The 230,686-nt window shown below is 48.8% G+C and carries 195 protein-coding genes, 2 tRNA genes, 1 other RNA gene and 1 pseudogene (1 of these 199 running past the window's edge); 92 read left to right on the top strand and 107 right to left on the bottom strand.

What is annotated here, in order from left to right; all coding sequences use genetic code 11:
- Positions 1 to 339 precede the first annotated feature (339 nt).
- A complete protein-coding gene (locus S7335_RS29440) occupies positions 340 to 468 on the bottom strand; it encodes a DDE-type integrase/transposase/recombinase (protein WP_006457589.1) in 129 nt (42 codons plus the stop codon).
- 759 nt (positions 469 to 1,227) lie between these two features.
- Between S7335_RS29440 and S7335_RS08110 the strand changes: the two genes are divergently transcribed.
- From S7335_RS08110 to S7335_RS08100, 3 genes are all read left to right on the top strand, one after another.
- Complete coding sequence (locus tag S7335_RS08110; protein WP_050765810.1) at positions 1,228 to 2,025, top strand: WecB/TagA/CpsF family glycosyltransferase; 798 nt, start codon at positions 1,228 to 1,230, stop codon at positions 2,023 to 2,025.
- A gap of 268 nt (positions 2,026 to 2,293) precedes the next feature.
- Positions 2,294 to 3,856, top strand: coding sequence for an SLBB domain-containing protein (locus S7335_RS08105; RefSeq protein ID WP_157620128.1), 1,563 nt, complete (start codon positions 2,294 to 2,296; stop codon positions 3,854 to 3,856).
- A gap of 92 nt (positions 3,857 to 3,948) precedes the next feature.
- Positions 3,949 to 6,153 (top strand): polysaccharide biosynthesis tyrosine autokinase, encoded by a 2,205-nt coding sequence (locus S7335_RS08100; protein ID WP_006455884.1) that lies wholly within the window; start codon positions 3,949 to 3,951, stop codon positions 6,151 to 6,153.
- 484 nt (positions 6,154 to 6,637) lie between these two features.
- Here the strand turns inward: S7335_RS08100 and S7335_RS08095 are convergent, their stop codons facing one another.
- The gene (locus tag S7335_RS08095; protein WP_006456826.1) at positions 6,638 to 7,780 is read right to left on the bottom strand and encodes an alanine--glyoxylate aminotransferase family protein; all 1,143 of its coding nucleotides are present in this window, start codon (positions 7,778 to 7,780) and stop codon (positions 6,638 to 6,640) included.
- Positions 7,781 to 7,911: 131 nt separating this feature from the next.
- Between S7335_RS08095 and S7335_RS08090 the strand changes: the two genes are divergently transcribed.
- Positions 7,912 to 8,418 (top strand): ureidoglycolate lyase, encoded by a 507-nt coding sequence (locus S7335_RS08090; RefSeq protein ID WP_006457687.1) that lies wholly within the window; start codon positions 7,912 to 7,914, stop codon positions 8,416 to 8,418.
- Between the two features lie 37 nt (positions 8,419 to 8,455).
- Positions 8,456 to 8,725 (top strand): YciI family protein, encoded by a 270-nt coding sequence (locus tag S7335_RS08085; RefSeq protein ID WP_006454005.1) that lies wholly within the window; start codon positions 8,456 to 8,458, stop codon positions 8,723 to 8,725.
- An 11-nt stretch (positions 8,726 to 8,736) separates the two neighbouring features.
- Here S7335_RS08085 and S7335_RS08080 read toward each other — a convergent pair whose 3' ends face one another.
- The 11 genes and pseudogenes from S7335_RS08080 to S7335_RS08030 form a co-directional block, all read right to left on the bottom strand.
- Positions 8,737 to 9,453, bottom strand: coding sequence for a Uma2 family endonuclease (locus S7335_RS08080; RefSeq protein ID WP_006453649.1), 717 nt, complete (start codon positions 9,451 to 9,453; stop codon positions 8,737 to 8,739).
- A 73-nt stretch (positions 9,454 to 9,526) separates the two neighbouring features.
- The gene (gene ftsY / locus S7335_RS08075; RefSeq protein WP_006453805.1) at positions 9,527 to 11,239 is read right to left on the bottom strand and encodes a signal recognition particle-docking protein FtsY; all 1,713 of its coding nucleotides are present in this window, start codon (positions 11,237 to 11,239) and stop codon (positions 9,527 to 9,529) included.
- A 78-nt stretch (positions 11,240 to 11,317) separates the two neighbouring features.
- Entirely contained in the window at positions 11,318 to 12,163 is an 846-nt protein-coding gene (nusB, locus tag S7335_RS25830; protein WP_006455465.1) for a transcription antitermination factor NusB, read from the bottom strand.
- A gap of 143 nt (positions 12,164 to 12,306) precedes the next feature.
- Positions 12,307 to 13,098 carry a DUF502 domain-containing protein gene (locus S7335_RS08065; protein WP_006454778.1) on the bottom strand — a complete coding sequence of 264 codons (792 nt, stop codon included), beginning with the start codon at positions 13,096 to 13,098 and terminating at the stop codon, positions 12,307 to 12,309.
- Positions 13,099 to 13,342: 244 nt separating this feature from the next.
- Positions 13,343 to 14,761, bottom strand: coding sequence for a magnesium transporter (gene mgtE / locus S7335_RS08060; RefSeq protein ID WP_006454066.1), 1,419 nt, complete (start codon positions 14,759 to 14,761; stop codon positions 13,343 to 13,345).
- 331 nt (positions 14,762 to 15,092) lie between these two features.
- Positions 15,093 to 16,247, bottom strand: a complete 1,155-nt coding sequence (locus S7335_RS08055; RefSeq protein WP_006456642.1) for a diguanylate cyclase domain-containing protein — start codon at positions 16,245 to 16,247, stop codon at positions 15,093 to 15,095.
- A 366-nt stretch (positions 16,248 to 16,613) separates the two neighbouring features.
- Positions 16,614 to 18,760: pseudogene (locus tag S7335_RS08050) on the bottom strand (M3 family metallopeptidase).
- Positions 18,761 to 18,944: 184 nt separating this feature from the next.
- Positions 18,945 to 19,457, bottom strand: a complete 513-nt coding sequence (locus S7335_RS08045; RefSeq protein WP_006457477.1) for a hypothetical protein — start codon at positions 19,455 to 19,457, stop codon at positions 18,945 to 18,947.
- Entirely contained in the window at positions 19,454 to 20,389 is a 936-nt protein-coding gene (cobM, locus tag S7335_RS08040) for a precorrin-4 C(11)-methyltransferase (protein WP_006454173.1), read from the bottom strand. The genes S7335_RS08045 and cobM overlap by 4 nt, the downstream gene beginning before the upstream one ends.
- Before the next feature lie 335 nt (positions 20,390 to 20,724).
- Positions 20,725 to 21,642, bottom strand: a complete 918-nt coding sequence (gene lgt, locus S7335_RS08035) for a prolipoprotein diacylglyceryl transferase (RefSeq protein WP_050765967.1) — start codon at positions 21,640 to 21,642, stop codon at positions 20,725 to 20,727.
- Positions 21,643 to 21,660: 18 nt separating this feature from the next.
- Positions 21,661 to 22,251: a glyoxalase-like domain protein gene (locus S7335_RS08030; RefSeq protein WP_038015896.1), complete on the bottom strand. Its 591-nt coding sequence runs from the start codon at positions 22,249 to 22,251 to the stop codon at positions 21,661 to 21,663.
- A gap of 595 nt (positions 22,252 to 22,846) precedes the next feature.
- Here S7335_RS08030 and trmD point away from each other — a divergent pair.
- The 3 genes from trmD (at position 22,847) to S7335_RS08015 (ending at position 25,482) form a co-directional block, all read left to right on the top strand.
- Positions 22,847 to 23,623, top strand: a complete 777-nt coding sequence (gene trmD, locus S7335_RS08025; RefSeq protein WP_006454731.1) for a tRNA (guanosine(37)-N1)-methyltransferase TrmD — start codon at positions 22,847 to 22,849, stop codon at positions 23,621 to 23,623.
- A gap of 273 nt (positions 23,624 to 23,896) precedes the next feature.
- Positions 23,897 to 24,373 carry a 2-C-methyl-D-erythritol 2,4-cyclodiphosphate synthase gene (ispF, locus tag S7335_RS08020; RefSeq protein WP_006456333.1) on the top strand — a complete coding sequence of 159 codons (477 nt, stop codon included), beginning with the start codon at positions 23,897 to 23,899 and terminating at the stop codon, positions 24,371 to 24,373.
- A 749-nt stretch (positions 24,374 to 25,122) separates the two neighbouring features.
- Positions 25,123 to 25,482: a hypothetical protein gene (locus S7335_RS08015; RefSeq protein WP_006455300.1), complete on the top strand. Its 360-nt coding sequence runs from the start codon at positions 25,123 to 25,125 to the stop codon at positions 25,480 to 25,482.
- Positions 25,483 to 25,564: 82 nt separating this feature from the next.
- Here S7335_RS08015 and accC read toward each other — a convergent pair whose 3' ends face one another.
- Positions 25,565 to 26,908: an acetyl-CoA carboxylase biotin carboxylase subunit gene (gene accC, locus S7335_RS08010; protein ID WP_006454283.1), complete on the bottom strand. Its 1,344-nt coding sequence runs from the start codon at positions 26,906 to 26,908 to the stop codon at positions 25,565 to 25,567.
- Between the two features lie 184 nt (positions 26,909 to 27,092).
- On the opposite strand from accC, the gene S7335_RS08005 reads away from it, so the two are divergent.
- From S7335_RS08005 to S7335_RS07995, 3 genes are all read left to right on the top strand, one after another.
- Positions 27,093 to 27,174: transfer RNA gene (locus tag S7335_RS08005), tRNA-Leu, on the top strand.
- A gap of 307 nt (positions 27,175 to 27,481) precedes the next feature.
- Positions 27,482 to 28,096, top strand: coding sequence for a chorismate lyase (locus S7335_RS08000; RefSeq protein WP_006456163.1), 615 nt, complete (start codon positions 27,482 to 27,484; stop codon positions 28,094 to 28,096).
- Between the two features lie 2,115 nt (positions 28,097 to 30,211).
- Positions 30,212 to 30,958, top strand: coding sequence for a Crp/Fnr family transcriptional regulator (locus tag S7335_RS07995; RefSeq protein WP_006455105.1), 747 nt, complete (start codon positions 30,212 to 30,214; stop codon positions 30,956 to 30,958).
- Positions 30,959 to 31,122: 164 nt separating this feature from the next.
- Here the strand turns inward: S7335_RS07995 and S7335_RS07990 are convergent, their stop codons facing one another.
- Positions 31,123 to 33,648 (bottom strand): cation-translocating P-type ATPase, encoded by a 2,526-nt coding sequence (locus S7335_RS07990; RefSeq protein ID WP_006455400.1) that lies wholly within the window; start codon positions 33,646 to 33,648, stop codon positions 31,123 to 31,125.
- 302 nt (positions 33,649 to 33,950) lie between these two features.
- Here S7335_RS07990 and S7335_RS07985 point away from each other — a divergent pair, with 302 nt between their 5' ends.
- Positions 33,951 to 35,762, top strand: a complete 1,812-nt coding sequence (locus tag S7335_RS07985) for an S-layer homology domain-containing protein (protein WP_006454043.1) — start codon at positions 33,951 to 33,953, stop codon at positions 35,760 to 35,762.
- 149 nt (positions 35,763 to 35,911) lie between these two features.
- Here S7335_RS07985 and murJ read toward each other — a convergent pair whose 3' ends face one another.
- The 4 genes from murJ to S7335_RS07965 form a co-directional block, all read right to left on the bottom strand.
- Positions 35,912 to 37,510 carry a murein biosynthesis integral membrane protein MurJ gene (gene murJ, locus S7335_RS07980; protein WP_006454872.1) on the bottom strand — a complete coding sequence of 533 codons (1,599 nt, stop codon included), beginning with the start codon at positions 37,508 to 37,510 and terminating at the stop codon, positions 35,912 to 35,914.
- Positions 37,511 to 37,675: 165 nt separating this feature from the next.
- On the bottom strand, positions 37,676 to 39,421 hold the full coding sequence (locus S7335_RS07975) for an ABC transporter permease (RefSeq protein ID WP_006454701.1): 1,746 nt from the start codon (positions 39,419 to 39,421) through the stop codon (positions 37,676 to 37,678).
- A gap of 44 nt (positions 39,422 to 39,465) precedes the next feature.
- Entirely contained in the window at positions 39,466 to 40,224 is a 759-nt protein-coding gene (locus S7335_RS07970; RefSeq protein WP_006457109.1) for a phosphonate ABC transporter ATP-binding protein, read from the bottom strand.
- A 3-nt stretch (positions 40,225 to 40,227) separates the two neighbouring features.
- Positions 40,228 to 41,172, bottom strand: a complete 945-nt coding sequence (locus tag S7335_RS07965) for a putative selenate ABC transporter substrate-binding protein (protein ID WP_071776918.1) — start codon at positions 41,170 to 41,172, stop codon at positions 40,228 to 40,230.
- Positions 41,173 to 41,899: 727 nt separating this feature from the next.
- Here S7335_RS07965 and S7335_RS07955 point away from each other — a divergent pair.
- Positions 41,900 to 42,106, top strand: coding sequence for a DUF2811 domain-containing protein (locus S7335_RS07955; RefSeq protein WP_006457211.1), 207 nt, complete (start codon positions 41,900 to 41,902; stop codon positions 42,104 to 42,106).
- 345 nt (positions 42,107 to 42,451) lie between these two features.
- Positions 42,452 to 43,201 carry a PHP domain-containing protein gene (locus tag S7335_RS07950; protein ID WP_038015890.1) on the top strand — a complete coding sequence of 250 codons (750 nt, stop codon included), beginning with the start codon at positions 42,452 to 42,454 and terminating at the stop codon, positions 43,199 to 43,201.
- Between the two features lie 171 nt (positions 43,202 to 43,372).
- Here the strand turns inward: S7335_RS07950 and S7335_RS29375 are convergent, their stop codons facing one another.
- From S7335_RS29375 to S7335_RS07925, 5 genes are all read right to left on the bottom strand, one after another.
- The gene (locus S7335_RS29375; protein WP_038015887.1) at positions 43,373 to 44,656 is read right to left on the bottom strand and encodes an energy transducer TonB; all 1,284 of its coding nucleotides are present in this window, start codon (positions 44,654 to 44,656) and stop codon (positions 43,373 to 43,375) included.
- Between the two features lie 201 nt (positions 44,657 to 44,857).
- Positions 44,858 to 45,613 carry a precorrin-2 C(20)-methyltransferase gene (locus S7335_RS07940; RefSeq protein ID WP_006456901.1) on the bottom strand — a complete coding sequence of 252 codons (756 nt, stop codon included), beginning with the start codon at positions 45,611 to 45,613 and terminating at the stop codon, positions 44,858 to 44,860.
- A 5-nt stretch (positions 45,614 to 45,618) separates the two neighbouring features.
- Positions 45,619 to 47,646 carry a sodium:proton antiporter gene (locus S7335_RS07935; protein WP_006456392.1) on the bottom strand — a complete coding sequence of 676 codons (2,028 nt, stop codon included), beginning with the start codon at positions 47,644 to 47,646 and terminating at the stop codon, positions 45,619 to 45,621.
- Between the two features lie 112 nt (positions 47,647 to 47,758).
- On the bottom strand, positions 47,759 to 48,649 hold the full coding sequence (locus S7335_RS07930) for a PD-(D/E)XK nuclease family protein (protein ID WP_071776917.1): 891 nt from the start codon (positions 48,647 to 48,649) through the stop codon (positions 47,759 to 47,761).
- A 43-nt stretch (positions 48,650 to 48,692) separates the two neighbouring features.
- On the bottom strand, positions 48,693 to 49,346 hold the full coding sequence (locus S7335_RS07925) for a PAP/fibrillin family protein (RefSeq protein ID WP_006456855.1): 654 nt from the start codon (positions 49,344 to 49,346) through the stop codon (positions 48,693 to 48,695).
- A gap of 258 nt (positions 49,347 to 49,604) precedes the next feature.
- Here S7335_RS07925 and S7335_RS07920 point away from each other — a divergent pair, with 258 nt between their 5' ends.
- The 3 genes from S7335_RS07920 to mraY all read left to right on the top strand — a co-directional run bounded on the left by S7335_RS07920 (position 49,605) and on the right by mraY (position 51,469).
- The gene (locus S7335_RS07920; RefSeq protein ID WP_006454147.1) at positions 49,605 to 49,862 is read left to right on the top strand and encodes a DUF3134 domain-containing protein; all 258 of its coding nucleotides are present in this window, start codon (positions 49,605 to 49,607) and stop codon (positions 49,860 to 49,862) included.
- Between the two features lie 316 nt (positions 49,863 to 50,178).
- Positions 50,179 to 50,334: a hypothetical protein gene (locus S7335_RS27715; protein WP_006456133.1), complete on the top strand. Its 156-nt coding sequence runs from the start codon at positions 50,179 to 50,181 to the stop codon at positions 50,332 to 50,334.
- Positions 50,335 to 50,350: 16 nt separating this feature from the next.
- Positions 50,351 to 51,469, top strand: coding sequence for a phospho-N-acetylmuramoyl-pentapeptide-transferase (gene mraY, locus S7335_RS07915; protein WP_006455939.1), 1,119 nt, complete (start codon positions 50,351 to 50,353; stop codon positions 51,467 to 51,469).
- An 85-nt stretch (positions 51,470 to 51,554) separates the two neighbouring features.
- Here mraY and ssrA read toward each other — a convergent pair.
- Positions 51,555 to 51,949: a transfer-messenger RNA gene (ssrA, locus tag S7335_RS26695) on the bottom strand.
- A gap of 240 nt (positions 51,950 to 52,189) precedes the next feature.
- On the opposite strand from ssrA, the gene S7335_RS07905 reads away from it, so the two are divergent.
- The gene (locus tag S7335_RS07905) at positions 52,190 to 52,633 is read left to right on the top strand and encodes a hypothetical protein (protein WP_006456024.1); all 444 of its coding nucleotides are present in this window, start codon (positions 52,190 to 52,192) and stop codon (positions 52,631 to 52,633) included.
- Positions 52,634 to 52,757: 124 nt separating this feature from the next.
- Here the strand turns inward: S7335_RS07905 and cimA are convergent, their stop codons facing one another.
- The 5 genes from cimA to cofG all read right to left on the bottom strand — a co-directional run bounded on the left by cimA (position 52,758) and on the right by cofG (position 58,012).
- On the bottom strand, positions 52,758 to 54,407 hold the full coding sequence (gene cimA / locus S7335_RS07900) for a citramalate synthase (protein WP_006455394.1): 1,650 nt from the start codon (positions 54,405 to 54,407) through the stop codon (positions 52,758 to 52,760).
- A 160-nt stretch (positions 54,408 to 54,567) separates the two neighbouring features.
- The gene (locus S7335_RS07895) at positions 54,568 to 55,629 is read right to left on the bottom strand and encodes an AI-2E family transporter (protein WP_006454900.1); all 1,062 of its coding nucleotides are present in this window, start codon (positions 55,627 to 55,629) and stop codon (positions 54,568 to 54,570) included.
- Positions 55,630 to 55,638: 9 nt separating this feature from the next.
- Complete coding sequence (locus tag S7335_RS07890) at positions 55,639 to 56,022, bottom strand: DUF2288 domain-containing protein (RefSeq protein WP_006456063.1); 384 nt, start codon at positions 56,020 to 56,022, stop codon at positions 55,639 to 55,641.
- Positions 56,023 to 56,286: 264 nt separating this feature from the next.
- On the bottom strand, positions 56,287 to 56,931 hold the full coding sequence (locus S7335_RS07885) for a 1-acyl-sn-glycerol-3-phosphate acyltransferase (protein WP_006454207.1): 645 nt from the start codon (positions 56,929 to 56,931) through the stop codon (positions 56,287 to 56,289).
- 115 nt (positions 56,932 to 57,046) lie between these two features.
- Positions 57,047 to 58,012, bottom strand: a complete 966-nt coding sequence (gene cofG, locus S7335_RS07880; RefSeq protein ID WP_006456225.1) for a 7,8-didemethyl-8-hydroxy-5-deazariboflavin synthase subunit CofG — start codon at positions 58,010 to 58,012, stop codon at positions 57,047 to 57,049.
- Between the two features lie 318 nt (positions 58,013 to 58,330).
- Here cofG and S7335_RS07875 point away from each other — a divergent pair, with 318 nt between their 5' ends.
- The 3 genes from S7335_RS07875 (at position 58,331) to S7335_RS07865 (ending at position 61,845) form a co-directional block, all read left to right on the top strand.
- Positions 58,331 to 59,713: a histidine phosphatase family protein gene (locus S7335_RS07875; RefSeq protein WP_006457319.1), complete on the top strand. Its 1,383-nt coding sequence runs from the start codon at positions 58,331 to 58,333 to the stop codon at positions 59,711 to 59,713.
- Between the two features lie 4 nt (positions 59,714 to 59,717).
- A complete protein-coding gene (locus tag S7335_RS07870; protein ID WP_227499965.1) occupies positions 59,718 to 61,013 on the top strand; it encodes a dihydroorotase in 1,296 nt (431 codons plus the stop codon).
- Between the two features lie 91 nt (positions 61,014 to 61,104).
- Positions 61,105 to 61,845 carry an NAD(P)-dependent oxidoreductase gene (locus S7335_RS07865; protein ID WP_006454125.1) on the top strand — a complete coding sequence of 247 codons (741 nt, stop codon included), beginning with the start codon at positions 61,105 to 61,107 and terminating at the stop codon, positions 61,843 to 61,845.
- Between the two features lie 72 nt (positions 61,846 to 61,917).
- On the opposite strand, the gene lepB (S7335_RS07860) is transcribed toward S7335_RS07865, so the two are convergent.
- Both lepB (S7335_RS07860) and lepB (S7335_RS07855) read right to left on the bottom strand, forming a co-directional pair.
- Entirely contained in the window at positions 61,918 to 62,460 is a 543-nt protein-coding gene (gene lepB / locus S7335_RS07860) for a signal peptidase I (RefSeq protein ID WP_006453689.1), read from the bottom strand.
- Between the two features lie 168 nt (positions 62,461 to 62,628).
- On the bottom strand, positions 62,629 to 63,171 hold the full coding sequence (gene lepB / locus S7335_RS07855; protein ID WP_006456146.1) for a signal peptidase I: 543 nt from the start codon (positions 63,169 to 63,171) through the stop codon (positions 62,629 to 62,631).
- 231 nt (positions 63,172 to 63,402) lie between these two features.
- On the opposite strand from lepB (S7335_RS07855), the gene S7335_RS07850 reads away from it, so the two are divergent.
- Together S7335_RS07850 and S7335_RS07845 are read left to right on the top strand one after the other, a co-directional pair.
- Positions 63,403 to 64,722 carry a dihydroorotase gene (locus tag S7335_RS07850; protein ID WP_038015880.1) on the top strand — a complete coding sequence of 440 codons (1,320 nt, stop codon included), beginning with the start codon at positions 63,403 to 63,405 and terminating at the stop codon, positions 64,720 to 64,722.
- 54 nt (positions 64,723 to 64,776) lie between these two features.
- Positions 64,777 to 65,202 carry a hypothetical protein gene (locus S7335_RS07845; protein ID WP_006456307.1) on the top strand — a complete coding sequence of 142 codons (426 nt, stop codon included), beginning with the start codon at positions 64,777 to 64,779 and terminating at the stop codon, positions 65,200 to 65,202.
- 49 nt (positions 65,203 to 65,251) lie between these two features.
- Here S7335_RS07845 and S7335_RS07840 read toward each other — a convergent pair whose 3' ends face one another.
- From S7335_RS07840 to S7335_RS07830, 3 genes are all read right to left on the bottom strand, one after another.
- Positions 65,252 to 67,141, bottom strand: coding sequence for a ShlB/FhaC/HecB family hemolysin secretion/activation protein (locus tag S7335_RS07840; protein WP_198011357.1), 1,890 nt, complete (start codon positions 67,139 to 67,141; stop codon positions 65,252 to 65,254).
- Between the two features lie 83 nt (positions 67,142 to 67,224).
- The gene (locus S7335_RS07835; protein WP_006453889.1) at positions 67,225 to 67,887 is read right to left on the bottom strand and encodes an HAD-IA family hydrolase; all 663 of its coding nucleotides are present in this window, start codon (positions 67,885 to 67,887) and stop codon (positions 67,225 to 67,227) included.
- A 23-nt stretch (positions 67,888 to 67,910) separates the two neighbouring features.
- The gene (locus S7335_RS07830; RefSeq protein WP_006456273.1) at positions 67,911 to 69,101 is read right to left on the bottom strand and encodes an NAD(P)/FAD-dependent oxidoreductase; all 1,191 of its coding nucleotides are present in this window, start codon (positions 69,099 to 69,101) and stop codon (positions 67,911 to 67,913) included.
- A gap of 448 nt (positions 69,102 to 69,549) precedes the next feature.
- Between S7335_RS07830 and S7335_RS07825 the strand changes: the two genes are divergently transcribed.
- Entirely contained in the window at positions 69,550 to 70,818 is a 1,269-nt protein-coding gene (locus S7335_RS07825) for a glycosyltransferase family 87 protein (RefSeq protein WP_006453903.1), read from the top strand.
- Here S7335_RS07825 and S7335_RS07820 read toward each other — a convergent pair.
- The 5 genes from S7335_RS07820 to S7335_RS07800 all read right to left on the bottom strand — a co-directional run bounded on the left by S7335_RS07820 (position 70,779) and on the right by S7335_RS07800 (position 78,363).
- Entirely contained in the window at positions 70,779 to 71,705 is a 927-nt protein-coding gene (locus S7335_RS07820; RefSeq protein ID WP_006454574.1) for a sulfotransferase, read from the bottom strand. The two genes, S7335_RS07825 and S7335_RS07820, sit on opposite strands and share 40 nt — an antisense overlap.
- Before the next feature lie 406 nt (positions 71,706 to 72,111).
- The gene (locus S7335_RS07815) at positions 72,112 to 74,157 is read right to left on the bottom strand and encodes a DUF3685 domain-containing protein (RefSeq protein ID WP_006455337.1); all 2,046 of its coding nucleotides are present in this window, start codon (positions 74,155 to 74,157) and stop codon (positions 72,112 to 72,114) included.
- Positions 74,158 to 76,026, bottom strand: coding sequence for a hypothetical protein (locus tag S7335_RS07810; RefSeq protein WP_038015876.1), 1,869 nt, complete (start codon positions 76,024 to 76,026; stop codon positions 74,158 to 74,160). It lies immediately after the preceding gene.
- A 211-nt stretch (positions 76,027 to 76,237) separates the two neighbouring features.
- A complete protein-coding gene (locus S7335_RS07805; RefSeq protein ID WP_006457065.1) occupies positions 76,238 to 77,611 on the bottom strand; it encodes a M17 family metallopeptidase in 1,374 nt (457 codons plus the stop codon).
- Positions 77,612 to 77,823: 212 nt separating this feature from the next.
- Entirely contained in the window at positions 77,824 to 78,363 is a 540-nt protein-coding gene (locus S7335_RS07800; protein WP_006453844.1) for a DoxX family protein, read from the bottom strand.
- 484 nt (positions 78,364 to 78,847) lie between these two features.
- On the opposite strand from S7335_RS07800, the gene S7335_RS07795 reads away from it, so the two are divergent.
- Complete coding sequence (locus tag S7335_RS07795; RefSeq protein ID WP_006455232.1) at positions 78,848 to 79,531, top strand: slipin family protein; 684 nt, start codon at positions 78,848 to 78,850, stop codon at positions 79,529 to 79,531.
- Between the two features lie 123 nt (positions 79,532 to 79,654).
- On the opposite strand, the gene S7335_RS07790 is transcribed toward S7335_RS07795, so the two are convergent.
- From S7335_RS07790 to S7335_RS07775, 4 genes are all read right to left on the bottom strand, one after another.
- Positions 79,655 to 81,196, bottom strand: coding sequence for an NAD(P)/FAD-dependent oxidoreductase (locus S7335_RS07790; protein WP_006455402.1), 1,542 nt, complete (start codon positions 81,194 to 81,196; stop codon positions 79,655 to 79,657).
- Between the two features lie 345 nt (positions 81,197 to 81,541).
- Entirely contained in the window at positions 81,542 to 81,898 is a 357-nt protein-coding gene (locus tag S7335_RS07785; protein WP_006453905.1) for a Spx/MgsR family RNA polymerase-binding regulatory protein, read from the bottom strand.
- A 66-nt stretch (positions 81,899 to 81,964) separates the two neighbouring features.
- Positions 81,965 to 83,749, bottom strand: a complete 1,785-nt coding sequence (locus S7335_RS07780; protein ID WP_083785052.1) for an alpha/beta hydrolase — start codon at positions 83,747 to 83,749, stop codon at positions 81,965 to 81,967.
- Positions 83,750 to 83,857: 108 nt separating this feature from the next.
- Positions 83,858 to 85,099 (bottom strand): FAD-dependent monooxygenase, encoded by a 1,242-nt coding sequence (locus S7335_RS07775; protein WP_038015872.1) that lies wholly within the window; start codon positions 85,097 to 85,099, stop codon positions 83,858 to 83,860.
- Between the two features lie 307 nt (positions 85,100 to 85,406).
- On the opposite strand from S7335_RS07775, the gene S7335_RS07770 reads away from it, so the two are divergent.
- Genes S7335_RS07770 through S7335_RS07765 form a run of 3 tightly spaced genes read left to right on the top strand, consistent with a single transcriptional unit; the run spans position 85,407 to position 87,114 of the window.
- The gene (locus S7335_RS07770) at positions 85,407 to 86,075 is read left to right on the top strand and encodes a Uma2 family endonuclease (protein ID WP_006453513.1); all 669 of its coding nucleotides are present in this window, start codon (positions 85,407 to 85,409) and stop codon (positions 86,073 to 86,075) included.
- Positions 86,075 to 86,209, top strand: coding sequence for a hypothetical protein (locus S7335_RS29175; protein WP_006455500.1), 135 nt, complete (start codon positions 86,075 to 86,077; stop codon positions 86,207 to 86,209). The genes S7335_RS07770 and S7335_RS29175 overlap by 1 nt, the downstream gene beginning before the upstream one ends.
- A 32-nt stretch (positions 86,210 to 86,241) precedes the next feature.
- Positions 86,242 to 87,114 carry an inositol monophosphatase family protein gene (locus tag S7335_RS07765; RefSeq protein ID WP_006457651.1) on the top strand — a complete coding sequence of 291 codons (873 nt, stop codon included), beginning with the start codon at positions 86,242 to 86,244 and terminating at the stop codon, positions 87,112 to 87,114.
- A 43-nt stretch (positions 87,115 to 87,157) separates the two neighbouring features.
- Here S7335_RS07765 and S7335_RS07760 read toward each other — a convergent pair whose 3' ends face one another.
- From S7335_RS07760 to S7335_RS07750, 3 genes are all read right to left on the bottom strand, one after another.
- Positions 87,158 to 87,376, bottom strand: a complete 219-nt coding sequence (locus tag S7335_RS07760) for a type II toxin-antitoxin system HicB family antitoxin (RefSeq protein WP_038015868.1) — start codon at positions 87,374 to 87,376, stop codon at positions 87,158 to 87,160.
- Between the two features lie 103 nt (positions 87,377 to 87,479).
- Entirely contained in the window at positions 87,480 to 89,165 is a 1,686-nt protein-coding gene (gene ilvD, locus S7335_RS07755; RefSeq protein ID WP_006456438.1) for a dihydroxy-acid dehydratase, read from the bottom strand.
- Between the two features lie 158 nt (positions 89,166 to 89,323).
- Entirely contained in the window at positions 89,324 to 91,123 is a 1,800-nt protein-coding gene (locus S7335_RS07750; RefSeq protein WP_157620126.1) for an alpha/beta hydrolase, read from the bottom strand.
- 365 nt (positions 91,124 to 91,488) lie between these two features.
- Here S7335_RS07750 and S7335_RS07745 point away from each other — a divergent pair, with 365 nt between their 5' ends.
- Positions 91,489 to 91,758, top strand: coding sequence for a hypothetical protein (locus tag S7335_RS07745; RefSeq protein WP_006455403.1), 270 nt, complete (start codon positions 91,489 to 91,491; stop codon positions 91,756 to 91,758).
- A gap of 157 nt (positions 91,759 to 91,915) precedes the next feature.
- On the opposite strand, the gene wecB is transcribed toward S7335_RS07745, so the two are convergent.
- Positions 91,916 to 93,052, bottom strand: a complete 1,137-nt coding sequence (gene wecB, locus S7335_RS07740) for a non-hydrolyzing UDP-N-acetylglucosamine 2-epimerase (protein ID WP_006455076.1) — start codon at positions 93,050 to 93,052, stop codon at positions 91,916 to 91,918.
- A 227-nt stretch (positions 93,053 to 93,279) separates the two neighbouring features.
- Between wecB and S7335_RS07735 the strand changes: the two genes are divergently transcribed.
- The 9 genes from S7335_RS07735 (at position 93,280) to galE (ending at position 102,249) form a co-directional block, all read left to right on the top strand.
- Positions 93,280 to 93,768: a CRR6 family NdhI maturation factor gene (locus tag S7335_RS07735; protein WP_006457693.1), complete on the top strand. Its 489-nt coding sequence runs from the start codon at positions 93,280 to 93,282 to the stop codon at positions 93,766 to 93,768.
- A 261-nt stretch (positions 93,769 to 94,029) separates the two neighbouring features.
- On the top strand, positions 94,030 to 95,196 hold the full coding sequence (locus tag S7335_RS07730; protein WP_038015863.1) for a F420-0--gamma-glutamyl ligase: 1,167 nt from the start codon (positions 94,030 to 94,032) through the stop codon (positions 95,194 to 95,196).
- A 24-nt stretch (positions 95,197 to 95,220) separates the two neighbouring features.
- Positions 95,221 to 96,525, top strand: a complete 1,305-nt coding sequence (locus S7335_RS07725) for a GNAT family N-acetyltransferase (protein ID WP_006455555.1) — start codon at positions 95,221 to 95,223, stop codon at positions 96,523 to 96,525.
- Between the two features lie 58 nt (positions 96,526 to 96,583).
- Complete coding sequence (ruvX, locus tag S7335_RS07720; protein ID WP_006455515.1) at positions 96,584 to 97,018, top strand: Holliday junction resolvase RuvX; 435 nt, start codon at positions 96,584 to 96,586, stop codon at positions 97,016 to 97,018.
- A gap of 125 nt (positions 97,019 to 97,143) precedes the next feature.
- Positions 97,144 to 97,728 carry a DUF3727 domain-containing protein gene (locus S7335_RS07715; protein WP_227499964.1) on the top strand — a complete coding sequence of 195 codons (585 nt, stop codon included), beginning with the start codon at positions 97,144 to 97,146 and terminating at the stop codon, positions 97,726 to 97,728.
- A 117-nt stretch (positions 97,729 to 97,845) separates the two neighbouring features.
- Entirely contained in the window at positions 97,846 to 98,901 is a 1,056-nt protein-coding gene (gene mltG, locus S7335_RS07710) for an endolytic transglycosylase MltG (RefSeq protein WP_038015860.1), read from the top strand.
- Between the two features lie 151 nt (positions 98,902 to 99,052).
- Positions 99,053 to 99,574, top strand: a complete 522-nt coding sequence (locus S7335_RS07705) for a YqeG family HAD IIIA-type phosphatase (protein ID WP_006455136.1) — start codon at positions 99,053 to 99,055, stop codon at positions 99,572 to 99,574.
- A gap of 423 nt (positions 99,575 to 99,997) precedes the next feature.
- Positions 99,998 to 101,140 carry a glutamate 5-kinase gene (proB, locus tag S7335_RS07700; protein WP_006454211.1) on the top strand — a complete coding sequence of 381 codons (1,143 nt, stop codon included), beginning with the start codon at positions 99,998 to 100,000 and terminating at the stop codon, positions 101,138 to 101,140.
- Between the two features lie 80 nt (positions 101,141 to 101,220).
- Positions 101,221 to 102,249, top strand: a complete 1,029-nt coding sequence (gene galE, locus S7335_RS07695; RefSeq protein ID WP_006454286.1) for a UDP-glucose 4-epimerase GalE — start codon at positions 101,221 to 101,223, stop codon at positions 102,247 to 102,249.
- Positions 102,250 to 102,336: 87 nt separating this feature from the next.
- Here the strand turns inward: galE and msrA are convergent, their stop codons facing one another.
- On the bottom strand, positions 102,337 to 103,002 hold the full coding sequence (gene msrA / locus S7335_RS07690; RefSeq protein ID WP_006457133.1) for a peptide-methionine (S)-S-oxide reductase MsrA: 666 nt from the start codon (positions 103,000 to 103,002) through the stop codon (positions 102,337 to 102,339).
- Positions 103,003 to 103,211: 209 nt separating this feature from the next.
- Between msrA and thyX the strand changes: the two genes are divergently transcribed.
- The 6 genes from thyX to S7335_RS07660 all read left to right on the top strand — a co-directional run bounded on the left by thyX (position 103,212) and on the right by S7335_RS07660 (position 110,684).
- Complete coding sequence (gene thyX / locus S7335_RS07685; RefSeq protein WP_006456033.1) at positions 103,212 to 103,934, top strand: FAD-dependent thymidylate synthase; 723 nt, start codon at positions 103,212 to 103,214, stop codon at positions 103,932 to 103,934.
- Positions 103,935 to 104,743: 809 nt separating this feature from the next.
- On the top strand, positions 104,744 to 105,958 hold the full coding sequence (gene rpoD / locus S7335_RS07680) for an RNA polymerase sigma factor RpoD (RefSeq protein ID WP_006457187.1): 1,215 nt from the start codon (positions 104,744 to 104,746) through the stop codon (positions 105,956 to 105,958).
- Between the two features lie 362 nt (positions 105,959 to 106,320).
- Positions 106,321 to 106,944 carry a transcriptional repressor LexA gene (gene lexA / locus S7335_RS07675; RefSeq protein ID WP_006454515.1) on the top strand — a complete coding sequence of 208 codons (624 nt, stop codon included), beginning with the start codon at positions 106,321 to 106,323 and terminating at the stop codon, positions 106,942 to 106,944.
- A gap of 175 nt (positions 106,945 to 107,119) precedes the next feature.
- Positions 107,120 to 108,847, top strand: a complete 1,728-nt coding sequence (locus S7335_RS07670) for a DUF3352 domain-containing protein (RefSeq protein WP_038015858.1) — start codon at positions 107,120 to 107,122, stop codon at positions 108,845 to 108,847.
- Between the two features lie 114 nt (positions 108,848 to 108,961).
- Positions 108,962 to 110,050, top strand: a complete 1,089-nt coding sequence (locus tag S7335_RS07665; protein WP_006454904.1) for a hypothetical protein — start codon at positions 108,962 to 108,964, stop codon at positions 110,048 to 110,050.
- A 319-nt stretch (positions 110,051 to 110,369) separates the two neighbouring features.
- Entirely contained in the window at positions 110,370 to 110,684 is a 315-nt protein-coding gene (locus S7335_RS07660; RefSeq protein WP_006456996.1) for an STAS domain-containing protein, read from the top strand.
- Positions 110,685 to 110,731: 47 nt separating this feature from the next.
- On the opposite strand, the gene S7335_RS07655 is transcribed toward S7335_RS07660, so the two are convergent.
- Positions 110,732 to 111,196 (bottom strand): single-stranded DNA-binding protein, encoded by a 465-nt coding sequence (locus S7335_RS07655; protein ID WP_006456270.1) that lies wholly within the window; start codon positions 111,194 to 111,196, stop codon positions 110,732 to 110,734.
- Entirely contained in the window at positions 111,193 to 113,721 is a 2,529-nt protein-coding gene (locus tag S7335_RS07650) for a mannose-1-phosphate guanyltransferase (protein WP_006456992.1), read from the bottom strand. The genes S7335_RS07655 and S7335_RS07650 overlap by 4 nt, the downstream gene beginning before the upstream one ends.
- 418 nt (positions 113,722 to 114,139) lie before the next feature.
- On the opposite strand from S7335_RS07650, the gene S7335_RS07645 reads away from it, so the two are divergent.
- The 5 genes from S7335_RS07645 to argH all read left to right on the top strand — a co-directional run bounded on the left by S7335_RS07645 (position 114,140) and on the right by argH (position 120,062).
- On the top strand, positions 114,140 to 114,325 hold the full coding sequence (locus tag S7335_RS07645; RefSeq protein WP_006457656.1) for a hypothetical protein: 186 nt from the start codon (positions 114,140 to 114,142) through the stop codon (positions 114,323 to 114,325).
- A 40-nt stretch (positions 114,326 to 114,365) separates the two neighbouring features.
- Complete coding sequence (locus S7335_RS07640) at positions 114,366 to 115,115, top strand: class I SAM-dependent methyltransferase (RefSeq protein ID WP_006456419.1); 750 nt, start codon at positions 114,366 to 114,368, stop codon at positions 115,113 to 115,115.
- Between the two features lie 156 nt (positions 115,116 to 115,271).
- Complete coding sequence (locus S7335_RS07635) at positions 115,272 to 116,135, top strand: precorrin-6A/cobalt-precorrin-6A reductase (RefSeq protein ID WP_006456408.1); 864 nt, start codon at positions 115,272 to 115,274, stop codon at positions 116,133 to 116,135.
- A 509-nt stretch (positions 116,136 to 116,644) separates the two neighbouring features.
- Positions 116,645 to 118,165 (top strand): PP2C family protein-serine/threonine phosphatase, encoded by a 1,521-nt coding sequence (locus S7335_RS07630; RefSeq protein ID WP_006455657.1) that lies wholly within the window; start codon positions 116,645 to 116,647, stop codon positions 118,163 to 118,165.
- Positions 118,166 to 118,673: 508 nt separating this feature from the next.
- A complete protein-coding gene (gene argH / locus S7335_RS07625) occupies positions 118,674 to 120,062 on the top strand; it encodes an argininosuccinate lyase (protein ID WP_198011356.1) in 1,389 nt (462 codons plus the stop codon).
- A 27-nt stretch (positions 120,063 to 120,089) separates the two neighbouring features.
- Here argH and S7335_RS07620 read toward each other — a convergent pair whose 3' ends face one another.
- Positions 120,090 to 120,644, bottom strand: a complete 555-nt coding sequence (locus S7335_RS07620; protein WP_006454576.1) for a Uma2 family endonuclease — start codon at positions 120,642 to 120,644, stop codon at positions 120,090 to 120,092.
- A gap of 95 nt (positions 120,645 to 120,739) precedes the next feature.
- On the opposite strand from S7335_RS07620, the gene S7335_RS07615 reads away from it, so the two are divergent.
- On the top strand, positions 120,740 to 122,014 hold the full coding sequence (locus S7335_RS07615) for a glycosyltransferase family 2 protein (protein WP_006457277.1): 1,275 nt from the start codon (positions 120,740 to 120,742) through the stop codon (positions 122,012 to 122,014).
- A 105-nt stretch (positions 122,015 to 122,119) separates the two neighbouring features.
- Here S7335_RS07615 and S7335_RS07610 read toward each other — a convergent pair whose 3' ends face one another.
- The 6 genes from S7335_RS07610 to clpB form a co-directional block, all read right to left on the bottom strand.
- Positions 122,120 to 122,641 (bottom strand): late competence development ComFB family protein, encoded by a 522-nt coding sequence (locus S7335_RS07610; RefSeq protein WP_006454676.1) that lies wholly within the window; start codon positions 122,639 to 122,641, stop codon positions 122,120 to 122,122.
- 99 nt (positions 122,642 to 122,740) lie between these two features.
- Positions 122,741 to 124,816, bottom strand: coding sequence for an FG-GAP repeat protein (locus tag S7335_RS07605; protein WP_006454813.1), 2,076 nt, complete (start codon positions 124,814 to 124,816; stop codon positions 122,741 to 122,743).
- Positions 124,817 to 124,916: 100 nt separating this feature from the next.
- The gene (locus S7335_RS07600) at positions 124,917 to 128,900 is read right to left on the bottom strand and encodes a VCBS domain-containing protein (RefSeq protein ID WP_006457196.1); all 3,984 of its coding nucleotides are present in this window, start codon (positions 128,898 to 128,900) and stop codon (positions 124,917 to 124,919) included.
- Positions 128,901 to 129,001: 101 nt separating this feature from the next.
- Positions 129,002 to 131,356, bottom strand: a complete 2,355-nt coding sequence (locus tag S7335_RS07595) for an FG-GAP repeat protein (protein WP_006454995.1) — start codon at positions 131,354 to 131,356, stop codon at positions 129,002 to 129,004.
- 78 nt (positions 131,357 to 131,434) lie between these two features.
- Complete coding sequence (locus tag S7335_RS07590; protein WP_157620124.1) at positions 131,435 to 132,550, bottom strand: TIGR03032 family protein; 1,116 nt, start codon at positions 132,548 to 132,550, stop codon at positions 131,435 to 131,437.
- Between the two features lie 544 nt (positions 132,551 to 133,094).
- The gene (gene clpB, locus S7335_RS07585; RefSeq protein WP_006453995.1) at positions 133,095 to 135,710 is read right to left on the bottom strand and encodes an ATP-dependent chaperone ClpB; all 2,616 of its coding nucleotides are present in this window, start codon (positions 135,708 to 135,710) and stop codon (positions 133,095 to 133,097) included.
- A gap of 501 nt (positions 135,711 to 136,211) precedes the next feature.
- On the opposite strand from clpB, the gene S7335_RS07580 reads away from it, so the two are divergent.
- The gene (locus S7335_RS07580) at positions 136,212 to 137,231 is read left to right on the top strand and encodes a YihY/virulence factor BrkB family protein (RefSeq protein ID WP_227499963.1); all 1,020 of its coding nucleotides are present in this window, start codon (positions 136,212 to 136,214) and stop codon (positions 137,229 to 137,231) included.
- Positions 137,232 to 137,557: 326 nt separating this feature from the next.
- Here S7335_RS07580 and S7335_RS28775 read toward each other — a convergent pair whose 3' ends face one another.
- Positions 137,558 to 137,701 (bottom strand): hypothetical protein, encoded by a 144-nt coding sequence (locus S7335_RS28775; protein ID WP_006453584.1) that lies wholly within the window; start codon positions 137,699 to 137,701, stop codon positions 137,558 to 137,560.
- A gap of 128 nt (positions 137,702 to 137,829) precedes the next feature.
- Between S7335_RS28775 and S7335_RS07575 the strand changes: the two genes are divergently transcribed.
- A complete protein-coding gene (locus S7335_RS07575; RefSeq protein WP_006456827.1) occupies positions 137,830 to 138,387 on the top strand; it encodes an SRPBCC family protein in 558 nt (185 codons plus the stop codon).
- A complete protein-coding gene (locus S7335_RS07570) occupies positions 138,377 to 139,096 on the top strand; it encodes a class I SAM-dependent methyltransferase (RefSeq protein ID WP_227499962.1) in 720 nt (239 codons plus the stop codon). The genes S7335_RS07575 and S7335_RS07570 overlap by 11 nt, the downstream gene beginning before the upstream one ends.
- Before the next feature lie 87 nt (positions 139,097 to 139,183).
- Here S7335_RS07570 and S7335_RS07565 read toward each other — a convergent pair whose 3' ends face one another.
- Genes S7335_RS07565 through S7335_RS07555 form a run of 3 tightly spaced genes read right to left on the bottom strand, consistent with a single transcriptional unit; the run spans position 139,184 to position 142,147 of the window.
- Positions 139,184 to 140,086 carry a rhodanese-related sulfurtransferase gene (locus tag S7335_RS07565; RefSeq protein WP_038015854.1) on the bottom strand — a complete coding sequence of 301 codons (903 nt, stop codon included), beginning with the start codon at positions 140,084 to 140,086 and terminating at the stop codon, positions 139,184 to 139,186.
- 41 nt (positions 140,087 to 140,127) lie between these two features.
- Positions 140,128 to 141,042 carry a histone deacetylase gene (locus S7335_RS07560; protein WP_006453687.1) on the bottom strand — a complete coding sequence of 305 codons (915 nt, stop codon included), beginning with the start codon at positions 141,040 to 141,042 and terminating at the stop codon, positions 140,128 to 140,130.
- Positions 141,043 to 141,076: 34 nt separating this feature from the next.
- On the bottom strand, positions 141,077 to 142,147 hold the full coding sequence (locus S7335_RS07555; RefSeq protein WP_006456674.1) for a TrkA family potassium uptake protein: 1,071 nt from the start codon (positions 142,145 to 142,147) through the stop codon (positions 141,077 to 141,079).
- A 252-nt stretch (positions 142,148 to 142,399) separates the two neighbouring features.
- Here S7335_RS07555 and S7335_RS07550 point away from each other — a divergent pair, with 252 nt between their 5' ends.
- Positions 142,400 to 143,086 (top strand): methyltransferase, encoded by a 687-nt coding sequence (locus S7335_RS07550; protein WP_006455439.1) that lies wholly within the window; start codon positions 142,400 to 142,402, stop codon positions 143,084 to 143,086.
- Positions 143,087 to 143,129: 43 nt separating this feature from the next.
- On the opposite strand, the gene S7335_RS07545 is transcribed toward S7335_RS07550, so the two are convergent.
- Positions 143,130 to 144,062: a CPBP family intramembrane glutamic endopeptidase gene (locus S7335_RS07545; protein WP_006453881.1), complete on the bottom strand. Its 933-nt coding sequence runs from the start codon at positions 144,060 to 144,062 to the stop codon at positions 143,130 to 143,132.
- 362 nt (positions 144,063 to 144,424) lie between these two features.
- Positions 144,425 to 146,341 carry an ABC transporter ATP-binding protein gene (locus S7335_RS07540; RefSeq protein ID WP_006456865.1) on the bottom strand — a complete coding sequence of 639 codons (1,917 nt, stop codon included), beginning with the start codon at positions 146,339 to 146,341 and terminating at the stop codon, positions 144,425 to 144,427.
- Between the two features lie 195 nt (positions 146,342 to 146,536).
- Here S7335_RS07540 and S7335_RS07535 point away from each other — a divergent pair, with 195 nt between their 5' ends.
- The 3 genes from S7335_RS07535 to S7335_RS07525 all read left to right on the top strand — a co-directional run bounded on the left by S7335_RS07535 (position 146,537) and on the right by S7335_RS07525 (position 150,942).
- The gene (locus S7335_RS07535) at positions 146,537 to 147,619 is read left to right on the top strand and encodes a hemolysin family protein (protein WP_006454871.1); all 1,083 of its coding nucleotides are present in this window, start codon (positions 146,537 to 146,539) and stop codon (positions 147,617 to 147,619) included.
- 24 nt (positions 147,620 to 147,643) lie between these two features.
- Positions 147,644 to 149,374: a glycosyltransferase family 39 protein gene (locus S7335_RS07530; RefSeq protein WP_006455272.1), complete on the top strand. Its 1,731-nt coding sequence runs from the start codon at positions 147,644 to 147,646 to the stop codon at positions 149,372 to 149,374.
- Positions 149,375 to 149,475: 101 nt separating this feature from the next.
- Complete coding sequence (locus tag S7335_RS07525; RefSeq protein WP_006455929.1) at positions 149,476 to 150,942, top strand: glycosyltransferase; 1,467 nt, start codon at positions 149,476 to 149,478, stop codon at positions 150,940 to 150,942.
- A gap of 305 nt (positions 150,943 to 151,247) precedes the next feature.
- Here S7335_RS07525 and psb29 read toward each other — a convergent pair whose 3' ends face one another.
- On the bottom strand, positions 151,248 to 152,000 hold the full coding sequence (psb29, locus tag S7335_RS07520; RefSeq protein ID WP_006456152.1) for a photosystem II biogenesis protein Psp29: 753 nt from the start codon (positions 151,998 to 152,000) through the stop codon (positions 151,248 to 151,250).
- Positions 152,001 to 152,082: 82 nt separating this feature from the next.
- On the opposite strand from psb29, the gene S7335_RS07515 reads away from it, so the two are divergent.
- The gene (locus S7335_RS07515) at positions 152,083 to 152,715 is read left to right on the top strand and encodes a chromophore lyase CpcT/CpeT (protein WP_006453522.1); all 633 of its coding nucleotides are present in this window, start codon (positions 152,083 to 152,085) and stop codon (positions 152,713 to 152,715) included.
- An 89-nt stretch (positions 152,716 to 152,804) separates the two neighbouring features.
- Here the strand turns inward: S7335_RS07515 and S7335_RS07510 are convergent, their stop codons facing one another.
- Both S7335_RS07510 and hemF read right to left on the bottom strand, forming a co-directional pair.
- A complete protein-coding gene (locus tag S7335_RS07510; protein ID WP_006455865.1) occupies positions 152,805 to 153,164 on the bottom strand; it encodes an STAS domain-containing protein in 360 nt (119 codons plus the stop codon).
- A 92-nt stretch (positions 153,165 to 153,256) separates the two neighbouring features.
- On the bottom strand, positions 153,257 to 154,312 hold the full coding sequence (gene hemF / locus S7335_RS07505; protein ID WP_006453760.1) for an oxygen-dependent coproporphyrinogen oxidase: 1,056 nt from the start codon (positions 154,310 to 154,312) through the stop codon (positions 153,257 to 153,259).
- A gap of 204 nt (positions 154,313 to 154,516) precedes the next feature.
- On the opposite strand from hemF, the gene S7335_RS07500 reads away from it, so the two are divergent.
- From S7335_RS07500 to S7335_RS07485, 4 genes are all read left to right on the top strand, one after another.
- Positions 154,517 to 154,972 carry an SRPBCC family protein gene (locus S7335_RS07500; RefSeq protein WP_006454679.1) on the top strand — a complete coding sequence of 152 codons (456 nt, stop codon included), beginning with the start codon at positions 154,517 to 154,519 and terminating at the stop codon, positions 154,970 to 154,972.
- A 156-nt stretch (positions 154,973 to 155,128) separates the two neighbouring features.
- Positions 155,129 to 156,199 (top strand): Mrp/NBP35 family ATP-binding protein, encoded by a 1,071-nt coding sequence (locus S7335_RS07495; protein WP_006455273.1) that lies wholly within the window; start codon positions 155,129 to 155,131, stop codon positions 156,197 to 156,199.
- Positions 156,200 to 156,307: 108 nt separating this feature from the next.
- Entirely contained in the window at positions 156,308 to 157,603 is a 1,296-nt protein-coding gene (rodA, locus tag S7335_RS07490) for a rod shape-determining protein RodA (protein ID WP_006453666.1), read from the top strand.
- Positions 157,604 to 157,685: 82 nt separating this feature from the next.
- Positions 157,686 to 158,630: a HEAT repeat domain-containing protein gene (locus tag S7335_RS07485; protein WP_006455861.1), complete on the top strand. Its 945-nt coding sequence runs from the start codon at positions 157,686 to 157,688 to the stop codon at positions 158,628 to 158,630.
- 159 nt (positions 158,631 to 158,789) lie between these two features.
- Here the strand turns inward: S7335_RS07485 and S7335_RS07480 are convergent, their stop codons facing one another.
- Positions 158,790 to 159,668, bottom strand: coding sequence for an IS982 family transposase (locus S7335_RS07480; protein ID WP_006454164.1), 879 nt, complete (start codon positions 159,666 to 159,668; stop codon positions 158,790 to 158,792).
- Positions 159,669 to 159,994: 326 nt separating this feature from the next.
- Between S7335_RS07480 and S7335_RS07475 the strand changes: the two genes are divergently transcribed.
- The 3 genes from S7335_RS07475 to S7335_RS07465 all read left to right on the top strand — a co-directional run bounded on the left by S7335_RS07475 (position 159,995) and on the right by S7335_RS07465 (position 163,569).
- The gene (locus S7335_RS07475; RefSeq protein WP_006454786.1) at positions 159,995 to 161,629 is read left to right on the top strand and encodes an ABC transporter substrate-binding protein; all 1,635 of its coding nucleotides are present in this window, start codon (positions 159,995 to 159,997) and stop codon (positions 161,627 to 161,629) included.
- A 165-nt stretch (positions 161,630 to 161,794) separates the two neighbouring features.
- A complete protein-coding gene (locus tag S7335_RS07470) occupies positions 161,795 to 162,679 on the top strand; it encodes an ABC transporter permease (RefSeq protein ID WP_227499961.1) in 885 nt (294 codons plus the stop codon).
- Positions 162,680 to 162,747: 68 nt separating this feature from the next.
- Positions 162,748 to 163,569: an ABC transporter ATP-binding protein gene (locus tag S7335_RS07465; RefSeq protein ID WP_006453618.1), complete on the top strand. Its 822-nt coding sequence runs from the start codon at positions 162,748 to 162,750 to the stop codon at positions 163,567 to 163,569.
- Between the two features lie 8 nt (positions 163,570 to 163,577).
- Here S7335_RS07465 and S7335_RS07460 read toward each other — a convergent pair whose 3' ends face one another.
- Together S7335_RS07460 and S7335_RS07455 are read right to left on the bottom strand one after the other, a co-directional pair.
- Positions 163,578 to 164,603: a YeiH family protein gene (locus tag S7335_RS07460; protein WP_006453658.1), complete on the bottom strand. Its 1,026-nt coding sequence runs from the start codon at positions 164,601 to 164,603 to the stop codon at positions 163,578 to 163,580.
- Positions 164,604 to 164,739: 136 nt separating this feature from the next.
- On the bottom strand, positions 164,740 to 166,809 hold the full coding sequence (locus S7335_RS07455) for a LysR substrate-binding domain-containing protein (RefSeq protein WP_006454720.1): 2,070 nt from the start codon (positions 166,807 to 166,809) through the stop codon (positions 164,740 to 164,742).
- Between the two features lie 335 nt (positions 166,810 to 167,144).
- On the opposite strand from S7335_RS07455, the gene S7335_RS07450 reads away from it, so the two are divergent.
- The 4 genes from S7335_RS07450 to S7335_RS07435 all read left to right on the top strand — a co-directional run bounded on the left by S7335_RS07450 (position 167,145) and on the right by S7335_RS07435 (position 171,320).
- Positions 167,145 to 168,848 (top strand): fumarate reductase/succinate dehydrogenase flavoprotein subunit, encoded by a 1,704-nt coding sequence (locus S7335_RS07450; protein WP_006454157.1) that lies wholly within the window; start codon positions 167,145 to 167,147, stop codon positions 168,846 to 168,848.
- A 132-nt stretch (positions 168,849 to 168,980) separates the two neighbouring features.
- Entirely contained in the window at positions 168,981 to 169,208 is a 228-nt protein-coding gene (locus S7335_RS07445; RefSeq protein ID WP_006453436.1) for a ferredoxin family protein, read from the top strand.
- A 17-nt stretch (positions 169,209 to 169,225) separates the two neighbouring features.
- Positions 169,226 to 170,230 carry a HEAT repeat domain-containing protein gene (locus tag S7335_RS07440; RefSeq protein ID WP_006454174.1) on the top strand — a complete coding sequence of 335 codons (1,005 nt, stop codon included), beginning with the start codon at positions 169,226 to 169,228 and terminating at the stop codon, positions 170,228 to 170,230.
- Positions 170,223 to 171,320 (top strand): Mrp/NBP35 family ATP-binding protein, encoded by a 1,098-nt coding sequence (locus S7335_RS07435; protein ID WP_006457233.1) that lies wholly within the window; start codon positions 170,223 to 170,225, stop codon positions 171,318 to 171,320. Before S7335_RS07440 ends, S7335_RS07435 begins: the two co-directional genes overlap by 8 nt.
- Before the next feature lie 166 nt (positions 171,321 to 171,486).
- On the opposite strand, the gene S7335_RS07430 is transcribed toward S7335_RS07435, so the two are convergent.
- Positions 171,487 to 171,747, bottom strand: a complete 261-nt coding sequence (locus tag S7335_RS07430) for a hypothetical protein (RefSeq protein WP_006454000.1) — start codon at positions 171,745 to 171,747, stop codon at positions 171,487 to 171,489.
- A 265-nt stretch (positions 171,748 to 172,012) separates the two neighbouring features.
- Here S7335_RS07430 and ureA point away from each other — a divergent pair, with 265 nt between their 5' ends.
- Genes ureA through S7335_RS07400 form a run of 6 tightly spaced genes read left to right on the top strand, consistent with a single transcriptional unit; the run spans position 172,013 to position 175,565 of the window.
- Positions 172,013 to 172,318, top strand: coding sequence for an urease subunit gamma (gene ureA, locus S7335_RS07425; protein ID WP_006457638.1), 306 nt, complete (start codon positions 172,013 to 172,015; stop codon positions 172,316 to 172,318).
- 2 nt (positions 172,319 to 172,320) lie between these two features.
- Positions 172,321 to 172,668, top strand: coding sequence for an urease subunit beta (locus tag S7335_RS07420; RefSeq protein ID WP_006455824.1), 348 nt, complete (start codon positions 172,321 to 172,323; stop codon positions 172,666 to 172,668).
- Positions 172,669 to 172,711: 43 nt separating this feature from the next.
- The gene (ureG, locus tag S7335_RS07415; RefSeq protein ID WP_006455398.1) at positions 172,712 to 173,359 is read left to right on the top strand and encodes an urease accessory protein UreG; all 648 of its coding nucleotides are present in this window, start codon (positions 172,712 to 172,714) and stop codon (positions 173,357 to 173,359) included.
- The gene (locus S7335_RS07410) at positions 173,349 to 174,266 is read left to right on the top strand and encodes an urease accessory protein UreD (protein WP_006456140.1); all 918 of its coding nucleotides are present in this window, start codon (positions 173,349 to 173,351) and stop codon (positions 174,264 to 174,266) included. The genes ureG and S7335_RS07410 overlap by 11 nt, the downstream gene beginning before the upstream one ends.
- Before the next feature lie 32 nt (positions 174,267 to 174,298).
- Entirely contained in the window at positions 174,299 to 174,856 is a 558-nt protein-coding gene (locus S7335_RS07405; protein WP_006456055.1) for a hypothetical protein, read from the top strand.
- Positions 174,846 to 175,565: an urease accessory protein UreF gene (locus S7335_RS07400; RefSeq protein ID WP_006456208.1), complete on the top strand. Its 720-nt coding sequence runs from the start codon at positions 174,846 to 174,848 to the stop codon at positions 175,563 to 175,565. Before S7335_RS07405 ends, S7335_RS07400 begins: the two co-directional genes overlap by 11 nt.
- Before the next feature lie 556 nt (positions 175,566 to 176,121).
- On the opposite strand, the gene sodC is transcribed toward S7335_RS07400, so the two are convergent.
- The 3 genes from sodC to psb34 form a co-directional block, all read right to left on the bottom strand.
- Positions 176,122 to 176,724: a superoxide dismutase family protein gene (sodC, locus tag S7335_RS07395; protein WP_006457095.1), complete on the bottom strand. Its 603-nt coding sequence runs from the start codon at positions 176,722 to 176,724 to the stop codon at positions 176,122 to 176,124.
- A 213-nt stretch (positions 176,725 to 176,937) separates the two neighbouring features.
- Positions 176,938 to 177,822, bottom strand: a complete 885-nt coding sequence (locus S7335_RS07390) for a hypothetical protein (protein WP_198011355.1) — start codon at positions 177,820 to 177,822, stop codon at positions 176,938 to 176,940.
- Positions 177,823 to 178,091: 269 nt separating this feature from the next.
- The gene (gene psb34 / locus S7335_RS27705) at positions 178,092 to 178,262 is read right to left on the bottom strand and encodes a photosystem II assembly protein Psb34 (protein WP_006454863.1); all 171 of its coding nucleotides are present in this window, start codon (positions 178,260 to 178,262) and stop codon (positions 178,092 to 178,094) included.
- 412 nt (positions 178,263 to 178,674) lie between these two features.
- Here psb34 and S7335_RS07380 point away from each other — a divergent pair, with 412 nt between their 5' ends.
- Together S7335_RS07380 and S7335_RS07375 are read left to right on the top strand one after the other, a co-directional pair.
- Complete coding sequence (locus S7335_RS07380) at positions 178,675 to 179,031, top strand: CP12 domain-containing protein (protein ID WP_006455364.1); 357 nt, start codon at positions 178,675 to 178,677, stop codon at positions 179,029 to 179,031.
- A 313-nt stretch (positions 179,032 to 179,344) separates the two neighbouring features.
- Positions 179,345 to 179,560, top strand: a complete 216-nt coding sequence (locus S7335_RS07375; protein WP_006454663.1) for a Nif11-like leader peptide family natural product precursor — start codon at positions 179,345 to 179,347, stop codon at positions 179,558 to 179,560.
- 104 nt (positions 179,561 to 179,664) lie between these two features.
- On the opposite strand, the gene S7335_RS26685 is transcribed toward S7335_RS07375, so the two are convergent.
- The 7 genes from S7335_RS26685 to S7335_RS07345 form a co-directional block, all read right to left on the bottom strand.
- Complete coding sequence (locus S7335_RS26685) at positions 179,665 to 179,883, bottom strand: hypothetical protein (RefSeq protein ID WP_006457517.1); 219 nt, start codon at positions 179,881 to 179,883, stop codon at positions 179,665 to 179,667.
- 35 nt (positions 179,884 to 179,918) lie between these two features.
- On the bottom strand, positions 179,919 to 180,413 hold the full coding sequence (locus S7335_RS07370; RefSeq protein WP_006454338.1) for a thioredoxin domain-containing protein: 495 nt from the start codon (positions 180,411 to 180,413) through the stop codon (positions 179,919 to 179,921).
- 31 nt (positions 180,414 to 180,444) lie between these two features.
- Positions 180,445 to 181,080 carry a hypothetical protein gene (locus S7335_RS07365; protein ID WP_038015849.1) on the bottom strand — a complete coding sequence of 212 codons (636 nt, stop codon included), beginning with the start codon at positions 181,078 to 181,080 and terminating at the stop codon, positions 180,445 to 180,447.
- A 314-nt stretch (positions 181,081 to 181,394) separates the two neighbouring features.
- A complete protein-coding gene (locus tag S7335_RS07360; protein ID WP_006457202.1) occupies positions 181,395 to 182,060 on the bottom strand; it encodes a DUF3365 domain-containing protein in 666 nt (221 codons plus the stop codon).
- A 58-nt stretch (positions 182,061 to 182,118) separates the two neighbouring features.
- The gene (locus S7335_RS07355; RefSeq protein ID WP_006457292.1) at positions 182,119 to 182,958 is read right to left on the bottom strand and encodes a cytochrome c3 family protein; all 840 of its coding nucleotides are present in this window, start codon (positions 182,956 to 182,958) and stop codon (positions 182,119 to 182,121) included.
- Positions 182,955 to 183,602 (bottom strand): cytochrome c3 family protein, encoded by a 648-nt coding sequence (locus S7335_RS07350; protein ID WP_006457678.1) that lies wholly within the window; start codon positions 183,600 to 183,602, stop codon positions 182,955 to 182,957. The genes S7335_RS07355 and S7335_RS07350 overlap by 4 nt, the downstream gene beginning before the upstream one ends.
- Before the next feature lie 17 nt (positions 183,603 to 183,619).
- A complete protein-coding gene (locus S7335_RS07345) occupies positions 183,620 to 184,729 on the bottom strand; it encodes a globin family protein (protein WP_006454103.1) in 1,110 nt (369 codons plus the stop codon).
- A gap of 778 nt (positions 184,730 to 185,507) precedes the next feature.
- Between S7335_RS07345 and S7335_RS07340 the strand changes: the two genes are divergently transcribed.
- From S7335_RS07340 to S7335_RS07330, 3 genes are all read left to right on the top strand, one after another.
- Complete coding sequence (locus tag S7335_RS07340) at positions 185,508 to 187,331, top strand: cytochrome c biogenesis protein ResB (RefSeq protein ID WP_227499960.1); 1,824 nt, start codon at positions 185,508 to 185,510, stop codon at positions 187,329 to 187,331.
- Positions 187,332 to 187,430: 99 nt separating this feature from the next.
- Positions 187,431 to 189,134 (top strand): cytochrome c biogenesis protein, encoded by a 1,704-nt coding sequence (locus S7335_RS07335; protein WP_038017408.1) that lies wholly within the window; start codon positions 187,431 to 187,433, stop codon positions 189,132 to 189,134.
- A gap of 128 nt (positions 189,135 to 189,262) precedes the next feature.
- Positions 189,263 to 189,739 carry a ubiquinol-cytochrome c reductase iron-sulfur subunit gene (locus S7335_RS07330; RefSeq protein ID WP_006456397.1) on the top strand — a complete coding sequence of 159 codons (477 nt, stop codon included), beginning with the start codon at positions 189,263 to 189,265 and terminating at the stop codon, positions 189,737 to 189,739.
- A gap of 18 nt (positions 189,740 to 189,757) precedes the next feature.
- On the opposite strand, the gene S7335_RS07325 is transcribed toward S7335_RS07330, so the two are convergent.
- The 14 genes from S7335_RS07325 to S7335_RS07265 form a co-directional block, all read right to left on the bottom strand.
- Positions 189,758 to 190,639, bottom strand: a complete 882-nt coding sequence (locus S7335_RS07325) for an aminoglycoside phosphotransferase family protein (protein WP_006454551.1) — start codon at positions 190,637 to 190,639, stop codon at positions 189,758 to 189,760.
- 14 nt (positions 190,640 to 190,653) lie between these two features.
- Entirely contained in the window at positions 190,654 to 190,977 is a 324-nt protein-coding gene (locus S7335_RS07320) for a DUF952 domain-containing protein (RefSeq protein WP_006456435.1), read from the bottom strand.
- 42 nt (positions 190,978 to 191,019) lie between these two features.
- A complete protein-coding gene (gene ggt, locus S7335_RS07315; protein WP_006456743.1) occupies positions 191,020 to 192,828 on the bottom strand; it encodes a gamma-glutamyltransferase in 1,809 nt (602 codons plus the stop codon).
- Positions 192,829 to 192,983: 155 nt separating this feature from the next.
- Positions 192,984 to 193,364 carry a response regulator gene (locus tag S7335_RS07310; RefSeq protein ID WP_038017403.1) on the bottom strand — a complete coding sequence of 127 codons (381 nt, stop codon included), beginning with the start codon at positions 193,362 to 193,364 and terminating at the stop codon, positions 192,984 to 192,986.
- Positions 193,365 to 193,562: 198 nt separating this feature from the next.
- Positions 193,563 to 196,223 (bottom strand): ATP-binding protein, encoded by a 2,661-nt coding sequence (locus tag S7335_RS07305; RefSeq protein WP_038015847.1) that lies wholly within the window; start codon positions 196,221 to 196,223, stop codon positions 193,563 to 193,565.
- Positions 196,220 to 198,250 (bottom strand): response regulator, encoded by a 2,031-nt coding sequence (locus S7335_RS07300; protein ID WP_006454699.1) that lies wholly within the window; start codon positions 198,248 to 198,250, stop codon positions 196,220 to 196,222. The genes S7335_RS07305 and S7335_RS07300 overlap by 4 nt, the downstream gene beginning before the upstream one ends.
- 408 nt (positions 198,251 to 198,658) lie before the next feature.
- On the bottom strand, positions 198,659 to 198,799 hold the full coding sequence (locus tag S7335_RS26680) for a hypothetical protein (RefSeq protein ID WP_006457306.1): 141 nt from the start codon (positions 198,797 to 198,799) through the stop codon (positions 198,659 to 198,661).
- Positions 198,800 to 198,852: 53 nt separating this feature from the next.
- On the bottom strand, positions 198,853 to 199,359 hold the full coding sequence (locus S7335_RS07295; protein WP_006457245.1) for a photosystem I reaction center subunit III superfamily: 507 nt from the start codon (positions 199,357 to 199,359) through the stop codon (positions 198,853 to 198,855).
- 107 nt (positions 199,360 to 199,466) lie between these two features.
- Positions 199,467 to 199,679 (bottom strand): hypothetical protein, encoded by a 213-nt coding sequence (locus S7335_RS28390; protein ID WP_006454332.1) that lies wholly within the window; start codon positions 199,677 to 199,679, stop codon positions 199,467 to 199,469.
- 128 nt (positions 199,680 to 199,807) lie between these two features.
- On the bottom strand, positions 199,808 to 200,332 hold the full coding sequence (locus tag S7335_RS07285; RefSeq protein ID WP_006454815.1) for a photosystem I reaction center subunit XI: 525 nt from the start codon (positions 200,330 to 200,332) through the stop codon (positions 199,808 to 199,810).
- 254 nt (positions 200,333 to 200,586) lie between these two features.
- Positions 200,587 to 202,818, bottom strand: a complete 2,232-nt coding sequence (gene psaB / locus S7335_RS07280) for a photosystem I core protein PsaB (protein ID WP_006456395.1) — start codon at positions 202,816 to 202,818, stop codon at positions 200,587 to 200,589.
- A gap of 94 nt (positions 202,819 to 202,912) precedes the next feature.
- Complete coding sequence (gene psaA, locus S7335_RS07275; protein ID WP_006457625.1) at positions 202,913 to 205,261, bottom strand: photosystem I core protein PsaA; 2,349 nt, start codon at positions 205,259 to 205,261, stop codon at positions 202,913 to 202,915.
- Positions 205,262 to 205,331: 70 nt separating this feature from the next.
- Positions 205,332 to 206,591, bottom strand: coding sequence for a photosystem I reaction center subunit IX (locus tag S7335_RS07270; protein ID WP_006456314.1), 1,260 nt, complete (start codon positions 206,589 to 206,591; stop codon positions 205,332 to 205,334).
- Positions 206,592 to 206,714: 123 nt separating this feature from the next.
- Positions 206,715 to 207,488 carry a class I SAM-dependent methyltransferase gene (locus S7335_RS07265; protein ID WP_006457229.1) on the bottom strand — a complete coding sequence of 258 codons (774 nt, stop codon included), beginning with the start codon at positions 207,486 to 207,488 and terminating at the stop codon, positions 206,715 to 206,717.
- Between the two features lie 138 nt (positions 207,489 to 207,626).
- On the opposite strand from S7335_RS07265, the gene cutA reads away from it, so the two are divergent.
- Positions 207,627 to 207,806, top strand: coding sequence for a divalent cation tolerance protein CutA (gene cutA, locus S7335_RS29435; RefSeq protein ID WP_083785051.1), 180 nt, complete (start codon positions 207,627 to 207,629; stop codon positions 207,804 to 207,806).
- Here cutA and S7335_RS07260 read toward each other — a convergent pair.
- The gene (locus S7335_RS07260; protein WP_369791679.1) at positions 207,787 to 208,323 is read right to left on the bottom strand and encodes a Uma2 family endonuclease; all 537 of its coding nucleotides are present in this window, start codon (positions 208,321 to 208,323) and stop codon (positions 207,787 to 207,789) included. The genes cutA and S7335_RS07260 overlap by 20 nt on opposite strands.
- 108 nt (positions 208,324 to 208,431) lie before the next feature.
- On the opposite strand from S7335_RS07260, the gene S7335_RS07255 reads away from it, so the two are divergent.
- Complete coding sequence (locus tag S7335_RS07255; RefSeq protein WP_006455974.1) at positions 208,432 to 210,306, top strand: ABC transporter ATP-binding protein; 1,875 nt, start codon at positions 208,432 to 208,434, stop codon at positions 210,304 to 210,306.
- Positions 210,307 to 210,601: 295 nt separating this feature from the next.
- Here S7335_RS07255 and S7335_RS07250 read toward each other — a convergent pair whose 3' ends face one another.
- Complete coding sequence (locus S7335_RS07250; RefSeq protein WP_006454205.1) at positions 210,602 to 211,483, bottom strand: SDR family oxidoreductase; 882 nt, start codon at positions 211,481 to 211,483, stop codon at positions 210,602 to 210,604.
- A 208-nt stretch (positions 211,484 to 211,691) separates the two neighbouring features.
- On the opposite strand from S7335_RS07250, the gene S7335_RS25820 reads away from it, so the two are divergent.
- Complete coding sequence (locus tag S7335_RS25820; protein ID WP_157620118.1) at positions 211,692 to 213,125, top strand: SpoIID/LytB domain-containing protein; 1,434 nt, start codon at positions 211,692 to 211,694, stop codon at positions 213,123 to 213,125.
- Here S7335_RS25820 and S7335_RS07240 read toward each other — a convergent pair.
- Entirely contained in the window at positions 213,122 to 213,778 is a 657-nt protein-coding gene (locus S7335_RS07240; RefSeq protein WP_006454099.1) for a cyclase family protein, read from the bottom strand. The two genes, S7335_RS25820 and S7335_RS07240, sit on opposite strands and share 4 nt — an antisense overlap.
- Positions 213,779 to 214,010: 232 nt before the next feature.
- Between S7335_RS07240 and S7335_RS07235 the strand changes: the two genes are divergently transcribed.
- The gene (locus S7335_RS07235; RefSeq protein ID WP_006457441.1) at positions 214,011 to 215,486 is read left to right on the top strand and encodes a hypothetical protein; all 1,476 of its coding nucleotides are present in this window, start codon (positions 214,011 to 214,013) and stop codon (positions 215,484 to 215,486) included.
- A gap of 252 nt (positions 215,487 to 215,738) precedes the next feature.
- Positions 215,739 to 216,314: a GNAT family N-acetyltransferase gene (locus S7335_RS07230; protein WP_006456681.1), complete on the top strand. Its 576-nt coding sequence runs from the start codon at positions 215,739 to 215,741 to the stop codon at positions 216,312 to 216,314.
- Between the two features lie 93 nt (positions 216,315 to 216,407).
- On the opposite strand, the gene S7335_RS26670 is transcribed toward S7335_RS07230, so the two are convergent.
- Both S7335_RS26670 and S7335_RS07220 read right to left on the bottom strand, forming a co-directional pair.
- Positions 216,408 to 216,614 carry a hypothetical protein gene (locus S7335_RS26670; RefSeq protein ID WP_071776914.1) on the bottom strand — a complete coding sequence of 69 codons (207 nt, stop codon included), beginning with the start codon at positions 216,612 to 216,614 and terminating at the stop codon, positions 216,408 to 216,410.
- 316 nt (positions 216,615 to 216,930) lie between these two features.
- The gene (locus S7335_RS07220) at positions 216,931 to 217,644 is read right to left on the bottom strand and encodes an exopolysaccharide biosynthesis protein (RefSeq protein WP_006456611.1); all 714 of its coding nucleotides are present in this window, start codon (positions 217,642 to 217,644) and stop codon (positions 216,931 to 216,933) included.
- Positions 217,645 to 218,383: 739 nt separating this feature from the next.
- Here S7335_RS07220 and S7335_RS25815 point away from each other — a divergent pair.
- Positions 218,384 to 219,481, top strand: a complete 1,098-nt coding sequence (locus S7335_RS25815) for a hypothetical protein (protein WP_006455649.1) — start codon at positions 218,384 to 218,386, stop codon at positions 219,479 to 219,481.
- 167 nt (positions 219,482 to 219,648) lie between these two features.
- On the opposite strand, the gene ahcY is transcribed toward S7335_RS25815, so the two are convergent.
- From ahcY to panB, 3 genes are all read right to left on the bottom strand, one after another.
- Positions 219,649 to 221,061 carry an adenosylhomocysteinase gene (ahcY, locus tag S7335_RS07210; RefSeq protein WP_006454416.1) on the bottom strand — a complete coding sequence of 471 codons (1,413 nt, stop codon included), beginning with the start codon at positions 221,059 to 221,061 and terminating at the stop codon, positions 219,649 to 219,651.
- A 159-nt stretch (positions 221,062 to 221,220) separates the two neighbouring features.
- The gene (locus tag S7335_RS07205) at positions 221,221 to 221,709 is read right to left on the bottom strand and encodes a cupin domain-containing protein (protein ID WP_038017383.1); all 489 of its coding nucleotides are present in this window, start codon (positions 221,707 to 221,709) and stop codon (positions 221,221 to 221,223) included.
- Between the two features lie 22 nt (positions 221,710 to 221,731).
- On the bottom strand, positions 221,732 to 222,511 hold the full coding sequence (gene panB / locus S7335_RS07200) for a 3-methyl-2-oxobutanoate hydroxymethyltransferase (protein ID WP_006453712.1): 780 nt from the start codon (positions 222,509 to 222,511) through the stop codon (positions 221,732 to 221,734).
- An 858-nt stretch (positions 222,512 to 223,369) separates the two neighbouring features.
- Here panB and S7335_RS07195 point away from each other — a divergent pair.
- From S7335_RS07195 to S7335_RS07170, 6 genes are all read left to right on the top strand, one after another.
- Positions 223,370 to 224,800, top strand: coding sequence for a form I ribulose bisphosphate carboxylase large subunit (locus tag S7335_RS07195; RefSeq protein ID WP_006456244.1), 1,431 nt, complete (start codon positions 223,370 to 223,372; stop codon positions 224,798 to 224,800).
- 116 nt (positions 224,801 to 224,916) lie between these two features.
- Positions 224,917 to 225,453, top strand: coding sequence for a chaperonin family protein RbcX (locus S7335_RS07190; RefSeq protein WP_006453850.1), 537 nt, complete (start codon positions 224,917 to 224,919; stop codon positions 225,451 to 225,453).
- Between the two features lie 72 nt (positions 225,454 to 225,525).
- Positions 225,526 to 225,876: a ribulose bisphosphate carboxylase small subunit gene (locus tag S7335_RS07185; RefSeq protein WP_006454627.1), complete on the top strand. Its 351-nt coding sequence runs from the start codon at positions 225,526 to 225,528 to the stop codon at positions 225,874 to 225,876.
- A gap of 123 nt (positions 225,877 to 225,999) precedes the next feature.
- Positions 226,000 to 226,410 (top strand): hypothetical protein, encoded by a 411-nt coding sequence (locus S7335_RS07180; protein WP_006455517.1) that lies wholly within the window; start codon positions 226,000 to 226,002, stop codon positions 226,408 to 226,410.
- A 5-nt stretch (positions 226,411 to 226,415) separates the two neighbouring features.
- Positions 226,416 to 227,018 carry a GDSL-type esterase/lipase family protein gene (locus S7335_RS07175; RefSeq protein ID WP_006457083.1) on the top strand — a complete coding sequence of 201 codons (603 nt, stop codon included), beginning with the start codon at positions 226,416 to 226,418 and terminating at the stop codon, positions 227,016 to 227,018.
- Between the two features lie 4 nt (positions 227,019 to 227,022).
- Positions 227,023 to 228,390, top strand: a complete 1,368-nt coding sequence (locus tag S7335_RS07170) for a ribulose bisphosphate carboxylase small subunit (RefSeq protein ID WP_006454966.1) — start codon at positions 227,023 to 227,025, stop codon at positions 228,388 to 228,390.
- 78 nt (positions 228,391 to 228,468) lie between these two features.
- Here S7335_RS07170 and S7335_RS07165 read toward each other — a convergent pair whose 3' ends face one another.
- The 4 genes from S7335_RS07165 to S7335_RS07150 all read right to left on the bottom strand — a co-directional run.
- Positions 228,469 to 228,888: a hypothetical protein gene (locus S7335_RS07165; protein ID WP_006454162.1), complete on the bottom strand. Its 420-nt coding sequence runs from the start codon at positions 228,886 to 228,888 to the stop codon at positions 228,469 to 228,471.
- A 135-nt stretch (positions 228,889 to 229,023) separates the two neighbouring features.
- Positions 229,024 to 229,761: a response regulator transcription factor gene (locus tag S7335_RS07160; RefSeq protein WP_006454722.1), complete on the bottom strand. Its 738-nt coding sequence runs from the start codon at positions 229,759 to 229,761 to the stop codon at positions 229,024 to 229,026.
- 323 nt (positions 229,762 to 230,084) lie between these two features.
- Positions 230,085 to 230,156 (bottom strand) — tRNA-Asn (locus tag S7335_RS07155).
- Between the two features lie 71 nt (positions 230,157 to 230,227).
- Positions 230,228 to 230,686, bottom strand: the 3' portion of a protein-coding gene (locus S7335_RS07150) for an NYN domain-containing protein (RefSeq protein ID WP_006457420.1). The gene runs 87 nt beyond the window's last position; the window shows 459 of its 546 coding nt (coding positions 88-546); its start codon lies off the right edge, out of view — the gene reads right to left on this strand; its stop codon occupies positions 230,228 to 230,230.

Raw genomic sequence — 230,686 nt, 5'->3', positions numbered from 1 at the left:
AGATTCGGTTGAGGAAGGAGGGCTGTCCTATTACATTCCCGCTGTCGACACCTTTGATCTGCCGCTTGCGGATCCATATTTATCGCCTCACAACCTCTGAGCGTATGCCTGGCCAAATTGAACCACCTTCTAGCCCTAGCTTTATGCGCCGTTTTATAAATTGATGGTCCTGCTCCACCATATTGTTCGAGTACTTATCCACTTGGACTTCCGTAGTTTTAAAAAGAGCCTCATCGGGTTTCAAAGAGCGATCGCAGAGGGATAGATCGCATTCATATCGACGGGATTGGCCCTCGGTTCAAGCGTGTAGGATGCGCTAAGAACTCTACGCAGAAAGACTTAGAAAGCGTTGAGTAGCTTTGGCATCCCGCTGAGCACTGAGTATGGATCTAAGGTATTGCTCACAGAGTTCACAGCGTGATAGCGGTACTTCCACACCTCTTTTATTTTGCAGTAGGTCTCATCCATCCTCCGTAAGTCACTGATGAGCTTGGAGATACGGGCGACACTGCACGTCTGGATCCGGACTGTAGGCCTGCACCCGCTGAATATATAGGGAAGTGAAATACTTTGGCGCCTTGTTCGAGTCGAGTATCATTTCCCTTCAAATCCCGGTAGCTTAGATACTAGCCAACGTTCAGTAAGATTAGGTCCTTGGCAAGGTACTTTGGTCGCTACCTCGCCAGGGGGCTAGGAAGCAAACGCATATCTTGAAACGGAACCCATTTGTAAAGAATGGGTATGCGACTAAGTACGCCAACATGTATCTTCGTTAAAGCTAACAGCAGATAGTTGATAGTTTCACTGAGTTGACTACATCATGGATACACAATCAAAGATGCAGCTCTAGGTATTACCACTTTACCCAAGCAATGACTTTGATAGCTGCTAAAGGCACACCGTTAGTAGTTGTACTAGCTAATGCAACTGTAAGTCATCAAATGAATCTATAGAGTTAGTAAAGTCAATGGGTTCAGTACTACCAATCTAATTCAGACACGACCTATTTCACGGTTAGCAGTTTAGACAGAGTAAGTTCTTGTAGTTGTTTCCTGGAGTAATGAATAGTAAGGAGTAACTTTCTTTTCTTTTTACCATCTACTTATAAGTCGGTTAGTGCTAGTTCGATTTAATACTTTCTGAGAGAGTACTTCTTATTTAAGCCGAGCTTCACGTGCATTAACTATACCTTCCTTCCTGAATCGTTGTTATCTACTAGTTTAAAAAATGAAACCACAAAGTGTCGAAGTTATAGGTCTTCCCATCACTGCCCTTAGACTGAGTGAGCAAGTCAATCTTATGGTTGAGTGGGGTAAGCAGCGTTTGAGTAAAGTGGTCTGCGTCGCAAACGTTCATATGCTAGTTGAGTCGCAGCGCGATAATCACCTTAGAAGTATCTTGAATAGAGCGGATCTGGTTACGCCAGATGGTATGCCCTTAGTATGGATGATGCGATCGCTAGGCGAAGAATCACAAGATCGTGTTGCTGGTATGGATATCTTCGAGACAGCCTGTAAGCTTTGCCAAGAAAAGAACGTTTCTATCTATTTAATAGGCTCTACAAAATCCGTTTTGGATACCATGGAAGCTCGACTGCACAAAGAATTTCCAGATCTAAAGATTGCAGGGTTAGAGTCTCCTCCTTTTCGGCCGCTAAGCAACAGGGAAGATGAGGAAACCGTTGAAAGAATTAACCGTAGCGGTGCGGGGATCACTTTTGTATCTCTAGGCTGTCCGAAACAGGAACGTTGGATGGAAGCACATCGAGGCAGACTAAACTCTGTCATGGTTGGCGTAGGAGCCGTCTTTCCTGTCTATGCAGGTTTACAGAAGCGTGCCCCAAAGTGGACTAGAGAACTTGGTTTAGAATGGCTCTATCGTCTGGTCCAAGAACCCCAGCGATTGTTTGGCCGTTACTTCAACACTATTCCGCCCTTTGTGTATTTGGCAGTGAAGCAGCTAAGTATTACTAGGAAACCACAGCGCCGATTGGTCTTCTCTAAAGGTCTAAGAAAAGGCTTCTAAAGATACGAGAGAGTTCATCTTCTTCGTATGTCAGTTACGCTTATTTTGTTAGTACCTTATCAACGATCAATTCTTTTGAAGACTTGTCCGGTGCTTCATGATTGTAATTTTACTTACAACGATTATCTGCGTGTCGTATGTAGCTCTTGGTAATCGGTGAAAGCGTCATCAATGTAGTTTCATGATTTATCTGGGGCAACCTTATGAAGTGGTCACCTTTTCCCAACTTGACTAGCTTGATAGAAACGACAAGCTACCTACCTCTCCAATGACTTCACAGAAAGTTTTTACCCGGCCTGGCATACTTTTCAGGAAAGATTACCACCTCGCTTTGGCTTGCACCTTATCGAGTGTTGTTTTTGCTGTTCAGCTACCTATTAGAGCAGCAGAGTATGAAACGCAGAACTTACCGGTTCTAGAGGCTCCACCAGAAGTTCCAGCAGCAGTTAATTCTCTAGACGCAGCTACGCCTGTAACTACAGCGGCGCCTCCAAACGATGGCATCATTCCTTCGAGTGGCTTCCCTACTGTAGAAAGCTATACATTAGGCGCTGGCGATCAGGTGCGGGTGGATATATTTCAGCTTCCTGAATACAGTAGTGAGTATGAAGTATTAATCGATGGTACTTTGAGCTTGCCAATAGTTGGTCAGGTTGCAGTTGCCGGATTAACGCTAGAGCAGGCCGAACGAACTATTTCACAAGCCTATGCTCAGAGACTACGTCGGCCTATAATTGAGATATTCTTGGTCACTCCGCGACCGCTGAGAGTTGGTATCGCAGGCGAAGTCGCCAGGCCTGGAGAATATATTCTAGAGAGAGAGGGCACTCAATTCCCTTCTCTAGTCAACGCCCTAGAAACAGCCGGTGGCATTACCCAGTCCGCTGATTTGAGGCAGGTGGTTGTGCAGCGCCCCGACTCGTCTGGGGGTGTTCAAACTTTTGTAGCCAATCTATGGCAATTTCTAAACACAGGAGATTTGCAGTACAACCTGGCACTTCAGGACGGTGATACCATCTATATACCGACGAGAAGCGATTTCGATTATGCCGAATCGCTACAGCTCTCGGCAGCTAGTTTTGCAGCTGAAGGCTCTCAGGCGCTGAATGTAGCGGTTGTAGGAGAGGTTCTTAGACCCGGACCGTACGCTGTGAGTGGTAGTTCGAGCAGTCGTGATAATGGCACATCGGCTGGCTCAAATGGGGCAAGGCAACCTACAGTTAGCCAAGCCATTCAAACCGCTGGTGGTATCCAACCAGAAGCTGATCTGCGGGAGGTGAAGATCTACCGTCGAACTCGTAACGGGACGCAGCTAGTTATTGATGTGAATCTGTGGGCACTGCTAACTGATGGAGATATCACCAAAGATGTTGCTCTACAAGAGGGAGATACTGTCTTTGTACCTGAGGCAGAAACCTTGATTGCCAGTGAAATCACTGAAGCAGCTAGCGCTAGTTTCTCTCCAGAGACGATTCGGATTAACGTCGTAGGGGAAGTGGAAGATCCTGGTGCCGTTGAGATACCACCTAACACCCCGCTCAGTCAGGGTTTGCTAGCAGCAGGTGGATTTAACAACCGAGCTAGGCAAGAGAATGTCGAACTCATCAGGCTAAACCCTAATGGAACCGCAACTCGCACTTCTATTGATGTTGATTTTGCCGCAGGTCTTGACGAGGCGGAAAATCCACTGCTACGTAATAATGACGTTATCGTGGTAGGGCGCTCAGGAATAGCTAGCTTCTCAGATACACTAGGCAGCGTAGTAACGCCTTTAGGTAGAGCGTTTTCACTATTCTCGATTCCTCTATCAATTTTAAATTTATTTGACTAGTGTTTAATTGTATCTTTGCCAATTTCATTAAGAAGCGTTCGTACTGCAGCCTACAAACACCCAAGTCATGAGCCGCACAAAGGTTACTAACCATGTCTTCTGCTAATCCACCAGTACTAAGAGACATCATTCAAGAACCAGACCAAGAAGGTGGGTTACGGCTCGGTCGAGTCGTAGATGTGTTGAAACGTCACGTCTTCTTAATTACAGGTATAACGGCCTTAGCAACGTCAGCGGTAGTGGCCCGTGCCCTGACCGAAACACCGCTCTATCGAGCAGATTTTGAGCTGTTAACACCGCTTGTAACCCTAGAAACTCAGATAATTTCAACGATTAGTCCAGATGCTCTTAGCAATCAATCGGAGTCAGTTGGTGTAGGGTTATTAGATGATACCAAGTTAAAAATATTGACGAGTCCTCGGGTACTGGTCTCAGCTGTAGAAGAACTTGAGAAAACCTATCCCGATATCAGTTACGACAGCCTAAAAAACAATCTTACAATTACGCCAAATGACAATGGGAAAACATTAACTGTACAGTATCGGAGCGATGATCCCTATAAGGTCACGACAGTTTTAGAGGTTGTTCTGCAGACGTACCTCAACTACAGCTTAGAAGATCGGCAGAATGATATCTATAGAGGAGTTGATTTTGTAAATGATCAGCTACCTGCTGTAAGAGCACGTGTCAATGAGTTGGAAGCAGAATTAGAAGCCTTGCGTCAAAACTCCAATTTAATTGATCCTTTAGCGCAAGGCGATCAGTTATCACAGCAAATGGCTCAATTCACCTCTGATCATTTGAACTTGCAGGTAGAAATCGCACAAACCACAGAGCTTTATAACGACTTACAACAGGAATTGAGTCGAATAGACAACGAATATGCTTCAACTTCTGCCTTGGCACAGAGCGCTCGCTATCAGTCTTTGCTTGATCAACTCCTAGTAGTTGATAGTGAGCTTGCTGACAACCTGACCGTATATGTAGAGGACAGTCCAGAAGTAGAAGTAATAGAAGAGCGTCGAGCCAACTTAGAACCACTGTTAGAGCGAGAAGGGGTTCGGGTGCAAGAGCAACTCGCGAGTCGTATTCGCGAGCTTAATGCTCGAGATCAGGCTTTGCGAGAGTCAATCGCAACACTAGACGAACAAATTCGAAATCTATCTACTGTGACTCGTAGCTACAACTCTATTCAGAGGGATTTGGAGATTGCAGCGACTAATCTGAACGAATTTCTGACCAAGCGGGAGACTTTACGAATTGAGGCTGCGCAACAGCAAACGCCATGGGAAATACTAACACCACCTTCTGCACCACAAGCGTTTTCTCAGACTGGCAAAAGCAGTCTTCTAGTTGGTCCAATCCTAGGCTTGTTGCTTGGTTCAGGTATAGCTTTGCTCGTCGACCGTGTTAAAGGCAAGATCTGCACTGTCAGAGAGCTCAAAGATTTGACAAATGTTCCACTGCTAGCAACAATCCCATACAACCACTTGTTGGAAGGGAGCAAGGCTTCAATATTACCAAGGTATGAAGCTACCCGGCAGCCCATTTATTTTAATGAAGGCGTTCAGCACCTAGATAGAACAACAGGTCCTTTCTTAGAAGCGTTTAAGCTTTTAGCTACAAATGTCTGCCAGGGTGGCTCTCAAGATATAGCGAAGTCTTTTTCGGTTAGTTCTGCTGTGCCGAATGAAGGCAAAAGTACGATTAGCTTTTATCTAGCCCATGCCAGTGCATCTTTGGGTAAGCGAACCTTGTTAGTCGATGCCGACCTAAGACATCCTACGCTTCATCGGTTGTGTAATCTTCCAAATGAGAAAGGACTATCGGACTACATCGCTGGTGATGCCTTGCTAGACGAAAGCTTTGTCAATCTAGCGGTGGATGAGAATTTATTCTTCATGTCGTCTGGCTCTATAGCAGTAGATCCGGCCAAAGTACTTGCTTCGAAAAAAATAGAGGAGTTTTTCCAACAAATCTATAAGACATTCGATGTAATCATTTTCGATACGCCTCCGCTGCTGGGCTTTGCCGATAGTCTTATGGTTGCTCAAATAACACAGGGGCTTCTACTGACTGTACGCCTAGGCGAAATTAAGTCTTCCCAGCTGCAGCAGGCTTTAGATAGACTGTACACCGCAAGAGTCCCTGTAATGGGAATAGTAGCCAATGGCTCGAGAGAAGATGATGATAGCTTGTACGCCTATCAGCAATACTATAAAGAGGCCCTGGAAGAAGACAGCTCAGCAATTCTTACACCAGCTATTAATCTAAGTAACGGCGCAGCTGGCAAATAGTCGATATTTCCTTGTAACAGATAAGGTATGCATGAGTAGAATAGCGCTAGCTTAAAAGCTTTGTGCAAGCAGACAAATGTTGAAGGCCCCATATATACCCATCGCAAGCGAGTCATTATTGAATCTGTTAACGACCAGCCCGAAATCATTTGTCAGATTGAGCATTTCAGACATCGTAATCACTTCAACTTTTTAGCTAATCTGCTCACTGGCTTCGCTGCTTACCCATATCATCCGAAAAAGCCATCCTTACAAGAGCCTATTCGACCGACATGCTTTGCCTTAAGCTATCTACTCACTGTCGAATCCAGGCTACGTTAGCCCTCGGTTCGTCTTGGCTAGACCTTTGAAGCAAAAAGCAATAGAAATAGCGATGATCCTATGTTTGAGAATCATCGCTTCTGTCTTTAAACAAAATCAAACTAAAAAGTGCGACTAAGATGTAACACAGGCGCGACGCCAACGTTTAGCCTCACTTTCTGGCTTACTGTAGCTTTTCACTGGCAGCGGCAACGCCACTTGCTGAAGGCTTTTGACCTAGTTCTATGAGGGTAGATTCTAAGGCACTAATTGCACATAAGATATCGCGATCGCTCACAAATCCTAAATGCCCCATCCGAAACATCTTGCCCTTCATATGATCTTGTCCGCCTGCTAGGGCAATATCAAAGCGCTGCTTCATCACCGAGCGAATTTTCTCAGCGTCGATCCCATCGGGCACCACCGAAGTTACCGCCGGACTCGCATGCGTATCTGGCGCAAACAGCGGTAATCCCAGCGCTTTCATCGCAGCGCGGGCCGCCTCTCTATGACGAGCATGACGAGCAAAGATACTGTCTAGGCCTTCTGCTCTCATCATCTCTAGCGCTACTTTCATCCCAAAGTAGAGATTGACCGGGGGCGTGAAGGGCGTACTGTCTTTTTCTGCCGACTTACGATACTTACCCAGATCTAAATAGAACTTCGGCAAAGTAGCCGTTTCATAAGTTTTCCACGCTTTGTCACTAACCGTAACAAAGCCTAGCCCTGGAGGCAGCATAAAGCCCTTTTGCGACCCTGACGCAATTACATCGATGCCCCATTCGTCAACCGGAATGTTGTATGAGCCTAAGCTGGTGACAGCATCGACGATAATTAGAGCTTCACCGTGGTCTTTGACTAGTTTGTTGATTGCTTCTAGATCGTTGAGAACACCGGTAGACGTTTCGCTATGGGTGATGATGACGGCCTTGATTTTCTTTTCGCTGTCGGCTGTCAATTCTTTCTCAAATTGATCAGGATCGAGCGGGCTACCCCATTCGGCTTTGATTGCCTGAACGTCTAAGCCGTAGGCATTAGCGATCTGCACCCAGCGTTCGCCAAATTTGCCGTTGCTGCCAACTAGAACGCGATCGCCTGCGCTCAAAAAGTTGATGATAGCCGCTTCTACCGTACCAGTACCGCTGGCTGCTAATGCCAGCACATGATTTTTAGTTTGAAAAAGCCATTTTAGATTGGCATTGGTTTGCGCGATAATCTGACTAAATTCACCACTGCGATGTCCAATAGGGTGCTTAGCCATTGCCAGCAGTACTTTTTCAGGGACCGGCGTTGGCCCCGGAATCATCAGCATGAGTTTGTCGTCCATGGAAAATCGCGTTGGATGAAGTGGATGAAAAGTTTAAGTAGAAATACGATTATGCTTTCTCTAGAATAATAACGATAGGCTTTAGCGAGAAAGCTTATAACTTCGTGATGATGTCAGTGTAATCGCAACCTATGGTCAATTCACCTACGCTCGATTCAACGGTTACTCGCACCATTCAAGCCATCCCAATTACGGCTGAAGCGTTCCGTCCCTTCGGTCAGCTGATCTTGCCACAGCCAGATAATGTTCCGTTCAACCCGCAAGATGCTCAACTGAAGCTAGAAGCAGGTACGCCTCGGTTCTACATCATGGCGCTGCATCAGCGCGGACGGCGGTTTCACGAAATTACTCGCCACAGTGGATGTACTCAGTGCCTAGGATCTCTAGAAGGGCAAACTTGGTTCTTGGGAGTAGCACCACCGAGCGAAGCTCCTCTACCAAGTCCAGACGAAATCAAAGTCTTTGAGATTCCCGGAGACTGCTTTGTCAAGCTTGAGGTGGGAACTTGGCATGCAGGTCCCTATTTCGATGCCGAAACAGTCAACTTTTATAACCTAGAACTCAGCGACACCAATGTGGTAGACCATACAACTTGCAATCTTTTGCGAACCTATAACGTGGCGTTTGAAATTGTATGATTTGATAGATGATCATACTCTAGAGAGTTAACCATCTATGGCTAAGTTTGTGATGTGGGGTAGCTACTGCGAGAATGCGCTGGAAATGCGTGGTCCCTATCGTGAGGCTCACCTGAAAGGACTCAGTGACCAAAAGGAAAAGGGGGTGCTCACCGCCCTAGGTCCGACGGTGGATAACACAAAGGTGTTTGGAACTTACGAAGCTGACAGCGAGGAGGCGGTACGACAGCTAGTAGAGGGCGATCCGTATTGGCAGAACGGGATTTGGACAGAATACTCCGTCTATGAATGGAATCAGGTATTTTAGATAGACATTGCTTAGGTCTCGGGCAGGTTATCTGGATCGAAGCCTTGTGATCGCAAAAAACTCATCAATCTTTGGTTCTCTCGATTCACTTGCTCTACCCGCTTGCTTTCTTGCTCGGCAGCACTCAACTGTCGCCTTCCTTGAGCATCATACCAAGTCAAAATTTCTTGCGAGTAGCCACCGATCTCAGCCTGATAGCGACCAATACCTAACCCCACTTCTGGCATCCAAAAGGGTTCACCAATCTGAAGCTGATAGGTTCCTTTCTCAAGCCTATAAACTTCAAAAGGCTGATGGCGATCGCGCTGCCAGAACTCTGGATTATAAATGACGTAATACAGCACACCTAACTTGGCATACAGCTCGAATTTTCTATCGTACTCACCGCCGTAATTGTGCGAAATCATTTCTAGCACAAGCGTAGGTACAATTCCCTTCTCTTCCCAGACAGCATAGCTCAGCCGGGACTTACCGTTCTTCTTACGATCTACGCCTAGGCTTAAAAAGCCATCTGGAACAACGGGGTCTCTAGGACTAAGACCGGTTGTGTGATAGATAGCCATATCTACGCCAAAATACCAGTCTGTACGGCTTGACCATAAGTGAGTGAGCAAGATCAGCAACAGGTTTGGCAACAAGTTCTGATCTCCATTATCCACAGGCGTATCGTCTGAGCAAGGCAAGTCAAAAGTACTTGGAAGCGATTGGTTGACAGAAATAGAGGACATGAGGATCGCCTTTAGAAAGCTCATATCTCATTGTAGAACAGCCGTTAAAGGCAAATCTTCCTAATCACTTCACCTAGCCACTTAGCAAAGCTTCAATAAATTCATAGCTAGAGAAAGGGCGTAAGTCTTCGATGCCTTCTCCTGCGCCGATGAAGCGGATGGGCAAGCCAAGCTGTTCGACGACAGCTAGGGCAACGCCACCTCGGGCTGTACCGTCTAGCTTAGTCAAGACAACACCGCTGAGCTGAGCAGCTTCTGCAAAGACCTGAGCCTGCCGCAGTCCGTTTTGGCCAAGCGTTGCATCTAAAACAAGTAGGGATTCGACGTTGGCACCGGGGGCTTTTTTATCGATGATTTTACGAACTTTAGACAGCTCATCCATCAGGTTCTTCTTGTTTTGCAGCCGTCCCGCAGTATCAATCAGCAGTAGCTCGATATTACGCGAGTTTGCTGCGCTGATAGCATCAAATACAACCGCGGCAGGATCAGTATTTTTCCCAGGATTAGCGATGACCTCTACGCCACTGCGATCACCCCAAACCTTCACCTGTTCAACCGCTGCCGCCCGAAAAGTATCCGCGGCCCCAATTAAACACCTAAACTCTGATTTCGTTGCAATATGAGCGAGTTTGCCAATCGTGGTCGTTTTGCCCGCACCGTTTACACCCGTCATCAGCCAAATACTAAGCTTGTCTTTCTCCGGCGTGAAAGTCAGGTTGTGCTTGCCCTCAAGCGGGCTCTCCAACATGTCGCGTAGCAACGATTTGAGATAGTCAATAGCCTGGTCGGGCGGTAGGGTTTCTTCTCTAAGTTTGGACTGAAGCGCAGAGATAATCTTGTCAGTAGCCGCAACACCAACATCGGCTTGAAGCAACAGGGCTTCAATCTCATCGACCGCTTCGTCGTTTAATGGCCCTTGTCCAACAATTGACTTGAGCTGGTTGACAAGTCCTCTGCGAGTTTTATCAAGTCCCTGACGCAATTTGTTGAGCCAGGTGATCTCTTCTACAGAAATCTGATCGGGGCGTCGGCCTTGAGAAGCAAGGACTTCTGCCGACCACAGAAAGGCTTCGTCCAGGTCAATATCGAGTGGAACAAAAGTCTGCTCGGGTGGAGTGGGTTCGGGTTCGGGTTCAGGCTCTAGAATTGCCTCGGCTTGCAAGCGTTCTAGGCGAGCTACTCGCTCTTGCTCAGCTTGAGCAGCCCAAAAAGGCCGAGCGGTTGCAGGTTCGGGTTCGGGTTCTCCTTCAGTGACCTCATCGGTAGCATCCTCAGTGCTAGTCGCTGTAGTGCTAGCAGTGTCGGTAGCTGTTACTACAGAAGCATCTACGCCAGGAACTTCCGTTTCGGATGCTTCTGTAGGATCTGGTTCAGTATCAACTTCTTCTACATCAGGCTCAGTTTCTGCAGTAGGTTCAAGAACCTCAGCTGGCGTGGAAGCTTCAACTGTAGCTGCTGCCTCAACAGGCAGCACCTCTTCTTTAGAGGCAATTTCTGTAGAAGCTTCGGCCTGAGTAGCTTCGTCTGCAGCAACCTCTTTCTCAGATTCTTCTGGCTCCTGAGTCTGCTCAGCTTCCGTACCCTGCTCAGCTTCTGTGCTCTGTGTCTCGCTTTGTGCTTGACGAGACTGAATATTTTGATAGGCAGCCTTTGCCCAATTCAGATAGTCTTCTGAGCTAGCAGGCGTTTCTTCCGGCTTTTCTTCAACGACCTGTTTTTGGTCTTCGCTCTTTTTGGGTTCTTCGGGCTCCTGATAGCTGCGTTTAAACCAGTTGAAAGCTGCCATGACCCTGAACTCACTCTTGTAACTTACCTAATTCGTTCTTCAACTTGGACTTGAAGTCTAAGACGATTGTACTGCCGCTTATAGCTTATCAGTCGTACGACGCAGCACCCCATTGATAAAGCGATAGCCATCTTCATCACTGTAACGTTTGGCCATTTCGATCGCTTCATCGATAGCCACTTTTTTGGGCACATCCATATAGACAATTTCGATCATCGCGAGTCGTAAGATATCTCTATCTACACGGGCAAGGCGGCGAATGCTCCACTTTTCCATTGCCTCATTTAGCTGAGCGTCGATCGCCTTTTGATAGCTAATCCAGTTCCCTAGTAGTTCGCAGGCGTAACCGCGGATGTCATCTCGACTCAGCAGAGCAACAAGCTGCTCAGGTTCGAGCGTGGTCTTGATCTTAGTGATGGTGAGTTTAGCGGTAATAATCGCGCTTTGAATTTGCGATCGCACTGTTTCGATATCAGCCACCTTTTGCTGGTGCTCTCTTAGCAATTGATCGGCAGCTTCTACGCTTTTAGCAGCAGATTCTAGGGACTTACGCACTGCCGTCATTTCTTTACTGGTCTGCTGAGAGAACATTAGCAGTTCCAATTTCTCGCCTACTTGGTTGATAGCCGTTTTGGTCAAAGGAATCGAGGACTGTATACGCGATCGCGCCTCTTTAAGATCAATCGTGCGCGTTTCGCTTTCTAGAATCAGCCTCTCACCCCGTTGCAGTTCGCCCTCAGCGGTCTCTATCCCCTCTTTAGCATCAGCCCCTAGCGCTGTCAGTGCCTTAAGAAGCAAGCCATCCAACTGCTTTTTGGAATAATCAGCAGCGACGCTAATCGAAGTCTGCCTTCTAGAAAGGTTATCCGTAAGCTGACTGACGCCTAGAAGAGCCAGTTCACGGGCGATAGAGCGCGCTTTCATTCCTTACCATCAAACGTTGAGTTCAGCCATTCTATCAGCCTTTCCCTGAATACCTAGCCTCGAGATATTCAAACAAAGCCTCAGGGTAAAGCCTTAGGCGAATCGCCTACCTGACCACTGCTTAGCCAAACTTCTCGCAACCTCTAGCTGTCCTCAGGCAAAGGTTCTGGCATAGAGTTTAAAGGTTGATGCGACTGGGGCTGATGCGACTGAGTCTGAGCTATCACACTCTCAGCTGGTAGCGACGAAGGAGTACTCGTCGGTGCGTGTAGTTCCTTAGGCTGGTCGCTATTGATACGACCAGGAGGAATTTCAGCAGCCAGATTCGGACCCACGATACCGCCAGAGAGTAAAACTTTAAAGGCGTCTTCTACAGAGATGGAAAGATTGAGAATGTCATCTTCTGATACGACAGAATACCAACCACTGGTGGGATTAGGCGTTGTCGGAATAAACACACTCAGCATTTTGCCTGGTGCATCGGTGACAGCCGCTCCGGTGACAAACGCGATCGCCCACAGTCCGCGTCGAGGATACTCGATCAAGACCACCCGGCGAAATCGACTCTTCGAATCTTGAAAGATAGTCTGCAATAGCTGCTGAATGGTTTTGTAAACCGACCCGGCTAGCGGAATCGATTGCACAATCCGCTCACCCAAGTCCAGCAGCCACCGACCCGCAAAATTTCTAGCCATCAGACCAATCAGCAAAATTGCCAACAGCGGCACCGAAAAGCCAACGGCCAGATTAATTAGATATCCCACAAAAGGATTCAGCTCGGTAAAAGGATTCAGTCGATTGGGAACTCGAGTAAGGAAGCGGACCACCCAGGTAGCGACATTAATCGTCAGCCAAATCGTAGTCGCTAGCGGAATGATGACGACTAATCCCGCGATCAAGTCATTTTTGATGTCTTGCTTAAATTTTTGCAGCACAGCTCACCTGATCTACCAGCACACACTGGTCAAAATATACACAATTTAAACAATTCTTTGCATCTGAGCTTTGTATTTTAGGCTTTGTGTTCCAAGCTTTGTATTCTAGAGCCTCATATTCAATGGCACAGTTGCCTGCATCAGAACATGTTTTGTGTTAGATCTCTCACATCTGTAGCAACTATATCAAATCTATTCGCTCATTATTGAGAATTGAAGCCGCCTTTCTGTATTGATGTATTGACTAGAGCCGCAGAATGTAGCGCGCTAAGTTGAGATAGATTAAAACGCCTAGAACATCGACAACGGTGGTGATAAAGGGTGCCGACATTAGCGCTGGGTCTAAGCTCAGCGATTGAAACAAAAAGGGGAGTGCCGCCCCCGCACTCGAGGCTAATACTGAGATGCCGATCAAGGAGATGCCGACCGTTAGAGAGATTGGCAAGTGAGCAATCTCTGCCCCTTGAAGTACATAGGCCCATCCGGTTACAACAATGGCTAGCATCAGGCCCAAAAATGCACCTGCTACCGCTTCTCGGCGAATGACAGTCACCGCATCTTTGATCTTCAGCTCGTCGGTGTTTAATCCACGAATGACGACCGTAGAAGACTGCGCACCTACATTGCCGCCAGTACCGATCAGCAATGGAATAAAGGCAGCTAGTGCAACCACCTTTTGCAAAATATCCTGTTGAGACTGAATAACCGCGGCAGTGACCGTGTTGGTAATGAGTAAAACAGATAGCCAAACGACTCGCTTACGAGCCACATCTAGCAAATTGCTTTGGAAGTAGTTCTCTCCCCCCGACTGGACACCGCCCAGCGTATAGATATCTTCGGTAGCCTCTTCTTCTAGAATATCAATGACGTCATCTACAGTGATAATCCCCACAAGTCTGCTTTCCGCATCTACCACAGGAACAGCTAGAAAGTCATAGCGTTGAATCACCCGAGCCACGTCTTCTTGGTCTGTGCTGGTCTGCACAGAAACCACTTCACGGGTCATAATTTCGCCGATGGTTTGCTCAGCGCCTCCTATCACAAGCTGACGTAGCGACAGAATTCCAGTCAGCTGACGGGCAAAGTTGGTAACAAAGACGTAGTAGACAGTTTCGCTGAGTTCGGCCTGGGCCCTAATGTGATCAAGCGCCCTACCAACCGTCCAGTTTTCTTTGAGAGCCACATACTCAGGGGTCATAATCCGCCCTGCTGTCTGGGCTTCATAGCCAAGCAGCAAGGCAGTGGCCTGTCGCTCTTGTAAACTGAGCTGTTCTAGCAGGCGACGAACGACTTTAGCAGGCAGCTCGTCAAAAAGTCTAGCTCGATCATCAGGAGACATTTTATCGACAATGTCAATGAGATCTTGACGCTTAAATTCTTCGATTAGGGACTGCTGAACAGAAGAGTCAAGGTTTTCATAGACTTCAATCGCTTCGTCTTTGGACAGCAGACGAAAGGCGATCGCCTGCATGGTGTCAGGTAATCCTTCGATCGCTTCGGCAATATCAGCTGGCTGCACAGGCACCAGCAAGGCTTTGGCACCTCGGAAGTTGTCCTGCTCTAGCAGCACTTGCAGCTGTGATCGCACTAACTCTCTAAGTTCGTGACGTGACGGTTCTCTAGAGGCTGGCTGAGAGCTAGCCGGAGTATTGCTATTTGGCACAAGTTAGCTCTTCTCCTCCCTAACGCACTACTTGCAATATGGCGGTGGCGTTCAGATGGCTACTGTAACGTCCTAGCTGATTGCTCTCATAGCCCTTATATTCGCCCCTATACTACCTTTACTAGCAGCGACTATGTAGGCCCTACTGCTGTAGTCCTAGTCGTGGCGCTCTAGTCATGGTGCTCTGGCCGTAGCGCTCTATAGTCTACTGTCACAGCGCCATTGTTAAGAAGGTTCTAGATCTTTCTCGGCAAAAAACCTACCTGCTAGAAGTAAAACCGAAGAGCAGAGTCTAACTCTGGCTTAAGTTCCTTTTTGTGGCAGTGCTTGATTACGACAAACTTCTCTGGTAGTTGATAGGTTGATTCCGGGGGTGAGCAGGTTCTTCAGCAATCAGCTCTCTGGGTTGAGCCGTGTTGAAGTAAGTGCGATCGCGTCCCTGTAGCTTAGCGGCATATAGTGCATTATCTGCATATCTGATTAGCTCTTCAAAGGCATCGTGCTCTAGCTGTGCAGGTCGTAGGGTAGAGATGCCGATACTCATGCTAAGAAATTGCTTGACCAAAGAACCCCGATGCGGAATTTGAGCCCGAGCAATCTCTTCTTGAACCGTTAGGGCCACTTTTTGAGCCCCTTCAGCATCGGTATCAGGCAGCAAGACGGCAAACTCCTCTCCGCCATAGCGAGCAACCTGATCAAGCTGTCGACGTGCGCCCCGCTGTAAGGCCGCTGCTACCGTCTGCAAACAAGCATCTCCGGCTAGGTGACCATAGATATCGTTGTAGCCTTTAAAGTAATCGATGTCACATAACAATAACGAAATTTTCTGTCCTCTTGCTCTAGCTTCTTTCCAACGGTCTGCAATATTGTGATCGAAGCCTCGTCGATTGGCTACCTGAGTTAGTCCATCGACGAGCGCTAGCTGCTGCAGCACCTGATTTCTCTGAGTCAATGAAACTTTAACCGCTTCTTGCTGCTCTAGAATACGGCTGTATTCTCCGATCCGCGCGGTCAAATCGATCTGGTCTGCCTGTAGCCGACGTACCAGTTGGGCAGTAGAAAGATGATGTTTCAGCCTCAGCCAGCACTCTTCCGGTGCCATCGATAGTTGCAAGTAGTCGCTACCGCCATAGTGCAATGCACAGTTCAACTCTTGGCTACTCCCTCTAGCCCCTACAAAAACAATCGGCAAGTGCTGTGCGATTGCTCGCTGACGTAGTTCTTGGCAGAGGTGATAGCCTTGTTCACCTGCTGTTTGCAAACTAATCAGCAGTAGATCTGGCATCTGTTCAGTTGCAGCATCTACAACCTGGTCAAGCCATCTTTTGGTGCTAACCTCACAGCCTTTCTCCATGAGCATTTGCAAAATCAGAGTGAACTGATCAGCTGCATCTGATTGATTATCTATATATTTGGGAGTTGAAGTGTCTGGCCAGTACCAAGCGACAACGTTTGGTGCGGCGTCTGACGTTTTTATGGTGGGCATAGTGAAAGATGATGCAGCGCTCGTCTGGGTGAAACATAAGTAGAAGTACGCGTTTCGTACGAACTACCCTCCTTAGTGCAAAGGTAGCAGTTTGCCTAGATGCTTGTTGTCAGTAGAAACACGATAGACACTGATAAATACTTAGTATTTACCCATAGGGTAGATCGGTTCTATCTAATGAAACGCTTGAAACATCCCTGAAATCTACGAAAAAGACTGCCTACGGCGTTGAGAGAACTGATATTACAAACTATTTATTTGTCCATTCCTGACTCAATTGAACCAAGTTCATACTTAGTTTCTACCGAACCAGTTGGTTTTGCCGTAGGCGGTTTGGCTCTACGTTCAGCCATATGACGTACTCGCCTATGCGACAAGTCCTCGATGACGCAACAAAGCCTGAGTGCTAGGCTCTCTTCCTCGAAAGGATTTAAAGACCTCCATCGGATGACGGCTCCCGCCTAATGACAGAACGGTGTCTCTAAACTTGCGGCCAATAGTAGCAACTTCTGCTTTGTTTTCTATTCCAGCTTCCTCAAAAGCAGAGAAAGCATCGGCGCTTAGCACTTCGGCCCAGAAATAGCTGTAGTAGCCAGCCGCATATCCTCCTGCAAAAATATGACCAAAACTACATAGCGCGGCATCTTCTGGTAAGGGTGGCATCAGGGTTGTCAGTTTAGCGATGCGATCGCGTACTTGCCATACTGTCTCCTCCCCATCTTTTCGGTACTCAGCGTGCAGGGCGATATCTACCCAGCCAAAATTGACTTGCCGCAAAATTGCGTTGCCCGTCATGAAGTGACGAGCCGCTAGCAGCTTTTATAGTCGGCTTCAGGCAACGTCTCTCCGGTTTCATAATGTTGTGCCATGCCAAAGAGCGTTTCACGCTCATAGCACCAGTTCTCCATAAACTGGCTAGGTAGTTCTACCGCGTCCCACTCCACATTGTTGATTCCAGCTGCCCCAGCGTAGTCCACATTCGTGAGCATATGCTGCAGCCCATGGCCAAACTCGTGAAAGAGCGTCTCGACTTCACGGAAAGTCATCAGGCTAGGTTTACCGTCTACCGGTGGAGATTGGTTGCACACTAGATAGGCAACCGGCAGTCGAATGTGGGATTGATTTTGCTCGATTACTTTTGCCCTGACAATGCATTCGTCCATCCAAGCACCGCCGCGCTTTTCGGCCGGCCGACTATACGGATCTAAATAGAAATGGGCAATTGTTTCCTGGGTAGTGCTATCAGCCACTTGAAAATAGCGAACGTCCTGATGCCAGACAGGAGCGCTGCCGTCATCGGCTGAGATTGTAATATTGAACAGACGCTCAGCTAAGCCGAAGAGTCCCTTTAGAACATTAGGCAGCGAAAAATAGGGACGCAGCGCCTCATCGCTTAGATCAAACTGTTCTTCTCTCATTCGCTCCATCCAGAAAGGCACATCCCACTGTTTAAGCTCTGTGAACTCGGCTGCGTGTGCCTGAGCAAATGCCTTGATCTCCGCTAGCTCTTTCTGGGCAGCTTCGTAACTAGCCGTTCTAAGCTCTTCCATCAGCGCTTCTACTGCTGAAACTGAAGGGGCCATTTTACGAGCTAAGCTCAGTTCCGCATAGTTGCTAAACCCTAGTAGTTCTGCTTGCTGCTGGCGCAGGTCCAGAATTTGCTCAATCAGCGGAGCATTGTCTAATTCTCCTGTCGAGGCCCTAGTGACAAAGGCTCGGTAGAGCTGCTCTCTATAGTCGCGTCGCTGACTATGCCGCAAGAAAGGAATGTAGCTCGGCATATCCAACGTGATCCGCCATGGACCAGTCTGAGCGATCGCATCTTTTTCGCCGGCCTCCCTAGCCGCCTGCGCAGCTAGGCTTAATAGGCTATCCGGTAGTCCGGCAATGTCTTCTGCCTGGCTCAGCGTCAGACTAAAGGCTTTGGTGGCATCTAAGACGTGATTAGAGAACTGGGTGGAAAGCTCTGCTAGCGACTGCTGAATCTGGTTAAATCTTTCTTTTCGCTCTCCTGAGAGGCCAACGCCCGAAAGTTCTGCGTCGCGTAGGGCAGATTCAATAATGCGCTGTTGAGCCGGCTCTAATGACTTACCAGCTTCACTTTCTTGAAGCTGCTTAAGAGCGTCGTAGATAGGCCGACTCTGACTTAGTTGGTTAGAGAACTGCACAAGCGCTGGTTGAACACTTTCATAAGCTGTGCGCAGTTCAGAGCTATTTTTCACACCCATCAAATGACTAATAATTCCCCAGGTCCAGCTGAGTTTTTCAGTAATAGCATTCAGCGGCTCGACTAGGGTTTCCCAAGTTGGAGCAGTTGGATTAGATTGGCCTAAGTTTGCACTAATCTCTGTCTCAATAGCAGCAAATTCGGATCGAAGTGAACTCAGCAGCTGCTCAACCCCTGGAACCACATGTTGAGGCTGAATATCGTTGAAGGGAGGTAAGCCTTTACCAATCAGCAATGGATTGTTAGAAACCGCTGTGGACGAATTTGTAGGGACTGACACGCTCATAGAAAACCTTACAAGACCTATAGATAGGCTAAAAACAAAGAAAGTGAAACTCATAACGACTATGAGTCTCACTCCTATAATACTCGATATATTACTTACGAACTAACGCTTATGGACTGATGGAGGGGCATAGGCGACTACGCTTTAAAGCGCGATTTGCTAGGAACATAGTCTACCAAAGACACTACTCCCCAGGCGCTGAATAGCCTTGAATATTTTCAGGCCGTAAGGGACGCATTATTTGACTAGCTTTAGCGATTAGTCCCTCTGAGCCCTTGACGACAACAAGATACTTACCGGCATCGAGTCGATTGCGATAGGAAACGGCATCACCGCTGCCAATGCCGATACCAGTCCCTCCACCGATAAAGAAGCTACCCATACCACCGGCGATCGCGCCTAATATACCACCGATAAGTCGATTACCTAAGGTACCTGCCCAGGGGAAGGTATCAAGACCCGTAATTGCGTTAAATGCGAAGCCGCCCACAAAGCCAAAAGGGATTATCCACGTAGCCATGCGCTTAATTTGCTTCCAGGCTTCGTCCTTAGGATCGATGAGTCCGTAGTCATCAGCGGATTTGAAGCCCTTGCCGAGCAGATCTACTCTGTCCATCGTGATGTTGGCAGACTCAAGCGCTGTGTAGGCCGTCTCGGCTTGGAGGCGATCGCTCCAGACAGACACTAGATAATTCATCGTTTGGCTTTCTCCTGTTCTTGATTGATTCGCTGATCACCCTCTGAAGCAGTTTGATTGGATGCTCTAGTAGACGTTTGAGGACTCGGCCTGAACAGATGGTCGTGGGTAGGATTGTAGAGACGCGATCGCACTTCTGCTTCTCTTTTGAGCTCTGCTCTCTCTTCTGCAGGGACTGACTGGAGGGCTGACTGCTTAATCACCGCTCGATGTGCAAGTGCTGGGGAGATGATATACAGCGTTGTTCGCACCAATTCATCCGCCTGACTAGCCGCAGCCATCTGATAGAGCGGAACTACCTTGATTTGCTCATCAGGCCATCCCACTCGAAAGCAAATTGCTACAGGTGTATCAGCCGGATAATGAGCCATCAGCTGAGTTTGAGCCGCCAAGACATGCCGAGCACTCAAATACAAACACAGACTAGCCCGGTGAGCTGCTAGGCCCGCTAACTCTTCTGTATCAGGAACTTGCGTTCGTCCGCTAGTTCTAGTCAAGATAATACTCTGTACCTGAGCTGGAATCGTTAGCTCAACCTGTAGCTTAGCCGCCGCTGCTTGAAACGCACTGATACCAGGAACGACCTCGAATGGAATATCCGCTTCGCTCAGCCTGAGCATCTGCTCGTGAATAGCACTATAGAGGCTAGGATCGCCCGAGTGAAGTCTAACTACAGACTTTCCCGAGCGGACTCGTTCGATCATCAACGGCACAATCGCTTCAAGTGTCATCTTCGCAGTAGCAACCTTCTCAGTATCCGCACGAACGGTTTGTAAAATTTGCGTCGGTACTAGCGAATTGGCGTATACCAAAACATCTGCTCGTGCAATAAGCTTTTGAGCCTTAACTGTTAACAACTCTGGGTCGCCTGGACCCGCACCAACAATATAAACAGCCGGCACAGGCCGAGTAGAATGAGTCAGAAAATCCATGCAAACCTTACAATCATGAGTCTAAAAAGATACTAAACGGAACGGGTTAAAAATAAGTTGTTTTTAAGGCGACTATAAGTACGAACCAACATCAAATAAAGTTGCTATACGACGTCAGTATTCATCAATTCACTACTATTTACAGCCGTTTCTTGAAGACTAAATAAAGGTGAACGTGAATCACAAAAGGCTGTCCAAAAATCCTGCATGTTGGTATGTAGATGCACCCTGATTCAGAGCTCTGAAGGTCTTTTTTAGTCCTTTGGAGCTTTTTCTTTTTTTGATTTTCTTTTTTTGATTTTATCTATTTATATTTATCTATTTACATATTGTCTTTAGAGCTCTTCTTTGGCCCTTTTATCTTTGGCCTTCCGCTCTCTAGCTCGCAATCGACTCACTGGTACGGTATCAGGCAGTTGCTTACCCAAGCCATAGGTCCAAACCAGACCCGCACTACCTATGGCAATTCCAATCAGACTTACCAGCTGGGCCATCTTGATTGGACCAAACATCAAGCTATCGGTTCGTAGTCCCTCGATCCACACCCGGCCAAGACTATAGGCAATTAGATAAACTAAAAACAGCGTTCCGGCTCTAAACTTCTGAGGCCGCTTCAACCCCCAGAAAAACAACCACAGCAGCAGCGAAAACACGCCTAAATTCCACAGAGACTCGTAAAGGAAAGTAGGATGAAAGTATTCAAACTCACGTAGACTAGGCGGTCTATTAGAGAGTGGAATAAACAGTTTCCACGGCAAATCGGTCGGCGCTCCATAGGCCTCTGAGTTGAAGAAATTTCCCCAGCGACCAATCGCCTGCCCCAAAATCAGCGACGGAGCAACAACATCACTCAGTTGCCAAAAAGATAACCGATTAAGTTTTGCGAAAAGAATAGTCGCGAGGGTGCCACCAATCACAGCACCGTGAATAGCAATTCCCCCCCTCCAGATAGCAATGATATCGCCAGGGCGATCAGCGTAAGATGACCACTCAAATAGGACATAGTAAAGGCGCGCACAGGGGATCGCCGCCACGACAAGCCAAATTACCATATCGCCTACTTTCTCTGGGTCAATGCCTCGTTTTCTGGATAGATATTGCGATAGGGCTACACCAATCAAAACAGCTGAAGCAATCAGTAAGCCGTACCACCTCAACGTCAAAGGACCAATACTTACAATATCTGGCCCTGGCGATTGAAAAACCGCTAGTAGACCAGTCAGTAGCGGCGATCGCGGCGAGTGTACGGGCATGAGGTTAAACAAGTTCATCTAGTTTTCAACCTCGGCCATTTCGATCACTTCACCATTAAAGTCTTTGACTAGAAAATTGAGCGGGCGATCGCGTCTTAGCTTATGCCGGATGCCTCTAGTTTGTACCTGCATCAGCAAATACTCCAAGCAGTCGTGGTCAAAGCAAACGTGCCGCTGCCGATTGCGATTACCTAAACTCGCCCCCCCAATGACATGAAGCTGCGTGTTTTTCTTGAGCTGATACCACAGCCCATCAGAGCCGCCGTAGCTTTCTTCTGGAAAGCCGCCAAGATGCGGGCCGCCGAAGTGGCCAAAGCTTGAAGCGCCCATCATCGGATCTATACCGGCTGTGCCTAAGGTCTGCTCATAGTTGTAGTAATAGTGCAAAGGGACATCTGCTGCTGACAAGCTGAGCATACCTTCGTAAAATCGACGGGCAACCTCTACATCAGAGACCATCACAGTATGAACCTTGGGCGCACCGCGTAAAAAAGCCCACATTGCACCCGCGTAGGCTACTAACAGCATCACCATGATGCCTTGGGTCGAGACCAACGTATCTAGCGGAATATTGGCGACTATTCCGTTCAATGCAGAGCTAGTTATCATCGCGCTAAAGGAAAGGTGATGTTGGTTTATAGTCTACCAACTTAGCAATTGTGATCGATTTGTAGAGGGGTTCGGGAAGCTTAGTAAGCATCAAAGCTAAGGCAAGCAAACCATGTTGCTCGCCTTAGCATCATATCTTGAGTGAACTAGGTAGGACCCACTACCTCTAAGCAGAAGGAGAATTAGCGTTTGCGCAAGCTGCGCACTTAGAGCTTGATACCCCGCCTCAAACTCTAGGACGCTTAATCCTAGCTGATATGCGCACAATATGTTTCAAACATCCATTAGTAGCTGACACTTCTTCAGCGGAGGCGGGGTTAGTTGAGCTTTGAGATTGGCAAAAGTTTTCAGTTGAAATGTTCGCTTATAGAGGCCTTACTAATTTACCGCTATATAGCAGTCAGGATCATCAATAAAAGGCAGAGCTTAGACGCCTGCTGACATCGCCATACCACTCAAAACTTTAGCGAAGAAATTATGGTTTGATTTCAGCCTATGGGATCGCACCGCCTGTACTAGCTATTGCTTCAGCATTGTTAGATCGGATGCACAACTAGATTCCATGTATCATCTCTGTGAGGCCAAGAAAATATCAGTGCCGCTTATGGACTCTCTATTAGATCCTCTAGATCCTCAACAGCTAGAACCCTCAATAGTAGCAAGACAAAGACAACTCCCTTTACGGTTCGATATCGTCAGCCTCTTTCCAGAGTTCTTTGTCTCTCCGCTTGAATCTGGGCTGATTGGGAAGGCGCTACAGCGACAGATTGCGACTGTTGAGATCACTAATCCAAGGGACTTCACAACCGATAAGCATCATCGGGTAGACGATATTCCATACGGCGGCGGTGTGGGCATGGTGATGAAGCCAGAGCCCATATTTGCTGCTGTTGAATCGCTGCCTATCATGCCCAAGAGGGCTGTGATCTTGATGACGCCGCAGGGTCGAACTATGGAGCAAGCTTTGTTTAAAGAACTTGCTAGCTACGATCAGCTAGTGCTGATTTGTGGACACTATGAGGGCGTTGATGAGCGCGTCTTGAACATCACCACCCAAGAGGTATCTCTAGGCGATTTTGTCCTGACCTGTGGCGAAATTCCGGCCCTGACTTTGCTAAATGGCGTTGTTAGGCTGCTGCCAGGTACGGTAGCAAAAACTGACTCTTTAAAGTATGAAAGTTTTGAAGCCAATTTACTTGACTATCCGCAATACACGAGACCTGCGCAGTTTCGGCAGTGGTCTGTACCCGAAGTGCTGATGTCTGGTAATCATGGTGTGATCGCCCAATGGAGAAAGCAACAGCAGCTAGAGCGAACACAACAACGTCGGCCTGATCTGTTTAAACGTTGGCAGGATAGCACTGAGCGATAGCTTTTCTCGTGCTTTTCTTGGTAATCAGCTTGGCATTTTGCTGAGGGTTCAGCCGATAAAGATATTCTAAGCAACAGGGAAGACGCTATAAGCATTGGACCCTTGACTGAGGTGCAGTTTTCGGGCTGACAGCCTTATGTGACAACTGGTCAAGTAACTCGCGCTCGTTTCATTTATCAGAGAAGCGCTATATAAAGTTGAGTAAGCGTAGAGTGGAGTAAGCGTCATAAATCAACGCTTTATATCTTGATAACGCGAGCAAGCTTCTTACCTATGAATATTCGGATTGGCAATGGATTTGACGTTCACCGTCTACACGCAGGCCGCAAGCTGATTTTAGGCGGAATAGATATCCCTCACTCGCAGGGGCTACTGGGTCATAGCGATGCCGACGCGCTTACTCATGCCATTATGGACGCGATGCTAGGCGCACTGAGCCTAGGAGACATTGGGGTGTACTTTCCACCCGATGATCCTAAGTGGGCAGGTGCAGATAGCCAGGTGCTGCTCGCTCAAGTGAACCGGCTGGTAGGCGATCGCGGTTGGCACGTTTGCAATATTGATAGCGTTGTCATTGCTGAAAAGCCGAAATTAAATCCGCATATTCCCAACATGCGGACTCGACTAGCAACGACCCTCTCTATCGAGCCTGATCAAATTGGCATCAAAGCGACCACCTACGAGAAGCTTGGTCCTATTGGGAGAGAAGAAGGTATTGCTGCCTACGCAGTGGCACTATTGCAGTCCTAGTAGTTGCTGCAGTCCTAGCATCCGTTTATAGACCTAGTACGTATAATTTCTAAGTCCCTTAGTAAGATACTCAACTCAGTAGAGTACAAAGAGCTGGCGTCGAAATTTAGTATGCCAGTCTATGAATTGCCCTTTTCTATCTTTTAGGAAACAGGCTTCATCATATTTTTACTATATAGGGCAAGTTTGGTATAAAAAGTTCAAAAACCTAGCCAAAACTACGTAAAACCCGTCCAAAAACCCTATTGAGGTATCAAAATATACGTAAATCTTCTTATACTACTTATACAATCTTTGTAAATCCTTACAGTACCAGTCACCGGTCTAGCTATTTCTTCTGAAAGCTATTTGTAAAGATTCACTAAACGTCTGTGTTTTTCCCACTATTGGGTTTGAACAGAAAGGCAATTATCTCTATTAGGCAGCTAGAGCCGTATCTAGGGGACATTCCCATCGCTCTCCTGCACAGAGTAGCAACTCTTCTGGGCTAGACGATGAGAAAGTGAGCGATAAAACTATCAAGAATTCCTGATAGGTACAAGATGGTGTCGAGATTTCACCGAAGCGGATTAAGTTCTTGAATATAGAAGCGTACAAGCAAAACCATACCTGTAGAAGCGAGACCGCTGAGATAGCAGCGAAACCAAAAGTACGTAAACGGGTTCAGAACACAGCTCAGCTGGAATTAGCAAGGTAACGAAGGAAATATATTCGTTTGAAATATTTATTGACAAGTGGAGGATAAGAGCGTGAATGGAGTAGGCGAATCATCAGTTGTGTTAGTACCTTCCGTGCATAATCCGTTTGGCGCGACAAAGCTATCACCACTTAAGGGCTTTTCTACTAGCCCACCGGAACGCATTGGCATCCGAGGCGAGTACGACTACAACGGCTTAGCTAATAGGGTTCTAAGGTGCTTTAATCAATCTGTTAAAGAAGACATCAGCCAGCTGAAGGTCCGTCAGCGCGGATGTGTCGTTATCTTGACAGGTGTTGTCTCGTCACGAACATTATTAGATCAGTTAGTAGCACTAGCAGCTAACGTAGAGGGAACGGCTCACGTTGAAATTCGTTGCGTTAGGTTTACCGAAGAGGCAGCTATTACATAGTCCGTCTGTATAAACGGTCCGTCTATACGAATATCTAATCTAAGTAGCCATTACGGATAGCGCTCTGTTCTAGGGCGGCGAGCTATTCCATCATATTTGCCACAAAGTCTGTAAAGACTTCTCCTTTCACAAACTGCGGATGCGCCATTACTTTTTGGTGGAATCCGATAGTCGTTGGCAAACCAGTGATAGCAAATTCTCTAAGCGCTCTTTGCATACGCCGAATCGCTGTATCTCTGTTTGGACCCCAAACAATAAGTTTGCCGATTAGCGAATCATAGTAAGGTGGAATTTCATAGTCGGTATATACATGAGAGTCCATCCGAACCCCTAAGCCACCAGGGGCTAGATAACCGCTAATTCTACCGGGATTAGGCCGGAAGTTGTGCTCTGGATCTTCTGCATTAATCCGGCATTCTATGGCATGACCACGTAGTTGGATATCGGCTTGAGTAAATAGTAGGCGATCGCCTTGGGCCACCCGGATTTGCTCAGCAATCAGATCGATCCCCGTTACCATCTCTGTGACAGGGTGTTCAACCTGGATGCGGGTATTCATCTCCATAAAATAGAATTCGCCCGTACGGTCCACCAAAAACTCTACCGTGCCAGCACCCACATAGTTGATAGACTCAGCAGCCCGGACCGCCGCCGCACCCATCTGCTGTCTTAATGATTCGTCTAAAGCGGCGCTAGGAGCTTCTTCTAAAAGCTTTTGATGGCGTCGTTGAATGGAGCAATCCCGCTCGCCCAAATGAACAACATTGCCATAGCTATCCGCTAGAATTTGGAACTCTATATGACGTGGGTTCTCGACAAACTTTTCTAAGTAAACACCGGGATTACCAAAAGAAGCTTCTGCCTCTCCTTGAGCAGCTAAGAACATTTTTCCAAGCTCATGGGGAGCGCGTACCAAACGCATACCACGCCCACCCCCTCCTGCGGTTGCTTTAATGATTACTGGGTAGCCAATTTCGGCAGCAAGTTTAGCAGCCTCCTCCTGGCTATTTAGCAAACCCTCACTACCTGGAACGGTAGGTACTTTGACCTTTTGCATGGTCGCTTTAGCAGTCGCCTTATCACCCATCGCCAGCATCGCCGCCGCAGTAGGGCCAATGAAAACAAGATTATGGTCAGCGCAGATTTCAGCGAATCGAGCGTTTTCAGCCAGAAAACCATAGCCTGGATGAATGGCAGTTGCGCCTCTCGTGAGCGCAGCAGCGATAATATTTGGAATGTTGAGATAGCTTTTGCTGCTGGAGGCTTCACCAATACAGACGGCCTCATCAGCTAGTTGAACATGGAGAGCACTGCGATCAACGGTGGAATGGACAGCGATGGTAGCGATTCCCATTTCTTCGCACGTGCGAATAATCCGTAGTGCGATCTCACCACGATTGGCAATCAAAATTTTAGAGAAGCTCATCTAGCGGTCAGCATTTGCTGCTAAGTCATCAAGAAGCTGATCGTATCACGCATCCTTCTACCCCTCTTTACTTTGGTGGAAGGCTTTAGTCCTCGCCGTAACTACATAAAGCAAACGTATCCGTAGAAACTGTCGAAAGGTGTCCATTATGCCGTATTGTTATAAGTCGATGTTGCCATCATTTGCGGATGTGGTGGAATTGGTAGACACGCACGCTTGAGGGGCGTGTGGCTCATGCCTTGCGAGTTCGAGTCTCGCCATCCGCATAGGCTCAAGACAGGTTGTGGCCACAGGGCTCCTGTAATAGGATTTCTGTACTTTGGCTGTCAGATTTTAGTGAAAATAGAATCCCTCCGAATTCATTTTGGTTGCAAGTCATAGCAAAACACACAGGCTAAAGAGTTTGATCTAGAAGGTTCGACTCTACAACTTTGGTAGATAATTGCGTAACCTTATCTCTATAGTCCCGCTTTTGTCGCTTTCTATTGTTTGCAACTTGCTAGGTATGACTTGTTCGCTGGTTATGACTTGTTCGCTATGATAAGAGCAAGGATATAAACTTTTGTAAACACATTGGCTTCAGCGTCTTCCGCTCTTTCTTCGACTCAACCAGCTACCTGGTATGCTTTGAAACCTCTATGGCAAGGCAATCAATCTGTTGTGAAACGAGGGCTGCCTCACGATCAGCTTTCCCCGGCATGGCAGATATTGATGCTAGGAGATGGTTCGCCAACGCGCCATCTGCAGCTACTAACCCGTGAACCAACAGAGGTCGATGTCATCGATATGTCGCCTGTAGCCGCAGGTGGGGACTATGCACCTTTGCCCATTGCACAAGTGCCAGGCCCACATTTGCGCCGTCAGGTCTGGCTGCGGACAGCTTCTGGTCAGCGACTAGCTTATGCTACCTCTTGGTGGGAAGCTAGTCATGTAGACGAATACCTAGAAAATCGCGCTTTACCGATTTGGGCTAGCCTAGCTAAACTACGCACGGAACTCTATAGAGATATTCAAGGAATTGAGTTTGGTTATTCTACCGCTCTAGAGAAGGCATTTGAGCAAAAGGGCCCGTTTTGGGGACGGCATTATTTGTTTTGGCACCATGGGCAACCGCTAACACTGATATACGAGGTGTTTTCTCCTTACTTGATTCGGTATTTAGGACCGATGGGTTCGGAATGTAGTTAGGATTTTGTCTGTGCAAAGCTGCGCTTCAGGATGACACGGACTATCTGCAACGATCACTTGCCCCTGAGTAATCTCCAGCTTCTCCTATATTCGCCTTTAAACTATTAGCCACCTCGTCGATCGCCAGGTCTCGGGTTCAATCCCAGCTACCAAGGAATCACTTGAGGAACCTTACGCGTCATCAAGCTGAAGTGTTTGCTCAAAAGTGTTTGCTCGACCTCGATGCTAACTCCGTACTCCTAGCTCAAAGTATACTCTCCATGTAGCAGATATGAGAGAGGGTCTGTAAAACACGACTACTACTGCATTGGTTGCAATAGGCACACAAGCAGACGATATACAGGAGTAGTCATGGCACCAAAACAATCGTCTTTTCTATTGTTCGCTAATTGATTAGCTCTTCGACTATCCCCAAGGTTTGATTGTTCCTAGGGTGCAGTCTCAGTCTAAAGACGATACTGGTATTTAGGTGTGCTCATAGCGCTCCGATGGTAGTGATTGGTAATTGCGCTATGGTTTGTAATGTCCTGATGTACGACTAGAGGCTTGTGCTTGTCTCGCCACTTTTTCGGAAATTTTGAAGGGCACTTTACCAGCAGTTGAAGTCGAAATCTTCAAGTGATCTAACTCCGCTTTGTAGTGTCCTTAGTTGCTATCTATTCAATGCTAACTACTTAGTTAAATGTCTGACGAGTTTAGCATTCTTCGCTTGGCACTCTACACTGGTTGGCACTCTACACTGGTTGGCACTCTACACTGGTTGGAGGACTAGTTGCTAAAGACGACATCCGTTCACCTACTTAGCACTTTCCTATGAACACTGAGACCTGCTAATCGAGGCAAGTCGCGCTAGTCGACGAACTAAACCTATAAGCGGGGCAGAAATCAAAATCAGAAAGGACACCGACGACTGGCCGTGTTTCGTCTCGGTGTCCTTAACTGGTTCGCTCCTCACACAATATCACTATAAGAGAAGATCTCTCTTTTGTCATCTTTGGAGTCCATTAGTTAAAGTGGCACAGCTATATACGTAGGGAACGAAGGTTAAGAGATCTTCACTCAGTCGTATGGAATTTATCAAGCGCTGATAAATGGAAACAGAGGTAAGACTGCGCTCGTAGCGGTAGCGCTAACCATCTCTTGCTAGAGAATTTTTCTTTATCCTCTGGTTCATAACTTCACCAAAAAAGAATTGAGGTGTTCCTTACTCGTTCAAGCTGTTTCAAAAGTTACAGATACTGTAGGTTCCTAAAAGTGTTGAGTTCGAGATAGATCCGAAGTTTTATATCCCAATTTTCATAGAGAAGAAAGTCGAAGTTTCTATCGTCTTGAACGTGGCTCGTCATTTTTGTGTTGGGAAACAAAGATATCTTCTTATCGTCTGATTGGCACTGTGAAATAGCCCAGTTATTCGTCTAAGAATTCCAACAATTAAAGCAAATCTATTCTGTAAGCTTTCATGCCCTGTTCACTTTATCCATTCAACTAGCAAACTCGCCATATTACTGATAGCTTTATTGGTCATCGGTAGCGCTTATATAGTTAGTTAGATAGTGCAGGTTGTATAGGATTGAATTTGAGTAAGCTGTATGGAGACACGGCTCACCGCGGACAATGCTTTCCCCCCAATACCTGCGAAGTTGCCATGCGACGCTTTGTCACCATCGTGGGTTCGCTTTTGAGGAAGGTGGAAAAATCAATTTCGAAGAGAATAAATAGCTACCTCAGAGAACTAGTTCAGATTTTTAGGGGTATTTACTGTAGCTTTTCTCATTGGTTTCTAATACCGATTCTTGATGGCTTCCGACGAATGCTGAAATAGTAATAAAGAACGGAATTTACGCATACATAATCCAACAATTTATATTAATCTACTAACATCATCAGCGCTTACGTAGTGTTGTGCTGACTTAGAAGTCCGCTTTGCAGCTTCAACTGTACGAATACTTCTGATCGAGCATTTATCAATGGCACTCATCAGCGGTTCTACTTAGTCAGACGTCAACTTTGTAAAAGTAAGCTTTGTCTTCTCCGTGTAATCACAGAGAAAACCTATAAAGTCACTCTCCTTCGCCCAATATCTACTCACTCTATGACGTTCTCCCTTATCTATAGATGACACTATCTACTTCGCTTAACCCCAACCTATCTTCGCCTACTATGTCCTTCCCACAGTCGGATAGTACTCGCCCGTTTTTGGCTTGGCAGCGTATTTCTGATTGGGCGGCTGAACACTACCGCTGCCGAACATTCAACAAAGACGAGAAGATTCCGGCTCGTCCTGGACTACTCTATCTAGTGCAAAAAGGGTCAGTTCGTTTATTGGGAAACGCTCAGACTAGTGCTACGGCAAAGCGCAGCACTAGCAACACTAGAATGCCTTTAGTCGCGTCGGAAGAAGCATTCTTAGGATTTGTAGGTGCAGGGCAACCTTTCGAGGTCGTTGCACAACCACCTTTTTCCCTACAAAGTTTTGCACATGTGGATCAGACCACGGTGATTTGGCTCTATTGGAATGATTTAGAGACATGGCCTCATTTTCAAAAAGAAGTATTAGACGCTTTTCGGCGTCAGCATCAACGTAAAATGCTGTGGCTGAGCACGCTAGGTCAGCGCAGAACAATCGATCGGCTATTAGGGTTTTTGACGCTACTTATTGATGAGCATGGTGAACATTGTGAACAGGGCTATTATCTGCCGTTCCCTTTAACTCATGCTCAAATTGGCAGCGCCATTGGTTCGACTCGAGTAACAGTCACTCGGTTGATGGGCAAGCTGCGACAGGCAGGCATGATCCAAAGCTATGATGAGAACTTGATTTGCATTCCTCATGGAACTGGTGATTGGAAGATACAGCGCTAGAAGCAATTTTCTGCTTTGCTTGTTGTTTTGTAAGAATTTCAGCCAGAGAACTGTACCCAACCAGTTGACAATAGCTACGATAGCCGGACTCATTTTTCGCATTTAACGAATGAGCTGAGCCGTTAAGGCATCTTTTTCCTCTAGATACTGTCTTTAGTAGTCCTTTAGTAGGCGCGACCTAGCTTTAGACTCAAAGAGTTCAGCACAACGGCGACAGAACTCACGGCCATCAGTCCACCTGCAAAGCCTGGATTGAGAAATATGCCAAACGCTGGCAGCAGGGCTCCCGCCGCCAATGGAATGCAGATAAGGTTGTAGGAAAAGGCCCAAGCTAGGTTTTGACGAATCTTGTTCAGGGTAGCCTGACTAAGTTTGATCGCGGTGAGCACATCAGTGAGGTTATTGTTGATCAAAATAATATCAGCGGTGGCGATCGCCACCTCACTACCAGAGTTCAGAGCGATACCCACGTTTGCTTTGGCAAGAGCAGGCGCATCATTAATTCCATCACCAATCAGTCCGACCTGGTGTCCAGCAGCTTGAAGAGCAGTAATCGCACTCAACTTTTCTGCTGGCTTCACCTCGGCTTGTACGTGGGCTAAATCAAGACCGAGCTGCTGTGCGATCGCTCGAACGGCAGCTGAGCTATCGCCACTCAAAATCTGTATCGAGATGCCCATAGATTTCAGCTCAGACAACACGTTGGTCGTTTCGGATCGCAGCTGATCTGCAACGCTGATTAAACCAATCAGCTGATGTTCTTTTGTAAGGAAGACAACGGTTTTACCAGCTTTGGCAATATCTCTAGCCATCTCGTCTACAGACGCATCGATAGAGCAGCCATTTTCTGCTAGCCAATCCTTGTTCCCCAACGCAATTGTTTGATGAGATCTTTGGTCAGAGGATGAATTCGAGCAATCAGTAGATTCAATGACAGCACTAATTCCCGACCCGGCTCTCGTTTGAAAGTTGCTAGCGTTTAAGGTTGGTAATTGCTTTTGCGCCGCGGCGCTTTGAATAGCAACGGCAAGCGGGTGGCAAGTTCCACTTTCGACGGTTGCTGCTAACTGTAGCAGCTGATCTTCAGATAGCTCATCCAAAAAGGAAATACAATCAACTACCTGGGGTGAACCTGTCGTTAGCGTACCTGTCTTGTCGAAGACAAGCGTGTCAATTTTTTGGGTAGCTTCTAAGATATCGCCGCCACGGATAAGTAGCCCTTTTTCGGCGCCTATTCCAGAGCCGACTAAGATAGCAGTGGGTGTAGCTAAACCCAAAGCACAGGGACAGGCGACAACAACGACCGCGATTGCCAGCTTCAAACTTACTAGCAGTTGCAAAGAATCACCCACGGCAGGCATGTGCGCTGTATGCATATGAGCATGTCCCATCGCTAGCTGAGCAACTTCTGGCCACAGCGGCATACCGACAAAGTACCAAAAGCAAAAGGTCAGCCCAGAACAAACCAAGACACCATAGGTAAAGTAGCCAGAGATGATGTCGGCTAATCCTTGGATGGGCGCTTTGCGAGTTTGAGCCGTCTCGACCAGTTGAATCATTTGGCCCAGGGTAGTCTCTGCGCCAGTGCGGGTGACCTGAAGCGTAATGGCACCCGATTGATTGAGCGTACCGGCAAAGACAGTATCCTGCGGTTGCTTGCTAACCAGCATAGATTCTCCCGTCAGCATGGACTCGTCTAGAGAAGTTTCACCGAGCGCGATCATGCCATCGACAGGGACTTTTTCACCGGGAAGAACCTGTAGCCACTCGCCTACTTTTACCTGGTTCACCGGAACTTTGAGGCTCGCAGTAGCAGTGTTAATAGACTGCTTAGGCAGCGTAGGTTGAGGGACTAGTCTGGCAAACGGCGGCTGAAGCGCAATTAGCGATCGCAAAGACCCAGCGGATTGAAAGCGGGCTCGTTGCTCCAAGGTTCGCCCCAACAAGATGAAGCTCAGCAGCATCACTGGCTCGTCAAAGAAACACTCCCATCCCAATTGGGGAAAGAGCAAGGCTGTTAGACTCGTTAGGTAGGCACTCAGCGCTCCTAGGCTAACTAGCGTATTCATATTGGGCGTGCCACGCCTAAGGCCTTGAAACCCAGCCACTAGGATTTTTCTAGCCGGAAATAGCAAGGTCAGCGTAGCGAGCGTGCCATGAAACCACAAGGTCGTGATGACAGGCAAGGTGAGTAGCGTACTGAATGGACCGCGAAGATCAAAATGTTGTAGATGACCAAGCACAGAGAAGGCAAGCAGAATCGATGCGATCGCTAACCGACTTATTTGATTTTGCTGATCTTGCTCTTGTTTAGCTAGCCAGTCAGACTCAGCACTTAGTCCCGTGATATTGGCCTGGCGTAGCGTTGATGGATAGCCTGCATCGGTTAAAGCCTGCGCAATTGCCCTGCCATCTGCTTGAGGTAGGCACTCTAGCGCGGCTACTTCAGTTAATAGGTTGACTGTAGCAGTGAGCACCCCGTCACACTGTGCTAGCTTTTTTTCTACAGTGCTGACACAACCCGCACACATCATGCCTGTGATATCTAGCACAATCGTCTGAGGCTCAGCAGATTCGGTCGAAAGGTTAGGCGAGACTGGCAGATTCGAGTCAGACTTGCTGAGAGCATTCGTCCGATTAGAGGTCGTTTTTTCGATGGGTCGAGAAGGTGGGGCAGCAGGCAAGCTCATACAAAAAGTGGCTTAAAGGTAGATACAGTCAGGAATTTCTCTTTTGAGCCTACGTTACTTTTCTGGCTTTGTTAGTGATCCCAGCGAATAAATTATTGATTTCATATTGAGATTTAGTAAGTAATCATCTTGGAAATCGTCTTGAGCAAAAAGTGTTTGACCGCGACTATAGACTTAGAGTTTCCCAATGGGAGGAGGTCACTAGAGCGGTCTAGGACAGACAGCGGATAGGCGCAAAGTCACACTCGAGGTGGTTTTGTTGTCTGTGAAATGACCTGCAAAGCTAAAGCGAAGTCAATTGTATGTTTCCAGACACTACTCACCATTGGGCTAAAGGCTGCATCGTAGCTCTAGCGAAGCGAGGGATGATCAGCGGGTATGCCAACACTACATTCCGTCCGCTTGCTGTAGTCAGTCGAGCTGAGTTTGCAGCCTTGATGCGTCAAAGTTTCCCAGGGCTACCGACAAGGCAATCGGCTCGTCCGTTTCCGGACGTACCACCGCAGTACTGGGCAAATGAGGTAATCGCCTGGGCTTCAGAACGCGGCCTGCTTAGTGGGGATAGATCAGGTCGATTTCTGCCTATGCAGGCCATTTCTAGAGTGCAGGCAGTCGTAGTGTTGATGGCAGCCCTGTCAGCTGAACAAACCACTGCAAGAATTCGCCTTCCTAAGACAGAGCCAGCCGAGCGCGAGCAACTAATCAGGCGAACGTTTACAGATGCCACAGCAATTCCAGACTATGGCCGAGAAGCTGTTGGGCAGGCGATCGCAGCCAATCTATTTGAATCTCAGCTAGCACCTAGAGCCTTTTTGCCCAACCAATCAATCACTAGAGGAGAAGTGGCGGCGATACTATGTTGGGCACTGGCAATTTCCGTCGCAGAACTTACTGAAACTTCTCCTTTGAAACCGGCACTGACAAGAGATAGAAAAGGACTATTTGAAAAATTTATTCATCAGGAAGCGGAATTCAATGCCGAGAAACTCGCTTTTTTAGATCGAGGCATCCAAAGTTCGCCATTTCGCAATCGTCTATCTCAAGCAGTCGGATACCTACAGCAAACAGAGCCGCAGGCAATCACAGGCCAATCAGCGGCAATACCTTCACCACTAGAAAATACCGCCACTTATCCTATTCGGGGCGATCGCCCGGAAATAGATGCAACGGGACTAGATTTTCTGGCGCCCGATATCTTGTCTGCTTGCGTATGCCTATCAACCATGCGATCAGGCGAGCTGAGATCTCGCTGGCTAGGTCGAGAGGCCTTTGTTAATCGACAGATGTGGAGTGCCACTAAGTTTTTACCTTTGCTCAAGGTAATCGAGCAGGCCAATAAGGCCGCGCCTAACGTACCGATTGGGGACTGCTCCGTACATCCAGCTGGCTCCCGGTCAGGCTTTCCGTTTCATGTGCTGGCAAATGGCACTGTATCTTATGACAATCGGGTGGCAACTTCCAACTCGCTAGCGGCCATGTTTAAGCGATTCACCACGCCAGAGAGACTAGAGAAGTGGACACAGCAGCTCACGGGCAATCAGCAGCTAGCATTCCAGGGTCGCTATGGTGAGGTACCCTTTATCGAGTTTCCAGAGCTGTGGTCTGCAAACGGCCAAAAGGTACTCGAATCGCCACGTCAGGCTCATCGAGGACAAAATTTGGTCTCGACCTATGATCTCACTCGACTAATCACGATAGTGGGCTGGCACTGGCGACTGCCACCGCGCGCAGTTGTCCCCAATGTGCAGGGCCATAGTTTGAGCAGCCTGATCCAGGCGATGGGCGTAGATACGGCTCGATATATTGATGTCGCTTTGGAAACGCTATCGCTAACTGAGGTGGTGCGATCGCCTGTAATTATCTCAAAGTGTGGGTTTGGTCGAAGCGATCAGCGCGATCGCACTGAGTTAACCTACTGCGCCCTAGCCGAATTCGATCTCCCTCGAGTTGGAGCTTGCGATCCAACCGCTAGCCACCAGCACTATTCAATTGGGATGACGCTGATTGCCGCTCAGCAAACGGGCGATATCGATCAAGAAGCTAGATTTGTCGATGCCCTGATGGCAACTGAAGTCACAGAGATTATTCAGCAGCTGATTTTAGGAAAGCTGTGATGCATAGCAGTGGCGCGATCGCCGTTTCGGCCATAGAGCCTAGAAACATAGAGACTAGAGTCACAGAGACTTAACCCATAGAGATTCAGCCATATCACTCAGCCGCACCAAGTCTGTTCTTCATGCCGAGCTACTCACCCAATGAAATATCAGCGGCCTAACTTTTGCCGAATGCGCTGCGCCAATAGATCGGCTTCAGGAATTTTGAGCACAATCGTCAGCAAGGCAAAGGTAATTAGTCCAATCCCTCCTGCGATAGACATCTGAATGAGGTTTGCTAGAAAGCCGTCTGAGCCCACAATAGTCACCAGCCCGCCCCTGGTCAGCCAGCAGAAAACGCCGCTAAGAAAGCTTGCACCTGTGATAGTCGCAATGCTACGAGCCCAGTCTGCTACCGGTAAGCCATCGATTTTGCGAGCTAATAACACCGTCATGGCAACCAGCGAAACAATATTGACCCCAATCGTCGCTACGACCAAGCCCGGCGGACCCATTAGATTGAAAAACACATAGTCCAGAACAGCATTGGTAATGATGTTGACAAGGCTGATATTAAACGGAGTCTGACCATCGCCGAGCGCGTAAAACACCCGCACCATGACATCTCTAGCAAGATAGACAAACATCCCCGCCCCATAGGCAATCAGCATCGCTGTCACCAGCGCTACGGCGTCTTCATCGAATGCACCCCGCTCATAAACGACGCTGACAATCGGTCTGGCCAAGGTCACAATCAACGCGCTTAGCGGCAGCATCGTCAGCGCCACCAGAATCAAGCTTTGACGGATACGCTGCTTCAATTCGGGCCACTGATTAGGCAGGCTTAAGCGAGAAAAGATTGGCAGGAAAGGAACCAAGACAATATTAGAGATAATGCCTAGCGGTGCCTGGATCAGCAGGTTGGCAAAATTCAAAGAGGCTAGGGTCCCTGGGACTCTTGCAGCAAAGTACAAGTCGGTATAGACATTAATTTGCAAGCTGCCAGAGGAAAACGTCGCGGGTGCTAACACTTTAATGACGTCGCGAACCCCTGGATCTTTGAAATTGAATCCTGGCTTTGGACGACCCAAACCAGACTTCCACAGGGCGGGAACTTGGACCAACCATTGCAAAATAGCGCCAACTAGTGAGCCCAGCGCCAGAACTATTCCGCCAACCATCAGATTACTAGGATCGCTAATACCCTCGCCAAGAACCAGCCAGAGCAGGCCCAGCGCGATCATTACCGCTGAACTCGATAGCAGTGGGCTAATGGACGGTAGCCAATACTGATCGGCGGCGTTGAGCGTCCCAAAGCCGATGCCGATGAAGCCGGCAAAAAGCGTAATAGGAGCCATAATGCGTAGCTGCGTGATTGCGATCGCGCGGCTCTCTAGGCCTACCTCCGTCGCGCTAAAGCCTTGGCCGATAAAGCCAATAATGGGATCGGCAAACACCACCAGCGCCACCGTTGCAGCCGCTAACACAATTGCAATCAGAGTTGTCACCGTCTCGACTAGCGGAGCAATCTCTTCTTTCTTTCGCTTAGCCACTACGCTGACGATGGCACTATGAAAGGGGCCGTTGATACCCCCTAGCAAGATCAGCAAAAAACCTGGAATCACATACGAGATGCTATAGGCATCGGTCACTGGCCCCGTACCGAAGGCGGCGGCGATCGCCGTTTCGCGCAGCAGTCCAAACACCTTACTTAGCAGCGTTGCGGCTGCCACAATCCCGGCAATTCCAGCTAGTGATCGCTTACCCAAAATGATTCCTCATAAAAGCGCACCCGAAAAGTTATTCATTAGGATACATCCGCCAAAAGGCGACCTATTCCTAGCCGTTTTAGGCAAACCTAAGAATCGATCAGTCCTCATTTAATCACTTCAAGACTCGCGCTAGACCACCGGCACGCTAGACCAATGACTAGATCACCGCACCGCTGTTCTCATCCATCCGCTAATGGCGTCTATGAAAATAGTCAGACCGATAAAAACAAGCAGCGTAGCAGCCAAACTGCCATAGTCGAAGCTGCTGAGCTGTTCTGTCATCAGCCGGCCTAACCCGCCGACACCAACGATGCCAACAATGACGGTTTCGCGAAGGCAGACTTCCCAGCGATAGAGTATGTAGGCTAGAAATCGCGGCAGATTAGCCGGGAATACGCCATAGAACACGATGCCGCTGCTGGAGGCTCCTAGCGATCGCAGTGCCCGCAGCGGCCCATCTGGCAGGTTCTCATTGACCTCAGCCATTAACCGGCCCAAGATACCAAAGTTGTGAGCAGCCAGCGCTAGCGCACCTGGCCAAATCCCTGGATACATCCCAAAAACAACAATTAGTGCCAGTATCGGCGCAGGGATGGCTCTAGCCGCTAGCAAAATCATTCTTGAGAGTACAAGCACACCATGTCCTAAACTCAGCCGCTGAGTAGAGCCAATACTCTGTAGTAACCCACCGGGTAAGAAAAAATTCTGAGCGGCAGGAAAAGAAAACAGAACACCGCCTATTCCAGCCAGGTTGATCGCTAAGATAGACATCGCCATCGTCTGAAGTGCTAACGGCACTAGGGAAAAAGAGAATGCCGGTAAAACTTGCTCTGCTGTAAGCTCGCTGGCTAGATCCGCGAGAAAGGGGACAGATCTGCCTATTCGCCCCCAATCAATATTGAGATAGGCAAAGCACAGAGGTATACACAGCGCGATCGCAATTAAAGAACCCCAAACGAATGTCCGGTTTTTATCGGTTTGCCTAGTTGCTACCGGCACTAGGGCGCGTTTGGACTTATCGGCTAGATCTAGTCGGCTGACAAACCCCATCTGCCGCCTGAGCTTCGCACTCCAGGTATCAACTAGACCATTGAGCAATATCAGCGCATAAAAGCCTGTCCAAACCTCCGCATATTGTAAAGACTGCCAGCTCAGAAAGATTTGTTCACCCAGACCACCTGCGCCGATAATGCCGAGCACTGCCGCCGCTCGCAACGAACATTCAAACCGATAGAACCCATAGGAAATCAGGTTAGGTAGAGCTTGTGGGAGCTGGGCATAACAGAAAGCAGCGATGCGATTACTTCCGCTATTGACTAGGGCGGTCAATGGCCCAATAGGCGTTTCGTCTATGATTTCGGAAAAAACTTTGGCTGTGATAGCCCCGAAAGGAATCGCGATCGCGCCCACGCCCACAATCGGATCGAGTCCTAACACGCTCAGTAGCAGCAGTCCCCAAATTACTTCGTGAATAGCCCTAGGTATGGCCAACCCTCCTCGCAGTGCTATCCATACAGCTCGACCTACGGCTCCAGGTAGGAAGATCTGCCACCAAACCCGCGAGCAGACGACACCCAGCACTAAACCTATCACCAGGCTAAGTGTCGTTCCACAAACCGCAAAAGCGAAGGTTGTGAGCGTTGCTTTTGCCATCACCCCAAGGAAAGTAGGGTTTAGCTCGGGCTGAAAGCTAGCTGATAGGAACTGGTAGATCGATGCACGTCCACTCCAGTTCAACTCGGGAGTATTCGATATCCACAGCGCCCAAATTGTTAGCAAGAGCCATAGAACGAACGCAAAGATTTTCTGATGATCGACTAGGCGTTGACTAGATGCTCGAAGTGCTTGCGCTCCACCAGCGCTAGGAACGCTATCTCTATAGACACCTTTAGTAGTGGATTTTTTCAAAGGGAACTCTACGCTGTCCTAGTCTGTTAGCTCAAAACCTTCTGCTAGTGACTCGCTAGATTACAGTCCTCTAGATTGTACAGAGCCGCTAGCTGCTCAGGGCTCACCTGATTGCTAGGTAGATCAAACAGAATACGCCCCTGACGCAGGCCGATGAGGCGATCGCAATAGGTCTGTGCTAAAGCCACATCGTGCAAACTGACGACCAGCGTCCTGTTTTGTCCTAACTGGGCTAGCAGCAACATTACATCATGCGAGCGGGCCGGATCGACGCTAGCGACTGGCTCATCGGCTATCACTATCGCCGGATCTTGAACCAACATCCGAGCTAGGGCTACTCGCTGCTGCTGCCCACCTGAGAGTCGATCGGTTCGAGCATAGAGTTTGTCTGCAATACCGAGCTGCTCAAGTGCGTGTTTGGCTGCGTTTACCTGCTGAGGCCAAATCAAAGACCACAGCGCCTTCCATAGAGGCCATCTTCCCAAGTGCCCAGCGTTGACGTTATGGATTACCGATAAATTATCGATTAGCTGGTGCTGCTGATAAACGCTGCCAATCTGCCTTTGCAATCTTCTACGCTCGGATCCGCGTAAGGTATGTATCGCTTTTCCGAGCACCTGCACTGAGCCTTGATCAGGGTTTAGTCCACCGTTAAATAGGCTAAGTAGTGTACTTTTGCCAGCACCGCTAGGGCCGACAAGGGCAACTTTTTCACCAGAGGCGATCGCCACACTCACTGCTTGCAATGCCACCACCGATCCAAACCGACAGCTTACCGAGTCCAATTGCAGTGCTATATTCATCCGCTACTGAATCTTGCCAATCTCACGACCGACAGCTTCAATTTGAGCGTAATTTTCGTTCTCAGTTTCGATAAACTTATCGGCCCCAAACAGCTCCAAAATAGCAGCCTGGTCTGGGTCATTCTTATCTAGCTTTAGTAGCGCGGTCTGAATATTGCGCGTAAAACCCTCGCCAAATTTCTTATCAACCGCTTTATTGTTAACTACCCAGTGGTAGTCGTAATAAGCCGGTGTTTGCCAGATAGCTTGAACCTTGCTTTGATCCACTTCACCGGCGGTCAAACGATCCAGCCATACCTGTTCATTGAGCGCCCCTATATCATAGGTACCTGCTTCAACTAGCTTAATCGTGGCATCGTGAGAGCCCGAAAATCCCGGTTCACTCTTAAAATCAGACAGTTTCACGCCCGATTGCTCCAAAAAATACTGAGGCATTAGCCGACCAGACGTAGAGGATTCAGAGCCAAAAGTGATGGTCTTACCCTTGAGATTAACCAGCTCTGCGGAATCACTAATGGGTGCTAGATCGCTGGCGGTACTAGCAATGAAAATGGTGTGGAATTCAGCGTCAATATCTCTTTGAGCGATCGCCTCTGAGTCGGGTACTTGCAGCCTAGCTTGAACACCTGTTAACCCACCAAACCAAACGAGATCTAGGTCTCCCACTTTGAACGCAGTAACAGCTGCTGCGTAGTCTGTCACAGCCTGATAAGTAACAGGTACACCTAGCTCCTGACTCAAATATTCAGACAAAATCCCATATAGCCGCTGTAGCTTTTCAGGGTCTTGGTCGGGGATAGCACCCACCCTCAAAGTTTGCGCCGGGGCCGAGATGCCCACGCCTTGCCTTTGGCTGTCACCACAACCCCAGCCGATAGACGACAAAAGCGCAAAGCTAAAAAAGAATAGAACGAGGGAACGTCTTCGGTAGCGTGGGAAATGTGCCATCTAGCTGAAATTACCTGCTCTAGTCAGAGCTAACGAGAATAGCAAGTTTTGATCGTTATAGACAAATCAGGATAGTAAATCAGGACAATGAGTTTTCCCCAGGTGATCGCCCTACCGAGGCTGCAGCACTCTTGCCAAAACCTAGGCAGTGAGATGAAAGGTTTTGTATTCCTAACGCCACAAAACGGCTCAGACTTATTGACATCAAATAGCGCCGTGCTTTTTTTGGGCGTGGAATGTGCTAGCTGCAAAGCAGCGTTGTACATACATCTGAGCAAGGCAGTGTAAAGGTAAATGCTCGTTCGCGCAATAGATGAGGTCGCAAAATTTGATTGTTCGATAAGTCTGAACCCAAACTGTTTTTTTATCTTTGCAAAAAGCCATTCAGCAGTTTTCCACCGATTCCTCAAGAGTTTTCCACAGGATTCAAAAAGTTTTCCACAGGATTCAAAAAGTTTTCCACAGATTTTTACCCAAAATCAGTAGGTTCAAGCCTTTCTTAGGATTACCCAAATCAAAACCCTTCTAAAATGAGAGAGTAAGCAGAAAATGTAAACTTATACGAAGTAGAAAGCCTGAAAGTACTTGTTCCTCGTTCGATAAAAATATTTGCAAAGAGCGATTACTAATATTTCTATCATTGACAAAGCCAAACTAAATCAGCAAAATACTTCGACAGCCTGCTTACAACGGCAGGAGAACAACAGGCGCTATGCAGAGGTTTCCCATGCAGCTAAATGTCAGTGTTTTAGCAGAAATTCCTGAGGATCTTCACAACGCTCTCAATGGTTTTTTAGAAACTCATCCAACATGGGACCAAGACAGGATGTATGCGGCAGCGCTGTCTTTGTTCTTGCTGCAAAATGGCCAGAAAGAGGGAGATCAAACGCCTTCAAGGATTTACTTAGATACTTTGTTTGACTATGCCCGTTAGCTTCTTGCTGAAATTATTTCCCTAACTGTATCTACAGTAGGTTCTTACCCCTTAGGCGTATGTCTACAAAAATCTCTATCCCTAAACTCTATGTTCTTCGAAGCTCTATATGAAGCTCTATATATATAAGGTGCGCTATCTAGCCAAAGGTAATGTCCAGCCACCGGAGCTGTTTACTCCACTCGTTTGCATTGACCATTCCTGACTTCAGTTAGAACCAGTAGAACTGGTATGGCTTTAGCCTGCGACAGATGGCAGCATAGATATCACCAGCAGAGAGGCCTTCCCCATATTTTGACAATTTGGGTATAGTAGGTTAAGTCGTATTACGAGCGCTAGACAATCATGTCTGCAAGTCCTGCTGATCGGGAGACTGCTAACCAAGTAGCCCATCGGACAGCGACGCAGGATTCTTTGCTACTCAGAGAAGTATTACAGAGTATTAGTGCGCAGAGCTGCCCGAAAACGTACAATTTTCATATGCATACCTACTGCTCTGACGGCAAGTTAGCGCCGTCAGAGCTTATGGAGCAAGCTGTCAAGATTGGCTTGCGGGGTATTGCGATTACTGATCACCACACGATCAAGGGCTATTCTCAGGCAAAGGCATGGATGGAAGACTGGCGCTGGCACAATCCTTCTCCTTGGAGGCGAAATCCTAAGCCCGGGGCCAAAAACCTGCCTAAAGTATGGACAGGTATTGAAATTACTTCTTTCCTAGCAGAGACTGACGTTCATATTCTGGGCTACGCATTCAAGCCTACTCACGAAGCGATTCGACCTTACACACGGGGAGCTGCGCCCAGGGGGCAAGCACGTGAAGCGACTAATGTTATTCGGGCTATTCAGTCTGCTGGTGGGATTGCGATACTTGCCCATCCTGTTCGCTATCGTACTGACGAAGAGCTTCTGATCCGTGCTGCCTTTGAGTTAGGGATTGACGGCGTTGAAACATACTATGCCTACGACAACCCTAAAGTTTGGCGCCCGAGCCCAGGTAAAACTGAACGAGTAGCTGCTCTCGCAAAAGAATTAGATTTGCTTAGTAGCTGCGGAACTGATACACACGGCAAAACGATTACTAGGCGTCTTTAGGACCTAGTATCTCCAACCTCAGTTCGAGCTAAGTGCAGCACCTAAAAGAGAGCAGGCAGACTAGAAGATACTAAAACAAAGCAGTTCTGCTTGCCGCTATGTCTAGATCGGTAGACGCCTTTGTGTTTCCGGTCGTTGTGGTATGGCAAAAGAAAAAGCGATCGCCGAAGCTTACCCATCAATATCTTCAGCTGCCGATGGTAGCTGCTCCACACAGCCCTCAGGTTGGTAAATGACTTCCACGCTCACTTGATACTGAGTGGGCGTCTCTGGCTGCCCGAAATCACTTCGCTCAATCGCATCTAGAGCCTGGCGATTGAGTAGGTCATAGCCAATGCTTTTGAGTACTTTGGTCTCTGATTGGCTGCCATCAGGATTAACAACTACACCAATCAAGCCGTCTGCCGGTGGATTGTCTTTACAGACTTTGAAGTTAGAGTCGATAGTGACTGCTGCTTGCTGAGTGTCTATTTCGCTCTTGTTTTCAGCAGTTTGAGTCAACCAAGCTTGCAAGTTGGCATCGGCTTCTGCTTGCGAGACATCAGTCGGATCGTAGATAAACCCTGCTAACAGTCGACTAGAATCACCTTGAGCAGGTGCTACGTCAATCGAGTCTGGGGGCAAAACAGCAATATCGGTTGGTTCAGTTTGCGGCTCGGCTGATGTGCTCGGACTTTCATCGGTTGCTAAAGGCGATCGCGTTTCTTCCGATAGAGCACTATCGTCTGCAAGTGCACGATTTTCAGTCGACTCTAGAGCATCCTCGATCGAACGGGGCGTTGTCTGTAGATCAGCTGCCGAAGGCGCTTCTCCGGCGGCTGGCAGGTTTGGAAGAGCTGTACTTGACGAGCTGCTACCGTTACCCGGTGTAATCGATAGGTTGCCAGTTGTCACGTTAGGCAGAGGAGTTGACGGCGGTGGCAAAACAGAAACAGTGGGTCTTTGTCTGACAGAAGGCCTGACAGGCGGCGAGGGTAGAGGCCTAGGCGAGGGTAGAGTTCTGACTGTAGACGGACCAACAGAGGTTCTAGGTACTCTAAAAATGGGATTGGGTGTAGGTCTACGAGTCGATAGTGTCGGTGAGGGAAGCCTCCCAGCAGGTGTAGATTTTCGCGGGAGTTGACCTCTGCTAAGTGATGAAAGGTTAGAGGGCAATCCTAGTTCTTCGCTAAGCCCGGTACGGCTAGGTGGCAAAACGCGCGGCTGTGCAAAGGCAGGCAGGCGACTGCGCTCGGCAGGGGTCAGCTGTACGAGCGGGACGATGGTCTCCTCAGCTTCTGCTTGCTGCGCTGCCTCGCTAAGGGCAGCGAAGGAAAAGTTAGTGCGGGGGCCAAATGCAAAGAAGAGAGCATGAGCACCCACAGAGAGCAAGACACCAGTTGCGGTGGGACTAACAAACTTGGCTGTCCGCGAAAGAGGACGAACAGCTGATCTTAGTCGAGAGGAAAAGGCCATAACTTTCGGACAGTAATTAACGATATTTATTGGCGGTACGTATGTCTATATACATGCTTTGGCTTCAAGAGATATCTGGCGTGTGACTGACTATAGCGTAGTCGATTTGAGCAGAAAGCTGCTTTTAGATGTATGCCAATTTTGAGAAAGAAAGTCGCTCTTGCTGCTCACTTTCAGTACCCAGTCGCATTAGGCGAGCGGTCAATTGTTTTGCACAATCATGATCGAAAAGTACGGTAGCTTGAGATTTGGATGTGACCGAAGATCACTGTAGATGACCTGATCAGCTTTGGTGGCGTTCTGAACAACATAGCTACGCGCCAGCAGTCGCCGCTCGGCTAGTATCTTCCACACTTGACTATAGACACTGCTAACTTTCATAAGAACAATAACTTCTGCTGAGTCGAGCGCAGTCTCTAGTTGCTGAGCGTCATAGAGCGCAGGCAAGATAGTCAGCCTTTGGTGTTGATAGGTTAGAGGAATGCCGAGGGCAGCAGCAGCGGCCATTGGAGAGGAGATACCAGCGATCGCACTTACCTTTACATCAGGATGCAACTGCTGCAAGCTCTGCGCTAAATAAGTGAAGGTACTATAGAAGCTAATATCACCTTCGCAAGCAAAGGCGACATTGCCTGTTTGCAAATAGGGCCAGACTTCCCTAGCAGCTTGCTTCCAAGCAACGCTTAGCTGTTCTAGATCCTGCACGTAAGGAAACTGTAGGGGTAGCTGTACCTGTTCTGGCGATAGCCACGGCGTGATAATCTGCTGTGCCACACCAGACTGACCTCGCAATCCTGCTGGGAAAGCCACCACAGGCACCGAGCGCAGACAGTTGAGCGCCTTGAGCGTAATCAACTCTGGGTCACCTGGTCCAACGCCTAGTCCATAAAGCGTTCCTGGTAGCTGCTCTGAAGGTAGTTGCTGAGGAATGGGCTGCTGTTCGAGCGGGCTCCCCATTATGGCTAGGGCTCCTCGATCAGTTTTCTAGGTTGGATCGCCTTAATATTTTCAGACTTAGACGAAGCCGGTTTAGGCTGAGCGGATTCACTTCTACCTTTTCCATTCCCATCTAAGGCTTTCTTAGCCGCTGGTTTGTCTGCCGACTTTCCAGTGGCCGCTGGCGAGTCTTCTGGAGTAGGCTTGATGATCTGGCGGGAGGGCTTGCGAGCACCGGAGAGCCGCTTGAGTAGCTGGGGGGTGGGATCGTGAATTAGGTAGGTAAGCTGGCTTCCGGCGAGCCATTCGGTTTCACCTAGTGCGACTTCAAGCTTTTCGGCTTGTTCGATTACTAGTGGGATGACATCGCCCTCTTCAATAAGTTTGTTAACTTGTTCTCTTTGAGGGGCGATCGCATCTTCAGTAAAGTCATACGTTCCTGTCTGAACCGCATCGTCAGTGATATACGTGTTCCACTTCTTCACAGGCAGTCGGGGCGTTTTCACCTCACCCCTTGCTTTATCATTTTTGGCATCAGCCGTTCCTGCTTGGGTCCGAGGCAGAACTGCAAACACTCTAGGCGGCTGAAACTCCTCTTTCGCTCGTTCTGCGATCACAGAGTTCACTTCCCCATTATTCGTCACAGCTAGAAATGTGCCGATAGAACTCAAGCCTGCTTCTTCTAGAATCTCTCCATTCATCGCTGAACCGACGAAGACGTCAAAGCCTTCTTCTTTGGCGTTATCGCAGGCTGCCTTGTCAGTATCGATAATCACAACCGACTCGCCTCTACCTTTAAACAACCTACCAATCTTTAGTCCTAATGGATTACAGCCGACAATCACCACGCCCGTTGCGCTGCTAGAGGTTACTTTGAGTGCCTGTGCTAGGCTGCGCGCCGTTAGCCCTTGGGCAAAGACGGTCATGATAATAGTCAAAAACACTAAGGCTTTAATCGAGTCGCCACCGTTGATGCCTCGATCGGTTAATAGAATGGCAAACAAGGATGCTACAGAGGCTGAAACAATCCCACGCGGCGAAATCCAGCTCATGAAAGCCTTCTGTCGCCAGTTGAGATCGCTATTGAATGTGCAAGCCCAAACATTAACTGGCCGAACGACAAACATTAAAACAAGTACCGTTAACACAGAGCCCGACCCTAGCTCAAATACGCTGGCTATTGATAGATCAGCCGCTAGCAAAACGAACAGCACCGACACAGAAAAAATAGTTAGCTGCCCTTTAAACCTCCTGAGCAACCGCTCTTCTGGGATTGAGATAGCTCGGACCACGATACCTGCGGCGACCGCTGCCATCAGCCCTGACTCTCCCTGTACGCTTTGAGCAAGGCCATACAAACCCCACGTTCCGGCTAGCACAACCAGATTACGTAGCTCCTCCGATAAAAAATCTGCCGTGCGTAAGAAAAGTGCCATTAGTGCGCCGCCGCCACCGCCAATAGCAATTCCGATACCGAGTCTAGCGAGCAGTCCACCTATCACGAAGGCTGGATCAGTATCACCATTGAGAATGATGTCTAGAACGACGACCGCTAGAATCGCTCCAACAGGATCAATCAAGACGCCCTCACCCTCTAGCAATGTGGCAATCTTACGTTCTGCGCCGACCTGCTTAAGCAATGGCGTGACGACTGTCGGCCCGGTAACAACAATTAGCGAAGCATACAAAAATGCAATCGACCAGGGAAACTCTGCTAGCCAGTGAGCAGCCATTCCACCACCGACGAGTGTGATGAACGTGCCAATGGTGATCAGATTTCGCAGGCTGCCTGAGACTTTGCCAATCTCTTTGAGCTCCAAGTTCAGTCCGCCTTCAAAAAGAATCAGAGCAACGCATAATGAGACAATCACCTCTAGACCGACACCTAGTGTCTGGGGAGCGATCCAGTTCAACCCATCGGTCCCTAGGGCAATTCCAAAGATCAGCAGCAGAATGATACTAGGAACCTTTAGGTAGGCTGCAATGACCTGAGCAGCGATACCTGCTAGGACCGTTAGAACGATTTGCAGCGTGATTTCGAAGGATGCTTCCATTATCCAGATACTGCGAGATCATCAAGCATAGCGCCTTAAGCGAACCTCTGCGAATCTATACGTCTTTGCTATCTTCGCTCATGTTTCTATAGCCACAGCTGCCTACAAAAGGCTACAGAGTCACTTCTGTGACACTATCGGCGGTAAGTTGGCTAGCCGTTCGCAGTAACTGTTGGGTGGTTTGAGGCTGGGTAGCAGCTGAAAAGGGGAGGCGATCGCATCTAAGCGCAAAAGGGCAGTGTTCGCATACACCTTTTTCTACTGCCACCTTTGGAAAGTTTTCTCGCCGCCGCATTTCTGTCAGCCCATCTGTTAGTGATAACAGGTCTTGGCGCGTTTGATCGTGCTGGGCCAGATCATAGTCAAATTGATAGGAGCTTGGCTGGGGTGGTATGGACGTTGTAGATGCTGACATCCCTGAGCGCTCAGACTCATCCAATCGGACAAACCAATAGGTCATAGAAATCTGATCGGGCGTTAGATCGGTGGTTTCACATAGCACGAACTGATACAGTCTCGTTTGCCAGTCTGACGCTAATCGGGCTTTCTTTTGGGGTGTCTGATGCGTCTTCCAATCATATATATGTCCTTTTGACTGGTCTCCTGACCGGTCTGCTAACTGGCCTCCATCTGACCGCCTAGAAAACACCACCAAGTCATAAACCACCGTTAGCAGATAGTCATTGAACGCGAGCGTACGGCGATGTTCGCTTTGGCTAAAGGCGCTAGGCGATCGCGCTGCTGGCAAATGGTTAAAAACCCCGGGCGCTGCATTGGCTAGCGCGTCCAAACTGGCGATCATTTGAGTATCTGCTTTGGAAACAGCCTGGATAGGGAGATCTAATGCCTTTTGCTGCATCAATAGGTGAAACTGGCTTCCCCACTGAGTCTTGGTATGTTGTTCATAGGTAGAGGGGGTAGAGAGCGCATCGAAGAAGACGTGCTGATATCTTCTAGGACAGCTTTCAAAATGTGTAAGGTGACTTTGGGAGAGAGGCAGCATGAGCGGGCGAAAAGCATGGAGGATGACAGTTGAAACGTGGAAGTTAAGTATCCTTCGTGAGTACGAATAAACTACCTTGGTTGCCTCGTCCAATGCGCATATCTTTGTCTAGATAGGTAATTTCTAGCCAGCCCTGTTGGCGATCTGAGTTGATGGCAAGATCTATGCCTTTTAGAAAGTTGAATTTTTCGGTTGACTGGAGCTGCTCGATATATTGCGTAGGGGACTGATAGCCTAGCGATCGCTGCAGTCCAAACACGGCTCGGTTGAACCTAACGTTGACGCGGCGCTGAGACAGGGTTTCAACAGTAGTGGTGGCGGATGCTTGGGAATAGGCAGACTCATCGGCTGGCGCAGGCATAAAGTCAGCAACTACCGAGATAATTCCTTCGCAAAAAGGTAGGCTGTTAACCTCTGCGATGTTGTAGATCTGTGAAGTGGATGGCCGAACGCACTGGTAGATGTTGCCTAAAGCCGCGAACGGAATGCGATCAATACCAAGTAGCTCTTGACTAGTGGTATAGAGCAGCCGCCAGTCACCTGCTAATAGTTCAGGCGCTGACAGAGGATTGGGCGTGGGATTGAGATCTTCTACACGGGCAATAATACTCGCGATCGCCTGGCGGTCATTGGCGGTTGTCGAGATGCCGCGGTTGGTATTAGCGATCGCATTTCTTAAGTCAGTCTTATTCAACATGGGTTTATCTGACCTATCTTTCAATAGGCCCGTTTATACGAAGAAATATACTTCAGCAATTGACACTATTCACCATTAGATGTAATTAATGCGGTGGTACTGTAAAGTAAGTGCCCCTGGGCAGTTCAGCTTGTGGTTTGTTAATAACCAAACGCGACCCTTAAAAGTCAGTTGCTGCTCTGCTATTAGATGATTTCTGATAGATGACTTCTTACCTATGTTATCTATGTACTAGTCCGTTTTAGCTAACACCGCTTAATGAGCAATTACAATCCGTCCGTTCGTCAGATTCCCCGTAAAGACACCGCCGAAGTGATCCCACTTCAAAGAGATTCCTCTATCCTAAACTGGTTAGAAGGAACTGGCCGTCTCATCCCTCGCGAGCCAGTCGACAGCATAGGGGATGAGCCCGAGCCTGAGGAACTTGCCGATCTTATGGGCACTGAAGACAAAGACGATGATGACGACCCTATTGAAGATGACGATGATGCTGAGATGTCACTAGATGATGACTAGTTTCTGCTTTGATAGGGTTTGCTTTAGCCGTCTTTGAAGATCTAAGGCGGCATGGTTTAGAAGAAGGTTATGTGAGTAATCCTGTGTGAATGACCTAGAGGCAATCGTCAGGGTAGTGATCTAGGTTAGTCTAGCCTTTACACTTTGAGACCTTATATCTTCTATTTAAGGGCACTTAGCTAATCACTTAGACAGAAAGCTAGTCACTTGGACAGCTTGTTTGAGGCCATCAGGGTTTAGCTTGGTTTGGCGCAGGTTCATCGAGCCGTGTATTACAGCTGTCTGGGCTGTAGGTCTTCATGTGAGGTAATAACTTATGAAAAGTGAGTGCTCTTCTGCTTATTCCTCGCAAGCTAAAGGTAAGGCTGAGAACGGTAACGATCCTGAAATAGGAACAGTCTGTAGCTGCGATCACCATAGATTTACAAAACAGCGTCAAGTTTTGGTAGAAGATGGGAAAGGTGTGTGGTAAGTGAGAGGATAGTGTCGTGGATGCAAGGTTTCTACCAAAGTCTGTAGGTCTATCTGGTGTAAAGCTTTCGATTCTGCTAGCAGGATGCCTCTTGAGCGCATCGATTGGGTTAGATTTAGCGGCAGGGCGATCGGTGGGAGCAGGCGCAGCTTGGTCGGCTCAATTATCACCTCAATTAACTGGGCCTTTAGTGATCGGAGCGTTACTATCGGCATTGGCTGGCAGCGTCGCCTTACCTATCCTAAAACGGTTCAAAGCGGCGCAGTTTATCAGAGAGGATGGACCGAGTGCCCATCTCAAGAAGGCCGGCACACCCACAATGGGCGGCATCTTTTTTATTCCGGTTGCTGTTCTAATCGCGCTGGTATGGACTGGATTTTCGCCTTTAACAGTGGCCGCAGGCGCGATGACACTAGCTTATGGTCTGATTGGCTGGATCGATGACTGGCAAGTAATGCGAAAGCATTCTAATAAAGGTATCTCTCCAAAGGCGAAGCTTATTCTACAGATTGGATTTGCGATCGCCTTTTGCTTTTGGGCATTCACCACTCAGTCTGTCGAAATCACCACTGTAGCGCTTCCCTTGGGCCTGAGCATTCCGCTAGGTTTTCTCTTTTGGCCGCTAGCTAGCTTTGTATTAGTAGCCGAGAGTAACGCTACTAACCTAACTGACGGTGTCGACGGGCTGATGAGCGGGGCGGGCGCGATCGCTTTTTTAGGCCTTGGTGCGCTTGTTGCCCCTACTTATCCCGATCTGATGGTCTTTTGCGCTACGCTCAGTGGTTCATGTCTAGGCTTTCTTGCCCACAATCGTAATCCTGCCAAAGTGTTCATGGGAGATACCGGCTCTTTAGCTTTAGGTGGTGCCCTCGCCGCTGTCGGTATCCTTAGTCACAACCTATTCGGCCTACTGATTGTTACGCTTCTCTTCGTCGCCGAGACCCTCTCCGTCCTCTTACAGGTTGGCTACTACAAAGCTACCAAAGGCCCAGATGGCAAAGGCAAGCGCTTGTTTAGAATGGCGCCTTTGCACCACCACTTTGAACTATCTGGCTGGTCAGAGCTACAGGTAGTCGGTGTCTTCTATATGATTAGTGCTCTCCTAGCCACCATCGCAATTAGTACGCTTAGATAGTCCCAAGCACTTCTAACAGCACCCAATTCCCGATGGTATACAAAAGGCTCAGCCATCACTGGTTGAGCCTTTCTTAATCTAGGTTGGATGGAGCTGACGGGAGTCGAACCCGTGTCCGCTCTAAGTAATCACGTGTCGCTCACTCACAGGTATAGCCCCTCTAACCCTCAGGGCGGGAGTTTTCCATTGTCCCGGAAACAGGATGCTTCGATGAAAGTCTTAGCTGGCGCACCCATCGAAGAAAGTTTGCCAGAGCACCCGTTGGGGGTTTAGTCCTTACTGCTTAACGGAGTCACAGCTCAGACGCTCGAACCTATAAGAGGTTATTAGGCAGCAGCTACAAGAGCGCGCTTACGAGCAAAAGGTACGATGTTGTTTGCATGTATCTTTAAGTTTGAGCCTTTATTTACAAGAGTAGACTCACTCTTGACCTGTATCACAACACGACTTTCGTTAAAACGTCGAAACCGTTTCAGCCCCGTGTGAATAACTATTATAGCGTCGGTAAAGTATAGCTGCACACAACAACAGCTCTTTTTATCGGCGTTATTACCTTTCGTAAACTGAATTGGTCTGATTTTCACCTATAATATTTCCTTAAGTTTAGTGAATAGCATCTTATAGTTATTCATCTGCGAACCTCCGCACTTGGGCCATTCTGAAGCCTTACAGTCAACGGGCTCAGCAGGTCTCCAATAATAAGAAAACAAGGTCAACGCCATGAGCACCTCCGACGAGAACGGCACCACTAAAAGTGCTGCCAGCAGTAACCGCAGCCGTAAGAAAGTAGCTGTGACTGCTGAATCCAAATCTGAAACGGCAAAGGACGAAACTGCTAATAAGGGCGGTTTAGCCAAAGCTCCTCAACATGAAGTGGTAGAGCTCACGGATCATTCTCGCGTGTTCGAGTCTGATTCGCTGCCTAACCATCGTCCGATTGAACTGAGTAATGTAGAGGTCGTTGATTCATTGTCCTCTGCGGGTATTCGACCGGTGATGTCTGGTGCATTTGAGATTTCCACTGTTGACTCGTTGCCCGGCCATCGACCTGTGGCTGTAGATACTATAGATTTTTCTGACATTGACTCTTTACCTGGTCACAGACCTATTGCCAGCAACAATATAGATGAAGATCCTGGTACGTTAATGGGCTATCTGGATTAATCGATCTGATTGGAATCAGGCAATGGGATGAACGTATCGAGTGGAAGAGGGCACTATGCTCTCTTTTTCGCATGCGCTGTCAGTCCAATCGCATGCCAAGACATTGCCTTTGAGACATCGCCACTTATGCAGGCAGTTTCTCTGTACTTGTTTTAGCTGATCGGCTTTTGGCCGCTTGGTATAGTCCGTACTCAATGCCAGCAGCCACTGCCTGATAAGAGGCCTCTAGTATATTGACTGATACCCCAATTGTGGTCCATCTCTGTTTTCCGTTGCTAGATTCTACAAGTACTCGGACTTTTGCCGCCGTACCCGCCTCGCTATTGAGAATGCGAACTTTGTAGTCAGTTAGATAGAAGGTTTCCACCGCCGGGAAGAACCGGACCAGTGCTTTGTGCAACGCCTTATCCAACGCCGATACCGGGCCCATACATTCGGCAACTTCTAGCACTTCTTGCCCTTTCACCGCTGCTTTGATCATGGCGCGAGCCCCGATGTTGCATTGCACGTCCGACTGAATCACGTTGTAATTGACTTCAAAGCCGCGTAGCTGAAACAGTGGCTGATGTAGGTTCAGTTCTGTACGTAGCAGCAGCTCAAAGCTAGCTTCAGCCGCTTCAAACTGGTAGCCTTGATCCTCTAATTCTTTGACACGGTTAATGATGTTTCGAGTAGCCGGATCGTTCTTTCTAAGGGTGATACCGTAGCTCTTGGCTTTGGAGAGAACGGTGCTAGCTCCAGATGAGCTAGAGACGACAATGTGCCGGGCATTACCAACTGCACTCGGTTCAATATGTTCGTAGGTTTTGGGATTACGTTCTACCGCGCTGATATGAATTCCGCCCTTGTGAGCAAAAGCGGAACGGCCAACATAAGGCGCGTGATCATCCGCTGCCAAGTTGACTATTTCGCTCACGAATCGACTCGTTTCAGCTAGGGTTTTCAACTGCTCAGAAGACAGGCAGTCATAGTCCATCTTGAGCTGTAGGTTTGGAATGACACTGCACAGATCAGCGTTGCCGCAGCGTTCGCCGTAGCCGTTGATAGTCCCATGGACCATTCTGGCGCCTGCCTCTACCGCAAAGAGCGAGCTAGTAACAGCGCTGCCGCTGTCGTTATGGGTGTGAATACCAATCTGGGGTGGATCGATAAGATCGGTGTGGTTGATCTGCAGCCAAGTGCGAACCTTATCTACGATGGCTTCGACTGTTTTAGGTAGGGTGCCGCCGTTAGTATCGCAAAGGACTATCCAATCAGCGCCGCCCAGTACAGCAGCCTCTAGCGTTTTAAGTGCATAGTCAGGGTTCGCCTGGTAGCCATCAAACCAATGCTCAGCGTCATAGATGACTCGACGTCCGTTAGCGCGTAAGAATTCGATAGAATCTTGAATCATCGCTAAATTTTCGCCAAGGCTGACTTTGAGCGCATCGGTCACATGGAGATCCCAGGATTTACCAAAGATTGTCAGCCATTGGGTATTGGCGTTTAGCAAGTTTTGCAGCGTCAGATCTTCTGAGGGCTTTTGATGCGATCGCCGAGTAGAGCCAAAGGCAACAACTTGGGTGTTGAGCAGAGGCTTTGTTTTCAAATAGTCGAAAAGCCGAGTATCAACAGCATTTGCACCAGGCCAGCCGCCTTCGATAAAAGGAATGCCAAGTTGAGCAAGACGATTGAGAATTTTTATCTTGTCTTCGAAGGTGCAGGAAATACCGTGTCGCTGGATGCCATCTCTAAGCGTTGTATCGTAGATGAGAACTTGGCGAGGGGTGTTCATATGCGCTGCTGCTTGAGTAGTATTCAGCCGAGGATCTGTAGGATAGAGGCTGACAAGGCTAGTTGTACTGGTTGTTAGTAAGACTTAAGAGCTTTAGGTGATCGCCCACGATGAAACGACTAGTAGCACTCTATTGTCAAGCTGGCTAATGGAAAGCTGGCTAAGATTTGGTTTTGGCGGCGGAACTAGATACCGCAGCGCTGCCCTTCATTTCATCAATTTCTAATAAGTTGATGATAGTGCTAGCGACTGGAATAGACAAGAAAATTCCTAAGACACCTGCGATTCGTGCACCCACAATTAGCGCAAAGAACATCACCACAGGATTGATGTTTAATGAGTCTTTCATGATGCGCGGCAGCAACAAATTCTCTTCTACCTGCTGAAGCACTACGCAAATCACGATTGACTGCGTAGCTAGTAAGATACTTTGCGATAGTAGGAATAGTGAGATTAAGCTAACACCTAGGGTTGCACCGATACCCGGAATTAGATCAAACACTCCAGCAATAACGGCCAGCGTCGGTGCATAGGGTACGCCTAGTAATAGAAAAACAACAAACGTTGACACACCGAAGAAGATAGAAAGAAGTAGCCGTCCCCAAAAGAACCCTAAGAAACTATCTTGAACAGTTTCTGTAATCCGCCTCTGTTGGTCTAGCGGTAGCCTTTTGATGAGGAAATACCACAGCCGTGCACCGTCAAACAGCATGAACAAAGTCACTACAGCAATCAGAACCGAGTGTAGAAAATTATTCACTAGACCTTGCAACAAATTTACGCCTACGCCAAGTAGGCCAACCGCCTGATCGCGAAACTGAGCACCCAGAGACTGCAGATCAACAGGTAGATTTCGCCGTTGAAGAAATTGTTCTAAGGCTTCGATCCGAGGCGTCAAAGAAGTTAGGAAGTCAGAGAGGTTGTCAATGAGTGGCTGACCCTGAGAGAGCACAACCAGCGCAATTGTCGTAATGAGGCCGCCAATTACCATCAAGGCGATCGCAAAGACAATCGAAACAGCAACGCCGTGCGGCAAAAACCGTCGTAGCCAACGCACCGGATAACTCAGCAAAAAAGCTAAAATCGTCGCAGCAGTGAAGATGATAATGACGGTTTCAAAATATTCTAGAAGCGCTACCGCCGCCCACCCGCAGACAAACAACAACAAATAACGCAACAGTGAGGATGTTGCTAGGTGTTTCCAAAGCGGATGGTCTTCCATAGACGGCTGTCAATCAGACGGTAGGTCAGGTAATGAATCAACCTGCTCAGTAGAAGCAACAGGCTCAACTTGGACTAAAACGTAGGGTTGCACAATCAAAGAGAGGAACCGCTTGGTTTCACTATTCCAGGTTACAAGCTGTTCGGCGGTAGGTTTGCGAATGAGCTGTTCATTAATCCAACGCTCTACGACCTGGGTTTGATTAGAGGCGATCGCCGCCCCGGCTTCGACCAGGTCAAGCTGTGGATTGACCACGATGACTGCATCGCGCTGTACATGGGGCTTTAGCAGTTCCCATGACACTGGCCCCATCATTTCTGTAAGTTCCGCATACAAATCATTTGACACTGACTCTTCTGACACTCGCTCTTCTGACATAGAATCTTCTGGCATAGAGGCCCTTCGACGGCTAGATGTACTATAGCTATCGTCACTTCTCTAAATTAGCTAAAGTTCTAGATCAGCTAAAGTAGAGTAGCCAAAGTAGAGCAGTACAGCTAAACCCCTATACGGCAGTAGGTCAAGTGACTTCCCGTGCCCCGAATACATCCGAACGCGGCTATATAGTCTAGTTCTTCGCATTTTACCTGCGATCGCTACCTCTTCGTTGAGCAGTTTGCTTCAAGCCTCTTCTGCTTCTATCTTCCTAGCAGCTCTTTATCTACCTAGCTCATGTAGGCTATGAATTTCGTCCGCGCAGCGCTGTGTAATTGCCCGTAGTTCGGCCTTGTCTTTAGTCAGCGGAGGGGGGAGCACCTCCCCAATTCTTACCGTTACCGCTGCTGGTCTAGGCAGAAGCGCTCCTTTTTTCAAAATCTTCTCAGTCCCCCACAAGCTGACCGGTAACAGCGGGACTTGAGCTTTCGCTGCAATTAGCGCCGCTCCTAGCTTAGGATCTGGGATTCGTCCGTCTGAGGTGCGTATCCCCTGTAAAAAAATACCTACTGCCCAGCCATTCTCTAGCTGCCGGAGGGCTTCTCGAATAGCGCTGCGATCGGCTGAGCCTCTCTTAACCGGATATGCTCCATAGGCTCGAATCGCTGGTGCTAGCACTGGCACTCGAAACAGCGACTCTTTTGCCATAAAAGACACTGGTCGTCCGATGCAGTTAGACAATAGCGGCGGATCAAAATTACTGGCATGGTTAGCCACAATAATTAACGGCCCTTGCTTTGGTACCTTCTTAGCCCCATAGATACGTCCGCGAAAATAGCCATGTAACACCGGGCTGACCACCGACCACTTAAACAGGTGATATAGCGCGAGGCTAATGAAGGGTTCGCGTTCTTGGGCCATCGTCATAGGTACATAGTGGTGCCTAAATCGTTGCATACTTTCAGATTCATTCACCAAAGAATCTGTATAGTACCGGACTTAGTGCCGAACGCTGAGTGCCGCGCTTGCCTTCTACAGTGGGTTACGACAGTGCGTTTTCAGCAGAATATTGATACTGCTTTGAGACTTCGGCTATCTCAGAAGGTAGCCATTGATCGTATTGTCTATAAACCGGCAGTCTTTTCTGTAGCTTCCAGCCTTGAGTGTCTAAAAGCGATCGCATAGTAATGCGATCACGGTGGCTATAGTTCGGATTGACTTCATCGATTGGGCCAATACCACCTAAGTCTGTTGCACCTGCGGCAATGCAGTCTAGCAGTGCCTGGTCTAAGAGAATCAAATTCGGTGGAATTTGAATTGTAATGTCCGAAGGAAGAACAGACTTAGCCAGCTTCACTGCTTTTAGCAGGGTAGTTCCGTAGCAAGGCGATCGCACTTCACTCTGCCTTTCTCCTGGCTGGTGTGGCTGCAAAATCACTTCTTGAATGTGTCCGTACTTTTGGTGAACTTGGGCAATCGCGCTTAAGCTCTCTTGCCAATCTTCAACGGTTTCACCTAAGCCCAGTAATATTCCTGTCGTAAATGGAATCTTTAGCCTACCTGCAAAGTTCAATTGTTCTAACCGCCGCTCAGGCTGCTTACTTGGCGCGTACTTGTGTACTGTGTTCATCAAAGTAGGTGTCATTTGCTCTAGCATCAACCCCATCGAAGCATTGACCTGTTTAAGCGCCGCCATCTCCTGATAGCTAAGTGGACCGACATTGGTATGTGGAAGAAATCCCATCGCCAGCGCTAGCTCACACATCTGATAGATATGCTCAAACCATGCCGCCCGGCGAGCACTCTTAGGGTGAACTTCGCCGCTCAAGATAAGAATTTCAATGACTTCTGTAGACTGCAATCGCGTCAGCGTTTCTCTAGCCTTCTCTAGACTCATCCACTGATCAGTACCTGGTTCTTGGCGAAAGTTACAGTAAGTACAGCGATTGAAGCACTCGTAGGTCGGAACTAGAGTGTAGGCAGGGCTATAGGTGACGATCTTTGACATACCCCATTATTGTAGGCAACTCGTCTGTGTTTACGCTGTATATACACAGTCACAGATACCTAGTTACAGACAAGTTTTATAGGCGAGTTGGTATGCGAACACGTCGATTCTGCATCTCAACGTTGTTTCCTACATATCCTATTGCAATAGGCGCTTCGTTGTAAGATAGCTCTGGCATATATAGTAGCTAGCGTCGAATGCATTCGTGCGCCTAGTGTGCCCTAGCGCTTTGTTAAGACAAAAATCTTACTGATTGGAAATGTCTGAAGCGCAGAAGTGGCAAAAGCTATAGCTCTATCTAAAGGCGAGGCAGCTCCGTTGAAAACCACTGTTATCATCGTTCGGCATGGTCAAAGTACCTCGAATGCAAGCCGAGTCATTCAAGGCCACCACGATAAAGCAGTCCTTACAGAATTAGGCAAACAGCAGGCGCATCAGGTAGGCAAAACACTCTCAGGGTTAACGCTAGACGCTGTGTATACTAGTCCGCTAAAGCGAGCCCAGCACACCTGTGAAATCATCGTTGAGACGATGAAACAGACCGGAAATGCACTGCCTAAGATTCAGATTGCAGATTTAATCAAAGAGATCAATTTACCGCTATGGGAATCAAAGTCATTCGATGAGGTAGAGGCTAACTACCAGGAGATGTATCAAGCCTGGAGGACCTTACCAAACGAGTTTGTCATGCCGCTGCCGAACGCAGATGGAACAACAACGGATTTCTATCCGGTTCGAGATATGTGGGAACGGGCGACGCTATTTTGGCAGACTGTCTTAGCCAAGCATCCAGGTCAAACCATTCTGCTAGTAGGTCATAGTGCGATTAACCGCGCGCTACTAGGTGCTGCAATTGGCTTAGGCCCTGCAAGCTTGAACAGTATGGGACAAGATAATTGCGCGATCAACGTGCTGAATTTTATCAGTGGGCAAGAAGGCGAGGTAGCTAGTGTGCAGCTAGAGTCGTTGAACTTGACAAGTCATCTGGGGCAGCCGATCCCTCAGCGGCGATCGCGCTTTAAAGGGCCTAGATTCTTACTGGTACGTCACGGCGAAACTAACTGGAATCGAGACGGTCGGTTTCAAGGAAAAATCGATATTCCACTTAACGAAAACGGTCACCGTCAGGCGGCGCAGGCAGGTGAATTTCTGAAGACGGTCAGCATCGATGCGGCTGTGAGTTCTTCGATGTTACGACCCAAAGAAACAGCCGAGGGTATTTTGCAGCATCATCCAGAAGTGCGCCTAGAAACCACAGAGCAGCTCTGGGAAATCGGCCACGGCGAATGGGAAGGCATGCTAGAAACCGAGATTGAAGCCGGCTATCCTGGCATGCTCGCTCAGTGGCAAAGCAAACCCGAGACAGTACAGATGCCAGCAGGCGAAAATCTAGAGGATGTATGGGCTAGAGCGAAGAAAGGCTGGGGAGATATTGTCGCGGCCTACAGTGAGGGCACAGACTATTGGGATACGCCACCAACGGTGATGGTGGTCGCTCACGATGCCATCAACAAGGCAATCTTATGTCAGCTGTTTGGACTTGGGCCAGAGAAGTTTTGGCAGTTTAAGCAAGGCAACGGCGCAGTCAGTGTGATTGACTATCACGGTGGAGCAGACAGCCTACCCGTCTTAAGCGCAGCGAACATTACAACGCATCTATCAGGCAGCATTTTTGACAAGACAGCGGCCGGGGCTCTATAGGCTTATGTCGCATTCTATGAGGCAGCTGATCACACAGGCAACCTTGATAGGAGGAGCCGCTGAGCTGACGGCTGATGGCGTGGGTGATGTGCTTATTGAAGCCGGAAAAATTGCAGCGATCGCCCCTTCGATTACAGAGATACCAACCGATACCGAGATCGTTGATGGCAGCGGTCAGTTCCTAGGTCCAGGCTTAATCGATCTCTACAGCCAAAGCGGTGAACCTGGCTACGAGCCTAGAGAAACCTATGTGTCTTTGCGACGGGCAGCTACCGCCGGTGGATTCACTCGAGTAGGCCTGCTGCCAACCACTCAGCCTGCGGCTGATAGTATCAGCGCGATCGCCTCTATTCTTGCCGCCCAGAAAGTGGGCACCAATCTTTCAGCCCAAACCAAGCTTATGCCCTGGTCTGCTATCACCATCGGCGCCAAGGGCAAGCAGCTTGTGGACTTTGCTGAGCTAGCAGAAGCAGGCGCGGTTGGGTTTACGGATGCTAGACCCCTCTCTAATCCAGTTCTCGTTAAACGACTGCTGGAATATATGCAGCCTCTAAACCAGCCAATCGCCCTATGGCCTTGTGATCCTCAAATTGCTGGAGCGGGTGCCGCTAGAGAGGGGGTAAATAGTCTGCGATTGGGGTTAGAAGGCGTCAGCGTAATTGCCGAGACCGCTTCGCTGGCCGCGCTATTAGAATACATCGCTGAGACGTCGACTCCGATCCATATCATGCGCGTTTCTACGGCTCGAAGCATCACCTTAATCCGACAGGCCAAAGAGCAGGGCCTACCGATTACTGCCAGTGTAGCCTGGCATCACCTTTGCTTTGATACAGGAGATCTACAAGACTATCAGCCTAGCTTGCGTCACGACCCGCCATTAGGTAACCCGGCTGATCGACAGGCTTTAGTAGACGCTGTTAGAGAGGGCGTTTTAGAGGCGATCGCCATCGATCATAGCCCCTACACCTATGAAGAAAAAACTGTCGCCTTCGATTTAGCCCCGCCCGGTGCGATCGGGTTAGAGCTAGCTTTACCGATCTTGTGGCAAACCTTCGTCGTCACCGGGAAATGGCCTCCAGACCTACTGTGGCATCGGTTGAGTCACGGCCCAGCCAACTGTCTTCAGCTAGATGCTGGTAGGTTAGAGATCGGTGCGAGCGCTGAGCTAACCCTCTTTAATCCAGCAACTCAATGGACACTCACCGCTCAAAACTTACAAACGCTGTCAGCTTTCAACACCCCTTGGGCTGGACAATCTATACAGGGAAAAGTCTCTCATGTGTGGAACTGCCAGTTTTGATGCTGATATGCAAGATTGGTACTGATGTATAGAGCTGACGTGTAGAGCTTACGTAAAGATCTGATGTATAGAACCGAGCGGTAGAGAAGCCATGACCAAAGTCCTTGTAGTCGGCGCTAGTGGGGCCACCGGACGGCTACTCGTTCAAGCCTTACTCAATCGTGGTCTGAACGTCGTCGCCATTGTGCGTTCACCCGAAAAGATCTCAGAAGCGCTCCGACAGCACACAAACTTACAGATCGTCTGCGCTAATCTACTCGAGCTGAGCGAAACGGAAATGGTTCAACACGTTAGTCCATGTAGTGCGATCGCGTCGTGCTTAGGACACAACATGACTTGGAGCGGCATCTATGGACAGCCGCGCTGGTTAGTCACTGATGCAATACGTCTACTGTGCGACGCGATTAAAGCCAACCAGACACAGACGTCAACTAAAGTTGTGCTAATGAATACAGCGGGTAATCGCAATCGAGATTTGCCTGAGCGAATTTCACTTGCCCAAAAGTGTATCATTTGGTTGATTCGGGCACTCCTGCCGCCCCATGCGGACAATGAACAAGCCGCAGACTATCTACGGACCGAAATTGGTCAGAATAATCCGAACATTGAATGGAGCGTAGTTCGTCCGGATACTCTGACTCACGAAGCGCAGGTAAGCGAGTACGAAGTACATCCTTCACCTGTTAGAAGTGCCATCTTTGATGCGGGCTCAACTAGTCGTATTAATGTCAGCCACTTTATGGCTAACTTGATGACTGATGATGATCTATGGAATAAGTGGAAAGGTCAGATGCCAGTGATTTATAACAAGTCCTTCGAAAACAAGCCCTAAGACAGTAGTCTCTAACTGGACAGGTAACACGTTATCTAATACGGGCTCCATCTCTTGAGAGCACTAGCGATATCAATCCAACCCACCAATTCGACTAGGCGGCCAGAACCGAACCGCTGCCTTACCAATAATCGTCTCTTCTGATAAGAATCCCCAAACATGACCATCGGAGCTACTATTGCGATTGTCACCAAGCACTAGGTAATGCCCGTTTGGTACCACGTTTGGACCCCATACGTAGGCTGGAGGCGATTTTATGTAGTCTTCAGCTAGGACCTTACCATCCACAAAAACCCGGCCATCTTTTACAGCAACTTCTTCGCCTGGCAGGCCAACAACACGCTTCAAATAGGCATCTTTAGTAGTTGACTGCGCAGCTTCCAAAGCTTCCTTCGGCGCTTGAAAAACGATGATATCGCCTCGCTTTGGGGGATGAAAACGGTAGCTGATTTTCTCAACAAACAGACGGTCGTTGATCTCAATGGTGGGCTGCATAGAGCCAGTAGGCACTAGCCGCGCTTCAGCCACGAACTGTCGGACACCAAAGGCTAGAGCAACACTAAGACCAACCGTTTGTACGGCTTCTACCCAGAAGCGAGTCTGTTGCTTAGTCATGAAAGAAGAGAATCGTATCAATACATATTGATAAAGTACCCCTCATCCGGCCAAAATGTGACCGATCCTATGCCAATTCAGTCTTCGGACTCACCTTTTCAGTAGCAAACGAAACTCAGTAGCCAAGCAAAGTTCAGCCAAGCGGGGCCTAGTAGCAAAGCATCGAAGTCAATCCAACCCACCGATGCGCTGAATAGGCCAGAATCGAACAACAGCTCTGCCAATAATCCTTTCGCGTGGGAGAAATCCCCACACATGACCATCAGAGCTGCTGTTACGATTATCACCCAACACCAAATATTCATCGGTAGGGACAACTTGCGGACCCCAGGTATAGGCTGGTGGGGCTTGGATGTAATCTTCTTCTAGAGCACTGCCGTCTATAAAGACTCTGCCCTGTTTAATCTCTACTTCTTCACCAGGAAGGCCGATAACGCGCTTGATGTAGGCGTCTTTGGTCGTGGAGTGAGCAGCGTCTAGAGCTGCTTGCGGCGCGCGAAAAACAATGATGTCGCCCCGTTTGGGGGGATTAAAGTGGTAGCTGATTTTTTCGACAACTAGGCGATCATCAACTTCGAGAGTAGGCAGCATCGATTCTGAAGGAATGAAGCGTGCTTCGGCGACAAACTGACGAATACCTAGTGCTAGAAAGATACTAAGAGCAACTGTTTGTAGCCCTTCGATCCACGGATTTTGCTGCTTTTCAGACACGACTTATATGAACTCGACAGTTGAAAAAGTATAAACGCATATATGCTTTGGCGGCGTCTGTCGTCATTCTAGTTAGGATGACAGATGCTGTATAGGTGGTGGAGACTGAGCCACTTTGATTGAAACATTAATTTTGATAGGCGTTTAGCTAGATAGCTTTCTACCACTTTGATCCTATCGCCAGAGTTGCGATAGCCTGTCAAAGGCTGTTTGAAGCGTGCTTGATTAATTATGACGCAAATGCCGCTAGTGATTCGCGCAGCGCAGATACTGTTGCCATCTGGAGAGATAGAACCGTCAGAGGTGGTCATTGAGGAAGGCAAGATCGCAGCAGTTGGTGCTGACCTGAAGTTGCCTAGACAGGCTAGAACCATTGACGGTAGTGGATTGACGCTACTTCCTGGAGTAATCGACCCACAGGTGCATTTTCGCGAGCCAGGACTTGAGTACAAAGAAGATTTGTTCACAGCCTCGCGTGCTTGCGCAAGAGGAGGTGTAACTTCTTTTTTAGAGATGCCCAATACGCTGCCGCTGACCACAACTCAAGCTGTTTTGACGGATAAACTGGCGATCGCAGCGTCTAAAAGCTTAGTCAACTATGGCTTCTTCATTGGGGCTACCGCCGAAAACCTAGACGATTTGCGCACCGCGAACCCAACCTGTGGCATCAAAATCTTCATGGGCTCAGCCCACGGCCCGCTCTCCGTCGATACGGCTGAAACCATTGAGCCGATCTTTGCAGTCGGCGATCGCCTGATCGCAGTCCACGCTGAAGACCAAGCTCGCATTCTAGCTAGGCGAGAGCTGTTCGCAGGTGAAAGCGATCCGGCTACTCATACCAAAGTGCAAGACAATGAAACGGCGCTGCTAGCGACAAAACTGGCCCTTAGCCTCTCGAAAAAGTATCAGCGACGATTGCATATTTTGCATATGTCGACTGGCGAAGAAGCCGAACTGCTGCGCCGAGATAAGCCGAGTTGGGTCACCGCCGAAGTGACGCCTCAACACTTGCTGCTAGATGTGAGCGCGTATGAAAAGCTAGGGACGCTGGCGCAGATGAATCCACCGCTGAAGTATGAGCGCGATCGCGAGTTTCTCTGGCAAGCACTTCTAGATGGTGTGATTGACTTTATCGCCACTGATCATGCTCCCCACACCCTTGAAGAAAAGCGTAAAGGCTATCCTCATGCGCCTTCTGGTATGCCTGGTGTAGAGACTTCTTTGCCCCTGATGCTGACTCAGTCTCAGCAAAATCGCTGCACCGTCGCTCAAGTCGCCAACTGGATGTCTACCGCCGTTGCCAGGGCCTACCATATTCCCAATAAGGGACTAATTGAGCCTGGATATGACGCTGATCTTGTCTTAGTCGACTTATCTACCTATCGCCCTGTCTTGCGCGAGGAACTACAGACAAAGTGTGGCTGGAGTCCTTTTGAAGGATGGAATCTAACTGGCTGGCCAGTCGTTACTATCGTCGGTGGCCAGATCGTCTACGACCGCGGCAAGATTGATACCGCTGTGCGCGGCAAAGCGCTTACCTTTGATCAGTAGCTCTTTTTCTCCCTATGGCTAATCTCTCTGTGGCTAATCTCCCTGTGGCTAACTATGGCTAACCCATTTCGCTCTCTTAAATATCTTCCTTGGGCCGACCTAGCGAAGAGTGCCGCAGTAACGGTGGCGATCGCTACCGCCATAGACTATCTACTGCTGATGGGGCTAGTAGCTTTAAACAGCTCAGCCGCTGCCACTCGCATTCCTAACGGGCTCTTGTTTCTCATGGCATCTCTTCTTCCACTGGCCGTCTATTTCGGACTCGGCGCACTGGGGGTCTTCGTCACTTCTCGGCTTTTTCATCAAGTCATCCTCACCGCGAATACGATGTGGGCACTCGTTGCCTGTATCGTGGTGGCGCTGTTTATTCGATCTTTATTGCCCATTCCGGGCCTATTTATTGGTGGGATTAGTTATCTTGTTGTAATGGGTATGGCTATTGGCACCTTCGTATACGGACGCCGCTACTGGCGCTACTAACCTGACGCTTATTTAATCGCACAGATCACTTCAAAACAAGCAGACTACTTCAAAACAAGTTGTATCGAACAGAAAAGTAGATTCCGCTATCTTGCAAGCTATTGCTAGTGCTCTCTAGATCCACCAAGGGAATACCCCAATCTAGCCTGGCCGACAGATTCTCGTTTTGTTCCCAGACAAGGCCAACGCCTGTCCCTGCTAGAACGTTTGTATCGGCAGAGTCGTCAAAGTTGTTCCAAGCGGTGCCCACATCTAGGAAGGGGGCTACTTGAACAATACTATCTCTTGAGAAGCGGATGATCGGCAAACGCGCTTCTGCTGAAACCAGCGCGCCGTTGTCTCGCAGCAGCGCGTTTTGACGATAGCCCCGTACGGTCTGCTGTCCGCCCAAGCCAAACTGTTCTGAAGAAAATAGCCGATCGGTGGCTAGCTGAAGGTCACCTCTAAGAAAAAAGAGCGCATTCTCACCAAGCAATCTGACCCACTGGCCCTGTCCCCGCCAAGAAAAAAACTGGCTGTCTGGAATGCCTGTTTCATCGTTATTAGTCGCGTTTAGAATATCAAGGCCCAAGTTGAACTGCGATCTAGCAGCTAGCACCTGCCTTTGATTTCTCTGCGTCCAGCCTTGAGAGAATCGTAGGGCGCTGACTTTACTTCTGCCATCTTCATCAGCCCCTAGGACTAGCTCCTGACCAAAATCTCCTAGACCAGAACGAATTTGGTTCTCAGTGTGTGAAAAGGCTAGACCGAGTGTCAGTTCTCGCGTAGGACTTTCGATTAAAGGATGAGTGACGCCGACTTCGTAGTAAAAGGCGTCAGAGCTAATGTCTAAGACCTCAAAGGTATCTTCAATTACTCGGCTATCACCATAGCCCGCCTCAAGGATCAGACGCGTGTTGCGAGGGCTAAGGGGAATAGAATAGCTGGCGTCTACGCCGTTGCTGCCGTTGGTGTTGGCATAGCCCAAGAAGAAGCGATCGCCTAACCCTGAGACGTTCCCTGCCTGCAAGTTGATCCGCCGGCTCACACTGCCGATATTAGGCGAACGGCGATTGTCTACCGAGGCAACTACATCGAACGCATCCGCCTCGGTGATCTCTACTCGGAGGATGCTTGTCCCAGGCCGTACCCCCGCCTGCAAATCTGCGGATACCGCTTCGATCAACGGATCGATTTGCAGCCGCTGCAGTCCAGCGAGTAGCCTATTGGTATTAATCGGCGGCCGCGCCACTAATCCTATTCTGCCGCGAATATAGTTAGGTCTAAGACGATTAGTTCCGACGACCTCAATTTCTTCTATAGCGCCTTCTAAGACCTGTATAGTGACAACACCTTCTTCTAAGGTCTGGGGTGGAATAAAAGCCCCTGACGTAACAAAGCCTGCCTCAATATAGCGTTGGGTTACCGCTGAGCGGACCTGTAGTAAGTCATTAAACGTGATCGGAACGCCAGTAAATCTAGAAAACAGTTCGGCGAAATCTTCATCGCTAAAAGCGGTGCTACCTGCCAGCTGAATTTTGCTCACTACAAACGTTTCTTCACCATCTTCTAAAGCATCGGGCGGAACGTCAGGCTCGCTAGGTTCGCCTAAGAGCTCTTCAGGAGAAGGGAGCTGGGGCGGTAGGGTCTCTTCAGGCAGGTCATCGGGAGGTCGCTCGGGCCAAATATCGCCAGGCCCGGGCAGAATATCGCCAAGCTCGGGCAGAATATCGCTAGGTTCGGGGACTTCGTCAGCAGAACTCTGCGCTATCTGAACGATGTCTGAACCTAGATTAGCCAGCTTCGTAGAAGAGCTCACTGGGGTCTGTTCTGTAGCAGACTGAATGACGATGCGACTGGTAGAAGCGCCAGTTAGAGGTAGTGCGATCGCCGGCCCTGTCCGGACTGCTAACACGCTGAGAGAAGAAACCGCAAACAGTAGGCAATAGGAAGAAGACATCGCACAAGCCATGCAAAGAGCTCATTGTGCAATATGACTGAACTATCAACGCTTGTCTATAACCAAGTAAAGTTATAAGTGCTTCATCTAAGTACTAGCACTGCTCTCATACCAATCGCTTTAGCGCCCACATAATCCTCTGCTTCACTATCGCCTACATGCCATGCCTGCTGCGCCGTACAGTTGTGTTTGGCCAGCGCCACCTGAAAGATTTTGGGCGAAGGTTTTGCAGCCCCCACTTCGGTAGATAGCGTCACCGATTGAAAATACGTATCTAATCCTAAACGACTAAGCACGCGATGCAAACGAGAGTCAAAGTTAGAAATAACGCCTAGCTCAATTCCCATAGACTGCCAGCGACGAAGAGACGAAGGGGTATCAGCATACACATGCCATGGGTCGCTAGTTTCAAAATAGTTATACAGAGTTGCGAAAAAGGTATCAAAATCTTCAAACCGATCGATCACGCCTACTTGCTCAAACGTCTGGGCTACGATAGCTTTCCACCAGTGATATTCTAACGCTGGGATATCAGCCGGACTCGCCTCTGGAAAAGCCAAACGCTCAGCAGCAGCAAAGCTTTGATAGAAAGCCTGATTGACCGCTTGAGGATCGCTCTCTACTCCGGCTGAGTGTGCCAGCTGACTATAAAGATCGCCAACGCTGCTTTTGACACCGAAGAGTGTACCGAAAGCATCGAGATAGATAACTTTTGGCCGTGGCCACCGGGAGGAAGATACAGACATGAGTTAACTTTAGAGCTGCTTAGCTACTTACTTAGGCCCGTCAATAGTTCCTGCACTGGTTGAGTTAGCCAGTTGATACCAACGCGAATCTGGTGATCGAGGGTGGGCATACGATAGAGATAAGTGAGACGACGGACAACATGGGCTAGATTTCCCTCTAGCTTGATACCCAGCCCAGTCAGCGTGGCATTATCAGTCCCTAGCGTCATCATTTCGCCGAGGTGCTGGTAGCGGAAAGGAAGAAGCGGGCGATCGCTAAGGCTAGCCCAGATATTCCAGGCGGCATAGTCAGCCTGCTGGAGCGCAGACTGCGCAGTAGGGGGAACGGATTTGCCATCGGCGTCAGGGCCATCAGCTAAATCTCCTAGCGCAAACACGTGCGGATAATCTATGACCTGAAGGGTAGGAGCAATGGTGAACTGCCCACGTTCGTTACGAGGAAGATCAAGCGCGTCTAAAGCAGGACTCACTTTGCTGCCAACCGTCCAGAGCACAATATCGACTGGGAGCGTATCAACTTTGTCTTTGTAGCTCATGGAGAAACTGTTAGCAGTGACTTCAGTAACAGTGGTTTCGTAGTCGATCCATACATTCTTTTCATTGAGCGCATCTAGGGCAGCTTTTCGATTGAACTCAGGAGAGGATTGAAGGATTTGATTGGCTCTTTCGACAATCCGGACCCGGCCTTTATCTCCCAGTCGTTCAGCGATCTTGCAGGCGATTTCGACACCGCTGTAGCCGCCACCGACGATAGCAACCCGAATTTTCTCAAGATTGTCATTTTCTAGCTGGCGCAGCTTGTCTTTTAGGCGGTAGGCATCTTCTAAGCTACGAAAAGGAATAGCATGCTCAGCCACGCCAGGTGCCATATCCATCGGGGTCTCGCCACCGAGTGCTAGCACGATACGGTCATAGCGAAGACTTTCACCATCAGTGAGTTCAACGGTTTGGGCGTTGATATCGATATTGTCTATGCCACTTTGGTGAAAGCGAATGCCCGTATTCGCAACGAGTTCTTCGTACGGAGGGGCAATTTCCCAAGTCTGCAGCTCACCGGTGACTAACTCGTACAGCAGCGGAGCAAAAACAAAGCGATCACGCTGGTCGATTAGCACAATTTCATGCGGTGTCTCTTCCCAATCGAGTTTGCTCAGGGCAAGAGCAGTATATAGGCCGCCGAAGCCGCCACCGAGAATGCAAATAGAGTGAGCCATGAAAACCGCTGAAGATAGTGAAAAGATAGGAGTGCTAGGTTGCGCCTATCTTTTGGGTAGATATATAGAATAGCGCCCCTAGCGGTAAGGCGTAGTCCGTCTAGAGGCCAAAGTCAGACCAGACATTAAAGTCAGACATTAGAGTACGCACATGGACACCCAACAACCCACCCAACAGCATAGTTGTAGACCTGCTGCTTTCACTTCTGTTGTTAATAGCCACCTATCAATGCCAACAGTTTTTCAGTTCTAGTTTTTTCAGTTCTATGCATTTTTAGAACATCAGCTATCAAATGTAATCCAACCGCTTTATTCAATCCAACTACTTAGATTGTAGGCTGAGGTCGATCATCCGCTTGTGTATCTATTTCGCTTGAAGAGGAGCGTCTCAATCTATTGTTTATTTAGGTAGGACTATGTCAAACTAAACTCTATTTTGGGATAATTTATGGCCCTTTCAACCCGGCTCAAGAAAGTCCTGCGGTTGTGCCAAAGCTCAGACGTTTGGCGGTTTACTAGAATTTATGGGGTTTATTTTCTACCTATTGTTTTCTTGGGCTACATCACATTAGAGAGCTATCAGATTGATTTTCGCTCGATGTATCTAGCTGGGAAGTCTGCCTTGTTAGGACTAGATCCCTACGTCAACTATGTCGGCGTACGCGCTGACTTCTACGGGCCTATAAATTCTGAAAGTCAGACCTACTCTGGGTTTCGATACCCACCACTAGCAGCGCTAGTGTTTTCACCTTTAGGTGCCCTACCTTATCAAAACGCTAAGGTTTTGTTCACGTTGATAGTCCTGGTCTTTGCAGTGCTGCTGAGCTTTCATTTTGTTAGACGCAGCCAGTTTGCGATGCCGGAGACTGCTGTTCTATTTGTGATGGTTAGTTTCCCGCTGATAGCGACGGTAGAACGAGGCCAAATTGATATTTTAATTGTCTACCTATGCCTGATCTCCTACAGTCTTTTACACAGGCGTAGCCAGTCGGTAGCTGCTTTCTTACTTGCGTTTGCAGGCATGCTCAAGCTATTTCCTTTTGTCTTACTCATTTTCTATAGCGATCGCAAACAGTGGCAGTTTGTGGGCAAGACGCTCTTATCCGCTGCTGTTCTGTTTATCCTTCCCTACCCGCTTTTAGACCCAGGAAGCTACACCAACTTTTTCAAGCGGACACTGCCTGGCTACTTTGGTCAGATAGAGGCAGGGCTATCTACTAGCTTGCAGGGCCAGGGCGTAATTGACGGAATTGTTCATTCTGTTGATTCGACGAATCTAATCGCAGCTCACAGCTTTAGTAGTGGAGAAATGAATCCGTGGATGGCGAGTAATACGGTAGGAGCTATCTTCTGTGGACTGTTGCTGACTGGATTGCTGTTGATAGCCACTCGCCAAACTGAGTCTAACTTTCAGTATTACGCGTTTCTCAATGTGATTAATTTGTTCAATCCGGTCTCTTGGATTATGGGCCTAGTCTGGTACATCCCGCTGTTTTTCTATCTGTCACCGTTGGTTTCGAGGTGGGGTCGCTTCTTACTGTTGGCTCCGCTTTTCTCTCCGCCTGGTCTCAATGCTAATGCGGTATTGGCCTATATCTTATCGATTGTATTCGCTCTCTCATTTCGGATACCGCACTGGGGCAGCATCCTATATCAACCAGATGCTCAGCCTACAGATCACTCTAGATTCCATTCTGGAAAATCATATTTTGTATAGTGCTTAAGACTACTCACATCTTCAGCCAGACAATCTAATAGCTGCTTGCGTAGATCTAGACCTATTTCAGGGCGCTCAACTTTCTCAGAGAAAGGGCGATAAACAATATCTTCGATAGGAGATTTGATTTCATTTGGCATCCAGGCGATCGCCTTAGATAACGTTTTTGCTAGTGGACTCTCTGCTGATAAAGTTCTTCGAGTTTTGTTAGCGGACTGATGAAACTTTTTGCCAAATTTCTGGTCTGAACCAATCGTCGAACCGAATCTAACCACATTAGCCAAACTTTGACGTTTTACGTCTAGGTCGAATTCGCTATCTACGCCGATGAAATCAAAAACCTTCTTCATCGTTTCTTGGGGAAACTTAGATAGCTTTTCTGATGTGATTAGTAAAACATTAGAATCTGGAAAAAACTGTAGGTATTGCTGTAATTGCATAAAGTACTGACTGCGCGCGATATACCAGTTCTTTTCCAGAGGCTTTGTCAACGCCTCCTCAACACTTTTACTTTCTATGCCGCTGGTGTAAGCGTGCAGATAATGAGAGATCATCCGCTCGATCGGATCGCGTAATAGGTAGATTATCTTTGCGTTCGGCACCACAGAAAACATCCGCTCGGGCACCCCTTTCCACCGAGGATAGTTGGTGTAGTTGGGTGATGATTCTCCATAGATCTTTGCTGTTTGATCTGCAAAGTTGTCTCGATACCACTGAACCCCTTTCTTCCAAGTTTTATGAGCAATAAAAAAATCTAGTTCTTTCTGGCGGGACATAGAAATGTCCGGATGAAGATCTAGGTAGTAATGAAGGCTCGTGGTTCCAGACTTCATTGCTCCGATGATGATCAAGTTTGGTAAGTTTCCTGACTCGGAGAGATTGCTCATTGATTGGTTATCCATTTGCAGCGGTTTAATATACGGCAATATACGGCTATGAAACCTGCTTAGTAAAGGTGTAGCAAAGCGCGGATGCATACGCTTCGAGAAGGCAAGGCCTACGCACTTTGCTATGGCACTTTGCGCTATAGAACAAGGGGTGTAAGCCTTTCTAAGCGTAGTAAGCAAAGTGCGAGCTATAGCTTCGTCAAACTGTCGAACTGCAGCTCTCCGGTATGGCGTTCTCAACTTTTTATGCGACTTCTATACCTCTTCGTTAGCTTTTAGCTGCCAACTAGAGGTACCAGCTTTTTAATGATTTAGTATAGCTAGCTCTTAGCGAATTCATCTGCCAAGCTGCGCACCTTTATCCTATCTATTTGCCTGGGCCGTAATCGGGGTTTATCGCTGGCATTTACTCCCACTCACTAAAGTCTTGTGGATATGGATTTTCGGCATAGTTGCTGCGATAGGGTTGTTCTTTTGGCGAGGCAGGTTGAGTGTAAGTGTTCTTAGGCTGTCCTTTGCGCTTGGTGTCTTGCCAGGCAGAGCCCATCCCTTGAAAGATACCACGCCCTACTAGCCCAAGACCTCGACCTATAACTTCGGTTAAAACGTACACTACGCCATTGCCGAGCAGAGAAATTGCTGTTCGCAAACGAGGCGCGATCGCATCTCTAGTTTCGATCGCTAGGGTCACCACCAGCGGAATTCCCCTTAGCCGGTTCAGCTCCGCTCGGCGCGGTGAGTATATCGACATTTGACCAATTCCTTTCGCTGTGAGCACAAACAAGTTGTAGCGGCTCTCAAAGATAGCTTTTGGTTCATTCACCAGCCGATTGAGGCGATATCGCCAAGAAAGATCATTTCGAAAGCGCTCAATTTCTCTAGAAGACATCATCCGAGCAGAGTACAGGCTTTTCTTGATAGACTCTGTATCGGCGAGGCGGTTGAGCAGCGGCTGTATGACGGCGTTGGCGACTTGAATCATCAAATTCTCTAGCAAATATTCGCTGTAGGCGATCGCCTGTGGCGTGGTTGCCAAATACAGCTCGCTTTCAATCATCATTGACTCTTGAAACAGCCAGTGCCCGAACAGTTCTGGCACTAGCGGAATATTGTTCAAGATTTGTGTCTCTACGAAGGGCTTTTCTTGCTGTAGTAAAGTGACAACTTCCTCTTCGACAGTGCTCACACGGACGGTGTAATACTTGCCGAAAAACTCTGTATTCACAGCATCCCATAGGTCTTTTATGACCTGCGTTGATCTAGCAGGTAGCTGCCCTGGTTTTACCTGTGAAGCGCGTAGATCTTCTAATAAGTCTTCTAGCTGCCTTAGCACGAGATACAACAGCTCTAGCTTCTTATCAGATCGGAGAATATCAATCTCTAGCGGCTGCGCGCCTGCATTTTTCAGGGGCCGCTGAAGCTTGGCAAACACTCCTTCAAACACCGCGTTTTGTACATCGCCTGATCGCCCGGTCAAAGGTCCATCTAGCCGAGATTCGATGTTTGCTAACGCTGCTGTCGCACCTGGTACCAAAGCCTCTCGATCTAGATATCGCGCCGCCGTCCTATCCGCATAGCTAGCAGATTGCTCGGCAAGTCTCAGCCAGTCGGTACTAGGGTTAGACCGGCTCATGCCAGACGCACCGACTTGCCGACTCCTTGGCGTTCCTACTGTCTTATCCTCAAAGCCAGGCGTTCTCCATAGCGCCGCCATCAGCCATCGAGCTGCGGTCAGCTCACGCTTTTTGCCGTCTAGAATGGTCTGCTTTAGCCAGGAACTCGTCTGCTGACGAGCCAAGTTGACATCGAACAGGGCCTTGTCAATTTGCCTGAGACCTGAGAGCCGCATGCTGATGCGCATAGCGGTTAGCGGCCCAGGAATATCGCTCAGGGCTGAGAGGGGGCTTTGGCTACGTTCTGCTGTGGGGATAGAAGGCGTGGGGGCGTTAGTTGGACGAGTTTGATTTGGATCGGCAGCTTGGCGAATCAGTTGAGCAAGGCGGCGAACGGACATACTGCGGGTGCCGTAGCCGTTTGCGCCCATGCGTTCGGCCGCAGATTGAAGCACGGGTTCATCGCGGGTACCTAAAACAAGGACAGGTAGGTCTGGAAAGTCTGTCTTGATCTGCTGGCATAGGCTAAGCCCTGGCGTAGCATCAGGGTCTAAGGCCCCAATACCTAGATCGAGCAAAATCAGATCAATTGGAGGAGTAGTGCGCCGACCGGACTGGCGTAGGGCTGGATCGTCTAGGGACTGCCGGTAAGTACTAAAACGTGATCGCACCTCGGCGAGGGCTTCGTCTGAGCTGCCTGCTTCGGCAACGACTGTGAAGTCGCTCTGCTGCTCTAGCCACACCTTTAAACCTAGGCGAAACACCGGGTCAGCATCGACTAGCATGAGCTGTAGCGGATTCTGAGTAGGGCCAGGTTGGGGGCGCGTCGCGTCACTCATCTAATAATCGTCGCTATAGCTATCCTCATCGTAGTAATCGCCATCTTCACTGTAATCGCTATCTTCGCTGTAGTCGTCATCATACTCTTCGAGGGGCTCTTCTAAAGACCAGATGTATGCCCGCTCGTCTTCCCATAGGGCAATACTGCTGAGCGCTTCATTATAAAGCGCCCGGCCCGGTGCGATTTGATAGGCAACGTCGATCGCTGCTGAAAGGTGACCAATCGCGGCTAGGTTTTCGGCTCTAATCAAGATCGAGCGATCTTCAAGGATTTCAGCTTCTGTGGTCCATTTTGCAACAGCAGCTTGGGCAGTATCGTAGAGCGCGCGGTCGGTTTTGACCTGCTTGGCCTGAGCGATCGCATCTCTAAAATCTCCACTGTTAGCCAGCTTTTGAGCTTGATCCATAATGGGCTGATCTTCGATAATCTCAATTTGATCTTGCCACCGAGCGATATGGGTTTGTCCTTCAATTCGCAGCGCCCTACCCTGCTCTACTTTCTGCGCCTGAGCGATCGCCTGACGCAGATTCTCCTTATCTCCCTTGGTGGCGATCTGCACCGCTTGATCTAGTATGGGCTGATCTTCGATCCGCTGAATTTCTTTCTTCCAGTGAGAGATCAAGGTCTGCGCTTGAATTCTTTGCGGACGCTCTTGGGTAATCTGCTCGGCTTTCGCAATGGCCATACGATAGGTTGCTTTATGGCCAATCTTCGCTAGGGCATCAGCCGCCTGTAGCTTCACAAGATCGTCTAGCTTTTGCTGCCACTCAATGGCACTATCTTGCGCCTCAAGATAGAAGGGACTGTTCAAAGAAATGCGTTGGACGGCTTGAAGCGCTTCGAATAAGTTATAGATTTGACCATAGGACGGAGCCCAGTGGTCTGATTTACTATTCGCCAAGCGCTGAGCGTGGCCAAAGTGCAGTAGGTCTTGGGCCTCTGGGCTGACCGCCAAATCGGGCGGCACGAACTGCACAATTTTGATTGCCGCCTCAATATCTTCTGCTTCCCACTTTTGAAAGCTGTGGTGCAAAGCGCGTTCTGCCCACCGATTAATATCAGGTTTAGCGTCTTTCCAGGCGGACGTTTCGAGGTCGATCGCCTCAGCGGTCGTTAAGGCTTCACCCAGTTTGTCTAAATCACCTGTCTTCTCACTCAGAGCAGCCAGCGCTCTAGCCTTTTTCAATAGGCGGCGACCATTTTCTTCTCTGGCTATTTTCGCCTCTAGCTGAGCGTAGCGAGTAAGCACCCAGTAGTTACTATTCATCAGTTTTAGACGCTGCAAGTCTCGGCGGGCACCAGACCAGTTTTGAGCCTTAATGCTTTGCTCAACGCTCGAGACTATCTCTTTGCCGATGGTCCATTCGTTATCCCAAGTAGCGATCGCACTTTTCAATTTGGGATAGACCTCAACCCGGCTAGGAATTCGTTTAGCTAGCGCGATCGCCTGCCTGATTTCACCACGCTGCACCATCTTCTCTAGTTCTGGCAGCAGCGCCCTAGCCCACTGGTTCATGAGTCGATTCGCTTCGTCATACTCAGGATTTGACACCTGCCAGGACTCAACCATCGCAATGGCATCGATTAGCGCCTGCGCCGAGCCCGACTGCACGTTCATCTGCGCACATAGCAGTCGTTCGCGATCCGGGCTAACGCTCGAAATCTGACTACACTTGGGCAAAGGTGGATTGCGCGTCATTACCGACACAGCTCGCCAGCCAACTGCGCCCGCCACCATCAGAATTGCCGTCCATACCAGCGGCCAGAACAAGCCTGCAGGGATACCTTTTCGAGGTCGAGCCGTGGCAGAATCGACGCTTGAAGTTGAAATAGAATCAGAAGCGGAAGCGGGTGGAGTAGATGTCATGGCAGCAAAACCCGGTAGCTAGTAGATTCGTACAGGCACTATGTGCAAACCCAGGATAGGTCATCCTAAGTTGTCAAGAATATCTGATATGTAAAGTAGCTCTACAGTTCCGACTAAATTCCCACTAAATATAGAGTTTAGCCTTTCGCATCAAATAATCTTTATCAAAATTTTGTGCCATTGTAGAGGCTATCGGCACTAATTGGCATTACTAAATCGCGCGATCGCTAGAATCGTGTCCAAATCGTGTCTGAATCAGCTCAAATAACGCTCGCATTCCCATCGCTTCACCGCCTTCTGGGCGTCCTGGCAGCGACCGGGTGTTATAGGCCATCAAATCGAGGTGGATCCAGGGTCTTTGTTCTTGGATAAATTCGTGTAAGAATAGCGCCGCTGTAATCGAGCCGCCATAGGGCGTACTAGAAATATTGTTGAGATCAGCAACTTTACTCTCTAGCATGGCTCGGTAAGGTTTGTGCAAAGGCAGTCTCCACAGCGGGTCGTCTACCCCCTCTGCCGCCGCCAAAAGAGCGTCAGCAGTTTCATCATCATTGCAAAATAGCGCGGCAATCTCTGCGCCAACCGCTACTCGCGCTGCTCCAGTCAGTGTGGCGCAATCGATTAGCAGATCCGGCGATTCACTGCTGGCCTCTGTTAACGCGTCGGCTAGCACTAGCCTGCCTTCTGCATCTGTATTGCCAATTTCTACCGTTGTGCCTTGACGCGCAGTCAGCACATCTGAAGGCCTAGTTGAATTACTGGAGATACTGTTTTCAACCGCCGGCACCAATACCCGCAGTTCTACAGGCACCTTCAGCTGCATGATCATTTTAGCGAGCCCAAGCACCTGAGCGGCGCCGCCCATGTCTTTCTTCATCAGCTTCATCCCAGTGGCCGCTTTAATGTTCAATCCACCCGTATCAAAACAGACGCCCTTGCCCACTAGGGTGACCGTAGGATTACCCGCCTCGCCCCACCTCAGATCAATGAGTCTAGGCGTCTGCGCACTGGGCGCACTGTTGGCCTGGCCCACCGCATAGATCATAGGGTAGTTCTTTTCTACTAGCGCTTCTCCTTGAGTGATCTCGCAGACGGCTCCAAAGTGTTTGGCTAGCTGTTGGGCAGCCTCTGCTAGGTGCTGTGGGGCCATGTCTAGAGCGGGTGTGTTGATTAGATCGCGGACTAAATAAGTGGCTTCAGCAGCAGCAGTCACGTATCTATCGTCTACGTTCTCAGGAAAATCGAGTTCAGGTAAGGCGTCTGCTAGCTGCTTGTAGCGGGTGAAGCGATACTGGCCGAGAACCCAGCCCAGACAGAGCTTAGTGGCGATATCAGCCGAAAAATCATCGGCTAGGAAGTATTTCTGGGCAGGTAAACTCTGAGAGAGCGCACCTAGTGTCCAAGTGTCAAAGGTTTCAGGCTTGCCGACTAGCACCTGGTCTAGCTCACCATCGGCAGAAGGTAGCAGACAGTGACTGCCGGGTCTGGCGGTAAATCCAGACATCTCTAGCCACACTGACTGATTGACGTAGCCATGTTTGAGTTGCTCTTCATCGACAAAATGTAGTGGGATAGTGCGTGTCAAAGGTAGCGCTCCAAATGATTTTTTCAACTGTATACCTTTGCGCCATTGCCAGCACAAAACGAAAGCGGTCTTGCCATAGACAAGACCGCTATTAATTTGGAGATTTCGGGTAATTGAAAGTTTTAGACTAAACAGCTTTAATGCTGGATCGCTTACAGCTCAAGTAGCTTTTCGATGCATGAGCAAACTAGCTATCGAAGTCTACTGGGCATCTACTGGGCGGTAACCTCAGACTTTTGAACGCTCTCAGCTTGGAATGCTTTTTCTAAACGCATGACTTGCTTAGCTCTTGCAGATAGCGCACTTGCATCAATGCGATTGGCGATCAGTGCGTCAAAAGAGAACAGTCCAGGACCATTCACAGTGAAGTACAAGAAACACGCCGCGTAGATTGCAGAGAGCTCTAGGTAAGGTAGGCTTAGACCGGCAACCTTGACGTGGTGGTACATCGCGACGCACATGGTGCTAAATAGGCCAAAGGCAGCAGGTCGAGTAAAGAGACCCACCATCACCAAAGGCGCGGCAATTAGCTCAGTGTAGGCAGCAACGTAGCTAAGGAAAATAGGGAAAGGCAGACCAAGGTAGGCAACATATGCCTGAGCAAAGCTTTCGATATCAGCAAGCTTATCTTGACCGTTGTGGATCATCATCAGGCCGAGGACGACGCGGGCGATCGCAAGGGTTGCCTGTGAAGCAGTATTCGCGCTGACGTTAGGCTTAAAAACTAGGTTAGCGAGAGAGGAGATGTTCATTATGTAAGTGAAAAGAAAGTAGGACGTTAAGTTTTATGAAACGTTATGTAAACAAGTATAACAAAGCCAAACCGGTTTTGATCTCTCAAACAACCTAATTGGAAAGGTTTCTCTTGTGTCGTGAGAAATATGATAAGTCCGACAGTTTCCTGAGAAAGGGTTAACAGTTTGAAACGAGTTCAGGTGTGAGTTGGTTCAAATAATCAAAAAATCTGTAGCCGAGAAACAGCCCTCCAGGTATGTTTAAACCTACAGAGAGGATGGTCAGCACCCCCCGGCAGTATCACTGATTGGGTTTGGCATATTGCCCTTCTCTATGCTCAAGAGTCTGGAAAGACTTGCTAAGGATCAGCTCCTACCAGCTTCTTGGCGACAGCTCGACCTTCGGGTACAGAAAGAACACCGGCTTTGCAGGTTAAGACCTCCGCTAGTGAACTTGGGGCAGTCGCCAAGAAGCCTTAAAATTTTTGATCGATACCAATAGATGCGGATCACCGTTTTTGAATACGAGCGCGGACTAGAGTACATAAAGGGTCGCTTTAGGCGGGAATTGCCGCCCGGTCAATACTGGGTTACGCCGATTTTTGGTAGCAGAGTGATTCGTAAAGTGGATGTTCGTTCGCAGTACGTATCTGTACCTGGGCAAGAAATTTTGACCGCTGACGGACTTAGCCTGAAGGTGAGTCTGAGCGTGGTCTATGAAGTGGTAAGCCCAGAAATTGCGATCAATAAGGTAGCGGCGTACTCCACGGCTCTGTACAAAACGGTGCAAGATGGGCTGCGAGAAGTGGTGAGTGAGGTCACAATGGAAGAGCTGCTCATGAACCGTAATATTCTTAGTCGGCAAATTCTTGAGCGCACCACACCCGCTGTCGCGCCACTAGGGCTACGTCTGACTCAGGTTAGTATCAAAGATCTGATGCTACCAGGAAAGCTACGCGACCTATACACCAAGGTCGCTCAGGCTAAACAGGAGGGGATTGCCCAGCTTGAGCGGGCAAGAGGCGAGACCGCGGCACTACGGAATCTGGCAAACGCGGCCCGGATGATTAATGACAATCCTAATCTGCTGAAGCTGCGCTGGCTACAGGCGCTAGAGCGATCTACAGGAAACTCGTTTGTGGTTTCCACCAATCCTTCTGTAGAAGAAAGAAAAACAACAGCGTAACTGTCTCTATAGACGCTGTAGCCACTGACGACTACTCAGTGAGAGGGCAAAGCCTATAACTCTACGCTGCCCTCAGTGCTCTATTTTTTCTGAAGGCTTTTGGGCTGAAGCTTTCGTAAAATTTTAGATGGTAATAGCGCCAAGCGATTTCTGGTGCTGAGAGATTGGAATCAGCGAGTGGGCTGCGATCATTCCGCTGGCTGCGACTGCGGGTAGTCCAATGCCAGGAAAGGTAGAGTCGCCGCAGCATAGCAGGCCTTTGATTGGGGTGAGCGGTCCAGGAAAGAGCGCTTTTCCAGCCTGAATTGCTGGGCCATAGGAACCCCGATATCGACTCAAATAGCGCTCATGCGTCAGTGGCGTTCCAGTTAGGCTCAGCGTTGTCCGCTGACGGATATCCGGAATGACTCTTTCTAGTGCTTGCCACATCACTTCGGATCGCGCTTGCTTTTGGGCTGCGTAGGCGGCGCTGCCTCGGTTCATCCCCTGCCAGGGTTCATAGGGCTCATTGCCAGGGGTGTAGACGTGCAGCGTGTGTTTACCTGGTGGTGCCAGTGAAGGATCGAGCACGGACGGAATCGAAATTAGCACTAGGTTTTGAGGAGCATCTACGCCTTTGTCCCAGTCGTTGACCACGATGTAGTGACAGGCTAAATCTGCTGGTAAGCCCTGTGCCTCTATGCCCAGATGCAAATGCATAAAGCTTTCACACGGCGGTATTTGCGATCGCGTTTCGACAAACTTCTTAGGCAAGACGCCGTCGGGCGCTAGCTTCAGTGTGTCCCAGATCGAAGCGTTAGAAATAACAGTCTGCGCCGCAATCTTTTCGCCGCTTCGCAGCGCCACGCCCGTTACCCTGCCTTCCTCAGCAGTAATCCAGCTTACGTGCGAGCCGGTTCTGATTTCGCCGCCGTGCTTAGTCACCCCTTTAGCCAATGCCTCTACTAGCGCCGCTGATCCTCCAATCGGATAGTCAAGCTGCACATTCGGCCGATACCAATCGGCAAACATAAAGGCAACCTCTGCGGTGCTGATGCCACTCGCAGGCAAGCCGGAGAGCAAAAAGCACAGCATATCTAGCCAGTTGCGCGCAAACGAATCGGTGATCACGCCGTCCATCACCCGGCTAAAAGGCCCGGTCAGCTTCAGCGTGTTCAGGCTGTGCTTTAGTAGCTTTGGCACGAAAGGCGCTGCGGTCCTCACCGCGCCCCAGTCGAAGCGAACAGCGGCAGTAGGTAGCGCCACCGCCGCACTAGCCAGCGGCTGCATAACGCGCTGAAGCTCTCGCCATTCGGCCACAGCTTTGGGGCCGCGCAGCCTTTGCAAGACCTCACAAAACTGGTCGGCGCCTACAGAGGTATCAAAATCGCCCTCGGGCAGACGGCAGCCCCAAGTATCGTAGTTGGCCCAGGCAATATCTTCGCCGATGATGTCGAGCACCTGACGCAGCGGATTGGGCGAAGGACTTTCGGACAGCCCCGAATATAGGGAAGGCCCAGAGTCAAAACGATGACCATCACGCTCGAAGCCGTGAGCCGCACCACCGATCAGGGTATGGCTTTCGCAGACTGTTACTTTCTTGCCGTAGTGGGCTAGCAATGCAGCGCAGCACAGGCCACCGATACCGCTGCCGATAATAACAACATCTGTTGTTTCTGATGCCATGCCTTCAATTCTAGAGAGTGCTTAGCCTAGAGTCTTACACTATCTAGAGTTTTATGCTAAGCGGATAGTGAAAGGGCGACACAACGGCTAGAGGTTGTTAAGTCTCTTGATCGAAGATGTTATGGACGAGCTGTTTGTTGAAGAGATGCCGAGGCCGACCTTTTTGAAAGCGAGGAAGGATGTTGATAACTGGCTAATCACAGGTGTTTTTGAGCGTAGATGTTCTCTTGCCCTATCGAAGCCGGTAGCGTCATAAAAGCATATCGACTTCTCAGATAGCAATCTGGGTACATAGCACGACGGCTACTAAGCATGTAGAACAAACCTCTATAGCCTTCTGAACCTTCAGGCGGATAGCTTTTCTATTTTCTCTTCCTCTTTGGCTCGAAAACCAGCCATCACCGCCGTGCCATCTTTTTCAAACAGGGGCCGTTTCAGCAGCATCGCATCCTTTGCAAACGCCTCTATCCACTGCTGATCGCTCCAGGTCTTTTTTTCTTCGCCCAAGGCTCTGTACGAAAGCCCAGAAGTATTCCGCATCGGTCTAGCGGTAAGCGCTTCCACCCATTTCTCAACCATGGGCTGAGTCGGCGGCTGTTCTTTGGTGTTGATAAATTCGTAGTCGATGCCTTTGTCTTCTAGCCAAGCGATCGCCTTCTTGCAAGTACCGCAGTTAGGAATACCGTAAACTTTCAAAGTCATGGAGATAGCAGGTCAACTGGAAATTCCAGTCAGCGAGAATTGTTCTAGGTAGTCTATGATATCGGACTAGAAGGGCAAAACAGAAGTCGGAACCGATTCAGCGGGGGGCGCTTCCGGAGCTGGTCGCAGTTGGTTCGCTCTTAGGTTACTAACTAGATAAAGCGGAATAGGTTGTCTACCAATTTGTACAACCGTAGCGTCATCAAGCGCCGCTCGATAGGTCGGATCTTGTTTGAGTTCAGCCTGAAAAAAGCTGAGAGCAAGCGCTTCGAGGTAGCTATCGACTAGAGGAAGGTCGCTGTTGAGTAAGCCGCTAGTCAAGGTAGGATCAGCCCCTTCTACCTCTGGAAGTTCATAGAGATGAGATCCGCCTCGAATCAGTGCCAAAAAGTGCGCCGGAGCGTCTGGAGACTGGCTTAGCCAGGTAAAAGGACGAATCTGTTCTAGCAAAGCGGGCGCTACTGGGTCGTTGGAGCCTGAAACAATCAGACTCGGTATATCGATTTGAGCAAAGCCGCTGCGTCCAAATAGACTGCTGGTAACCGGGTTTAAGGCAATGACAGCTTTGATGCGCCCGTCTTTTAGCTCAGCGCTAAACTGAGCAGGATCGAGCAAAGCGGTGCATTGCAGCAGCATAGATGGATTAGCAGCGTTGAAAATAAAGTCGTCTGAGGCGCAGTTAGCGGCTAACGTATCGTGATTGAGCCGGGCACCCGCCAGAGCAAGGGCAGTGTAGCCGCCGAATGAATGACCGACGATACCAATCTGGTCTAAGTTCAACTGGCCCACGAAGCCCCTATCACCTGAGTTTAGCTGGGTGAGTTCGTCAAGCAGAAAAGACACATCTAAGGGGCGATCACGAAATTCACCGGGTGTTGCAATCTCTCTTTCGTTACCGCTAAGTACCGCATCTAGCTGAGCCCGATTGCTGCCGGGGTGATCGAGCGCTGCAACTGCGTAGCCATGACTCGCTAGGTGACGTGAGACATTCAAGAAGCCTTTGCGATCGCCTGCTAATCCATGAGAAAAGATAATTACAGGTGCTGGCGGTGCATCGACTGGCAGATAGAGATCGGTGGGAATGGTGCGTTCGCGAGTTTGATCGACAAACGTCAGCACTTGCTGTGTGACCTGATAAGGACCTGGCGTAGAAAGTACTTCTAGTGGAGGCACAGGCGCGCTAATAGCCGAAGGAGGGACACTGCGACTAGCGATGGCCGAGATCGCGTTTTGCGTATCCTGAATCAGGCCAGTGAAAGAGCCGAGTCCACGAAACGCCTGGCCTGAATCGATCCGCACAGCCCTAGTCGGGAAGTAGTCTAATACGCTCAACACAGACAGTCCTTCCGGCTCAGCGGCAGCTAATACCAGCGCTCCGCGCAGTCCCTTGGCCCCGTTGAGCCGTCTTTTGGTCTGGATAATGTTCCCAACCGAGCGCAATATATTTTCACCAATGCCTGAGTTTAGAAACTGAGCGATGTTCACAGGGCTAATGTCTCGTCTAGCCTGTAATGCCTGGCGAAACTGCGATCGCTGATCTTCACTCAAAAAGTTGATGTAGGGCGAAAGCTCCTCATTTGCCTGCCCTGTCTGTGCATAAAGTCGTAGCGCCTCGACCGAAGTCGAAATCTCAATAAAGCCGTAATTTAGAATGACTTCTTCAGCGGCCATCACTGGACGAGCGATCGCTATCGGCCAAAGTCCACTTAGGCATAGTCCTCCTAAAAAGCTGGCAGCAAGGCTTAGAGTGTGTGACTTCGCCTGGAATAGGCTTTTGCTCGGAGAGCGCTTCGATAAGGGCGTTTTAGATAGATTAAGAGATTGGCCTCGTCGAAGTAAGGAGGAAAGCATAGGTAGACTGACTGAGATATCGCTGTATCAAAAGCTAAACCGCTCAGTTCAGCTTCTCGCCAATATTAGCCGATTCCTCTTCGCTGCTGGTATCTGATCAGAGAGCTATTAGACATTCAGATTGACGGGCACAACTCCTTCTCTGAGTCCTTTTTGCTCATGTAGCCAGATCTTTTGGGCAAACTCAAAACGGCCAAATGTAGAAGCGATCGCCTTGAATCCTTGATACGGCAAACCAGGCCGTGAGATAAATTCTACCTTCCGCCACTCGGCTAGCTGCATCTTCTGCACCGCCTCCACCTCCGGCTGTCGCTCGCTTTGAATGGTACCAAAAACTTCGTTGGACACCTTGCGATTGGCACCTTGCGCCAAATGATTGGCCACCACAATCGCATCTCGCAGCGCCATGTTGATCCCCTGTGCCCGGTTAGGCGCCATCGGATGCGCCGCATCACCGATCAGCAGCAGTCCTGGAATGCTCCACTGTTCGCAGCAGCCCACTTGCACATCCAAAAAGATCGGTCCTTCCAACTCGTCTCTATAGTTACGGAAATGCTCAGCTAGCTTAGGCGGCAGCGCCGCGGCAAACCGTTCAATCCAATCGCGATCTTTGAGTTGAGAGAGTCTCGCTCTTTTCTCTTCTCCTACTTTTCCTTTTTCTCCTCCCTTCTCCACAATCCAGCCGATCTGCAAGCGCCCATCCCACGAAGGGTAAAAGGCAAACTGGCTATCTGGCTGCAAGCAGGCGACAAATGGCGTCTCTTTCTTCAGCGATGGCGGCGCAGGCAGTTTGAACCACAGCACATCGAACTGCGTAGGCGATTCGTTTAGCGTCAGTCCAGCCAGCTTACGTACCCGGGAATAGCGACCGTCCGCCCCAATCACGCCATCGGCGGAAATATCTCGGCTCTGACCTGACTTTTTGACCCGCAGACCAGTCACGGTATCTTTGAGGCGATCGCATAAAAAATCCACCACTTGCCACCCTGGGCAAAACTCGAAATTTGGTAGTGCCTTTGCCTTCTCCACCATCGCCTCTAGCAGCGCTGTTTGGTTAAAAATCTGAGTCGATATGCCCTTAAGGATTGGCTCTTTCACCCGCATTCGCCGCCGCCCACCGACGTAGAAATCCCACGCATCCAACCGCCGCGAAGGAATCTTTGAGAAAGTTTCCTTTAGGCCCATCTGATACAGAGCCTCCAGGCCAGAAGGCATCAATCCCTCACCGCGAAAGAACCGATCAAACTTTGGCTCTTGTTCTACCAAAGTGACTTTCAGTCCCTGTTGCGCGAGCAGTAGGGCAGTCGCCACGCCAGCAGGTCCGGCACCTGCGATCGCAATATGTTTCATGAAAAGCGGTAGTGCCCGTAAAGTCGACAAATCAAGCTCTAGTCTACGGCAACTAAAGTTCAGATGTTACAAAGGCTTTGTTAGCGTCTGCCATACTAAATACACAGAAATAGCAATAGACTGACGCATAACGCTTTCAAAGAAGCTTCGCCCGGATGACTGCCCAGATGACTGCCCAGATGATTGTTAGTCAGGTTAGCTGTGGGCCGCTACTGGTATTAGCGATCGCGGCTGTCCTAACTGACCCAAGAGCCACCTGACAGAAGCTATAGAATCGATCTTAAAAATTGCGTACTCTCTCGAAGCCATGGTCACTACCCCTGTAAGACCCTATTTGAATCCACCCAAAGTAGCTAGTGGCGAAAACCGTGTCGCCCTAAGAGACCTTACCTGGGCTCAGTACCAGCAGATCTTAGGTGCGCTGCCTCAAACTAGAGCGTCTCGGCTCACTTATTCGCACGGAACGTTAGAGATCTCTATGCCATTAGAAGACCATGAGCAGGCAAGTGAATTTATAGCAGCGTTCATCAAGATCGTAGCTAGAGGTCTAGGCATAAAATGGAAAACAATGGGGTCAACCACGTTAGATAGAGAAGATCTCGATCGAGGTTCAGAGCCCGATAAAGCCTACTACATTAGAAACTGGGACAAAGTCGCTGGTCGCAACGTAGATTTTAAAAAAGATCCACCGCCAGATCTGGTAGTAGAAGTTGATATCACCCACACCGATATTGACAAAAACCAACTCTACGCAGCGATGGGCGTTGCTGAACTATGGCGGTTTGACGGTCGCTTTCTGCGAATATATGTTCTTGAAGGTGGTGCCTATACCGAAGTAGAACGAAGCCCTATATTCCCGGTTGTAGAGAAGCAAGACTTATACAACTTTCTAGACCATGCTAAACAAGATGAATTCGACGCAGAAGATCGGTTGCGCGATTGGATACAGCAGCAAACTAAAGAGCAAACTGACTGATGATAGTCTTTACGGGGCTTACTGGATCTTTTGTGACCAAAGACTTGTATCAGTTCATAGATGAAGGTAAAGATGGGACGAGTGCGGAAATCAACTTTCGCATCTACCTCAAAGAACAAATCATTAGAAAGTAAGTAGTCCATCGCTATAATCCCTTCACCTAAGTATGTCCGCACCGCCTTCTCCCAAAGATATTTTGTCTGCGCTGCTCCCTTTTCTGAAGGTGGCAGGGGCCTACGCGCAGCAGATCCAAGAGCGGATTGCCATCCATCCCGATAAATACGAGGGCGATCATGTGTTTGCCAACGCGCTGACCGACGCTGATCTCTCGATTCAGAACTTTATAGAAGTGACGCTGCTCGCCAAGTTTCCCGACGTGCGCTTCTACGGCGAAGAATATGAGTCTACCTACAACACCAAATACTTTAAGGCGATCGATCTTGGCCCGCAGGAAGATTATTTGATTACGCTCGATCCAATTGATGGCACGCGCTATTACATGGATGGCCATCCGAATTATCTGGTGATGCTGACGGTGATTAATGCGGATGGATTTGAAGCGGCGATCGCACTCAGTCCTGCCAGCGATCGCTATTACTACAGCCTGCGAGATCGGGGGACCTTCGTAGGCAGCATGAGTGATGATCTCGATCAGTGTAAGCCGTTGAAGATAGAAAGCCCCAAAGAGAAAATCGTTTTAGGAACGGCGCTCAGTCCAATTGCTGACGTTGTTAGAAAGCACTACTCTGTCGTCGATCTTAAAACCGAATACTCTTCAGAAGTGCCCGTTCCACCGATTAATGGTCTACTAACCGGCGAGGTATCGGGCGTCATCTTAGCGAGTGCTCAATTTATCGACACCGCCGCGCTCGCCTGGATGGCTAAAGAAATGGGATACTGCCTTACCACCTACGACGGCAAGCCACTCCCGCCCCCTTCGGCCTGCGAGAACTACCGCCAAGCTGAGATCATCGTATCTGCCACCCCAGAAATGCAGCAGACTCTAATTGAGATCATGCAATCGGTGAAGACGAGATAACGTTGAGGCAGATGGCTTCTTCCTCTAAACTATTTCTTCTAAACTATGCTGTCTGCAAAACACTCGGCTCGGGAATGGAGTCACCTTCAGCTTGCCAAGCTTCTATATACATATCAATAACTTCTTCGCCGTTCTGCAGGGCTTCTTCACGAGTTTTTCCGTAGGTACAAGGCATCAGCACTCGTCCTACAAATTCTGGTACCGTCACCAGAAACAGCTGATCTTCTTCTGACCACTGAATAGTCATACTGTACCGACTCATCGTCACTCTCTTTAATCTTTAAGACATCAGGAGAACTCAGCCGATAGTATCTCCTGATGCTTATTCTTCCGTTTAACTTCTAGCGGATCTCTAATAGCGACCTCTAGAACAGGTCTTTGTCGGTCACTGCGCCTTTGCTACTGGAGGACACTAACTTTGCGTACTTCGCTAATACGCCTCGGTCGTAACGGGGCTGCGGTGGGCTCCATTGACTTTTGCGCTGCGCGAGTTCTTCATCAGCAACGTTCACCTGCAGCAGCAGCTTATCCGCATCGATGGTGATAGAATCGCCTTCTTTGACTAGGCCAATAGTGCCGCCGACAGCGGCCTCAGGCGCCACGTGACCAACGACCATGCCGTAGGTACCGCCCGAGAAGCGACCGTCGGTGATTAGACCCACAGAGTCACCCAGTCCAGCACCGATAATGGCAGAAGTAGGAGCGAGCATTTCACGCATCCCCGGCCCGCCTTTTGGCCCTTCGTAGCGCACAACAATCACGTCGCCTGCCTTGATTTTGTTGGCCAAAATCGCGTCTAGACACTCCTCTTCAGATTCAAAGACGCGAGCCGGGCCTGTGATGCTGCGGTTTTTGATACCAGTAAGTTTGGAGACTGCGCCTTCGGGGGCGAGATTGCCTTTGAGGATGCCAAGGTGCCCTTGGGCATACATCGGCTGGTTGAAGGGGCGGATCACATCCTGGTCGGTGGGGGGATGGTCAGGGATATCGGCCAAAGTCTCGGCGATGGTTTGGCCGCTGATGGTGAGCGCGTTGCCGTGAAGCAGCCCTTCGTTTAGCAGCATTTTCATCACCTGGGGAATGCCACCCACTTTATGCAAGTCAGTGGCGACGTAGCGGCCTGAAGGCTTGAGGTCGCAGAAGACGGGAACTTTGTTCCGAATTGCCTCGAAGTCGTCAATGGTCAGTTTTACGCCGATAGTGTGGGCGATCGCAAGCAAGTGCAAAACCGAATTGGTCGATCCGCCTACGGCCATAATCACCGCGATCGCATTTTCGAATGCCTTTCGCGTCAAGATGTCCTTGGGCAAAATCTGCTTGCGAACTGCTTCAACGAGGGCAAAGGCAGATTTCTCAGTGCTGACCGCCTTTTCCTCATCCTCTGCAGCCATGGTCGAAGAACCCGGCAAACTCAGGCCCATCGCTTCGATTGCAGAAGACATGGTGTTCGCGGTAAACATGCCACCGCAAGAACCCGCCCCCGGACAAGCATGTCGCTCTACCGCGTCTAGTCGCTCTTTATCAATTTTGCCAGCACTGTATTGACCGACTGCTTCAAAGGCACTGACAACAGTTAGATCTTCGCCGTCTAAATGACCGGGTTTGATCGTGCCGCCGTAGACAAAAATAGAAGGAATATTCATCCGAGCGATCGCAATAATCGCTCCTGGCATATTCTTGTCGCAGCCCCCAATTGCTAGCACCGCGTCCATGCTCTGCCCAGTGCAGGCGGTCTCAATCGAATCGGCAATCACCTCACGAGAAACCAAGGAGTACTTCATCCCCTCTGTTCCCATCGAAATGCCGTCGCTGATGGTGATGGTGCCAAACATTGCGGGCATTGCACCTGCTTCTTTTAGTGCGGCTTCGCCGCGAATTGCCAGGGTATTGATGCCCATATTGCAAGGCGTGATGGTGCTATAGCCATTGGCAAGGCCGACAATTGGCTTTTTAAAATCACCATCTTGGAAGCCGACAGCTCGCAGCATCGCTCGGTTAGGAGCCCGCTGAACGCCTTGGGTGACTACCTGACTTTTGCGATTATCCGACATTCGATCTTCTCTCCGGAGGAAAATTGATACTTAACACTCAAAGCTTGAATAGGTTTCCATTCTGGCAGAACAACTGACCCCAAAGACCAAAGTAAAGTAAACGAAACTCAATTTTTCCTAATGCTTAGAATCCTAACGCCTAGAATGTTTAAGCTTGCCTACCAGCCAATGATGAACGGCAGCGGCGATCGCAGCACCGTGACCACCTGATTTGCCTGTAGCTGAGCGGTAAGCGCTCGCTGCCAGTCTTCTTTTTGGGCAAGCGAACTCAAGTAGCCTAGTGCCATTAGCCGACTAGTCAGCGGCGGCAAAGCAGTATTCGCAGAGATGCGATCGCTAAAGGCCAACCAGCTGCGAACGCTATTGGGTAGGGTCTCAACTAGCCTCAGCGGTAGATCTAGAGTAGAGAAAGATTGAACATAGGCTGAACTTAAAAAAGGTTTGTAGTCGGCAGCTTCATCAGTCTGCTGCTTGACAAAGCTCAAAGCAACGCCCTGTAGTAGCAGTCGCAAGTTGGCAGTTTCTTCAACTTTTAGTTCTGCCATAAACGGTAGCTCCGTCAAGGCTGGATTGACGTTACCAGGATCGCCAACGCTAAGATGAGTCCCGCCAATTACAGCGAGCAGATATTTCTCGCCAGAGAGCTGAGTAAACGCCCCGAGCTGCTGGTCTAAAGTTGGGGTAACGCTGTCTTTGGTCCCCGTTAGCAGCAGGGTCGGCACAGAGACTTCAGAGAGGCCCGCCTCACCAAAGAGCTGACCTGTTAGCGTGTTCATAGCAATGACTTGTTGGATCCGGCTATCTGTTAAATCGGCCTGCTGTTCTTCTAGATCCGCAGCGGCGCACTGTAGCCAATCAGCAGGAGAAACGCCTAATGGCTGAATGTTTTTACAGAAGCTGTCGAGTGATCGCAAGTCCAATTTCGCGCCAGCTAGGGCGAGTCCCGTGTAGCCACCTAGCGAGTGGCCAATAATAGACACTTCTTGGGTGCGAAATCGTTCTTGGTAGAAGACGCTACGCTGATTAAGCCGCTCTAGCTGATCAAGCACAAAGCTGATATCTCTAGGCCGATCTAGAAATTCTTGGGCCGGGAGAATGCGACTAGGATTTTCGGCAATATCTGGATCGACGGGTAATTCGACTAGGGTGCTCAGATTACTGCCAGGATGCTCGACAGAGACAACCGTCAGCCCATGAGAGGCTAAGTGTTTGCCAATGTAGTCTAGAAAAAATCGATCCGCCCCGAAGCCATGAGAAAGCATCACCAGCGGCCCCTGAGTTCTTCCAGTCCAGTACAGTTCTACGGGAATGGTGCGATCGCGACTACGATCTTCAAAGCTAACTGCTTGCTGAAAAACAGTCGCATCGCCTGATAGCTCAGGCCGAAGATCGCTAAGTATAGGCGGTGGGTTATCTACGTGTAGCTCTTGATCTAAAACGCCGCTAAGTGAGCGACTTTCTAGATTAGAAAGATTAAGCTGAGAGGCCAGCGCGATCGCCTGGGTAACATCTACTTCCAGTGTCTCTTGCGGGATAGCGCGCAAGATATCTAGCATATTAAGCCCGTCTGCTTGACTAGCCGCTAGGCGAATAGCGGCCTGAATCTGTGGAATCGTCACATTAGGTGCGACCTGCCCTAGCGTATCGAGCAGCAGTTCGCCATTAGCCGATGCTAGAACATCATCAATGATGCGATCGCTCATCCTTGGATCAAGCTCTAGTTCTTGTCGTAAAGACTGCTGCAAAGAAGGTGTTAGAAATTGCTGATACAGCTTTAGCCGCTCAGGCACCTTCCCCGTTTCAGCAAAAGTTTCTAGATCGCTCAGTTCGATCGACTGACTCAAGGGACCTAGACGAACAATTACTCTTTCTGCTGCCGCACTAGGCGTTGCTGATAGCGTTAGCAGCCCTAACCCTAAGCAGGCCGCTCGTAACCTCATACGTTGAATAAAACTCATAAGCGCAGCAGAGATAGAAAATGGCCAGTCTCAGGGAGGGCCGATCAGCAGAACACAGTTGTACACAGTTTCACTAGCATTAACTTACAAAGCAAGCTGTGTACCAAAAGCAGGCAAAAGCGTAGGTATTAGTATCTTACCCACACACTTCGTTGTTGATCTGAGAGGTCGATGACAATTCTTTAGGCGACCTAAACGATATAGGCAGCTACAGTTTAGTTACAGTTTCAAGTGTGCAAAACGATATACCTACCTAATTCACCTAGCCTATCAACCCAAGTCGCTGCCCATTGCTAGCCTATTCCTTGATGATCTAAGTTAGCTTAGAGAGACTATGTCGATTGTTAAAGGAAGGAGCACATTCGATGTCTCAGCAAGATGATACAGAGCAGCCAGACAAGAGAAGGCAGTTAGATAATTTTGTCATGCCACGCAGCCCGTACCGAGGAAAATTCACCCCGCAAAATTTAGCATTCAATGCCAACTTACAAGAATTCGCTCGACGAGTATCTTTAATTTGTGGGCTAGAGACAGGTGGCAAAGTAAGCAGCACTGAGGCTTACAAAGATATCAAAAAGCTATGGAAAGACTTGAAGGCATCGAAGAAGAATTTGATTGAGGATACAGAAGAGTAGAGCTACTAGGGAAGTAGATAGCCTCAGAACAGGCCTTAAAGCATTGGTCTCAAAACATTCGCAGAAACTGCTACAGACAGGGCCAGACAGTGCTATTCGTTATGAAAATCTTTATTCGTTAGGAATGCTTGCTAGTTATTAACTTTATTAGTCATCATTAAGTCGTCAAATAATTGGTCACGATCTGGGCTATACGCTCAGAAGCATGTCCATCGCCAAACGGATTAATGGCCTTGGCCATTGCTGTATAGACTGTGTCGCTCGCTAGCAACTCTGAAGTAGCAGCAACTATCTGGGCAGGCTTAGTGCCAACGAGTTTAGCCGTACCAGCAGTAATCGCTTCAGGACGTTCGGTGGTCTCTCGCAAAACCAGCACAGGTTTGCCTAGTCCAGGCGCTTCCTCTTGAAGTCCGCCTGAGTCAGTGAGCAGTAGGTATGCTCGCTTCATCGCGCCTACTAGCTGCGCGTAATCTAGCGGCTCGACTAGAAAGGTTCGAGGATGGCTATCTAGCGCGGCTTTAAGGGGATCGCGCACGGTCGGATTACGATGCAACGGCAGCAGCAAAGCCGTATCTGGGAACTTCTCTAAAATCTGTAGAAAGCTTTGGGCGATGTTGACTAAAGGTGTGCCCCAGTTTTCGCGGCGATGAACCGTGGAGAGAATGACACGATGGCTGGACCAATCTAGTCCTGGAATATCGCAGCTAGGGGACTGATCTGCCACTCGTAGTAGAGCATCAATGACGGTGTTACCGGTCTGATGAATGCCAGTAGTGACGCCGCTAGCTTTCAGATTGGCAACTGAGGTTTGGGTAGGAGCGAAGTGTAGGGTGGCAATCTGAGAAACTAGCCGGCGGTTAGCTTCTTCTGGGAAAGGATCCAAAATATTGTCGGTGCGCAGGCCAGCCTCAACATGGCCTACCGGGATTTGCTGATAAAAAGCGGCCAAGGCGGCGGCAAAAGCGGTGGTGGTATCGCCTTGGGAAATTACCATAGCGGGCTTTAGATCGACAAAAAGTCTTTCTAGCCCTTCTAGGCTACGGCGGGTGATTTCGCCTAGCGTCTGCTTAGGCTGCATGATATCTAGGTTGTGATCAGCCTTTAGGTCAAATAACGACATCACCTGAGCAACCATTTCGCGGTGCTGCCCAGTCAGAACAACTTTGGTGTCAAACTGCGCCAGCTTTCGAAAGGTCTGAATGACAGGCGCTAATTTAATCGCCTCAGGGCGAGTGCCTAGAGTGATGCAAATACGCATAGGGTTGTTCATAGAAGGCGTAAAAGAGTCAACCATAGCGATCAGGCAAAGATAAAAAGAAAGAAGGTGGCTAGATTGGATAGTCTATAGCTTTGATGCATCTGTAGTTTTTTAGACGAGTAGTTTTTTAGACAAGTAGTTTTTTGAGATAAGCGGGTGTAGTCGGCTATTGTGATTTAGCCATTATCCACCCGTTAGAACCTCGATAATCATTTTCCGCCGTTATTGTCCGACAACCTCTTTCTGACAACATGCCCGACGACATGTCAAATCTAATGAAGCATGCGATCGCCCTAACTCCGGTTCACTTCCAAACGCTTGATCTTTCCCCTGCTAAAGCCGTTATCGATGCGATCGCCGCCGATCAAACTCGCCTAAACGATCAAGAGGCTAGCTTCAGCTTTGAAATCGACTTTCCTCGCGATCCGAGTGACCCACGTGAACTTTCTGAAATCCCAGAAGTTCGTCTGTGGTTCATCCGTTTGGATACCTTCTATCCCTGGCTAGCCCTGTATCTAGACTGGGAATCGGGCGAGCTTAGTCGCTACACCGCCATGCTGGTTCCTCACCAATTTAGCCCGATTGATGGCATTCGCTACAACCCCGAAGCCCTTGAAATTTTCGTGATGAGCAAGGTTTTTGTCCTAGACCGGTGGCTGAAGCAAAACAACATCAATGGCCGCTCTAGACTAAAGTTTATGACTCAGATGCTAGGCTACGAGCTCGACGATGCTCTATTCAATCTACTTTAAGCGCTGTAAGCTGACCTAATCTCAAGCCGCTGACGATCCTCGTACATTTTGGTTCTGTGATTTTGGCCCTGTAGAGTTGAGTCAGTCGCTTATCCGCACGCTTATGGTTATGCGAAGGTTGGTTATGCGAAGGTTATGCAAACTGCATTATGCAATTGGTTATGCGAAGGTTATGCAAACTGCATTATGCAAACTGTGCTATACAATCTGGGTCTTAAGAAATTTGGTTTATCTTAGCTATGTTGGGAGCGTAGGGTTCGTATGGCGTTAATAGGCTCGTTGGTGATAGTGCTGGCTATGCTCTGCATCGTTAGCTACTTGCTCATAGAATGGCAATACCGTCAGCGTCCTGGTAATGACCTAACGCTAAGTGCTACTGACTGGCGATTTGATATCTATGAGCCTGATCGCTACGTCCTTTCTTTCGATACTGTTTTTACCAACCGCACCCGGACGCTTGAAATCTTTATTCCAGAAGTCGATATTGACTACGAACTGCTCTCTAGCGGCAGCCTAGAAGGAATCACTGTCAAAACAGAAATTACCCCAGCACACGAGGACTTTCCTGCTCGCGCTGATAACTACTGGTTCGCCTACATTGTCAAAGTCGGCAAATCAACTCAGGCTAACATCAAAGTAGACATTACCGGCCCAGATCTTAGCCAGCTAAAATCATTGTGGGTCAAGGTCAACTATCTAACCTACGGGCCCGAAGGCCGCATCCCTAAAACCGGACACCTGGTCGCCCCGCTAAAGTATCCTAACCCAGAGGCAGCCAACAGCTGGCGCGAAAACAGCGTTGCCCACGTTCTGCCTATTCCTACGCATCTACTCACAAACCTTGATAGCACGGTAGAAGTCGTCAAAAAATACGTTGCTCCCTGTGCTCAGCCAGGTGATATCGTCACCATCGGCGAAACGCCTGTCGCTATCATGCAAAACCGTCTGCGTCATCCAACAACAGTCACGCCAGGCTGGCTAGCCAAGCGATTATGCTATTACTTCATGCCGACATCGAGCCTAGCGACAGCCTGCGGAATGCAGACACTAATCGATGTATCAGGGCCGTGGCAGGTAGGTAGCGCCTTTGCTATTGGGGCTCTCGCCAAGATCTTTGGTAGTCCAGGCATGTTCTATCGGCTGGCTGGAGAGCAGGCTAGGCTGATCGACGATGTCACAGGAACCTTGCCTCCATTCGATCAGTTCATTGTGCTAGGTCCAAGTCAGTCTCAGCAGCTCGTAGACCAAATCTATGAGGAAACAGGACTTAAAGCAGCCATCGTCGATGTCAACGATTTAAAAGCGGTTAAAATATTAGCCAAGAGCGAAAATACAAACGAGCAGCTCCTCGTTCAAGCACTGCTCGATAATCCAGCCGGGAATGCCGATGAGCAAACTCCGGTTGTTCTCATTCGACCCAAAAGCTGATAGACCTCTTTCAATAGGAAAGCCATGACTCGCAGAAACTCCAAAACCACAGAGCTCTCTATCCGCTCCGTGCATCTGCGTGATCTAGATGCTTTTGTCAGCGACAACTCTAAAGAAGTGGCCTCTCATGATACGGATGTTCAAGCTGTAGAAGACTACGTTCGGCAGATGCGCCGTTGGTACGGTCCTATGAAGGCAGTAGCACTATTGCCTAGTCCTTTAAGGCATCTGTTTTCTACTTTCGTAGCTGAAGCGAATGGGCTGCCCCAGGGCATGATCCAAGTCTCTCCGTTCAACCGGACGCTGAGCACCTGGAAGGTTGATCGGATTTTGGTCAATCTATCTAACTCCCAGGCGAAGGCGGTTGAAGCTGAACAAACCGATGAGCCCAAACTGCACCTATCAATGGATGTAGGCTCGCAGCTATTACGCTACTGTTTTGAGCACATTCGTGAGGCACAATATTGGATTAGTGAAACTGATGTGAATGATCAGTTTGGACTAGCACTGTATCGCCAAAACGGTTTTCAGCCGTTAGCAAGAGTCACCTATTGGTCTATTCAGCCAGAACAGCTGGCTATTCTATCCGAGCGCGATCCAGATATCCCTAACTTATTGCCTGTTAGCAACGCGGACGCTCAGCTGATCTATCAGCTAGAGACCGTCTCTATTCCACCTTTGGTTCGTCAGGTTCTCGACTATCAGATTCATGACTTTAAGACGACCCTTCCTGGCAAAATCAAGACTCGATTTGTCCGCTGGATGCACAAAAAAGAAACGGTGTCCGCCTATGTCTTTGAGCCTCAGCGGAAAACAGCGATTGGTTACTTTGAGCTGAAGCTATGCCGAGATGGTATGGAAGCTCATAGTGCAAAGCTGACCGTGCATCCAGCTTATACTTGGCTTTATCCAGAATTGATGGCACAGATGGCAGGCGTGGTCCAAAAGTTTCCAAATCAACCGCTGCGAATTCTGTCTTTGGACTATCAGACTGAGCGAGAGGCGTATCTACATCAGATTGGAGCGCTAGAGATTGACCATACGCTGATGATGTCCCGCTCTGTGTGGCACAAGGTTCGCGAGGCTAAAGCGGGCGCTTTGGAAGGATTGAAGATGCCAGATGTACTACCTGGCTTGCAGCCTACGGGGTCCCCTTTACCAGGAAGGTTTTCCTGGCGAGGGGCAAACCTAGGCCCAGCGCTTGACGATCCTTCTGGCGATGGGATGGCCTGGGATCGGTTTTCTCTAGAGAAGGTGTCGAAACTATCAGCAGACCAGCGACTAGCTAATTTAGATCTTGACGCTATAGACGCTGATAAAGAAGGGTAAAGCAAAAAAAGTGGTAGAGCGAAGTTAGCTCTTTGATACGGCTTTTGTAGATAGGACTATGGTTTCTGCGCTGGGACTGGATTTAGGGGCAAAACGGATCGGTGTAGCGGGATGCGATCGCACAGGTCTGATTGCCACGGGTCTCACCACCCTTTACAAAACTAGTTTTGAGAGCATCATTGTCCCGCTTGAAACACTCATCCAAGCGCGATCGGTTGAAGTTTTGGTGGTCGGACTACCTTACACTATGGATGGGCAAATAGGCTTCCAGGCCAAAAAGATTCAGAAGTTTGCTCATCGATTATCCAAAGTACTCGGGCTGCCAGTTGAGTTTGTCGATGAGAGATTGACGTCCTTCCAAGCTGAGCAAATGCTGCTAGCCGAAAGGCGATCGCTGACCAACTGCAAAGAACTAATCGACCGAAAAGCCGCTGCTATCATCCTGCAGCAGTGGTTAGACGAACGGCGTCTCCGTCTGAACTCCCCAAGCTAGAGCACGTTCAGGCCAGCAAGCTTTAAGTCATCAACTCAAGTGAGCACATACCACTAACTTCCAGGCAAGACTACTTGTCAAGACCACCTGGTCAAGACCACCCAGTTAACTAGGAGAAGAGAACCGTGTCCATCAATTCCAACATGTTAGACGAACCCGCTGAATATCCTGTTATCAGCCTCAGTGATGAGGAGGGCAGAGAACTCGCTTGCTACATAGAGAAAAGCATTGACGTAGAAGGAACAGAGTTTTTACTGCTGCTACCGGTCAATCTACCGATCGAAATCTTTGTTTGGGAACCAGATGATGAAGCAGAGGGTGACGAAGCTGCTGAGATATTAGTCGATGTCGAAGATGAGGCGATCGACGAGCTGTTTCCATCAGCACGGGCGGTACTGGCTGAGCTCGATCTAATCCTAGAACGGTCGGCACACACCTTGACGGCTGCAGGCGATTTACCAGAAGCAGATGAAGATGACTGCTTCTCTCTAGACATCGGTGAAGACGATGCCCATCCAGTGACTGAAGACTTTCAGATGCTGGCTACTTTCTTTCACAAGGATGCTCAATACACCCTGTGCACACCTCTCGAACCATTACTATTCTTTGCTCAAAGGAACAGCGATGGTTCAATCGAACTCGTTGAACCAGACGATTTCCAGAAGATGCGATCGCAGCTAGAAGACAAGCTCTTTGAGGTCTTGGACTAGACGTGTTGCACTGGCAAGTGCAAAAGTGAGTGCGGCAGGCACAAACTGTGCTGCTTCACTTAGCGTCCTGAATCATGGCATCTTCGATAATGCCTATTGTGTTCCGTCCATCCTGATATGAGTGGTTTGAAACGTCTATTTCCGATTGTGTTAGCGTCCATAGCTGCAGGTGTAGCTAGTCAAAGCTGGCTTTGGTGGAGCTGGGCGAAGTCCCCAGTCTTAGAAGCAGAGGGTGAAGCCGCTGAGAATAGCTTTGTACAGATTCAAATCCCACCAGGCACGGCCGCTAATCAGATTGGCCAAGATCTAGAAATGGCGGGTTTAATCAAATCTACGACTGCTTGGAAGCTACTATCTAGGTGGAAATCCTTTCGAGATGGCGACACTGGTGGCTTTCAAGCAGGTAGCTATGTCATTTCTCCAACTCAGAGTCTAGACGAGATTGCTAGCACTATTTGGGACGGTGACGTTGTCCAGATTAGCTTTACCATCCCTGAAGGCTGGCGGCGCTCCCAAATGGCCGAACGCTTTGAGGCTAGGGGCTTTACCACAGCCGAAGAATTCATGGCAGCCACTGAGAATATTCCCTATGAAAAATATCCCTGGTTGCCAGAGGGCCTCCCGCATCTCGAGGGCTTTCTCTATCCTGATACCTACCAAATTGGCAGCGATATCGTCAGCGCCCAGAGCCTGATAGACGCTATGCTCAGTCAGTTTGAAGCTGTAGCGCTACCCATCTACGATTCCCAGCCTAGCAGCTACAGCCTTTTGGACTGGGTAACCTTAGCTAGCATCGTTGAGAAAGAGTCGGTTGTTGCAGATGAGCGCGATCAAATTGCCAGCGTCTTTGCTCGTCGCCTAGAAGAAGGGATGACGCTAGGCTCTGACCCAACCGTTGAATACGCGTTCGACATCATCCAAACGCCAGAACAGCCGCTAACCTACGCCCAGGTAGAAACGCCTCACCCCTACAATACCTACATCAATCCGGGGTTGACACCTACACCCATTGCTAGCCCAGGCGCAGCGAGCTTAGAAGCTTCTCTTAGTCCGGCGCCGACCGATTTTCTTTTCTTTGTCGCTCGCTATGATGGCACCCATGTGTTTAGCCGTAGCTTTGATGAGCATTTGCGCGCGCAAGCTACAATCCGTGATGAATTTGATACTAGATGATACTAGAACCGATGTCGGCACTAACTAGCCGACTAGATTGAGTCGTTGACTAGATTCAACTAACCCATTATCTGATTATCTAGATAGGCATCCAAGCTTCTTATCAGCCAAACACCCCTTTGTCAGCCAAATACCTTAAAAATACATTGCTATGAGTTGGATTGAACTTTTGCAGCCAGACTTAGTCCTAGAAGAGTCTGTGCTAGGTATCACACCTGACCTTCTCGAGCACAAAGGGCTAAAAGGATTAGTTCTAGACGTAGACGAAACCATCGTGCCAGTGGGAAGAGCGCTAGTAGATACTGATGTGCTTACCTGGGCAAAAAGTATTCAGCAGGCAGTGCCCCTCTCATTAGTCAGTAACAACACCGGCCAAGATCGTATTCGCCAGATTGCTGAGAGCTTGGAGGTGCCTTTTGTCGCCAGTGCAGGCAAGCCTTCTCGTCGTAAGTTACGGGCAGCCGCAACCGCAATGGATTTACCGCTAGCGCAGATTGCCATGGTAGGCGATCGCCTATTTACAGATGTACTAGCAGGCAACCGTCTAGGTCTGTTCACTATTTTAGTGGCACCTATGCTTGAGCCCAATTCAAAGGATCCCAAAAACATCTTACGCAACGCAGAATTTTGGATCTCCCGGCAGCTGGGCATTACGCTAAAAGCAATTCCATAGGTCAAGTTCCTTAGATTATCTGTGAAAACCTATCCCTATTATGCTCCTGCTTCCGAATACACTGAACTTCGCATGTTCGGACAAGCAGTTCTAAACGATCCTCTATGAACCTGGCTCAGTTGAGAACATTTCAATCATCTGAATTCAACCATCTAAATACTGCCACCTTCAAATACCGCAATCTAAAAAGAATATTAAATAAGGTATCGGTTCGTGGTTTGTAGAGGATAATTTACAAGAAGCTAACTTTATACAAGAAGCTTTACTTTCAAAAACAAAAATATCAAATTCGATAATACACAATTGCTTTAAATAGCATGGGGGCAGGTCTAATCCTGTCCCCATTTTTAATGTTTACAGTTTTGACCCCCGTAACTGCCGTATCCAAGGGCGGTTTTGCGATTACTCAGCTTATGTCACGCTATGCCACAGCACGACGGAAACATTGCCAACTCTTTACCTTCTCAGACAATCGTTGTCAAGATTGGCACTTCTAGCCTGACTCGCGCAGAGACAGGCCACCTAGCGCTAGCAACCTTAGGCAGATTAGTAGAAACACTCTGTCAGCTCCAGCGATTAGGACACCGGATAATTTTGGTTTCTTCAGGTGCGGTTGGGGTCGGTTGCGCCCGGTTAGGTATCACTCAACGGCCAAAGACAATAGCGCTCAAGCAGGCAGTAGCAGCGGTGGGGCAAGGTCGGCTGGTACGAGTTTATGACGATTTTTTCACTTCGTTAAGTCAGCCCATCGCCCAGGTATTGCTCACCCGTAGCGATTTATCTTTGCGATCGCGCTACGTAAACAGCTACCGCACTTTCCGTCAGCTCATGCAGATGGGGATTATTCCTATCGTCAACGAAAACGATACCGTTGCTGTCGACGAACTCAAGTTTGGTGACAATGACACGCTCTCTGCTCTAGTGGCTAGTTTAGTGGGCGCTGACTATTTATTTTTGCTGACCGATGTCGATCAGCTCTATTCAGCCGATCCGCGCCAAGACCCAACCGCTCAGCCAATTAGCCGCGTTCAACATATTGATCAGCTAGAGGCTAAGATTGGCGCTGCTGGTAGCAGCTGGGGGACAGGCGGCATGTCTACCAAACTAGAAGCGGCAAAGATTGCGATCGCTGCTGGAACTCACACTGTCATTACCCAAGGTCAGACACCTGAAAGTCTGATCAAAATTTTGCAGGGTGAGGCCATTGGCACATTCTTTGAAGCGCAGCCTAGTAAAGCTTCTGCTAGAAAGCGGTGGATCTTTGGCAATACAATTCCCGCCGGACGCCTATATCTAGATGGCGGTGCGATCAAAGCAATTCAGAGCGCAGGCAAATCGCTGCTGCCAGCAGGCATTATTGAGGTAGAAGGTGAGTTTACGGTGCAAGATGCAGTTGTTATTTGTGATGCATCCGGACAGGAGATTGCAAGAGGATTGGTGAATTATAGTGATGAAGACCTAAGAAAGATTTGTGGTCACCAGTCTACAGATATTCCTAGCCTACTAGGCTACAAAGGGGCTGAAACAGTGGTCCATCGAGATAATCTAGTCCTAAGCAGCTTATAGCCCCTCTGAACCGCGCTTCGCTTCGCTTCCACAACTCTTCTTCCAATTACCCCTAGAACTTCTAAACATCCAGCACTTCTATGGCTACCATCTCTACGCCTAGTACGACCGATCGCTCAAAGCCAACTATTCTAGTCACAGGAGGGGCTGGTTATATTGGCTCTCACGCTGTTCTAGCGTTAGAGGAAACGGGCTACCAGACGGTTATTCTAGACAGCTTAGAATATGGCCATAAAGAACTCGCTGAGCGTCATCTGAAGGCTAAGCTCATCGTTGGCAATACGGCAGATAGAGCACTGCTAGACGATATTTTTAGCACTTACAACGTGGCAGCCGTAATGCACTTTGCGGCCTACATTGCGGTAGGTGAATCAGTTAGTGAGCCGGCAAAATATTATCGAAACAACGTGTGTGGCACGCTAAATCTACTTGAGGCAATGGTGGCAGCAGGCTTTAAACGCTTGGTATTTTCTTCTACGTGCGCTATCTACGGCCCGCCTAAAACGGTCCCTATACCCGAGGACCACCCACAAAATCCGATCAGCCCCTATGCCACGAGTAAGCTGATGGTAGAGAAGATGCTGCTCGACTTTCAGTCTGCCTACGGCTTGCAGTCGGTTTGCTTTCGATATTTCAATGCAGCAGGCGCTGACTCGCAAGGCCGATTAGGAGAAGATCACAATCCTGAAACACATCTAATTCCACTCGTTCTGTTTGCAGCGCTAGGTAAGCGGGATTCTATTTCTATCTTTGGTAGCGACTATGAGACTAGAGATGGCACCTGCATTCGTGACTATATCCATGTGTCTGATCTCGCAGATGCTCATGTGAAGGGAGTTGAGTATCTATTAGAAGCGGGTGAAACGGCTTTCTTTAACTTGGGTAATGGCAACGGCTATACAGTCAAAGAAGTCATTGAGACTGCCCGGCAAGTAACCGGCAAAGAGATTGTAGCGGTGCCGTGTGAGCGCCGTCCTGGTGATCCGCCCAGCCTAGTAGGGACTAGCGATCGCGCCAGGAAAGTGCTTGGCTGGCAGCCCCAGTACCCCGACCTAGAAAACATCATTGCCCATGCCTGGCAGTGGCACCAGAAACGCCATGGCAGTTAATCCCTTACCATGGCGTTCTAAACTGGCGTTCTAAACTAGATCGTTATTAAGTTCAGTAATTACAAGCGGCTTAGCTAAAACGAACGCTTACGAAACTGCACCCACTCCAATCGGGCAAGATACATTAGTACCCCCTAGGCCACAGTAGCCACCTGGATTTTTCGCTAGATACTGCTGATGATAGTCTTCTGCGTAATAAAACTCAGGCGCTGGCAGAATTTCAGTTGTGATTTCACCGTAGCCGGACTTGCTCAAAGCCTCCTGGTACATTTCCTTAGACTTCTTAGCCGCCTCTAGCTGCGCGTCAGAATAGGTATAGATGCCAGAACGATATTGTGTTCCTCTATCGTTACCCTGTCGCATTCCTTGAGTAGGATTATGGCTCTCCCAAAAAAGCTTCAGTAGAGCGTCATAGCTAATCACCTTTGGATCAAAGACCACAAAGACAACCTCATTGTGACCTGTCATACCAGAGCAAACTTCTCGGTAGGTAGGATTTGGCGTGACGCCAGCGGCATAGCCAACAGCAGTACTATATACACCTTCTGCCTGCCAGAACTTTCGCTCTGCACCCCAAAAGCAGCCCAGCCCAAACATCGCTGTCTCCATGCCTTCAGGAAACGGTCCTTGAATTGGATTGTCATTGACGTAGTGTTTATTGACTACCGACATTGCCTTTTCACGGCCAGGAAGTGCCTCTTTCTCGCTGGGCAGGACATCCTTCTTGCCAAGACCCATTCCAAAAAATGCCATATTGCTATATTCCAAATATCTGAGCAGTTGAATAGAGTTTTCTCTACCAAGGTGCTCTTATTTTAGAAGGTTAATCAGGTTTGCGCTCATGTTGGCATCCGAACATCACTAAGCGTAGAAACCGACAAAATATTAAGCTATGGGGTTCGATTACCAATTAACGATGATGATCGAGGAAGATATAAACCCTGTCTTTTCCTTCATCATCTATGGATCGCTTCAGAGTTGAGGTCATCTCAAAAACACCCAACCCACAGCAAACTATCTACGCTGCCATGCACCAAGATTACGCAGAAGCGTTCGTGTGGGACCAGCGCGTCGAATGGCCTTCAGAAGAGAAGGCTGGAGAGCTAGTCATTCGCAACTTGCTCAAAGGAGGGCGCGGTCACTATGGCCCCCTAGAACACCCTCAGATTGTGCTGAACTGTGGCTTTTTCCCCCATTCGACCATGCAACAGATTCGTACTCACCGCGTTGGCTTGAGCTTTGATGTTCAATCTTTTCGATACACAGGCGCTCGTATTGCCGATGTGGCTAGTGGTAAAACGGATGTAGAAGATGTCTTTTACCTACGACCTGTCGGTTCTTACACTGACCGTCAAGGCAAAAAGTATGACTATACAGAAGCGCTTCGTCAAGAAGACTTAGACTGGTGCGTCAAAGGCGCTCAGCGCTATCAAATGCGAATTGAGCAGGGATTTTCTGAAGAGCATGCCCGGGGGCTAATTCCATTCGACGTCAGACAGCATTGGGTAGTATCTGCAAATGCTCGTTCTTTAATGCATCTTCTAGATTTGCGCTGGAAAGCAGATGCTCAGCTAGAAGCACAAAAGCTATGCGAAGCGATCTGGCCACAGTTTCAGGATTGGGTTCCAGCGATCGCACAATGGTATGAAGACAACCGCCTAAAAAAAGCCCGTCTCTCTCCATAGTTCATTCTTACCATGGGATCAAAAACGGCATGCATGAATTTTATTTGAGAAAGGTTAATACATAGCATGCATTTTTAAGTAGTCCGTGTTACCACTGTAACAATGCAGCTGTGAAAATGTTAGGAGCCCAATCGACTTTTTCGGCTGGAACTTTAGTGGCTAATTTCTGTCCTAAAGGATACAATCTACTGGGTTCGACGATGGCATTTTAACTTTATTTTGATTAGTGGGTAGCCTCCTGTCAGCTCAAAGAAGCTCATCTGTGCTGAGGTTCCCATGAAACTGCTCAAGCGATCTCCACACTATGTACTTAGTTGGTGCTTAGTTGAGTTCGGTAGTCCTCAAAATGCAGCTGTTTATCAATACCGGCCATAGAGGCTTTTGTATTTTCTAGGGAGGCGCACTTTACAGGAAGGCTAAGTACATAGGATAGGTGCTCCTTGCAGGTTCTATTGACACTGGCTAAACGCTAGCTGTTAGTCTTGGACTGCTAAATTTCAAGGACGACAAGCTGAAAGTTAGAAAGTAAGCCTAGTTCAGCTAGGTTACTAGTTACGTCGGTATAGGTATCTGTAAGGAAGCATCAACGAATATATGTTAGAAGGTTGAATCTGCAGATCGAATCTGTCGTAAGACTGGAGCTGAAAACTTCCCTGCATACAAGATATGCACATAGAAGTTTACCGACAATTAATGTTGAGCACCAGGTTGCTTAGGGCCTACGTCTTACCTAAGCATCACACCACAAAATCTAAATTACGCAAATTACTCACACGTTACTCACTAAGAAGGAGCACAAGGAACGCGGCATGACCCAGGCTAATACAACACTTGAAACTTTAGAGTCTACTATTGAGGCCAAAGCGACTAGTCAGTCAGCAGCATCAGTAACTTCAGTAACTATCGACTTGACCGGGAAGAGTGAAGCCACTAGTCAAGCAGCTAAACAAGGGACCGCGAAGACAACGAAAGATGAGACTGGCGTAGCAGAGGAAGGCACTGCTACCAAGGCCAAAGCAACTCGGGGTGCCGCTAAGGGCAAAGCCCGTCGTCGGACCGCTCAAACCAAGAAAAAGCACTATACCGAAGATTCTATTCGCCTATATCTACAGGAGATTGGTCGGATCAGACTCTTGCGCGCTGAAGAAGAGATTGAACTAGCTCGAAAAATCGCTGATTTGTTAGAGCTAGAGCGTATTCGAGATGAGATTGACGACCAGCTAGACGATGAGCCTACTGATGCAGACTGGGCGAATGCTGTAGACATGCCGCTACCGGCATTCCGTCGCCGCTTATATCAAGGGCGTAGAGCGAAAGACAAGATGGTTCAGTCTAACCTGCGCCTAGTGGTATCAATTGCCAAGAAATATATGAATCGAGGTCTATCTTTTCAAGACCTAATTCAAGAGGGCAGCTTGGGCCTCATTCGCGCTGCTGAAAAGTTTGACCACGAGAAAGGCTACAAGTTTTCTACTTACGCGACCTGGTGGATCCGTCAGGCAATTACTCGGGCAATTGCAGATCAATCTCGCACTATTCGGCTTCCAGTTCACCTGTATGAGACCATCTCTCGGATTAAAAAGACTACTAAGTTGCTTTCTCAAGAACTTGGTCGTAAGCCGACTGAAGAAGAAATTGCAACTCGTATGGAAATGACCATCGAGAAGCTACGCTTTATTGCCAAGTCGGCACAACTGCCAATTTCCTTAGAAACGCCCATCGGTAAAGAAGAGGATTCTCGCTTAGGTGACTTCATTGAGTCCGACGGGGAAACCCCTGAAGATGAGGTTTCCAAGAGCTTACTGCGCGAAGATCTAGAAAGCGTGCTAAGTACGTTGAGTCCACGTGAGCGTGATGTGCTGCGTCTGCGTTACGGTCTAGACGATGGCCGGATGAAGACCCTCGAAGAGATTGGTCAAATTTTCAACGTCACTCGTGAGCGAATTCGTCAGATTGAGGCTAAGGCACTGCGTAAGCTCCGTCATCCCAATCGTAACAGCGTTCTCAAAGAGTACATTCGCTAGCACGAGCAGATTGTCTTTGAACCAAAGAGCTTGAGGCTATTGATTCAAGCTTGTAGAAGAAGGGGTAGTGTCGACTTAGGCTGACACTATCCCTTTTCTGATAGTTTTGGCCCCTGCATTGATGACTCAACTAAAAAGTGAAGTTCCAGCGTTAGTGACTACCTTAGTCGTGATGGTCGCTGCAAGGTAGTGGCGCGCGCATTTGGATTGGGTGAGATAGTTTATGGGGCGTCTGGCGCTTCTGTTTGCCTTTTGTTCTGTTTGCCTTTTGTAAGGGGGTATGAAGTTGACTGTGGACAAAAGCGATGTGAGTTGGTACGGTTGTTCTTATTAGTAGATAGCTGGTAGTTCTGCAAATTTTGATGGAACCTCTTACTCACGCGCAACAGGAATTATACGATTGGCTTGTTGTTTATATTCGTGAGAATCGTCATTCTCCTTCGATTCGGCAGATGATGCGCGAAATGAAGCTGAAATCGCCTGCGCCTGTGCAAAGCCGACTCGATCATCTGCGTCGCAAAGGTTATATCGAATGGAAAGAAGGACAGGCGCGAACAATCCGGATTTTGAAAGATAAGCAGGGCGTGCCAATTTTCGGTGCGATCGCAGCAGGCTCTATTGTTGAAACATTCGCTGACACCTTAGACGCGGATGAAACCCTAGAGCGATTCGATCCGACAGCGCTTGACTTCAAAGGAAGTGACTTCGCACTAAGAGTACGAGGTGATTCGATGATAGAAGCTCTGATCGACGATGGCGATATTGTGATCATGCGTAAAGTGCAAGATCCTAAGCGAATTCGTAACGGTACGATTGTGGCTGCGAGAGTAGAATCGGCGATGACGTTGAAATACTATTACCTCGAAGACGGCAAGGTAACGCTTAAACCGGCTAATCCGCGGTTTGCGCCTATGGAGTATCCGGCCGCAGAAGTGAGTATTGACGGCGAGCTGATAGGTGTTTGGCGTAGCCGCGGTTTGAGCTAGCTATCCCTATGGCAATCGTCATAAGTTAGCAATCGCCATAGAGAAAGTTTAGCCTGGCTCTATTGGTGTAGCACCTATGGAGCCTTCTAGACCAAAAATGGTACGTCGCTGCTGAGATGACCTGGTAAACCTAAATACTCTAAACTTATCTAGGTTGTTTACGAGTGTGACAGGCATGGTCGCTGCTTCAAAAGCCTCTGGATCTAGTCGCTCTAAGCGGGGATTTTGGTCAGGATTTTGGTCAGAGCGATTCTATGCAGCGATGCTGGCACTCTCATCCATACTTCTCTTATGCGGTATCGGTGGTTTCCTTTATCTAGAATCGAACAGTCCGCTATCTCTGCTTAGTGGGAGCGATCGCCCAGTTGCTGCTGCCACTTTGTTTGTGCCTAGCCAGTCTGATCTATCAGTTTCGCTACTAGTACAGCCGCAGAAGCTAGTTGCTTTCTTACAATCGTTAGAAAACCCTGAGCAGCGGCAGCAGACTGTACAGGAAATTGATCAGATCAAGCAACAATTTCTAGATAAAACAGGGTTGGACTACGAACAAACTATCCAGCCTTGGATTGGAGACGAAGTAACGTTTGCCCGCGCCGTTGCCGATCTAGATGTAGATCCTTCAAATGGTCAGCAACCAGGCTATTTAGTCGCTGCTGAAATTGCACCAAACCGACAGCAGCAGGCAAAAGAGTTCTTGCAGCTGTTTTGGCAGCAGCAGGCACTATCTGGAAATATCCCCAATAGTGAAAGAATTAGCGGCGTTCGGATTCTCTCATCTCTATCATCACCGTCATCATCGGTAGTCAAAGCGACTGCCTTAGTAGGTGATCGGTTTGTTTTACTAGCGAATGATGTTCGGGTGCTTAGGCGTAGCCTCCAGGTTGCTCAAACTGCCGAAAATCTAGCTCAAAACTCGGCGTATCGCGAAACCATTGCTGCTCTACCTGGATCTCGGATTGGTTTGGCCTATTTCGATCTGAACCTACCTAGTGACGCGCTTAGTGACGCTAGCTCAAACAAGTCATTTGCAGCGGCGTTAGGACTAGCCAGGACCGGTGTGATTGCAGAGGTACGACCCTCAACCCACCTAGCACAACAGTCACTGCCCCCTGGGAGTAGGCCTACAAAGCTAGACCTAGATCGCCCCCTGGATGATCGCTCTGATGATCGTCCTATAGAGACCTTAGCGCTCTTGCCTGCAGATAGTGAGATTGTGCTCGCTGGTCACAATATTGCTCAGCTTAGATCAGATTTAGCAACAGTTGGCCTATCTACTGAGGCGCTGCCTACGCTGTTGCAACCAGCATTACAGGTAGAGACTGACGACACTCTGTGGGGCTGGGCGACAGGGGACTACGCTCTAAGCAAACTGAGTACCGGGCGATCACAGGATTGGGGCTTAGTTGTTGAACGAGATGAGGCAGGAATTGCAGCATTAGATCAGTACGCGATCGCCGCTGGCTATAGTAAAGTGCCTGTCTCTGTAGGAGATACAACAGTAACAGCCTGGACCCGACTGAGCGCTTCTAAAAGCGCTCAGCGCTCAGGTAGTGAACTGAAAACAGAACTCCTCGGTTTGCACCTACAGCAAGAACGCTATGAAATTTTTACAGACTCTTTGAGGGCAATGAACAAAATGCTAGTAGCGTCAGAGCCATTGGTAGAGTCAGCGCGGTTTGAACAAGCGATTGCCCCAATGGCCACGACCGCTAGTAAGGCTGCTAGTGAGGGCTATATCTATCTTGATTGGCCGACCGTCGCGCCTGCGCTCAATCGTAGATTTCCTGCACTTAAGCAGGTGTCGACTATTACCGCTCCCGTGTTTTCCCATATCGATACGGTTGCTGCGACTCGCGAGAAAGAAACTGTTAGCATCTTTGTTCATCTTAGAGAGCCTAGCTGAAGCCACAAAACCAAAGAACCCTTCGGTTCAAAGCTCTTTACTTCAAAACCCCTTACTCAAAGCCTTTACTCAAAAGCGTTACTCAAGTGCGACTTTCCCTATGTAAGCGACAAGATGTTTGATAGTATCTGGCCGATTATCATCCTGTGGGGAAAAGGCAAGACGCCGACAGCTGCTCAATACGAACAGGTAACTAACTGGATGCTGGCTCCTGAGCGCGCCGCTGTATGGCAGTTAGAGGCTTCATCGGTAGGATCGGCATTGAGCAATCGCAGTCATCTACTGCAATCTATCGTTCAAAAGCTACAGCTAGGACAGATCAAACTACCGCTACCGGGCGACTGGGCAGCTTGGATTGAGCCAATGTGGAGGCTTTGGCTGCCTCTAGCGCTAAAGATTAACCAAGCGCAGCAGATCAAAGCCTCGCAAGGAACGCATCTGTTTGTCCAAGGCATGCTAGGAGGGCAAGGAAGCGGCAAAACGACGCTTTCAAAAATTTTACAGCTTTTACTGCGTGAGCTAGGCCAGCAGATAGCCGTGCTATCCCTTGATGATCTATACCTGACCTACGCAGAACGTTGCGAACTTAGGGAAAAAGATCCACGGTTCGTTTGGCGAGGACCGCCAGGTACTCATGACATTGATCTAGGTCTAAGAACCTTTGCTCAAATCATCAAGGCTGTCCCAGACGAGCAAGTGCAGCTACCTCGATTCGATAAGTCCTTGTATGGGGGCCGAGGCGATCGCACTGAGTTAGAGTTGATAAGTAGGCCAACAATTGTCTTGTTTGAGGGGTGGTGTGTGGGTATACCGCCTTTACCCGATGAGGCATTCAGCGAACTTTGTAGACTGCCAGAACCGATAGATACCGAAGCTGACCGCGTATTTGCCTATGATTGCAACCGACAACTGAGCGCGTATCTACCGCTCTGGAATTACTTAAACAGTTTGATAGTGCTATCACTAGAAGACTACCGGCTTTCTCAACGGTGGCGACAGCAAGCTGAACAACAGATGATAGCTGAAGGGAAAAGCGGATTATCTGACGAAGAGATTGCCGCTTTTGTTAGGTACTTTTGGCAGGCGCTGCATCCCCAGCTATTTATTGAACCGATGACGCGCCCTAGTCACAACAATAGGCAGGTTGATTTAGTGATCACTATTGGCCAGCACCATCAGCTGGGTCAGCTTTATGTTCCCTAAAGCCGACGCTCTCAAAGCTGTGCTTCCTACGACCAAACGTCCTAGCGCGTTAGAACATCTTTGAGTCAGACTGTCTGCTGTTATACAAAGGTTCTAGCCAGTGAAGGTATCCTAATTGACTCGACAAACGCGATCAGTCTGCTGTCCTCAAATCAGCACGAAAATCAGTGTAAACTGACCACTATAGCTTTCGTAGAGCTGCTTAGGATATGCTCATCGGCTAAAACCGCTACAGAGCAATTAGCAGCTCTACCCACAAAGTAAGAATGCATCCTTACTTTGCTATATCAGGTAAAGAAACCAGGTGAATTTGGTGAGTATGGATACAACCGTTCAAGTATTGACACCTTCTGGCATCTTAGATGGGACCAAAGCGCAAGAGATACGTTCACAAGTTGATCGCGCCTTGTCTAGTGGCTCCAATGTGCTGTTGATGGATCTAAAAGATACTACCTTCGTCGATAGCTCTGGGCTAGGAACACTGGTTTCTGTACTGAAAACGGTGCGATCGCGCGACTGCGAGATGTATGTATGCTCAATTAATCCACAGGTCAAGATGCTGTTTGAACTCACCAGCATGGACCGTGTATTTGAAATATACGAAAACCGCGAGGCGTTTGAAGCATCGCGATAGCCATCGGCTTTAAGGCCACAGCGCCCTAAGAAAAACCGCTAGGCGCTCTAAAAAGGAATGTCGTCATAATCTGGTGCGGGCTCGGCAGGCTTAGCGACTGTCGAAGCGGCCGGGACGGTCGCCGCAGACGGTGTAGAAGCAGGCTTAGCACCGCTGGCGAATCGACCTTCGGCAATCGGCGTTGGTTCGCCCAGCGCAACTGACTGCAGTTCACTAATTGGGCTAATGCGTTGAGCTGTCATCTCAGCCCGTTTCTCTTTGAAGCCTTCGGGCCGCTCTAGGGTGTTCATGCTCAATCGACCTTCTAGCAAAACGCGATCGCCTGCTTGATATCGCTCCTGAATCTCTTGAGCCAGGTTGCCCCAACCCACCACCTTCATTTGGCCGGGCGCATCGCCCTCTCTTAGCCCTGGAAACTTGACCACAAACTCCGCGATCGGCGTTTGATTATCAGCGGTATAGCGCAGCTGCGGAGCCTGCACAATTTCTGCCATCAAGACGCAGTTATTCATATGACGTTTTCCTTTCTTCCCTGCTCTGATTCAATAAAATCTTGAACCTTCTGCCGATAGGCCTGTAGCTGCTTATCCACCCAATCTCGGTCTTCACTGTTGGCAAAGATGTGGACTAGCGGTTCCCCGGCATCCGGTAAAATCAATACCCAGTTTTGCTTACTACCATCAACGATCTTAACACCGTCTACTAGCTCCAAACTCTCTGCTGGATGGGTCTCTACAAGATAACGCATGAGCCCACCTTTGATGGTCCACGGACAGCGCATCGTCTGCGATCGGTGAAACACTCTTGGTAACTCTTCCCAGATCTGACCAAGCGATCGCTCTTGGATTAATAGCATCTCAATCAGCTTAGCCACACAGAACATCGCGTCGAAACCGGGGTGAAGCTGAGGAAAGATAAAGCCCATGTCTCCACTGCCCCCTAGCACAACATTCTCTTGCGTATGGCAAGCCTCCATCAGCGCAGTAGGGTTGGCTTTTGTGCGAATCACTCTGCCATCGTGACGACGAGCAATCTCTTCGATCGCGCCTGATGCCTGTACAGGAATCACAACGGTTCCCCTTGGATGCGCCGTTAGGATCATGTGAGCCATCAGCGCAGTCAACGCCTCACCGCGAATAGGAGAGCCTACCTCGTCAACCAATACCAGCTGTTCTCCATTTGCCGATATCTGTACGCCAAAGGTCGCTTGCAAAGCCTGAACAACCTGACCAAGCTGACCGAGCATGACATCCCTCTCTGCGATCGAAGGCGCAGTAGGATTAAGACTAGCGTTGAGTACAACCGCATCGCAGTCATATTGCCCTAGCAGCTGAGGTAAAACCGCACCGGAAACAGCATAGGCATAGTCGATCACGATTTTGGATCGGCTATTGCGGATAGACTCAGCTTTTAGGTATTTGCTGAAGGCGGTGGTGTAGATATTTATCACTCGGTTAGGGTATGTGACTGAGCCAATCTCGTGGATTTGCGATCGCCTTAAGTCCTCTTTGAAGTAAGCGCCTTCAATCTTTTTCTCCTTGCTCTTCGGAATATCAATACCCTTCTTATCGAAGAACTCAATCAGCAGCTGGTCAGGGCGTTGGGGGTGTAGTCTAACGTGAATTCCTCCCACCACATCTAGCGTTGGCAGCACGTACCTAGCCACTGGAATAGCTGTTGCCTCTAGATTTTGAATATTGATGCCAACAGACATGAGTCCAGCAATCAACGATCTAGAGGCCATTCTAGAGATGCTGCGCTGATCTCTAGAGACCGTGACATAGGCTCCTGGCTTCAACGTAGAACCGTAGGCCGCACCTAGCTTCACTGCAAACTCAGGCGTGATATCGACATTCGCTAGACCTGCCACCCCACGCTGGCCAAACAAATTTCGCTGAGCCGTGTTACCCCAGATCAAATTAATGTTCAAGGTTGCCCCAGACTCAATAATTTTGCTGGGCCAGACCCGAACGCCTGGACTGATTTGCCCCTCTTCTCCAACGGTTGATAGCGCGCCTACAACAGCGCCTTCTAGGACATGGGCACGCCGATCTACCCGAGTACCCCTGGCAATCACACAAGCTCTAAGGTGCGTGTCTTCGCCCACTACTGCCCCATTCCAGATGATAGGACGCTTTAGGTCCGCATCACTGCCGATAGTGACATTGTCACCAATGACGGTACCTGGCTCTAGCACAGCTCTTGGCCCAATACGGCAGTTATCGCCAATCAAAACAGGTCCGTGAATTTTGGCATCAGGATCGACAAAAGTATTCTTGCCAATACGCACCCCTTCCGAGGTCTCTGGATAGTCGTAGTCAATCAATACTTTGCTATCTAAAGCGTCGTACTGGGCCTCTCTGTAGGCATCTAGATGGCCGACATCACACCAGTAGCCATCAGCAACATAGCCATACATCGGCTCACCTTTCTCTAGCAAAAGTGGAAACAAATCTTTAGAGAAATCCTGTTCGCACTCAGAAGGTAGGTAGTCTAGAACCTCAGGCTCTAGTATGTATGTGCCTGTATTGACGGTATCTGAAAATATTTCGCTAGTAGAAGGCTTCTCTAGAAAACGAACGATCTTATCGTCCTCATCGGTAATGACTACGCCAAATTCGATTGGATTAGGTACGCGAGTCAGCACTAATGTTGCTTTCGAGCCTCTGCTTTTATGAAATTCGATCGCCTTTCTGAGATCAAAATCAGTGATGCTATCACCGCTAATGACCAAGAAAGTTTCGTCTAATAATTCAGATACGTTTTTGACACAGCCTGCAGTACCGAGTGGCTGATCTTCTTCTACGGCGTAGGTCATCTGCACGCCAAAGTCCTTGCCATCTTGAAAATAGTCGCGCATTACATCAGGCAGATAAAACAAGGTAGCAATAATTTCTGTGATGTCGTAGCGCTTTAGGAGATTAACAATATGCTCAGCGATAGGGCGATTAAGCACTGGCACCATAGGCTTGGGTAAGTCGCACGTCAGCGGTCTGAGCCTAGTTCCAGAGCCTCCGGCCATAAGTACTGCACGCATAATTGCTCTCCTAAATGCAAAAAATATTAAAAATTAAACTGTCTCTACTTCGAGCTTTAGCCGTCTCGATGTGAAGCGATTCTGATAATCAGCAGCACTGATACACGGAGCTGGCACGCAGAAGCGAGCTTAAATTCGTCAAAAGGTATACCAAATACATTCTATAGGAGTGCTGACTATAGAAGTGCTAGAAAGCTAGACCACGCAGAATAAACGATACAGCAGCTGTCATTGACTAGGTTAGGTGCCTAGGTACGTGGCTCCTAGAGTCGCTGCTTTATGCTGCACCTTGGTCGTGCCTGCTTCTGCACGATCGGCCTTACAATCAACCTCATTTCATCGGCGCTATGATACTTGTGAGATAGCCTAAGTGAGATAGCCTAAGACAGCCAATTTATTCAGCATTAGGGAGGGTTCTATGGGCGAGCTACTAACGATTATTGTACTAGGTGTTTATCTAGTCGGCGGCTGGCGCTTTTGGAGTGGATTTAACCGCACCAATTTTACGGACAAGAAAGTCTTCTTGACCTTAATGTGGCCTATTCTTTTGATCTCCAATCAGTCGTATCGAAAGAATTTCTCTAAGGCGCTTAAGGGTTCTTAACTTTGAAAATGATGGGTAATTCCTATGGTTAGATCTAGGCATGGCTAAATCTAAGAAGAATGCAGCGCAATCTACGGCGTTCGGCACGGCACTAGGTGATGTACTCAAGTCCAAAAGCAGCGCTTGGCCACCCATCATCAACGCAGTGGCTAAGCGATTCGATGCGGAGTACGAAGGCAAGTCCTTTGACCTACCTGAAGAGGTAGAAGCAATGCCGGTCTTTCGCGATTGGGCAGCTGGCTCGCTAAATTCTCGGGTGGCTTCCCCGTTTTGGCAGATTGCAAAGCCTAAGAAGAATCAGCACTGTTTGGATCTAGGCTGTGGGTTTAGTTTTTTGATCTACGAGTGGAAAGCTTGGCAGGCGAGATTTTATGGCCAAGATGTTAGCGAATTTGCAGTTAAGACGCTGCACCAGCGCGGGCCTCAACTAGATTCTAAGCTATTTCAGGGGGTAAAACAGGGCGCCGCTCATCAGCTCGACTATCCTCCAGAGAGCTTTGATATGGTGATTGCAACCGGCTTTAGCTGTTATTACCCAATGGACTATTGGCAAACAGTGATAGAGGTCGTGAAGCCACTGTTAAAGCCGGGTGGTTTTTTTGTATTCGATGTGGTCGATGCTGAGCAGCCGCTCGCTGAGAACTGGGCGATCTTAGAGACTTATTTGGGCGCTGAAGTGTTCTTAGAAGAAATGAGTGACTGGCGATCGCTCATTAAGCAAGTCGGCGCTAAGATCGTCAAGCAGCAATACGGCGAGCTGTTTCATCTATATAAAGTGCGCTGGCCATAGATATTCTGTGATAGATACTTTGTAGAGGGAAGATCTTCGTAGATATTCCGTGTAGGTAGATATTCCGTAGATAGCGCGCGCTGGCCGTTGATGACCATAGATCAGCTACGGATAATTAGCTGTCAGTCTCTAGCTAGAGGCTAGTGCAAAAAGACTATGCCTGCTCATGTCTGGTTGGTAGGTGGGACGAGTGAAAGTGCGGCTCTTGCTAGCGCATTGTCTGAGTTGGATGTGCCCTACGTAGTGACAGTGACGACAGAGGCTGCTAAGCAACTGTATCTAGACACAGCCAAGGTATGGGTTGGCCAGCTATCTGCTCATTCAATCGATGCGTTTATTGAGCGCTGGCAGGTGAGATGTATTTTAGATGCATCCCATCCGTTTGCGCTTGAAATCTCTCGCCTAGCGATCAAAGCAACTAACCAGGCGACCGACTCATCAGTAGCGATTTCCTATTTGCGCTACGAACGCCCCGAGGTTGATCGGCAATCTTCTACTGATCAAGGCCTTTTTGATAGGGGAAATTCTAATCAGAAAAATATAGAGACGAATAGAGCCGACAGCCCAATCACCTCCGTCAGCTCACTCAGCGAGCTATTGGACAGCGGCGTTTTACAGCATCAGCGAGTGCTTTTTACGTTGGGCTACCGGCAGCTAACTCAGTTGACATCTCGCCTTGCTCACCTACGTCAAACTTCGCAGCTATTTGTGCGGGTGTTGCCTTCTATCAAAGCACTCTCAGCGGTACTAGCAGCAGGATTCTCTTCTCAAGAGATTATGGCCATCAAGCCGCCAGTTTCGCCAGCACTAGAACGGGCATTGTGGCAGCAATGGCAAATCTCTGTCATCGTTGCTAAGGCCTCTGGTATAGCAGGAGGCGAAGCAGTGAAGCGAGCGATCGCACTCGAACTAGGCAAACGTCTAATCTTGATCGAACGGCCTTCGATCATCTACCCAAAACAAACAAACTTAATCTCTGAAGCCATCGAGTTCTGCTCCAAAACACTCAGGTTGTACTAACCTAACGGTTAAGTAGAGGTACTTGTTTAAGTTAAGGCTCTAAAGCTGGCTATGCTGGCTAGATAGAGAAAAAGACTATATAGAGCAAAAGATAAGCCGACAGGCTGACCCGATAGATACTGCCCCTCGTTACTCTGGTTTCTATATTTCTCGATCCTTAGTCAAGCGTATCAACTTATCAGCTAGCTTAGATCTGACTCAAAATCCAAGCTAGCTAAAGCGATTAGTTTATATATGAAACGTAGCGATTTCTCACAGACTTCTCATGAGGCTTAGTCATGATTTAGCGACAATCTATTCGCATAAAAAGGTATCGACAATTTACTCAGCACTCCTCTACCCTCTACATGAAATAGCCTTACCGGTAGCGTTCTTTCACCTCTACTTACTGACGTTCACCTAGAAGAAATCAATATTCTTGTTTAAGTATTGACTATTGCTTGATAAGTGCTATCGTGATGGCTACTTTTGGCATTCCTCTCTATTCTCAAAATATTTATCTTTAGATTATGCAGCCGAGGCCGACTCCCCCCTTTAACTCATCGACAGCAGGCGATCGCCGAGCTGTTGTGGGCTCGGCAGTGCCTAGAGCTGTGTCTGCAGCCAGGGAGATGACAAGTGTACCTAACGGAACTTCTGTCTATGCGTTGAAAGAGTTAGTTGCTAGGTTGCAGCGAGAGCAGAACAAAATTCAAGACCTGTTAGGGTCGCTGGGATTCGCCTTACGCAGCCTCAATAACCTTAATAAGTTTCTAGAGCTGATTCCAATGATTGCTAGCCGTGTTACTGATGCTACCGGTGGCGCTCTGGTAATGTGTCAGCCTGACGGCCGTTTAAGGTTAGAGCAATTACACTGCTCATCTGGGAGCGACGACTGCAACAGTGTCCGTCTGGCTTTGGAAATGGCTACTAGACAGATAGTTGCCTCTCCAGCTCTGAATGCTGCCGACAGTGGTTCGAGTTCGCTGACAAGTGCAACAATGCTTTCTCTAGACCGCTATGCTTGTCGCTATCTGGGCGCAGACTTCCAAATATTTGGCACCGCTATTATTGTTCAAAATATCGAATGCGGTAGGCTGTATGTCTTTAGTCAAGAAGGCGACTATACCTGGAGTGATACCCGGGAGAACCTGGTTCGCCTAGTCGCTGATCAAACTGGTGTGGCTATCGAAAACAACCAGCTAACTAAAGAACTCAGACAAAAAGAACGGCTTGATAGGGAACTAGAGCTAGGAGCAGAGATTCAAGCCCAGCTCTTGCCCCGACAGTGCCCAAAAATCAAAGGAGTCGACCTCGCTGCTAGATGTCAAACCGCGAACAAAGTAGGCGGCGACTATTACGACTTTATTCCGACAACCTACGATCAACTCCGAGAACCCAATGCGCCCTCCTCCCAAGAAAAACCTTGGAACTTTGCGATTGGTGATGTCATGGGCAAAGGCGTTCCAGCAGGGCTGATGATGACTATGCTACGCGGTATGCTCCGTGCGGAAGTGCTCAATGAGCATTCTCCTGCCCATCTTCTGAAAAATTTGAACTGGGTGATGCGTACCGATTTGGAAAGCTCTAACCGGTTCGTCACTCTCTTTTGTGCTCAGTATGACCCGCTAACACAAGTACTGTGCTATGGCAATGCAGCGCATAATCCTCCTTTGCTCTGGCGGGCGGCGACTGGTCATGTTTTCCGCTTAGATGCAGACGGTATGCTGCTAGGGTTGGATATGGAGACACACTATCAAGAGAATCGAGTACAGCTTCAGCCAGGAGATACGGTGATCTACTACACCGATGGCTTTACCGAAGCCGCTAATTGCGATGGCCGCCGGTTCGATGAAGACAATCTAATTGAATCGTTCGGCTGGGCGTGCCGCAACTTCATGAGTTCTGATGAGATCTTGCAGTACCTGTTCAATATGCTACGTCGCTTTGTGGGAAATGATCGGGAAGCGACGGATGACACCACCCTTGTTGTGATGAGAATCACTCAGCCTGCAGAGTTTAGACAGCTATCTACAACTCCTCTAAGTTAAAGCTACAAAGTTTTCTACTACAAAGTTTTCTAAAAGTAGAACAATCTTGTGAATCCGATTCATCCTTCTACAAAAAGAGCTTTAAAGCTTCGTCAAGCTTGTTCTAGTTGAGTCTAGTTAGAGATGTTTTACGTCAAAAGTGAAGCCGCTATACGGATAATTGGAACTGACTAGGTTGTTGTATTATTCTTCAGTTACCTATAGGTATCAAACACATGGGTATCTGATGTTGTTCTATTTAATTAGAGAATGCGGCATCAAACCTATCTTCTTAGCAGTTACCTTTTCGCAGAATATCCCTGACTTCATTCGAATTGCTCATTAATTGCCTATCGTGGATAAGGCGCAATTCACTGCTTACTAGATGTGCGATCTTTTGAGGTTAGCTGCTACTGTATGGTGGACTGATTAATCGAGTGTTTTTTGGTATCTATTCATAGATTGTTCGCTTGATTGAGTCTGATCGCATTTAGAGTAGGAACAAAGGTAGATAGTGGGTAGTCAATCGGTGAGACAAGAGTTGCAGCAAGCTTGGAGCCAAAGATTTGAGTCAGCGTTGCATCCAGCGATCGCACAGTTTAATGCCAGTATCGGCTTCGACATTCAGCTCCTAGAATGCGATCTAACCGGTTCAGTTGCCCATGCCAAGATGCTGGCCAAAGTGGGTATTCTCTCAGAAGCTGAGCGCGAGCAAATTGTGTCTGGCTTGGAGACCATTCGCGGCGAGTACCGTAGAGGCGAGTTTAATCCAGGTGTTGACGAAGAGGATGTGCATTTCGCAGTAGAGCACCGCTTGATAGAGCTAGTTGGGGACGGCGGCAAGAAACTGCATACTGCTAGATCTAGAAACGACCAGGTGGGAACCGATCTACGGTTGTATCTAAGGGGCAAAATAGAACAGATCCGCGAACAGATCAGGGCCTTTCAGCAGACGATTGTTGACCTGGCTAGTCAGCATGTAGAAACGCTGATTCCAGGCTATACCCATTTGCAAAGGGCACAGCCATTGAGCCTGGCGCATCATTTGCTGGCGTATTTTGAGATGACTCAGCGCGACTGGGAGCGACTGGGCGATGTGCTTAAAAGAGTAAATATTTCACCTTTGGGTTGTGGGGCCTTAGCCGGGACGACATTCCCAATTGATCGAGCGTATTCTGCTAAGCTGCTGGGCTTTGATGATATCTATCACAACAGTTTGGACGGCGTGAGCGACAGAGATTTTGCCATTGAATTTGCGAGTGCGGCTAGCCTGATCATGGTTCATCTTTCTCGCCTGTCAGAAGAGATCATCCTTTGGGCTTCCGAGGAATTTCGGTTTGTAACCCTGGGCGATACCTGCTCGACCGGATCGAGCATCATGCCCCAGAAGAAGAATCCTGATGTGCCTGAGCTGGTGCGGGGTAAGACTGGACGAACTTTTGGCCACCTGCAGGGGCTGTTGGTGATGATGAAGGGGTTGCCGCTGGCCTACAACAAGGATTTGCAAGAAGATAAAGAGGCCATTTTTGATACGGTAGCAACGGTCTCTGGCTGCTTGGAGGCGATGACTATCTTACTGCAAGAGGGCATTACGTTTCGTACTGACAGGCTAAACCAAGCGGTCGCAGAAGACTTTTCTAATGCGACGGATGTGGCCGATTATCTAGCCGCGAAAGGGGTTCCCTTTCGAGAGGCTTATAACTTGGTTGGGAAGGTCGTGAAGACTTCTTTGGCAGCAGGAAAACTATTGAAGGAGTTGAGCTTAGAAGAGTGGCAGGGGCTGCATCCGAAATTTGAGGCAGATATCTACGAGGCGATCGCGCCTGCTCAAGTCGTTTCAGCGCGTAACAGCGCCGGTGGTACTGGCTTTGAGCAAGTGAGGTCTGCTTTAGAGCGGGCTCAATCACTTTTGTCATAGCTCAGTGAAATTAGTATGCTGAGCTTTTTAGCTCCGGTCAATAATAGCGCTGACTAAGATAGGCACGTCAGGAAAAGCCAGCGGCGCTATCTGGCCTTCAGTGTACGTAGAGCGTGATGAGTACTGTCCTGACTTAGGCTCTCTAAACACAATCAGTAATCGGTTCTTGAGATCAACAACCCAGTACTCAGGAATATCGACTTCTGCATAGACCTGACTCTTCAAATTAAGGTCTTTGTTTAAGCTTGCGTTTGAGTATTCAATCAACCAAAAGATATTTTCTGGGTATGGGTGATGCTGAAGGTACGCCTTGCCGAGACGCTGAACAACTGCGATATCTGGTTCTGGCTCGGATTGATTAGGAAGCGTAATTGGGTTGCCATAGCGTACCTTTGCCTTTTCTCCTAACAGCCGAATTAGATATTCACCTGATTCGGAAACAAAGTATGAATGAGGGCTTCCCTCTGGCGCCATCTCAATGATCTCTCCTTTGATCAATTCGACTTGGCGCTCGTCTAGTACGCCAGAGTCAATCATGCGATGGTATTCTGCCAGAGTCCACTTTGCTGTTACAGCCGTCATTACCTGATCTCCAATCGAGACAGCTCATATCTGCTGCAATTGTAACAGCAGGCCCTAGATGACACCCCAGAAGACACTTTGGAAGATCCCGACTCATGGCGACGCTTAGCCTTTGTATGATTGTGAAAGATGAGGCCAAAAATTTGCCTCGTGCCCTGTCGAGCGTCAAGCACTTAGCAGACGAGATTATCGTCTTGGATACGGGCTCTGGTGACGATACGCCTATGATTGCGGCAGCAGCAGGGGCAAAGGTGAATTTTTTGATGTGGGGCGATGATTTTGCGATCGCTCGCAATGCTTCTCTAGATCAAGCGACGCAAGACTGGATACTCGTGCTAGATGCCGACGAAACGCTGACAGCGGCAGGACAGCGGCTGATTGCCACCATTAGAGCGGAGAAACCTCTAGGACAGATAGATCCTGCAAACCTGTTGATGGTGACTGCTCTACGTCGAGAAATTGCTGTCAATCAGTCTCCCTATACTCAGGTGTCTCGGCTGTTTCGCAACCTAGTTTCGATTAAATATACTAGGCCCATCTATGAGAGCGTCGATGACAGTATCGAAGCGCTGATGGCGGCTGAACCGCACTGGCAGGTGGCGCAGCTCGATGGAGCAACTAGTGGAGCAATCATTGAGCATACAAACTATAGCGTGACGCCAATTGAGGCGAAAGATAAATTCAAACGCGCTGAGCGGATCATGACTAAGTATCTGGCAGCAAACCCAGAGGATAAGCTAATCGCTAACAAGCTCGGAGCTTTGTATGTGCAAAGCCGGGCGTGGGAAAAAGCACTCACGTTGCTTCATCAGGCGCTAAAAGCAAGTGCAATTACAAGCAGACTGCAGCCACTAACAGAGTATGAGGCCTATTATCACCTGGGAATAGTGCATCGATATACAGAAGACTTTGAGGCGGCTGAAGCAGCTTATAGAAAGGCGATCGCAGTTCCTATTGCTGAATTATTAAAGCTGTCTGCTTATTTGAATCTAGGCGCATTGCTGAAGCTAAAGGGCAATCTTGACGGGGCGATCGCGCAGTACGAAGCGGCTGGCCGAATCGATCCAAAGCACCCAGTGACGTTTTTCAACCTAGGCGTGGTGCATAAAGCAAAGGGTTACTTAGAACCGGCAATGCGAGCTTATGAGTATGCGATCGCTCTTGATCCAAACTACGGTGTAGCCTACCAAAATCTGGGCGCTGTTCTGTTCAAACTAGGCAAGCTACCCCAAAGCAAAGCAGCCTTCGATAAGGCCATCAGCCTTGCCGAAAAGTTAGACCCTACCGAAGCTGAGCGACTTCGACAGGGCGTCAAACGTCTAGGACTTGATGAAGCTCTAAAATCAAGCTCAAGATCAAGCTCGAAATAGTTCCAACTTGAAGAGATACATGGGTCTAGCTGAATGCCGATTGCTGTAGTAGTGCTTCAAACCTTTGACGGTTTCATGAAGGTTGGATTGACTACGTCCGAGCGCCTATCTCTTCCTTGACCACGGCTCGATACTGCCATAGGTACTTGGTTGCCGATGAGACTTCTGCTTTGACTCGTCATCTAGCGATGGACGTTCGGGGTGATCATCAGGCAGTAGTAGGCGTTTACACTCATGTAGAATGTCGTCCCAGCTTAGCTCAGGCCGATTGAGCAGATCGCGAAAGGTCTTCAAGATAGCTGATGACTTGTCACCTTGCTTAGCAGATAGCGGTTGAGAAGCCCTGAACGGATCAATTTGAACAGCAGCAACACCTTGTCGTACGGCTTTGTATATCTCTTTAGCGTAGGTTTTTCCCGCTTTTTCGTATTGAATCTGCCATCCTTTTTCGCTGGAGGCATAGAGTGCGGGCAATCGGTTGAGGGCGTAGGTTTCGACCTCGACCGATTTGATGTATCTACGCAGCTTTTCTGGCAACTTAGACTTTTGCCTAGCGACCTCATCTGCGACTAATTTCTCCATAACGTTGGTGTAGGATATATCGGCTTGAGAAGAGGAAGCATTCATAGATACAAAAGCCTGAATGACAGCGAAGGGAAGCTAAGAACTCTTGTCTTAAGCTTCCCTTTGAGTTTGGGTGGTCAAACAGGTTTGTACAGACTCGGTCTAAATCAGTACGAACTGACTGTTGTTCAAGCTAGTGGTGTCTATGCCACTAAGGGTCGCTAGTACCTCGTTCGTATCAGTAAAGAGGATGTCGTTACCAACAAACGACAGATCGCCGATGCCCAGTCCACCGGCTAAGCCAATCCGATCTTGACCACTGAAGTCAGTAATAGTGTCCGTACCCTCGCCAAGTACCAAGACAAAAGTGTCTCTACCTTGACCGCCTGTTAGGAGATCGTTACCCTCACCACCAATAAGCGTGTCTTTGCCAATCTCACCTTCGAGTGTATCGTTGCCATCACCGCCGATAAGCGTGTCCTTGCCATTTCCACCGAGGAGTAAGTCGTCACCGTTACCGCCATAGAGCGTATCGAAGCCCTGCTCACCGAAGAGCGAGTCGTTACCATCGCCGCCGATCAGAATGTCAGCATCGTTACCGCCATAGAGATTGTCATCACCCTCATCGCCGTCGAGGACATCGTTGCCTGCTTTGCCATCGAGTAAGTCGTTACCCTTACCACCAACAAGGACATTATTACCATCCGTGCCGATGAGCGTTTCACTACTAGCCGCACCGAATACCACGTAGCTTTGGCCTGAAGAGACGCCACTGGAATAGGTATTGGGTCTGCCAATGATCAGGTCGTCGAAGCCATCGCCGTTGACATCCCCCACCCCGCTGAGCGAACGGCCGAAGCCAGCATACTTATCGAAGCCACTGAACGCAAAGCCGTTACTGCCATCTAGGCTGTTAAGGTCGAGCGTAGTAGCAAAGCCTGCATCGGTACCAAACACTACATAGCTCCCGCCTTCGGTGATAGTGCCTCTAAAATTGCTATATTCTCCGATAATCAGGTCATCGAAGCCATCGCCGTTGATGTCTCTCGCACTGCTCACTGAACGACCGAAACCATCATATTCGTCAATGCCCTCAATAACGAAGCCGTTGCTGCCATCTAAGCTAGAAAGCTCAAGCACAGCATCAAAGTCCGCATCGGTGCCAAACACCACGTAGCTCTCGCCTGTATAGAGGCTAAATCCATACTCACTACTAAAGGAGCTAGCGCCAGATGCGCCGATAATCAGGTCATCAAAGCCATCACCGTTGATGTCTCCCGCACTGCTTACTGAACGACCGGAGAAGTCAAAGAAATCTATGCCCTCAATAACGAAGCCGTTGCTGCCATCCAAGCTAGAAAGCTCGAGGATGGTGTCAAAGCCCGCACCAGAACCAAACACCACGTAGCTCTCGCCTGAAAAGCTGCTATTAGGGTCAGCCCAGGGTGCGCCAATGATGAGGTCATCGAAGCCGTCGCCATTGACATCACCCGCACTGCTTACCGAAAAGCCAGAGCGAGCGCCTGTATCGATGCCATTGAGAACAAAGCCATTATTGCTATCTAGGATAGAAAGCTCGAAATCAGCGTCAAAGCCTGCGTCAGAGCCAAACACTACGTAGCTCCTACCCGAAAGGTCACCATTGGGGTTGGCCCTGTACGCGCCAATAATCAGGTCATCGAAACCATCGCCATTGACATCGCCCGCCCCACTGACCGAAAAGCCGGAGCGATCGCCTGTATTGATGCCATTGAGCACAAAGCCGTTACTGCCATCTAGACTAGAAAGCTCAAAAGAAGCGTCAAAGCCCGTATCAGAACCAAACACTACGTAGCTCTCACCCGAAGCATCACCATTGGGACTAGCTCCAGGCGCACCGACAATGAGGTCGCCGAGGCCATCGCCATTGACATCACCCGCACTGCTTACCGAAGTACCAGAATCATCACCTATATCAATGCCATTGATTACGAAGCCGTTACTGCCATCCAAGCTGGAGAGTTCGATGACGGTGTCAAAAACCATATCGGAGCCAAACACGACGTAGCTCTCGCCTGAATCACTACCATTGGGCTCTGCTTCAGGTGCACCGATGATGAAGTCATCAAAGCCATCGCCATTGACATCGCCTGCCCCACTGACCGAAAAACCGGCGCGGTCATCTATATCAACACCATTAAGAACGAAGCCGTTATTGCCATCGAGGGAGGCTAAGTCAAACTGTGCTGGAAAAACCATTTTTCTATCATCCTTTTGTTTACAACTACAGCGGCCTGTTGACGCAGGCCGTTTTTCTTATGTTTGTATTCGAGTGCGCCTATGTTTAGGCTAAAGGTGCTTAGACCAGGACGAACTGGCTGCTGTTCAAGCTCGTCGTATCAATGCTAGTGAGGATCGCTAGCACCTCGTTGGTATCGGTAACCAAAATGTCATTGCCGACAAAGGAGAGGTCTCCAATACCTAGTCCACCTGCAAGTCCAACCAGGTCTTTACTGTCAAAGTCTGTAATGGTATCAGCGCCGTCACCAGTTGATAGGACAAACGTGTCTCTACCGTTACCACCTGTAAGCGTATCGTTGTTGCCCCCACCGATGAGGGTGTCGTTACCATCGCCGCCTAGCAGCACGTCTCTACCGCTACCGCCCGTGAGAAAGTCATTCCCCCGGCCCCCGTCTAGCGTATCGTTACCTCTACCGCCGTCTAGCGTATCGTTGTCCGCACCACCACTGAGGATGTCGTTACCATCGTTGCCGAAGAGCGCATCTAGGCCCCGACCGCCATCGAGCGAGTCGTTGCCCTTGCCACCGTCTAGCGTATCGTTACCCTTGCCACCGCCTAGCGTATCGCTGTCTGCTCCTCCAATCAGGCTGTCGTTACCATCACCGCCGAAGAGGCTGTCATCACCCCGACCGCCGTCCAGCGTATCGTTGCCTTTGCCACCGTCTAGCGTATCGTTGCCTTTGCCGCCATCTAGCGTATCGCTGTCTGCTCCCCCGAAAAGGATATCGTCGCCATTACCGCCGAAGAGAATGTCTCTGCCCCGGCCCCCGTCTAGCGAATCGTCACCGTTGCCGCCATCGAGAAAGTCGTTGCCCCCTAAGCCGAACAGGATGTCTTTGTTCTTGCCACCGATGAGCGTATCATCTCCGCTAGTGCCGAAGCGCGTAGATGTGGATAACCCAATATCAGCAGCGCCAAACACTACATAGCTCTCGCCTGAATCGTAGCCATTAGGATCGGCCCCAGGTGCGCCAATAATTAGGTCATCAAAGCCGTCACCGTTGATATCCCCCGCACCGCTCACCGAAACACCGGAACGATCAAGTTCATCAATGCCATTAATTACGAAGCCGTTGCTGCCATCTAAGCTAAAGAGACTAAAGACAGCATCGAAGCCTGCATCGGTGCCAAACACCACATAGCTTTCGCCTGAACTGAAGCTATTAGGGTCCGCGTAAGGTGCGCTAATAATCAGGTCATCGAAGCCATCACCATTCACATCACCTGCGCCACTGACTGAACGGCCAGAGCCGTCGCCTTCATCAATGCCATTAATTACGAAGCCGTTACTGCCGTCTAAGCTAGAGGGCTCAATGGCAGTATCGAAGCCTGCATCGGTGCCAAACACCACATAGCTTTCGCCTGAAGCATCTCCATTGGGATCGGCCCTACGTGCACCGATAATCAGGTCATCGAAGCCATCACCATTGACATCACCTGCGCCGCTGACCGAAGCACCAGCATAGTCATCTTCATCAGCACCATCTATTACGAAGCCGTTGCTGCCGTCTAGGCTAGAGAGGTCAAAAGTAGCCTCGAAGCCCGCATCGGTGCCAAACAACACATAGGTTGCGCCTGTATAGGTATAGGGATAACCGTCACCAAGCTCGAATCTTGGTGCGCCGATAATGAGGTCATCGAAGCCATCACCATTGATATCACCTGCGCCGCTGACCGAATAACCGGAGTAGCCACCACCGTTGAGTACGAAGCCGTTGTTACCATCTAAGTCAGAAATTTCTAGGACAGCATCAAAGCCCATGCTGGAACCAAAAATCACATATGAAGAGTAGGTTGGGTATGCGCCAATAATAAGATCATCGAAGCCATCACCATTCACATCGCCTACACCACTTAGCGAGATACCAGAGTCGCTATTTGCATTAATGCCATTTACTACGAAGCCGTTGCCGCCATCCAAGCTAGAGAGTTCGAGAGCAGCGTCAAAGCCCGTATCAGCGCCAAACACCACATAGGTCTGCCCTGCGCCAGGTGCGCTGATAATTAGGTCATCGATACCGTCGCCGTTAATGTCGCCTACACCACTCACCGAGTAACCGAAGCTATCGCGTTCATCGATACCACTAAGCACGAAGCCGTTGCTGCCATCCAAGTTAGAGAGTTCAATAGCAGTGTCAAAGCCTGCGTCGGAGCCAAACACCACATAGCTCTCACCTGAATAGTCCCCATTGGGATCAGCACTGTATGCACCAATAATCAGGTCATCAAAGCCATCGCCATTAATGTCGCCCGCACCGCTTACCGAAATACCGGAACTGTCACCTTCAGCAACACCATTGAGTACAAAGCCGTTGCTGCCATCAAGCAGAGCCAAATTAAGCTGTCCGGTTGAATCAGTAACGCCAGTAATGGCGATAGTTACGGTGGCGGTATCAGCAAAGCGCTCACCTTTGATGGTGTACTCAAAGCTATCAGTGGCGGTATCGTTTGCGTTGAGTGCCTCAAACCGGCCATTAGGATCGTAGTCGAAGCTACCGTCGGAATTGAGGGTGAGTAGTGCGCCTGAGGTAAGAACAACTTGAGTACCGACGTTAGCAGGGCTGCCATTGACCCGGGTAACGGTGAAGGAGTTACCATCCGTGGCGGTATCCGGACCATTGCCATTGTCAGCAAAGACATTACCGCTCAATGGCGTATCCTCATCAGTAGTCACTGCGTCATCGATCGCATCAGGATTTGGATTACTAGCAACGCCAAATATCACATAGCTCTGCCCTGCACCAGGTGCACCAACAATCAGGTCATCAAAGCCATCACCGTTGACATCGCCCGCACCGCTCACGGAAGAGCCGAAATTGTCATAAACATCAGTACCCAAGAGCCCGGAAGTACTGAAGTCTGAATCGCTGCCGAATAGCACATAAATCGTACCTGAGTCGCGACGATAGCGAGGCATCAGATCGGCCTGAGGTGCACCAACAATCACGTCATCAAAGCCATCACCGTTAACGTCACCCGCACCGCTCACTGAACTACCTGAGCGGTCATAGAAATCGAAGCCTCTGCGTGAAAAACCGTTGTTACCATCGAGCTCCGAGATTTCAAGAGTAGCGTCGAAGTCTGTATCGCTACCGAACACTACGTAGCTTTCGCCTATAGAAAGCGGAAATCCACGATATGGATCTGCCCCAGGCGCACCAATAATCAAGTCATCAAAGCCATCACCGTTAATGTCACCCGCACCGCTCACCGAGCTACCAAAGTAGTCGTATTCGTTGATGCCATTGAGCACGAAACCGTTGCTGCCATCTAAGCTAGAGAGTTCGAGAGCTGCGTCAAAACCTGTATCAGAGCCGAACACCACGTAGCTCTGACCTGACATAGTCCCATTGATGTCGGCGCCAGGTGCGCTAATGATCAAATCATCAAAGCCATCGCCGTTGACATCACCCGCACCGCTTACCGAACTGCCGGAGCGATCGCCTTCAGAAATGCCATTGAGCACGAAGCCATTGCTACCATCTAAGCTAGAGAGCTCAAAGGCAGCATCAAAGCCCGCGTCGGTACCAAACACCACGTAGCTCTCGCCGGAAGAGTCGCCATTGGGATCAGCCGCAGGTGCACCAATAATCAGATCATCGAAGCCATCACCGTTAACATCGCCCGCACCGCTCACGGAAGAGCCAGTTCTGTCCTGTGCATCAATGTCATTGAGGACAAAGCCGTTGCTGCCGTCCAAGCTAGAACGGTCAAGGACTGCTTCAAAGCCTGCATCGGTGCCAAATACCACTGAGCTGCCAACAATTAGGTCATCAATGCCATCACCGTTGACATCGCCCGCATCGCTTGCGGAAGAAGCAAAGCCATTGAGCACAAAACCATTGCTGCCATCTAAGCTAGAACGGTCAAAGGCCGCTTCAAACCCCGTATCGGAGCCAAAGACCACTGAACCGTCAACAATTAGGTCATCAATGCCATCGTTGTTGACATCACCTGCGCCACTTACAAAAAAACCAGAGCTTTCGATCGAAAAGCCGTTACTTCCATCGAGTTCTGCTAAAAGCGGTAATGAAAAAGCCATTTTGCTATCATCCTTTCGTTTACAACTACAGCGGCCTGTTGACGCAGGCCGTTTTTCATATTTGAGATATTCGAGTTCGCCTGAACCTAGGCTAAAAGCGCTTAGACCAGTACGAACTGACTGTTGCTCAAACTTGTCGTATCAATGCCAGTGAGGGTCGCTAGCACTTCGTTCGTATCAGTAACGAAGATGTCACTACCTACGAAGGAAAGTTCGCCTATACCCAGTCCGCCCGCTAGACCAATCAGGTCTTTACTGTCGAAGTCTGTGATGGTGTCAACGCCACCACCAACTGATAGGACAAACGTGTCTCTACCGTTACCGCCTGTGAGCGTATCGTTGTTGCCCCCACCGACGAGGGTGTCATCTCCATCGCTGCCCAGCAGTACATCTCTACCGTTACCACCGGTGAGCAGGTCGTTACCACGGCCCCCGTCTAGCGTATCGTTGCCCTTGCCGCCATCGAGCGTGTCGTTGTCCGCCCCGCCGTTGAGCGAGTCATTCCCCCGACCGCCATCGAGCACATCTAAGCCCCGACCACCGTTGAGCAGGTCATTTCCCCGGCCGCCGTCTAGCGTATCGTTACCCTTACCGCCGTCTAGCGTATCGTTGCCTTTTCCACCGTTGAGGATGTCGTTGCCATCGTTACCAAAGAGAGCGTCGCTACCTCGACCACCATCGAGCGTATCGTTACCTTTGTCACCGTTGAGCGTATCGCGGCCGTTGCCACCATCAAGCGAATCGTTGTCGGCTCCGCCGTTGAGGATGTCGTTCCCGTTACCACCGAAGAGAGCATCGCTACCTCGACCACCGTTGAGGATATCGTTACCCTTACCGCCGTCGAGCGAATCGCTGTTGTTCCTGCCATCAAGAAAGTCGTTGCCCGCCAGGCCGAACAGAAGGTCTTTGTTCTTGCTGCCGATAAGTGTATCGTCGCCATTAGTGCCGATGATAGTGTTTGTAGATAACCCGATATCAGTGGCACCAAACACCACATAGCTCTCACCAGCAAGCCTCATACCATTAGGGGCAGCTCGAAATGCACCAATAATCAGGTCATCGAAGCCATCGCCGTTGACATCACCTGCTCCGCTCACCGAAAAACCAGAGAAATCAAATTCGTCGATGCCACTGAGAATGAAGCCATTGCTACCGTCTAGGCTAGAGAGTTCGAGGACAGCATCGAAGCCTGCATCAGTGCCAAACACCACGTAGCTCTCACCGGTAATATTTACGCCATCAGGGTCGGCTTGATATGCACCAATAATCACATCATCAAAGCCATCGCCGTTGACATCACCTGCACCACTCACCGAATAACCGGAGTAGTCGCCGCTATCGACGCCGTTAATTACGAAGCCATTGCTGCCATCTAGACTAGAAAGCTCAAGGGTAGTGGGAAAGCCTGCATCAGTACCAAACACCACATAGCTCTCACCTGCGCTGCGGTTGCCATTAGGGGCGGCTGTATATGCGCCAATAATCACATCATCAAAGCCATCGCCGTTGACATCGCCTGCCCCACTCACCGAATGACCGAAGCGGTCACCCCTATCAACGCCATCGATTACAGAAAAATTACTGCCATCTAAGCTGGAGAACTCAAAGGCAGCGTCAAAGCCCGCGTCAGAGCCAAACACTATATAGCCCTGGTAACTATTGGGTGCACCAATAATTACGTCATCGAAGCCATCGCCATTGACATCGCCCGCACCACTTACCGAAAAACCAAAGAAGCCATTTTCATCAATGCCGTTGAGTACGAAGCCATTACTGCCGTCTAAGCTAGAAAGCTCGAGGGTAGCGTCAAAGCCAGCATCGCTACCAAATACCACATAGCTCTCACCCGAGTCGAAGCCGTTAGGGTCGGCAAAGGGAGCACCAATAATCAGGTCATCAAAGCCATCACCATTGACATCACCTGCACCACTCACCGAATAACCGGGGGAATCAAATTCGTCGATGCCATTGAGTACGAAGCCGTTACTACCGTTCAAGCTAGAAAGCTCAAAGGCAGCGTCAAAGCCCGCGTCAGAGCCAAACACTACGTAGTTCTCGCCTACACTACTACCGTTGAGCTCGGCGCTGTATGCGCTGATAATTACATCATCGAAGCCATCGCCGTTGACGTCACCCGCACCACTCACCGAACGACTAGTGCGATCGCCGCCATCAATGCCATTGAGTACGAAGCCGTTGCTGCCGTCCAAGCTAGAGAGTTCAAAGGCAGCATCAAAGCCCGCACTGCGGCCAAACACTACGTAGACCTCACCTGAGAATTCGCCATTAGGGTCGGCTCCAGTTGCACCAATGATCAGGTCGTCGATGCCATCACCATTGACATCACCCGCACCACTCACCGAATAACCGGAGAAATCAAATTCGTCGACGCCATTAATTACAAAGCCGTTACTGCCATCGAGGTCTGCTAAGTCAAACTGTGCTGGAAAAGCCATTTTGCTATCGTCCTTGTGTTTACAACTACAGCGGCCTGTTGACGCAGACCGTTTTTCTTATCTTTTGTCTATCGCGAGTTATTCACCCGCCACCCTGAGTACCCGCCGAATCTCATCACTACGGATGCCAATCGCCTGGGGCCGCCTTACCTGCGGCAACGTCACGACATCGTAGAGTTCTTCTACCACACCCTCTATGCGCAGACTATGCGCCACATCACCACTACGCAAATCAATCACACTCAGCCCACAGCGCGGCGTCGCTTGCTTTGCCTGCAACCGGTCTTCTAGCGGTAGCTCGGCAAAGGTCTTGTTCCCCCGCGACTGCGATAGGCCAACTACTGCAAAGTCGTCCGCAAACGTTAGCCCCCGTAAGTAGCCCGGACAAAACGCCACCGGCTCAAACTTTCCGGTGGCCAAATCAACCTGACCAAACTCGCCCGTACCCGAATTCAGCAGCCACAGCTTGCCCCGATACCACCGCGGCGAATGGGGCATCGAAAGGCCAGTAGCAACCACCTCATTGCTACGCACATCAATCACACAGCCGCCACTTACCCGATGGTCGCGCCAACCATCGGCAACATCGCTTTGACTGACCGCCGTCACATAGGCAGGCTGTCCGTCCTGTAGCGCCAACCCGTTCAGATGGCAGCGGTCTTCTGCGGCTAGTTTGGACAGGAACGGCGGATGCCAAACCGGCCGAAAGCTATGTGTTTCACTCAGGGTGGCTAGGCAGCCAAACAACGTATTGACGAAGACGATACCTGGCGTGCTGACTCGTTCGCCTAGCAGCTTGGAACTTAGCGTATAGTCTGCGGTAGTCATCGCCACATCGTGAATATCAAGATCGCCTGTGACGTAGCTCATCTGCGGGACGTACAAAGCATCGAACTCGCCCGACAGCTGCCCAGGTTCTAGGATATTTTCGAAGCGCCAGAGCTGATAGAGCGAACTCATATAAAGGCTATTGCCTGTTGCGCATAGGCCCATACAGCGTTCGAAGGTGCGTTCAAAAACCGAGAGCCGTCCGTCCTTTTGCAGCCCAATCAAGAAGAGCTTACCGGCCTGGTAGGTAGTAAAGCCAAGACTAAGCGCCTGCTCTGCTAGCCAAGCTGTGAACTGCCGCGAGCCGGTGAGCTCAAGCCTCGGTTGGGGGGTGGCTTGAGCAGGCTGCCTAGAAGACATTGTCATGTGGAATAGCCCCTTTAAACATAGTTAGATGGATAGTTAGATGGTTTATCTAGGTTATGTAGTTTGTTTAGAGTTATGTATATTTAGACTCCTATTAATTTGACAGTATCTTTTCGATAAAAGTCCAACAGCGATGAAAGTCCAACAGCAAGATGTAACTACGCCAATTCGACTGGGAGCGGACCGTCGAAATATAGATAGCTCGCTAAGTGTTAGGAGAGCACGTAATCTACTCCAAACTCGTTAGCAGTATTCTAATAATGAAAGATAACGAAAGTATGAGCGATCGCTATCCTTTGGTTCACCAAGAAGACTTTTGCGCTGGGCCGAAGTCAAGGACATCAACCCAAGGACATTAACCTCTCGATACGATCCCTGATAGCTTCAACATATATGAACGCGCAGGTTGCTAACATGCATTCTTCAAGAAGAATTGATGAAACTTCTTGAAACTAAAAAACTACTAGAAACTAAAAAAGGAGATGGTCATCACCATCTCCTTAAGCAATATATCTATTGAAAAATAGAACACAGAACTAGAAGGCTATGCCGTAACCAGCTCAGCAGGTAAACGCTTGAACGACAAACGTTCGTTTTCTACATCGACGAAGATAGTATCACCCGGTAGAAACTCACTGCGTAGGATTGCCTTAGCGATTTTAGTTTCTATCTCTCTTTGAATAGCCCGCTTGAGTGGACGAGCACCATAGGTCGGGTCGTAGCCAACATCGGCTAAGAAGTCTAGAGCAGCATCAGAAAGTTTTAGCGCTAGCTTGCGCTCTTCTAAGCGAGCTTCCAAACGTTTAATTTGAATTTTGACGATGTCGCGCAGCTGTGATTTCACTAGCGCATGGAAGATGATAATTTCGTCAATGCGATTGAGAAATTCAGGGCGGAACTGACTACGCAGAGCATCTGTGACCCGCGATCGCATCTCATCATACTGAGTATCATCACCCGCAATATCTAGAATATACTGCGACCCGATGTTGCTAGTCATGATGATAATTGAGTTGGTAAAGTCAACCGTACGACCTTGTGAATCGGTAATACGACCATCGTCTAATACCTGCAAAAGAATGTTGAAGACATCGGGATGAGCTTTTTCAATCTCGTCAAAAAGAATCACAGCAAACGGACGGCGACGAACGGCCTCAGTCAGCTGTCCACCTTCGTCATAGCCGACATATCCAGGAGGAGCACCGACTAGGCGAGAAACAGAATGCTTCTCCATATATTCGGACATATCAATCCGAACCATTGCCTCTTCGGTATCAAATAGATAGCTAGCTAGGGCTTTAGCCAGCTCAGTTTTGCCCACGCCAGTGGGTCCAAGGAAGATAAAGCTAGCCATAGGCCGATCAGGATCGGCCAGTCCCGCACGCGATCGCTGAATAGAATCAGCCACCGCAGTTACTGCCTCATCTTGACCAATCACCCGTTGATGCAGTTCATCTTCTAGGTTCAACAACTTCTGCATCTCTGACTCAACTAGCTTGCTAAGTGGAATGCCCGTCCATTTAGAGATAATTTCAGCAATATCTGCTTCAGTCACTTCTTCACGCAGCAGCGTTTTACCCGAGACCTGTGTTTCTGCAAGCGCTGCTTCTGCCTGACTCAGCTTGTCTTGTAGCTTAGTTAATTTGCCATACTTCAGCTCAGCGCCGCGGTTGTAGTCGTAGTTACGCTCCGCTTGTTCAATCTCAACATTGACATGATCAATCTCTTCTTTGATCGACTGGATATTGCCGATAGTGTCCTTCTCAGACTGCCACTGAGCACTCAGCTCAGCCTGCTCTTCTTTAAGGTTAGCCAGTTCTTCTTCTAGCCGTTCTAACCGCTCAATAGAACCGGCATCGCTTTCTTTTTGCAAAGAAAGGCGTTCCATCTCTAGCTGAAGTATCTTGCGATCAACCTCATCTAGCTCTTCAGGCTTAGAAGTGATCTCCATTTTCAGCTTAGCAGCAGCTTCGTCAACTAGGTCAATGGCCTTATCTGGAAGGAATCTATCGCTAATATACCGAGTCGATAAAGCAGCAGCAGCAACCAACGCGTTGTCGGCAATCTTCACACCGTGATGTACTTCATATCGCTCTTTAAGTCCGCGCAGAATAGAAACAGTATCTGCTACGGATGGCTGGTCAACATATACCTGCTGGAATCGTCTTTCGAGCGCTGCGTCTTTTTCTATATGCTGGCGATATTCATCCAAAGTCGTTGCACCAATACAGCGTAGCTCACCACGCGCTAGCATCGGTTTCAACAAGTTCCCAGCATCCATCGCGCCTTGGGTCGCACCTGCACCGACAACAGTATGAATCTCGTCAATAAATAGAACAATCTGACCAGTAGATTCGGTAACTTCTTTTAGAACTGCTTTGAGCCGTTCTTCAAACTCGCCTCGATACTTGGCACCTGCAATCAAAGCGCCCATATCTAGCGAGATTAGTGTGCGATCTTGTAGAGATTGAGGCACGTCGCCACGCACAATACGCTGAGCTAGTCCTTCTGCGATCGCAGTTTTACCCACCCCTGGTTCACCGATCAGCACCGGATTGTTCTTTGTTCGACGAGACAAAATCTGAATGGTTCGACGAATTTCATCGTCGCGTCCAATCACAGGATCTAGTCGACCTTCACGAGCATATTCAGTCAAGTCGCGGCCATATTTCTCCAGTGATTCGTACTTTACTTCAGGGTTTTGATCGGTCACTTTGTGAGTTCCTCTTATCTGCGTGATCGCTTGGGTGAGATCGTTTTCTTTGATACCAAAAGCCTTGAACAGACCTCGGCCAAAGTGTTCGTCGCCTACAAAGCCAAAGACCAAATGCTCAACGGAAATAAAATCGTCTTCTAACTTCTGGCGGTAGCTGTCGGCTCTATCAAGTAGGGTGCTGGTGTGTTTGCCAATATAAACCGACTCACTATTACTAACCTTAGGCTGCTTGTCGATAAAATCCTGAGTGTATGAACGCATGTCTTCAACGGACACACCCAGCTTCTGGAAAATTCGTGGGGCTAGTCCTTCTTGATCTAGAAGCGCCAGCATCAGGTGCTCTGGCTCTAGCTGTTGCTGACTTGATTGCTTGACAACTTCTATAGTGCTATCTAGAGCACTTCGAACTTTCTCAGTAAACTTATTGGGGTCGTTGATTTGCATGGCTTCTATCCTCAAGCACTTACTTTCGGCTTCTAATTAGACAGATCCGCCATAGACGTGTCCTCTTCTGGCCACTGCACTCTCATAACAGCAGCTACAGCTGTAGATTGGTGCTCGTAAGCCTTGTTCTATACACTTCAGGCGGTTTTTGATATCGCTGTAGATGTCTATATTGTAAAGATCGAGCCAGCTCCTTGCGATTCGGTGTTCACGGCTTCAAAAGGTAGGTATTGCCGCCCTGATCTCCCTACCGCCAGCAATGGGGAACTGTAATGCTTTAGAGCTGTAACGTTCTAAAACTATGACACTACAGCTTTCGTCTTATGGCGACTAGTCAGACAAATATCCATTGGAGCGTTTTTAGAGAGTAAGTCCTAAGAAGAAGGCAACTAGTGTTAGATAAGTCTAGATCTACCGATATGTCAAAATACGAGAGATCTCTCAGCTAATGCCCAGTCACCGTCTAGATAGCTGACTTTATACATACCCATCGAAACCTTTGTGGCCTCACGTCATCGCGCCGTTTCCAAAAAACTATACGCAACCTATCGCAATCAAAGGCCGCTACAGCGAATTCGGCACGTATTGTCGCCGATTGAATTTGTTCGCTTCTTGAGCTATCTCAACCTGCTGACGGTGCGCCGAGTTGTTCGTAATACGTTTCGCCAACGGCTGCCAAGCTTAGCTTCTGAAATGGCTTACAACTCTATGCTCGGCCTGTTCCCGGCGATTCTGGCTCTATTCACCGCAATTGGCATCTTTAGCCCCCTTCAGTCTACATTTTTGAAGCTGGCTCAACAGCTCAGCGAAGTCGCCCCTGCTGGCGTGCCAGAGCTGATCTATGGCTTTGAAGCGGTAGTCACTGATCAGCCTAGTCGAGGCTTATTCTCAGTGAGTTTTGCTTTTGCGCTGTGGGCTTCGTCTGGGGCCATGAGCGCAGCAATGCGGGCGCTAGATCAAATGCAGCAAATCCCTATACGGCGGCGGCGGCCTTTTTGGAAGGCACGACTGGTTTCGATTACGCTCACGTTAGGCACGATCGCGCTACTGATTTCTGCTTCCTGCTTTGTCTTCATCAGTGAATGGGCAGTGGGTCAACTCATCTACTACAGCCGAGGAGACATCGGCTCATGGATGGCAAAGGCCTGGGGATACTCTCGCTGGCCCCTAGCGCTAAGCATCATGTCGTCTGCGTTTGCTTTTATCTATCGATTTGGGCCTAGCCGCTGGACGCCAGGAAAGCCAATCATGCCTGGCGCGGTTCTAGCTGCGCTCTCTTGGGCGGTGATTTCCAGCCTGTTCCGGCTGTACGTGGCTCACTTTGGTAATTTTGTCTATAGCGCGGTGGCGACGGTAATCGTACTATTGCTGTGGCTGTGGCTAACATCCTTGGTTATGCTAATTGGCGACTTGCTAAATTTGACCGTGTGCAGAGCAATGATTGAACGGCATAAACGCGAGCTAGCGCATCGACTGCAAACTATTGAAGACAAACACGCTCAGGCAGGCGAGTATGAGTAGCCACAGCACAATTCCTGGTAGAAACGATAAAAGCGTAAGCCCCCGTAAGATCCATATCGCAAGCGTCAGACAAATAAGTAGCAGCAGCAGCTGAGAGCCAGGAGTAAGGCGAAAGCGGTTGAACATGGTTAAGACGCCTCTATTTGTAGTTACCAATACAGGATGTAGTTACAAATGCAGGGATCAATAAATAAATCTATACATTTGGTAAGATCGAATACGATTTCATCTATGGGGTCGCTGTTAATGTTTGTTCGCAGGCGGAAGTTTCGGAAGCGCTCGGTATTATTTCTGTTTGGGTACTATTGCGACTTCTACAACGTCTGCTAAAGGTGAATGCCGCGATTGAGTGCTGGGGCACTCTCTAACCGTGGCAGTTCAACCATGACAGCAGCAAGGATGGGCGAATTTACTGAAAGTTCATCCATTCCTTGCATGGACTTAACCTGCTTTTCTACAGGAGCGAGCAATAATGGGACTGTTCTCAGACTGGCTATAGAGTCTGACGAGTAATGTGTCGTTCGGCCACAATCATACGTGTGGTTGCAAGCTTGGTTACAAGAAGGCAAAGTTCGTTTTACTTATTCCTCTGGATTTTATGACAGTTTCTTCGACTCTTTGCGCACCCGATGCTGTAACGCTACAGCAAGAAAAGTCTTTACTACAGGGTGATGTGCTGATCTCGATGTCACCTACGAATAAAGGAGCCGCAGTGACCGCTACGATGTATGTGCCGATGATGCGATCGCAAACTTGGCAGCAGCTAACTGACTACAGCAAATGGGTTCACTACTTTCCAGACATCGTGCAAAGTCAAGTATTAGAAGCTAAGCATCAGACTAAAACTCATTTGGCCACCCGCAGACTTTACCAGGTTGCTCGCAAAGCCTTCATGATGTTCTCTGCCCAGGTAGAGATCTACCTCCAAGTGATCGAGACGCTGCACCAGAACATCCAGTTTCGCTTCGAGCGGGGTACTTTTTCAGATTTTGCTGCCGATTTGACCTTAGAAGACTACGGTGCAGGTACGCTAATTACCTATTCTGTCAAGGCAACGCCACTGATCCCGGTGCCTAGCTTTCTGATTGAACAGGCGATACGCTATGACTTACCCGGTAATATGAAGACAATGCGTAGCGTAATGTGTGCGGCGTAAGCCTCTCGCAGCCGCCGAGTCCCAGCCGCCGATTCCACATGTCTCAATGTCTAATCAATCAATTGGTCTAGGCGATCGCCTGCACGACTATCTACTGTCGGCATCGCTTAGGGAACTGCCTGTTCAAACGGAGTTAAGAAAGCGGACGGCCCAGCATCCTCAGTCGAGAATGCAAATCTCGCCTGAGCAAGGTCAGTTCATGGCGCTGCTAGTGCAGCTAATCAATGCCAAAAAGACGCTGGAAATTGGTGTCTTTACCGGCTACAGCACTTTGAGTGTGGCATTAGCGCTACCAGACGAGGGGCGCATAGTAGCCTGCGACGTGAATGAAAAAGACTGTGCGATCGCTCGTGCCTACTGGAAGAAAGCCAATGTCGCCCACAAAATAGAGTTACGAATTGCACCTGCTCTAGAAACGCTCGACAATCTCATCGCTAATAGAGAATCCGACACCTTCGACTTTGCCTTTATCGACGCTGACAAAAGCAACTACGACAGCTACTACGAAAAATCGCTGCAGCTAGTCAGACCAGGGGGCCTCATCGCTATAGACAATATGCTCTGGTATGGCCGCGTCGCCGATCTTGACATACAAGATAAGAGAACCCAGCGTATTCGAGCTTTGAATGAGAAAGTGCGAAATGATGAGAGAGTGACAATGAGTCTGTTGCCTATTGGTGACGGGCTACTACTTATTCTGAAAAACTAGAGGTTGAGAAGCTCTATAGCATCTGAACACATACTCAAAAGTCAGGCCATGCCTAAAGCAGCCATTTGGATCTCATTCTTTTAATCGTTAGATTTTAGACGCATTGTTCTTGTTTGCATTTAAGTGGCGCTGCCTTTTTCTTTCTCGAAGGCGATCGCGCTTCTCCTTTGTCAGCTCTTTAATACAGTGAGGGCAAGATACCTCACTCTCATAGTCGGCCGAGTGTTGATCTGCCCTAGAAACAGGATGCCCGCAGGCATAGCACATGGCATAGGTACCCGGTTCGAGGCCGTGCTTGATAGCAACCCGCTCATCAAAAACAAAACACTCTCCTTTCCACAAGCTTTCTTCTTCTGGAACTTCTTCAAGGTACTTTAGGATGCCACCTTTAAGATGATAAACCTCTTCAAAACCTTGAGCGAGCATGTATGAAGACGCTTTCTCGCAGCGAATACCGCCTGTGCAAAACATTGCAACTTTCTTGTTCTTTTTAGGATCTAGGTTTTCTTTTACATAGTCAGGAAATTCATTGAAAACTTCTGTCTGAGGATTATTAGCGCCTTGAAAAGTGCCCATACCGACCTCATAATTATTACGAGTGTCGATAACAGTAACTTCTGGGTCAGCAATAATCTCGTTCCACGCTTTAGCAGAGACATAGGTTCCAACTTGCTGCGTAGGGTTAAGCTCTGGTAAGCCAATGGTGACAATCTCTTTTTTTAGGCGGACTTTAAGCTTTTCAAATGGCAGCTTGCTAGCAGACGATTTTTTAATATCCAGACTAGCTAAGCGCGAATCGGTACAGATATAGGCTAAGACTGTATCGATGCCTTCGTGGGTTCCAGCGATAGTGCCGTTGATACCTTCTGCTGCTAGTAAGATAGTGCCCTTGACCTGTTGTTGCTCACAAAGATCTCTAAGCGGCAGCTGCAGATCTGCGTAGTCGTTCAGATCTGCGAACTTGTAGAAAGTGGCAACAGTAACAGACATGTTGACGGCGGTCGTTAAGTAAGACATCTTGGCATTAGGTTCTATTTTGCCACTAACACCGACTTAGCGGCGCGATGTAGCAGCGAATGGCGATAGATCAAGGCATCCATATCCTCGCCGTAGCCACCGCCGATGACGCAAGCAATCGGATAGCCGGCGCTGTAGCAGGTTTGAAGGACAAGGCGATCGCGCTGATATATCCCTTCATCTGTGAGCGCTAGCTTACCTAATCGATCGTCTTTATGCACGTCTACGCCCGCATCGTAAAGGACTAGATCAGGGTTGACTTGGGCTAGAAGCGGATAGAGATGTGATCGCAGCGTTGCCAAATACACGGCATCTCCAGTATCTTCATCAAGGGCTACGTCTAGATCGCTCTGTTGCTTGCGACCAGGAAAGTTAGCTTTGCAGTGCATCGAAAACGTAAAAACACTAGGATCGTCTTTGAAGATGAAAGCACTACCATCTCCTTGATGGACGTCTAGATCGATAATTAAGGCGCGGTGAATTAGGTTTTGGGACTGTAGGACTTTGATAGCGATCGCTAAGTCATTGAAAATGCAAAAGCCTGAGCCATAGTCTGGAAAAGCATGATGAGTGCCGCCCGCCGTGTTGCAGGCGATGCCATGCTTTAGAGCTAGTTTTGCAGTTAATATCGTACCGCCTACAGCGGTGCAGGTTCTTTGAACTAAGCCTGGACTCCAGGGCAAACCAATGCGCCTTTGAGCTTTAGTCTCTATACTGCCACTGCAATAGGCCTGAACGTAGTCGGCTGTGTGGACTAGCTCTAGCCAGTCCACCGGGGGCGCTCCAGGCTGAAAGATTTGCGCTTCTGTGATGATGCGATCGCGCACGAGTAGATCCCGCAGCAGCCGAAATTTTGGCATTGGAAAGCGGTGACCATCTGGCAAAGGTGTCACATAAGCCGGATGATAGACAACAGGAAAACTAGTCACAGGTGTAAGAGAAAGGCCAACTAACGTCTAGCAACTAGCGAACTCTAGCACCTCGATAGCGTAGCTGGGACCTCACTGCATGTCTTTGGGCAAAGTTGGGCATATCTTCCTGATGACCCATGATCATAACGATATCTCCTTCGTGTAGCGCTTCATTGGGCTGGGGATGGATAACAACTTCCCCATCAGATCTTCTTAGAGCAACAATGATAAAAGTGCCTCGACCACGCAGTTCAACATCAGCGATCGTTCTTCCGACTAAAGGGGACCTTGCTCGAACCGAGAGCTCATTCATTTGAATGTCGATCTCGGCTAGCATCTGATTGAGATTGGCACGGCCGTCATCTTTAGATAAAAAATTGACAGCGCTAGGATGCGAGATTAAGTGCGCTATACGCAACGCTCCGATGCTAGCTGGCAAAACAACCTCATCAGCGCCAGCCAGGCGTAGCTTTTTCTCTGAAGACGGTAGCGTTCCCCTTGCCACCACCATGAGCTGCGGGTTGAGTTCTTTGGCAGTCAGACTAATAAATACATTAGCCGCATCTTCGGGCAGAACGGTCGCTAAGGCGCGAGCACGATCAATACCCACAGCTTTGAGCTGGTCTTCGTCGGTTGCATTCCCTAAGTAGACCAGGTAGCCTAATACTTGAGCCGCGTTAATGCGGTCCGGGTTGCGATCCAAGACAATAAAGCGTTGGTCGTCTGCCTCAAGTTTTTGGGTGAGCATCTGACCCATACGACCGTATCCGCAGACGATTACATGATTAGCTAAGTTCTGGATTTCTTGGGTCATTTGTCTAAGTTTAAGCGCTCGGCGAAGTTCGCCTTCGGTTACGAGTTGGACAAAGCCCGCTACGATGTAAGCCACCGATAGCGCGCCAGCAAAGATGACGAAGATAGTAAACAACCGTATTGAGGTGGTTTCGAGAGGATTGACTTCTCCATAGCCCACCCCAAAGACGGTGATGACCACCATATAGATAGCGTCTAGCAGCGTCCATCCAGCTAAAATATAGCCAACAACCGCGACCAGAATCGTGACCAGGAAGAATAGTGCGCCAGTCCGGATGCGCTGAAATGGACTCGTTAGAGGAGGACGCAATCGACTGTACTCTCTGATGTGGTAGGACAGGAAATATGGCTACACCCTAGCGGGCACTGGGCGTTAGAAGTGTATTGGTAGTCACCTTCATCTGTAGCTTAGTAAGAAAGCTCAGTGAGAATATACAAAAGGTATCGGACAGAGCCTTAGATGCCCTTAGATCTAGAGTCTATTGCTGTAATACGCGTGTAGCATACTTATAGCGTTTGTTGCCCTAACTCTATCTTGCGCTTGCCTTCGTGATCCACCTCTATGTCTGCTGATTCCTCCGCCTTCTTACACACTACGCCATTAGAAGCAGTGACCCAGCGGCTGCACAAATCTATCACTGTCGGTTCAAAGACGTTTCAAATCGCCTATCCGGGCAATGCAGACGAGCTACTCGATCATCCAAGCACTCAAGATGCCTTCCATGTCGATCAATATATGCCTTACTGGGCGGAGCTTTGGCCTTCTTCACAGATGCTGAGCAATGTGCTGATACAACAAACTTGGCCCGCTAACCATCGGGCGCTTGAAATAGGCTGCGGTGTGGGCTTAGCGGGGATTGTGGCGCTTTCTTTGGGCATGCATGTTACTTTCAGCGACTATGACGCGACAGCCGTAGAGTTTGCAGCAGAAAATGCGATCGCCAATGGTTTCACCCACTTCGACAAGCTTCCTCTCGATTGGCGCTTCCCTCCTAATTTCCAGGTGCCTTTACTTCTAGCCGCCGACGTCATCTATGAAGAGCGCAACATCGCGCCATTGGTTACTTTCATTCAGACCGTACTAGAGCCAGGGGGTATTTGCCTACTCAGCGATTCCGATCGATCGACCAAGGGCGAATTCCGCTACGCTCTTAAGCAGGCTAATCTTAGGTTTGAACGTCAATCGAACAGCGTAGAAGGGTACGAGGGACATAAGGTAAAAGGTAGCGTCTACAGGATCTATCGATAGACTGTGCCCACCTTTACGGTTTCATCCTTGTCGACTTCTATCTTCAATCTCTTCCAGGATGCCTCAGCAGTCTAAACACAATAAAGGAAAATATCCATAGCATCAGTGCCGTAGAGATAACAATAGCGAAACTTGCTTCAAACTCGCTGATACGAAAAATCGCTGGGGAGGGGATTGCACTGTTGTCACTAGTCACTAGTAGGAAAGTAGCGATGTTGTTAGCCGCGTGAACACCCAACGCTAGCTCTAGACCGTTGTCTTTAAGGGTGAGCCAAGCTAAGAATGCACCAATCATGAAGTAATAGATAACTAAGCTAGCAACGGCGTCCCAGCTATCTTGAGTGATGACCTCAGGGTTGGATAGATGTAACAACATAAACAACAAAGAGGGGAGAAGAATAGCCAGCCATTTGCCAAAACGGTAGCCGATACCTTGTAGAAGATATCCTCTAAAAAAGAGTTCTTCTGTTGAAGTTTGTAGAGAAGTTAGAACAACAACAGTCGGCAAGAATCCAAGAAAGGGCCATAGCCGAAAGTTAAGCGCGAACGTTTGCGGCGAAAGCGCATAGCTGATAGCTGTCTGAATGACGACAAGCAGAAAGTAGACGGCGAATCCTTGGCCGATCCGCCGCCAGCTAATTTGATTCGTAGATGTGATCAAAGTCTGAAAGGGTCGTCTGTGAAGAAAACGAACTGATAGATAGAGACCGAACAAGAAGAAGGGAAACGCTAGATTGTAGACAATGTAGAGAACTAGAGGCGAAACACCCACGATGAAAGGCTGACCAGCGGCTACTGCTTCTGGCGAAAGCACTTCGGTATTTGGATTGTTATCGTTAGTGATATAGGCGACGAATAGCCCTAATGTGAGCGTACCGCCAGCAATAAACAGAAAGAGTGTGAAAAAACAGCCCGCTAGATATCGCCACCAGTGATTTCTACCTTGGCGGGCGAGCTGAATATAAGCGTTGGTCATGGAGAACTGTAGTACTGAGTGAGTTAGAACCTTATTGCGTTACATCCCTGGACTCAGTATGTTAGCGATCAAAAATACGCCTTCTATAAATATGTACGTAAATACACGTAGACTTTAAGAAAAAAATATTTGTTGACTTATATTCTTAAAGCGCGCTTCAACTAGGCTTTTGTGTCTCGGCATGAAGAAGTCAGTCCGCTCTGAAACTTTATAGGTATGGACTATTTTATACGTACTTGTTTGGCTATCAGCAACCCATCTGCTACCTAGAGATATATGGGCACCGTAAATACAGGCGCACGTATATAGACGCACCTACTGACACACAAAGGACGCCGAGCAAAGTAAAGTATACGAGTGGATTAGAGAAGTGCCTTTTGTCTTTCTCTTTCTGTTTGTAAGTCTTGAATTCTTTTTAAGGTGCCTTCTGGAATAGCCGAAATCAGCTGACGAGTATAGTCTCGGCGTGGACGCTGGTAGATCTCTTCGGCAGGGCCAATCTCTTCAATACGGCCTTGATTCATGACCATGATCCGATCGCTCATAAATTTCACGACCCCTAGATCATGCGAGATAAAGATATAGGTAAGCTTGAATTCTGCTTGTAGCTCCTTGAGTAGGTTCAACACCTGAGCCTGCACCGAGACATCCAAGGCTGATACCGATTCATCACAAACAATAAACTTGGGGCTAAGTGCAAGCGCCCTAGCAATACATACCCGCTGCCTTTGTCCCCCTGAGAACTCGTGCGGAAAGCGATTGAGACAGTGCGGATCGAGGCCAACCCGTTCTAGCAGATACTCGACGCGCTCTTTGAGATTCTTTCTGCGGCGGATGACACCATGAATCTTCAGCGGCTCGGCGATCGCATTGCCGATGCTCATCCTAGGATTGAGCGAGCTATACGGATCTTGAAAAATCACCTGCATTTCTCGGCGACGCTTGCGCATTTGCCCGCCTCGCAACTGCGTCAGCTCTCTTCCTTCAAACCACACCTTCCCACCCATCGGCTTGACAAGCTGTAATAGCGCTCGGCCTAGCGTCGTCTTGCCACAGCCTGATTCACCCACCAGGCCAAAGGTCTCACCCTGGTATACCTCAAAGGAAACTTCATTGACTGCCATTACATAGCGCTCTATTCGACCAAAAACGCCTTGCACCGGATAGCCAACCTTTAAGTTTTCAACAGTGATTAACGGCCCCTTCTCTTCTAGATCGTTTAGCCGAATCTGCATCTCGCGAGGGCTAATTTCTCGTATGGGAGGAAGCCCAGTTCCATAATTGTCTTGAGACTTGGCTTGAATGATGCGATCGCCTTCTGGACTGACCACTTCTTCCATGTAGTCTGAGACTGTGGGTAGCTGGCGTAACCTTTGATCCGGTCGCGGACGGCAGGCTAGTAATCCTTGCGTATATGGATGTTGGGGCGATTTGAAGATGTCGAGCACCGCCCCGGTTTCCACAATTTTGCCTTGGTACATCACCGCCACTTGATCAGCAATTTCCGCAATGATACCTAGATCGTGGGTGATGAAGATCATTGACATGCCCCGGCGATCGCGCAGTTCCCTTAGCAGATCTAGAATTGTGGACTGCACAGTGACATCAAGCGCGGTTGTCGGTTCATCCGCAATCAGCAAAGATGGGTTAGACGAGAGCGCCATCGCAATCATCAGCCGCTGAATCTGCCCGCCCGAGAGCTGGTGCGGAAAGCGATCTAGCATTGCTCTTTGACGGCGCTTAACTTCCCGACTAACCACAGCACTGTCTTCGCTATTAAGCTCTAGCCGCACCTGCTCGAACATCTGCATCTCTGGTGGCAGTAGACGAACCTCTATAAGCTGGGCGATCGCCTGCTCGTACGCCGCCTGTTTAGAAATCCGCTGGTGCTGGCGAATCGCCTCTACTAGCTGAAAGCCACAGGTGTAGACTGGGTTGAGCGAACTCATGGGTTCTTGAAAGATCATAGCGATTTGGCAACCCCGATAGTGCCGCATCTGCCGCTTGGAGACCTGTTGAAGATCAACTACAGACCCATTGCTAGGTTTAAAGAGCACCTGTCCGTTAGTCACCCTTCCTGGTGGAGTTGGAACTAGGCCCATCACCGCTAACGAGGTAACAGACTTGCCAGAGCCTGATTCACCCACGATGCCGATAGTCTGACCACGCGCTAAGCGAAACGAAACGTTGTCTACTGCGCGAAGGCTATCACTCCCCTGCTCTTCTGCCGTTGCGAATTCAACAGTTAGACCTTGAACATCTAAGATGGTGTCACTCATAAGGGGAATGCAGTTTTAGTAAAGGATCGACCATGATTGGCATCAATTATGATCGGCTCATTCATCATTGCCAAGCATCATATCTTGGAAATGATGAATGAGCTGTGAGAGTAGTGGTAAATTTCCCTGACTAGTCTCATCGATTTTTTGCTCGGTTTCTCATGAGTGGGTGAATACTCATTCGACATCTTTTTCATGTTTCAACTTGCGGCTGCTGTATTTATTGTCATTTTGGGTTCTGCCCTCTGTTCTGGGACTGAGACGGCCTTGCTCTCAATTCCACTGCTACGAGCCAAACAGCTTGCCCAAAACAAGCCTAGCCCAGGTGCGATCGCACTACTAAACATCCGGCAGCATGTCACTCGGCCCATTGCAACCATCGTTATCCTCAACAATATTTTCAACATTGTCGGCAGCATTGTCGTCGGTCGAATCGCCACTACCCTATTTAGCAATACAGGAATCGGTATCTTCTCGGCAGTGCTAACGTTTGCAATTATCCTCTTTGCTGAAATTTTGCCAAAGACGGTAGGCGAGCGCTATGCGGAAAACATCAGCCTGATAGTCGCCATTCCCGTGCGCGGAGCCACCGTTATCTGTACGCCTTTGATTTGGCTACTAGAAAAAATTACCGCGCCGCTAACGAAGGGGAATAGACGGCCTATCACCAATGAATCAGAGATCAGGCTGCTGACTATCCTCGGCTACCAAGAAGGCCTAATCGAGGATGACGAGGCCGAAATGATCGATCGTGTTTTTCGACTAAACGACCTAATGGCCGCAGACATTATGACGCCTAGGGTGGCGATCACCTTTATCCCAGGCTCTGCCATCTTACGAGAAGTTCAAGATGAGATTATCAGTTCTCAGCACACCCGCATTCTAGTGATCGAAGAAGATCTCGATCACGTTATTGGCGTTGCCCTAAAAGCAGAGCTGCTAGCAGCCTTGGTCCAAGGGCATGGGGAAGCCACCGTCAAAAGCGTGATGCGCCAAGTCCACTACGTCCCTGATACCGAGCGCACCGATCGACTGATCAAGACCTTCCAATCCTTGCGCGAGCATCTCATGGTCGTTGTAGATGAATACGGCGGCGTCTCTGGCGTAGTGACACTAGAAGACACTTTAGAAGTCCTTACAGGCGAGATTGTCGATGAAACCGATCGCAATGTAGACTTGCAAGCGCTCGCTAGACAGAGGCAAAAGCGGATTCTGCGGCGTAGCGGTTTTCGCAAAACCACCCGAACCCCGCCACCACCGCACCTGCCTACCTCCTAGACCGACTTCACTGCCCCCATTCCTATGCAGCTTGATCGACGAAACCTCCTTATACTCTTTGGCTGGACTGCTCTTTTACTCGCGAGCAGCCAGGTCTATCCCAGCTTCATGGCTCACGATGAAGGCAACTACGCGCTAGAGAGCCGCTTCATGCTCGAATCCGGCGAGTGGTTAGGGCGGCGATTCTGGGATAGTGTGCTCTTCACGCATGGCATTTTGCTGAACTGGCTAATCATGCTGAGCTATCAACTGTTTGATTTACCTAGCCTCAGTGCAGATTGGGCTGTGCGAGTGACGCGGCTACCCACGTTCAGCGCCTGTTTGCTCGCAGTGGCTTTGACCTATATGGTGGGCAAGCAAATCTTTGAACAGCAACGGTGGCCGTATGCTCAGAATGCGGCTCGGCTAGGACTCTTATCTGGGCTGCTGATTATGCTGTTTCCGGTGTGGATGCAGTTTAGCCACCTAGCAACTCAAGACATCATGCTGGTGAGCGTGGAACTACTCGCAATTTGGGCTCTGTTAAGAGCAGAGGTTCAGACGGCCAAGAAAAAGCGGTTGACGTTGGGTTTTCTCGCAGGCACCATGTTTGGGCTTGGCTTTTTGATTAAAACGTTTATGGTAGTGCTGCCGGCGATCGCGCTTCTCCCCTATCTTATCTTCGAGCAGCGTCGCCATCGGCATCTGACGAACTGGGGAATTTATATCGGACTGATTGTCGGCTTCATCCCGGCGGCCTTATGGATAGGCTTTAGCGTAGCTCAGTACGGTTCGTGGGTACTCGATTCGATGTTTGGCAAGCTCGTTGAGCTTAGCGATCAACCGTATCATTCGGATGGGGGGCTATTCTACTATTTTTGGAATATCCCGGTAAATATGTTTCCGTGGGCGCTGTTCTCAGTCATTGGGGCGGGGATAGTGCTGCGACAACCCAGATTCTGGACAGGTTTGTCGTCATTTAAGCCGCAAGCGGCCTATCCACATCGATGGCTGCTACTGTATCCGTTTATCTTGACAGCATTGCTAATGGCGTTTGCGACCAAAACACCGTACTACGCACTACAACTGCACCCTTTCTTAGCTTGGTTTGCCGCGGTTGGCCTCTACCAGATTGCTACGCAGCCTCTAGGTTGGCCCCGTCATCTACTGAGCTATAGCTTTTCAGCACTGGGGCTGATAGTGGTAGGAATCGCGATCGCTAGCTACCTAATCTCGTTCGGTTTTCTAGTAGACGTTCGTCCCTATGCGCCTATCGGTCTTGTTCTAGGAATTGGCTGGGCTTTACTACCTGTCTTCCAGAACCGAGCGCAGCAATGGTTGGCAACCTGGCTAGTTCCGGTTTGGCTAGCGCTAGGGATGGCTGGCGTTGGTGGCTTTTTGGGCAATTACAGCGCCAGGACGCAGGCAGCGGCCACAACTGAGCCGATTGCGTCACTGGTACAAGATACTCCAATGAATTTCATCCTCAGTCCTGAGCAGCCCTCAGCACTACACAAAGATTTGATTATTTTGGCGTTTCATACGCCTCGTATTGGCCAGCTCAATCCTCCGATTGAAACGATGTCAGCGGGCACTTACGTGTGGGTTGGCAAAGGGGAAGAAGTCTTTAAAGGTGAGCAGCTTGATCGCACCCAGGCTGATGTCCGTGACGGGCGATCGCAGTTCTCGCCGAATCCTATCTCGCCGGGTCCTCATGGCGAAATCAACTATGAGACAGTAATAGAGCTAGACAACTGGCGTCTCATTCGCCTGTAAAATCTTAAACCAGCTCGACTTTTTCTCTACCTTATCTTTGTCCCGTGCTCAAGACCCTTGCACCGCCGCTCCATCCTTACAGGGCTCACAAGCAGCTAATCTTGGACCATTTCGACCAAGTTGCCCCAGCGCTAGATCACTGGCACGCCGTCAATCGTTATTACTATCAAGATTTGGTCCGGCTACATCGATTCTTGATTCCAGCAGGCGCTCGGGTATTGGCCATAGGCTGTGGGACAGGAGATTTGCTAGCAGCGATTGAACCTGGTGTAGGTGTTGGAATTGATATCTCGCCGACGACGATCAACATAGCGCAGCGAAATCATCCCAGCCTGCGATTCTACTGTGCGGATGCGGAAACGCTCAGCCCTGAGAAGATCGGCTATGCGCTAGATAGTCCTATTAAAGGCTTTATCAATCAGCCTCAGACGTTTGACTACATTATCTGTGCTAACTCAGCTAGCTACTTCAGCGATGTTCAGACAGCCTTCAGCCGGCTAAAGCCCTTTTGCAATGCTCAGACTCGGCTGATTGTCACCTTTCACAACTATCTATGGGAGCCAATTCTAAAGCTGGGTGAGGCGATTGGTCAGCGCTGCCCACAGCCGCCCCAAAACTGGCTGTCGATGGACGATGTGGTCAATCTGCTGGCGATTACGGGCTACATTCCGCTGAAGCGGGGACGGCGGTTTTTGATGCCTAGAAATGTGCCAGGCTTATCTTATTTGATCAATCGATACGTTGCGCCACTACCCGTGGTGAAGCATCTTTGCCTGACGAACTTTGTGGTGGCTCGGCCCGATTTTCGCGGTATCCCTGCGGCGGAACTGCGTAGTAAAAACAAGACGCCAACTTGTTCTGTGGTGATTCCAGCAAGAAATGAGGCGGGCAATATCGAAAGCGCGATCGCCCGTATGCCTCAGCTCGGCTCTCAAACTGAAATTATCTTTGTAGAAGGCCACTCTACCGACGAAACCTGGAAAGCAATTAGAAGCATAGAGCGCAATTACCATGGACCCTTCACTATCAAAACCTTTCAGCAAACCGGAAAGGGTAAGGCAGATGCGGTGAGACTGGGTTTTGCGAAAGCGACCGGGGATGTGCTGATGATTTTAGATGCAGACCTGACCGTACCCCCAGAAGATCTGCCGCACTTTTTTGAGGCGATCGCCTCCGGCCAGGGTGAATTCATCAACGGCTCGCGCCTGCTTTATCCTCGCAGCAAAAAAGCCATGCCTTGGCTAAATACATTAGCGAACAAGACTTTTGCCCTAATGTTCTCCTTTCTCTTAGAGCAATCGCTTAAAGACACCCTTTGCGGCACGAAAGTACTTTGGCGAAAAGACTACGAACGCCTCGCCGCCGGACGCAGCTACTTTGGCGACTTCGACCCCTTTGGCGACTTCGACTTACTCTTCGGCGCTGCCAAGCTAAATCTACATTTAGTCGAAGTCCCTATTCGCTATCAGCCTCGTACCTATGGCAGCTCAAATATTGCCCATGTCAAAGAAGGCTTAGTGTTGCTGCGAATGTGCGCCTATGCTTCACGTAAGCTGAAGTTCATTTGAATACTGACAAATACTGAGCTTTTGGTGCATCGTTGTAGCTGACTGCGCCAGGCATGCTAGCCATCTCATGTGTTCTTTGTTTGATTTGCCTAGCGTTTCTCTAATGCATACTTATTCTGATGCATGCTTATAAAGAAGGCTCGCCGACGAGGAGTGCGAGTCACTTAGCCTGGTGTTTTATAAAGCGGTTAGTCGGAAAACTGTACCCCAACCAAGTGACGAACATAGATAGGAATCTGATAGATTTCTAATCAAAAGAATAGGCTCTACAAAACAGTCAACATCCCAAAGTATTAGTCCGTTTGCTATTCGCTATCACTAGTAGGAGAAGCATCAGCAATCTCAGTCTTCTCACCTGCAGCTTTTGCTTCAGCCCGCTTTTTCTTCTCTTCTTCGCGCTTAGCTTTCTTTTTCTTCTCCGCTTCGATCATGTCTTTCATGACTTCTTGCGCTTGAGCCATTTTCTCTAGATTGCCGCGATAGAGATCGATATCTTTCTTCAGCAGATCTTCGTTGAGACCGATTGTGGAAGCGATTTCTGCCATCAACGCGTCGCGTTTGTCTTTGTCATTGAGCATGTCAGCATCAATTGACTCAATGACGTTATATAGACCAATAGCGAACAAGCGGCTGTATTTGAACTTTGGGTTGCTGATTGCCTTGTGAAGGTTTGCCTTTAGCGTGTCGCTGCCGCTTTCCGTTTTAGCTTCGTCTAGGATTGATTTAAAAGCGTCAATTGAAGGAAGAGACTTAGCAACGCCTAGCAGTTCTTCGGCGTCGCGTCGGTATTGGTCTGGGTCAGCTTCATTTGCTTGAAGGATCGCTCTGTAGATATTGTCGCGATCGCCTGCTGGCTCGTAGCCTTGCATGAATCGGTCATAAGTGCTGACTACGCCAAGCGCATAGATCGAATCGTAATTAAAATCGGCATTGACCAGCAGCAGATGAGCTTCTACCATCAGCTCTTCGACCACACGGCGATAGATCGCATTGATAGGACGGGTGTGCTGGCTATAGAAAGCTCGCTTTGTGTCTGAAACCGTGCGGACGTTGTTCACAAGTAAACTACTCAAATACTCTTTGTAAACTTAATTGTTACGCTTTGTAGTCCCTTTGCCAAGCAGTTCGCTGCGTTTTTCTATGCCTTCTTCACCTCTAATTACCCTAGCGAGCTATCTAGCTGGCGAATTTGAAAACCAGCGTCAGGCAGCCGCTGAGCCTGCTTGGTATGTTCACTTACGTCTATGGCAAAGACCGATTCAGGCGCTGTCTTCTGAGCAAAAGTTCACGTTCTTATTAGAGCAGCAGAACGTAATTTCGGGCCAACCACCCTATCGGCAGCGAATCTTACAGATTACGGATTCGGCGGAAGTAAATCAGCTCGAAGGCCAGTACTTTGCCCTCAAAGATCCTTCGAGGTACAAAGGCGCAGGGCAAGACCCTAAGATTTTGAAGGGCATTTCGCAAAAAGACTTAGTGACGTTGCCCAACAGCGGCGCGGTGATTTGCTATCAAGCACTCAGTAATGGAGGTAGGGAGGGTTATCAGTTTGAATCGGCCTTAAGAGACAATCAGCTTTGCTCTTTTAGCTATGGCGGTCAAACTAAGTATGTCTACCTCGGATTCGATGTTATTCCTCAAGACAATACTATCTTGCTCAAAGTTTATGACAAGGGAATAGATCCCGATACTGGTCGAGGTCTATGGGGAGCTTTAATGGGCCCCTTTCAGCTGACTAAACAGGCTAGCTTTGACCTGTGGCTCTATAGATAGAAGGAGGATCAGGAGCTAGTAAGGAGAGTCAGGAATGTAGAAAACTCCTACCTAAGTTTTTCGTCTTCAGCTTCTCGTCTTCACAGCTATTACCCTACTGAAACCTTAAAAGGGACAGCAAGCGCTTCTGCTTCGGTGTCATAGATTTCAAAAACAGTGTCCATCATAGTGACTTCAAAAACGAGTCTAGCTTCGGTATGGACGTTGCAAAGGCGAAAGCTACCGCCAACATTATCACTGTCTCTCATGCCCGCGACCAAAGAGGTTAGCCCTGAACTATCAATGAATGTAATCTTAGCAAGGTCGACCAGAACGTTAGGGGTGTCTTGGGTAATTGCCTCTTGCAGCTTCAGCCGAAATTGCCAAGCTGTCGTGATGTCTAACCTTCCTTCAGGAGAAAAAACGATGACGGATTCTCCAGCCGGGGTTTTGATCTCTTTGTGCTTCATGTGTGTTGCCAATCCTTGTTGAAGTCCTAGGGTCGTTCTTTGATAGCACCTTTTGTTTGGTCCTGTGGTTCTAGGATACCCAGGTAATAAAATCAGGCGTTCATTTCTGCCCAATTGTGGGGTTTTAAGAATATATCGTATAGCTCAGATTCTGGGGTACCTGGTTCTGGCATGTAGGAATATTCCCAACGAACCAAGGGCGGCAATGACATCAAGATAGATTCAGTGCGACCATTGGTCTGGAGGCCAAAGAGAGTCCCTCTATCATAGACAAGGTTGAATTCGACGTAGCGGCCTCGGCGATAGAGTTGAAAGTTGCGTTCGCGATCGCCATAGGCCGTGTCTGCTCTTTTTTCGACAATCGGTACATAGGCGGGCAAGAACGCATCACCGCAGCCCATAGCAAATTGAAAGAGCTCCTCCCAAGAGCGCTTCGGGGCACTGCCTGTCTTTTGACTGTAGAGCGCAGCGGGTCCGTCTTGGTTGTGACCGCGATACAGTTCGCCTCGCTGTCCGTTTTGATAGTCAAAGAAAATGCCGCCCACACCTCTAGGTTCGTTCCGGTGCTTAAGGTAAAAGTATTCGTCACACCAACGCTTGAAAGTAGGATAGTACTGGGGGTTGTGTTGATCGCACGCAGCTTTTAGCGTCTTATGAAAATGCACAACGTCTTCTTGGTTAGCATAATAAGGGGTTAGGTCAATGCCACCCCCAAACCACCAAACAGGACCCGCCTCAAAGTAGCGATAGTTGAGATGGACAGTAGGAACGTATGGATTACGAGGATGCAGCACCATCGAGGTGCCCGTCGCATAGAATTGATGGCCTTCCGCTTCGGGGCGCTTGACCAAGATTGCTGGTGGTAGGCTGTCTCCCCATACCTCTGAAAAGCCCACACCGCCTTGCTCAAAAACATTGCCGGCTTTCATGACCCGCGATCGGCCGCCGCCGCCTTCAGGGCGATCCCAAGCATCTTCTTGGAACTTACCACCGCCATCGAGCGCTTCCAACTTTTGGCAGATGCGATCTTGAAGACCTTTGAGCGCTGTGCTTACGCGATCGCGAGACCCGTCTGGTGGCAGAATAGGCGCTGACGCCTCTGGTGAAGGGGAAGATGGACGAGCAGCTTTAGCAGAAGAAAGAGTCATGGTGCCTAATCTAAGAGGGCCTAAAATAACTGAAGCGACAAAATATCTGTCCTTTAGTCAAACACGATCCTAGGAACTTTATTGCACCTTTGAAACAGAGCGTGACAATCTGTGACAAATTGTCTGCAAATCGCTAGCCTCTCCTAACAGTTCGGATCGCTCTACTAGACTGAAGTTTACGGCTTTTGATGACTTGTATCCTCTATGGAACGTGATTACATAGCGACTAGCACAGCGCCAGCCGAAATTCTTTGGCAGATCGTCAATAACCTTGCCGATATGGATTTGTGGCATCCGCTGATCACGCGCACGAACGCACCGAGAGGGCAGCGGGCCACGCCAGGTCTGATCTATCGGGCATTCAACCGCTATCTATTGCTATCTACTAAGGTGTTTGTAGAGCGCGTCTTACCAGGTGAGCTGATTAGCGTTCGCGTTTTTTCGCTACCGGGTTTGCAAGAGCGCGCTACTTATCGTATCGTCTCTACCCTCTGTGGTACCTGCGTCTTGTACTCAGTTACGCTCAGTGGCTGGCTATCGCCTCTCGTATGGCCATTTTTGCGGCCTCACCTGAACCGAGTAGCCTCAGCGCTGGTGCAAGCAGCAGAGCATGCCGTCCGCCATCCCGATCAAAAACAAGCTAGAGCAGACATCTTCTGAAGACCTACCGTCTAGAAGCCTATCTTCAGTATTGAAATCTATCATCGCTAAAACCTGCTTTGCGTAATCCTTAGAGCGATAGTATTTACATAGGCAGCCGATACAGCAAATCTCAAAAGCATACAGAACTCTCCACGCGAGAGCCCTTTACACTCCATGATCACTACGCTTGATATAGACTCGATTTTGACGGTGCTCAAACCCGTCCAAGACCCCGAATTACAAAAGAGCTTAGTCGAGCTCAATATGATTCGCAATGTGGAAGTGGATGGTGGCAAGGTAAGCTTCACCCTAGTCCTGACAACGCCTGCCTGTCCGCTGCGCGAGTTCATTGTTGAGGACTGCGAAAAGGCGGTGCGTACCTTGCCTGGCGTAGAAAGTGTAGAAGTAGACGTAACTGCTGAGACTCCACAGCAAAAGGGACTGCCTGATCGCACTGGGATCGATGGCGTTAAAAATATTCTGGCAGTGACTAGCGGCAAAGGCGGCGTCGGGAAAAGTACTGTTGCGGTTAACTTAGCAGTCGCCTTAGCTAAAACCGGCGCAGCAGTGGGTCTAATCGATGCAGATATCTATGGCCCTAACGCACCGACTATGATGGGTCTTGGCGAGAGCAACGTCATCGTGCGTGAAGATAAGGGCGAGCAGGTTTTAGAACCTGCCTTCAACCACGGTGTGAAGATGGTATCGATGGGCTTTTTGATTGATCGCGATCAGCCAGTCGTGTGGCGCGGGCCGATGCTTAATGGGGTGATTCGCCAGTTTTTATACCAAGTGCAGTGGGGCGATTTGGACTATTTAGTAGTAGATATGCCTCCAGGTACGGGCGATGCACAACTGACACTAGCGCAAGCGGTTCCTATGGCCGGAGCGGTAATTGTGACGACGCCTCAAGACGTAGCGCTCTCAGATGCTAGGCGCGGGCTGAAAATGTTTGAGCAGCTAAAGGTGCCGATCTTGGGTCTAGTGGAAAATATGAGTTATTTCGTGCCGCCTGATATGCCAGAAAAGCAGTACGCCATTTTTGGAGAAGGTGGCGGCGAAAAGGCAGCAGCAGAGCTAGGCGTAGAATTATTAGGAAAGGTGCCGCTAGAGATGCCCGTAAGAGAAGGCGGCGATCGCGGTCTACCTATTATCTTATCCGATCCTGAGTCTGCTTCTGCGCAGTCACTGATGGACATTGCCAAGCAAACCGCTGCTAAAATTTCTGTGGCTGCGCTAACTTAGGGTTGACTTTTTCTTGAGTGATTTTCTCTAGCTAGTCTGGCCATCTCAAAGTTAGAGTCCGCCTTTGTCTTTGCATAATCTTTGTCTTTGCATAATCTCTGATGCATTATGAGCTCCTATTCGTCTTACTTTGCGACTCGGCAGCGGCGCTGGAAAAGACTGCTCCAGGGATGGCAAGGAATGGATTGGTTCTTATTCTTGCTGCCCGTGGGCGTCACTATCTTTGCCAGCATTCTAATTAGCAGCACTCAAAAGTACACAGGTGAAACTGGATATGCAGACAACCATCTGAGACTAGGTGCAGTCGGTGCGGTGCTAGCGCTTTTGATTGCTCGTAGTCGATACGAAGTGCTGCTGCAATGGCGATGGGTGATCTGTGCAGGGACCATTGCTTCGCTGCTTGCGGTAATGGCAATCGGAACCGAAGGCTTAGGCGCGCAGCGTTGGATTTCAATTCTTGGCTTTAACGTACAGCCCTCGGAGTTTGCCAAGCTAGGGGCCATTATCACGCTGGCGGCGACGCTAAAAGATCGAGACGCGCCAACGCCGCTTGGCATTATCAGAGCGCTGGGAATCACAGCAGTCCCTTGGGCCTTGGTGTTTTTGCAGCCAGACTTAGGGACATCACTAGTCTTTGGGGCAATTACCGCAGGCATGCTGTATTGGAGCGGGACGAATCCGGGCTGGCTGATCCTGATGGTTTCACCACTGGTTTCAGCAATTGTCTTTCATGTGTCGTTTCCAGGCTGGATTGTATGGGTGTTGCTGATGGGGGTGGTGGCATACCGCTCTTTGCCTTGGTCACCCTATAGTGCGCTGGCGGCGATCACCCTCAATGTGATGTCGGGCAAGCTGGGTGAGGTGATGTGGGGCTTTTTGAAAGACTATCAGAAAGACCGCCTGATTTTGTTTTTAGATCCCCAAAAGGATCCGCTTGGAGGCGGCTATCACCTAATTCAGTCACGGATTGCAATTGGGGCTGGAGAAGTGTGGGGCCGGGGGTTGTTTCAAGGCACACAAACGCAGCTCAGCTTTATTCCAGAGCAGCACACCGACTTTATTTTTTCGGCAGTAGGCGAAGAGCTAGGATTTGTGGGTGGGATGGTTTTGCTTTTTGCTTTCTGGCTGATCTGTTTGCGGCTAGTGATGATTGCTCACGGCGCCAAAGACAACTTCGGCTCATTGTTAGCCATTGGTGTACTGTCGATGATTGTCTTTCAGGCGATGATCAACATCAGTATGACGATTGGTCTAGCACCAATTACGGGCATCCCGCTGCCCTGGATGAGCTATGGACGCTCAGCACTGCTGACAAATTTTATTGCCATTGGGCTAGTGGAATCGGTAGCGACGAACTCTCGCTCTAAACCAAAATTTGGAGCCGCTAAGGGTTCAAGAGAGTGAAGCGGGTCAGTTGGTTTTTACCTGATGTCGCTAAGCTAGGTCTAATATCTGATAAGAATTGTTTTCCTTTGATAGATGTGCCATGGAGTTAGCAACATACGAGCCCCCGGTTTCAGCTTTACTCACTTATGGAAGTTGCCTAGATGTCGATAAAAAGGTGAGTGATCCAGAGCGCGATCGCCTTGTCGAGCAAATACTGTCGGCTGGACCTGAGAACATAGATAGATCGTTAATCTCTCAACTAAAGCCTTCTTATAAGTTCGAGAGCTGGCCAGACTATATAGAAGAACTAGGCATTACCTCTGAGCACATCCCGGCGCTAATCCGGATGGCAACCGATGCAGATCTCAATCAGGCAGACGTTGAGTCTTTAGAGGTGTGGGCTCCGGTGCATGCTTGGCGATGTTTAGGCTTGTTGAAGGCCCAAGAAGCGATTGAACCGCTATTAGGTCTATTTACGGGAGAGGAGTACGCTGATTGGACTAGAGAAGAAATTCCTTGGGTGCTGGGGATGATTGGGGAGCAGGCGATCGCGCCAACATCTCTTTTCCTAGCCAGCCGCAAACAGGATATGTGGGATCGCATAGCAGCGGTTTCTGCCTTTGAGCATATAGCGGTTTTGCATCCAGAGCTAAAAGAAACCTGTATTAGAAAGCTGGCTTCGCAGCTAGCAGATTGCAAGTACAACTCCGAAGAGCTTAATGCATTTCTCGTCAGTACACTCGTCGAATTAGAAGCCGTTTCTAAGACAGATCTGATCGAAAGAGTGTATGCCAGCAATGCAATTGATGAGACCATCTGCGGTACTTGGCCAAGCGTGCAAGTAGATTTGGGACTGGCCAAAGAAGAAGACTTTGACCCATCTGAGCTAAAACCGGAGTTCGAATGGGTTCCACGTGACCCGGCAATCAGAAGAGAGACCATCCCTACTGGGTTGGATCTGCCCACAAAGCATCCCAAGAAGCCAGCTTCTCGCGTTTTAGGTTTTGGGAAAGCTAAAAAAGCACCTAAGAAGAAAAAGAAATAACCGTCCTGAGACTTGAATACGTTAGTGCCTACGTCTGCGCTCAGTCCATAGTTTTTGCCTTATACATCAAATATTTGCTTTCTACACGATTCCCTGGCTAAGACATTTTATTATTTTCTCTTTCAAAAGCTGACTGTGTAACCAAGACGTCAGTTCGGTTTAAGCAGCAGGGGGAAGTTCCCACTCCATATGGAGAGAAGGCTTCTTCGGTTGGTGGCAATAAGCAATCAGTCCACAGAGGATGTTGACCCAGCAGTTGACCGGACTACGGTGACGAGAATGCTCTATCTGCGAAATGTTCTTCAGTTGGTCGATAATCGTTTCGATGATGGAACGTTTGCGCGAGAGTAGCTTGTCAGTAAGCCGCACTAGCTGGTTCTTCATATTGCGCCGAGGCTTAGCAAAGAACTCGATGTTGAACACCTCGAGTAGTTGCTTAGCCAGCTGCTTCGATACATAGCCTTTGTCTGCGAAGACTTTTCCCCATAGTCCAGTGAGTAAGTCAAAGGCGGGCTCACGGTCGTCCGTATTGCCCGGGGTCAGGGTGAGGTTGAGCAGTTCACCGCACTCGTTCACCACCAGATGTAGTTTGAAGCCATAGAACCAGCCGACAGAGGTTTTGCCCCTAGCCGCCGTATCTTTGCAGACCTTATGCTGCCAGATCCGACGGTTGTGGCAGACCGATAGACTGGTCGCATCGATAAAACTAATGCCTGTACAACGGCCGAAGCAGCGCTTTAGATAACAGCACAGCGGGAACAAACAAGAGGGCGTCCATTCGACAAAGCGGTTATAGCTGACTAGCGTTGGAAACGCTTGCTTCCAGTACTGGCATACATGATGAACGTAGTAGTGTTTGAAGGTGCGGTAGTGGCTTTGGTGAAAGCCGATGAGTATCGTCATGATTTCGCTCAAGCTCAGCGAACGAGCGCGTTGTCGCGTCTTCAGATGGTGGCTTAGCAGCTGACGCTGCCAGAGGGGTTCAAACACTTGGCAAAAGTCATCGACGTGGCAGAACAGTTCTTCTAAGCTGAACATAGTGGAGGATAGGGCTGATGGGTTTTACAACTTCAGCTTACCTATCCTCCTTTCTTCAAGCTTTCCTTATCCCGAACTGACGTTAACCAAGGATACTTTCACGACTCCGTCGGTCTCTAGAGACTATCTAAGTGGCTTAACTATGTGGACTCTCAACTATGTAGACTATGTAGACTAAGTAGACATCTATCGATAAAAGATATCTATCGATGTAATCCAAACTACTATTGCTCGAAGAGCTGCCTAAAGCCTGTCTGTATATCTACTTACAGATGACAATATCTCCCACCGATTAAATAAGGCCAATCAACAGGAGATGTGTACCAATGAAATCTCAGTATATTTGGTCTAAAAGATTCTGGCCCAAAAGATTTTCTTTCAACTGTGCTCTAGCGCTTTCGGCAACTTTTTTCATCACTGCTTGTTCAGCAACTTCTAACACAGCTCAATCAAGCGAATCTGGAACCGATACAGCCAGTGAAGCTTCTTATGACGGTGAGACTATCCGCATCTCTATTGGCACGCAAGATCAGGTGATTAATACTGCTGTTGGGGGCGCTACCGTTCGCGAGCTAGAACTTTTAGAGAAGCACCTGCCGACTACTGGCAAGTACGAAGGCGTTGAATACGAAATTGAGTGGTCTAGCTATACGTCTGGTCCGCCTATTACCAACAAGATGCTAGCCGATCAAATTGATATTGGCCTGATGGGAGATTTTCCAGCGGTGATTAATCTAATCAAGTTTCAAGAAGAACTTGAGGAGGTTGATTCTACCTTTATTGGCACCCTAGCCTATAGTCCTAATGGTGCTGGCAACGCGGTGGTTGTCCCAAAAGATAGCGAGGTGACCTCTTTAGCCGAACTCAAAGGAGGATCGGTCTCAGTACCCTTTGGTTCAGCGGCGCACGGTATGGTGCTCAAGGCATTAGATGATGCAGGCCTCAATCCAGAAGAAGATGTTGAACTGATCAGTCAAGCGCCCGAAGTGGGCGGGACTAGCTTGCGTACAGGCCAAATTGACGCTCACGCTGACTTTGTTCCTTTTGGGGAGCTGTTTCCTTATCGTGGATTTGCTAAGAAGATTTTCGACGGTGCTCAAACTGGGGTGCCAACGCTACATGGAATTGTCGTACGTTCTGATTTCTCTCAAGAGCATCCTGAAATTGTCGAAGCGTATCTTCAGGCGATGCTAGAAGCGAACCAAATGTTTCGCGATAATCCTGAAGAGATATCGGCCCAAATAGAAGAGTGGTCTGGCATTGAAAAGGAAGTAGTCTATATGTTCTTAGGCCCTTCTGGACTACAGCCAATCAATCCCAGCATTGGCGAGGTGCAGCTAGAGGCATTAAAGAACAGCATTGCCACCTTAGTTAGCCTAGGTAAAATTGAAACTCCTGTCGATCCTGAAGATGTGACTAACTGGGTAGACGAAAGCTTCTTGCAGCGAGCCATGGAAAACCTCGGGTTGGACTATGACGAGGTGATTGAGGCTGGCGAAAGCTATGTCATTACCGGAGAGGATGCCTTGACTGGAGAAGCCATTGAAGCCCCTAAGATGGCCGCCCAGCTATGGATTCAAGCAGAGCCGACAGTAACTAGCTTTGCTTCTATTCCGAATATGATCAAACGGCTCAATGAGATCCAGGCAGAAGGAAAAGCTGCTGACGTCATTTTTGTGCATGATCGCAATCAGGGGTGGAAGCTTTTTGCTGAAAACTCTCACTATGTGACTCAAGGCGATGAAGTCTCTGCCTTTCTGCTCAAAGAGGATGCTGAAGCGTATGCAGCTGAGTCAGGTGGGCAGGTAGCCTCCTTTAAAGACCTCTTGCGAACCTACGCTAGTGGTCCGCAGCCTATTCAAGTCAGTCGGTTGACACCGGCTCGTGTACGTCGGTTGATTCAGACTCAGCTACCGACTTTTGCACAGCCCAAGCGTTCAACTCAGCAGCTCACTGGATAAATACAAATAATCCGTCAGTATCTATTTAGCGGCATTTACCAGGTATCCTCTTGGTCCTATGGGCTAAGAGGATATGGGATAGCAACCGTAGAAACTAACTAGCTGTCGCTAAATACGTACGGAAGCTATCGTCAATTAGCAACCGTTTTCTTCTAGTCTTAACCTTTGCCAAACTGCTCTAAACAGCATGACATCATGGCCAATACGCTGCCTCAGATTCGCGATCGCACTAAGCCAAAGCCCTTAAAGCGATATCAGTCATTGCAGACGACTTTGCGCGCTAATCGTTCATTCATGCGCCTGCTGTCACTGATGCTCTTTTTTGGCATTTGGCAGTTCCTGTGTGTGGTTGGCTTTAAGTTCTTTATAAACTTTCAGCTAGTCCCTTCACCCTGGGAAGTACTGGGTGCCACGATTGAGTTCTTTTCAAGTGAGCCCGGTGTTCATCTTCGCTCTAGTATTGTACGAGTACTGCTTGGCTTTGCGATCGCCTCTGCATTAGGCACTGTCGTTGGCATGCTGATCGGTTGGTTTCAAGTAATTGAAGATCTGCTGATGCCGCCGCTAGAGCTGCTTAGACCCATTCCCGCAGTTGCTTGGATCCCACTGGCAATTTTAATATTTCCAACGGCTGAAACGGGGATGATTTATATCACATTTGTAGGTGCTTTTTTCCCAGTTTTGATTAGCACAATCAGAGCAGTGGAAAACATTTTGCACGATGTCGTACTCATTCGTGTGGGTCAATGCTTAGGCGCTAGTCGATGGCATATTTTCAAGGATATTGTTATCCCTGGATCCCTACCGGGAATTGCGAGCGGATTGACCATCGGGATGGGAAACGCCTGGTTTTGTTTAGTCACTGCTGAAATCCTAGCGGGTCGTTACGGCGTTGGATATATCACCTGGGAGTCTTATGTTACCTCCAACTATCCACCGATTGTGATGGGCATGTTGCTAATTGGTCTGATGGGCGCACTTAGCTCCTGGGCCGTTGGCAGAGGAATGAGCGCGCTGATGCCTTGGCGGGTGATTAGGAAACAGAATTAACAAATCCCAGGTCGACACCGGCCCCAACAGTCATAAAGAGCAAGCTAAAAAAGATAGGGAAAAAGTCAATGCGGCAGACGTTAGCACCTAGTACAACCCAAACGCAGACTAAGGGGTTGGTGAATATAGAAGGCGTCTCGATGGCCTTTAGCCGGCAGGGAGTATCGACTCAGGTATTAGAGGCTATCAACTGTAGGATCAATCCAGGAGAGTTAGTGTGTTTGCTAGGACCCTCAGGCTGTGGGAAATCAACTTTGCTCAATATCGTTGCCGGATTCGTTCAGCCAAGCGCCGGTTATGTCATGGTTGATCAGCGGCAGGTAACAAAGCCGGGAGCCGACCGGGGGTTTGTTTTTCAGCAGTATTCTCTGCTGCCCTGGAAAACAACCTTTCAAAATGTGGAATTAGGGCTCAAGATCAAAGGCGTGCCAAAAGGAGAACGGCAGGATACCGTTGGAGAATACTTGAATCTAGCAGGGTTAGCAAAGTATCGCGATGCTTATCCAGCGCAGCTATCGGGCGGCATGCAACAGCGAGCAAGTATTGTTAGGGCGCTGGTGAATTCTCCTTCGGTACTGCTGATGGACGAGCCCTTTGCGGCGCTAGATGCTCAGACCCGGCACATGATGCAAGAGCTGCTGCTCAACATTTGGGAGACGCTAAAGACAACAGTTATCTTTGTAACTCACGATATTGAAGAGGCTGTTTTTTTAGGCGATCGCATCCTGGTTATGGGCGTGCAGCCAGGTCGTATCAAAGCCGAATTAGAGGTTGCTCTGACCAGACCTCGCCATGTCGATGACATGCTAACGCCAGAATTTACGCAGCTCAACAGGCAGGTATTTAATTTAATTCGAGAAGAAACGATGAAAAGTATGGAAAGGCAGTGAGAACGCGATCAGCCGGGAAAAAAGATTTTGATTAAGCCTAAACTCAATCCTGATAAAAATAGCCAGGAAAGCGCTGCTAGATAAAAGGGTTTGAAACCTGTTTGTTTAAGCTTAGTTAGATCAGTTTCTAGTCCCATCGCGGTTAGAGAAATCGCTAGGAGAACTTGATTGAGCTGAAGAACAATTGCTTTGAAGTCCTCAGAAAATAGAGAGAGGCTATTGAGCATAACCAGTAGAACAAACAACAATACGAACCAGGGAATAGGCAGCTTCGACATGCGCCTTGTGTTTCCTTGTGAAGCGGCCGAAAAGCTGCCGAGTATGACCATGACAGGCAGCAAAAACAATACGCGAGAAAGCTTAGAGATTGTGGCAAATTCACCACTCACCGGGCTATTTTGAAAGGCGGCAGCAACAACTTGTGCCACCTCGTGGATAGATGTTCCACACCACAGCCCAAACGCCTCAGGCGAAAGCTGAAGCGGGGTGGCTAAAAGCGGATATAGCAGCATAGCGGCAGTACCCAAGGCCGTAACCAGCGTGACGGCATACACCATATCTTCATCAGATCCTTCGATGACCGCATTGGTAGCAACGACTGCTGAAGCGCCACAAATAGACGTTCCTGCTGCTATCAGCCACACTAGTCGCTGGTTGATATGCAGCGATCGCCCCAGCCAGATCGTAAAGCTAAAAGTGCTAAGTAGCGTTATTGAGACAAGCACCAAGCCGGTAATCCCGACCGTTTGCAGTTCGGCTAAGCTAAGGCGCAGGCCCATTAGCACAATAGCCAGCTTGAGAATACGCTTGAGACAAAAACGAGTCCCAGCGTGAAAGATAGGAGAAACGCCGATTGAGTTGCGTAAGAGAATGCCGAGGGCGATCGCCACAATCAAAGGACTCAACAGGCTAAGGAAAGAAACCTGGTATAGCTGTAGGGCTAAGGTTGCCAACCCTAGATTTAGAAGAATGCCGAACGAAAGATCAAATCTACGGTACCAGCGCAGTGGATAGCTCACATCAACCCTATGCATTAGAGGATGCTTCACTTTATCGACAGGTCTTCGGCCTTAGCAAATCAAATATCTTGGCGATTGATAGATTTGTTTTATCTCACTTTGTTTGTATATCTTGTTTGTGAATCCTATAGTGTTTGTCTCACTGAAGATTTCATACCGAAGATAATGCCATCTCTAGTAAATCTGGTTGAATCCATGTCTCTAAATCCAAATTACCTAAAGCTTCATTGCCTTTGATAGTTGATAGCTGTTGAACGTGAGCAGCTATCCAATCTGTTCGTATTTGAGTTTCAGGGAAAAACAATCCCAGCGCACTTGAGCGTTTGTGGCCTAACGTTTTAGCGACTATCTCAGCATCTAGCCCAACCCAGTTACTGGCTAAGCAAAGCGCACTAGGGGTAGTCATGTACCAATACTGCGCCGCGATCAGTGATTTGAGATAAGCGATCACAAGATCGGGATGTTGCTCAGCAAATTCATCTTGAACAACAATGCCATGAAACGTCGGTAGCTTGCTGTGATCGCTCTCTTGCAGCCGCCTGAACTTGCCTTGGTGACTGGCAATATCGTGAAGCGGTGCAAAATACGCATAGCCATCAGCCTGATTGTTGCGCGGTGTGAGGCTATGAATGTTTAGATCCTCGATAGAAGTCAGCGTCACATCAGCCAATAGATTTGCCCTAGAAAGCCTACGCATTACCATGCCGTGTGCAGACGAAGCAAAAGGAACAGCAATCACTCGGCTACGCAGATCGTCCAAGCTGTTGAGTTCGGAGCGATTCGGGACAATTATCGTATTACCGGCCCCGTCTGGATTGCTAGCAACAAAGCTAACTAATCGGGTTTTAGTCAAAGATGAGTCAGTCGGCGTCACGCCGCTAAGCAACAACGGATAGTCTCCAATCACGCCAATGTCTAGCTGCTGGGACTGCAAACCAGAAACAATCGGCGCACCCGAGGTAAAGTCTTGCCACTTGATCCTATACTCCACGCTTTTATAGCGACCCTCATGGGGTAAGAAATGCTCGAGCAAGCCTAAATTTTTAATAATTAATCCAGCAGTGACGGTCTGAATAGTTTTGTTTTGGGTGCCTATCGTAATCGTAATTACTTGAGATGAAGCGGTTGATTTAGGGCGAATTTGTAAACTAGGCGATCGCAAGTAAACTGGCGCTGTAGCTTGAGTGGGCAGCGCCGACGGTAATGATGAGCTATCGGCAGGAGCTATTTCCTTTGTCTGGCTTGTCTGATTTTGGTGAGCTAAGCGATTGTCTAGAAGCGTTCGGTTTGTTTGTTTATAAACTAGCTGAATCAGCTGCCGTACAGGATTTCTCGACAACGATTTCAAATCGCTTTGAGTGACCTCGACTGCCTTAGCCTGGCTTTTATGAACGAGCATAAACAGTTGATAGTCTAGGGGAAATTCCTTCAGCGGCACACTCACTATCAGCTTTGCCTGCTGTTCGGCTTGTAGCTGTAAGCTAGAGGCAAATCCCAGGTAATGACCTTGCTTTAAAAACATACTCATCAGGCTAGAAGAACAGACAATCTCTCGATGGGGAAAATCGGAGATATCCATGCCTAGTTCGGCCAATCTGGCATTAAGCGCCAGGCGTTCAGGGGTTCCATCTGCAGGAAACACCCAGGCTTCAGTGGTAAGTTCTTTTAGGCCTAGCCACTCTCTGCGTGCTAGCCGATGGTCAGCAGCGACCATCAGTAGATATTGAAAATTATCAACAGCGAGCGACGCTACTTCGTCAAAACCCTGTAGGTTCGTTTCCGAAAAACCAACGTCTACGTCTGCTGATGTAATTGCTTGATGAAGCGATTGGATCGTATCAAAAGGAAAGCACTGTACCTCGGCAGTAGGGTACTTCTGACGATAGGAAAACAAAATCTTCGGCAGCCAGCCATTCGCCACGTTGGTCGTACAGCCAATTTTCAATCGGCTAGATTTACCCTGCTTGATCTGATCGATTTCTTTGACTAAACGACTTTCTAACTGAATTAATTCGGGTGAATTTTTGACCAGATATTCACCTACGGGTGTCAGCGTAATCTTGCGACCTAATCGATGAAAAAGGGAGGCGCCCAAACTAGACTCTAGCGATTTTATCTTGGCGCTCACCGCGGGCTGAGTGAGATTTAGAGCATCGGCTGCCTCAGTAAAGCTAAGATGGCGGGCGACCTCTAGAAAGACTTTAATTTGGTAAATTTCCACATTTCAAGCGCTGACCGATCAGTTCGCGCACTCTAGATACTTTACTTTAAACGTTTCATCTAAACACTTCAAACGCACAATCTTGACCAAGCAAACTATCTCCATGAATGTCCGCTTTTCATAGGTTGGCTAATTCCTTTCATTTACTCTTTTTTGGCAAGATTAAGGAATTTTATCAGTGTATAAAAAAGATGAATCCATAAACCGTATGCTTTGCTACACATATGCTTTAGCCTGCAGGCTGCTACAAATTATGTCTTCTAAGATAAATAATAGAAATCGCTACTACAGGCGGTCGTTCTATCAGATGAACGAATAGAAATGAGGCATTGTGTGTGAATACTCAGCATCTGCAAACAGACTTTTTGGTGATAGGTGGTGGCACGGCTGGCACAATGGCTGGCATCAAGGCTAAGCACGCAAACCCTGAAGCAGACGTGTTGATTCTAGAAAAGGCGAATATTCGTCGGAGCGGTGCGATCGCAATGGGAATGGATGGGGTGAACACTGCTGTTATTCCCGGCAGCTCCACACCTGAGCAATACGTTCGAGAAATCACGATTGCCAACGACGGCATCCTCGATCAAAAGGCGGTTTATCAGACCGGTCGCTGGGGATATGAAGTCATCCAAGAGCTAGAAAGCTGGGGTGTCAAGTTTCAAAAAGACCGCGAAGGCAACTACGATCTAAAACAGGTTCATCGAGTCGGTAAATACGTCTTGCCCATGCCAGAGGGGAAAGATCTTAAAAAGATTTTGACTCGTCAGGTCAAGCGCAACAAAGTGCGGGTGACCAACCGAGTGATGGCAACTAGAGTAATCGTCAAAGACGGACGAGCCATCGGCGCTGTTGGCTTTGATGTTCGTAAAGGAGACTTTGTCATCATTCAGGCAAAAGCGGTTGTTCTTTGTACAGGCGCCTGTGGACGCCTAGGATTGCCCGCTTCTGGCTATCTCTACGGCACTTACGAGAATCCTACCAATGCAGGGGATGGCTATTCTATGGCCTATCATGCTGGCGCAGAACTGACAAATATCGAATGTTTTCAAATTAACCCATTGATCAAAGACTACAACGGTCCAGCCTGTGCCTATGTCGCTAGCCCTTTTGGCGCCTACACGGCTAACGCTGAAGGTAATCGCTTTATAAACTGCGACTACTGGAGCGGACAGATGATGCTAGAAACTTGGAAAGAGCTAAATTCTGGCAAAGGACCAGTGCATTTGAAGATGTATCATCTCGATGATGACACTATTTCTGAGATAGAACAGGTGCTGTGGGCCAATGAACGGCCCAGTCGCGAACGTTTCCATGAAGGGAGAAAAGAGAACTACCGCACGCACGGAGTAGAGATGAATATCTCAGAAATTGGTCTGTGTAGCGGCCATAGTGCTTCGGGCGTATGGGTCAACGACAAAGCCGAGACCACCATCCCCGGTCTTTACGCGGCTGGAGATATGGCCAGCGTTCCTCACAACTACATGATCGGGGCCTTTGTCTCTGGGCGACTGTCAGGTATCAATGCAATGGAATACGTGCAGGGATTGGAGCATGTAGAGCCTGATGAAGAATTTTTGGCCGCTGAAAAAGCTCGCATCTACGCACCGCTAGATCGGCCTGATGGAGTTCCCCATACTCAAGTAGAGTACAAGCTACGCCGCTACGTCAACGACTATCTTCAGCCTCCCAAGTCGCCGACTAAGATGGACATTGGCTTAGCCGCTTTTGAGCGCTATTACGACACTATGGATATGATGGGCGCCAGAGATCCTCACGAACTGATGCGCTGTATGGAAGTGCACTTTATCCGCGACTGCGCCGAGATGGCTGCTAGGGCTTCTCTATATCGCAAAGAGAGTCGCTGGGGGCTATATCACTACCGGCTTGATTACCCTGACAAAAATGACCAAGAATGGTTCTGCCACGTGAACTTAAGAAAATCAGCATCAGGTGAGATGGAAATGCTGAAACGTCCGGTTGCACCTTATATTGTCGATGTGAATTTGCAACAAGAGGTCTACGATGTGGCTGTTCGTTAGGGGTATTTTTGCAAGATCTATCCCGGATCTATCTTTGCTAGATCTGTTTTGTTAATTCTGTCTTTAGTACAGTCTGTTCTGCTCTGTTCTGCGTAGTAGAACAATATTCGTTTAGTAGGTGAAAGATTTTTTATGGCTTTAGCAACGCAGCGGGTCGATGTTCCGGTCATCGTAGATGAATCTAAGTGTCTAGAGAAATGTAAGGCCTGCATTGAGGTTTGTCCGCTAGATGTACTAGTCAAGAATCCTGAAACTGGAAAAGCCTACATGAAATATGACGAGTGTTGGTTTTGTCTCCCCTGTGAAAAGGAGTGCCCAACTAATGCAATCACCGTTCAAATTCCATTTTTGCTGCGCTGAGGAGATCTACTCAACTAATGTCTACTACTGATTTTCAGGCCGATATAGATGCTGATATAGACCCTGAGGTTGTTCAGTGGGTGGAGATGCTGCGATCGCCCGACCTAAATGATCGCCTCGTTGCCGCTAAATCGCTTCAGCACTTAGGTGATGAAGATGCCATTGAAAGCCTAGTGCTAGCACTCGAAGATGAAAGCCCTAGGGTACAGGAGATTGCAGTCACTGCGCTGTGGGAAATAGCCAACCCGGTAGCGATCGCACCTCTACTAAAATGCTTAGGCTCTGCCTATGAAGAAGACGTCCGAGCAGAAGCCCTCTCGGCGCTAAAAGAGATGATCTCGCCTGACGATTTGCTGACGCTGCTAGATGCCATCTTGATCGACGACGAGAACGTGCAAATCAATGTGTTGATTCTGCTACGAAAAATCCACGATGCCCAGGCACTGCCTTACGTGGTGCCTTTCTTTGAGTCAGAAAGCCCAGCGCTACGAGAAGCCGCGGTTGTCACGCTGCGCTATCTTAACCAGGTCGTGCGGTGCAAGCCGGCCTTACCATTGGCCAAAGACGATCACAGCGAAGTTCGTCGCTCGGCTATCCTTACCCTTGGGCACCTCAGTGACGATGAGGTAATCCCGATGCTGTGCGAAGCCCTAAGCTCAGACGACGATTGGCAAGTTCGTCGCAATGCTGCGCAGGCGTTAGACTTGCATACTACGAAGACCGCAATTCCGGCGCTGATCAAGGCGATGGCAGACGACCATTGGCAGGTGCGTAAGTTCACCGCTCGGGCGCTGCAAAGGGTACCAGATGAAACCGCTATTCCCGCTTTGATCAAGGCGCTCTCCGATGAGTATTCGGATGTTCGTCGTGACGCTGCGATCGCCCTTGGCAACATCGGTGATCCCGCTGTACTACCGGCACTACAACAAACCCTCGACGATCCAGATAGAGATGTGCAAATCTTCTCCGAACGTGCTATCAAAGGCATTCAAAGCAAGTTAGGAGAAAAGGCGAATGCCTAGCCATCAGTCTCCATTTGTAAAAAGTTCCGATGATACGCCGGATGTAGAACCGGCTGACCTCGTCCTAGAAGAGAGAAAGCAAGCTGCTGTCTATTGCCTAAAACAGGTAAACGAACCTACGCTAAGATCCAACATTGTCGAGCTAGGCATGGTTCGTAATTTGCGCGTGGTCGATAGCTACGTTTATCTGCGGCTGTATGTGGGTGTCCACCAGCTAAGCCTAAAAGAACAGGTGCAGACTGCTTTGGGCGCATTGAAATGGTGCAAGAAAGCCTACGTGGAGATCTGTACTATTCCCGGCGTACGCACCACGTTAGCGATATCTAGTGGGAAGGGCGGCGTAGGCAAGTCTACAACTGCCGTAAATTTGGCTGCAGCCCTGAAAAGAACAGGCGCTAGCGTAGGACTGCTAGACGCTGATATTTATGGGCCGAACGTGCCACAAATGCTAGGCTTAGCTCACTCAGCGGTAGAAGTCATTGAAACCGATGCCGGAGAGCGATTTCAGCCATTAGAAGCCCATGGCATCAAAGTGATGTCCGTAGGGCTGCTGGCAGCGCCCGAGCATCCCTTGGCCTGGCGCGGTCCTGTTCTACACAAAATTATCACCCAGTTCATCCAAGAGGTAGCGTGGGGAGAATTAGACTATCTGTTGATTGACTTGCCGCCAGGCACGGGCGATGCCCAAATCACGATCATTCAAGAAAGTCCGATCTGTGGCGTAGTGATGGTAACGACACCGCAGCAGGTCGCTGTTTCTGACGTGCGGCGCAGTATTCACATGTTCCGCCAAGTCGGTGTGCCGGTATTGGGCTTAGTCGAAAACATGAGCTATCTCATCTGTGAATGCTGTGGGAATCGCACTTCAATTTTCGGTAGCGGTGGCGGCGAGCAAATGGCTCAAGAACTGGCAGTCCCGCTGTTGGGTGAAGTGCCGATCGATTCTAAAATCTGCCACGGTAGCGATACCGGGCAACCTCTTCCTCTGCGGGATGAAACGGCTCAGCTTTCTATTGTATTTGAGGCGATCGCGCAGGGATTAAACAACACCTTTTGCTCCAATCCAAGGCTGGTTTCTCAATCGCTCTAGCTTCCCTATCGCTCTAGCTTGCCTATCGCTCTAGCTTCCCTATCGCTTTAACATCGGTTTGCTCTGGTATTGATTTGCTCCGATGTTGATTTGCTCTGAATATCAATCCATTATCAATAAGTTAGAGCGATAGGGCTGGGGCTCGCAAAGGTTAGAGCTAAGCAAACTAGTAGCTGTCGCCATCGGTGACCGTCTGGTTCGCGAGGACGTGATTCGCTTCGTGTAGGCGCTCAGCGATCGCATCTCTCCAGTTCAAACTAATGCTAGGATTTGCCAACACCTGCTGCGCTCGCTCTCTGCACTGTGCGCCAGTCGTTAGATCCATCTGGGCGATATTGGCCAAATCTTCGTAGAGCTTTTGGAGTGGAATCCGCTTCTGAGGCTGTCTAGTCGTATCAGGCGATACGTTTGCGGACATTTTAGACATGTTTTAGTCCTCTTAATGAGTAAGCATCTGCATAAAAAGCAAATGTCCAGATCTGGATTGTCGTCTCTTTCTTTGGTCAGTGGGGAAAGCCCATAAGAAGATTTACACAAGTTAGAAAATTGGGTTTGATTTCTTTGTGTTTCTTAAGAAAAGCTGTTGGTAGACACGCATAGTCAGATAAGCGTAGAAGCTGTCTGCAGATTGCTATAGTATCGTTAGACAAATAGTATCGTTTGACAAACTGTGTGCTGGGAGAAGCGTCTTAATGTTGTTGTCGCCTCAAGAAAAAGACAAGCTGTTGATTTTTACAGCGGCGCTTGTAGCTGAACGGCGAAAAAATAGAGGACTCAAGCTGAACTATCCTGAAGCCGTAGCATATATCTCGGCAGCGATTATGGAAGGCGCTCGCGATGGCAAGACGGTAAGCGAGCTGATGAGCGAAGGAACCACCCTGCTAAAGCGATCTGATGTGATGGAGGGCATTCCGGAGATGGTACATGAGGTGCAAGTAGAAGCAACTTTCCCAGACGGAACAAAGCTAGTGACCGTACACGATCCGATTGGAGAATAGCCATGTACACAGAGAACAAAGCAGAGTCAATCTCTATGGTGCCAGGGCAGATTATCCCAGGGGGCTCCGAGATGATTGAGCTGAATGCTAGCCGCGAAGTAGTGACGATGGTGGTAAAGAATACAGGCGATCGCCCTGTGCAAGTTGGTTCGCACTTTCATTTTTATGAGGTAAACGACGCGCTAGCATTTGATCGTGAGCAGACCCAAAAGATGCGGCTTAATATTACCGCCGGAACAGCTGTTCGGTTCGAGCCTGGTGACGAGAAAGAAGTTGAGCTAGTGCCCTATGGAGGGACTCAGCAAGTGTATGGATTTAATGGCAAATTTGACGGAGCGGCTCTGAAATAATCAAGAACTAAACCACCCGAAGAGAAATAGAAAAGAACAAAGGATGCCAAAATCAGCGGCAAGATTAGGAATTGGTGGACCGGTTGGCAGCGGTAAAACAGCCCTGATTGAAGGGATTGTGCCGCTACTGACGGCGCAGGGCATTGAGGTAGCAGTGGTAACGAACGATCTGCTCACAACCGAAGACGCCGATCGACTAAAGCGCAAGGGCTTCCTATCGCCAGAGCGAGTAATTGGCGTTGAGACCGGCAGCTGCCCACATACAGCAATTCGAGAAGATCCAACCATGAATCAGCTAGCGGTACAAGATCTAGAGTTGTTGTTTCCGCAGTTGGATTTAATCTTGATTGAGAGCGGTGGAGACAATTTAGCTTCTACGTTTAGCTATGACCTAGTAGATGCCTACATTTTTGTAATTGATGTCGGCGCAGGCGATGATATTCCGCGCAAGAATGGGCCAGGGTTTGTGCAGTCGGATTTAGCGGTGGTCAATAAAGTGGACCTAGCACCGTATGTAGGCGCCAACCTAGATCTGATGCGATCGCAAAGCGCCCAATATCGGCAAGAAAAACCCGTGATATACACCAACTGCAAAACTTCAGAAGGACTAGATCAGGTCGTGAGCTTTATCCAACAGACGTTGTTGTTTGAGCAGAAACAAGCACCTAAGGTGATGGTCGGTGGTCAGTAGAGCCGAGATAACCAGGACAGGAACAAGTGCGTTAGGGAAAGACTCGCGATCGCGCCAACAGCTAGAACTATTGCTGGGCTGCGATTCTGCCGGTAAGACTGTTGTGCAGAATCGATATATGGCCTATCCCCTTAGCGTCTCGCCTTTGTTTCGGCGTGAATCAAACGGGGTTGAGCTAGAACGAGAACAGCGCGCCTACTTGTATCGGATGAACACATCGCCGGGATTGCTAGCAGGCGATGTTTTAGGCATGTCAGTGAAGCTATCAACAGGAAGTTCTTTGTATCTGATGGATCAGGCCGCAACAAAAGTGCATCAGATGCCAGAAGGTGCGATCGCTACCGTAGATTACGAGATTGTAGTAGATGATTGGGCCACACTAGAATTTCTGCCAGAGCCACTCATTCTGTTCACTGATTCTACGCTTAAGCAAACGACTCGAATCACCTTATATCCTCATGCTGGGTTGAGCTGGGGAGAAATTATCTTGCCAGGTCGCTTAGCCCGTGGTGAGTACTACCGGTTTAGAGAATGTTTTAGTCGAATAAAGATCGAGTCACCTAATGGGATTCTTTTCTTTGTGGAAGCAATGAAACTAATGGGTAAGGATAACTGCTTTTCGCAAAGTGATTTGTTTGTAAGCAACCCTGTACTAGGGACGTTGTTCTTGATACTACCTACAGACAGTGCCACAGCAGAAAACATAGCAGTGCTCTCACGTCGAATAGAAGCGCTAAGCTTGAAGGAAGCCTCTGTAGAGCTAGCAGGTTCAGTATTGCCAGGGAAAAGGGGAATATTTGTGCGAGCGATCGCATCGACTACTCGCGATCTACAATCTTGCTTTAGATCGGCTGTCAACTGCGTCAGGGAGCTACGTCAGCAGTATCCTCTCCCGTACTCTCTCTAGTGATTCTTACTCATTAATCACCCGGAATTGCCATGACAAATACACCTGCTACAGAAGTTGCCGATCGCTATTTAGGCAACGTGAAGGAAGACAATGAATTAGCCGCGCAGGTAGCTCAATCGCGGGATGGGCACCGATGCTTAGAAGTGACCATTGAGCGCAAAGACTGCCGAAAAGGAAGAATTTTTACAAAAGCAGTATCAGGACAGGCCGTTGGCATTGTGAAAGGACGCGACTGGCAGCTAAGAGATGGCGATGTGCTAAGAACGCAGGGGAATTATCTTGTATCCGTTCGCTTGCAGGCTCAAGAAGTCATTGCCTTACAGTTTGATTCAGCGGCCAATAACGCCTCTGTTCAGCTTGTGAACCTAGGTCACACAATCGGCAATCATCACTGGCCAATAGCGCTGCATAAAGAGACTTTGTATGTAGAGGCAGCCGCTAATGCAAAAGAAATAGAAGCAACTATTCGCGAGATTGCGCTGACATTGGGGATAAAAGGGTTGCATATTGCCTGTGAGTCTAGAGAAGGCGATCGCACTCTAGACTTTTCGACAAACCATTCTTCAGTACACACGCATGCACACTGACCCTCAGAAAGACTCGCTTCAGTCGATAGTTCAACAGTTCACTCTGATGCAGTTAGCGGACTCTTTTTTTCCATCTGGCAGCTATACCCTTTCTCATGGCCTAGAAAGTCTGGTGCAAGAAGGGAGAATCAAACAGTCTGAGGATGTGGAAACGTTCATCCGACTATTGCTGTGCAACAAAGTTGGCACTACAGACTTAGTTGCTTTGGCACATACACATAGAGCGAGTGCTGCGGCTGATATGGCAGGGATTGTCGAAGTTGATGCGCTGCTTTTTGCCCAGACTCCGATTGAAAAAACTCGCGTGGCCCAACGGCAAAGCGGAAGAGCGCTGCTGATGGTAGCGAGTAAGACCTGGCCACACTCTCAGCTAGAAGAATTGGGTCAAAGAACAGCGAAGGGACAAATTAACTGTCTGCATCCAGTCGTGTTTGCCGTCGTCGCGCAGGTTGCCGGGCTAGACGAGCGTTCAGCAATGACCGCGTTTATTCATGGATTCGTGACTGGTTTGCTAGGCGCGGCTATTCGGTTAGGCGCGGTAGGGCACTTGCAAGCGCAGAAAATTCGACTGGACTTGGCTGCCGATATGGCAACAGTTTGCGAAGAAGCAAGTGAATTATCGCTTGATGAAATGTGGTCTTGCACACCGTTGATAGATATAGCCCAGATGAGACAGGCAAAGCTTTCTCGTCGCTTGTTTGCCAGCTAATAGAGAACCTTCTTGAACTTTTAAGAGCAGCCTGTGGACAGGTCTTGATAGTATGCTCTACTACCGAACGATATACAAAACAACATACGTGATGCGTTCTTTAGCAGATTTTCCCTTTCTACAGTCTTTGTGTTAGCAGGGTCAGCCAGACTCTGTGACTAAGCTTTCTGACGAAGAGATTCTGCAAGTGTATGAGTGCAACTGGCACTATCGAGGAGTCGTAGCAGACTTAAGCGAAGTAGAACTAGCCCTACTTCAAAAGCTTGTAAGAAAGCACCGTTCTTGATTGATTAACGAAGTTTGGTCTAACGAGGTTCAATCTAACGAAGTTCAATCTTAGCGCTGTGTCGTTTCGATGTGCTATTCACAATCAAATCGTAAGTGTGATCGATCGGTTTATTCTCGCGATCTAATCGATTTATCTATTCTCAAACAAAGAACTGATTTCCCTCGTATTGCCTTGACCAGAGCAGAAGCTGCTTATACCGCAGTCGAACCACCCAAGCGCTCGATCTACCACCGTTCGAGAGACAAAGCTTAGAGATTAATCAAGCTATTATGAGTTCGAAGCGATCACACCACAAGCAACCCGTGCGCCACCGCCGCCTAGTGCTGCTGGCTGGTCAGAGAAGTTGTCACCGTTCGCGTGAACCATCAGAGATCTATCTATCACGTCAGCAACGCTAAGCCTTGGTGCTAGCGTAGGGATGTTTGCGTTGCCATCTGCATCGACATAGAGCGGTGGCACATCGCCCAGGTGACCATCCCCATAAGGACCCTCGTGACTGTCAGTTCCCGTCGGATCATAGTGTCCACCGGCTGCCAAGCCAGGAACTATCTCTCCGTCTTTTTCGGCAGGGTCACAAGCTGCATTCTCATGAATATGAAAACCATGAGCCCCAGGCGATAGGCTTGTCAGACTAGGGGTAATCAGTAAGCCATAGTCGGAATCTTCTAAGGTAACCATACCGATTTCTTCGCCAACACCGGCTTCATCCGTCAAATTCATCACCACCGAAACACTTTGCTGTAGAGATGTTTCACTCTCAGTTTGGAGTGGAGAAGCTTCGTCTTTAGTTTGGACCGAACAAGCAGATACAGCCACGACAAGAACCAGAATAAATAGCGCGAATCTTCTTCTACCCTGAGTGAGACGCATAGATTATTTCCCTTTTACTGATGTACAAACACGCTTGTATATAAGCGCAACAGCTTTCGTAGAGCGTGGTGAAACGTATCTATGAAAAGATACCCGCTAGCTACAACTAGAGCAACCTATCACTCAATTAAGTAGTTTTAAGGTCGGTGTAGTAGTATCTCGTAACGAAGTGCCATTTGCAACAGGCGCATTGCCAGTATTCACACTGATCAACTAGTTGGTGATCAAGCGTTCGGGGCCAGTGTGGTAGAAGTCGTAGGCATCTCTATAGCCGCGATTATCAAAGTTAGAAAAGTTACCTTGCTGTAAATAGACAATCGCGATCGCACTTCCGCCTTGCTGCAAAACACCCCATGAGCTTGGGATCTCTGTATTAATCACTTGCCCAGCAAGCGGACCCGTGATTTCCGTGAGTTGTTCTTCAAAAAGCTTTTCAATAATCTCAGTTTCTTTCTGAGTAGGGAACGTAGCATAAAACTGTGGTGTGAGCGTAAGCCTACCCTGACTATTGGCGTTGATGCGGCTGCTGTCGATGCGAGCATACTTGAAAGGAGCTTGACTAGCGCGGCCCACAATGATCATCGTGGGCGCATTAGGAAAAGAAGTTTGTACAGATTCGAGCAGTTTCGCCAGATTGCTGATCTGCCTGCTTTCGATCAAGGTGTCGTTTGCTAGCCCATTTAGAATCGGTTCGGTGAAGAGAGGAAGCACTTGCTCAACTGCGCGATCCATCTCTATCTGGGTCTGAATAAACTGAACTTGCGCCTCTTCGGCGGCGGCGCTAGCACGAAGCTGATTGGTAATTTGCAAGCCGCCAATGATCAGTGCGATCGCAGCTAAAACTACCACAATACTCTGCCGTATTCGCCGTTTCATCCGAGCCGAAACTACATAGTCAGGAAGCCGCGCTCGGCTGGCGCTTGCCTCTGCTAACAGCGCCAGAGATAGCAGCAAATTCATTACCACCATCACGAAAGCGATAATTCCTCCGGCCACTAATCCTGCTCGTACAAGCAAGCTCCAGATAGGGGGCAAGATATCCCACTGCAAAAATTCATCAATGACCCATAGCACGGTACCAAAGCAAGCTATGGTCAACAGAAAAACGGCTAGATTTGTAATGAGCCGTAGGAGAAAACGATGGTTCACGAAGAGTAATATTAAGAGCTATTAGCAACTACAAAGAAGTTAGCTGCTATTTCCGATAGTAGAGCTCGAAATTATTACACACGCAACTGTTCTCCAACTGAGTGATGCTCTCAACCTGGGTATTAGCATATGTCGTGGCAAGCTTACTCGGCATGCTTACTCGGGCCGTGAGATAGGCATACCAGACATATGCACTAGCTATTCATATATACACCTACTCAACTTACGAAATAAGCCATCACCATAAGGACTGTGACCAGGATTGTAGCCAAGCTACCCTGTAGGAGGTAGCCCTTTTGTTGCTCTGGAGATGGATAAGATGCAAGATATGTTGCTGGCTCAACTGGGTAGTTATTCAGGCGACCTGTTTCATCAACGGTAGTGTACATGTGGAACTTATCCTCTTTGTTGTTGTTTGCACTCATCAACTTAGCGCAACTAACTGGAAAAGAAAGGTTTTATCGACATAAGAAACTTATAGTGCGTATAAGTCTTTTTGAGACTATTGCGTTTCGCCATTCGTCTAATGGGAAAAAGCACTAATTTCAGCAATACACTAATTTCAGTAATACTTAGAGGGTTACGGTTACCAAGAATGCGTACCTTCTTTGGAATATCGTCGGTACAAACCCTATGCATAGTCCATATCAAATACAGTTATCCTCTCTACTATCTGGCTGACAGTTAAGAAAAGCTAATTATATATAGTTAAAACTTATATTATTTTAGAGTTGCAATTCGCCTAAGTTATGACTAAGCTGTGAGTAGTTCACAAAAAGTCCTCTTGTCAGGTGATTCGTTATGGCTATCTCTATTACCGCTACTACAACAAAGACAGTTACTTCTACAACAACTATGCCTATCGCTGAACAACAGGCGTACCCATCTACAACGGTCCCTACAATTGAACAGCAATCACCTTCGCCGGAGACAACTTACGAGAACCGGTTGCAAGCTGCTTTAGAGCATGCTCGTCGTCTAACTCATATGTATGGGTACCAGAGTGCGGACGTAGCGATCGCATGGGAGACCGTTGAGGAGCTAAGAACCTTCTACCGAGAGCGATTGCTTCCCTTAGTGCCTTCCTGTCAGGCTTCTTTTGAGCGTTACTGCTTAGAGAATCCTCACGCATTTGAGTGCCGAAGCTATGACTGCTAATACATAGAGCTGTAAGTACCCATCGTCTTTTCTCATACGTTCATTATCTCGTTCAAAAAGTCTCTCACATGCAACAGACTAAATTGCCCTTAAGAGTTGTTGTCGCGCTTTACATGGGATTCGTACTAGCTCCTATCGGATTGTATCTTTTTCTACTGTGGAAGATAACCTGAGCGCCGACGCATAGGAGAGCTCGGAAATGGCCAGAGGACCTGAGCAGACCACCAGCTATGATGGTTGTCAGTTCCGTTCGTATGACTCCCCTTATTCCGGTTGAATGTATAATCAGCTAGCAAAAATAGGAACCTGTAATATGGCTTTAGATCAACTCAAGGCATTTTTAAAGAGAATGCAGTCTGAACCTGCGCTTAAGCGTGAGGTACTCACAGCCTCAACTGCAGATGATGTGGCGCGAATAGCACTAAAGCTTGGTTTTGAATTTTCAGGTGATGAATTATTAAGGATATCAGGTAAAAAAGTTGGTGGGGTTACGGTGATCAAGAAACCTACTCCTGGCGAGTACAATTAAATGCTGCTAAATGTTGTTTGACTATCTTCGTGATTTTGGAGCGATCGCAAGTGTAGTTACGCCGTTGAGAGCACGCATCAAATGGTTAACCAAAAAAGATACTCTTAAAACTCTGGGCGTTCTAACAGGCAAAACAACGTCAGCGCTACCGTACAAGAGAGTGTAGTCGCCGAGAAGCCGTCACAGCCCAACGCTTGAATCGGGAAATACAGCAAAAGCGCAGCGGCAGCCGAAAGCCCAGTTGGCTGCCTCAAAAATTCAAAGAAGTCTTGAGTACTCTCAAGCCATTCTAATAATTTTAAAAAACGTCTAAGAAGTGTCATAGGACTCTAAACCACTAGGACAGCAGTTGATCACGCTAGCTTAGCAGGCGATCGAATACGTTGCTAAAAACAGGCTTTGGAACTTTACCTACCCAGGTTTCAACCTGATGCTGGCGCGAGTCTAGCAATGTGAACTGCGGCACACCAGTTGCGCCAAAGACCTCGATCTGGCTAGCCCACTGAGGATCGTCAATATCTAACATGACGAAATTCAGGCGATCGCCGTATTGATCGTGTAGTGCCTCAACCGTACCAGACATACTCTGGCAGGTCGTACACCAATCGGCATAGAACTCAATTAGTGTAGGTTTTTGACTGGCCAAAGCTATATCGTAAGGAACCGCGTCGGCTGCCATCGATTTTAACGTTATCAAACCAGATAGTGGTGTCATGCTTATGATGTTGGCAGCAGGCCGAGTGAGCATGATAGCCATCACCATCGCTAATGGTAAAACTATCAGCACTATCCACAGACGCTTGTTCGGCTCACCTAAGTTTTTATTCACGTTTTTATTGGATATAGAAGTCATAGCCTAGCTTCTCTTAACCTTCTTTCAAAAATCAACGATAGTAATAGACCAAGAAAATATGAACGGCCAATAGCAGTGTGAATATACTCACTAGGAATATATGGCTTTTTAGCCAAACAGCACGCATCAAACGGATTAGCTCACCTTTGCTCATGCCTATTCGACCGATAGGACTGTTTTCTCCAATATCTTTTTTTCCATACCCTGCTCTAGCACTCAGGCTAAAGACTTTGCGGGGGGACTCTAGCACACCAGTTTCGGCAACCACACCGACTAACGCGGTTAGTGTCACCCCAAAGAAAGACCATAGCAAAATAGCATTGTAGTTAATTCCATTAGCGCCAATAGTATGCACTAATACCGCTGCTAACAAAGCAACACCTGTAAAGATATGCAGACTGCGCCACATGAGTACGCTACCGGGCATCTTTACCTTAACTGGCCAGCTGCGACTACGTTTCCTAGCAGTTAGCAACATTTCTGCAACCACTAGCACCAGGGCAACATAGCCGGTTATCTGCTTGTAAAGTTCGCCGCGCAAGAACTGGTGAAGATCGAAAGAGCGATCGCGAAGTGCCTCTATATACCAAGGGCTAAGTGCAAAAGGAAGCAATAAAACTGCAGAAACGAAGGTAAGAATGATGAGTGTCGAAAATCTAGGTTTCATCAGTTTAAAGATACGCTGTTTCAATCAGAAGATCTCTTTTCCCGTAACCTTTCCTCCTATCAACCTATCTCTGCGCTCTTCCAGAGAGATCTGCTGCTGTCGATGGGACTAGAACAGATGTAAGCTCAGCCCATCAGGCAGTCGTAGTAGAAAATTCCCTCTAGAAGAGTACTCGATAGGGCAAGGTAGGACAGTATTACTGGCTACACAGCTAACCTTCCTAGTCTTCCACCTCTAATCTGGCCGCTAATTCTGACTTACTCAAAGACAATCGGTCGACTCGCAGAATAAAAGAAGAGAAAAGTGCTGAACGCCTACGCATCTGCAGGCATACTATCAACTGGAATATTGATCACGACGCCGCCCATTACATCGCCCATTTCAAAGACTTTATCAGGATAGCGTTCCAAATGTACTGGGTGAGTATTATGACAAGTCACACAAGCCTCAGCAACTGCTAGGTCAGGATATATTGCAGAAAAATATGCTTGATCACCTACTTCCTGATAGCCTTTGACTGGTTCACCCGTTTCTTCCATCTCTGTAATTGCAGTCGTCTCAAACTCGCCTTTAGGGGCTTGGTTATCATTGATATTCCAAGAAGAAACTAGACTGTAGGTGAACTGGCCCGATTCATTCGCAATTTCAGAACCCAAGCGGAACATCTGAGCGGGTAGAGGGATACCATCAGTTTGCTGCCAGCCTTCGGTTGATTCCACATCCAAGACGCCATCTTCCTTTGGCTTGCCCTCTAGAACTTTCGTGCGATTCACCACATGGCGGGTATAGGCGGTTCTATCAGCAGCTAGGGTGGTATGAATGTAGTCTGCTACTAGATCAGGTGCGATCATTGGGCCAGTGGCCGTAGCCGTCGTACCGCCACCGCCACTGCAAGCAACCGCAGTAAAGCAAATTGCTCCTGCTAGAGCAAGTAACGCCATTGTCTTAGCGCGAAAGCGACGTATCCATAATTTAAACATTGTTATCGATGTCCTTCGAGATGTAGATCAAACGAAATATCCGTTCAGAATTTGCAGGTTATCCTGCAAATTCTGAAACAGAAGCATTGCCCACCCGCCGCTCTTCGGCTGCTCGCATCAGATCAAATGTTTGATGGTTCAGCGTCGGCGGGCGGTCAAAGTTGGCTTCGACAAGTTCATCGTCGAAAATACTGTTGTAGCTGTATTCCACCCCATGGCAGTTCATACAGACTTCTCCAACCATGCGGTTACGCGGTTTAAGCGTATAGGTGTTGTTGTGATTTACCTTTGCCGCTGGAGTGCCATCGGCGCTTTTGTGCGCGATTCGAGGCAGATGGCAGGTTGCACAAGTCACCTGTTCTGAGCCGGGTCTAGGCAAAGGCTGACTAGCAAATACCGCTTTGGCATGTTGGGAGTTTTCATAGTTGAGAGAATGGTTGTCGTTGTGACAAGTTAGACACGAATCTACCGCAGCAGGCATCGTATCAACAGAATGAACATTGTGGCAGGCATTGCAATTCATTTGCTGATCAAACGCATCGCGCTTCATCGGAATTTGAGCAATTCGAGGGGTCAAGGGCGACTCTCCCTCTAGTAAGCGAACGCCGTGCTTTCCTAGTAGAAAAGTATCTACTGACTGCTCGTGACAAGACCGACAACTCTCATGGTCTGGAGCAGCTATAAATGCATTGCTCTCGTTGTCCTGATGACAGCTCGCACAGTTCACATCGTTGAGCGCATGTGCACTTGGCTGCCATAGTTCAACGATCTCTTCAACTTCCTGTTCTGTTGCAGCGGCAGCTGGTAAGGCATCTCCTACGAGCAAGAAGCTGGCCAAGCACATTATCAAGGCGATCGCTATCCCAACTTTTCTAGAAGATTCTTTGAAGGTGATCACGACTTCCCTCCTAAGAATTCCTTCTGTAAGTTTGGCTGGGGCGCAGTCTCTAGCTCCGTTTCAACGACTCTTTCAGGCAGCTGTTGTACAGGTAGCATAGCTGGCTGATCTAGGTTCTGTCGCAGAAAGCCGGTCGAGATAGTGTCGTGCTCATGATAGTTGTGGCAGCCTGCCGTCCAGCAACCATCTGGCGCAAAGCCCTCATGACTCTTAAGCTGAGTCAGCGTCAACTCTTCGTGGCAGGCCATACAAAGATCAGGCTGCAAATGTACGCCTCTACCAAACATATGCACATGTTCGTTGTGACATGCTGTACAGGTTAAAACGTCTACTTTGTCTCTAAACTCAGCCCAACGCGGATCGAGAAATTTCTTTGCGCCGTGCAAATCATTCTCTAGCTCTGCTTCGTGGCAACGGTTGCAAGTTTCATTAGAAACCTGCTTAAAGCCTTCGTGGCAGGAGGCACAGGAAGCTTCAAACAAGTGATGTCCTTCAGACGTTTCACCGGGTAGGAAGATCTGCTTTTGCTCGAGGGCAAACGCCGCTGATACAGAAACCAGCAGCATAACTAAGGCTAAAACAATGACAGATTTTAGCTTTAATTTACTGGGCCAAAATGAATTTCGACTAGAGCGGCGCTTCATCAAAATAACGACAAAAACTATAGAAGAATCAACATCAAAACTGCTAGCGCAACCGCACCGCTGCCAATGATCCCAGCGGCCTTACCGTTACTAATACCTTCGGGTGATTCAGTAGAGACAGCAGAAGAGGCAACAGATGGCTCACTGCTTGTAGTTGTCCCAACTGTAGGATCGCTCAGTCGTATATCGCTTTTAGAATAGTCCGCACCGTCCAGCATAATCTCAGTGATGGCACCATACGCACCGACCCAAGCGTCTTTAACTTCTGCCGTCCAAGCAGGTCCTGCGTATTGTTCTAATGTCTTTAGCAAACTACTACCCACAAGCGGATAGTGCTCGGGTAGAGCACCGTATTTCACATGGCGAGCACCTAGCCCACGCAGCGCTTCGCTGAGCACCTCTGGCTTTCTAAGATTATCGACAACCATCACGAGTGCGCCCTTGAGCATGTGCCGTTGCTTTGGCATACTGGTATGCTCGAAGAGAGGTCTGGCTGCTGGATAGTCAGTCAATAAGTTCTCGTAGAAGCTGGCCGTGAACTCATCAGCCCTAGGCTTAATTAGCTCAAAGCTTTGCTCAAGCACTTCAACCTTAAGTCCTCCTTCACTAGCCTTTTCGCTGGCTTGTTCACTAGGCGGATCCTCTGTAGGTGCAGCGGCAGAGGTGGTTGGGCTAGATGATCCTGTCGGAGCATCACTTTCCAAGGCTATGGCAGCGGCTTCATAACTAGCCCCTTCTAGCATCAGTTCGGTGATAGCGCTGTAGGCACCTGCCCAAGCACTTTCTAACTTCGAGTTCCAAGCTGGGCCCGCATATTGCTCAAGGGTTTTTATTAGACTATTGCCTACTAGAGGATAGTGCTCAGGCAGCGCACCATATTTGATATGTCTAGCCCCTAATCCCTTAAGAGATTTGCTTAAGACTTCTGGTCGCCTTAGGTTATCAACAACCATCACCAAAGCACCTTTTAGCATCTGTTGCTGGGCAGCCATGTTGGTGTGTTCAAACAAAGGTTTGGCATCTGGGTAGTCAGTGAAGAGATTGTTGTAAAAGCTAGCAACAAAATCATCTGCTTTTGGCTTGACTAGCTCAAAGCTCTGCTCTAGTAGCTCTACATCTAATGCCATGCTAAGTCTGCACTCCAAATAAATAAAAGAGAGTAGTTGAAAACAAAATTACTAGCCTATAGAGAAATTTCAAGAAATTGGCTTTCGAGATTTCTCATGACCTGATAAAGACAGGGAAACGCAATAAGGTGAACAAACAGGCAAGCGCGCGGATAGTTACGATCACCTACAGCTTTGTTTCATCATCTGCCATCTGGCATAACCCAAGCTAGGGTGATAAAAGTTATTGTTTTGTATCTATAGTTACTAAGTTCTCAATTTGGAAGAGAAAGCTGCATTGCTGCTGTGCAGATATTGCATCGGACGGATGACGAAGTATATTCGTTGCCTACAGTTAGTCCCAAAGAAATATTCACGGAGAAGTCAAAGGCAAAGCTATAGCGGGTTTTATTAGCTTGCTAAAGTAGTGCGTATGAGCATTTTGTTACTTCATTCACGTAGGAATCTCGTTTTCCGATGTAACAAACGCAAGAATTCTATGTAGAAAAAGGATTTCAAAATTGAATTGTGCAGCCTTTTATACAAAAGGAGAAAGGGATTTCTCTAGTATTAGCTGTAGTCAGATATCTTCTGAAAGAGGGTATCTAGTTGTTGAGATATGCAGTGTTGATTAGCTAGCGACTGGTTAGCCACGACTCACTAACGCTGTTGAAGCTGTGCTTAGCAATGCTCAATACTGAATGCTCAATACTGGCTTTTGTTATTCTTCCACCTATCTATTTAGCTTCGACACATGATAGTCAATCTGACTAAATCACTAGGATCTATCAAGTTAGCTGTGCCTTTGTTGGTAGCGATCGCAACCATTTTGATCGGTGCAACATTCTATGAAGCTGAAGTCGGCTCGGCTGTCGTTCAACAAGAGATCTATAAGAGCGTCTGGTTCGGTGGATTGATGTTTTTGTTAGCGATTAACCTAGGAATTTCTACCCTCTTGCGCTATCCCTGGAAAGGCGCGCGCAAAATTGGGTTTGCCATCACTCACTGGGGACTGGTGGTGATTATTGCGGGTTCGGCGGCGGTGATCCACTTGAATGTAGAAGGGATGATGCTAGCTCGCACTGATGCTGGTCCTGTAAGTACGATTAGAGTCAATGGAGACTTGGTCGAAGTCGCTGCGCCTGGGCAACCTCCCATGCAGGCACCTCTCTTTATTAAGGCGGACGGTACGGTTGTTCCTAGTCAAGTGGGTGGGCTCTCTCTGTTGGGTTACAGCGATAATACGATCAATACTGTGCGATTTACACCGGGTGGAAAAGTCCACAATCCGGCTGTGCGTCTAGTCTTAAAGAGCGATCGCATGGGTCAGTCTTTAGAACGCTGGCTAGCGGCCGCGCCTGCGGCCTACGATGCAATCAATATCGGTCCGGCCGAGCTTCAGCTCGTCAAAGCGCGAACTGATGATGAGTTAGCAACAGCGCTAACGCCCCCTGAAGAGGACATCAAACGCACTCGTCGCGGCACAGTGAATGTCTCCTGGCTGGGCCAATCGCGCTCAATCGATATCGAGCAGAAACTCGACGAATCTTTTGAGTTAGAGGCGAAAGGAGAAACCTTGAGCGTTCAGCCAGTTGGCTTCTGGCCTGATTTTCGGTTGGATGGCAGCCGTCATCCAGTGAGCGCGTCCGACTTGCTGCGCAACCCGGCCGTTCAGTTAGTAGTCACAAACGGTCAGTCAACTGAAAGCTGGTTTGTCTTTGGTAATCCTGGGTTTGAACCGATTCGCAATTCCATAGAAGGTGAGCCCATTCCCTTTGAAGTTGACTATGAGATTGTCACTAACCCTGCTCCAGATGCCTTCTTCCGCTTAGTCGTTGATCGAGATGATGCCCTTCACTATGCAGCAAAGTCTTCGAAAGGATTTAAGTCAGGCGCGATCACTATCGGTGAGTCTGTTGTTCCTGGCTGGGCAGATTTTGAAGTAACGTTAGCCGACTACATTCCTTTTGCTACCGTAGAAAGAGAGATTGTTCCCCTGCCAAAGCAGTCTCTTGGAGGGGGGACAGGGCAAAGAGAACCAGCGTTACTAGTCTCTACTGGCAACAAGCGTGAACCGGTTTGGGTCCCTTGGGGACGGCCTACAGCGGTTAGTAGCGAAGCGGGGGATTGGTTTGTTGCTTTTAGTCCAAAGCTCTTGCAGCTACCGTTTAGCTTGAAGCTCAACGACTTTATTGTCGAACGTAATGAAGGTAGTGAATCGGTAGCAATGTGGACCAGTGCGGTTTCTTTAATAGAACCAGACCAGTCCGATAGCGACTTTGATAGCTACACAGTTAGCGATCGCCGCGTTTGGATGAATCATCCCACCTGGTTCAAGGGCTGGAAAATTGCTCAGGCCTCTTGGAATCCAGGCGATCTAAGTCAGTCTACTCTACAGGTAAAGAGAGAGCCCTGGTGGGTTACCGGGCTGACTTGGCTAGGCTCAGCCATGGTGACCGTTGGCGTCGCAATCATGTTCTACGGGCGCGCGGTTTCAAAGAAACTGACCAAACAGTTCAAAGTGGTTTCCGATTTGCTAGAAGCCCCTGAAGACGATCAAGCGATCGCTGCTGACTCGGCGCCAGGCTCCATACCACTATTTAACGCTTTCTTAGGGAGATAAAACCTACTCATGATCGCTTCTTCCCGGCCAAAAGCGCAGAACCGAGATACGCTTACAAATGAACTTGACAACAGTCACAACACCCTGCAGACCCCCTCAATGATAAAACTGATAAAATTTACTATTGGGTTGACACTAGGCCTGCTGCTGATCGCCCTCCCATTTAGTCAATTTCAGCCATCGTCGTTGGACGCACTAGAGACCATAGTGGTGCAGCAAGGAGGCCGTAAGAAACCGCTAGATACGGTAGCGCAAGAAACGGTTGCCAGGATTCATGGCGCTACCGCTTACAAGCACGACGGCATTGTCGAAGATTCAATGACCACATTCATGTCGCTTTGGTTGAACAATCGCGACTGGAACCAGGCGCCCTTTGTGCTTTTTAGCTATCGGCCACTGAAGGAAAAAGTTGGCCTCGATCCTGATCAAAAATATTTCTCTTTTCAAACGCTGATGACGAACCAGGCCTTAGGCGATGTTGTTCGTCAGGCTCACAAACAAGATCTCGAAGGCGAAGATCTCAGCCGTGATCAGCGCGAAGCGCTGGCAATCGAAGACAGACTGACGCTGATGCTAGGTTCTGTTGATGACAATGCGATTGCAGTTGTGCCCCATCCAGCCGACACGAAAGGCAAATGGATGGGCATCTCAGAAGCAGAGGCGCTTTATTCAACAGAGGCGATCACACCATTGCTCTCAAACTTCGTGGCGATGAAGCAGCAATTTCTTACTCAGCCAACTCAGCTACCTCGGCTTAGCCCCTTAGCCTCTCAGCTAAAGTCTGATCTTCGCGCCCTTAGTCCAGCCGTATATCCGGCGGTCGGTGCGATGGATAAAGAGGTCTTTTTCAATCACTTTCATCCTTTTGCTAAGGCTTGGAAGCTGTACGGAATTGCGTTTGTCATTATGTTGGCAACCGTCTGGATTAAGCCTATAGAGCTTTACTGGAGCGCGATTGGGCTGTTTGTCAGCGGTGTGATTGTGCAAAGTTACGGGTTCTTACTGCGCATGCAGATTGCCGATCGTCCGCCTGTGACTAATATGTATGAATCGGTGATTTGGGTTGGGTTTGGGATTGCGGCGATCGCCCTTGTCTTCGAGCTAATCTACAAAGCCAAATACTACCTGCTAGCCGCGGCTCCACTGGCGGTGATGTGCTTGATTCTGGCCGATAGTCTTCCAGCCGTTCTAGATCCGAGCATTTCGCCGCTGGTTCCTGTGTTACGAGACAATTTCTGGCTGAGTATTCACGTTCCTACCATTGCGCTTAGCTATGCGAGCTTTGCACTTGCGCTTGGCATCGGCCATGTTGCCCTCGGCAGCTATCTATTCACCCCTAGTGCCAAATCTAGAATCCAACTTCTCTCTCAGCTCAACTACCGAGTGCTGCAAGTCGGCGTCTTGCTACTGACCGCAGGTATTATTTTAGGCGGCATTTGGGCGCACTTCTCCTGGGGACGTTTCTGGGGCTGGGACCCTAAGGAGACCTGGGCACTAATTGCACTGCTATGTTATTTGGTGCCGCTACACGGTCGTTTGGTTGGGTGGATTGGCAACTTTGGCATCAGCGTTGCTAGCGTTGCAGCTTTTAACGCGGTGCTGATGGCTTGGTATGGGGTGAACTTTGTATTGGGAACCGGTCTACATAGCTACGGCTTTGGCACAGGGGGTTCCGAATGGATGATAGCCAGCGTTATCGGTGTGGATATGTTGTTTGTGTTGGCGGCAACTGCGAGATACAAAGGCTGGCTGACTAAACTATCGGTCAATCCGGGTGAAGCTAGTGCTAGTGCTAACTCGTAGGGATAGACAAAAACGTTTAGAGAATGAGTCCCAACAACTCGTTGAACACTTTGTCATTCATTATTTCAAATTCGCATCTGTTGATATATTGATGAAACATTAAAGCAGACACTAGAAGAGATCAACCTATGAAGCGTAGAGCATTTATGAATTGGGTAGGCGTTGGCTTCATGGCTTCGTCTTTGCCTGTTGTGATCGCAGCTTGCACCCCTGCTGTTGAAGAACCAGAAGTTGTAGACGAAGCCGAAGCCGAGCCCTGTGCTGCGACCGAACCCGTCGCTAGTAGCGCCCGAGAAGATGGCTTTGCTCCGCTTGGCAGCGTTGAAGAGCTAGACAGTGCCGGATTTCTATCAGATAAGTCCTTTGCCGGTGGTCCCGTGATTGCTATTCGCGATCCAGAAAATGCAGACAGCGTTGTTGCGTTCAATTCAACCTGCACGCACCAAGGATGTAGCGTTGCCTGGGAAAGCTCAGAATTTGCTTGTCCTTGCCACGGCTCCAAGTTTAGTGCTAGCGGAGAAGTAACCGAAGGGCCTGCCACCGAAGCATTAGCTACATACGAAGCAATGATTGAAGACGCTCAGGTTCTAGTCAGAGCGGCGTAGACAGCTATACCCACTCCACTACTCCTCATCTTGTTCCAAATTCTGGAAGATCCTTTGACCCATCTGAACTTGAACAGGGTCGTCAGCATCACCGTGTGTTGAAAAAACGGTTGCAAAAAAGACTGCCCATCCTTTGGCGCACTGTATAAGGGATGGCGTTGCATCGTAGTGTCGAAGCAGTTGTTGGCGTTCGCTAGGCTGGGGAAAGATCATCCAAATTGCTGCGAGATCGAGCGCTGGATCGCCTACAGTCATATCCCCCCAGTCGATTACACCGCTGATCTTGCCTTGATTGACCAGGACATTTTGAGGATGCAAGTCGCCATGAATCCACTGCGGTTCAAAGGTCAGCTTAGGGTTGATCGCGCTTTTCCAAATGGCTTTAATCGTGGGTGTTATCAGGGAGGTGGTTTGATCTAGCTGCTGCATCCAGGCAGTAATTTGCGCTGAGCGCGATGCTAGAGAAACGCTGCGAAAGGGATTAAAAGGAACAGAACTAGGTGCTGGAACATGAAGTGATCGCAAGAAGGCGGCAAATCGCTCGCTTTCTCCTATCGAAGGTGTTTCGACATAAGCTGAGACCCCTTCTATCCAAGGCAGCACAGACCACGACCAAGGATACCGATCGCTAGGCTTGCCGCAGTAGATTGGTGATGGCACCGGAATCGGTAGCCGAGCTGACAGGATCGGCAGCCAAATCTGTTCTGTTTCAATTAGCTGGGCGGCAATATGCCGACGAGGTAGCCGAACAGTTAGAGACTCGCCTAGACGAAAAAGCTGATTGTCCCAACCAGAATCCATGCGTCGGATAGGTAGGTTGCAAACGGATGGATATTGCGATCGCAGTAAGTCTTGTACTAGCGCTTCGTCAATCTCAATTTCTGCTGTAGGCCGACCCATTATTCATCCGCGATTCATTTGTGCTGATTCAAACTATCGAAGAAGCTATCTATTGTCCAAACTCTAACAACAGCTTCTAAATTCAGAGGGCCGTATAGATGAGGGAATACGCCGTGACCTGGCACCTGATCATAGCAAAGAGACGCCTGCAACAGCTTAGGGTCTATCTCTAAGATCACCAGATCGGAGCGTCCTTTGTAGAATCGTTCTACCGTGCCAGAAACCTGTTGCTCTTTTGAAAGATGGATAAAGCCTTCTGCTGCTAGTGAATCAGGCTCATACATTCCTCTTTCTTTGGCGGCGGCCCAGTTTGTGGATTCAACAATATGGAAAAGCATCGGTCTCTAGGCGTTCTATTTAGGTGCTTCAATTTGGGTATGCTATTCGGGCATCTGATCAAGTACCTGGGCGCTGCCACCACCTCTGCGCGTAGGTTCAGCCGCTGCCAATATCGTTCCGTCTGGCAGCAACACGATGCCGGTAGCCGCGCCAATTTCTTCAGTAGCGTCTAGCTGATAGCCACTTTCCACAAGCGCTTGGCCTGTTTCTGTCTCTGCAAAGTTCTGATCGACTAGGGTAATGCCTTGATTACGCTGAGAGAGTCTAGGCGCTGCGATCGCTTCTGCCAAACTCATGCGAAAATCAACCAGATTGACAGTAATTCCAACCGCTGTGGTAATAATGGTTGATCCACCGGGTGAGCCAAATGCGATAATTTCACCTTCTGAAGAAAAGAGAATGGTCGGAGACATGCTGCTGCGAGGGCGCTTTCCAGACTCTGGCACATTCGGATGGGGATTCTCTAGATCAAAATCAGTTAGCTCGTTATTCAAAATAAAGCCATAGCCGGGTACAACCATTCCAGAGCCACCGGTTGACTCAATCGTTAGCGTGTATGAAACTACCATGCCATCTCTATCTACAACCGTCAGATGCGTGGTGGAAATACCTTCTGTAGCCTTCGTCTCTACCAAAACTGGCGGAGCCTCTAGACTAGGGCTAGGATCTTGTTGATAGGGAAGTGGATTGCCTACAGGTGCCTGATAGCTAGACTCATCCGCTGGCACTGTTAACGGTAATTCCTGCCGTCTTTCTTCTGCATAGTCAATGGACAACAATCCATCGACAGGGACGTCTACATACTCTGGATCGCCGATATAGGCATTGCGATCGGCAAAGGCTAGGCGTTCTGCTTCGATTACCCGGCTCAGCGCTTCGGCGCGGTCCAGCGTTAACAGATCGTAGTCAGACAGTAAGTTCAGCGTCTGGGCGACAGTAATGCCACCGCTGCTGGGTAATCCCATGCCATAGATAGTGTAGTCTCGGTAGTCTGTTTCTATGGCTGGGCGCACCCGAACTTCATAGCGGTCTAGATCGTTGGTCGTTAGGCGACCCGGCCAGACTGAGAAAGGGGGATCTGATACGACTGGAGGGTTTTGTACGGTCTGCGCGATCGCTTCACCAATTTCACCCCGATAGAAAGCATTGGCCCCTTGCTCTGCCAGCAGTCTGTACGTTTTGGCTAGCTCGGGGTTCACAAACTGACTGCCGACTGCGGGCGGTTTGTCATCGGGTAGGTAGAGCGATCGCGTGGTCTCAAAGGCTGAGAACCGCTCTTGATTAGCAGCAATTTGCTCAGCGAAGGTTTCATCGACGGTAAAGCCCTTTTCCGCTAGTGCGATCGCAGGTTGCAACAGCTCTGCCAAAGACATCGTGCCATATCTTTCTACTGCCGTTGCCCAGTTCAAAGGCGTCCCCGGGACACCTACCGATAGACCGCTACTGATTCGATTGGGAAAGAAAGGCAAGGGTTCCCCCAAAGCACTATCTGGATCGCGAAACAGATCGGGCGTTGCTGAGGCGGGAGCTTCCTCTCTACCATCTAGGCTGACTACGCTCTGGGTATCTGGCTGATAGACCAGCATAAAGCCGCCACCGCCTACCCCGGCCGAGAAAGGTTCTGTCACGCCCAGGGCTGCAGCCGTCGCCACCGCCGCGTCCACCGCATTACCGCCCGAGCGCAGCACATCAATACCCACCTGTGTCGCCGCTGCATCCACACTAGCGACTGCTCCCCCTGTGCCCTGCGCCACTGGCCGAGCCTGCGACTGCGCTGAGCTAAACCTAGCCAAGCTCAGCAATACACCAACGCACAAGGCCAAAGCAGACAGTAACAATCGACGGCGCATACAAAATTCTCCAATGATATGACAAAGGACTTAGCAAGTCATCGCTAAGTCCTTATTGTAGGTTTCAATCATCGGCGCTGATTCTAGTCTGTAATTTTTATTCGGTAGCTGCGCTGCGAACTGAACTTCTGCGAAGTAGAGCTAGTCAGCAGACGTTAGCGAGAGGTCAAGAGCACTGACATAATCTGGTCCGAAATAGTCATTGGGTCGTAGGGCTTGGTGATAACGGCAGCGACTTTGAGCTGATCAAAATTTTTTCTCTCATTGGGCTGGGCTGTAGCAGTCAAAATGACGATGGGAATGGTTTGGGTTTCGACCTGTTCTCTTAGTTTTTTTAGAATAGTTAGTCCGTCCATGCCTGGTAGCATCATGTCTAGTAGAATCGCATCGGGCTTTTCAAGCTGGGCGATCGCCAGTCCCTCGACGCCATCTTCTGCCATGAGCACTTCCCACTCCCCTGTGATCTCCAAACAGATCTGAGTAGCCTCTCTAATATCAGCATCATCATCCACAATCAAAATACGCTTCGCAGCCATAGCAGTTTTCCCCATACGCTTTCTCTAAACATTTTCAGCGCTCACTGTGTTAGCGAGGTGAGCAGCCGAATCTATATAGCGGTTCTCAGACGCATCCAGGAACCGCGCATTATGCCCGTTGCCACATGAGGCTTTCAGTCAGTGTGCTGCACCTCAGCCCAGGGACAAAAGCCATAGTAGCTCTTGTTTCTATATTTCTTATGAAGATAGGTCGTCTCCTATCGGGAGGGTAAAGTAGAAAGTGCTGCCGCTGTTCAGCTCACTTTGAGCCCATATTTCACCATGATGCCGCTGAACGATACTTCGACAGATAGCCAAACCTAGACCGGTTCCACCTTGATGCGCTTCGTCTGAAGTATTGAGCTGCTCAAACTGCTCAAAGATGGCCTCTAGCTTGTCTTTAGGAATCCCTCTGCCTGCGTCTTTAACCATTACGAGCAATACAGACTCACCAATCTCGAGGCCAGCCTCAATGGCTGATTTTCCTTTTGCGCTTAAGTGCTTTTGGATACGAGAAACATCGTCTGAGCGGATCTGCTGCGCCGAAATCTCTACCGTTGAGTTCACTGGCGAAAATTTGATCGCGTTGCTTAGTAGGTTGGCGATAGTCTGAATGATTTTATCTGGGTCTACCCACAGCTCGATCGAGAGAGAAGAAGCCGACAGGTGAATGCTGCGATTATCTGCCATGGCTCGCATCTCGTCTGTAGCTTGAGTGATGATTGTAGATAGATTGCAGATCTGCTTGTTTAAAACAATCTTGCCAAGTTTGATGCGTTCGACATCGAGAATGTCGTTGACTAAACGGACTAAGCGATTGGTGTTCGAGGAGGCAATCTCGATCATGCGCTGCTGCTTAGCAGGAGAGATTTCAATCTGGCTTTGAGCGAGTAGGCCAAGGGCAGCGCGAATAGAAGTCAAGGGCGTTCTCAGTTCGTGACTAACAACAGCAATAAACTCATCTTTCATCGAGTCTACCGCTTGGCGCTCGGTAATATCTTGGAAAACTACAACAGCGCCGATGGTATTTCCACTTTCTCGAATCGAGGTGCTGACATACTCTACTGGAAACCTAGATCCATCTTGTCTTTCAAAGAAATCGCCGGTAACATGGTGGGTCTGGCCGTATCGCAGCGTATTGAAAATAGGGCTTTGCTGCCAACGATAGCGATCGCCTTGTGGTTTTGTAGGATTGAGCAAATCGTGCATGAACTTGCCTGCTAGCGCTGCATTTGGATACCCGAGTATTTTGGCTGCTGCCGGGTTGGAGAATACAATTTGGCCTTTGGGATCTATGCCGTAAATCCCTTCTCCGGCGGCCTTCAGAATTAGCTCATTCTGATGGCTAAGTCGCTTGAGAGAATCTCTGGCTTCCTGAAGGGCTGCAAGAGCGCGTTCTCGTTCAGCTATTTCTTGACTCAGGTGCTGATTGGTCGCTTGCAATTCAGCTGTTCTTTCTAGGACACGCTGTTCTAAGTCAGCATTGAGCAACTGAATTTTTTGATAGAGCTGCGTTTGATAGATAACAGAGGCAAACCGATCTGCTAGATCTTGAACTAGCCCAATGTCTCTAGGCTCCCAAGCATGAGCTTGGTTCTTTCTGATCTCTTGCCACGCCTCGAACGACTGACGCGGACGCTGTTGCCGAGGATCGGCCTCGTCTAGCCGTCCGGCCCATACAGTTTCGATATCAACTGGCTGACGAAACAGGCTAAGATAGCCTAAAAACTGATTCTGGCTGGTTAGTTTTACTATTAGCAAGCTGCGGATCCTGGCGTGAGCTAACGCATTAGCGATCGCTTGGGGAATTTGAGCAGTCTCTATATCAGAAATTTCCCACAGGTTTGCTACAGCCTGATTAGAAAAGTCATCCTGCAGCCAGCTTTGCCATTCGATAGACTGTTCTAGCTCTTGAGTTCTTGATTCTAGAGAGTCTTGAACTTTAAGTGCTGACTCTTGAAGCTCTAGCTCCTGGCATTCTAGTGTTTGAACGCCCCTCTGAAACTGAGCGGGCTGGTTTCCAACGTATACCCATCTGTCTTTTGGTTTTTGCTTGGGTGGGTTGATAGCTAACGGTTTGCGATTAGAGGAGATACTTGATTCGATGTACAGTCGTCCGCCGGCGCACCGTAGCTCGTTGACTACATGCTGAAGGGCTCGCTGTAGCGGATCTTCAACAGTAGAGTGTAAGTAAGATACTGTCTGGTTAATGATTGCTTCATGCTGGCCCTGCAGCCGAGTAAGCTGTAGTAAGCTGGCGTGAGAGATAGCAACAGTTACCTGATCAGTGATGAGCTGGACAATCTCTAGCTCCCGATCACCAAATCGTTTAGGAACACTGTGGTGAGCAACCATCAATCCCCATAGCCGATGGCGATAGAGAATAGGAACAACCAAAGAAGACTGCACTCCCATAGCGGTTAGATATTCAACATGACACGGGTCAACACTGCGAAAGACGATAGTCGTCTTCGCTTTCGGTCCTTTAAGCAGTGCAACTTTAGCTTCACTGCTTAACAAGGGGCTAATTCCTATCTCTTGTGTAGAGACGTTGACGATACTGCGTTGTTTGAGTTTTAAGAATAGCTCACGGGCTTGTTCTGGAATGTCCTCGGCAGGAAATCGTTGCCCGAGCAGGGAGGGTAACCGCTGCTGATAGATGGCTTCAGCAACAACCTCCCCGCTGCCGTCTGGGTGAAACTGATAGATTTTAACTCGGTCGGTTTTGAGAAATTGACGCATCTCATCGACGGTTGCCTCCAAAATTTCGGGCAACTCAAGTGATCTCCGAATACGGTCAGTCATTCGGTGCAGGAGTTCTTCTATATTTCTAGCCGAAGCGAGTGATCGTTGGGTCATGGGGGGACAGTGGTAGGGCTATTAGCGGTGGCGATCACCTGTTGTAGGTACGAGCGCTTCATCTGATGCTCAAGATGAGCCAATAGCTGTGCGTCGGACAGAGATTTTTCGATCAGGTTATCACCGCCCGCTTTAAATGCGGCCTGCTGAAGATGAGGCTCAGCGTGAGCCGTAAAGAAAACAATAGGCAGATGGCGCCAAGCGGGTGACCGACGCACCGTTTGACAAAGCTCAATGCCGGTAAATTGCGGCATCGAGATATCTAATAGCAGCAAATCTGGATTCTCGTCCTGTAGGGTTTTCCAGAACTCTAGTGGTTTGTCTAAAGTGACAATTTGGTAGTTTTCTAGCGCGAGTCGAGTTTTCAGTGTCTGCAAAAGTTGAGAGTCGTCGTCAACAGCTAAGATTTTGCGAGGAGCTGAGAGAGGATGCGATCGCAGCAGCGCTATCGTCTTAGCCACACTAGCGACATCCGGATTGTAAAAGAAGGGATAGTCACCTAGCTGCGCAGCTCTAACTCGACTTGATAGCGATCCATCACCACTACATATCAGCAGCATCAAAGATGGCACTTCATTCACTAATTTAGCTAGCCTATCTAGCTGGCTCGATCTCAAGTCTCTGTCCAAGTCATCATTCAAATCACTCTCACAATCGTCCTCAAAATCCGCAAAAGAGAACCCTAGCAGCACCACATCTGGAACTGTTCTCTCCGAGCGAGTGCGACTATCTGTCTGGTTTGTTCTATCTGTTTGATTTATTCCAGCTTTCTTATCAAGCAATCTAGAAGAAGATAGCATCGCTACCAAAGACTCTATATGATGCGAAATCTTTACCGTAAATCCTTCTGTTCGCAGCATACCCACCAGCGCTGGCATCATCCTCAATTGCGGATCTACCAAGACTAACAGCGGCACTTTTGGGATCTCTACTGCTGTACGGCCCCGATGCTCAATAGCCTCATCAATCGTTGCCTGCAACGCTCTGATGAGTGCATCCAAGCGGGCCTGATCGTCTGCCAAGATAGGAGTTTCGCCCTGTAGTAGGATCTGGATTTGCCTAGCGATCTCAGATCCTGTCTCTAGCCCGAAAATACCGAGCACCCCTGTCAAACTGTGCGAGCTACGATAAGCAGACTCTCTCATCTCCTTTGAGAGAGTCCCTCTTTGAAGCTGCTCGAATGCCTGTTGTAATATTGCCAATCGGTTGGTTTGTTGAGACTTCACTGACTTCCACAGAGCCGATAGCGCCGCCTGTGTGTGCTGATGGCGAAGCTTCACAATATCTGAAGTGGCACTACGAGAATCAACAGAACATAACTCTTCAGTCTCTATCGGCTTTACTTCAGTCTCTATCGGCTTTAAACGGTAGCCCACGCCGTACACCGTTTCAATGAGATCGGCAGGCGCACCTACGGTTCTAAGCTTTCGACGCAGCCCTTTCATATGAGAGGTAACCGTCTCCTCTCCGGGAGCATCACTGTAGCTCCAAAGGTTGTCTATGATCGCCTCTCGACTAAATGCTTGAGCTGGATTTCTCAAGAACAGCTCCAACATAGCGTGTTCTTTAGGTGTGAGCGAAAGTTTATTGTTTCGATAAGTCAGCTCTCTACTGTTTACCTCTAGCCGCAGTCCTTCCCACTCGAGGGTAGTCAGGACAACAGAGGTTTTTCCTCGTCTTAAGAGCGCTCGCACTCGAGCTAGCAGCTCCTCTAGTTCAAACGGTTTAGTGATGTAGTCGTCTGCCCCAGCATTTAGTCCTGCAATTTTTTCGCTGCTATCATCGAGAGCTGTGACGAAAAGCACAGGCAAGGTGTATTCTTGGGCACGTAGTTGCTGACAAAACTTAATACCATCTAGCTCTGGCAGCAAGACATCTAGAATAATCAGATCGTAGTTAAAGGAACTAACCAGTTGCCAACCAATATGTCCAGTATAGGCGACATCAACAATGTAGTGCTCATCAGTTAGCACCTTGTGAAGGATTTTAGCAACTGATTCATCATCCTCTACGAGTAGAATCCTCATTTTTCAGCCTAATTAATTAAAGAACTTTTGTTATGTCCTCTAGCTACTTCTACCAAGACTTTATTGAGTCTTGTCTTTGTCTTGTCTTCAAACACCTTCATTTTCGAACACCACACTAAAGTACAGTATCCAACATATCCAAGGGCAGGATTTAAGAGCGGCGTTCAAGAGCAGGATTCAGAAGCGAGCAAGCTAGATAGTAAGGGATAAGAGAAACATCAACGGAGAGAAATTGAGATAGAGAGAAATTGAGATAGAACTTGAACTTTATCGCTGAGAGGTTAAGACAATTTTAGCGATGTATGTTTCTCTCTATTCAAAGTATATAAAAATTTGAAGTGCTGACTGATGTCCAGAATCAGCCAGCGGTAAGCCTTCTCGTAGCTATTGATACGACTTTGGGCTAGCTTAAGGTACGCTGTGAAAATAAGTACCGTACTGTAGACCCGGGAAAAAATGATTCAGCTCTATCAGGACAACAGAGAGAGAAACTAGGGCTACGGTTGCCATAATAGGCGCACTTGTTAGATATTTGGCGAAGTATTTCATGTGGGTTCTCCAGACAGTAGAGTTGGTCACGGTAGAGGTGGTCGAGATGGCTGTTATCGAGGGGATACAGAGACTTCAGATACTGGCGCAGTCAGCTCTCCGGTCGTTAGCTCTTTGACAGCGAGGAGGGGCCATAGCAATCCTTGTACAAAGGATTTGATAGCCAGCGCCACATCAATGAATATTTCTGTTTCTTCTGGTTTGGAATTGCGATTGCTGCTAATAAGATAAGCCCGGCCAGACCAGCCAATAAACCCAGCGACATAGAAGAAAATTCCGAAGGGGATGAGTACATCTATGGCTCGGTCGAACCGGAGCTGCTGATGAGGCAATCCTTCTGCGCCGCAAAGCAAGTTAGCAGCATAAGACTGATAAGGCGTATCAAAGTAGTAGCCTTCTGGGGCATTTTGCATTCTCTCATTGAACGCCGGTGAGGAAGCGCAGGGAACTAAATGAGTGTCTGTGTAGCCTTCTGAGGCAGCAACAGCAGGCGATACCACGCTGAGCCACACGAAAGCGGCTAATAAAAGCGAGAAAAACTTGCGTATAGTCTTGTGCATAGCTATGTTTTCCTAATAAACGAATAAATCTTGGTCCGAATTTTGGCTGAGCCGACAACCGACTTAACTTCGATCAAGACACGGAATATCAAGTTGCGGTTGAGTCGTTAAGACGAGATATCTCGACCCATCGCTTCGTTACTCATCGCATTACTACCCATCACATCGATATCAAGCCCGCCTTCGCCGCCCTCTCTTTCGATCCATAAAAAGGCGATCGCGAATATTGGGAAGGGCAGAATGTAGGTAATCATTGGAATCATAATCCAAGGGAGCCAGGCTGCGGCATAAGCGCCTTCAAGCTGAGTTGCATCTACCATCTCATCAAATCTCCTATCCAATCGTAAGGGTTTAGTTTTTGTGATCGAAACGCCTATCTAGGCGTGTTAATGGGCGTATTACTAGGTATGTTTGCAGGCATACTATGAAGAACAAAAGAAGAACAAAACTAGCCCACATTAACAGCGCCTCGAAGAATGCTATCGAGCAATTCAAAATTTTCTAGTAATGCATAGGCAAAGATTGCGCCGCCTAATGAGCCCATCAAGATACCACCACTGAGCTGATACCAATCTTCTTTTTTACGGAGCGGACGCAGTCGATCTCTAGAATGAGAATTGTATGTGCCGCGCGGATCGCCTTGAAAGGTTGCTAGGGCAAAAATAGAAATGCCCAAACAGGCCGATACGGTAATGTAGATAGCTGTGATCAAGCCGCTGAGATTGGCCCCGTGACTGCCTTCTTTTAGCGGGCCGAAGACTACTTCGGGTCCGACTAAAAAGTAACCATGAGCCATCCCAATTTCTAATCCTCTAAGAAAAGGCGTGAGTCCGGGGCGATAGGCAGGAAGATTGTTGATAAAGGCTTTGGCTAGGTTGGAGCTATTGATGGGCGTGGCTAGATTACCCAACTGAGGATTGCCCTGGTAGGGCTGAATGGGATCGTCGCTGATGTAGGCATCGCTAGCAGACATAGAAATAACCTCACTAGAATTGCAAAAAGGAATTGTGGGAAGGGAATTGCGGAAAGAGAACTGTCAATAAGCGATCGCAAAGAAAGTTTGTACAAAACGACAAACAAACTAAAAAGAAAGAAGAAAGTTCTGACCGGTCTAGCAGTCAGAACCTGTCTGGGACGAGGAGAGTCCACAGAATGGGTGCCGGGGCGAAGCGAAGATAAGTAATTGGCTTGCCCCAGCAGTACTCTAAAGCTAGGTTTCTAATCCGGTCACGGGAACCTGCTGCCAGTAGAGGCAATCAGAAACGCGCCGTAGGTGGCAATATAACCAACGGTAAAGTGAACCAGGCCCACCAACCGCGCCTGCACAATCGATAGTGCTACTGGCTTGTCTTTGGGATAGCCAAACGAGAGCGGGGTATTCTCATGAGCCCACATCAGGGTCTCTATCAGCTCTTGCCAGTAGCCTCTCCAGGTGATGAGGAACATAAAGCTGATCGCCCATACCAGATGACCAAAGAGAAAGATCCAGGCCCAGATTGCGAGATTGTTGGTGCCGTACGGATTGTATCCGTTGATTAGCTGGGCAGAGTTGAGCCATAGATAGTCTCTAAACCATCCCATTAGGTAGGTAGAGCCCTCATTGAACTGAGCCACGTTCCCGCTCCAGATAGCCAGATGCTTCCAGTGCCAGTAGAAGGTCACCCAGCCCAATGTATTTAGCATCCAGAAGGTGGCTAGATACACAGAGTCCCAGGCAGAGATATCGCAGGTGCCACCCCGACCAGGACCATCACAGGGGAAGGCATAGCCGAAGTCTTTTTTATCGGGCATCAGCTTGGAACCGCGAGCGTCCAGTGCGCCTTTGACTAGGATCAATGTGGTGACATGTAGACCAAGTGCGATCGCATGATGCACTAGAAAGTCTCCTGGCCCAATCGCTAGAAACAAAGAGTTGGTGCCATTGTTAATCGCCTCTAGCCAGCCTGGTAGCCAGACGTTGGCATGGTTGGGCCAAGCCGTTGAGGCAATGCTATCAGGATTAGATAGCAGCGAGCTAATGCCATAGAGAGCTTTGCCATGAACAGCTTGAATCCACTGAGCAAAAACAGGCTCAACCAAAATCTGTTTGTCCGGGCTACCAAAGGCGACCTCACAGTCGTTGTGTACATACAGCGCCAAGGTGTGAAAGCCTAGGAACAAAGAAACCCAGCTCAGATGAGAGATGATCGCTTCTTTGTGGTCAAGCACTCTAGCAAGTACGTTGTTTTCATTGGCAACCGGGTCATAGTCTCGGATTAAAAAGATACCGCCGTGGGCGAAGGCACCTAACATCAAAAAGCCAGCAATATACTGATGGTGCGTATAGAGCGCTGCCGTCGTTGTATAGTCTCTGGCGATAAAGGCATAGGGCGGCATGGCATACATATGCTGGGCCACCAGCGAGGTGACAACACCAAGGCAGGCTAGGTGCCAGCCTAACTGGAAGTGCAAAGAGTTGTTGTAGGCATCATAAATACCTTTGTGGCCCCGTCCAGTGTTAGGCGCGATGAAGAATCCTGTCCAGCCTGGGCCTTGAAGCGATTCGGTCATCTCTTTGATACTGTGCCCAATGCCAAAGTTAGTGCGGTACATATGACCCGCAATGATGAAGATGACTGCGATCGCCAAATGGTGATGCGCCATATCCGTCAGCCACAGCGACTCCGTTTGCGGATGAAACCCACCCAAGAAAGTGAGAATGGCAGTACCTGCCCCTTGGGACGTATTAAACAGATGCTCTGAGGTATCTGGATTGAGCGCATAGGCTCCCCAGTTCCCTGTGAAGAAAGGCTTCAACCCTTCCGGATGGGGAGGCATAGAGAGAAAGTTATCCCAGCCAACATGCTGTCCGCGCGATTCAGGAATCGCTACATGCACCAGATGTCCAGTCCAGGCGAGCGAGCTAACGCCAAACAAACCAGCTAAGTGATGGTTTAAACGAGATTCAGCATTTTTGAACCAGGCTAGACTAGGCCGATATCGCGGTTGCAAATGCAGCCATCCGGCATAGAGCATGACAGCGGCCAGCAGCAGTAAGAACATCGCGCCTGCGAACAGATCGCCGTTGGTTCGCAGGCCGATGGTGTACCACCAGTGATACACCCCCGAATAGCAGAAGTTAACCGGGTTGCCCGCGCCAGCAGGCGTAAAGGCGTCCATTGCCGCTGGCCCAAACTGAGGGTCCCAGATGGCGTGCGCGATCGGTGAGATATTGAGCGGATCTTTGATCCAAGCCTCGAAGTTCCCCTGCCAAGCCACATGAAAAAGAATGCCAGAAGTCCAAAGAAAGATAATGGCAAGATGGCCAAAATGGGACGCAAAAATCCTTTGATAAAGACTTTCTTCTGTCATGCCATCGTGGCTTTCAAAATCATGAGCCGTGGCAAGAGAGTAAAAGATTCGCCGGGTGGTCGGATCTTGCTGTAACTCCTGACTAAATTTTGGAAATTTTGTCGCCATGGTTCCAGAGAGATAAGAGGTTTTGCATGATGTTTGTTGTTATTTCATAGGCGACGGGGTGAGTCGGCTCCACCCCGCCCGTCGGTGTATGCCGCTAACCAATCGCGGCCATTCTCGCTAAGAAGAACGCCCAAGTCGTGACAATACTGCCAAGTAAATAGTGAGCGGCTCCGACTGCTCTGCCTTGGGTAATGCTCAGCGCCCGAGGCTGAATCGCCGTTGTAATTCTCAACTTGTTGTGGGCCCATACAATTGATTCGATCAGCTCTTGCCAATAGCCGCGACCGCTAAACAAGAACATCAAGCTGAAGGCGAAGACAAAGTGCCCAGCTAGAAACATCAGCCCGTAAGCAGACAACGCTGACCCATATGAACTAATTACCTGGGTCGCCTGCGCCCACAAAAAGTCTCGTAGCCAGCCGTTGATGGTAATGGACGATTGAGCAAAGTTACCGCCCGTTATATGAGAAACCGTGCCATTGGCATCTACCGCTCCCCAGACATCTGACTGCATTTTCCAAAAGAAGTGGAAAATAACCATGGCAATCGAGTTGTACATCCAGAACAAGCCAAGGAAGACATGGTCCCAAGCGGAGACTTGACAGGTGCCGCCTCGACCGGGTCCATCACAGGGAAAGCGGAAGCCTAGCTCTGACTTATCAGGAATGAGCCTGGAGTTGCGAGCAAACAGAACCCCTTTCAGGAGTACCAGCACGGTGACGTGAATCGTAAAAGCGTGGATATGATGGATCAAGAAATCAGCTGTACCGAGCGAGATTGGCATCATCGCTACTTTGCCACCGACGGCCACCAGGCCACCGCCAAAGGCATAGCTTGCCGGACTAGCGACACCTGGTGCGGTCGTACCCACTCCTGATAGGGCGATGTTTTGGATACCACCAAGCGCATCGCCTAGGGGCTCTGCGACCTGAGCGCTACCAACTGCCATAGTCTGAATATGCTGTACCCACTGAGCAAAGATAGGCTGCAGTTGAATGCCCGTATCCGAGAACATATCTTGAGGTCGGCCAAATGCTCGCATGGTGTCGTTATGACAGTACATTGCAAAACTATGAAAGCCTAAGAACTGACAGACCCAAACCAAGTGAGAGATAATTGCATCCCGGTGACGCAGCACTCTATCTAGAACGTTGTTGACATTCTCAGCAGGGTCGTAGTCGCGCACCATAAAAATGCCAGCATGCGCCGCCGCGCCAACAATCAAGAATCCACCAATCCACATGTGGTGAGTGAAGAGAGACGTTACTGTACCGTAGTCTGTTGCTAGATACGGATAGGGCGGCATCGAGTACATATGCTGAGCCACGATAATGCTCAGTGACCCCATCATCGCCAGGTTGATTGAAAGCTGCGCGTGCCAGGAGGTGGTGAGTACTTCAAACAGTCCTCTGTGGCCGACTGGGCCGATAAAGCTCAAGAACGGCAGCATCTTTGGATGTCTGGCATCTTCTAGCATGGTTCTGATGCTATGACCAATACCCCAATTGGTACGGTACATATGGCCAGCAAAGATAAAGAGAACGGCGATCGCCACATGATGATGGGCAATATCAGTCATCCACAGGCCGCCAGTCACCGGATTTAGTCCACCATTGAAGGTCAGAAAATCGCTGTAGGTCGCCCAATTGAGCGTAAAGAACGGTCTAATCCCTTGAGCAAAGCTTGGGTAAAGCTCCGCCATCAAGGCCTTATCAAGAACAAATTCATGCGGTAGTGGAATATCTTGGGGCGCTACACCTGCATCCAACAGTTTGTTTGTAGGCAGCGCCACATGGATCAAGTGGCCTGCCCAACCCAGGCTTCCTAGACCGAGGAGCCCGGCTAGGTGGTGATTGAGCATTGACTGCACGTTTTGAAACCATTCCAGCTTGGGCGATCGCACATGATAGTGAAACCAGCCCGCAAAGATCATCAACCCTGCCATCACCAACGCGCCAATCGCGGTGCAATATAGCTGAAATTCATTCGTGAAGCCTTCTCCACGCCACATCTGAAAGAGACCCGAGGTGATTTGGATTCCTCTAAAGCCCCCTCCCATATCGCCGTTGAGAATATCCTGTCCAACCAAAGGCCACACCACTTGAGCACTAGGTCGAATGTGGGTAGGATCGGCCATCCAAGATGAAAAGTTAGAAAAGCGAGCACCGTGAAAGTACATGCCGCTCAGCCAAACAAAGACCACCGCTAAATGGCCAAAGTGAGCAGAAAATATCTTGCGGGAGATATCTTGTAAATCGTTGGTGTGTGAGTCAAAATCATGTGCATCGGCATGGAGGTTCCAAATCCAAGTGGTGGTTTTGGGCCCTCTTGCTAACGTGCGATCAAAATGTCCTGGTTTTGCCCACCTCTCAAAAGAAGTCGGTATTGGACTTTGTTCGGTTGCAGCGCTAGCCTGATTCCTCTTCGGAGGACTGGCGGTCATGAGAACTCTCCTTTTCGAAAATAAACAAACTTATCGAAGACCAATTACCAAAGACTGAGCAGAGTCGAAGTCAGGAATGGGGACTAAGCAAAGTCGAAGCGGAATCTTCAGCGATTGGCTCGACGAACTCAGAAAGCTTGAACTCAGGGAACCCAGACTCAGAAAACTTAGGCGGTGTCTTTTCACCCACAGTGTGAATACCAAGATTCGCTTGATTCACCACATCAGACCAAGTAGGGACAACAGTCTTCCTAACTGAGATATGCGAGGGCAACTCAAAAGAAAGCCGATCGAAATCAAATGCAGCTAGATCCACACCGATTGCTGCCGACCAGATGCCTGCCACTGGCAAGGCCGCCAAACAAAAATGAACGGCTCTTGAGCTATTGAATTTCGCCCCTCGCCAAAGCAGAGTCTGCTGATAGGCCTGAGCATGTTCAAAACTGTATGTTTTAGCTTTCTTCGGCTTTTGTCTGTCAGTCCCTGTTTTAGTCGTCGTTAGGGCCATCGTTTGGGCCGGAGCGCGACATACGGTTGAAGTCACCAAAGAGCCGTGAACCGCGCACAGCAATGCGCCGCCCAAAACCCCAATCACACCCATCTGATGCAGTGGACTAGCCAAAATATTGTGATCAGCTTGAAACTGCATCATAAAAGTGAACGTGCCTGAGATGCCAAGCGGCATTCCCGACGCAAACCCTCCTTGTCCTACGGGATAAACCAATAGAACCGAAACAGATGCGGCAACAGGGGCAGTAAACGCTAGCGAAATCCAAGGGCGCATCTTAAGGCGGTAGCTCAACTCCCACTCTCTGTCTTGGTAGCTGATAATGCCAATGATGAAATGCAAGACAATGAGCTGATAGGGCCCACCGTTGATCAGCCACTCATCTAAAGAAGCCGCTTCCCAAATCGGATAGAAGTGAAGACCAATTGCAGCGGATGTAGGGACAACCGCTGCCGTAATCAGATTGTTGCCATCGAGCAGAGAGCCCGAAACCATTCGTCCGGTTCCATCCATATCGACAGCAGGCGCAGCAATGATTGCTAGCACAAAGACAATGGCCGCCGTGGCTAAGGTTGGAATAGCCAACATCCCGAACCAACCGATATAGATTCGATTTTCAGTACTTGTTACCCACCGACAAAAGCGCTCCCAGGGGGATAGTGGCTGAGAAGAGGGCCAGAGCGCTCCGGCATTTCTGGTAGTGTTTTCAACGCTAGTATCGGTACTTGTTAAAGGACTTTCGAGATCGATCGCCTGGGCTGGATCGAACGGCTGTTCAAATCCCTCCAAGGCGCTTGTTCTACCAAAGCCAGTTTGTATCATCTCATTTTTCCCTCATCTTCCTGAGGACGCTAAACGGTCGATCAACCTATCCCGATTGATGCCATCAAGAGTAAAAAGGGAAAGTGGAGAACTAATGGAGACGCTGCTTCCCTTCGTAAAAAGTTACAGTGTAGAAGGGCTGATTTGTCCGTAGAACATGCGGGTGGTGTACTTGAAATGGATGCGATCGCTCACACTATGCTCTCGAAATATTTCATTGAGCCTAGCAACCATCTCCTCATGGTTACGCTGGCCGATCTCAGGTACATAAGAAGACGACAGCATTCTGCCTTTTATTCCTTCATAGTCGAAAGTTTGAGTATAGCTAGCTCTCTTTTCATAGATCTCAGACGGACTAAAACAGTCGGATAGAACAGCTCTGTCTATACGTTTGTGATTCACCTGTCCATAGTCAAGTGAATACGTCTTCAATAGCTGCTCGTAAGCAACTAAAAAAGGGGTAGAGCTGGTATCGCGCTCGTTCCAGACCAACATCACCCAGCCAGTAGACTTTAGTATTCGAGCAAACTCGCCCATGGACTGCGAGCGCTCAAACCAATGAAACGCCTGTCCTGCTACGACGAAATCAACACTCTGGTTAGCTAGTGTTGTATTTTCCGCAGTGCCATCGATACTTGTAAACTTTGGATTGTTGCCAAGATACTGTTCCCCGGCGGTCCGCATCTCCAAATTTGGCTCGATTGCAAATACAGAATTGCCATTGGCTATAAACAGTTCGCTAAGGAACCCTGTACCAGAGCCCACATCAGCTATCACCGATGCAGCGGTCAAACCACATTCTTGTTGCAGGGTATTCAGCACTTCTGCAGGATACCGGGGTCGATAGTTGACGTAGTTCTCTACGCGACTAGAAAAGCGCTTGGTTGAATTGAGCATTTGTATTCATTAAGCGTAATTAGGTAACGCTGCTGCTAGTACTTTCTCATATTTGAACATTGAGAATGGCTATAAAGCTTGCTTTAGCTATTCCTGTAAAATTCTGTTCTATAAGAACTTATCTGGTATTAGAAAGAAATATCTAGTCAATATTCAGTTGTAATTACGACAGTAAGTAGCGATAACGCGGCCACGAATCTAGCTGAAGCTCTGTTGAGCAAACAGCTTGCAGCTTGCGTTCAGGTGCTTCCTTTTCCGGGAAACCTTACGAGTACAGACATTCGTTTAGCACAGATTGCTATAAGTGCAGCCAGCTAAACACGTCATTGACAGAAAGCACCAGGTCTAAACCCATCAAAACGGGTAGAGCCTGCGTTTCTCGAAACAACTTTATCTGTGACTCAGAAGAAAGGGTCAATATACTCTCTGCTTCTGGGTCTATCAGCCATCCTAATTCCGTGCCGTGTTCTACGCAGTGTAAAAGCTTCTCTAAGGGTCTGGTTTGAGCTTGATCTGGCGATAGAATTTCGATCGCCCAGTCTGGAGGGCTTTCAAACCGATTTGCAATTCGTCCTGATGAGGTGCGTGGAATTCGCTCCCAACGAAAGATAGATACATCGGGCACAATTGCTGCACCGCCAAACACGCAACGTAATTCCGAAAAGGCTTTAGCGATGCGCTGAGGTTCTGCTGCTTGATCAATGACTTTGCAAAATGACTTTGCAAAGCGCAACCTGTAGTAGACTGTGCTCTCCTTGCGGCATTGCTTTTTGGGTTGCTCGGTGGTTGATGTATTCACTGGCGGGCTGAGTCTCAGGTAGCTGCAGAAATACATCTAGGGTTAAGGGTGGTGCAGAAGCTGGGACCATAGAGCTTGTGCCTGTCATAGCTTTTTCCTATTCTACTATTCTACTGAGGCTGGAGGATTCGCTACGATGGAGAAATGACTTTCACTCATATTCTTCGCTATTTGACAACAAACTCAAAAATTAGTGCGATCGCCCAAAAGCTCTCCAGTTCGATCGCCATTTTCAAAAACATGCCCCGGCTGTTCCGGTTGGTATGGTCTGCAACTCCCCTCTTTCTTTTGATCAGCGTGGTGCTGACCTTAACCAGTTCGCTACTACCAGCCGCGCAAATATACATCAGCAAGCTAATCGTCGATCAAGTCGTGATCTTAGTTGAGGCAGGTGTGGCGGTAGGGGTGATGGTGCAGGCGCTCTTGCCACTAGTCGGCGCAGGATTTAGCCTGTTGGTCTTGCAGGCTATCTTGCAACAGCTCGATAGCTATACGACTCAGGTGATGAGCGATCGCTTCTTGCTCTATGCCAATACAAAGATGTTAGAGCAGGCTACTCGCCTAGATCTGGCCCATTACGAATCATCAGAATTCCACGATATTCTCAACCGTGCCCAGCAGAGTGGCAGCAGTTATCCCATGCGGGTTCTGCGCCTATCGCTAACGTTGTTGGGTCAGGTGACTCGGTTAGTCGGATTGCTGGCGCTGCTCTTGCGGTTTAATTCTTTGGTTTTTGTGCTTTTGTTGCTCAGCGCATTACCGACTTTTTGGGTAAGCGTTCGCTTCTCCGAGCGCCGCTTTTGGATGACCAGAAGGCAAACGCCTAGTCGTAGGTTGGCCGACTACTTTGGCGCTGTTCTAACGGAGCCCAAATATGTCAAAGAAGTCAGGCTGTTCAACTTGGGCAATCATCTTGTGGAGCAATACCACAGCATTCGCGATGAGTTTAATCGTGAGTCTCAGGTCATCGCGCGACGGCAGTCTCTAGCCCAGGTCAGCATCGAAATGGTGGCAGCGATCGCCTTCTACAGCGCCTATGCCCTAGTTCTTTGGGAAGCCATTCGCGGCCTAGTCACCATTGGCGATCTGGCTCTCTATGCAGGCACCTTTCAGCAGGCCCAATCTGCAACCCAAGGCATTCTTACCGCCATTGCTACCCTCTACGAATTTAATCTCTATGTCTCTCAGTACTTTGAATTCCTAGATCTTGCTCCCCAAGTGACTAGCCCCCGAAAGCCCAAGTCTTTCCCAACACCGCTCAAAGAGGGTCTTGTTCTACAAGACGTTTACTTTACTTACCCTGGTAGCGAACAGCCTACGCTAAAAGATATCTCGCTTACCGTCGCTCCGACTGAGTGCATTGCCCTAGTCGGCCTAAACGGATCGGGAAAAACAACTTTGCTCAAGCTTCTAACTCGGCTGTACGACATCGATCGAGGATTGATTACTTTAGACGATATTCCGCTGAGTGCCTTCAGACTTAGCGATCTGCGTCGTAACATCGGCGTTCTCTTTCAAGACTTCGCTCGCTACGCACTCTCTGCTCAAGACAACATCGGCTTTGGCGATTTACCCAATAGAGACAACTCACAGCAAGTCTTTCGAGCAGCGAATGAAGCCGGGGCCGACCCGGTGATCAACGAGTTGGCTCATGGATACGATACCGTGCTGGGCAAAATGTTTACCGGGGGCGTCGATCTTTCAGGCGGTCAGTGGCAGAAGATTGGACTGGCACGGGCGTTTATGTCGCAGGCGCAGGTACTGATCTTAGATGAGCCGACGGCTGCTGTAGATGCGATCGCCGAACACGATCTTTTCGAGCGCTTTCGTCAGCTCACGAGAGGCAAAATGACCTTTCTGGTCAGTCACCGCTTTTCCACCGTTCGCATGGCCGATCGGATTGTCGTTTTAGAAAAAGGCGAGATCATTGAAACAGGTACCCACGAACAGCTCATGAAGAAGCAAGGACGCTACGAGGAGATGTTTCGACTGCAGGCCGAAAGCTATACCACCGTGTAAGCCGCTCATAGGATTTCGGTATGTATGGCTCAAAAAGGAACGGTTTCTCGATAGGATAACGAAAGTAACTTCATTCTTTGTAAGGCGTAATGGATATTCGATTTAAGCTTTGGCTAGGCGTATTTGGTTCACTGCTGGCGCTTTGGCTAGCTGTTAATTTCTTAGTCTAGAAGTCGGCAAGCGCTTTTGCCTGTAGTGCTGTCTGTAGTGCTAGGTTGATAGCTGAGAAGTACGACAATGATCCGTGTCAGTAACCGATAGCTGCTATGCTTCATGCCCTTCCTATATCAGGATATTACGCAGTAGCAAATAGCGTAGCCCAGTCGATTTGTGAGGGGCGATCGCCCTTAGAGATCATCTCAACGGCCTTGTTCTTTGCGGCTTCAATCTCCAAGCACGCGACACAAGCCGCTGCCACGTCAATCCGGCTAGTCTGCCCATTGAGTGTATCGCCCGTTTCCATGACGACACCTAGCTTGCTATCCGTACTCGCCTGCACCAGTGAATTGAAATCTCTAGAGGTGTAGGGGCCATCTGTCAGCTGACCAGGACGAATGATCGTGTAGGGCAGGCCGGAGCGCAAAATCGCCGTTTCACCTTTGCCCTTAGCATCTAGTACGCCATAGGCATTCAAGATAGTGTATGGAAACTGATCTTTTCTAGCTACGCCGCAAGAAGAAACAAAAACGAACCGCTGTAGGTCTTCAGGGGCTGCCTGTACTAGGTTACTCACACCAATGGCATCTACCGCCTCGGGCGTATTACGAGCATGAGCATTGCGGAAGTCTTCGTCCAGATAGACTCTGGCCCAGTTTGTTACCTGCTCTAATGGATTACTTCCAAAGTCCATTTGAAAATCCCACCGAGCAGAGGGCAGAGCCGTTGTCCCAGTCGCACAAATTAAATGCGTAATGCCTTCTGTCGCAGGCGGCAAGGTTGAAGGTTGTCGAATATCACCTACCGCGATCTCAACGTTTCCAGCAAACATACTCTCAGCCTTAGTCGCAGTGCGAGTCAATACCCGAACTCGATAGCCCTCTGCAATCAACTTAGCAACGCTTAGCTGACCCACTCCACCAGTCGCACCGGCCACCAACACTAAACGATGGGAGCCTAAACCGTCTTGTGAACTGCTATTCGAACTGTTGAATTGAACCGATAGGGAGTTTTCGCTCATCAAAAGATACTTGTTTACTCTGTGCCAGATGCCTAGACTGTCTACCAGCAGGCTGCTAAATCACTTAGATAAAGATTAAGATTTCACCAATAGTATGGCCCAACGTGAGTATTTGGTCATTATCTGGCAACGTCAAGCCTTTGCCAACACATTTCCGATGGCGACTTGTCATAATGAACTGTGAATTGCGAATCCTTCGGGTGGCTTCTTGTCTAGAAATATTGAAACCATGCTAAAGCAGTCAAAAATATTGCGCTTACTAACGCCTCGTCAGGCTAGCCAACCGACGGTCAAGACTTCTCAAGCTGCCGAAACCAACAGGGTAGCTTTTGATATTTCCAGTTCACCCTCTAACGAAGCAAAATCTGATAGACCAAAAGCGAAGTCAGCAACTGCTCTGTCTCTACCGGGTAGCATCCAGTCAGACAGCTCTCAGTTAGATAGCTCGAAACTCCTAGGATGGCTCACTATCAGAAAAATATCTATCGGCTTTGGTATTCTCTCTGCCCTAACTGGCTTCGCCTTTACCCAGGATTGGCCCAGCACACTACAGACCAAGCTACAGTCCGATTCGGTGAAGACTCCTCTTAAAAAAATAGGTGATCCAACCGCAGAATTAAATGAGCGTGTCGCTGACCTATTCTTAACTCATCAGATTTTTTACCGGAAGCTAGAGGCCATTAGTGGCGCTGTGGCTACATCTAACCCTGTCGCAGTGCCTGAGACCCCAGGAACTGGCACCGCAGTGCCTGACGCACCTGGTAAAGCTAGCAAGCTTGCTACCGAATCCAACGGCGCAGAATCCAGTGACTCAGAGCCAGCAGTAGAACCAGCACCAAAAGTAGAAAAGGTCACTGCTGCTGCCCCACCCGCTCCGGCTGTTCAGCCCGTATCACTCTCAGGTACAGCCATCGATAGCATCTTAGAGATGCGAGTTGCTTTGGCTAAGGATGTTAGCGCCATCGGCTTCGCAACCTCCCACGGGGGGACGATCGCCGACCTAGATGGTAACCGCCTCAAAACCCTTACACCTGAGACTGCGTCTTTCGCTGAGCTTGATAGCGGTGTTGTAGTGGATGGCGAAACCATGCCTAGCGCCTTTTGGGTCTACCCTGATGAGGGTGGCTATGTCGCTATTGGCAGCAGCTGGTACAGGGGTCGTGTGCTCATCGCCCAGCGTGAACGGGGGCTCATTGCCGTCAACTACGTCCTCTTAGGCGACTATCTATACAGTGTTGTCGGCAGCGAGATGTCTTCTTCTTGGGCAATCGAATCACTCAAGGCGCAGTCTGTTGCCGCGCGTTCCTATGCGCTAACTCACAACATTCATCCTGCTAGCGAAGCCTACTTCGATTTAGACAATACTGAGCGGTTTCAAGCCTACAAGGGTATTGATCGAGAAGACAGCATGACTCAGGCCGCTGTCTTAGCGACTGCTGGCGAATTTATCAGTTATCAAGGAGGCATTGTTGAATCGCTATATGCTGCCTCTCAAGATATTGTGGACGATGCTCACAGCGGTAGTGGGATGAGTCAGCTAGGCGCGAAGGATATGGCAGAACAAGGATACTCCTATCAGGAAATTTTGAGTCACTACTATCCTGGAACGGCGCTGGGACGAATCGAAACAGACCAGAACTAGGGAACCACAGCGTAGGCTCGTACCGGAAAAGTTCCAAACTTTTTTACTTTGACAGGGACGGCACTGAACTTAAACCCGTGCTGAGGAATCTGTTCTAATCCGCACATGTGTTCCACAATCGGAATATCGGCACCCAATAAAACAGAATGGGCTGGACGTGCGCCAGTCGATGTATCGTCAATGTTATAGGAATCGATGCCGACTAGCGTAGCACCCGCATCGCGTAGCCAAATCGCTGCTGCCTCCGTCAAATGCGGATGATCTTCAAAGTATTGGTCAGTTCTCCAATGTTGCGCCCAGCGAGTATGCACTAGCACAGCTTTCCCTTTGATATCGGCATCGCCGAAGATTTCCGGGCCGAGACTAGTTTGCTTGGGGTCCACTCGAAACACAATGCCTTCTAAGTCAGCGATGGTAGACAGCGAAAGCTCTGATAAGTCTTTCCCGTTTGCGTAGCGATGGAAAGGAGAGTCTATATAAGTGCCTGTATTAGCAACCATCTCAAGCTTACCGATATGAAAGGTAGTACCTTCTGAGTAGTAGTCTTTAGAGGCTTCACGCGTGAGGTAGTCGCAAATGATCGGCGCAGGAAGTCCTTTGTAGGTGACCATACCGTCTTCTACTGTATGGCTAAGATCGACAAGCTTCTTCATAGACAAAGATATTGCTACGCTATCAATCTAGCAGCAAGTATGTTGAGAAGTTCAAGATTAGTAACAACCCGCGAGGACGCTCAGAGTCTTTTTACAAGCTAAGGTGACTGTTTAGATGAGCAAGGGCTTGCCAAATACGGAAGGCGCAACTGGCACACTTCCCTTCTACGGTTTGATATAGTCACTGTTTATCATTAGAGAACGAAATTAATTTAGAGAACGAAATTAATCTATGGAGCTATCAAAAGTCCTGACTTGGACTGTTCTACTAGGATACGGATTTACGCTTTTTGGTTTGGTAAAGAAGACGACGCCAGTCAAGGTGACGGCTTCAGAGTTTTTTGAAGGTCATTCTCAGCAAGGACAAGCGCCTGGACTGTGGTTACTCGTCTCTAGCGCGGCAATCTCTTGGATTTTTGCTAAATCTATTGACAATGCCGCTAGCTTAGGCAACGCATTTGGCATCACCGGCGGTATCGGCTATGCCATCTACTACCTCAGTTTTGTGACCGCAGCGATCGCGCTCTACTATATCCGCACCGTCGGTGGGCACAAGTCCATTCCAGAATTTCTGGTTAGTAAGTACGGCAAGGTGTGCGCTCGGTTGTTTTTAGTTGCGATCGCCATCCGTCTGCTCAATGAAGTCTGGTCTAATACCAAAGTCTTTTCGCTCTACTTTGGCGCAGAAGGCAGTGCTGGCTATTGGACTGCTGCCGCTTTAGTGACAACCTTTACTGTCTACTACAGTTTGATTGGCGGCTTGCGATCAAGCTTGCTGACTGACAGCGCTCAAATGCTACTCGCGGCTGTTCTACTTGTTGTCATTCTTAGCACCCTTGGTCCTGGCTTAGCAAACAACGGTCTACCTGTGGTCGATAACGAAACGTCCTTAGCTGGACTTACCTTCTGTGGTCTCGCGGCTGTTCAGATTTTCAGCTATCCATTCCACGATCCAGTAATGACCGATCGCGCCTTCATTACTTCTCCAAAGGTTATGGTCAAAGGCTTTATTCTAGCTGGGATCATCAGCGGTAGCTTCATTCTGTTGTTCAGTTCTGTTGGACTCTATGCCCGCGCCAATGGAATCGAAGGAGCACCTTCTCTGACGGTTCCGGCGCTCTTTGGGTTGCCTATGCTTCTAGTATTCAATGCCATTATGCTTACAAGCGCTGGCTCTACGCTAGATTCGACCTTTTCGAGCGTAGCCAAATTAGGTGCGCGTGATTGGAACAACAAACAAGGTAGACCCACAGAGAACCAAGCAAAATTTGGGCGCTGGTGGATTATTGCGATCGCCCTGCTTGGCAACATTCCGCTCTTCAGCCTTTACATGGGAGATAGAATCGGCCCTGCCGTTATCCAAGCCACCACTATCAGCGGCACGATGGTCATGGGTCTTGCGCCTATTTTCCTACTCTCCTTTATCCGCAAAGCCGGACCACTTAGCTTTCATCTTGCCTTCTGGCCAGGGCTCACCTTTGGGATAATCCGAGTGATTGAAAGCGCGTCTGGCAGCTCAATATTTCCGGCAGCGATTAGTATAGGAAGCGGGAAGTATGCACTTGATCTTGGTGTAAACGTCTACGGCCTAATGCTTTGCGTATTGGGTTACTTATTGGGCGCGATGCTTAGTAAGCCGTCAACTGCTAGGATAACGTCCAAAACTTCTCGGGCCGGAGAGAATTCCTTTGGCGGTTTGTCCCAATAAACCTCTGCTCTGAATACTGTCTTTGCTAGATACCATGATCAGCACTTATTTTGTTCCAGCATCAAAGGTGACAATCATCATTGAACAAAGCTAAGGGTCAAAGCTAAGGTCTAGTCAACTCGCTTGATGTCTGGCCATTTCCTTAAGTATGCATTCAGGTCAATTGTCTTACAACAAGGTAATTGACCTGAATGTTCTTTTTATTGCCGATTACCTAATTATTGATCACTTTGTTGCCAATTGCTTCGTGCCATGGTAAAGATTTACGAGTTAGAGACCGACCGCCTTCGCCTTCGTCAATGGACACAAGCAGATAAGCTGCCTTTTGCTAGATTGAATGGAGATGAGCGAGTCATGGAGTTCTTTCCCCATCCGCTATCTCGTTTGGAAAGTGATGCCTTGGCAGAAAAAATTATGAGTGCATTTGGACAAAGGGGTTGGGGCTGGTGGGCAGTAGAGGTCACAGGAGCACATGACTTTATTGGGTTTGTTGGACTCAACATTCCTTCAGCCGATCTCCCGTTTCAGCCCTGCGTTGAAGTTGGCTGGCGACTCGACTATCCTTACTGGGGATATGGCTATGCATCTGAAGCTGCAAAGGCTGCGCTAGGTTTTGGCTTCGACACCCTGGCGCTAGAGAAGATAGTTTCTTTCACCGCAGTGGTCAACAAACGCTCTGAAGCTGTTATGAGAAAGCTAGGTATGCACAGAGCGCCTGAAACGTTCATGCATCCCAACGTCCCGAAAGATCATGCGCTTAGAGAACACTGCCTCTATGAGCTCAAAAGAACAGACTGGGAAAGTCATACAATGAATACTAAAAAGTAACGAATCATTTTCAACAAAAAAAGGATCTCTGACGATTGTTAGAGATCCCCTACGAAGTAAACTAATTGAAAGGAGAATGGAGGCCAGTGTTTTTTATGCGGCGCAAGGGTTAGCGGCGCAGGGGTCGGCAGAAGCAGCACAAGGATCTGCCTGTGCAGCGCAGGGGTCCGCGGCACATGGATCAGAAGAGACTTCAGCAGCAGCACAGGGATTAGCAAATGACTGGGTATTGAGATTAGCAACAGTTGTCACACCTAGAACGGAAGCTGCGGCTAGAGCAGCCAAATATTGTACTTTCATTGTAAATTCCTAGAGAATGTAATAGTTGAGTTAGTTGCAGCGGGTTGGCTGCAGTAAGCGAATTGCGTTCGCTTGACTTCCTAAACTATGCCGCGATACTCCTGTTACTGAGTGAATGTCTCCTAAAGTCCAGATAAATAGTAGGTTGACAACTTCTAAGGTGCGTATCATCTAAGGTACTTGTTATCTAGCTAAGAAGCTGCTGATTTGGCTACTATAGGTTATGTCTACAGCTGCCTTTTTTAGATACTTCAGAGAAAGGTTTTTGCAATTCTGCAACTATAAACCCTCTTTACATGCTTCCTGTTCCAGCTTCTCATGGTTTTACCCAATCCTTAGCAGCCTCTACAACTTGTTCCATTCCAGCCCTACCTAGGCGAAATACCAGAAATAGAATAGTTGTTGTTGTAGCTGCACTAATTGCACAGACCGTCAGTCCGGCTAGGCTAATCGCACCATCGTCATCAAGCAAGCCAAAGCCAGTGACAAAAATGCCAATAGCAGGCAATGTGTTGGTTAATGGGATCGGAATCATCATAGAGATGGACATAAGTGCGATCGCAATTCCGATCACCATTTGCCCAGTGCGGCTCGTACACACAGGTGTCAACCTCGGTCTGGCCACCATCTCGATTTTTTGCAGCCAGGGAACGCCTTTTTTGACGACACTTTGAACTTGCGATCGCTCAAACCCCTGCTTCCGAAATTTCTCGGGGAACCAAGGTTGCTCACGCCCAACGATCAGTTGAGTTGCTAGCAGAAACATCAGAATTCCAAACGGCGTCGAATACCCCGGCGCAGGAATTGGTAAGGCAGATGGTAGCGATAGCAGCACGAATAGAAAACCAAACGTCCGCTCACCTGCAATACTCAAGATCTCATCGAGCGTTACTTCCTTTGGCTGGGTAACCAGATCGGAGTCACGGACAGACAACTGACTGCTGAAGCTTTCGGTTGGAATATGCTCGGCTGAGCTGTCAGCCACGTCAGCTAGAAAATATCTTTGAAGTTCAACCGATAGTTTGGCCATGGCGAGATCGAGGAGTCGAGTCGTAGTCAATAATAGCGGTCTACGCTCTTTTGCTGCGAGCAATCAACCGCCGTTGTTCTAATTTTCATAACTACAAAGCCGCTAAAGCATCGCGAAAGCTACCTAGACCTGCTTCTAAGTTTTCAATGGTTTGCTTAGCTAGTTCGCCAGGTTCTGGTAGTCCTTCTCAATCTGCTAGGCTTTTGTCTTCCAGCCCAAAAATGTTAAGACAGGTTTTATCGTAACGAACAATAAAACCAAGCTATAAGTTGCTATGCCTATTATGTCAAACCTCTGAATAATATTTAGAGAACTGACAACAACAGAAGTACCCACTTGTGTACTTTCGTGTTCTATACGAGATAGGTAAAATAGCCTGTGTACGAATTCAGGAACAATGATTGCGAAGGCTAAGTCCGCAGTAAGAGACAAATGTAAAAAACCGGCACTCTAAAGAACAAACAACAGGATAAAAAGTGCTTAGCTATCTCGAATGCGACCATTTGAAAAGACGCCTGTGGTGTTCTCCTTATCAATAGAAATCTTGCCTCGTTAGCCCTATATCTTATAGAGACTGAACTTGACCTGTAGAGCATGCTTTGTAGAAGTGATACTCTGCAGCTTTAACTGGACTTAAAAAATCAGATGTATAAAACGAAAAGTGTTTTCTTTTATGCGAGATTCTTGCTTCGACCCACAATGAAAATATCTATCCTAATCAATTATGTAGTCACGAACCATGAAAAAAAATAATACAATTCAGCTTATTGGGCTTAACTCCGGTAATATCTTTCAGCTAGAGATAGACGGTAGCGGCTCTTTGATCAGCAGCAGTGATTTTGGAGGAAACGCGCTGGCAAGTAACAGCGCAGGCCATATTTTTACAGTATCTGGCCTACCGGGCGGTGTTCGTCCCTTAGTAGAAATTGATCCTAAAACTGGGGCTGAAAGCATCGTTACTCAGTTCCAGAATTTGAGCGTAAGAGGTCTAGCGTTTTCTTCGACAGATGAGTTATTCGCAATCAGCAATACAGATTTGAATTCAACTACTGATGAACTATTCAAGTTAAATGTTAACACTGGAGAGCAAATCAACATCGGTACAACCGTTGGATTTAATGGTCTTCAAGCCTTAGATTTCTCTCCTGAAGGAACGCTTTACAGCTGGGATATATCTAAAGGATTAGTTGTTATTGATCCTGAAACGGCTCAAACTACTGATGTCAACGATGCAGTCGGCGCTGATGTAGATATTCAGAGTATTGTTTTCACAGACGATGGCCGTCTGTTCGGCGGCAGAGATGAACTGTATGAGATCGATGTAGAGACGGGCGAGACCACCTTCATTGGCGAGGGTGGTTACGACGATCTTCGAGGGATTGAAGTTCTCGAAGTGAAAAATGAAATCGATGGGACCGGGGATAGAGATGTGCTGATTGGCAAAGCCGGGAACGACATTATCAATGGCTTTGGTGGCAATGACAAGCTAATTGGCAAAGCCGGGAACGACATTATCAATGGCGGCGGCGGCAGAGATCATATTAGAGGTGCTGGCGGCAACGATATTTTAATTGGTGGAAACGGTCTAGATCGCCTTACGGGCAACCAAGGACGCGATATCTTTGTTTTGTCTTTGGGCCAGGGACGCGATATCATTCGAGACTTTAAGAACGGAGTCGACTCTCTTGGTCTTTCCGAGGGTCTCTCTTTCAGCGATCTAGATATTGTCGGTCGAGGTGCCAGTACGTTAATTCGTTACAACAATACAAAGTTAGCAAGTCTATCCCGCGTTGATGCGCATACGATTGGCGCTGAAGATTTTGTCCCATTTCATTAAGCAGCTTATCAACTAGCCATATCTCGTTGTTTGTTGTCCTAGCTTTCCACAAGAAAAACTAGGACAACACTTCTAGACTAAGCCTTGTACAAGTTCAGTCTTTGAACAGTTACGAGGGCTCTGTGGTAGAAAAGCATGGTCTCATGGTCTTGTATGCTGAAATGCCCTTAGTACTTGTAGCTTTCAGTTTTGAATGGGCCTTCTACATTCACATGGATGTAGTCAGCTTGCTCTTCGGTAAGTGTGGTAATGACACCGCCAAAGCCCTGAACCATGTAGCGAGCTACCTCTTCATCTAGCTTCTTCGGCAGAATTTCAACAGTGAGTGCCTCTGCTTTCTCTTCAGCAGCCTTATCTGCAAACTTACGCTCAAACAAGAACATCTGAGCTAGTACCTGGTTCGCAAAAGAACCATCCATCACCCGAGAAGGATGACCTGTGGCATTACCAAGGTTTACCAAGCGGCCTTCAGAAAGCAAGATCAAGAAGTCTTTTGGATCTTCAGAGCGATAGACCTGGTGAACTTGGGGCTTCACTTCTTCCCAACGCCACTCTTTACGCATGAAGGCGGTATCGATTTCGTTGTCAAAGTGGCCGATGTTGCAGACGACAGCGCTGGCTTTTAAGTGCTTGAGAATGTTGGCACCGCAGACGTTGTAGTTGCCAGTCGCGGTAACGACCAAATCGATGTTGGCCAGCAGTTCTTTGTTGATGCTAGCTTCAGTACCGTCATTCTTGCCATCGATATAAGGAGAAACTAGCTCAAAGCCGTCCATGCATGCCTGCATTGCGCAGATCGGATCGACTTCAGCGACTTTTACGATCATGCCTTCTTGACGCAAGGAGGCAACCGAGCCTTTACCCACATCACCATAGCCAATCACTAAGGCTTTCTTTCCAGCCATCAAGTGATCGGTGCCGCGCTTGATCGCATCGTTGAGGCTGTGACGACAGCCGTACTTGTTGTCGTTCTTGGTCTTGGTAACGGCGTCGTTAACGTTGATCGCAGGAATCTTCAGCTCGCCTTTCTCTAGCATTTCATACAGACGGTGAACACCTGTAGTAGTCTCTTCGGTGACCCCGTGAATGCGCTCTAGCATTTGAGGATACGTTTGGTGGATGTGGCCAGTCAGATCACCGCCATCATCGAGGACCATGTTGGCGTCCCACAGTTCGCCATCAGCGTTGTGGCAAGTTTGCTCGATGCACCAGATATATTCTTCTTCGGTTTCACCTTTCCAAGCAAAAACAGGAATGCCCACTGCTGCGATCGCCGCCGCTGCATGATCCTGTGTAGAAAAGATATTGCAAGAAGACCAGCGAACTTCAGCGCCCAGCTCGCAAAGCGTCTCGATCAGTACAGCGGTCTGAATGGTCATGTGAATGCAGCCGATGATCTTCGCGCCCGATAATGGCTTGCTATCGCGATACTTGGCACGAATCGTCATTAGCGCCGGCATTTCACCTTCTGCGATCGCAATTTCCTTTCGGCCCCACTCAGCTAGCGTAATATCAGCCACTTTATAATCGCGCTTGGCCGCAGGTGCGCTATCGGGAACTCGAGTGCTAGTAGCAACCATAGTTAATCGTTAAATGAGTTAAAAAGAGTTGGATGTTTACCTCTGATTAGCTTACCTGCAATAATCCTGAGCTGAGCGTCCAAAGCCCTTTCTAGGCCATCCATTTCACCAATGCATATATATTGACGTTGCTAATCCGGGCTGGCTAATCTTGACTGGCTAAGCCCGAACGTAAGGCGCTAGCTGAGTCCACAGAGACGGAAACCGAACGCGAATATCATCCGCTTTGGCGATGGTCATATCGCGATAGTCAAAACCAGGGGCCACCGCTTCACCTAGCAGGCCATATTCTCCAGCCTCCAATACGGCCGCTTTCCAGTAGCCTTTTGGCACAACTAACTGGGGCCTTTCGCCCTGCTCGATCGCCATTCCAAGCTTGGTCTTCGTGAGATTGCCTTCTAAGTCCACCAGAATATAGGTAATCGGTGCGCCTGCTTGGAAGTAGTGCACAATGTCCGACTGGTTTTGATGCAAGTGATCGATTGGTCGATCGTCTGTGAGCAGATAGTAGATAGAGGTCATCATCGAACGATGCGCCCCTATTCTAGGCGTTTCTATTGCGTCTGATGCTCGATACGTTTCTGAAAAGTAGCCGCCTTCTACATGCTCTATTAGCGATAGCTTTTCGATTAGCGCTTGCTTACTCATAGGCAAATTCATATAGCCAAATTCATAACTTGAACTGATGCGATCGCACCTCTTCACAAAACTGCTGTGCTGCCTCTATTGCCTGCTCGCGCAAGTTCACATACGTCTTGGCAAACGGTGGCTGCCACTCGGAAAGTCCCCACAGATCTGAGGTCACTAGCACCTGGCCATCGCAGCCTGGGCCTGCGCCGATACCGATGGTTGGAATGGTCAGCTTCTCACTGATTTTTCGAGCAAGATCGCTAGGAATATGTTCTAGAACAATAGAGAAAACACCGGCGTCTTCAAGGGCGATCGCCTCACCTAATATCCGCTTAGCATCTTCGTCTGTTTTACCCTGCTTCTGGAAGCTACCAAACGTATAGACAGATTGCGGCGTCAGTCCCACATGCCCCATTACTGGAATGCCCGCTCGCACTACTGATGCAATTGTTTCCACCATGTCGGGATAGCCACCTTCCATTTTCACCGCCTGAGCGCCCGTTTCCTTGAGTACTCTTCCCGCTGCCAATAGCGCCGCTGAACGACTCGCATGATAAGTCAAAAAGGGTAGATCAACCACAACCAAGGTGTTTTGGATCGCCCGGCGCACCATCTTCGTATGGTGCAAAATCTCCTCTAGCGTTAGCGGAATGGTGGTCTCATGCCCCATCACCGGCATCGCCATAGAATCGCCTACTAGCACAATATCTGTTCCTGCCGCCTGCACCATTTGCGCCGACAGATAGTCCCAAGCGGTCAGAACCGCAATCGTCCGGCCTGCTCTTTTCCACTGTGCAAACTGATGCACATTGACGACCATGGCTATTTCTCCTTCCCGCAAGCTGTGGGCCAAAGCCACCGAACTCAACTCAAACAGCTCTCTAACAGCTATACGCCTAACAAGAAACAGGATACCAAGTTCAGAGCTGTCGAGCAGAGTAGAGATTACCGCGCCCCGAAAGCACACATATATCGAAAGAGCTCTCTTATATCGAAAGAGCTCTCTCAAGATCGAAGGCGACCACCCCGCTTCGTCAATTGGCGCTAGCAAAACAGGATTTTGAAGCGTAAATTCTTAAGGCTCTGTTACGGATCGGACATTCCTTACGAAAACGAATTTACCTTGTATGAAGAATAACTGAGTAAAAGAAATAAAAGCGGCAAATCGCTTCAGCCTTTTCCCTCTATCTGCTCAAAAATAACGACCTATGCGGCATTCTTGTTACAGAATGTTACAGATTCTCCTGTACTTATAGATATTTCATGAACGGTTGAAACCCTTCTACATCAACGTTCATTAGTTTTTACTATGAGACTATACAGAACTTCTAAAAGGAAACTTATTGGTGGCCTGATAGTATTCTGAAGAGCATAGGTTAATCTGACAGACTTAATCCCATCGGTTGGTCTGAAGCAAACACCTGACTCCGATCGGCGCGATTTTTACCGCTTTCTGGCAGTATTCCAGAGGTTGTATTGAGATCGCTTATGATCACGCTTCGAACTTCATATTCAGAAAATCGCTTGAGTCCGTCGCTATCACCGTATTGTGGTTAGTGCAGTACTCTCGGGTGTAGGTGTTTGTCTCTTTTCAATGAGATGCATGGAGTTCGGTCAATATCTAGTTTGGTTCGCCCAGAATAGTTCACACAGAATAATAGACAGGAAATAGGGAAATATGTCCTACTCACAGACTCAGTCCAAGTCGGGCGCTGGCTACGATGCTGGCGTACAGGATTATAGACTGACTTACTACGCTCCGGACTACACGCCCAGGGATACAGATATTTTGGCTGCTTTTCGGATGACGCCTCAGCCTGGCGTCCCACCTGAAGAGTGTGCCGCAGCGGTTGCAGCAGAATCTTCTACAGGTACTTGGACCACTGTCTGGACTGACTTGCTCACCGACATGGACCGCTACCGTGGACGCTGCTACGATATCGAGCCTGTACCCGGCGAAGATAATCAGTACATCGCTTACGTTGCCTATCCTCTCGATCTGTTTGAAGAAGGTTCTGTAACTAACCTGCTCACGTCCTTGGTGGGTAACGTATTTGGCTTTAAAGCACTGCGCGCTCTGCGGCTGGAAGATTTGCGGATTCCAGTTGCCTACGTCAAGACGTTCCAAGGCCCCCCTCACGGTATTCAAGTTGAGCGCGATCGCATCAACAAGTATGGTCGTCCTCTGCTCGGCTGTACAATCAAGCCTAAACTAGGTCTTTCCGCTAAGAACTATGGCCGTGCGGTTTACGAATGTCTCCGTGGCGGTCTCGATTTCACCAAAGATGACGAGAACATCAACTCACAGCCTTTCCAACGGTGGCGTGATCGATTCTTGTTCGTAGCCGATGCAATCCACAAGTCTCAGGCAGAAACAGGCGAAATCAAGGGCCACTACCTGAACGTGACCGCTGCGACTTGCGAAGAAATGATGAAGCGGGCTGCGTATGCGAAAGAACTTGAGATGCCCATCGTCATGCATGACTTCCTCACGGGCGGCTTCACTGCTAACACTACGCTGGCTCACTGGTGCCGCGACAACGGCATACTTCTGCACATCCACCGGGCAATGCACGCTGTTATCGACCGTCAGAAGAACCACGGTATTCACTTCCGCGTATTGGCGAAGTGCCTACGGATGTCTGGTGGTGACCATATTCACACAGGTACTGTTGTCGGTAAGCTCGAAGGCGACAGAGCCGGTACGTTGGGCTTCGTTGACTTGCTGCGTGAGAACTACATTGAGCAGGATAAGTCTCGTGGTGTTTACTTCACCCAAGACTGGGCTTCTATGCCAGGTGTAATGGCGGTTGCCTCCGGTGGTATTCACGTATGGCACATGCCTGCCTTGGTTGAAATCTTCGGCGACGACTCTGTCCTTCAGTTTGGGGGTGGTACTTTGGGTCACCCTTGGGGTAATGCGCCAGGTGCAACGGCTAACCGAGTTGCGCTTGAAGCCTGCGTTCAGGCGCGTAACGAGGGCCGCAACCTGGCTCGTGAGGGTGGCGATATCATCCGTGAAGCCTGCAAGTGGTCCCCAGAACTAGCTGCGGCTTGCGAACTGTGGAAAGAGATCAAGTTCGAGTTCGACACCGTAGACACTATCTAGTAGACACGGTCTGATTGAGGCTCTCTGCGCTTGAGGCTCTGGTCTGTCAAGTGTAGGGAGCAAATCCTAGATAGCAGTATCGGTCAGAACAGTTACTGCAGTGTCCTTAAGGGACAATGGCTGACGAAGCAGATTTATCGGCACGCTTTCCCCAAAATGCCTCCAGTATGGATCTCAAGCGAATTGCAAAGGATACGGCTCAGGTACTTAAGAGCTACCTTACCTATCAAGCGGTTCGTATCGTGTTAGGCCAACTTAAAGAAACCAATCTACCTCGGCACCGCTGGCTCCATGAGTTCTCGAGTCGTGAAAAACTTCAAGATGGCGAAGCCTATATCAAAAGCCTGTTTCGAGAGGCGCCTGATCTGGCCTTAAGGGTTATGACAGTGCGTCTTCATGTGGCAGAAGAAGTCTCTGAGTTTCTACCTGAGATGGTAACCACTCAAATTCAACAGGCCAACATAGAGCATCGCAAAAAGCATCTCGAGAAAATCACCCAAATGACCTCAGAAGAATTAGCCGCTAGTGTAGATAAGTTAGAAAGAGGTAATTCAAAGGTCTCTGAAGATACATCCTCTTTCCCTAACGCAGACATCACCGATGTCGATACCAGTAATCCCAATGATGCTGACCCGCCGGATAAAGCTATCTAGCTCAATGAATTGACTCAATTAGTCTAAATTCAGATTCAAATTTTCAGCCCAAATTTTCACCTAAAAGAAACCATGAAAACTCTGCCTAAAGAGCGTCGGTACGAAACTCTCTCCTACTTGCCTCCGCTTACTGATCAGCAAATCGAAAAGCAGATCAACTACTGTCTGCAGATGGGCTATATTCCTGCCGTTGAATTCAACGAAACATCAGAGCCTGAAGCCTACTACTGGACAATGTGGAAGCTGCCTTTGTTCGGCGCTAACAACACTCGCGCTGTTTTGGATGAAATCCAAGCTTGTCGCTCCGAGTACGGCAACTGCTTCATCCGCGTAGTTGGTTTTGACAACGTCAAGCAGTGCCAAGCTGTGAGCTTTATTGTTCACAAGCCCGGTAGTAATAACAGCAGTGGCTACCGCTACTAAGTATCTGTCAGTTATGAATGTAACTTGACTGTGGGGGAGAGTAGTCAACTACTCTCCCTTTATATTGTCTATTTTGTTGTTGATCGGCTATGCAGTGAAAGCTACGCCGAGGAGAGAAGCCCTATGTCGCAGACAGAGCGTTTGGTAATGCTAGCTGAAGATCAGCTCACTGAATATAGTACTGATGCTAGAAAGATTGAAAAGCTGCGGCAGAAGATTGCACTATCGGTTTCGCCTTCTCAGCAGAAGCAGGTAAAAGAAGAGCTAGAAGGGCAGCTGAATCAAAACTTTTTTGACGATATTTTGCTGAAGCAGCGGCAGGCGGTGGCATTGCCTTTTTGGGGAATTGCGGGACTAGGGCTGTTGTTTGGCATCTCGTTTACACAGCCAGTCGATTTTATCGCCACTGGGATTGGAGGGGCGATCGCCATCCTCATCCAAAAAAGGGGCTGGAAGCTGCAGGCAAAAGACCTTGTAGTACAGGCACTGACTCAGATTGAAGAGCGCACTCAAGCAGCCAAAGCAGCACAATAGGCGGCATGAAAGATATTCGCATTTGCTTTTTTGGAGACTCCTTTGTCGCTGGCACAGGCGATCCGACCTATCTAGGCTGGGTGGGTAGAGCCTGCGCCGCCATGACCTCGCCTCACTACAATCTCACTGTCTACAACCTGGGCATCCGCGGCAATACTAGTGAACAGATAGAAGTACGGTGGTTAGCTGAAGCTGCCAAAAGGTTTCCTAGTGAAACTGACAATCGCGTAGTGTTCTCGTTTGGCACGAACGACAACAGAGTAGAAAATGGGATTCGGTTTGTAGAAGAGAAAGATTCTGTACTGTGCGCACGGCGCATCCTTACCCAGGCAAAGGCGATGTTTCCGTCATTGCTGATTGGACCGCCGCCAGTTGCCGATGAGAATATGAACTACCGGGCCAAAACAGTATCTGCGAACTACAGCGATCTATGCGCTGAACTAGATGTGCCCTATCTAGATGTCTATCAACCTCTACATAAAAATGCGCTGTGGATGCAGGAAGTTGCGGCAGTCGATGGAGCGCATCCGGGTGCATCTGGCTACTTAGCCCTGTCTCAGCTCATTACCCAGTGGTCAGCCTGGCAGAGCTGGTTCGCTCAAGATTAGTTCTATGACTTACTACATCGCGCCTAGGTTCCTCAACAAGCTGGCTGTCCACATCACCAAGAACTACTTAGACTTACCCCAAGTTAAAGTGCCTCTGATTTTAGGCATCCACGGACGAAAAGGTGAAGGCAAAACATTTCAGTGCGAGCTAGTTTTTGAGCGGATGGGCGTAGAGGTTGTCCATATTTCAGGTGGTGAGCTAGAAAGCCCAGATGCGGGTGATCCCGCTCGGCTGATCAGATTGCGCTATCGCGAGGCGGCCGAGCTGGTGCGAGTTCGCGGGCGGATGGCGGTGCTAATGATCAATGATCTAGATGCCGGGGCTGGTCGGTTTGATCGGATGACGCAGTACACCGTGAATACGCAGCTTGTAAACAACACGCTAATGAATATTGCGGACAATCCAACCAATGTGCAGCTTCCAGGTAGCTACGACGAGAAAGCGCTGCCGAGAATTCCAATTATTGCGACGGGAAACGACTTTGCCACACTGTACGCGCCGCTGATTCGAGATGGCCGGATGCAGAAATTCTATTGGCAGCCTAGCGAAGAAGATAGGGTAGGAATTGTGGGCGGTATGTTTGCTGGCGATGGACTATCGGCTGAGGATATTGAGCAGCTGGTGAAGCAGTTCAAAGATCAGGCAGTTGATTTCTTTGGGGCAGTGCGATCGCAGCTATACGATGAACAAATTACTCGTTTCATAGAGCAGGTTGGTATCGAAAAAGTAGCTACTAACGTCGTCAACACGCCCCAAAAACCCACCTTCAACCGTCCTCACTTCACTCTTGATCACCTCGTAGCAGCAGGCAATACCCTGGTCGAAGAACAAGATCGCGTCCGTACTATGGGCCTAGTCAACGAATACAACCAGGCATTAACCCCCCGAAACTCTAGCTGGGAGCACATGCGCCCTCGTAGAGATCCTGAGCTACTTACCCCACCCGCTAACAATGGACTGACGCCCTACGGTATGGGTAGTGAACAGACTGCAGCTAAAGAATCATCTCCGTGGCAAAGGCTAAGAGAAGCACGTATCGCCCGCTCTATTCAACCCTCTTCGAATGCTAATGGTAGCGAGCAGCCAAGTCGGTCATCGAGTTTGTCGTCACTGTCTTCTACAGTTCAGCAGCAGCTACAAAGTGTCTTGTCTTCGGGCGATCGCATCGCTATAGAACACAGCGATCAACGCCGATTTCGAATGAACTCGTGGCAACCCTACGCTGCAGTCGATACTGCTAACCAGGTAGAAGCCAAAGAGCGCCTACAACATTGCCTATCAGAATTTTCCAATTACTACATTCGGCTCATCGGCATCAACACCCGCACTAAGCAGCGCACCGCAGAGCTTATCGTTCATCGGCCTGACTAATTTCTAGAGCTGAACTTTAGCGCTAATTGCAAACCTACTTTCAACCCATATCCGGCGCAGCGCCACTATCCCGTAACTCTAGTCTGTAGCTTCCAAGTGCTGCCGTAGTCGAATCAATCCAGCTGTCTGAGCTAGATTTAATGGTAGTAGCGAAATTCCCTCGATTCGTGATTGCACCCACCCATCGCCCCACTGCCATTCGTGAAAGCCATCAATTCCTCCACTCAATAAAAATCGGATGCCATTCGGGGCAATTAGCTCAACTTGATGGTCGATATGTCCGAACTCTAGCTTGATAGAGGACGACAACCCAACAGCACTTTTAAAAGATTGGCCCACTGTTAACGGTGTCTTCAAATTGCCCATGGTCACGCCGTAGATCTGCTGAGGCTTCATCCATCGCCGAAGGTTCTCTAGCTGAGTTAAGCTCTGGCCAATTTGCTCAGCAGTTGCTGCGATCTCAATGCGTACTTTGCTCTGTTGATAAGTTCCAAACATTTCAATTACTCCAAATAAAATTCCCGCAAAGCCAATGTTTGCGGGAAGCATTCAATCAACAGCTGTTCAGGCTCGTCCGTTATCTCAACAGGTGGTCCTCAAAATATGTACCCTTGAGCTTTGGCTACCAACTTCCTAGGCAGTTGCAGCTTGTTCTGGCTTTAGAGTAGCTTCAGCTGGCAGCTCTAGGCAGTAACCAGCGCCATAAACTGTCTTGATATACTGAGGATGTCTCGGATCGGGCTCTAGCTTCGTACGCAGATGCCTGACATGTACGCGAATCGTCTCGATGTCGTCGTTAGGATCGTAGCCCCAGACCTCTTTCAAAATCTCGCTAGGCGAAACAGTTTGGCCGTGTCTTTGTAGTAGACAGTGAAGCAGCTCAAATTCCAGGTGAGTTAGCTTTACAGTTTTATCTAGCCAAATCGCTTCAAATCTTTCAGGGACTAACGTCAGCGGCCCATAGCTTAGAATTTCGCTGTGCTTGGCTGCCTGTGGGATGCGATCGGTACGTCTAAGCAAAGCTCTGACTCTCGCTAGCATCTCCTCTAACTCAAACGGCTTGGTCAGATAGTCATCAGCTCCTGCATTAAACCCATCGACTTTGTTTTGGGTTTCACCTAAAGCTGTCAGCATCAACACCGGAATGTCAGCCGTACGGTCATCTCTGCGTAGTCGCTGACAAACTGTAAAGCCATCTACTTTTGGCAACATCAAGTCAAGCATGATCAGATCAGGTACCAACTGGACAGCCAAGGCCTGTCCTTTAATACCATCGTTAGCTTGAGTAGTGTCATATCCAGCCATCTCCAAGTTGATGGAAACAAGCTCAACGATAGCAGGATCATCATCAATGACAAGTATACGAGGCATATTATTATAAGGTGTTGATTATTGGACAAGGCTACCATTTCCGCTAACCTTAGAGGGTGTATTTGACCACCTAGTCTAGCTATACTCGACGAATTAAGCCCGCATTGTCAAAATATCTTTTTCAGGAAAAAATAATACTCCTTCGGTCTATATTAAGCGTTTGTCATACTCTAGCTTAAGCCGCTTAAGCTTTGCTTAATACTCCTTCGCTTATTCTTATATCGTAATATTGATAGATAGGACAGTACGTAGGTCGTTTGTCCGAATAAGACATGAACGATCCTGCACGGTAGTCCTGTACGGTAGAAAATATTGAACTAAAACTCCCCAGGTAGGATTCGAACCTACGACCAATCGATTAACAGTCGACCGCTCTACCACTGAGCTACTGAGGAATGCGAACTCCATAGTACATAAGCTGGTGTCGCTTTGGCAAGCAGCACTTTTGACATCAGTAGCCAGCTATTTAGCCATCGCCTCTACTTAGTTTTCTCAAGCGACTCAGGGTATCTGGATCAAGGCTGGCCATAAATCGACCTGAGCGCTTCTTTTTTGGCTTTTGGCGATGCTGGACCCGCTGATTAACACGAGTCACCTCGTTTTGTAGCTGGAGTGCAGAGATGCCTTCTGCGCCATAGCCAACCACAGTTTGTCTATGAACGTTATCAGAAGTAGCGACAATCAATCGCTTTGTAAACTTGCGAGCATCGTTGCGAAACTTAGCGCAAGCTCTTTCTATGTAGCTGTCGGCGGTTTGGCCGAAGTCAGTATAGTGAACAGATAGATGTTTGGTAACGACGTTTTGGGAGGAGGGTGCCTGCTGTTCGTAGGCATCGAAGACGGCCCAAGTTTCATAGTCTTGGTAGGCGCTGTAGTTGGCCAAAGACGCAATTAGCCTTTCTCTAGCCGCGTCTAATCCCTGAGA

The sequence above is a fragment of the Synechococcus sp. PCC 7335 genome, from assembly GCF_000155595.1.
In the GTDB taxonomy this organism is placed as follows: Bacteria; Cyanobacteriota; Cyanobacteriia; order Phormidesmidales; family Phormidesmidaceae; genus Phormidesmis.
The sequence above is the reverse complement of the archived record's forward strand: the minus strand, read 5'-3'. Positions and strand labels throughout refer to the sequence as shown.

Coding starts and splice junctions, on each gene's coding strand:
- S7335_RS07995 (WP_006455105.1), top strand. CDS start 30,212: ATGACACTATCTACTTCGCTTAACCCCAACCTATCTTCGCCTACTATG.
- msrA (WP_006457133.1), bottom strand. CDS start 103,002: ATGGCATTTTTTGGAATGGGTCTTGGCAAGAAGGATGTCCTGCCCAGC.
- S7335_RS07650 (WP_006456992.1), bottom strand. CDS start 113,721: ATGCGTGCAGTACTTATGGCCGGAGGCTCTGGAACTAGGCTCAGACCG.
- psaA (WP_006457625.1), bottom strand. CDS start 205,261: ATGACCGCCAGTCCTCCGAAGAGGAATCAGGCTAGCGCTGCAACCGAA.
- ureA (WP_006457638.1), top strand. CDS start 172,013: ATGTTGTTGTCGCCTCAAGAAAAAGACAAGCTGTTGATTTTTACAGCG.
- S7335_RS07610 (WP_006454676.1), bottom strand. CDS start 122,641: ATGAATGCTTCCTCTTCTCAAGCCGATATATCCTACACCAACGTTATG.
- S7335_RS07400 (WP_006456208.1), top strand. CDS start 174,846: ATGCACACTGACCCTCAGAAAGACTCGCTTCAGTCGATAGTTCAACAG.
- S7335_RS07795 (WP_006455232.1), top strand. CDS start 78,848: ATGCGGATCACCGTTTTTGAATACGAGCGCGGACTAGAGTACATAAAG.
- S7335_RS08055 (WP_006456642.1), bottom strand. CDS start 16,247: ATGCCCACCATAAAAACGTCAGACGCCGCACCAAACGTTGTCGCTTGG.
- S7335_RS07550 (WP_006455439.1), top strand. CDS start 142,400: ATGTCTGCTGATTCCTCCGCCTTCTTACACACTACGCCATTAGAAGCA.
- S7335_RS07745 (WP_006455403.1), top strand. CDS start 91,489: ATGTCTCAGCAAGATGATACAGAGCAGCCAGACAAGAGAAGGCAGTTA.
- rpoD (WP_006457187.1), top strand. CDS start 104,744: ATGACCCAGGCTAATACAACACTTGAAACTTTAGAGTCTACTATTGAG.
- S7335_RS07835 (WP_006453889.1), bottom strand. CDS start 67,887: ATGTCTGTATCTTCCTCCCGGTGGCCACGGCCAAAAGTTATCTATCTC.
- S7335_RS08080 (WP_006453649.1), bottom strand. CDS start 9,453: ATGTCCTCTATTTCTGTCAACCAATCGCTTCCAAGTACTTTTGACTTG.
- S7335_RS07270 (WP_006456314.1), bottom strand. CDS start 206,591: ATGATACAAACTGGCTTTGGTAGAACAAGCGCCTTGGAGGGATTTGAA.
- S7335_RS07965 (WP_071776918.1), bottom strand. CDS start 41,172: ATGGCACATTTCCCACGCTACCGAAGACGTTCCCTCGTTCTATTCTTT.
- S7335_RS07750 (WP_157620126.1), bottom strand. CDS start 91,123: ATGAGTTTTATTCAACGTATGAGGTTACGAGCGGCCTGCTTAGGGTTA.
- S7335_RS07775 (WP_038015872.1), bottom strand. CDS start 85,099: ATGAAACATATTGCGATCGCAGGTGCCGGACCTGCTGGCGTGGCGACT.
- ahcY (WP_006454416.1), bottom strand. CDS start 221,061: ATGGTTGCTACTAGCACTCGAGTTCCCGATAGCGCACCTGCGGCCAAG.
- S7335_RS07730 (WP_038015863.1), top strand. CDS start 94,030: ATGGCGTTAATAGGCTCGTTGGTGATAGTGCTGGCTATGCTCTGCATC.
- hemF (WP_006453760.1), bottom strand. CDS start 154,312: ATGACTCTTTCTTCTGCTAAAGCTGCTCGTCCATCTTCCCCTTCACCA.
- S7335_RS07820 (WP_006454574.1), bottom strand. CDS start 71,705: ATGAGCAATCTCTCCGAGTCAGGAAACTTACCAAACTTGATCATCATC.
- S7335_RS07235 (WP_006457441.1), top strand. CDS start 214,011: ATGGAGCTATCAAAAGTCCTGACTTGGACTGTTCTACTAGGATACGGA.
- S7335_RS07590 (WP_157620124.1), bottom strand. CDS start 132,550: ATGACAATGTCTTCTAGGCAGCCTGCTCAAGCCACCCCCCAACCGAGG.
- S7335_RS07345 (WP_006454103.1), bottom strand. CDS start 184,729: ATGGCATTAGATGTAGAGCTACTAGAGCAGAGCTTTGAGCTAGTCAAG.
- S7335_RS07850 (WP_038015880.1), top strand. CDS start 63,403: ATGACGCAAATGCCGCTAGTGATTCGCGCAGCGCAGATACTGTTGCCA.
- S7335_RS07195 (WP_006456244.1), top strand. CDS start 223,370: ATGTCCTACTCACAGACTCAGTCCAAGTCGGGCGCTGGCTACGATGCT.
- S7335_RS07760 (WP_038015868.1), bottom strand. CDS start 87,376: ATGAGTCGGTACAGTATGACTATTCAGTGGTCAGAAGAAGATCAGCTG.
- S7335_RS29375 (WP_038015887.1), bottom strand. CDS start 44,656: ATGGCCTTTTCCTCTCGACTAAGATCAGCTGTTCGTCCTCTTTCGCGG.
- S7335_RS07765 (WP_006457651.1), top strand. CDS start 86,242: ATGTCCGCACCGCCTTCTCCCAAAGATATTTTGTCTGCGCTGCTCCCT.
- S7335_RS08100 (WP_006455884.1), top strand. CDS start 3,949: ATGTCTTCTGCTAATCCACCAGTACTAAGAGACATCATTCAAGAACCA.
- S7335_RS07510 (WP_006455865.1), bottom strand. CDS start 153,164: ATGAAGCACAAAGAGATCAAAACCCCGGCTGGAGAATCCGTCATCGTT.
- S7335_RS07770 (WP_006453513.1), top strand. CDS start 85,407: ATGGTCACTACCCCTGTAAGACCCTATTTGAATCCACCCAAAGTAGCT.
- S7335_RS08045 (WP_006457477.1), bottom strand. CDS start 19,457: ATGAATTATCTAGTGTCTGTCTGGAGCGATCGCCTCCAAGCCGAGACG.
- S7335_RS07205 (WP_038017383.1), bottom strand. CDS start 221,709: ATGAGTAAGCAAGCGCTAATCGAAAAGCTATCGCTAATAGAGCATGTA.
- wecB (WP_006455076.1), bottom strand. CDS start 93,052: ATGGTTGACTCTTTTACGCCTTCTATGAACAACCCTATGCGTATTTGC.
- S7335_RS07500 (WP_006454679.1), top strand. CDS start 154,517: ATGGAACGTGATTACATAGCGACTAGCACAGCGCCAGCCGAAATTCTT.
- S7335_RS07645 (WP_006457656.1), top strand. CDS start 114,140: ATGGGCGAGCTACTAACGATTATTGTACTAGGTGTTTATCTAGTCGGC.
- S7335_RS07265 (WP_006457229.1), bottom strand. CDS start 207,488: ATGCTCAATTCAACCAAGCGCTTTTCTAGTCGCGTAGAGAACTACGTC.
- S7335_RS07360 (WP_006457202.1), bottom strand. CDS start 182,060: ATGTTTAAATTATGGATACGTCGCTTTCGCGCTAAGACAATGGCGTTA.
- S7335_RS07295 (WP_006457245.1), bottom strand. CDS start 199,359: ATGCACAAGACTATACGCAAGTTTTTCTCGCTTTTATTAGCCGCTTTC.
- S7335_RS07370 (WP_006454338.1), bottom strand. CDS start 180,413: ATGACTTCTATATCCAATAAAAACGTGAATAAAAACTTAGGTGAGCCG.
- S7335_RS07365 (WP_038015849.1), bottom strand. CDS start 181,080: ATGAAACCTAGATTTTCGACACTCATCATTCTTACCTTCGTTTCTGCA.
- S7335_RS07160 (WP_006454722.1), bottom strand. CDS start 229,761: ATGCCTCGTATACTTGTCATTGATGATGATCCTGCTATCGTTGAGCTT.
- S7335_RS07780 (WP_083785052.1), bottom strand. CDS start 83,749: ATGCTTTCCTCCTTACTTCGACGAGGCCAATCTCTTAATCTATCTAAA.
- S7335_RS29175 (WP_006455500.1), top strand. CDS start 86,075: ATGATAGTCTTTACGGGGCTTACTGGATCTTTTGTGACCAAAGACTTG.
- S7335_RS07830 (WP_006456273.1), bottom strand. CDS start 69,101: ATGGCTCACTCTATTTGCATTCTCGGTGGCGGCTTCGGCGGCCTATAT.
- S7335_RS07545 (WP_006453881.1), bottom strand. CDS start 144,062: ATGACCAACGCTTATATTCAGCTCGCCCGCCAAGGTAGAAATCACTGG.
- S7335_RS08085 (WP_006454005.1), top strand. CDS start 8,456: ATGGCTAAGTTTGTGATGTGGGGTAGCTACTGCGAGAATGCGCTGGAA.
- S7335_RS07480 (WP_006454164.1), bottom strand. CDS start 159,668: ATGTTCAGCTTAGAAGAACTGTTCTGCCACGTCGATGACTTTTGCCAA.
- S7335_RS07845 (WP_006456307.1), top strand. CDS start 64,777: ATGGCTAACCCATTTCGCTCTCTTAAATATCTTCCTTGGGCCGACCTA.
- S7335_RS07890 (WP_006456063.1), bottom strand. CDS start 56,022: ATGCCAGAAGATTCTATGTCAGAAGAGCGAGTGTCAGAAGAGTCAGTG.
- S7335_RS08095 (WP_006456826.1), bottom strand. CDS start 7,780: ATGGACGACAAACTCATGCTGATGATTCCGGGGCCAACGCCGGTCCCT.
- S7335_RS07970 (WP_006457109.1), bottom strand. CDS start 40,224: ATGAATATAGCACTGCAATTGGACTCGGTAAGCTGTCGGTTTGGATCG.
- sodC (WP_006457095.1), bottom strand. CDS start 176,724: ATGCGTCTCACTCAGGGTAGAAGAAGATTCGCGCTATTTATTCTGGTT.
- S7335_RS07380 (WP_006455364.1), top strand. CDS start 178,675: ATGGCTATCTCTATTACCGCTACTACAACAAAGACAGTTACTTCTACA.
- panB (WP_006453712.1), bottom strand. CDS start 222,511: ATGGTCGTCAATGTGCATCAGTTTGCACAGTGGAAAAGAGCAGGCCGG.
- S7335_RS07220 (WP_006456611.1), bottom strand. CDS start 217,644: ATGGCCAAACTATCGGTTGAACTTCAAAGATATTTTCTAGCTGACGTG.
- S7335_RS07935 (WP_006456392.1), bottom strand. CDS start 47,646: ATGGAAGCATCCTTCGAAATCACGCTGCAAATCGTTCTAACGGTCCTA.
- thyX (WP_006456033.1), top strand. CDS start 103,212: ATGGATCGCTTCAGAGTTGAGGTCATCTCAAAAACACCCAACCCACAG.
- S7335_RS07445 (WP_006453436.1), top strand. CDS start 168,981: ATGGCTTTAGCAACGCAGCGGGTCGATGTTCCGGTCATCGTAGATGAA.
- S7335_RS08030 (WP_038015896.1), bottom strand. CDS start 22,251: ATGATAACTAGCTCTGCATTGAACGGAATAGTCGCCAATATTCCGCTA.
- lgt (WP_050765967.1), bottom strand. CDS start 21,642: ATGCCCGTACACTCGCCGCGATCGCCGCTACTGACTGGTCTACTAGCG.
- clpB (WP_006453995.1), bottom strand. CDS start 135,710: ATGCAAATCAACGACCCCAATAAGTTTACTGAGAAAGTTCGAAGTGCT.
- S7335_RS07175 (WP_006457083.1), top strand. CDS start 226,416: ATGAAAGATATTCGCATTTGCTTTTTTGGAGACTCCTTTGTCGCTGGC.
- S7335_RS07895 (WP_006454900.1), bottom strand. CDS start 55,629: ATGGAAGACCATCCGCTTTGGAAACACCTAGCAACATCCTCACTGTTG.
- S7335_RS29440 (WP_006457589.1), bottom strand. CDS start 468: ATGGATGAGACCTACTGCAAAATAAAAGAGGTGTGGAAGTACCGCTAT.
- ispF (WP_006456333.1), top strand. CDS start 23,897: ATGAATATTCGGATTGGCAATGGATTTGACGTTCACCGTCTACACGCA.
- ggt (WP_006456743.1), bottom strand. CDS start 192,828: ATGCGCCGTCGATTGTTACTGTCTGCTTTGGCCTTGTGCGTTGGTGTA.
- S7335_RS07240 (WP_006454099.1), bottom strand. CDS start 213,778: ATGAAGAAGCTTGTCGATCTTAGCCATACAGTAGAAGACGGTATGGTC.
- S7335_RS07665 (WP_006454904.1), top strand. CDS start 108,962: ATGTTTGATAGTATCTGGCCGATTATCATCCTGTGGGGAAAAGGCAAG.
- S7335_RS07180 (WP_006455517.1), top strand. CDS start 226,000: ATGTCGCAGACAGAGCGTTTGGTAATGCTAGCTGAAGATCAGCTCACT.
- S7335_RS07485 (WP_006455861.1), top strand. CDS start 157,686: ATGGAGTTAGCAACATACGAGCCCCCGGTTTCAGCTTTACTCACTTAT.
- S7335_RS07705 (WP_006455136.1), top strand. CDS start 99,053: ATGAGTTGGATTGAACTTTTGCAGCCAGACTTAGTCCTAGAAGAGTCT.
- S7335_RS07825 (WP_006453903.1), top strand. CDS start 69,550: ATGGCCCTTTCAACCCGGCTCAAGAAAGTCCTGCGGTTGTGCCAAAGC.
- S7335_RS07565 (WP_038015854.1), bottom strand. CDS start 140,086: ATGTCTGTTACTGTTGCCACTTTCTACAAGTTCGCAGATCTGAACGAC.
- S7335_RS07940 (WP_006456901.1), bottom strand. CDS start 45,613: ATGGGGAGCCCGCTCGAACAGCAGCCCATTCCTCAGCAACTACCTTCA.
- S7335_RS07950 (WP_038015890.1), top strand. CDS start 42,452: ATGTCTGCAAGTCCTGCTGATCGGGAGACTGCTAACCAAGTAGCCCAT.
- S7335_RS07620 (WP_006454576.1), bottom strand. CDS start 120,644: ATGACGGCTGTAACAGCAAAGTGGACTCTGGCAGAATACCATCGCATG.
- S7335_RS07540 (WP_006456865.1), bottom strand. CDS start 146,341: ATGAGTGACACCATCTTAGATGTTCAAGGTCTAACTGTTGAATTCGCA.
- S7335_RS07420 (WP_006455824.1), top strand. CDS start 172,321: ATGTACACAGAGAACAAAGCAGAGTCAATCTCTATGGTGCCAGGGCAG.
- accC (WP_006454283.1), bottom strand. CDS start 26,908: ATGAGCTTCTCTAAAATTTTGATTGCCAATCGTGGTGAGATCGCACTA.
- S7335_RS26680 (WP_006457306.1), bottom strand. CDS start 198,799: ATGAAATACTTCGCCAAATATCTAACAAGTGCGCCTATTATGGCAACC.
- lepB (WP_006453689.1), bottom strand. CDS start 62,460: ATGACTAAGCAACAGACTCGCTTCTGGGTAGAAGCCGTACAAACGGTT.
- S7335_RS07655 (WP_006456270.1), bottom strand. CDS start 111,196: ATGAATAACTGCGTCTTGATGGCAGAAATTGTGCAGGCTCCGCAGCTG.
- S7335_RS07920 (WP_006454147.1), top strand. CDS start 49,605: ATGAGCAATTACAATCCGTCCGTTCGTCAGATTCCCCGTAAAGACACC.
- psb34 (WP_006454863.1), bottom strand. CDS start 178,262: ATGTACACTACCGTTGATGAAACAGGTCGCCTGAATAACTACCCAGTT.
- S7335_RS07405 (WP_006456055.1), top strand. CDS start 174,299: ATGACAAATACACCTGCTACAGAAGTTGCCGATCGCTATTTAGGCAAC.
- S7335_RS07440 (WP_006454174.1), top strand. CDS start 169,226: ATGTCTACTACTGATTTTCAGGCCGATATAGATGCTGATATAGACCCT.
- S7335_RS07885 (WP_006454207.1), bottom strand. CDS start 56,931: ATGACGATGGCCCAAGAACGCGAACCCTTCATTAGCCTCGCGCTATAT.
- S7335_RS07230 (WP_006456681.1), top strand. CDS start 215,739: ATGGTAAAGATTTACGAGTTAGAGACCGACCGCCTTCGCCTTCGTCAA.
- S7335_RS27715 (WP_006456133.1), top strand. CDS start 50,179: ATGAAAAGTGAGTGCTCTTCTGCTTATTCCTCGCAAGCTAAAGGTAAG.
- galE (WP_006454286.1), top strand. CDS start 101,221: ATGGCTACCATCTCTACGCCTAGTACGACCGATCGCTCAAAGCCAACT.
- S7335_RS07810 (WP_038015876.1), bottom strand. CDS start 76,026: ATGACATCTACTCCACCCGCTTCCGCTTCTGATTCTATTTCAACTTCA.
- S7335_RS07495 (WP_006455273.1), top strand. CDS start 155,129: ATGATCACTACGCTTGATATAGACTCGATTTTGACGGTGCTCAAACCC.
- S7335_RS07310 (WP_038017403.1), bottom strand. CDS start 193,364: ATGGCTGCGAAGCGTATTTTGATTGTGGATGATGATGCTGATATTAGA.
- S7335_RS07660 (WP_006456996.1), top strand. CDS start 110,370: ATGGATACAACCGTTCAAGTATTGACACCTTCTGGCATCTTAGATGGG.
- nusB (WP_006455465.1), bottom strand. CDS start 12,163: ATGAAAGCGCGCTCTATCGCCCGTGAACTGGCTCTTCTAGGCGTCAGT.
- S7335_RS07615 (WP_006457277.1), top strand. CDS start 120,740: ATGGCGACGCTTAGCCTTTGTATGATTGTGAAAGATGAGGCCAAAAAT.
- S7335_RS07640 (WP_006456419.1), top strand. CDS start 114,366: ATGGCTAAATCTAAGAAGAATGCAGCGCAATCTACGGCGTTCGGCACG.
- S7335_RS07300 (WP_006454699.1), bottom strand. CDS start 198,250: ATGAGGATTCTACTCGTAGAGGATGATGAATCAGTTGCTAAAATCCTT.
- S7335_RS07190 (WP_006453850.1), top strand. CDS start 224,917: ATGGCTGACGAAGCAGATTTATCGGCACGCTTTCCCCAAAATGCCTCC.
- S7335_RS07475 (WP_006454786.1), top strand. CDS start 159,995: ATGAAATCTCAGTATATTTGGTCTAAAAGATTCTGGCCCAAAAGATTT.
- S7335_RS07285 (WP_006454815.1), bottom strand. CDS start 200,332: ATGTCTGCTAGCGATGCCTACATCAGCGACGATCCCATTCAGCCCTAC.
- S7335_RS07335 (WP_038017408.1), top strand. CDS start 187,431: ATGATAAAACTGATAAAATTTACTATTGGGTTGACACTAGGCCTGCTG.
- S7335_RS07930 (WP_071776917.1), bottom strand. CDS start 48,649: ATGCTGCCTCTCTCCCAAAGTCACCTTACACATTTTGAAAGCTGTCCT.
- S7335_RS07575 (WP_006456827.1), top strand. CDS start 137,830: ATGACAGTTTCTTCGACTCTTTGCGCACCCGATGCTGTAACGCTACAG.
- S7335_RS07320 (WP_006456435.1), bottom strand. CDS start 190,977: ATGCTTTTCCATATTGTTGAATCCACAAACTGGGCCGCCGCCAAAGAA.
- S7335_RS07250 (WP_006454205.1), bottom strand. CDS start 211,483: ATGAGCGAAAACTCCCTATCGGTTCAATTCAACAGTTCGAATAGCAGT.
- S7335_RS08110 (WP_050765810.1), top strand. CDS start 1,228: ATGAAACCACAAAGTGTCGAAGTTATAGGTCTTCCCATCACTGCCCTT.
- S7335_RS07185 (WP_006454627.1), top strand. CDS start 225,526: ATGAAAACTCTGCCTAAAGAGCGTCGGTACGAAACTCTCTCCTACTTG.
- S7335_RS07170 (WP_006454966.1), top strand. CDS start 227,023: ATGACTTACTACATCGCGCCTAGGTTCCTCAACAAGCTGGCTGTCCAC.
- S7335_RS07165 (WP_006454162.1), bottom strand. CDS start 228,888: ATGTTTGGAACTTATCAACAGAGCAAAGTACGCATTGAGATCGCAGCA.
- cofG (WP_006456225.1), bottom strand. CDS start 58,012: ATGTCAAAGATCGTCACCTATAGCCCTGCCTACACTCTAGTTCCGACC.
- S7335_RS07605 (WP_006454813.1), bottom strand. CDS start 124,816: ATGGTTTTTCCAGCACAGTTTGACTTAGCCTCCCTCGATGGCAATAAC.
- S7335_RS07630 (WP_006455657.1), top strand. CDS start 116,645: ATGCAGCCGAGGCCGACTCCCCCCTTTAACTCATCGACAGCAGGCGAT.
- ftsY (WP_006453805.1), bottom strand. CDS start 11,239: ATGGCAGCTTTCAACTGGTTTAAACGCAGCTATCAGGAGCCCGAAGAA.
- S7335_RS07670 (WP_038015858.1), top strand. CDS start 107,120: ATGGTCGCTGCTTCAAAAGCCTCTGGATCTAGTCGCTCTAAGCGGGGA.
- S7335_RS07460 (WP_006453658.1), bottom strand. CDS start 164,603: ATGCATAGGGTTGATGTGAGCTATCCACTGCGCTGGTACCGTAGATTT.
- S7335_RS07305 (WP_038015847.1), bottom strand. CDS start 196,223: ATGACCCAACGATCACTCGCTTCGGCTAGAAATATAGAAGAACTCCTG.
- S7335_RS07260 (WP_369791679.1), bottom strand. CDS start 208,323: ATGTATTTCTGCAGCTACCTGAGACTCAGCCCGCCAGTGAATACATCA.
- ureG (WP_006455398.1), top strand. CDS start 172,712: ATGCCAAAATCAGCGGCAAGATTAGGAATTGGTGGACCGGTTGGCAGC.
- S7335_RS07905 (WP_006456024.1), top strand. CDS start 52,190: ATGAGCACCTCCGACGAGAACGGCACCACTAAAAGTGCTGCCAGCAGT.
- S7335_RS07330 (WP_006456397.1), top strand. CDS start 189,263: ATGAAGCGTAGAGCATTTATGAATTGGGTAGGCGTTGGCTTCATGGCT.
- S7335_RS07600 (WP_006457196.1), bottom strand. CDS start 128,900: ATGGCTTTTTCATTACCGCTTTTAGCAGAACTCGATGGAAGTAACGGC.
- S7335_RS07985 (WP_006454043.1), top strand. CDS start 33,951: ATGTTTCCAGACACTACTCACCATTGGGCTAAAGGCTGCATCGTAGCT.
- S7335_RS07635 (WP_006456408.1), top strand. CDS start 115,272: ATGCCTGCTCATGTCTGGTTGGTAGGTGGGACGAGTGAAAGTGCGGCT.
- S7335_RS07535 (WP_006454871.1), top strand. CDS start 146,537: ATGTTTCAACTTGCGGCTGCTGTATTTATTGTCATTTTGGGTTCTGCC.
- S7335_RS07430 (WP_006454000.1), bottom strand. CDS start 171,747: ATGTCTAAAATGTCCGCAAACGTATCGCCTGATACGACTAGACAGCCT.
- lexA (WP_006454515.1), top strand. CDS start 106,321: ATGGAACCTCTTACTCACGCGCAACAGGAATTATACGATTGGCTTGTT.
- S7335_RS07465 (WP_006453618.1), top strand. CDS start 162,748: ATGCGGCAGACGTTAGCACCTAGTACAACCCAAACGCAGACTAAGGGG.
- S7335_RS08090 (WP_006457687.1), top strand. CDS start 7,912: ATGGTCAATTCACCTACGCTCGATTCAACGGTTACTCGCACCATTCAA.
- S7335_RS07925 (WP_006456855.1), bottom strand. CDS start 49,346: ATGTTGAATAAGACTGACTTAAGAAATGCGATCGCTAATACCAACCGC.
- S7335_RS07595 (WP_006454995.1), bottom strand. CDS start 131,356: ATGGCTTTTCCAGCACAGTTTGACTTAGCAGACCTCGATGGCAGTAAC.
- S7335_RS07515 (WP_006453522.1), top strand. CDS start 152,083: ATGCCTTCTTCACCTCTAATTACCCTAGCGAGCTATCTAGCTGGCGAA.
- S7335_RS07725 (WP_006455555.1), top strand. CDS start 95,221: ATGACTCGCAGAAACTCCAAAACCACAGAGCTCTCTATCCGCTCCGTG.
- S7335_RS07375 (WP_006454663.1), top strand. CDS start 179,345: ATGGCTTTAGATCAACTCAAGGCATTTTTAAAGAGAATGCAGTCTGAA.
- S7335_RS25815 (WP_006455649.1), top strand. CDS start 218,384: ATGAAAAAAAATAATACAATTCAGCTTATTGGGCTTAACTCCGGTAAT.
- S7335_RS07790 (WP_006455402.1), bottom strand. CDS start 81,196: ATGGCATCAGAAACAACAGATGTTGTTATTATCGGCAGCGGTATCGGT.
- S7335_RS07350 (WP_006457678.1), bottom strand. CDS start 183,602: ATGAAGCGCCGCTCTAGTCGAAATTCATTTTGGCCCAGTAAATTAAAG.
- ilvD (WP_006456438.1), bottom strand. CDS start 89,165: ATGTCGGATAATCGCAAAAGTCAGGTAGTCACCCAAGGCGTTCAGCGG.
- S7335_RS07785 (WP_006453905.1), bottom strand. CDS start 81,898: ATGACTTTGAAAGTTTACGGTATTCCTAACTGCGGTACTTGCAAGAAG.
- rodA (WP_006453666.1), top strand. CDS start 156,308: ATGAGCTCCTATTCGTCTTACTTTGCGACTCGGCAGCGGCGCTGGAAA.
- S7335_RS07325 (WP_006454551.1), bottom strand. CDS start 190,639: ATGGGTCGGCCTACAGCAGAAATTGAGATTGACGAAGCGCTAGTACAA.
- cimA (WP_006455394.1), bottom strand. CDS start 54,407: ATGAACACCCCTCGCCAAGTTCTCATCTACGATACAACGCTTAGAGAT.
- S7335_RS07435 (WP_006457233.1), top strand. CDS start 170,223: ATGCCTAGCCATCAGTCTCCATTTGTAAAAAGTTCCGATGATACGCCG.
- cobM (WP_006454173.1), bottom strand. CDS start 20,389: ATGGATTTTCTGACTCATTCTACTCGGCCTGTGCCGGCTGTTTATATT.
- S7335_RS07530 (WP_006455272.1), top strand. CDS start 147,644: ATGCAGCTTGATCGACGAAACCTCCTTATACTCTTTGGCTGGACTGCT.
- S7335_RS26670 (WP_071776914.1), bottom strand. CDS start 216,614: ATGAAAGTACAATATTTGGCTGCTCTAGCCGCAGCTTCCGTTCTAGGT.
- S7335_RS07990 (WP_006455400.1), bottom strand. CDS start 33,648: ATGAGCTTGCCTGCTGCCCCACCTTCTCGACCCATCGAAAAAACGACC.
- S7335_RS07735 (WP_006457693.1), top strand. CDS start 93,280: ATGTCAAATCTAATGAAGCATGCGATCGCCCTAACTCCGGTTCACTTC.
- S7335_RS28390 (WP_006454332.1), bottom strand. CDS start 199,679: ATGGTAGATGCAACTCAGCTTGAAGGCGCTTATGCCGCAGCCTGGCTC.
- proB (WP_006454211.1), top strand. CDS start 99,998: ATGCCACAGCACGACGGAAACATTGCCAACTCTTTACCTTCTCAGACA.
- S7335_RS08105 (WP_157620128.1), top strand. CDS start 2,294: ATGACTTCACAGAAAGTTTTTACCCGGCCTGGCATACTTTTCAGGAAA.
- S7335_RS07865 (WP_006454125.1), top strand. CDS start 61,105: ATGACCAAAGTCCTTGTAGTCGGCGCTAGTGGGGCCACCGGACGGCTA.
- S7335_RS07840 (WP_198011357.1), bottom strand. CDS start 67,141: ATGTCTTCTTCCTATTGCCTACTGTTTGCGGTTTCTTCTCTCAGCGTG.
- S7335_RS07955 (WP_006457211.1), top strand. CDS start 41,900: ATGCAGCTAAATGTCAGTGTTTTAGCAGAAATTCCTGAGGATCTTCAC.
- S7335_RS07800 (WP_006453844.1), bottom strand. CDS start 78,363: ATGAACATCTCCTCTCTCGCTAACCTAGTTTTTAAGCCTAACGTCAGC.
- S7335_RS07870 (WP_227499965.1), top strand. CDS start 59,718: ATGTCGCATTCTATGAGGCAGCTGATCACACAGGCAACCTTGATAGGA.
- mltG (WP_038015860.1), top strand. CDS start 97,846: ATGAGTGGTTTGAAACGTCTATTTCCGATTGTGTTAGCGTCCATAGCT.
- S7335_RS07255 (WP_006455974.1), top strand. CDS start 208,432: ATGACTTTCACTCATATTCTTCGCTATTTGACAACAAACTCAAAAATT.
- ruvX (WP_006455515.1), top strand. CDS start 96,584: ATGGTTTCTGCGCTGGGACTGGATTTAGGGGCAAAACGGATCGGTGTA.
- S7335_RS26685 (WP_006457517.1), bottom strand. CDS start 179,883: ATGACACTTCTTAGACGTTTTTTAAAATTATTAGAATGGCTTGAGAGT.
- S7335_RS07815 (WP_006455337.1), bottom strand. CDS start 74,157: ATGAGTGACGCGACGCGCCCCCAACCTGGCCCTACTCAGAATCCGCTA.
- psaB (WP_006456395.1), bottom strand. CDS start 202,818: ATGGCGACAAAATTTCCAAAATTTAGTCAGGAGTTACAGCAAGATCCG.